The following is a 230,686-nucleotide window of genomic DNA, read 5'->3' on the forward strand; positions in this document are numbered from 1 at the left end:
GTTTGCTATTTAGTTGTAATTTCAGTACTAATAACGCTGCAGATTACTTTAACTAAGATATAGCAATGCCGTGTATTCAACGATTATACGTTTTCTCATTATTGCTTGGTTGCATTTTCTTTCATCACTGTGCATCTGCAACAGCAAGCGCTATTAATACAAATCAATACCTTAAACAAACGACACCAATAACGTCTGTTGACTCTACTTTTATATCTTCAACGCAGCGCTATCGCGTTTTACTCTCATTACCTAAACTGGTGAGCTCTCCGTTGTCTCATCAACGTGATCATTTGCTTGCTTTGTTACAACAAAAGAGTAGTGTTTCACTCTCTTACATACTGATAGCTATAGAAAATTTTTGTTTAAAACGGAAAAAACTTTTACCTCTAGCCAATTTTCAATTTCGTTTTACACATAGTCGGGAGCAACTGTTTCACTAACGTCAACCGACTTTTATTTTCTACTTTTATTACAAGGACACATAGATGCTTGATTCATTTGTATCTATTTTTTCTGCGCTCTGGCATCAAGATTTTGTTGCATTACAAAACCCAGAAAGCATGGTGATGATTTATGTTTGTGTAACATTTGTCATTTGGTTAGAAAGTGCATTTTTACCTGCAGCTCCCCTACCTTGCGATAGCATTGTTATTCTTGCTGGAACATTAGGTGCAATGGGGATCATCGATTTTAAATTGATTGTCTTCTTACTAATCGTGGCATCAGCCATCGGTAGTTGGCTAGCTTACTTGCAAGGTCGCTGGCTAGATCACCTACCAAAAGTAAAAGGCTGGGTGAATATGGTGCCACCTCATCGAATGAAAACTGTGGATAATTTACTTATTCGTCATGGTATTGTTGCTTTGTTTACCGCACGATTTATTCCTGTTGTCCGCCCTTTATTACCTTTAATGATGGGATTTAGGATTAAAAGTCAGGCTCACTTTTTCCGTTTTGCTTGGTTAAGTGCTACAGCTTGGGTATTACTATTAACAGGGTTAGGTTATTTATTAACGCTTCTTCCAGAAAAAATCGCCAAAGTAGCAACAATGGTATTAATGGTTGCACCATTTGTTACTCTCGCTATTGCTATTGTTAGCTTATCAAGCAATTGGTTACTAAAACGCTTTAAGAAAAACAAAGCCATGTTGTAACAAGCAATATATAACAAAAGTCTGCTGACACACTGCACAATAAAAGTGAGTGGATAAGCAGACTTTTTGGTTCTAAGCATACCCTATAAGCTTTTGGAACTTGATTGACTTTGTATCTTAAATAACACGCTTATGCTAATAAATAACAGGGGCTTATTGTGATGGTTTAAACCACTATTTCGCTATTATGGCACCTATTTTAGATACAAAAAAACCCGCTTTAGCGGGTTTTTTATTACATCGTAATACTGTTTATACTTAGAAGTAGAAACGAGTACCGAATACGATATTAGTTAGGCTGTTCTTAGCTTGCTCGCTTGAGTAAGAATCACTAGAGAAGATCTTATCAGTTGCGATGCTGTAGTTAACTTCAGAAGTGATAGCAACGTTAGGATTAATAAAGTATTTAACACCAGCAGAGAACTTAGCATTTGCGCCCCAGTTGCTGTCAGAACCTTGGTTGCTTAGAGATAGACCACCAACTTCAGCAGCAGCACCTACGTAAGGAACCCAGTTAGTAGAGTTCACGAAGTTGTACTCGGTGAATACACCTAGCTGACCACTAAGCTCATCATTAGCGTCTTGAGCACGAACAGTCGCAGTACCACCTACTTCCCAGTTATCTTTAACGAAAGTACCGTAAGTACCGTTAATATCTGCATGCCAGCCACTACCTAGTTTTGCGTTACCTTGTACACCGATCTCTTGAGTACCAGCAGGTAGTTGAACGGCTGCTTGTGCTGCAACAGGAGCTAATACAGATAGTGCCACTAGAAGGCTTAGTGCATTCTTTTTCATTATTTTTCCTAAATGTTTTTATTTTTAAACAAGTTGTCCACTTTAGTGCAATCCCTTTACTTAGTTAGGTTACTTAAATAGAGAAGTAACAATCCGTCTACGACACTTGTATCCATAAATCAGTGGCGACAAAATTAGCACGCAGTTTCATCCCTGTTAAATGAAACAACTTAATTAATTTTCAAATGAACACCATTCACAATTTATAAGAAAAAAGTTTAATTATTCAGTTGAACTCACCCACAAGAGCACGAAAAACAACCAATCAGGTAAATAAAAAAGCATTGTTAAAAATAAAATAAAAATAAAATTCACAATATTGTGAATATTATTTATTTATCGACCAAATAATGACCACTAAAACTAACGTAAGAATCGTCTACCTTTTATTTATTGTTCTTTATTTTTATCACGTAGAGACTTCATCTATTTTTATTAATTAATGACCTTGAATTTAATCGCATAATGACAGCAACTTTTCTCTATTTATAAGAGAACAAGATCGCTTAAACACATATCAATAATGACAGTCCTTCCGGGTATTATGATTCAACAATCGCAGGTATACGTAATTGAAAATCAAAACGTCAACACTTGAAAAATTCTAAGTAGTTTAATCTATAGATACAAAAACGGAGCCAATGTGGCTCCGTTTGATATCAATAATACAATAAGACTATTTCGCACTTAGTACTCTGGCAGGTTGCAAACTACTTGCCCTACGAGCGGGATACCAAGTAGCAACAAGGCTGAGTATAATTGCTGTTATAGATACAATTAACACATCTTTATAGGCTAACTGAGTGGGTAGGAAATCAATAAAATAAATATCCCCCGATAAGAACCGGTGACCAATGATTTTTTCTATCACTCGAACTATATGAGTTAAGTTAACAGCAACTAAGCTACCAAATATTGACCCCATCACGCTACCTAACACACCAGATAATACGCCATGCCAAATAAAGATGGATTTCACTAAGCGATCACTTGCCCCCATGGTTCTTAAAATCGCGATATCAGAGGCCCGATCTTTTACTGCCATCATTAAGGTTGAAACGATGTTGAAACACGCAACCCCAATAACCAATACCATAACTAAATACATAATCGTACGGACTAACTGAATATCACGGTACATATAGCCGTATTGTTGTGTCCAACTTTTCAGATAAACATAGACAGGAAGCGTATTACCCACTTCTTTTACAATACGCTGCGCTTGTAGTACTTTATCCACTTTAATTTGAATACCTGAGACACCTTGCCCCATATCCATGTATTTTTGTGCATCAGCCATTGGCACTAGCGCCAATTTATGATCAATTTCTCCCCCAAGCGCTAAAATACCCGCTACTTGTAATCGAATTCGATGCGGAGCACGAAGCTGGGTCATTTCAGGATCGGCATCAGGGAGCAATGCGGTTAACCAGTCTCCCACTTTCACATTCAGGCTTTTAGCAACGCCTTGACCTAAAATGACTTCTTTTTTACCGGCAGTAAATTTGCTCCACGCATCATTTAAAACATAGTGCGGTAATTCACTGACTTTAAGTTGCTCTTGAGGGTTAACACCTCGAACACCAACAGCTTTTAACTTTGTGCCTTTTTCAAGTAACGCTGTGAATTCAACATAAGGCGCAGCCGCTGTCACATCCGGGTGTTTTTCTATTTGCTTAACTAGCGGTTGCCAATTATTTAAAGGAGGCTCAACCGCCTGTAACTCACCCTGTGGGATCACCGATAACACACGGGTTTGTAGTTCACGTTCAAAACCATTCATTGCTGACAGACCAACAATGATCACCGCAACACCAACGGCAATACCTAACATCGATGACATTGAAATAAATGACACCATTCGGTTACGTTTTTTCGAACGATTAAAACGACTACCTATATATAAAGAAAGAGGGCGAAACATTAAGCCTCCACAACGACTTGAGATAACACGCCATCTTGCATATGCATACAACGGTCAAGTTTTGCCGCTAATTCACTATCATGGGTCACGACTAAAAATGCGGTACCTGATTCTGCATTCAATTTACGCATTAAATCATAAATTTCTAATGCCGTTTTATGATCAAGATTCCCCGTAGGTTCGTCAGCTAAAACAATAGAAGGATTGTTAACCAAGGCACGCGCAATGGCAACACGTTGACGTTCACCACCACTCAATTCCGAAGGACGGTGCTCATAACGATGACTAAGCCCCACTAAAGCCAGCATGTCTTGTGCACATGTACGCGCTTGACTGACACTTTTACCACCAATTAACAACGGCATAGCGACATTTTCAACGGCAGTAAAGTCCGCAAGTAAGTGGTGAAACTGGTATACAAAGCCAATTTCTTGATTACGAATTTTCGCTTGTTTGTTCGCACTTAAAATATCTAAGCGCTGCCCTTTAAAGAACACTTCTCCATCAGTGGGTTCATCTAAAGCCCCCAGAATGTGCAACAGTGTACTTTTCCCTGAGCCAGATGATCCCACAATGGCGACCAACTCATTGTCAGCAATCTCTAAATCAACTTGCTTTAAAACTTCTGTCTCAAACTGCCCTTCTTTATAGGTTTTACAAACTTGGTGACAAGATAACAACGCATTATTCATAACGAAGAGCCTCAGCAGGACGGACAGCGGCCGCACGATAAGAAGGAAAAATAGTCGCTAATAAACTCAAGCTTATAGCGCCTAAAATAACAAACATAATTTGCATCGGTTCAATCACGGTGGGTAACGTGCCACCGATCGATGCTAAATCGACACCCAATACAGAAATAATGGCATTAAGATAGTGCGCCACTAACGCGCCGAGTAAGCCACCTAATAAGGCACCGATAACACCACTACTTGCCCCTTGAACAATAAAAATCATCAAGACTTGGCGGTGAGTCATACCTTGGGTTTTTAATATTGCAACTTCTGATTGTTTCTCCATCACCACCATCACTAAAGCAGAAATGATGTTAAAAGCCGCCACACCTATGATCAAGCTAAGCATTAAGCCCATCATATTCTTTTCCATTTTTACTGCCTGGAACAGCTCACCGCGCTGCTCGCGCCAATCAGACCATGTCCAACCATTGGGTAATTTCAATTTAGCTAATTCAGGAACAACGAATGGATCATCAAGGTATAAACGCCAACCTGTCATTTGATCCTGTTTATAGCGTAATAAACGTCCAGCATCTGAAATATTGGTGTATACCAATTGGTTATCAACATCAGAGCCCGTGTCATAAATACCCGAAACTTCAAATTTTCGTTGGCTCGGCATACGACCAATTGGCGTAAATTGGCTTGCACTGGTCACCATCAGACGAATTTTATCGCCCGGTTGAACACCCAGTTCAACGGCCAACGCTTGGCCAATAACCACTTTAAAACTCCCAGGAGTAAGATCACTTAAGCTCCCCACCATCATATGACGAGAGATGGGATCATATTGATTAGGTTCAATACCAATCATCGTACCGGCAGCAATAGAGTTTGCACTTTGTATAATCGCTTCACCACGTGTGATCGCCGTTACACCAGTCACATGTGGCAATTGTTTTAATGCCTCAGGTGCGTTTTCTGATAACGGTACTCGTCCATCTGCACTCGATACGACGGCTTGCGGTAGAACACCTAAAATTCGACCTTTTAGCTGATCTTCAAAGCCGTTCATCACAGACATAACGGTAATTAACGCCATTACACCAATAGTAATACCGGCTGTAGACATATAAGAGACAAAGCGACTAAAGCGATCGCCTGAACGACCACGTAAATAACGTAAGCCAATATAAAAAGACACTGGATGAAACATAGGATTGAGAAACCACTCCTTTATTAGGTTGGTAAAGAATACTCGTTCACACCCTCAATTACCATCCGACATAGTAAATGTAATGTAAATTCAGTGACTAAATGATAAACACTTACGCCGCTTTTCTTGCCCTTGCATGATTGCTAAGTAATAATCAGTCCAATTAAATCAAGCTTTATATGCTGTGGCTGTCAGTTATGGCATCCGCTCCTATTATTAGTTTGAAATAGGATTTATTCACAGTGAGTGCGCTATGACACAACAAGATGAGTATTTTTCAGTCCAGCTAGGGCTTACTATTAACGTTGAACGTTTATCATCTAATGAAAGCGTACCTGATGAACAAGATTTCAATGCCGAAATCCCGCCTTTATTTCGTATTGCCAGCGAGTGTTCGACGTTAGAAGACAATGCCGATCGTTTATTCGCCAGTTTCAACAAAAATGAAACCCAAGCATTGATGGATTATCTTGCAGCACAAAACAGTAAAATTAATCTATTACTGTCTTATGTTTTATCGCAGCAAGATGATCCTACCTATCGTTTTACTACCTTAACTTTTGGCGCAAGTAACCTTAGTTTTACCAGTTCATCTTCCTATCCGGTTGGCACTAATGTTAGAGTGAAACTGTTTTTAGATTACCCAGCCGCTGCTATTTTTTGCTACGCTGAAGTCACCGAAAGTATTGCTAGCGATGAGCAATTTATCATTAAATTGCGTTATACCCGTTTGCTTGAAGATGATCGAGATTTGCTGATCCGCGCCGCTTTATATAGCCAGCAAAAACTTTTACGCCAACGTGCTCAACAACGACAATTAAATAATAACGATGAATAATAAACACTTACTTTCTATACCCTTACCTAGTAAGGCTGGCGATAACCGTTATATCGGTAATATCAAGGGGGCAGCCCTTGCACTGTCTTTTGCAGAAGTGGCCGCATCGCATAAAGGCCCAGTTCTTGCGGTGGTGCCTGATACCCAAACAGCCTTAAAACTTCAGCCAGAAATCACGCAATTTTGCGATGTCGAGGTAAACGTTTTTCCAGATTGGGAAACCTTGCCTTATGATAATTTCTCGCCACACCAAGATATTATTTCAGAACGTTTAGCGCGTTTATACAAAATGCCAAGCCAAAAGTCTGGCATTATTTTGGTGCCGATCAGTACCTTACTTCAGCGTCAAACCCCAAGAGAGTTTATCCACCAGCATGCTTTAATCGTAAAAGCTGGCGATCGAATGTCACTTGAAAAGCTGCGCTTACAGCTTGAAGTATCAGGTTATCGTCATGTTGATCAAGTGATGGAGCATGGCGAGTATGCCAGCCGAGGCTCGCTGCTTGATTTGTTCCCAATGGGGAGTCAATCACCTTACCGTATCGATTTTTTTGACGATGAAGTCGACTCTATTCGTCAATTTGATCCAGATAACCAACGCTCCACCGGTGAAATTGATAGTATCGATTTATTACCAGCGCATGAGTTCCCAACGGATGAAATCGCAGTTGAAAATTTCCGTATGCGCTGGCGTGAACGTTTTGAAGCTCGCCGAGAACCAGAATCTATTTATCAACAAGTCAGCAAACGTACATGGCCTGCAGGTATTGAATACTGGCAACCACTGTTTTTCGATAAAACAGAAACCTTATTTGATTACTTACCTGATACTTCTTTGCTTATCACACTGGGTGATTTAGAGCCTGCCGTTGATAGCTTTTTAGCCGATGCTGAATACCGTTACGATCAACGCCGTGTTGATCCATTGCGTCCTTTACTTGAACCTAAAGAGCTATGGCTAACAAAAGATGAAATGTTCACAGGCTTTAAGAATCTGCCTCGTGTTCGTATTCAGTCGGAGCCTGTCGATAGCCAAAAAGCAGGCCGTTTTAATCCTGAATTAAAACCCGTCCCTAGCATCACGATTAATCATCAACTTAAAGAGCCGTTTGCTGAACTCAGACGCTTTGATGAGCAATTCCAAGGCAAAGTCATTTTCTCTGTAGCCTCTGAAGGCCGCCGAGAAGCGCTGCTCGATCTATTAGCACGGATCAAAGTCCGTCCATTGGTTTGTAAAACCTTAGATGAAGCCCTTGATAACCCCACCAAACATAGCCTTGTTATTGGCTCGGCTGAAAATGGCTTTATTCTTGATGATCCTGCTGTTGCATTCTTGTGTGAAAGTGACTTACTTGGTGAGCGTATTGTTCAACGCCGTCGTCGCGATGATAAAAAAACCACGGTCAATGCCGATACGATTATCCGTAACCTTGCTGAACTGCAAGTGGGGCAACCTGTCGTTCACATTGATCACGGCATAGGCCGTTACCAAGGTTTACAAACCCTTGAAGCTGGCGGTATTAAAACCGAATATGTGACACTTGAATATCAAGGTGGCGCTAAACTCTATGTTCCTGTTGCATCACTGCATTTAATTAGTAGCTACTCAGGTGGTGCTGAAGATACCGCACCTATTCATAAATTAGGTGGCGAAGCATGGTCTAAGGCTCGCCGAAAAGCAGCAGAAAAAGTCCGTGATGTGGCGGCTGAATTACTGGATGTTTACGCTAAACGCGAATTAAAACCAGGCGTTAAATTTACCCTAGATCGTGAAGCATACGCTGAATTTAGCGCAGGTTTCCCTTATGAAGAAACCTACGATCAAGCCTTAGCAATTAACGCAGTTCTGTCTGATATGTGCCAAACCAAGGTCATGGATCGCCTTGTTTGTGGTGATGTGGGCTTTGGTAAAACTGAAGTCGCTATGCGTGCTGCATTTGTGGCTGTTGATAACAACAAACAGGTAACGGTGTTAGTGCCAACTACCCTATTGGCACAACAGCACTTTGAAAACTTCCGTGACCGCTTTGCTAATACGCCAGTGCGTGTCGAAGTGCTATCTCGATTTAAAACAGCGAAAGAGCAAAAACAAATTTTAGCGGATGTCGAAGAAGGTAAAATCGACATCTTAATTGGTACTCATAAGCTACTAAATAGCAGTGTGAACTACCATGATTTAGGCTTATTGATTGTCGATGAAGAGCATCGCTTTGGTGTGCGTCAGAAAGAAAAAATCAAAGCGATTCGTGCCAATGTCGATATCTTAACCTTAACGGCAACACCGATCCCTCGTACCTTAAACATGGCAATGAGTGGGATGCGCGATCTTTCGATAATCGCCACACCACCAGCGCGTCGTTTAGCGATCAAAACATTTGTTCGCCAATCCGATGATGCTGTTATTCGTGAAGCTGTGTTACGTGAAATCAGCCGTGGTGGTCAGGTTTACTTCCTGCATAATGAAGTCGATAGCATTGAAAAAACGACCGAAGATTTAGCAAAGTTGATCCCTGAAGCCCGTATCACCTTTGCTCACGGTCAAATGCGTGAGCGTGAACTCGAAAAGATCATGGGCGATTTTTACCACCAGCGCTTCAATGTACTTGTGTGTACTACAATTATTGAAACTGGTATCGATGTCCCTACCGCTAATACCATTATTATGGATCGCGCTGATAATCTTGGCTTGGCTCAGTTACACCAGTTACGTGGTCGTGTTGGTCGTTCTCACCACCAAGCTTATGCTTACCTATTAACACCACATCCAAAGCGTATGACGAAAGATGCGGTGAAACGCCTTGAAGCCATTTCTTCCCTTGAAGATCTTGGTGCTGGCTTTACGTTAGCGACCCATGATTTAGAAATTCGTGGTGCTGGTGAATTACTTGGTGACGAACAGAGTGGTCAAATTCAATCGGTTGGCTTTAGCCTCTTTATGGAGATGTTAGAACAAGCTGTTGAGGCTCTAAAAGAAGGTAAAGAGCCTTCGCTAGATGATCTACTTAAACAACAAACAGAAGTTGAGTTACGTATTCCAGCGCTACTGCCTGATGACTACATCCCTGATATTAATACTCGTTTATCACTTTACAAACGCATCGCAAGTACTAGTGATGACAACGAGCTAAACGAAATTAAAGTTGAGCTAATTGACCGATTCGGCTTATTACCAGAAGCGGCATCGAACTTACTGACGGTAAACAGTGTCAAACTTAAAGCTGCCACGCTTGGCATCAAGAAAATCGAGAACGGTGAAAAAGGCGGCTATTTCGAATTTGATCAAAATGCAGCAATCAATCCAAGCTTCCTTGTTGGTTTACTGCAAACTCAGCCCAATGTTTTCAGAATGGAAGGCCCAACAAAACTGAAAATTATTGCTGAACAAAGTGATCGTAAAAAGCGAATAAAGTTCCTTGAAGATCTTCTTGAACAATTTCGTCAGCACATGGTGTAAGTAAACCATCCTCTAAGAGTACTGACCGAACAAGGTCAGTACTTTATATTTAGATACTCTCCGAATTTCGGCAGGATAGCTATGAAACTTGATTTCGAAATCTCTACGCCTCGGCTTATTCTTCGCCCATTTAAAAATGCTGATCTCAATGATTTTCTCGCAGCCGTACATGACTCAGTTAATGAACTAAGTCCATGGCTTGAATGGTGTGATAATCGCTTTGATCAACATGATGCCCATGAATGGATAAGCGCAAGTCGACTCAGCTGGCAAACCGATTTTAGCTATGAATTTGCCATCTTTAATCGCTTTGATGATGCGTTTATTGGAACGGTTTCTCTTAGTGCGATTATTCCTATGACCAACAGTGCAAATTTAGGCTATTGGATAAAAACAGGTTGTCATAGACAAGGATTTGCGACTGAGGCGAATATTGCAGCCGTACAATTTGCTTTTCAAATGCTAGGGCTAACACGCTTAGAAATCATTACGCATATCAATAATTATGCTAGCCAAAAAACAGCAAAAGCATGCAATGCTAAATTTGAATGTGAAGCGCGTAATCGTATTTATTATCATAATAAACCGCTTGATGGTCTTGTTTATTCGCTAGTACCAAGCGATTTATTCACTTAACCTAAAAAGCTGCATTTAAAATACACTTTATTATCACACATCAACATTTTCTTTGGGTCCTTCACTTATGCTTTATTCGTAAACAATATTGAAGGACAACTCCCCGATGAATACATACCACGCTCACGATATCCTTAATTTACTGATTGAATCTCAACAGCCGTACACAATAGAAACACTGAAAGAAAAAATTGCGAATAGCTACGGTTCTGATGCGACGTTTTACACCTGCAAGTTAAAAGATTTAACGATTGAACAATTGCTAGAATTTTTTGTTGCTAAAAACAAAGTGACCATTACAGATGGCATCGTTACGGCTAACATTGCCAATATGTGTCACCATTAAACGATTAAGCACAACATTCTTTACAGTTTCATGCTGTTAGAAAAACGACACAGTGGTAAGATGCAAGAAATTCATTTGTAAGGAAACTATTGTGTCAAAAATTGTTATTGCCGTTATTGTTGCCGTATTACTCGCTTTTTTCCTTTATCGTTCATACAACAATAAGCAAGTTGCTGCTGAAAACATTAAGCAAGGTGAAGCTTTTCTTGCGGAAAATAAATTAAAAGAAGGCGTACAAACGACGCCTTCTGGTCTGCAATATCTTGTTTTGCAAAAAGGAACAGGGACTGAACACCCTAAAGCGACAGATAGCGTAACAGTGCATTACCACGGTACTTTAATTAATGGCACCGTGTTTGATAGCTCAGTCGATCGTGGTGAAAAAATTTCTTTTCCACTTAACCGCGTGATCAAAGGTTGGACGGAAGGCTTACAACATATGGTTGTTGGTGAAAAAATGCGTTTCTTTATTCCAGCAAATCTTGCTTATGGTAATAACGGTGCAGGTAGCATTCCACCAGGCTCAGTGCTCATTTTTGATGTTGAGTTATTTAAAATCAACTAATAAAAAACAGATATAAACAAAAACGCCAGCAAAAATGCTGGCGTTTTTTATGTCATCAATTAAACCATTATGACTAACTTAGTGCAGCTTTAAGCTTGGACGAAGTACACGGTTAATACGGCTTACTAACATAATAAGTCCTGTTTTAAACATCCCATGTAACGCCATTTGGTGCATACGGTATAGTGAGATATACACCATACGTGCTATGCGCCCTTCTACCATCATCGAACCTTTTGATAGGTTACCCATTAAGCTACCAACAGTTGAGAAACGGCTTAGTGATACTAACGAGCCATGATCGCTATACACATACGGCTTTTGCTCACGATCTGTAATTTTCGCAACGATGTTTGAGAAACAACGGCTTGCCATTTGGTGTGCCGCTTGCGCTCGTGGTGGAACAAAAGAACCATCTTCCTGCACACAAGATGCCAAATCACCAATCACATAAATATCATCATCACGGGTTGTTTGTAGCGTTGGTTTAACCACTAACTGATTAATACGGTTCGTTTCAAGCCCTGCAATATCTTTCATGAAATCAGGTGCTTTGATACCGGCAGCCCATACCATGATTTGTGCTGGAATATGATCGCCATCTTTTGTGGTTAAGCCTGTTTCATCAGCCTTAGTGACCATCGTACCAGTACGTACGGTTACACCCAATTTCGTTAGCTCACTGTGTGCCGCTTGAGAAATACGCGGTGGCAATGCCGGAAGAATACGATCGCCAGCTTCAACTAGGTTTACGTTTAGACGAGAGCTATCTAAGTCACCGAAACCGTAGTTATGTAACTCTTGTACTGCATTATGAAGCTCTGCTGATAATTCAACACCAGTAGCACCAGCACCAACAATTGCGATATCAACGGTCTTTTGATCTTTGTTTCCATGTAACTTCATGAATTGGTTGTTCATCTCTGTACGGAAACGGTGTGCTTGCTCTGGGCTATCAAGGAAAATACAGTGGTCACGCACACCCGGAGTATTAAAATCATTCGATGTAGAACCAATCGCTAACACAAGAATATCGTATTCTAATGTACGCTCAGGTACTAACAGCTCGTTTTGCTTATCAAATAATGCAGCAAGTGTGATCGTTTTATTTTCACGATCTATCGTTTCTAACGAGCCCATTTGAAAATCAAAGTGATGGTTTTTCGCATGTGCTCGATAACTAATAGCATCTACACCTGCATCTAATGAGCCTGTTGCTACTTCATGAAGTAATGGTTTCCACAAGTGACTTGCACGGCGATCCACTAGAGTAACCTCTGCACGGCCTTTACGACCAAGGGTACGTCCAAGCTTTGTCGCAAGCTCTAAACCACCCGCACCGCCTCCAACAACAATAATTCGAGTCAAAATCACTTCCTCTCTAATTTTATAAATTTTTTAAACTGACAAATACCTTATTGCATAGCAGACTGTTTGTTGTGGTCTGTTTTGCACGCAAAATGCTAGGCAAAAAGAGATCTGAAGCCAGTAAAGCCACATATGTGTAGGTAGACGGATCTATGATCCGTCTAAGGTATAGGAGGTAATATATTTCGTTATTATTGCGCTTTAAACGCTTTTATTGTTTGTAGATGTTGCGAGATCTTTTTAAACTTATGTGTTTCATTTTCGTCCCACACTATATCATAAAATTGATCTAGCTCATCTTTTGTAGCTTGATTATCTAATACTTCGTCATTAGTTGAAAGTATGCAAAGACAATTACCTGCATTTTTTTTGCGAAAACCTTCAACGCATTTCGTCATAATGTCAGTATATTCTTCTGGACGATCAATACGTCCTTCCATGTTATTTTCAGGATGAAGGTTTGGGTTAAAAATGACTTGTTTAATACCGCATAAGAAGCCAATTCTTTCAGCCCAATAGCCCCCCAACCCAACCCCACAGATCAGTGGCGTTGTATCTTTATTCTCGTCTACTAACTTATGAACTTCTTTTAGTAAATGCTGCATATCATGCTTTGGATGCAGGGTACTGTAATTTACAAAGCGGATATCAGAATCGATAAACTGTAACTGTAATACCTTTTCATGATTACCAGGGCTTGTTGAATCAAAGCCATGTAGATAAATAATCATATCAATTCCCTCTCGCTTAATTTTAAAATCATCCGTGCCCTTGTATAGGACGTTATAAATCTACCACTTTCTATATGGTTTAACAGGATAATAATGAAAACTATGATCTTCTTTGCAAACTATGAGCATTGATAAAAAGCGTTCAGTACTACTTCTTTTGAATTAATGTCGCGATATCTTTTCTAAGTGATGTGAGTTCACCTTGTAAATGGCGTAACTGCTGTGGGCTTAAACTCTCGTTTAACTGTTTCATGATGACAAAACGCTGGCTTAAATACTCATCGAGTTGAGTTTGATAGACCGCATTTTTAAGAGAAAGAATATTTTTCACTTGTTGTTCGACACGCAATGAAAACTGCGCATTATTACGTTGTTTCAGTATCCTCTTTAATTGTGACAAGTTATCTGTCGCTATATTTTGAAAAATTGTGGATTGCTGTAATTGCAGTTGCGCTAAGCTTAGGATCAACTGCTTTTGTTGCTTCGTTAGACGTCCAATCCACTTTTGGGCTTTATCTTCAAGCTCATCATAGCGATCTTCAAGGCGTTGTTTTGGATTTTTTGATAAACGCTCTTCCCGTCGCTCAGTTATCTCTTTTTCAATCGCTTGTAAACTGGCTGCAATTTGTGAAGGGCTCATTGTTTTAACAACATCAATGATAGGTGATACAAAAACCAGAACTGATGCTTCGCCTGCTTGCGTAAAACGCTGATGATAATTGGCGATTTGTTCTGCTGTTAACGGTTTTTTAAGATCCGTTTGTAAGGCAGAAATCAACTTATGAAATACGGCTAATTGTTGCTGTCGATGTTGTGCAAGTGCAGTTTCAAGACCTTGCTCTAACTCACCCTGTTGTTGAGAGTCCAAATCAAGATAATCTGATAAGTAATAATCAATCCAGAAATCCAATGAATTGTATACCAATTTAAATGTGCAACCAGATAACACCACACAAATAAAGATTATGCTTATCGTTCTTTTCAACATCAGTACGTCTCCTTGTACAAACGTTTCACACTTACTATAACGTCTCTATGTAACCAATTGTTTTAGCTTGAGCTCTAATTGTTTAGCTTGCTGTAAATATTCATCATCATGCCAAACTTGATAACCCACCAAATACCACAGTAATGCTAGGTACTCACACCAAGGCTGCCAGTAATTTACCGCCTCTAACCATTCATCAGTAGATACCAAGGTGATATCGGACGCCTCTCTTGCCACACAATAATCTTTCACTGCTTTTTCAGGGCTAAGTGCATTAGCTAATATCGTCATGGTTAAATCAAGAGAAGGATCGCCTGCACTGGCATATTCCCAATCGATAACTTTAGCGTTCATCACATCAACTAACCGGTCACTGTCATTAGGGACAATAATATTGTAACGCCCTAAATCAAAATGACAGCAGGTATCAGGAAAGTAGTGATTAATCTTCTGATTATCAAAATAATGGTAAATAGATAGTAATTGTTTTGATTTTAAATTAGCAGCAATCGTTTGCCAGTAATGCTCAATACGTTGCTTAATATCTAATCGATGGGTAGGAAGCGGTAAAGCATGAATACGCGCTTGAAGTTGACACAGTTGCTGATTGGTAAATCGTTGATCTGCTTGTTCGCCTTCAAGCCAATCTACAATTAATACTTGTTCATTATTATTTAGATTAATGTCTAACAATGCATAGGGTTTTGGCGCTAATTTAGAACCGTCAATTAAACGTAATAACTGATATTCATGCGTTCGATTAATACCAAAAGCTTGAGCCATGCTCGTTAATGGTCGCCACACGTAATGGGAAGATTGATTATTTGAAGGATGGTACAGGAATAATTTCCAACAGCGATTGGTTAAACCGCCCGCTAATGGGCTCGCTGTTAGAAATTGTACATCGGGTAACAAAGACAATAATGTGGGATCAAAACTCTCGTTATCTTTCATTATAATTTCAACATTGCTACCCGATTATTTAGGCTAAATTACCAACCTTGAGAATCTGATTCACTCTTAGGCGCTAAACCTGAATCAGCCCACTCAATTGAACCTGAGTTTGTATCCATCAAACGCATGGTCATTTTATAGAAAGGGACATTCTGACCATCTTCACGCTTGCTCGTATTGGTTACATGACCATACAGCATGTATTGCGCACCTGTCATTTTAGCAAATTGAATCGCAGTACCTTGATTAACAAAACGATCATTCTCACTAAAGTTCATTTGTTTACGCACCGCATCAACGCGAGACTTATCGACTAAGTTAAATTTACCTGAACGTGAAATTTTAGACTTAATTGTGTTAGTAAGCGACTTAGTATCAACATGTCCACTGGTATTGTTTTGAATATTATCAACAATCACAATCGGATGCTTACCGCCTGCTGTAATTGAAGATACAGCCGGTGATGACAACATCTTTGTTGTTAAGTCCGATGCCGTGTTATCAAGATCATTAGAGCCAAAATTTACCGATGGAGTTTCAGGTAAATGCGAATTCACATAATCGACAGTTTGGGCACAACCACCTAATAATGAAGATGCCGCTAATAATGCAAGAACGCTTTTTTTCATTGTTTTACCTTAACAATATTTTATATTAAATCAGTATACTGCTCGACGAACGTAAATACGATATTGGGTAGCTTCAACTTTATCAGCAATACCTTGTAATATTACTTTACCGTTGCCAGCCAACGCAACGGAATGCCATGGTGCTGCACTACCACTGATCTCTAAACCTTGGCCATCATACCAATAAATACGGTATTGCAAGTTCAGATCTGTGTTAACTTTGTTTATTGCCTCAACAGAGGCTTGCATTAAACCATTAACTTTCGTTATATGAGCGTCTTTAAAAACTAAGCTACGTGCAAGAAAAGCGTTACCAATAACGACATTTTGATTGCTGTTTTCGATACTAATACCAGCATGATCACTGCTACATCCAGTGATAATTAATGCTAAAAATAATGCCATTACATACTTCATTACATGCCTCTTAATAGCGTGACAATCAAATTTCTAAGTAACATTATAAGAAACTCATTTATGATCGTGCGTTTAGCTATGACCCACAAGTTCTTACTAATAAATCTAATATCGGCATTTACCGTTACATAGCAACGCGTTAGATTTTAATGTTAGTAAGCGATGATTACCAATAAAGTAATAGATAAGCTATCTGATATAATCAATTTATCGCAATAAAAAAGCCTGAATATCACACCACTTATCGTATACCCAACGAGAAGATTAAAGATACTCAAGCTTTGTGTCTATCTGGGGATAATTATTATCCATTACATAACGTTATCAGCACGTCATGACTAGCCAACTAGCATTGGCCCTAAAGGACGCCCACCTAATAGGTGCATGTGAATATGGTAAACTTCTTGTCCACCATAAGGATTACAATTGACGATCAAACGGTAACCGTCTTCTGCCACGCCTTCCTTTTCTGCTAATTTACGCGCAACAGTAAACATACGCCCCATCATCAACTCATCATCGGCTTCCACATCATTGACTGTTGGGATCAATTTATTTGGAATAATTAAGATATGGCTTGGCGCACGAGGATTGATATCACGAAATGCTGTGACTAAGTCATCTTGATACAAAATATCAGTTGGAATTTCTTTACGAATAATTTTACTGAAGATAGTTTCTTCCGCCATTTCTGACTCCATCAACTCATTGTTATTTGTTTAGTTAGTGAGTATGCGTCAGTCAACTCTATTGCGCAATATTGAACGTTGTTTTAAAGATTTAATAGAGAAAAAATTTCACGTTTTCGTGTTTTTTTGATGCAGCGATCAAACAATTGAAGCCTAAACAAATTTATCTATCAAGACTCAAGCAGAACTGACGATAGTATAGGTTAGAGTTAATTTGATAATTCGATTCGCAAATTTAGCATTGATTGCGAAATAAAGGGTTACCCCATTATCAAATTACATTTATGACTAATAGGTCAGCATTATGATGACACTGACCCTTTGCTAAATATAGGGATATTATGAAGAAATCTAGCCAAACTTCGGTCATACGTCGTATGTACTCCGGTTTTGTGGTTATGGTTGCATTGTTTGTTTTAACCATTGTGCTCATGCTTGATGGAACAAACCGTATCCATAATCAGTTAACAACAGTAACAACAGACGCACTTCCTTTAGTCTCTATATCAAATAAAGTCAGTGTTAAACTTCTTGCCGCCGACAAATCTTTTAAAGACTTTTTAACCAGTCAAGATCCTGCTGCAATGAAAACCTATGAAGCCGACTTTCGTAAAGCAACAAGAGAGTTCGCCTCTGCGCGTAAAGAGCTTGTAGCCATTGCCGAAAGTAATCCAGAGTTAACGTCTTACATTAAAGCGCTAACCGAATTAGAACAGCGTTACTTCAGCGAAGCTCAAACCGCGATGGGTAATTATCGCGCGCAAATGTTAGCCGGTGATGAGCGCCAACAATCAGCGCGACGCTTTCAGCGTTTGCAAGCTGAACTCAGCATTGGTATGAAAGAATACATTAATGAGCAAGATAATATGGCTGTTAAGATGATGGCTAAAAATTTCTTTGTGAAGTTAAAAGAAACAGAAACCATTACTTCTGATGCCCTTGCCACTGACGATATCAGTAAGATTAAAGCCGCAATAAAAGCGAATAAACGCAGTGTAAACCATCTTGCCAACGCATTTCGTAGCTTAACAACCCTACTTTCAGGCTTAAAAGAAACATTCGGTAAATCCGTTACTCAATACACGTTAGATATCGGTAAAAAAGGCGGTGTGCTTGATCAACACTATGAATTCATTGAAGCGAAAACGCGCCTTTATGACAACATTGCCACGCTAACTAAAGAAGTGAATCAAGCACTATCGATTCTTGAGCAATTTAATCAGCAAGCGACCAATCAAATGGATCAAGCGATTGCAACAGCTGATGACACTTACAATCAAGGCATAACCAAAGCTGTTGGTATTGCGATTGTGGTTATTTTATTAGCCATTTCTATCGGTTGGTATTTAGCGCGAAGTGTTCGTCGTCCACTGGTTTCTATGCTAAAAACGCTTGAATCATTAACTGATGGTGATATGACACAGCGTACAGAAAGCAGTCAATTCATTGAGTTTAATAAACTAAGTCATCACATCAATACGTTAGCTGGCAATCTTCAACAAATTTTAAGTCAATTAAGCAAAGCATCTGAAGATCTCACTCAAGTTGCGGCAGAAAACCAAAGTACAACTGCACAAGCAAAACAGCGACTCAATGAACAACGAGAGCAAACTGTTTCTGTGGCAACAGCAATGACAGAGATGGAACACTCAGTTACTGATGTATCGCAAAGTGCACAGAACACCATGGAACGTGTTCATGAGGTAGAACGTGCATCAGCAACAGGTCGTGAAGTGATGAGTAAAAATATTAATATTGCCCATCAGCTTTCAACTCGTTTAGATGACTCTGTAACAGCCGTTGCTGATCTTCAACAAATGAGCAGTAATATTGGTTCAATTTTAGATGTTATTCGTAATATTGCCGACCAAACTAACCTACTTGCACTCAATGCCGCCATTGAAGCAGCCCGTGCTGGCGATCAAGGACGAGGCTTTGCCGTTGTTGCCGATGAAGTACGTGTTCTCGCTAAACGTACCACCGACTCTACCTCTGAGATTGAAGCGATGATCCAAAACCTTCAAGGTAGCTCAGGTCAAGCGATGGAAATGATGCAAAGCTGTGTAACAGAAATGGATAACAGTATTAATCAAGCATCAGATGCCAATAGCGCAATGGAAGAGATCCAAGCGATTATCATTGAAATTAGTCAAATGAGTAGTCAAATTGCACAATCAGCGGAAGAGCAGCGGACGACGACTACCGACATTGCCCGTAGTTTAGAGGATATTAGCCATATTGCTGATACTAACTACAATGCAATGGAAGAAATGGCAGAAGCCAGTACCATGTTAGATAGCTTAGCCACTGAACAAAATAAACTCGTTCATAAATTTAAACTGTAATTTAAGCTAAGCAAGTAAATGAAGCCGATCATCAGATCGGCTTTTTTGTTTTAGCGAAAAATTTACATTTAGGTTTCACTGAAATGAACATAGCGGCCAATACAATCAATCCCGCCCCCACCCATTGAAGCTGTTCAAATCGTTCTCCTAACCACCAATGTGCAAACAAACCACCAAATACAGGCTCTAATCCCAATAAAAAAGAGACTTGGGTTGGGCTTGTATGCTTCACCCCATAATTTTGAAAGTAAAAAGCGAACAAGGTACAAAAAATAACAAGGTAGCCAATATACAACCAAAACTCTGGCGCGCTAGGTATGATGAATTGTTCTACAGGGACAGTGAAAACCAATAAGCTAATACAAACAACGGTGACCACTGATAATTGGATAAATGTTGCCACCATAGGATCGCAATGTTGTTGATTCATTTTCTTTTTAGTTGTCACCACAAAAGCGGCACGCCCCAGTGCTGCGATCAAAATGAGAATATTACCGATATTAAACGTTACCGTATTCAGGCTATCTCCTACTAATAACCACACACCGGCAATTGCAATGCATCCGGCAAATAAATCTGTAACCGCAAGTTTATGACGATTAAGCAATGCATCAACAGCAGGCGTAAAGATAATAAATAGGCTAATAAGAAAAGCAGCATTTGAAGCCGTCGTGTGTTTTAGACCATAAGTTTCGGCCAAATAAATAATACTTAATATTCCTCCAGTTGGTGCTAATTGCAGCCAAACCTGTTTATTTAGTTTCTTGCTGACTAAGGGAAATATCACTAAAAGTGTGCAACAAAAACGAATCGCCAAAAACATCAACACACCAGTATAAAGCATAGATTCTTTTGCCACACCAAAACTGGTTCCCCAAAAAACTGCGGCAGCTAGCACACCTATTGTTGCTATTAATGAAGTATTTAAAAATACACTTTTATTCTGCTCGACCTGTTCCATTCACACACATCCTTTCTTACACGGTTTTAGTCACTGTTCTTGTAAGATTGAATGGTATATGTTTGACTTGATGTTGATAATACCGCCAATAAGCAAAGGATTTGTGACTGATGGACAAAAATAAAATTATTCAACTTCTTCCTGATATTGCAGCCTTTGTCACGGTTGTAGAGTCAGAAAACTTCAGTCATGCCGCGAAAAAATTGGGAGTGACACCATCTGGCGTGAGTCGTCAAATAAGCCGCCTAGAAAAAGAGCTTCAAGTACAACTAATCAAACGCAGTACTCGTAGCCAGTCACTTACCACTGCAGGGCAAGAAGCTTACCAATATGGTAAAAATATCCTTCAGCAAGCCCAAGATGTAGTAAATATAGCCAGCAAGCAAAAGCAAGATATTGAAGGGATACTCACCATTGCCTCACCGAAAGCGTTTTGTCGTCAGGTACTTCAACCTCTATTACTGGAATTTGTTGACACTTATCCAAAGCTACAACTAAAAATCCAAGTTACAGACAAACCAATCGATCCGCTCTATCACGACGTAGATGTCGTCTTTAGGTTAACCAACGAGCCTCAAAATAACCTAGTGGCCAAACAGTTAGCCACTAACGATCTGGTATTATGTGCAAGCCCGTATTACCTCGAAAAGAAAGGTACACCAACACACCCTAAGCAATTAGCCCAGCATGATTGTATCTATCTAGGCGAAACAAATACTGACAACCAATGGCGGTTTAAATCTGAAGATGAAGAGCTGAAAGTGACAGTGAATGGGCGTTATATTGTTAACCATACAGAGATGCGTTTAGAAGCCGCATTAAATCACTTTGGTATTGCGGTATTACCTGCATTCGTCGCGCAAAAAGCTTTGCAATCAAAAGCCCTTACTGCGGTACTTAACGATTGGACACTTCTTGATAATTACCAAGGTACTGTGTTCATGCAATACCTGCCTAATATCAATATGCCTTATCGCCAACGTGTGTTTATTGATTTTATTAGCGAAAGGTTTTCGTCTGATTTAAGAAAAAAGCTTACCAATTGCAATTAATTGCTTGTAAGTGTTTTTTATCTCTTGTAAGTTGAGCTTAGCGTTCAATAAACAGGCAACACTATGATTTATTCAACTATTTTCACTTGTTACATTTGGCTCCTCAATTCACTACTGCCATCCGGCCGGTAGAGTTTTGCTATCTGGCTGTGAGTTATGCTCAGCCAGTGACCTTCGCATTTCTCGCAGCTTTATTTTCATTTTTAAGCGAGAAATCACATGACATCATCGAACTCAAACAACAACCCAGTTAACGAAAACGTCAGTTCCCCTCATGCTGAACTCAATAAAGGCATTGTTTATGCCCTTATCGGTACTGCTTTATTTTCTATCAAGCCCGTTTTTATCAAACTGGCTTATCAATATGGTGGAGATGCGGTATCGATTATGTCGTTACGAGCAATAAGTTCTGTGCCAATTTATATTGTTATGATGCTGTGGCTATTACGAAAAACAGAGCATAGAGATAATCTGAAACAATATGGTTTAGCGGCAAGCGCTATTGGCGTCTTAGGCTACTATGTTGCGTCATACCTTGATATTGCAGCCATGGCGCATATCAGTGCGCAGCTAGAGCGACTACTCATTTTTCTATTTCCAAGCTTCGTCGTTTTAATTAGTTGGACTGTCCTAAAACAAAAGCCAGCACAAGGTACATTTAAAGCTATTGCACTTGGCTATATTGGTGTCGCTTTCATTGTTTTTCATGATCTAGGGAGCATGGGAAATAATGTCTTGCTAGGTAGTGGGTTGGCCATTGCGTCCGCATTCGTTTTCGCTTGTTACTTAATCATGAGCAAAAAGTTAATTACCCAAATGGGCAGCCAATTATTTACCTGTATCGGGATGGGATCTGCGGGGATCATTATTCTAATTCAAAGCCAATGGCAAGGCGTCAATGTGATCGAGCTAGATCCAATGCTTATCCTGCTTGGGATCGCGCTAGGGATCTTTTGTACTGTGTTGCCATCGTTTTTTGTTGCAGCCGCGATGCAAAAATTAAATCCATCACAGCTAAGTTTAACCAGCAATGTTGGCCCTGCTATTACTGCAGTTTTTGCTATCACATTACTTAATGAACCTTTTACTTTTTATCATGCAATAGGCATGCTTTTCGTGGTTTATTCAGTAATAAGCATGAAGAAAAGAGGACAATGATACACAGATTCTAGCTAAAGTGCTGTGATCATATTCTCTTTTGGCAAACGATTGCCTTTTAATTCAACAATCAAACCGATTGTTGAATTAATGACCTTTACTTAGCGCAACGATACTTTTAGAATCGGGCAAATTTTTTGGAAGGGAAACAAAATGACAACATTAACGATTACTCGTCCTGATGATTGGCACACACATTTACGTGATGGCGATGTATTAAAAGATACAGTAAGGGATATTAGCCGTTACATGGGACGCGCGATCATCATGCCTAATTTAATCCCTCCTGTTACTGATACAGAATCTGCTTTAGCTTACCGTGACCGCATTCTTGATGCTCAACCAAGCCCGACTTTCTCACCACTTATGGTTATCTACCTAACAGATAACACATCACCTGAAGAAATTAAGAAAGCCAAAGCATCGGGTCATGTATATGCTGCAAAACTCTATCCTGCTGGCGCAACGACTAACTCAGACTCTGGCGTCACTTCAATAGATAAAATTCGCCCCGCATTACAAGCGATGCAAGAAGTTGGTATGCCACTTCTTATTCATGGTGAAGTCACACATAATCATGTTGATATTTTCGACCGTGAAAAAGCATTCCTTGATACGGTACTTGGTCCTATTGTTGAAGAGTTTTCATCACTCAAAATTGTACTTGAACACATTACGACAGCAGATGCTGTAAAGTTTGTTCAAAATGCAGGTGACAATGTCGCTGCAACCATTACAGCTCACCACTTAATGTTTAACCGTAACCATATGCTAGCAGGTGGTATTCGCCCACACTTCTACTGCTTGCCTATCTTAAAACGTAACACTCACCAGCAAGCATTAGTGGATGCAGCAACCAGTGGTAGCAAGAAGTTTTTCTTAGGTACCGATACCGCACCGCATGCAAAAGGCATGAAAGAAGCAGCATGTGGTTGTGCTGGCTCTTACACAGCTCACGCAGCTATCGAGCTCTATGCAGAAGTCTTTGAACAAGCTGGCGCACTAGATAAGTTAGAAGGTTTTGCTAGCTTCAATGGCCCTGATTTTTACGGCCTACCACGTAATACAGATACGATTACGCTTGTAAAAGAGTCGTGGACAGTAGCAGAAGAAATGCAATTTGGTAGCAATACGGTCGTACCTATTAAAGCGGGTGAAACCATTAGCTGGAAAGTGAACGCTTAACCACTGAAGTAAACCAAACGCTAAACAGCTTTATAAAAATAAAGGCTTCCGAATCGGAAGCCTTTTTAATTGCAGTTAATTTAATTCAGCATTAAGCAGTTTCTTTTGTCGGCACTTTTAGCTTATGAAATAAACGATATAGCACCGGAACAACGATTAAGGTTAATACGGTAGCGAAACTTAAACCAAACATAATGGTCACTGCCATTGGCTTAAAGAACACATCTGGTAATAGCGGTAACATACCTAAAACAGTGGTGATAGCAGCCATACACACAGGACGTACACGACTGACTGCCGCATCTAACACAGCTAAATATTTCTCTTTACCACTGGCTATCTCAATCTCAATTTGGTCTAACAATACGATACCGTTTTTCACCAACATACCGGATAGACTTAAGAAACCAAGCAATGCCATGAAACCAAATGGCGTATTAAGTAACAACAAACCTAATGTCACACCAATAATTGCCAATGGCACGGTTGCCCAAACGATCAATGCTTCTTTTACCTTATTGAAAAGCAATACAGTAATTAAGAACATCGCCAAATAACCCATCGGCATCGTTTGGAATAACGAGGCTTGCGCATCTGCTGATGATTCATACTCGCCCCCCCATTCCAAGGTGTACCCCTCTGGCAGTTCAATATCTGCGATTGCTGGCATAATACGTTTTTGTACTGTCGCTGCCGTTTCTTCACCAATAGGATCTGGATCCGCCATTACCGTTAACACACGTTTGCGATTTTTACGCACCACTAATGGATCTTCCCAACGTACATTGACACCAAGCACCACTTGTTGAAGTGGAATATAACCTTGAATGGCAGGGCTCCAGATCTTCATGCCTTCTATGGTGCTAATGTCGACTCGCTCATCTTCAGGCAAACGTGCCACAATTGGCATTAAGTTTGTTCCCTCACGATAGAGACCAATGTTGATCCCTGAAAATGCCATTTGCAGTAACTCATCAACATCTTTTTTAGTAATGCCGTAGCGTCTTGCTTGGCTTTCATTAAATATCGGCTCAATTACTTTGGTGCGCTCTCGCCAGTCATGACGAATATTGAATGCGCCAGGATCTGCATTCATCACATCCACCACTTGCGACGCAATACCACGTAGTATGGTTGGATCTGATCCAACAATTCTCGCTTCAATTTTAGCGCCGGATGAAGGCCCTAACATGACTAGTTTGGCTTTGTATTCAATTTCGGGAAATTGTTTATCTAATTGTTCACGGAAATTTTTCATCACCGGAACAACACTATCAAATGAGTCAACACGCACAATTAACTCACCATAAGCGGCGTAACTTTTCTCTGGTGCGTACGTCAACATAAAACGTTGCGAACCTTTACCCGCACTTGAACTAACGTATTCCACGCCCTTTTCCGCTGCAACCACTTTCTCAAGCTGTTTTAGCGTATTATTGGTTGCACGAATATCGGTCCCTTCAGGAAGCCATACATCCACCATGAACATTGGCGTTGTAGATGCCGGAAAGAACGATTGTTTCAATAATGTAAAGCCATATAAGCTAACACCTAACATCAAAATCAAAGTGATCACTGTTAGCCATGCACGACGCATACAAAACTCTAATGACTTACGGTATACGGTGAAGAAAATACCGCCATACGGATCTTTTTGATCGCTATCTTGATCCACCTTGACGTTTTTAAAGAAAAGATCGGCAAAGAATGGCGTTAACGATATCGCTGTAAACCAACTCAGCATCAGTGAGATCAGAAGCACCGTAAATAGTGTTCGACAATATTCACCCGTTGAATCTTGCGATAAACCAATTGGCGCAAATGCCATTACTGCAATGACTGTTGCCCCTAGCAGTGGCCACTTGGTTTGAGTCACAATGTCAGAAGCCGCTTGCATTCGCGTTCGCCCCTTCTGCATGCCTATCAATATTCCTTCGACCACCACAATGGCATTATCCACCAGCATACCCAGAGCAATAACGAGGGCACCTAACGAGATACGTTGTAAGTCGATCGCTAACCACTTCATAAACACAAAGGTGCCTAAAACAGTCAGGAGCAAAATTAAACCAATCAGTAAACCTGAACGAAGTCCCATAAAGAACAGCAGCACCACAATAACAATGGCTACTGCCTGACCTAAGCTAACAACGAAACCACTTACGGACTTATCTACTTCAATCGGCTGGCTATATACTGCATCAATATCGATACCCACTGGCTGTTGCTCTTTCAGTTCAGCCAGTCTTTGCATAACCCGTTGGCCTACTTCAACAACATTAACGCCAGCGACAAAAGAAATACCAACGTTCAGCGCTTCTTTGCCGTTAAAGCTAACTAAGTTATCTGGAATTTCCTTAAAACCTTTTTTGATCTCAGCGACATCTCGAAGGTAAATCAGCCCATTAGCGCCTTTATCGGTAATGATTAAATCGCCCAGTTCATCAACATTTTTGAATTCACCAGTAGGATGAACGCGAACATATTCATCGCCAATACGAACTGCGCCCGCACTGGTGACTAAATTTTGTGTCGCTAAAATGTTGTAAATTGTATCTAAAGAAATGCCGAGGCTACTGAGTCGCTGCATTGAGATTTCAATGAATACTTGCTCTTGCTGATTGCCAGTAACACCCACTTTTCCCACGCCATCAACAAGTTCAATTTCTCGGCGTAAGTAATCAACATAATCACTGAGTTCTTTATAGCTATAACCTTCACCCGTTATTGCTAACAAAATGCCGTAAACATCACCGAAATCATCAATAACTTTAGGCTTTGCGACTCCTGGAGGTAAGTTAGAGGATATATCATTAACCTTGCGGCGTAATTCATCCCAAATTTGTGGTAAATCGTCAGGGCCATAATTGTTTTTCATGGTCACTGTGATTTGTGACAACCCTCGACTAGAGATAGAATTTACTTCATCAACATAAGTTAACTGCTGAATCGCTTTTTCTATAGGATAGGTCACTTCTTCTTCAACTTGCTGTGGTGTCGCCCCTGGGTAGGAGGTAACAACCATAGCGTCTTTAATGGTAAATGCCGGATCTTCTAATTGGCCTAAACCAAAGAAAGAAAAGGTTCCGCCAACAAGAAATATTAGCGTCAGCATCCAGCTGATCACTTTATTCTTAATAAAATAAGTCGCGATATCTTGCTTCATTATTGTTGTCCCTCCTTAGCCAATACCACCACTTTTTGTCCCTCTCGTAAGCGGTTAACGCCTGTAACAACAACTTGTTCCCCTTGTTTAACACCCGTTTTTAATCGTACCCCTTCAGGCACAACTTTATCTGTTACCACAAGGCGTTTCGACACCGTATTGTCAGGTGTCAGAATCCAAACATATTTCTGATTTGAGGCAATATCATCACCGTCTAAATTAAATAAGGCTTCAAGTGGTACGATTTGCTGCCCCACTTGATAAACTTGTAACTTTTGAGCATCGGCTTCAACTTCAACTGGCATGCCTTCCAAAATGAACTGACCTTTGGGCATCGGCATCGTTAAGGTCACGAGAAATGAACCCGATTCAGGATCAGGTTCAGTGGTAAATTCTTTTAATGTCACCACATATTTTTCATTATTGGGTAAAATGACTTTCGAGGAAGAACCCTGTGCTTTATTAACATCCAAGATACTTTGCTTGGAATAAATCATATCAGGCGCTTGGATCTCGATATCAACAGAATCAGTGCTATGAATATTCATAATCTGCTGACCTACTTTGATATTTTCAAATTGCTCAACGGGAATAGTTGAAATCACACCACTAAATGGGGCTTTTAGCGCAGTAAAACTTAATTTTAATTTGGCTAAATCAAGATTTGCTTTCGCAATACTTCGCTTCGCTTTTAATTCATCAAATTGAGACTGAGGTAAATAGCCATTTTTTAATAATGTTGCGGAACGGCGGTATTGGCTATCAATAACATTGTATTTAGCTTGAGCATCATCCACCTCTAATGTGTAATCACGTGGATCTAATCGCGCTAATACCTGCCCTTTTTTAACGGTGTCTCCTGAACGCACTAATATTTGCGTAATTTCTCCAGCAATACGAAATGATAAAATAGATTTATCAGCTGCTGAAGCCACTGCTGGAAACGTTAATTTCGGTGATTGTTTACCTGACTGTACCTGCTGTACCTTGACTCGCGGTTGCGCTTCGCGCGGCTCAACACTTGGTTTCTCACAACCTTGGAGTAACCATGTTGTACAGATAACCAATGTCAATAAACGATAACGTTTGATCATAGTCCACGCTCCTTGATCCATGAGCGGACCTTCTGACCTGATTGCAATTCAGATACGCCTGATGTCGCTATAACATCACCATCTTCTAAACCTGATATCACACGATTATTGTTATCTAATATGACTTCAGTTCTTACAACTTGCTGATTATCATCAACACGCCATACATAATCTTTATTGTCTTCAGTAATGATCGCACGCATTGGTATTGCGCCTGCATTTCCTTGTGGCAGAACAATTGTCACGCTACCAGACATTCCCGGCATGATATTACTGCCTTCCGGACGTGCCATTGAGAGTGTCACTTTATAACTGGATGTTTTGCTATCTGGCTCTGTATCAATTTCTTTAAATTGTGCGGGAAAGGTTTGATTAGTTAAGGTATCGAAAGCAACAGTAGGATTAATATTTTCGGCATGACCTTGAAAGCGCGCTAAAAGATAATCAGGAAGCTGAAATGTCATATTGATTAATTTAGCACTTTGAATATGCATTACAGGCTGTTTTGCACTGATATATTCATAGTTTTCAACCATGGATAAAGAAAGGTGCCCATCATAAGGTGCGATAAGCTTGGCATAACTTAAATTCGATATTGCTTTATCTAATGTGGCTTTGGCCTGTTTTAAGTTAGCTTTCGAGGTGTCGTAATCTAACTCTGATACTACATTTTTTTTCCGTAATTTTTTATCGCGCTTAAATTGCACATTCGCTAAATCATATTGCGCTTGTGCCTGCTTCACTAGCAGTGAAAATTCATCGCTATTTAATGTTGCAAGTATCTGTCCTTTCGTCACAAATTGACCGGGGTGAACATCTACGCTAGCAAGTTGACCTGAAACGCGAAAAGCTAAAACGGCTTTATCTCCCGCCTCAACAATCGCTGGAAACGCCCGTTGTGATTCATTATTACCTACTGAAACTGATTGTAATTTAACAGGTCGAGACTCAGGCTCAGCAATCGCTGATTTATCATCCTTGCAGCCAATTAATGCTAAGCATGTAAACAATGCCGCAAAAAAGCGATATCTCATACTACTCTCCATGATGTTTCATACTAAATCTACTATTGTTAAAAAAATGTATGAAAAAATATATATCTATGAATAGTAGAGGCTTTTAAGTTAACAATCTTGTTTCATATATGAAAATAGAGTCAATATCACAATCCTTTTAAGATAAAAGAGACAATAAAAAAAGGAGCACAAGGCTCCTTTTCTTAGATATGCTTATATAGCTTACTTTTCCATTTCAGCGATATTTACACGCCATGTATCAGGGCCTGTTTGATGAGCATTAGTACCATTAGAATCAACAGCTACTGTTACTGGCATATCTTCGACTTCAAACTCATAAATCGCTTCCATACCAAGATCTTCAAACGCCACTACACGTGATTTTTTAATAGCTTTGGCAACTAAATAAGCAGCACCACCCACAGCCATTAAGTAAACAGCTTTATGCTGCTTGATTGACTCGATCGCCGCCGGACCACGCTCAGCCTTACCAATCATTCCGGTTAGACCCGTTTCACCTAACATCATGTCGGTAAATTTATCCATACGCGTTGATGTTGTAGGACCCGCAGGACCCACGACTTCATCCCCTACTGCATCAACAGGACCAACGTAGTAAATGAAACGATTATTAAAATCAACGCCTTCAGGTAAACCTTCACCTTTGGCTAACATTTCTTGAATACGTTTATGCGCAGCATCACGACCAGTTAAAATCTTACCAGACAGTAAAACAGTCTCACCTGATTTCCACTCTTGCACATCTGCTTTCGTAACCGTATCTAAATTTACGCGACGAACGCTATCACCCACTTCCCATGTCACTTCAGGCCAATCTTCTAACTTAGGCGGTGTTAATTCTGCAGGGCCAGTACCATCTAAAGTAAAGTGCACGTGACGTGTTGCGGCACAGTTAGGGATCATACAAACAGGCTTCGATGCCGCATGTGTTGGTGCGGATTTAATTTTTATATCAAGAACTGTTGTTAAACCACCTAAACCTTGCGCACCAATACCAAGCTTGTTGACACGATCGAAGATATCTAAGCGTAATGCTTCTTCTGTTGTTTGTGCTCCGCGCTCTTTCAATTCATGAATATCAATCGATTCCATCAATGATTCTTTCGCAAGCACAGCTGCTTTTTCTGCGGTTCCGCCGATACCAATACCCAACATGCCAGGAGGACACCAGCCAGCCCCCATCAGTGGTACTGTTTTTTCAACCCACTCAGCAATGTCATCAGATGGGTTTAACATCACCATTTTGGTTTTATTTTCAGAGCCGCCACCTTTAGCAGCTAACTGAATTTCAACCTTATCACCTGGCACCATATCAATATGAACAACAGCTGGTGCATTATCTTTCGTATTAATACGACGACCTGCAGGATCCGCAACAACCGATGCACGTAACGGGTTATCTTGGTTGGTATAACCTTGACGCACACCTTCATCAATCATTTGTTGTACAGTAAGATCGCTATCCCACTGTACGTTCATACCAATCTTCACGAAACAGGTAACGATCCCTGTGTCTTGACAGATTGGACGATGCCCTTCGGCAGACATACGAGAGTTTATTAAAATTTGTGCGATCGCATCTTTTGCGGCTTGGCTTTGCTCTTTGTTATAGGCTTTTTCTAAAGCTTGCACAAAATCCAGTGGGTGGTAGTAAGAAATATATTGTAATGCATCTGCCACACTACTAATTACGTCTTCTTTGCGGATGACAGTCATAGTTGCCCTCGTTGAGTTATATCATTCCATAGCGCCCGAAATTTACTTTCAATTTTGTAGGGACGATGTTCACATTAAGTACATGCACATCTTTGGGCGTCGTTATCTGAATATGATACTCTTGCACTTATTATTGCGCTACGCGCCAATCAAACTCTTGTCACAAAAAAGAAAATGATTTGTAAATCACACCCAAAATTAAGCATTACGTCGCTCGCCTACTCAAAAGATGCGGCATTGACATGGTTTGCACCACTCTCTGGTTTGCCATGGGCAATGCTATTACGCTCGGCAGCAGAAAATCATCCAGATAACCGTTTTGACATTATCGTTGCTGATCCTTTAGCCACTATTGAATCAGAAAATGGGATTAGCAAGGTCTGCTATGCAAATGGTGCAGAAGAAACGTACACCGATGATCCATTTGCATTAGTACAAACATTACAAGCGCAGTTATTACCTGCAGTTAGCCCAATGATGACACTGCCATTTATTGGTGGAGCATTAGGCTACTTTAGTTACGATTTAGGTCGTCAGGTTGAAAATATCTCAACAATTGCTGAACATGACATTCCGCTACCTGATTTAGCATTAGGGATCTATGACTGGGCATTAATTGTGGATCATCAAGAACAAACGGTAACGCTAGTAGAGCCAAAAGAGACTAAGCGTCAAACATGGCTTGAACAGCAGCTTACGACATTCTCACAACAACAACCCGCAACAGATTTAAACCTTGTTGATAGCTTTTCTTTAACATCTGATTGGTCATCCAATATGACCAAAGAGAATTACTGTAACAAATTTAACAAAATCCAAGATTATCTATTGTCTGGCGATTGTTATCAAATCAACTTGGCGCAACGTTTTTCTGCCAATTATACCGGCGATGAATGGCAAGCATATCTAACTCTTGAAACAGAAAACGGAGCGCCATTCTCTGGTTTTATTCGTTTAAAACAAGGTGCGATTTTATCGGTATCTCCAGAGCGTTTTTTACAACTTCGTGATGGACTGATTGAAACTAAACCGATTAAAGGGACTCGACCACGTAGCAAAAATACCGCTCAAGACAATGCCAATGCTTTCGCTCTTCAAAATGCTGAAAAAGATCGTGCAGAAAACTTAATGATTGTCGATTTACTGCGTAACGATATTGGTCGCGTTGCCACACCCGGTACCGTACGAGTACCGCACCTTTTTAAAATAGAAAGTTTTCCTGCCGTACATCACTTAGTGAGTACCGTCTCAGGCGAATTACCAGCAGATCACAATGCGACAGATCTATTAAAAGCATGTTTCCCCGGTGGTTCAATAACAGGTGCTCCGAAAGTACGAGCCATGGAAATTATTGAAGAGTTAGAACCGCACCGCCGCAGTATTTATTGTGGCAGCATAGGTTATATCAGCCGTTGTGGCACAATGGATACCAGTATTACAATTCGTACATTGGTAGCTAATGAACAAAAAATTCATGCGTGGGCTGGAGGCGGGATCGTTGCTGATAGTGATCCAGATAGCGAATATCAAGAAACACTCGACAAATTGAGTAAGATTCTGCCAACCTTACAATAGGTACTGATAAATACATCATAATGATATTTAAAATAAAAACTATTTAAGATGAAAGCACTTTCATTTGACTAACGAGGTTTTATGGTTGGACAGCAGCAAATTTTAAGTCGATTTCTTCTTGCACCAAGTCTTCAATATGATCAAAACCATCAAGATCGAATTCGACAGCACTGGGAAGACGCATCCCTATTTAAACAAGCTGCTGTTTTGATCCCTCTCGTTTATCGCGAAAATGGCTTTAATGTCGTATTAACGCGAAGGGCAAAACACCTTAAACACCACCCAGGACAAATTGCTTTTCCTGGTGGACGATTTGAACCGACAGATGAGGATTTAATCGCAACCGCTATTCGTGAAACATTTGAAGAAACGAATATTACTTGTTCTCGCAATGATGTACACGGTTGTCTTTCTACCTTACCGACCATGAGCGGGTATATGGTCACGCCTTTTATCGCCACAATAGATCCAGATTACATCCCTATCGCAGATCCCAATGAAGTCGATTGCATTTTTGAAGCGCCTCTGAACCATTTGCTTAACCCAAACAATATTCGCCAATATAAATTCCTACTTAATGGCAATAATCACAATGTATATAACATCCCGTTTAAGAATTATTCTGTATGGGGAGCAACCGCTCAAATGATAAAACTACTTTCAGATCAAATTTGGCATGATGATTTATAGGCTATTAGCTGTTTTTTTAGCTTCTACCAAATTTAAAACTGTGAGCTAAGTCTTCTTTATTTGTACAACAAATAAAGACAGCTTACATAACGCGATCTTTATCATTGTAATCCCGCCATAAATAACGAGAATGCACGTGTTCCTAAAACAACGTTCCGTTCCGTTCCTTTTTTTTGGATGACAAAAAATGCAAAACACATCGACCGCAGTACAAACTGATGTAGCAAAATCACGTTGGACTTACAAAGATTTCACATGGGCATTGTCTCTATTCGGCACAGCTGTAGGTGCAGGTGTTCTATTCCTTCCAATTAAAGCAGGTGCGGGCGGTTTCTGGCCGTTAGTTATTTTAGCACTGATTGCAGCACCAATGACTTGGCTTGCACACAAAGGCTTAGCACGTTTTGTTCTTTCAGCTAAAAATCCAAACGCTGACATTACTGATACCGTTGAAGAACACTACGGTAAAACAGGTGCCAACCTTATTACATTCGCTTATTTCTTTGCTATCTACCCTATCGTTCTTATCTATGGTGTAGGTATTACCAACACTGTTGACTCATTCATGGTGAACCAACTAGGTATGGATTCTGTTCCTCGTTGGCTTCTATCAGGCGTCCTTATCTCGCTAATGACAGCTGGCGTTGTATTTGGTAAAGAACTAATGCTTAAGGCAACATCAGCAATGGTTTACCCTCTGGTTATCATTCTGCTTGCTCTGTCTATTTACCTAATTCCTGATTGGAACATGTCAATGGTGTCTGTGGCACCTGATTGGTCATCAATGCCTACTGTTATTTGGCTAGCAATTCCAATCATCGTGTTCTCTTTCAACCACAGCCCAATTATCAGCCAGTTTGCAAAAGAACAACGTCATGTATACGGTGACGATGCAGTAAAGAAAACTGACATGATCACTGGCGGCGCAGCAATGATGCTAATGGGCTTTGTCATGTTCTTTGTATTCTCTGTTGTACTGTCTATGACACCAGAGCAGTTGAACATGGCAAAAGAACAAAATATCTCTGTTCTTTCTTACCTAGCAAACATTAAAGATTCACCAGCAATTTCTTACTTAGGTCCACTGGTTGCATTTGCTGCTATTACTTCAAGCTACTTCGGTCACTTCCTAGGTGCACATGAAGGTCTTGTTGGCCTAACGAAATCTCGTAGCAAAATGCCGGTTGGTAAAATTGAAAAACTATCTCTAGCATTTATTGTTGTGACAACATGGATTGTAGCAATCATCAACCCAAGCATCCTTGGTATGATTGAAACAATGGGCGCACCAATGATTGCAGCAATTCTGTTCCTAATGCCAGTTGTTGCGATGCAGAAAGTACCAGCAATGGCGAAATACAAAACCTCTGTTGCTGCACGTATTTTCACTGCTCTGTGTGGTGTGGCTGCGATTACTTCAGTAATTTACGGCGCTTTTTAATAGCACTTGAACCAGGCGCGATACAAACACAAAAATACTTCTTTTTTGAAGCATAAAGTGCAAGAAAAGGTATAGCGTTCTGGTACAATAAACGCAATCTATACGATAATTAAGAGCAGGATGCTAAGCGCCCTGCTCTTGTTTTTTAAGTACGCTCGCCAAGGAAGGGGCGAGTCATAAAACGCATACAGTCTTGGCCGGAGGCAAGAATCGCTTCCCCCGACTGAGGTAATAAACATGATCAGTGTTTTTGATATTTACAAAATCGGTGTGGGCCCTTCCAGCTCACATACTGTTGGCCCAATGAAAGCAGGTAAAGAGTTCATCGATGATTTACGTGCCATGGGTAAATTACGTGACATAACTAAAATTACCGTTGACGTATACGGCTCTCTTTCTCTTACAGGTAAAGGACACCATACTGATATTGCAATCATTATGGGTCTTGCTGGTAACAGCCCTGAACATGTTGATATCGATAGTATTCCAAGCTTTATTGCCCGTGTTGAAGAAACCGAACGTCTACCTGTTGGTATGCATTGCCACACAGTAGATTTCCCACGTGATGGTGGTATGAATTTCCATACGACTAACCTTTCACTGCACGAAAACGGCATGTCTATTCATGCTTGGATTGGTGATGAGAACGTTTTCTCTAAGACTTACTACTCTATCGGTGGTGGTTTTATTGTTGATGAAGAAAACTTTGGTAAAACGCAAGAATCAAGTGTTGTTATCCCTTACCCTTTCAACTATGCCTCTGAACTTGTTGAACAATGTAAAGAGCACGGTTTATCAATCAGCTCTTTAGTTATGGCTAACGAACGTGCAATGAACGCTGAAGATGAGATTAGTAATTACTTTGCTAACATCTGGAAAACAATGCGTGATTGTATGGAACGTGGTATGAACGAAGAAGGTATCCTACCGGGTCCTCTACGTGTTCCTCGTCGTGCAGCAGCACTTCGTCAACAGCTAATAACATCTGAAAAGCTAAGCAACGATCCAATGACGGTTGTTGACTGGGTTAACATGTTTGCTTTTGCTGTAAACGAAGAAAATGCAGCAGGTGGTCGTGTTGTAACCGCACCGACAAACGGCGCATGTGGCATTATTCCAGCAGTACTTGCTTACTACGATAAGTTTGTTCAGTCAGTTGGCCCTAAAGAATACACCCGCTACTTTGCAGCTTCTGGTGCTGTTGGTGGTCTTTACAAGCGTAATGCTTCTATCTCTGGCGCTGAAGTAGGCTGTCAGGGCGAAGTTGGCGTGGCATGTTCTATGGCTGCTGCTGGTCTTGCAGAACTTATGGGGGGTAGCCCTGAACAAGTATGTATGGCTGCAGAAATTGCAATGGAACATAACCTTGGTCTAACGTGTGATCCTGTTGCTGGCCAAGTGCAGGTTCCATGTATCGAGCGTAACGGCATTGCAGCAGTTAAAGCAATTAATGCTACACGTATGGCACTTCGCCGCTCATCTGATCCCCGTGTTTCACTTGATAAAGTCATTGAGACAATGCTTGAAACAGGTAAAGACATGAATGCTAAATACCGTGAGACATCTCAAGGTGGTCTAGCGATTAAGGTTATTTGCTAATCTTTAAGCGTAAACTTGTTAGAAAAGCTGCTTTCAAAGCAGCTTTTTTTATGCCTTTCATCTATAACAGTAGCGTGATAAATAGCATAATATCCCGTATATAGAGCATAAGACCTAAATTACTTAAATTCACATATCAAGATGTATCCATTTTATATAGATAAACATACTCAATATGATCAATAACAAAAGTTGAGTAGATTTCATCTATTCAACCGTTTCTTTTAGTCCTATACTCACACGCATGTACCTTGGTATCAGCATATTCCAACATAGAATACCGGTACATATAGGACGGCCGCCTAATTATGGTGTGTAATGAAGGATTTATTTCCACTTTTAGAGAAGCAGTACTGGTATGAAATATAAGCGTATCCTCTCTCAGAGCCACGTAGTTCTAAAAGAGTTTTATGTCGACCACCACTTAATTGTAAAATTATCAAATGTTCAAGGTGATGTTCACATCAACGGTCATGCTATTGAATTAAAAAATAATAGTACTTTTGTCGTTCCTAAGTTCAGTCATATCTCTTGTTCTATTAATCAACTTAATAGCCAAGAAAATATTGAATTACAATTGTTGATGATCGATGAAGAATCTATCACTGAAGCATTCAAATATATCAGTGCGTTAAAACAACCCACTTTCCCAACGGCAAGTTGTTCTCCTGTCTACACGATTCCAACCCCTGCAATTGTGGATCAAAACTTCGTTCTATTTAATAAATTACTGCCTTCGATATGTGGCTCTTCCATGGAAAAAACGCTGCTAAGCCAGTGTTTAGTCTTTATTTTAATGGCATTAAATGAAGCAGGTATTGATGTATTCAACGTTTACCGCTTCAACTATGATGAGCCTAAAGAGCGAACTATTGCGCGTTTGATTACCCAAGATCCTCAACGCAAATGGAGTGTCGACGATATGGCGAAAGCGCTCTTTACAACGCAATCTACACTGCGTCGACATTTGGCAAAAGAAGGGGTTTCATTTAGCCAATTATTACTTGATGTTAGAATGGGTTTAGCCTTGAACTACCTTACTTTTTCAAATTATTCTATTTCACAAATAGGTAATCGATCTGGTTTTGGTAGTGCTGCATATTTTTGCGATGCATTTAAACGTAAATATGGCATTACGCCTTCTCAGTTTAGAACAACATCACGTCAAGAAAATGATGTTAGCCCTGAAGGCCACTTTACCTTTAAACCTAACATTCAAATTACTGAATCTTGCATCTAACTATTATTTTTCTCCCATGTGATAACGTTATTTTCATAGATTTCAGATATAAAAAAACCTCGTTAATTAACGAGGTTTTTTTTGTCTCAATACTTCGCAAAATTAAGCAGCAGCTTTTAGGCTTACTTGCTCAGTCTTCAGCTCACCAACAGGTAAGATTGTACGACCGTATTCAGCATTTAATACCTGAGCCATTGCAAAGTAAATTGCACTTAGACCACAGAAAATACCTTCTATACCCGCGATGAAACCAATTGTCGTATTACCCGTAAAATCACGAGCCGCTAATAAGAAGAATAAAATAGTTAGAGAACCAAATACTACTTGTTTAGCACGAGGGTAACGTAAAGAACCGATAAACATAAATGCAGTAAATAGGCCCCAAAGTGTTAGGTACCAAGCCATGAACGGTGCAGGGCTTGCTGCAAACCCCATCTTCGGTAATGCAATAAGACCGACTAGCGTTAACCAAAATAAGCCATAAGAAGTAAACGCTGTTGTTCCAAACGTATCACCACGCTTAAAGCACATCATGCCTACAAGAATTTGACCTAGACCACCATAGAAAATACCCATCGCTAGGATCATTGAATCCAATGGAAAAAACCCAGCATTATGAATGTTTAAAAGAACGGTAGTCATACCAAAACCCATTAAGCCTAAAGGCGCTGGGTTCGCTAATTTCGTAGACATGTATTTCCCCTGCAGGAGTAATTCAACAAAAGTGATAAATTTTAAAATATAGATGCATGCTAAATGCGCCGCGAATTCTAATTGATGGTGCGATCCAGATCAATGGTTAACCACGGAAAAAGGCAATAAAGTGAGAAAAAGTGCGAAAACATTCTATTTTGTAAAGAATTTTAATAATAACATCTAATGAATTTTGTTAGAGAATATGAATTTATGAATAACTATATTCCATAATGGAATAATAATACCTTATGTAAATTCAAGATATTGATTTAATTGAATTAAATTAAGATAAAAAATTAAAAATTTCATTCCATATAATTCAACAAAACAAGCGCCATATAATTTTCCAATGCCAAACATCATCTATTTGTCATACGAATGATCATATTTAACTAGAAATAGATGACTAAATGGCACTTTCATCACGATTTATGCTTAAAAGCGATATAAATCGCATTATTAAACAATGCTTATATTCAACATCATGATGATCATATTGTTAACTTATTTAATAGTGATGAGTCTCCCCTCTCTTTTACTAAATATTACCTTTAACAAAATACGTAGCAGTTCACATAAAACACCTACTCAATTCATTGATATATGTAATAAAAGTAACTTTTTACTTACACATAACTTTAACATTCATGCACTAATCTGCTCTCATTCAAGAGGCAATGAAGCCCAAATAACATTCTTTCTAGGGGATTAGAAAATGAAAAAAGTAGCATTGGCATCGGCAATTTTAGCGTCATTAACAGCAGGAACAGTAAACGCTGCAACTGTTTATCAAGATGATGATAAATCACTTAGTATTGGTGGTCGTGCTGAAGCGCGTTTTAACCTATCTGATGCAAATAAAGGTGCAGATGGCACTGGTAATGCTTTTAAAGATAAGAGCCGTGCCCGTATTAATCTAAAAGGTAAAGCAAAGATTTCTGATCAAGTTATTGCTTTTGGTAAATATGAAGCTGAAATCTCTGATAGTAGTGACTCTACTGTTAAGAGTCGTTACGTATATGCAGGATTTGATACTCAGGCAGGTGCTTTCTCTTATGGTAAGCAAGATTCAGCACAGGTTATGCTGACAGATTACACAGATATTCTTGCTACTTTCGGTGGTGACGGTGTTGATCTTGTTGATGGTAACAAAGATAAGCGTGAAAATAACTTTTTATACGCTGGTGAATTCAATAACTTCACAGTTTCAGCTAACTACATTGCTGAAAACAATAATGCATTAAAAGATTCAGACAGTTATGGTATTGCAGCACAATATGCCTTCCCATTCGGCTTAGCTTTAGGCGCGGGTTATGTACGTGGTCATGACGGTGTTGACGTTGATGCTAACCAATACAACTTAGCAGCAAGCTACGAATTCAATAATTTTTACGCAGCTGGTACTTATGCGAGTGGTAAAAACGGTAATACCGATCTAACTGGCTATGAATTAGCAACGGCTGTTAAAATGGGTAAATTTATTGCTCAAGCAGCATACAACTTTAAGCAATCTAAAGACGGCGGCGTAAAAACTGACAATGTAAATTACTTTGCGTTAGATGGCGTCTATAAGTTCAATAAAAACCTACGTACTTATGCAGGTTACCTATTTAACCGAATTGAAGGTGAAGATAACGAATTACAAGTGGGTATTCGTTACGACTTCTAAGTTAACCTAATCGGTAATACAAGCCAAGCCTCGTGCTTGGCTTTATTCTTTGCCGTCATCACTTCTTGATATATAACCCACCATCGATTTTCTCTATTGCTCTAACAGGCAAATCCCCCTTTCTCTATCAATAAACACACGTTATAGTAACAACATAATTTTGCAGGAGAGATTTTATGTTCGTAGTTATTTTTGGTCGCCCAGGTTGTCCATTCTGTGTACGTGCTAAGGAATTAGCAGAAAAAATTAAAGCAGAGCGCGACGACTTTAACTTCCGTTACGTTGATATTCATGCGGAAGGCATCAGTAAAGCGGATCTGGAAAAAACGGTAGGTAAACCCGTTGAAACAGTACCACAGATCTTTGTTGATCAAGAGCACATTGGTGGCTGTACTGAATTTGAAGCTTACTCTAAAGAACATAATCTACTGTTCCAATAAGAAAAGAATTCAGTTTATGAAAGGTCGATATTATTCGGCCTTTTTTTATCTCTATTTTTTACTAACTGACAACGTAAATGAACAGTATTTTTAACGTACAGTAATCCGTTATATTTCCACTTTTATCCCTTCAGATAAAGAATACACACTCAGAAGTTATTAATACTAACTTTCAACATTTTTTTAGAATATACGCTATAACAGTCTGCAAAAATCAGCTAGAATTTGACAACTCTTACTTCTCCACTATTGTCGGAAATTCTGTTGTGAACATTGATGTAGCAGCACTTCTACACCATAATGATATTCTATTACTTTTTGTTGTTCTTGCCGTAGGTTTAAGTATTGGCAAAATACGCTTTGGTAAGATGAGCTTAGGTAATTCTATTGGCGTTTTAGTCACAGCACTGCTGTTTGGTAATGCTGGTTTTACTTTCGATACTGACGCTTTAAATATTGGCTTTATGCTGTTTATTTTTTGTGTGGGTATAGAAGCGGGTCCAAACTTTTTCGGCATCTTTTTTCGAGACGGTAAGCACTACCTTTTACTTGCGCTCGTCGTTTTGCTTTCCTCCATCGCGATAACCATGACAATGGCGCATTATCTACATATGGATATTGGCCTTGCGACAGGTTTAATGGCGGGGTCATTAACTGCAACCCCAGTATTAGTGGGCGCTAAAGACGCATTAAATACTGGGCTTTCAGGTATTACCGATCCAACAATGATTAAACAGCTTACAGAAAGTTTAAGTGTTGGTTATGCGATGTCCTATTTAGTAGGCCTAGTGAGCTTGATATTCCTCGCGAAGCTCATGCCTACACTACAAAAACAAAATCTAGCTGAATCATCACAACAGATCGCACGTGAACGTGGTATTGGTGAAGTGGCACAGCGAAAAGTATATTTACCCATTATTCGCGCATACCGTGTTGGACCTGAACTGATTAATTGGATTGATGGTCGTAACCTTCGTGAGTTAGGTATCTACCGCCAAACAGGATGCTATATCGAACGCGTTCGTCGTAACGGTATTTTAGCTAACCCTGATGGTGATGCAATTTTACAAGAAGGTGATGAAATTGCGCTAGTGGGTTACCCCGACAGCCACGCTCGTCTTGATCCTAGTTTCCGTAATGGTAAAGAAGTGTTTGATCGTGATTTATTAGATCTTCGCATCATTGAAGAAGAAATCGTGGTAAAGAACGATGGTATTGCCGGTAAACGTTTATCTGAATTGAACCTGTCAGAGTACGGCTGTTTTTTAAACCGTGTGGTTCGTGCTCAAATCGAAATGCCGATGGATCACAACATTCTGTTAAACAAAGGTGATATTCTGCAAGTTAGTGGCGAGAAAAGTCGTGTTCATGGTTTAGCTGAACGTATTGGCTTTATTTCAATCCACAGCCAGATTGCAGATTTATTAGCTTTTTGTTGTTTCTTCATCATAGGTTTACTGCTTGGTTTAATTACCATGAAATTTGGTCATATTGCGTTTGGTTTAGGTAGTGCTGCAGGCCTTTTAATTGCAGGTATTACACTTGGATTTTTACGTGCAAACCACCCAACTTTTGGTTATGTCCCTCAAGGGGCGTTAAATATGGCAAAAGATTTAGGCTTAATGGTCTTTATGGTTGGTATCGGCTTAAGTGCAGGTTCTAACCTTTTTGAATCCATTGCTCATATCGGTTTAACTGTTTTTGTCACCAGTTTAATGGTGAGTGTGATCCCTGTCGTATTAGCCTATCTATTCGGTGCTTATGTACTGAAAATGAACCGTGCACTACTTTTTGGTGCCATCATAGGCGCGCGTACTTGTGCCCCAGCTATGGATATGATCAACGCTCATGCGCGTAGTACTATTCCTGCTTTAGGTTATGCAGGTACTTATGCTATCGCCAACGTATTGCTCACTATTGCAGGTACGTTAATTATTATTCTAAAGTAATTATTGGCTTGAATGCTGCTCTTTCTAATAAGGGCTGGCTAATGAGTTCTCTTATGAGTCAGCCCCTATTCAGTCAAGATACCTACACTAAGACCTGTAGCGTTAATTTGTTATTAATCAAACATTTTATTTAGTTAATAGCACACATAGCAATCTGACTTATAAATACCCATTCTGCTATAACGCTCAAATATTAAGTTTATGGCAATGATAAATAATGCGGATAATTGCAATATTTCGTACCATAGATATTTATAACTATAATCAGCAACCTTGGGTGCTTTAATTTATGCGAATTCTTATTGTCGAAGACGATGCAATCCTTAGCCATCACTTAAAATCTCAACTCAGTGAATTAGGCAACCAAGTTCAGTGTGCAAATACGGCAGAAGAAGGTTTATTCTTTGCTGAAAACTACCCCAATGATATTGCGATTGTTGATATTGGTTTACCCGACCGCGATGGGATTAGTTTAATTAAAGACATGCGTAAAAAGGGGCTTCGTCTTCCCATTCTTATTCTTACTGCGCGTTCAAATTGGCAAGACAAAGTAACAGGCCTTGAAGCTGGTGCTGATGACTACCTCGTTAAGCCATTCCAAAAAGAAGAAATGGTTGCTCGCTTAAGTGCACTCGTTCGCCGAAGCGCTGGTTTTGTAAAGCCGGAAATGACCGCAGGTGATATCCGTGTAGATCTCCTCGCGAAACAAGTTTATGTTCATGAAACATTATTAGAGTTAACCGCTTTTGAATATGACTTACTTGAATATCTCATGCGCCATAGCCGTCAGGTTGTATCAAAACAACGCCTACTCGATGTGTTATATGAAGATCAAGAAGGTGATCCAAATACAATCGAAGTTATGATTAGTCGTTTACGTAAAAAATTCACTAAAACAGGTCAAGATAACCCAATATCAACCATTCGTGGTCAAGGGTATATTTTTGAACTTAATGCCCAATGAATAAACTTATACAGCCGCGTTTAAGACGTCGAGTTTTAATCACCTCTGTCGCTATTATTGCTTTAGTCACATCAGCCTTAGCCGGTGTGATTAATAAGCTTTATTCTCAAAGCTATATGGCTTCATACTCTTCAGAGCTTGTCGCTCAAATGCCAATGGTGGTAGCTCAACTTAATCGTGCTGGCTTAATCAAAGATGTTGATAAGTGGATTGACTCTCTTGACCCATCAGACACCGATTATATTGCCGTCGTGTGTGATCAAGCTGATAACACCACATGGTTATCTCATGAAGCCAATAAAGCGAATTTAAAAAATGTTTGTCGTTATTTGCCTGAAAATATACCGACGCCTACCCTTATAAAAATGGGTGATAACAAAGGCTATATCGCTTATAACCTCAGTCGAGATAAAGAAAATGGCAACATTTATCAACTCGTTGTATTACGTTCAGCAAATGATTATGAAAAATCATTAGAAAAACTCCATCAACGTACCGCATTTTATCTCGGTCTTTTTGTACTTATTGCTGTTGCATTTCTCATTGCCGCCTTTCACTGGGGATTTCAGCCGTTACGCAAGTTAGCCTCTCAACTCGATCAAATGGCGGAAGCGAAACGAGAAAAACTCGATAATGATTACCCAATGGAGCTGCAAGAAGTCACTAAAGCAGTTAACCGATTAAACCGTATAAGTAGTGATCAAAAAGGACGTTACCGCCATGCGATGGATGATCTTGCTCATAGTTTAAAAACCCGTTTAGCGGCAACAAATGCATTATTGGATGATAAAACGTTAGAGCGCCACGAGCTAAATCAACGTATTATGGAGCAAATCAGCCAAATGGATGATCTTGTCCAATATCAGTTAAAACGGGCAATGGTAGGTCAACAAGGGCTACAAAAAAGTAATTCTCAATTAATGCCGGTTGTGAATAGCCTTAGCTTAATGCTTGGCAAAATTTATGCGGATAAACAAGCTAAACTGCATTATCACTTCAATGAAGATATTATGTTGCCGCTAAATAAAGATGATTTAATGGAATTATTTGGCAATATGCTTGAGAACTCATTCCGTTTTTGTATCAGCCAAGTGCATATTACTGTGATAGAAACCAACACTCACTTTACCATTAAGATTGAAGATGACGGTCCAGGTGTAAAGCTTGATATGAGAGAAGCGATATTTCAACGAGGGGTACGTTCAGATCAGCTAAACCCAGGCCAAGGTATTGGTTTATCGGTATGTAATGAAATTATCGATAGCTATCAAGGAACGATCTATGTTGAAGATTCGCCATTAGAAGGGGCTGCATTTATTATTACACTGCCAAAACTTAATGACTGATAAATATTAGAAATTTATGGTAAACCGAATAATTGAATGTACATTGCTGAAACGCCAAAAATTTGACAGTCATTGGTAGACATTAATTTTATAATATTTAAAACTATCACTAGTAATTTATTAATAGCTAGGAGAGTTAATAAATGCAGTGCGAAAAATGTGCTAGTTTTGATGTGGGAAGAATAAAGCGAAAACTATGGCATAAGTTTTATTAGAAGAATTTATCTCTGCAACCAATGTGGTTGGATGCATAAACAAAAAAAATAACAAATAGATTAACTTGATGAATCAAAACAATATAATAAAAAAACCGCCTTTCGGCGGTTTTTTTATTTTGTTGTGAATTAGATGTCTTTCACATCAAATTCAACAACCGGATTCACATCTGCATCATAATCAACAGTGTCAATACCAAAACCAAATAGCTTTAAAAACTCATCTTTATATTGCTGATAGTCAGCGACATCAAATAAGTTTTCATTGGTTACGTTTGGCCATAAATCACGACAATGTTTCTGGATATCTTCGCGAAGTTCCCAATCATCTAGACGTAGACGGTTTTCGCCATCAACTTCAGGTGCCATGCCATCTGCTTTAAATAAGCGTTGATTGAACATACGTAAAATCTGCTGCATACAACCTTCGTGTACACCTTCTTCACGCATCTTCTTAAATACCATCGCAATATAAAGTGGCATAACAGGAATTGCTGCGCTAGCTTGCGTGACCACACTCTTAAGCACAGCAACATTTGCAGAACCGCCAGTTTTCGCTAGCTTCTCGTTTAGCTCTTTTGCTGCACGATCAAGATCCATCTTCGCTTGACCTAGCGCACCGTGCCAATAGATTGGCCAAGTAATTTCAGTACCAATGTAGCTATAAGCAACCGTCTTACAACCATCAGCTAAAACACCTGCATCAGATAGAGCATCAATCCAAAGTTCCCAGTCTTGCCCGCCCATTACCGTTACAGTATCTGCAACTTCTTGCTCTGTAGCTGGCTCAATACTTGCTTCGATTAATACATCTTTATTGGTATCTACTGCTGTTGCTGTGTACGTCTCACCCATTGGTTTTAAGCATGAGCGAATAACTTCACCTGTTTCAGGTAATTTACGTACAGGTGATGCAAGTGAGTAAATCACCATATCAACCTGACCAAGATCTTCTTTGATCAAATCAATGGTTTTTTGTTTTGCTTCGTTAGAGAAAGCATCACCATTCAAGCTTTTTGAATAAAGACCTTCTTCTTTCGCAAACTTGTCAAATGCTGCTGAGTTATACCAACCTGCAGTACCTGGTTTTTTCTCTGTACCTGGTTTTTCAAAGAACACACCAATAGTTGCAGCACCACCACCGAATGCCGCAGCAATACGAGACGATAGGCCATAACCACTTGATGAACCAACGACTAGCACACGCTTAGGTGCGTTAGCAATGGGACCTTGTGCTTTTGTGTAAGCAATTTGCTCTTTTACGTTCTCTTCACAACCCACTGGGTGCGTTGTTGTACAAATAAATCCACGAGTTTTAGGTTTGATGATCATCTTCAACTTCCCTTACATAGTTGTTGATAGGATAAAAGGTTAGCGTCAAAATCGCATTAAATTTATGACAGAAAATGATAAAAACCGTAGTGGTTGGAGGTGTTACAGATATTTCTGGTCAAAAAAAGTGCCACGCTAAGCGTGGCACATGGGAGATTCCAGGTTTATATATCACTAACTAAGCTACCTAAGCTGCTTTTCCTGGTAGTATGCGAGCTTTTTTAAAATGGTCTGCACAAAAATGATCAACTTGAACCGCTTTTTGTCTTAGCTGTTCAGCATTTTCTATTTTTTTCTTCTCTGCTTCTGTGATTATTCCCACATCTAATGCAACTTGTAATTTATTTGTTAATGAAGCTTTGCGCGGGATCTCACCTCTACGTGTTGCTTTCATCAGTTTACGCTCTAAAGGTTTGATCTCGTGCATAGCTAAAAAAGCACGTTCCATAATCGCAACAGGATCATCCTCTTTATTACCAACATAGCAAAGGTGTGTTAATCGCTCACGATGTACACCAGGAGTCATTAATGCTTCTGCAATATCGATAGCGATCACATCTGATGGTGCATGGTAATGAATACCTAACGGGAAATTAATGGTACGTAATAGACGTCCAACTCCTTTACGAGGGAAGTTATTAAACACATCATTGAAAGCAATACCACACTGATGTAAACAATGTTCTACGCCATATTTCACCATTGATAAATCTTGCTGTTGACGTCCTTCGTCTTCATAGCGTTTTAATACTGCCGAGGCTAAATAAAGATGACTTAAAACATCGCCTAAACGTGCAGAGACTAATTCACGACGTTTTAACTCACCACCAAGGCTTAACATCGCAAAATCCGCACTCACCGCCAATGCCTTAGACATTCTTGCTAACTGACGATAATAAGGTGCAGTTTCACCACTCACTGGTACTCGATTAAAACGAGATCCAGAAAATGCATTCAGTAATGATTTGCTGACATTACCAATAGCAAAGCCTATATGTTTTGATAGCAACTTATCGAAGTCTTTTTCACCTTGCTGTTCATCTGGATTGGCAGCGGCTTCCATTTCACTCAGTACATAAGGGTGACAACGTGTTGCACCTTGACCAAAAATCATTAGGTTTCGAGTTAGAATATTCGCGCCTTCAACTGTGATTGCAACTGGCATACCAAAGTAGTGATGGCCTAAATAGTTCATTGGACCAAGCTGAATAGCACGACCAGCATGCACATCCATTGAATCATTGAGGATCGTTCGGCCCATTTCAGTCATATGGTATTTGGCAATCGCTGTAACTATCCCAGGGGTTTGCCCCATATCTAATGACGTCGTGGTTAAGGTACGAGCCGCTTCTAGCATATAGGTATAACCACCAATTCGACCTAAAGCTTGTGCAACACCTTCAAAATTACCAATTGAAGTACCAAATTGCTTACGAACAACGGAATATGCGCCTGTCGTTTTCGATGTTAAATGGCCAAAGGCAGCCCCTAATGCTGGAAGGGAAATACCACGACCTGCTGATAAACACTCCACCAGCATGCGCCAACCTTTTCCTGCATATTCTTGACCACCTATTAGCCAATCCATTGGAATGAACACATCATTACCACGTGTAGGTCCATTCATAAAAGCCATATTTAATGGGTCATGGCGTTCACCAATTTCAACACCAGGATGATCGGCGGGAATTAATGCACAGGTGATCCCTAATTCTTTTTTATCACCAAGCAGACCATCAGGATCTTTCATTTTGAAAGCCAGACCTAATACTGTTGCAACGGGTGCCAAGGTAATATAACGCTTGTTCCATGTTAGGCGTAAACCTAATACTTGTTCACCTTCATGCTCGCCATAACAAACAATACCTTCATCAGGAATACTACCGGCATCTGAGCCAGCTTCTGGCCCTGTTAATGCAAAACATGGAATATCTTTCCCGTTAGCTAAACGGGGTAACCAATAATTCTTCTGCTCTTCTGTTCCGTAATGAGTCAATAATTCACCCGGCCCTAGGGAATTAGGAACCATGACGCATACCGCAGCACTCAAACTCCGAGTTGCAATTTTGGCAACTATGGTTGAATTCGCATGCGCTGAAAAATTAAGGCCGCCGTATTCTTTACCAATAATTAACGAGAAAAACTTTTCATCACGTAAGTACTGCCACACCTCTGGCGATAAATCTTTATCTTCTTGAACAATCTGATAATCGTTTATCATGGCCAATAAGGTTTCTAGCTTAGTGTCGATAAACACTTGCTCTTCATCAGTAAGTTTTGGCTTAGGGTAGGTTAATAAGGTATTCCAATTAGGTTGCCCACTAAATAACTCACCGTCCCACCATACACTTCCCGCTTCCATTGCCTCGCGTTCTGTTTCAGATAACGGTGGCAACACTTTTTTAAACACCTTAAAGGCGGGATCGCTGAGGTATCGTTTTCGCATTACAGATAAAGTGCTCATAGTTCAGATCCTTTTGCTTCGATTATTTTTATAATGACTACGTAGGTATACATTCGTTATTTAGTTTTAGACTTGCTTAACCAGAGAAATATTCGTTTCTATTGGCGCCCCAACCCCTGCTGCGAGATAAGGAACAAGACGATCAATTAAATCTTCAGTTTTCACATGATTCGAAAAATCGTTTTCTGCTATTTCACATAAAGCAGCGCTTGATGCCATCGTGAATACTGATGCACCTAATGTGAAATGTAAGCGCCAGAAAAGAGTTTCTGGATCTAAGGATGGATTAGCACGGCATACGGCAGTGACAAAAAGAGAGAGGACTTTGTCGTAACGGGTAACAATAAACCACCGTAAATGTCCCTGTACGTCAGTATAACCTCGCCCTAGTAATGACATAAAAACCGTCGCACCATTAGTTCGACAATCATTAAGGCTAACTAACGGTGACTTAGTACAGTGAAAGACATCTTCCATCGTAAAATCATCACGGGTTAAGAGTCTTTCTAATTCACTTTGCAACGCTGGCATAAAAATATCAAGGTAACGGCTGAGTACTGCACGTACCAATGTTTTCTTATCACCATAATGGTAATTAACAGAAGCAAGATTGACCCCCGCTTTACTTGTTATGGTCCGCAGCGACGTTTCGTTAAACCCATGCTCGGCAAATAACAGCTCAGCGGCATCTAGAATGCGACTTTTAGTTTCACCTTTTCCAGCCATTTTCATTCACCCGTATTAAACACATGTTTAAATACTACAACTCGTTAACACTTTTAACAAGTTTGCTATCTCATTTTGAGAGGTGAAATTTCAATAGCTCTTAAAGACAGATAAAGTAAAAATTAGACGTTAAATATCAACAATTTAAAACAAACCACCATAACCAAGGTTAATAATTAATAAAATAGAATCGAAAAAAGCATATATTCGCGGAACTTAAACACATCGATTGAGTCTGACTACATGCCACTACTTTTTTGTTGAAGATTTTCCTTCATAGCCTACTCCTGTTATTGGAGTAGGTTTTATTTCCTTGCTGTCTATTGCTAAGTTGCCCTCTTATTTTTTAAACTCACCTATTAATATCTAGACACATATCATTTATAAAAGCGACGAAACGACTCACTTTTACATACAACTCCACGATACGAATAATAATAACAATTACTTTAACTACTTATATAAATAACTATCACTAAAAATAATTAATCAATTAAATTAAAACATAACAGGATATCTAATTATCTTTATTTTTAGTTCTGTTAATTCTTATTAAGAATGGTTATAGATTTTGTTTAACGATTAAAATAAACCAACACCCAATTTGTAATACATAATACAAATGGAGGTTTACTCGCTTTTATTTCTCCGAAAATGAATCAAAAAAAATCGTTTTAAATCAACACTCTAATCGATTTAATATTTAGTTACATTTTAACTTGCCATCATTATTTTTATCGCTAGAATTCCCATACAGTATTAACGGGTAATATTTAATAAATATATATATTACTACGATCTATTTATTTGGTTTTTCACCATATAAATATCATTTGAGAGAAATTCATGTTTGATAGAGCAAAGCAAATTCTTATTGCTGGTTTTTGTATTAATTTATGTATTGGTATTCTATTTACTTGGAGTGTATTTAAAAAAGCGCTAGTTGTTGATTTAGGATGGACAAACTCAGAAGCATCTCTTCCTTATACTGTCGCTATTATTACTTTCTCTATAACTCTTCTTTTAGCGGGTATTTTACAAGATAAATTTGGTCCTAAACGTGTATTAATCGCAGGCACGATATGTTCTGGTTTAGGTTTAATTGCATCCGGTTACATCACAAATCCGACTCAACTTATTTTTACCTTTGGTATGCTTGCAGGTGGCGGTATTGGTTTTGGTTATGCTTGTTTAAGCCCTGCAGCAATGAAATGGTTCCATCCTTCAAAACGCGGGCTTGTAAATGGCCTTATCGCTGCGGGCTTTGGCCTTGCTGGTGTTTATCTTGCTCCATTAATTACATCATTAATTGGAAGTTACGGTATTAGCTATAGTTTTATTATTTTAGGTATTGCTCTTTTATGTATTGCAACACCATTAGCATTTACCATTACCAATCCACCTTCTCATTACGTACCTATCGCTTCATCTAAACAGACGGATAAGAAAGTAGCGGTGCCACAAAAAGAAATGTGTTGGACTGCTATGCTCAAAACGACGCAGTTTTATAGTATTTGGGTTATGTACCTTTGTGCATCATCAACAGGTTTAATGATCATTGGTAATATTACCTCTATCGCTTCAGCACAAGCAGGTATGACGGATGCCGCTCACCTTGTTGTTATTCTAGCTTTATTTAATACATCAGGCCGTGTGCTTGCTGGCATGCTATGCGACAAAATTGGTGGTCTTAAAACATTATCGTTATCATTTATGTTATCTATTGCCAATATGATGTTGTTCCCTCATTACACAAGCCATATTAGTCTTATCATCGGTATGGCGACAGCGGGCTTGTGTTATGGAACCTTACCGGCAGTATTTCCATCACTAACAGCAGGTTTCTATGGTTTGAAAAACTACGGTACAAACTATGGTGTCGTATACACAGCATGGGGTGTCAGTGGTTTCATTGGCCCCGTTATCGCCGCAGTTGCTGTTGATACCACAGGTAATTACAACCTCGCTTATTTCTACTCGGCAATTATCATGGGAATCGCATTTGTGTTTTCGCTGCTAACAAAGAATCCAGCAGTCAAAGCTGTGGCATCTGTCAAAAAAGAAGACAATGAAATGCTAAACACAAAAGTGACGGCCTAAACAGAACAAAGCAGTGTGGATATTATTTAAAAATCAATACATTAAGTAATCTCGATATTTTAATACTAAAAATATTCGAAAACTTAGGAACCTTTTTTAAAATCCTGAGTCTTAAATAATGTATTCAGATTGATAAAGATTTCGCAAAACAAACATGTTTCAACAATTTTTATCATTGTAAATGCCACTACTGCTTTAACTCCTAATTGTAATTTTTAGTTTGCCCACTATTTTTGTGGGCTTTTTTTTGTAAAAAAGGTCTTTGACGGCCACCATAAAAAAAGATGACTTTTTTTTCACTTTTATTGAACTAACCTTAATTTCGTTAGTCTTACTAGTATGATTCATAATAAAACCTACTATGCCTTTGGTTTTGAATCAGTATTTTAAAGTTTTTTATTTATGTTAGATGTCCACTACTGCTGAACTTTTTGTAAAATTTACGGAACTTTTTATCCCATTAAAACATTTTTAATGGGATTTTTTTTATCTATTCAGATGACTTAAGTACTCAAAACGGTATTGTTGTGTGTTTTTTTGCCTGAAAACTATTTTTTTTAAAAAGTTTTGAACCAAACCTAAAATTCAAAGTCTGAATATATAGAATCCATAATATTGGTGAGAATTGTTTAACTGGCCGTCGAACTTCTTCCAATACTCCTTATTGCCACTGCAATTATCCTTTAATTGCATATTTTTACGCTGAACTGTTGTTCAGCGTTTTTTTTATCTATTTAGACAACATCAAATCTCTATGTTTAAGAACATAACCTAGATTCGTTAATGTCTTCGCAGCATCAATCACTTTTGCAGTACTACTTTCATCATCAGGTAAAAACTCCGGCAGTGGCAATGATAATTGCTTCGCCATCTGAGTATAATACTTACTACGTGTAGGGTGAAAATCAGACGCTAAATGTAAGACAGGCATACTATCTTTGATACCAACCAACCTTACTATCGCTGCAACACAGTCTTCTAGGTGAATAAGATTAACGGGATTACTGCCTCCTTTTAAAGCGTTTCTACCCGCTAAAAATTTGACAGGATGACGGTCTTCACCAATCAGCCCCGATAACCGCACTATCGTTAATTGATCACCCCATTGAGTACGCAAACTATTTTCAATCTTCACATGTGTCAAAGCAGAATCAGTTAATGGCATCACATCATCGTCTTCAGCCACACGGCCTTTACGTCCATCATAAACTGACGTTGTACTAATAAATATAATGCGCTGACATCCTGATTGATAAGCCGCGTTAGAAAGGGATAACACATTCTGATAATGCTGCTCTTTATCAATACTATTGCGACCGGCAGCAATATTAATCACCATCACATCACTTGCTAACATCGTTGCTAAAGATGATACTTGAACATCTTCTGTTAATGGTAACTGCATTGGCACCCCATGTATGCCATATGCACTTAAAGCATTCGCCTCTCTCTCATTTCTTTTTGTACCGTAAACGTTATGGCCTTTTTTATATAATGCCTTTGCTAAGGGCAAACCAAGCCAACCACAACCGCATATAGCAATATTCATTTTTCAGCCTCAAATTACATCAAATCCATATAAGAAAAATAACACCAATGGCTTGAAGCTTTAAGTTTCTAATTAAAAATGATAACAAATTACATCAGTATAATTTTTCACTTTGTAAAATAACGCCTTAAATATGAAAGGAATACACACAAAGTTTCTGTATCCGCTCTTTTTTTGTAATTATTCATCGAATAGAGTTTCAAAACTGAAAGCCAAAAGTCGATCCCTGTCAAAAACTAATAAAATTAGCCTTAAAAAAGCGCTGATTAGCTAGGAGATAGTCAAAATTAAGTAGTATAGTTTCATTAAACAAGCATCTTGATGACAAGTTTGCTACAAATGAAATTCAATAACGAAGTGCATTATTAGCTATGAACACCATAGAAAAAATACAAAATAACTTAGAACACTTCAGTAAATCAGAGCGTAAAGTCGCCGAAGTTATTATTGCCTCCCCACAAACAGCTATCCACTCAAGTATCGCAACACTTGCCAAAATGGCGGATGTTAGTGAACCGACCGTTAACCGCTTTTGCCGTCGCTTAGATACTAAAGGATTCCCTGACTTTAAATTACATTTAGCGCAAAGCCTTGCGAATGGTACGCCTTATGTAAATCGTAATGTTGAAGAAACGGATGGGCCAGATGCCTATACCGCTAAAATTTTCGAATCAACAATGGCGTGTTTAGATGTCGCAAAAAATAGTCTCGATACGATGCAGATTAACCGCGCTGTCGATCTGTTAACACAAGCAAAAAAAATCTCTTTCTTTGGTTTAGGCGCTTCTGCATCCGTCGCTCACGATGCGCAAAATAAGTTTTTCCGTTTCAACATTCCTATTGTCTGTTTTGATGATATTGTGATGCAACGCATGAGCGTGATTAACTGCTCTGATGGCGATGTCGTCGTGGTTATATCTCACACTGGTCGCACTAAAAGTTTGGTTGAAATTGCACAAATGGCGCGTGCTAATGGAGCAACGGTTATTGGTATTACGGCAAAAGATTCACCGTTAGAACGTGAATGCTCCTTATCTATTTGCCTAGACGTACCAGAAGACACTGATATTTACATGCCAATGGCGAGCCGTGTTGTACAAATGACCGTTATTGATGTGCTAGCAACAGGGTTTACTCTTCGTCGTGGTGCAGGGTTTAGAGATAACTTAAAGCGCGTAAAAGAATCGCTGAAAGACTCCCGCTTTTCTAAAGACAGTTCAACGCTGTAACACTTTAAAAGCGAAGCCTTAGCTTCGCTTTTTTATTCGCAACGTTTTCATTACATATTTTTTGTTACAACAAAAATGAATAACAAAAGTGACAGTTCATTGTCTTTTGATATACATCATTAAGCAAAATCTGCGAGATATGGTATCAAAACTATCTCATGTTTTATTGCCGACTTGGTAATCATCACTCTCAAACCAAGTGCTCAATAAAGCTCGTTTCTATAAATTGGAGTTTCACATGACTGAACGCCTAAGACGTACAAAAATTGTAACCACTTTAGGTCCTGCAACTGATCGTGATAATAACCTTGAAAAAATCATCGCGGCAGGTGCCAATGTTGTACGTATGAATTTCTCTCACGGTAGCCCAGAAGATCATATCCAACGCACTAAGCAAGTACGTGAAATTGCAGCTAAGCTTGGTAAAAACGTAGCAATTCTAGGTGACTTACAAGGCCCTAAAATTCGCGTATCTACGTTTAAAGAAGATAAAATCCAGCTTGCTATTGGTGATAAATTTACCCTTGATAGTGATCTACCTAAAGGCGAAGGCGATCAGTTTGCTGTTGGTCTCGACTACAAAGAATTACCTAAAGATGTGACAACAGGTGACATCCTGCTATTAGATGATGGCCGTGTACAATTAAAAGTAACAGCTGTTGAAGGTAATAAAGTACACACTGAAGTGACAGTCGCCGGCCCATTATCAAATAACAAAGGCATTAACAAAAAAGGCGGCGGCCTTTCAGCAGAAGCCCTAACAGATAAAGATAAAGCCGACATTTTAACAGCTGCGGCAATGGGCGTTGATTATCTTGCCGTATCATTCCCACGTAATGGCGAAGACATGAAATATGCGCGCCGATTAGCCACTGAAGCAGGCCTAAATGCAAAATTAGTCGCTAAAGTTGAACGTGCTGAAGCGGTAGCAACAACCGAAGCAATGGACGATATCATCCTTGCATCTGACGTTGTTATGGTTGCTCGTGGTGATCTTGGTGTTGAAATCGGCGATCCTGAACTCGTTGGTGTGCAAAAGAAACTGATTCGCCGTGCTCGTAGCTTAAACCGTACGGTGATTACAGCAACACAAATGATGGAATCCATGATCACTAGCCCAATGCCAACACGTGCAGAAGTTATGGATGTTGCTAACGCTGTACTAGATGGTACCGATGCCGTCATGCTTTCCGCGGAAACGGCTGCGGGACAATTTCCTGAAGAAACTGTAAAAGCAATGGCAAGTGTTTGTTTAGGCGCAGAAAAAGAGCCAAGTATTAACGTGTCTAACCACCGTTTAGATCGATTCTTCTCATCGCCTGAAGAAACGATTGCAATGTCAACCATGTATGCTGCAAACCACATGGAAGGCGTAAAAGCGATGGTTGCAATGACTGAATCGGGTCGTACACCGTTGATGATGTCGCGCATTACCTCCGGTTTACCCATTTTCGCACTATCTCGTAACGAAAATACCTTAAACCAAGCTTCATTATACCGTGGCGTAACACCTGTATTTTTCAATCGTGATAGCGATGCTGGTTTAGAAGCGGCAAAACATGCGTTAGATGTACTTCGTGATGCTGGATTTGTTAAAGTGGGCGATCTTGTGATCATCACTCAAGGTGATGTGATGGATACCATTGGTTCAACTAACAATATGCGTATTCTAACTGTCGAGTAATCTATTTATCTCGTACAAAAACGCACTAAAAGGCAACGTTCGCGTTGCCTTTTTAAGGCGCTGACCACGTAACTGGCGCAGTCCACTGCTGATTAATCAATGAAGTTAGAACATGATCTTGCCACTTTCCATCAATTAATAAGTACGCTTTTGCTAGACCTTCTTTTTCAAAACCCACTGAATGTAGTACGCTGGCACTTCTTTTGTTATGTGGCATGTAGGCGGCCATAATGCGATGAAAACCTTTTACTTCGAACATCCAGTTCACCGTCTCTTTTAATGCCCGACGCATAATAGCTCGCCCTTGGTAGTCTTGATCAAGGGAGTAGCCAACATGACACGCATGAAAAGGAAATTTCACTAAATTACTGTAGTTAATCACGCCAATAATATCGTCAGTGCTTCGGTCTTCAATCACAAAATAAAATGCCATTTCATGACGATGTAAGGTAGCGATTTGTTCGACTCTTTTTTGCCAACCCAGCTCTGAATAAAACAATTCATTACGCATCGGCTCCCAGGCTTTGAGAAAATCACGATTTTTTTGATAATACGTTGTTATCTTTGCCACATCCTGACTAGAAATAAGCCTAATTTTTATATCATCAAGCGCAATTGTGGATGAACGGTTTATAATTGAATGGAACAAACTATTACCTCGACACAAGGATGTTAATAAGAGGTGCTGAGCATTGTCGTAAGATTAGCATAACTAATAAACATATTGTTATATGTTATCAAACTGTTATCTGTTAATCTTAGCTTAGCAATGTTATTAATTACTAACGCATTTAGTGAGTTATGGATGTATTACGATTGTATAGAAACTGAACTAGGCAGCATTATGTTGCTAGCCGACCATCAAGGCTTAAGAAGGTTAACTGTCAATAGTCCTGGCTATTACCCTGATGAGTCATGGCAGCATAACCCCTCTTTTATGAGACCCTTCATTAGGCAACTAAAAGAATATCTCTTAGGCTCACGTAAACGCTTTACCTTCCCTCTCGCTCCTCAAGGAACGATGTTTCAACAGCAAATATGGCATGCTATTGCTGATATTCCCTTCGGTGAAACATCCAGTTACGAACAAATCGCGCTTGATATTGGCAATTCAGCTGCAAGCCAAGCTATAGGCATGGCAAAGAATGTAAATCCTATTCCTATCATTATCCCTTGTCACCGTGTACTTAATAGCAATCAAAATCTTTGCGGCTATCGTTATGGTGCTGAAATGGTAGAGCTATTACTTGCATTAGAGTCAGGTAAAGCCATTCTTATTAAAGAACCACAACATGAAATAGCATAACGCCAATACTAGATTGATTTTCGAGATCATAAAAAAGAGATAATTTTTATTATCTCTTTTTCTTTTATATCCACAGTAATTAGCTACGCTTACTTAAACCATATTCTCGTAATTTATTAGCAACGGCAGTATGTGATACGCCTAACCGTTTCGCTAATTTGCGGGTAGATGGGTAACTTCGATAAAGATTCGATAAAATACCAGATTCATAACGTTTCATGATCTCATCAAGAGAGCCATCTAATATTTCATCACTGATAATACTACTTGATTCATTTTCAGGTAACTGTACATCATCAGATGTCATGACCGTATTCTCAAGTTGTGTCATCGCTCGGAATAGCACATTACGTAATTGGCGAATATTACCAGGCCATGCATATTGCTTTAAGTATTCTGCCAACTCCTCAGATAGCTGAGGTTTAGGCTGATGTAATTCTTGTGATAACTGAGTTAAAAATAATTCAGCTAACGGTACTATATCTGCCGATCTTTCACGTAATGGTGGAACAACCAAAGCAAGAACATTTAAGCGGTAATATAAGTCTTCGCGGAAATCACCTGATGCAACTAAATCTGGTAGCTTTTTCTGTGTAGAGCAAATTACGCGAAGATTAACCTTTTTCTCAGCTTCCTCACCCACGCGTCGGAATGTACCATCTTGTAAAAAGCGTAGTAATTTAATTTGTAGGTGTTTTGACATCTCACCAATTTCATACAAGAAAACAGTACCACCATCCGCTTGCTCAAAAATACCTTTTTTACTTGGCTCGGTTGTACTGCCAGCAAAACCAAATAGCTCAGTTTCGGCGGCGTTATCAGGCATAGATACGCAGTTTACAACTAAAAATGGTTTCTCTCGTCGTATAGAACGTTGGTGACATGCGCGGGCTAACATTTCTTTACCTGTTCCCGTTTCACCTTGGATCAATAACGGTGCATCTAATAAAGCCAACTTTTTCGCTTGAGCTAATAAATGCTTAAAACGCGATGATTGCCCGACTAAATGCTCAAAACCACTGTCGCCATCTAACTGGCGAGTCACAATCGGCATGGTTGCTTCAGACAGTGATTTTAGAAGAATAAGAGCACTGGCAAAAACAGGTATATCGGTTTCATCGTTAATATAAACAGGCATGACTTCCATTTGGTAATCTAAACCTGCAATCACCACCATCTCAGTATGTTTTTCAGCCTGTTTTGTTTCTAACCAACGCTGAACATTAAAGCCAAAGAGCGTATGAACATTTTCGTGATAAAGTGATCCCTGATGATGAGCCAATAACCTTTCAGCGGCTTGATTGGCAAAATCAATTTTTCCGTTTAAATCGATGGAAAAAAAGGGATCAGGCAAGGTTTGAAGTAATGCAGAAAGCTCTGTATGTTCACGTTCACTGGGCATGAAATTTATTTTTCTTACATCTGTTACGCCATCTAACTGCCTTATTTGCGACATTAGATGACTAAACTGCTCAAATTCAATTTCAGGACAATTGAGATAAATGATACCAATGCGATCAATTTCAATCCCTCGAAGATCAATCTCCTGACTAGTCAGAATATCGAGTAGCTCGCGAGTCATTCCTACCCGATCTTCACAAAATACCTGTAGTCTCATTCTTTACGCCTTCTCAATATAAACTTTCCATTGTTAAGTTCGAAACATTCGGCTTATCAGAATAACAACAACAAAAAGCAATGACTTAATTCTTCAATTTCAACTCATACCACAAACAAAAATATAGGTATTAATATGAGTTTACACTTAGGTGTCAACAATTCCTGACACTTTTAACAGTGTGCGACTAACGCTAAATTGAGTCAAGTCTCCCGCTCAGAATCAAGCCATTTATAATTAAAAAATAACGTTATGCTTTTAGTATCTATTGAACTAACAGCGCCTTTATTTTAAGTATGACGGATTAAATCATTCATGATAGGTAGCTCACTTGAGCTAGGAAAAACTATATCGAGTTGCTTAGTTGTTGCCCCTAAATGTGAATGCAATACCGTTTTACATATAGAGCGAATATCCGTCGTTGGAGCTAAATCTCTTCCTTTGTATTGCTGAGATTTCGCTAACCCTGGCCATTTTGTTATCACTTGATTTCCACTCACCGCACCTCCCGCTATCAACATTGCGTTAGCCGTACCGTGATCGGTTCCCTTAGTTCCATTTTCAGCAACTGTTCGGCCAAATTCACTCGCGGCTATAACCACCGTTCGCGACCAAGCCTCACCTAACTGTGATTTTAAAGCTGAAAGTCCCTCATCAAGTTTCTTTAATTGGCTCGCTAAACGACCTTTAACCGCGCCTTCTCCTGCGTGTGTATCCCATCCACCTAGCTCTAATACCGCAATATTCGGTCCATTTTCCGACGTTAAAAATTTCCCTGCTTGTTGCGCCAAAGCATGAAATTGTTGGCCGCCTTTTACATGACCTGCCATTTTTTCAATGTCTAATGCATTAATAAAGTTGTCAGATAACGTCTGATCGCTTTGATACATATCCTGCAACAATTCAGCTTGTTGCTGCTTAATCTTCAATTTATGTGGATACCAACTATCAGCTTGGGCATTACCTTGAACAATTAAAGGTAAACCAGAATCTATGGCTATCGTATGCTGCTTGTTATCAACAGATAAAAAGCGATTTAGCCAACCATCACGATGTAACGGATCCTCAGTTCCATTTTCTAATACTTTCTGCCCATCAAAATGTGAGCGCTGACGATAAGGTGATGCACACGCATGAATAAAAGCCATCTCGCCTTGTTGATACCACTGATAACAACTCTTTAGTGCTGGATGTAAACCAAAGAAATCATCGAGTTTATTAAGCTGATTTTTATGTAATCCAATCGACGGTCTTTGCGGTAAATAGTCTTTATCTCCATAGGGTACAACCACATTTAACCCATCCATTGCACCGCGCAATGTAATCCATACAAAAATATTTGCCGACTGTGTTTTCGCAAAAGCGACAGATGGTAATGCACTGCATACCCCAACCGCAGCTAAAGATTTTAAGAACATACGGCGATCAAATATATTATCCATCACGATCTCGCTATCGATACATAAACTGTGGGCTTAGCCATAATAAAACCAACTTCGTTATCGCACCGTTAGCCTTATTCATTGCAAGCTCTGTGTGTTGATCAAGATCTTTTCCATAAAGATTATTGACCACTTGTTTTACCAACTGAAGCGGTTTGACTTTTTGCTTCTTCGCTTCTCTTACCGCAAGCACCGCAAATGTATTTGCTACTTGCCAACGTTGTATCAACGCTGAAGAACTATTGAAATCACTATCTTGATCAGACCAACCCGCCGGAGAACCTGCCATAAATGGCTGTTGTCCCAACAACCTCAATTGTTGAGTAATTTTGTGTTCCGATGGGTTGAGATCAGCACTACGTAAAAGCGCAAATAACCATTCTTGCGGCGTTCTAAACCGAAGAGGCGCAGCCGTATTCACTTCAGGCTCTTGCAATAATCTCTTATAAACAGGCTGTAATTCACCGTTATTTTTTAGATAAACACCGGCTAAATCATCCACTAGCTCCTTCTTGGGCTGGCCAATAAAGTGTTGAGCTAATTTAGTTGCCAAATGCCTTGCGGTTTGTTGATGCAATGCAAGATCTTTTAAGCACGCTTCTCCCTGTCCAATCCCTGTTTGTGTGTAACGCTGACCTAATAACATCACATCACCAGGTTGATGCGCCCAAGCTACAAATTTAAACCCAGGATTTTGCTTATCAAAACTGACCATCCAGCCTGTTATCGCATGTGCTAATTGGATAACATCTTGCTGACTGTAACCGCCATCAACCCCTAAGGTATGTAACTCCATAATTTCACGAGCGAGATTTTCATTGAGTCCCTTATGGCGTTTCTTACCCAATTTAGAATCAGGCCCTATCGATAGATTATTATCGAGAAACATCAACATTGTTGGGTGCTTAATCGTTGCTTGAAGCATATCGGCAAAATTACCGTTCCAGTGTTGGCGTATTACCTCATTCTCAATCCCAGCAATAATCGGTTTTACTTTGCGCGTATCGGCAGAGACTGCAAAATGGTTACTCCAAAATTGAATTAAACGTTCTTGAAAACTATTGGAGGAATGCAATGTTTGTAGATTACGTGCAGATACTTGCTGTTCATAACTCAGATTAAAAAATTGATTAACCTGCTTTTGAACGGCACGCTTTTCATTCGGGGATTTTTTTAATTTTTTACGCTGTTGATTAAATTGACCGATCTGAACCAAAATATTATTCGTCGAAGGTAAAGACTGTAGAGCGGTATCAATATATGGTTTAGTTGAGATCTGCTCTGCCAGCGTTAATACATGCTGATCATTCAGTTTGGGGCCAAAGCCAAATCGTTGCTCAGTGATGATGGCTGCCGTTGGATAATAATTCACCTTGTTGTCCTTATCATTAACCCAAGGATACGATAACGACTCTAACGTAAATAAGCTTCAGAGAATGTAAAGTGTTGTAAAGATGCTATCTTGACGACATAACAAGAAAATAAGTATTTAATTTTCAATCTTCTAACACCCCAACTCTTATTTATGTTTAAGCTGATTATTTTAACAATAGAGTAAATCATGAATAAACTGAGCATATTACTTCCCTTAGTCATCACTCTATTTGGTTGCGATGCACAAAGCTCAGCCAAGCAAGTCGAGACGACGGCAGAAAATCTATGTGGTAACGGTGAATTTGTTTTATCACTGCCAAAAGACATGGATCAGTACCAACAAAAAATGGCAGATTTTATTCAGGCAAGTGGTACAGATCCTTTTGATAAAACTGCCTTTACTGATACTTGTAAAAAACCTCGTAACGGTAAAATAGACTTAAAATACATTGCAGAACAAGCTGCACTTGCAACGCTCCCCTACCCCGATGCAGCTAAAGTGCTTTATTTTAAGCAACAGCAAGGCACACTTTATATTGTGCTATCAGCACAAGAAAACGGATGGGCAGGCGTGTCTACCGCACTCGGAACTTCGATGCCAGTTATAATTCGTAATATTCAACTTAATAGCACCATTAAAAATATTAAATTTGGCTATGCGCCTGGAGATGAAAGTCTCGCTATCGTTAAATAAGATGAACAAAGTGGTCAAAGAGTCGTATTCTCCCTGACCACTTAACCACTTCAATTTACGCTTAATAGTGGAATATCTAGTTAATCTTTTTCTTTGGTACCAAGCTGTTTAAATAGATCGCTTCGTATTTCAGCTAATTTGGGTTGCTCTCCCGGTAACCATGGTAAAGGACGTACTAAGCTGATCGCTTTTAAGCCTAGTCTTCCGGTCAATAAACCAATACTCACCCCTTGCGCAACGCGGGTAGACATACGACCCGCTAAGTCCATTGAGAGCATATCCATCCCCAAATCAGTGATCACTTCAGATGCACCTGCAAATGCCATATTAGCCAATACCAGCTTAAGTAGCTTAATGCGAGACCAGTAACCTAATTCGACACCATAAACTCGAGAAACTTGTTCAATTAAGCGCAAATTACGCCATGCCACCAGCAACATATCAGCCACTGCTAGTGGGCTTAATGCAACCATCACCGCGGCATCTGATGAATATTTCGCCACTAATTTTCGAGCTAATTTATCTTGTTGGCTGACCACTAAGCGATCATAAAGCTCAAGTATTTCGCGATCATTGTGCGTCGCGTCTAACGAATTCGTCCAGCGATCATAACCATAGTTATCACTACCAATCTGACTATGCTGTGCCAGTTTGGTACAAAAAGCTTTACCATTACCAATGCCATTACCATCAAGTAAGAGTTGGGCTTCATCACGCTCTGTTTGACGTGATTTTAACCGTCGTAACGTCAAAAGCTCCCGCCCCAATGCACCGATACCAACTACGGCAATACTGGCAACCAATGCACTCCAGCCAAGCGATAACCAATTTGCTGTTTGATAAGCTGTCACAACATGGTCAACCGTCTGCCACCCCACCATTGCCGCGCCTGCAACCACTACCCCTTTTAAAAAGCCATAACGACGTTTTGGTTTCGCTGCTAATACTTGTTTGAGATCTTTTTCAATTTCAGTTTCTTGTTGCTCTATTGCTTCAGGTAAAAAATCGGCTTGTTGAGCAAACTCCAATTTCGACGCAATATTGCGTTGTTCTTGGTTAACTGTTGGATCATCAAAAACAATTTTACTTTTTAACGGTTCACTCATTGCAGTTTATCTCCCAACAAATACTCAAGTGCTTTATCCATTCGGATATGCGGCAAAGGCTCGTCACTTTGCTGTAGCAAGGGACGGAAATTAATAAAATCAAAGCTCTGCTGCTGCCAAAAATCAACGTTTGGTAACCGTTTTGGCACTTCTCCGGGAAAGAGAGTTTGTGCATGACCTAACAAATCGGTCCCCCTTAATGCAGGGACTTGCTGCCCTTTGTGAGTCACAAAGCCAGGCTCAGTCGCTTGAATCGATGCCAAACTAACACAATCCATTTTAATGCCTTCAAAGGAAGCGGTTTGCCATGCTTCATTCACTAGCTGCTGTAATAATCCGACTAAATTCGGGTGCTGCTCAGGCGTAATATGATCGGCTTTGGTTGCAGCGAAGAGTACTTTATCAATACGCGGTGAAAATAGACGACGCAGTAACGAGCTACGCCCATATTTAAAACTTTGCATCAGCTGATCCAACGCTTGACGCATATCATTAAACGATTCAGGTCCCGAATTAAGAGGCTGTAAGCAATCAACTAATATGATTTGGCGATCAAATTTTGAAAAATGATCATTATAGAACGCCTTCACAACATGCTGTTGATAATACTTATAGCGATTTCTAAGCATCCCAATATTGGTGCTTTCATCTGCATCAATCAGCTGTTTTTCTGTGTACTTTTTATTCCACAGGAGCGGGAAAAATTGTAAAACAGGTGCACCAGCTAATTCACCAGGCAGAACAAAACGTCCTGGTTGAACCCAATGTAATCCCCCTTCTGCCTTACATTGATGCAAATACTCGGTGAACGCCTTCGATATTTCTTCAATCTGCTTTTCATCTGCGGGTGCAAAAGGATCAAACATCTCGGTTTTAGCAAGCCAATCTTGAGCTAATTCAAGACGTTTACCTTTTAGTACTTGGCTTTGTTGTGCCGACCATTGAGTAAAATCTAAATCAAGTAACGGTAAATCTAATAACCACTCGCCGGGATAATCAATAATATCCAAATACAACGTGGCGGTATCTTGAAATAGTTTCAATGCCCCTTTCTGAGGCTTATAACGAAGTGCTAAACGCGTTTGACTCACATCCCTTGTTGGCTCTGGCCATTCAGGAGGCGTCGACATAATTGATTGCATTCCTTCATCATAGCCAAATTTAGGCACATGCAGATCTAACTGAGGAACACGCTTTGCACCTAATAAATGGCCGTCACGCATCGCACTAAACATAGGTAGGCGAGCATTCGTACTTACATGCAGTAATTGATTAATAAGAGAAGTAATAAAGGCCGTTTTACCCGCTCGAGACAATCCTGTAACGGCAAGTCGAACGTGTCGATCCAAACTTCTATTAACGAGCTTATTCAACTCATTACTGATTCGATTCATGATTAACCCTAGTTGTTTTCATTTTTGTTTTAGGTTTAACAACTTTATTCTAATAATTATCAATAAAGTGATTTAACTATATTACGCCTTTATAACGGAAAAAAGCAGGCCTGACATTGATCAGCACCTGCTTCATTAGGCTAAGCTTTATGGATAATTAAAGCTTATTGAACTCGCGATCCACTTTGAATGCAGAAGATGTAACATACGCTTCCATCTGTTGTACTTTCTTTTCGGCGGTATCAAATTCTGATTCCACTTTTTGTAAAATTTGATGCGCAGAGCGACCCGCCTGCCACGGTTTCTGTTTTACGTTGTGCTCGGTATAAGTATCTTGTTGCTCTTTTCGCTGTGGTGGCATTTTATCTAAAATTAACCATGCGGCGATATAAGCAATCGTGGCAAAAAAGCCCAAACCAAGTAAGAAGGCTGAAACAGCAAGAATACGTACCAACCAAATTTCAACACCGAAATATTCAGCTAAACCAGCGCACACACCGCCCAATTTTCCTTTTTTAGGATCACGGTATAAGGTCTTACTCATTATTTTTGCCTCCATCTTGGTACTTCTGCATCAAGAATACGCTCTAACGTCACAATACGTTCTTGCATATCTTCTGCGCGTGCCACCAAGGTCTCTAACTTTTTCTGATCTTCACCTGACAGCCCTTCACCGGCTTGACGTTTACTACGATAGTGAAGGATTAACCATAGCGGTGCGACAATAATCATGAACACCACTAATGGAACGCTAATAAAACCCATTGACATTATTTGTTCTCCTTTCGCGCAGAATCAATGAAACAACGACGATAACTTAATTGTACTTACTCTTTATCCTTGATGTTCGCTTTTAAGCGCTCAAGTTCTTTTTCAATTTCGTCTTGTGCTTGTAAATCAGCAAATTCTGACTCTAAGCTTTTGCCACGACCAAAGCTATAACTATCTGCTTCTGCTTCCATTTCATCGATGCGACGTTCATATTGCTCAAACTTAGACATCGCCTCATCAACTTTACTTGTATCTAGCTGACGACGAACATCGCGGCGAGTGCCTGCGGCTTTATGACGCGTCACTAGCGCTTGTTGACGAGCGCGTGTTTCTTGCAACTTACGCTCAAGTTCAGCGACTTCTAATGACAATTTTTCAATCGTCTCTTCTACTAGTTTGTATTCTTCATTGAGCGTTAATGCGACATCAGCCAGTTTTTGCTTTTCGATCAGTGCTGCACGGGCTAAATCTTCACGACCTTTTTGCAGTGCAAGGCTCGCCTTTTCCTGCCAATCTGTAATTTGTGATTCAATCGCTTGAATACGACGTTGTAACTCTTTTTTATCCGCTAATGCACGCGCTGAAGATGTACGTACCTCAACTAATGTATCTTCCATCTCTTGGATGATAAGACGGATCAATTTTTGTGGATCTTCAGCCTTATCCAGTAACGAGTTCACGTTAGCATTTACGATATCAGCAAAACGAGAAAAAATACCCATCATTAAACTCCTTGATTAAACCCATTTCACAGTAATCACGCTTACAGGTTTATATAGTGATACTAACTTAATGTTCTTGTGTTACCACTTAGATATTTCAAGTACTGTGCCAACTTTTAACGTATTAAATATCAACAACTTAATTTTCAACCCACTTTTAAGCAAGCTATGATATAGTTAATTTAACCAATTAATAGTGAGATTAACCAATGCGTAAAACGGAAAACTTAATCGGTGAATCTGATGCTTTTTTAAGTGTCCTAGACCAAGCATCACGCCTCGCTTCACTCAATCGCCCAATTCTTATTCTTGGTGAACGAGGCACAGGTAAGGAGTTAATCGCCCAACGCGTTCACTATTTATCAAAACGTTGGGATCAACCTTTAGTGACACTGAACTGTGCCGCACTAAGCGAAGGCGTCATTGATTCTGAACTATTTGGCCATGAGGCGGGCTCCTTTACAGGCGCGAAAGGTCGCCACCAAGGGCGCTTTGAACGCGCAGAAAATGGCACGCTTTTTTTAGATGAATTAGCAACCGCCCCGATGGGGGTTCAAGAAAAATTATTACGCGTGATTGAATACGGTGAGTACGAGCGCGTGGGCGGTAATAAACCTTGCCAAGCGAATGTACGCTTAGTTTGTGCAACTAATGAAAATTTACCCGAACTCGTTGCTGAAGGAAAATTTCGAGCAGATTTACTTGATAGACTCGCCTTTGAAATCATCCACCTTCCACCATTACGTGAACGACTAGACGATATTTTACCATTGGCAGAACACTATGCTGTGCGTATGTGTCGCGAATTAGGATATAGCTATTTTGCAGGTTTTTCACAACACGCTAAACAACAACTACTCGACTATCAATGGCCAGGGAATATTCGAGAGTTAAAAAATGTTGTCGAACGGTCTGTATTTCGTCATAGCAATGAAGGTGAAGCTATTGACGAAATTTATACCGACCCTTTCGCTACAGCTTGGCAATCTTGTGAGCCAGCACCATCACAGTCTTTATCCATTGTAGACACCCCAGCAGTCAAACAAGAAAACTCTAGCATTCAACTTCCCGTTGATCTTCGCCACTACTTACAAGATCAAGAAATCATGTTGATCAACAAAGCACTTAAACACGCTCGCTTTAATCAAACAAAAGCCGCCGAACTTTTAAGCTTAAGTTATCACCAGTTAAGAGGACTCATTCGAAAGTATGACATTAACGTTAACGGTGATTAATCAACCAAATTCACGCGATAATTAAAGATATATAACGGTTTTAGACTAATTACTTATAAATAAAGCAGGATAGCTTGGTGACGTTAAAAGAAAAATGTTAAATTTAACGACTTAATTTCATTTAACGCCTATTAAATATGAGCGCTTACAGTCGTCTTTTGATTGCCGGCTTCACTTTACTTGGCCTTTTAGGTTGTAAAGAGCCGTCACATAATACCGCTAAGCAAAGCAATGGCTTTGTTTACTGCGGTCAAGATACTCCGACAACATTAAATCCACAGCTAACGGATGGCGGATTAACAGCAGAAACACTCTCGGCGCAAATTTTCGATCGCCTGCTGTTACTCGATCCTATCAGCCACAAACCTCTTCCTGATCTAGCAAAAAGCTGGACTGTCAGTGACGATGGCTTGGTATATACCTTTAAGCTGCGAGATAACGTTAAATTCCAACATACTGATTGGTTTACTCCAACACGTCCGCTTAATGCCGATGACGTTATTTTTAGCTTTGAGCGTATCATTAATCCACACCACCCTTTTCATAATATTTCTGGTGGTCGTTACCCATGGTTTGAAAGCCTTGGGTTTGCTGATTTAATTGATACCATCAAAGCTAAAGACCCTCTCACCGTACAATTTACCTTAAATCGACCAGATAATTCTTTCTTATCTAACTTAGCAACCAGTTATGCGGTGATTTATTCTCAGCAGTATGGTCAGCAACTGTTAAAATCAGGCCGTATCGGTCTTATTGATACACAACCAATCGGTACGGGTCCTTTTTACGTTGATCAATTTATACCCAATGATCTTATTCGCTTAAAACGTAATAAGGATTATTGGCAAGGTGCCGCACCAATGGAGCAAGTGGTATTTGATATCTCAGCCCGTGGCATGGGTAATCTTGCTAAGTTGCTAAGCTCTGAATGTGATGTTCTCTCATCTCCTGTTGCGAGCCAGTTGCCTGTTATTTCAAATAACGATAACTATAAATTACTTGCACAAACGGGGATGAATGTATCCTTTCTGGCATTAAATACGGAACGTCCACCATTAAATAAATTAGAAATCCGTGAAGCTATTAATTATGCAATAAACCGTAAAACACTGCTCAATTCTGTTTATTACGGTACGGCAACAGAGGCAAAAAGCTTGTTACCCCCAATGTCTTGGGCTTATAACCACGACAGCAAAGCACTTTCTTATAATCCTAAATTAGCCAAACAACTGCTTGATGCCGCTGGCTATGATTATAACCAAGTCCTGACGATGTGGGTCCCACTTGAGCCTCGACCTTATAACCCGAGTCCTCGAAAAACAGCGGAATTAATCCAAGCTAATTTGAAAGCCGTTGGTATCAATGTGTCTTTACATCATCAAGAAACGATTGGTCGTGTTGGTTTAACTGATACTACTCAATACGATATGGTTCTTGCTGGTTGGATCGCAGATAACGGCGACCCTGATAATTTCTTAAGACCATTATTGTCATGCAATGCTAAAAAAGCAGGGCTTAATGTCGCTAACTGGTGTGATCTTGGTTTTGATAATTTACTTGAAATTGCACTACGCACAAATAAGCAACAACAACGTCAAGTATATTACCAGCAAGCGCAAAATATTTTGGATCAACAAGTACCTGTGATCCCATTGGCTCATGGTGTCCATTTCCAAGCCCACAGTAAAACGTTAGGGGGGTTACAGATGGACCCATTTGGTTCGCGATCTTTTTCCAGTGTTTATCGAATTGAGTAAAGCATGTTTATTTATACGATACGTCGCCTAAATTTGTTTGTAATTACGCTATTAATACTGACCATAATTGGTTTTAGTATTTTGCGTTTAGATACCCAATTACAGTGGGCGCATCAGAGCTTTTTTAGTGGTTGGATTTTATATTTAGAGAACTTACTTTCAGGTAATCTCGGTATCACTCCCAATGGTACACCTATTAGTAGCGAAATATTAACCGTATTTCCTGCAACGTTAGAGCTGTGCTTTTTTGCTTTTATACTCTCGTTAGTCGTTGGTATTCCGCTTGGCACTATCGCAGGCGTACATCGAGGACAACCCCTTGATACCATCATTTCCTCAATAACCTTACTGGGCTACTCCATCCCCCTATTTTGGTTAGCGATGTTATTAATTCTGTTGTTTTCGCTGAATTTAGGCTGGCTACCTGTTTCTGGTCGTTACAGTTTGTTATATCAATTTGATCATGTCACTGGCTTTGCTCTGATTGATATTTTGCTGTCAAATAAACCATACCGTATGGAAGCATTTCTTAACGCACTACAGCATTTAGTCTTGCCAACCATTGTATTAGCGATGGCACCTACAACGGAAGTGATACGTTTAACCCGTGCCTCAATTTCAGACGTAATGACGAAAAACTACATCAAAGTAGCCCAAACGAAAGGCTTATCTACCTTTGAAATCGTCCGCCGTCATGCGATGAAAAATGCCCTTCCCCCCATTATTCCTAAATTAGGGATGCAGTTTGCAGCAATGATGACCTTTGCCATGCTTACAGAATCTATTTTTAATTGGCCGGGTATTGGTCGTTGGTTACTTAATGCGATTGCAGATCAAAATTATGTTGCCATTCAAGCTGGTGTAATCACAGTAGGTAGTTTCATCTTATTGGCTAACATTTTATCTGATTTAGCTGGTGCTATGGTGAACCCATTAGTAAGGAAAGAATGGTATGCCATCAAATAGTGTTTACCAAGAAGAAACAATCCCAACCCAATGGGAGCGCGCTTGGCAAAACTTCAGGGAAAACTCACTGGCCATGTTTGGCCTATGGTGTTTACTGTTTTTGCTCATTGTCACCCTAACAGCACAATGGCTGGCTCCCTATTCGCCGATAAAACAAGTTGGTGAGCTGCTCATGCCACCATCATGGGACAACTCTGGTCATGTAAACTTTTTCTTTGGTACTGATGATTTAGGTCGTGATATTTTATCTCGCTTGATCATAGGTTCACAGCTAACCTTTGGCTATGCCTTATTAGTCGCCTTTGCATCCAGCGTTATTGGCTTGCTGATCGGTATTCTTGCCGGAATGAGCCAAGGCTTAAAATCGAGCTTTTTAAATCATATTTTAGATACCGTGTTATCTATCCCTTCGCTTTTATTGGCCATCATAGTGGTCGCCTATATGGGGCCGGGAGAAACACATATCTTACTCGCAATTTGGCTAGCTTTGATCCCTCGTTTTATTCGAGCGGTGTACACAGCCGTTCATACTGAAGTTGCTAAAGATTACGTTATTGCAGCACGATTAGATGGTGCTAATAATTTTTACCTCTTATGGAATTCAATCTTACCCAATATTTTATCAACCATCATTACTGAGATGACGCGCGCAATCTCTATTGCTATTTTAGATATTGCTGCATTAGGTTTCCTAGGGTTAGGCGCGCAAACACCACTACCAGAATGGGGGGCTATGCTAGGTGATTCTGTTGAACTGATTTACCTTGCACCATGGACAGTCACATTACCGGGTCTTGCCATTATGTTTAGTGTTCTAGTAATTAATTTAGTCGGTGATGGTCTTCGCCAAGCTCTTAATGCAGGGATTGATTAATATGCCATTACTCGATATACGCAACCTCACTATCGAAATCGACACACCACAAGGCATGGTGAAAGCGGTTGATAGAATGAGCATAACCATTAATGAAAGCGAAATTCGTGGTTTAGTGGGCGAATCAGGTTCAGGTAAAAGCCTTGTCGCGAAAGCTATTGCAGGCGTGTCTAAAGATAATTGGCGCGTCAGTGCCGATCGCATGCGCTTAGGTGATATTGACTTACTCACTCTATCTCATCGTGAGCGACGAAAAATTGTTGGCCGTGAAATGGCAATGATCTTCCAAGAACCATCAACCTGTCTTGATCCCTCTGAGACAGTTGGGGAACAATTGGAAGAAGCCATTCCCTCTTCATCATTTACTGGGCATTTTTGGCAGCGCTTTCACTGGCGTCAAAAACAAGCTATCGCACTTTTGCATAAAGTCGGTATCAAAGAGCACAAACGCGTAATGCGAAGTTACCCTTATGAATTAACCGATGGCGAATGTCAAAAAGTCATGATCGCAATGGCGATTGCAAACCGTCCACGATTATTGATTGCCGATGAGCCCACAAACGACTTAGACCCAATTACCCAAGCTCAAATTTTTCGCTTATTAAGCAGGATGAATCAATTAGGTAACACCACTATTTTATTAGTCAGCCATGATCTTACGACGGTTACCCAGTGGGCTGATAGAATTACGGTCATGTATTGTGGACAATCGGTTGAATCCGGCACCTCTAAGCAGTTATTAGAGTCACCGCATCACCCTTATACCGCTGCGTTAATGCGTGCTATGCCTGATTTTAGCTTAGAAAATATTAGCCATAAGACGAAACTAGAAACGTTACCGGGATCTATTCCTCCACTTCAGCACTTACCGATTGGTTGTCGATTAGGCCCTCGTTGTCCTCATGCCCAGCGTAAATGTGTAGAAGTGCCAAAACGTAGAAAAATTAAAAACCATAAGTTTAGCTGTCACTTCCCGCTAAACATGGAGGAAGACAGTAAATGAGTTCGTTATTGGAAGTAGAAAATCTAAAGAAAGATTACCACTATCGTTCAAGTCTTTTCCGTAGACGCACAATTGAAGCCGTGAAACCGGTCTCTTTTCATCTGGAAGCAGGTGAAACAATTGCATTACTGGGTGAAAATGGGTCAGGTAAATCAACCTTAGCAAAAATGCTATCAGGTGTTGTCGAACCAACCAGTGGCATTATTCGCGTAAATGGTGACACCTTATCAAGCGGTGATTACCAAACGCGCTGTAAGCTGATCCGAATGATTTTCCAAGATCCGAATACGTCGCTTAATCCTCGTATTCAAATTGGTCGTATTCTGGAAGGCCCATTAAAACGTAATACCAATATGACGCCGCAAGCGCGTGAAAAACGTATTATGGATACACTAAAACGAGTTGGCTTACTTCCTGAACATGCCTATTTCTATCCACAAATGCTGGCTACGGGTCAAAAACAGCGTGTTTCATTAGCTCGTGCTCTCATTCTTCAGCCCTGTATTATCGTTGCTGATGAAGCACTAAACGGGCTTGATATGTCCATGCGTTCTCAGATGATAAACCTGTTATTAGAACTGCAAGAAGAAATGGGATTGTCCTATATCTATGTGTCGCAGCACATGGGGGTGATAAAACACTTCAGTGACAAAGTAATGGTGATGCAAGATGGTGAAGTGGTAGAGAAAGGCCGTACCGCGAATGTATTTAACAATCCCAAACATCCATTAACGCAAAAATTATTAGATAGTCACTTTAGCTCACCAAAGAAAGATAAAAGCACACGAATTAATAACTCAACACCCAAAATAAGTACATAACGCAAAATATAAAAATGAAAAAGCCCGCTTTTACGCGGGCTTCTCATTTACATCTATATCGCGGATGCTACACAAGCGATTTGTTTATCTGTGCCAAGACACTTGCAGGATCTTCTGCTTGTGTTATTGGGCGACCTATCACGAGATAATCAGAACCAGCAGAAATTGCCTCTACGGGTGTCATGATTCGACGCTGATCGCCTGCATCACTCCCCGCAGGGCGAATACCTGGTGTTACTAGCTTAAAACCCTGACCTAGACTTTGTTTCAACGTATGAGCTTCATGAGCTGAACAAACCACACCATCTAAACCACTATTCTTTGCCAGTGATGCAAGGTTAAGTACTTGCTGATGAGGCTCGCAGTTAATACCAATACCCGCTAAGTCTGATGCTTCCATACTGGTTAGCACCGTTACACCAATCAATAGCGGGCGGTCTTTACCATACGGCTCTAAAATTTCACGTGAAGCTGTCATCATACGCTCGCCACCACTCGCATGAACGTTAACCATCCATACACCAAGTTCTGCTGCCGCTTTTACCGCCTTTGAACAGGTATTTGGAATATCGTGAAATTTAAGGTCTAAAAATACAGAATGACCCCGATCATGCAGTTGACGCACGAAATCAGGACCAAAAAAAGTGAACATCTCTTTACCGACTTTTAATCGGCAACTTCCCGGCTCAATACGATCGACGAAAGCGAGTGCCTCATTCTGATTATCATAATCAAGGGCTACGATTACTTTAGGGTCTATTACTTTAGCGTCTAGCATTGAGTCTCCTGTGATATCTCATTTTTCCTACTGCAGCAATCCAGCCGCACGCAAATTCTACATCAAACGCAAACGTTTACGAATAAAATTCACGCTTTATTAGGCATAAAAAAACCAGATCACAATGTCTGGTTTCTTTATTTTTTAATGCATTATTCGCCATCTAATCCACGAATTGGCTTAACTTGTCCCCAATTCTTACAAGATGGACATTGCCAATACAATGAGTGGGTAGCAAAACCACACTGGCGACAACGATAACGCGGTTTAATTTTTAATTGCTCACCAACAAGATGACGTAAGCTGGTTAAACTTTCTTTCGCACGGCCTTCTTCCGCTTCATCTAAATGGTAATCCATTAGCTGGTAAAAGCCTCTCATAGTCGGGTTCTTTTGTAGCTGACGAGTCATGAATGCTTGAGCAGACACAGCCCCTTCATTTTTCGCAATTTCGTCTGCTAACATCAGTTCTGCTGAAGCCCCCGCTTTGGCTTCTACACATTGCTGTAGATATTTCAGCCAGCCCGATTCATTATGTAATGCATCGTAACATTCTAATAATAAAGGTAAAGCTTCACCAATAAATTCAGCATCTTGCTCTAGAACACGTTCAAGCGTTTTGGCTGCCTGCTTAAAATCTTTATCTTTAATCTGAATCTTAGCCATAGTGATCGAGGCTCGGACACACTGCTTATCTGCTGAGAGCGCCTTTTTCAAACATTGAATCGCTTTATCCTGATTTTGCGCACTCATTTCAAGCATGGCAAGTTCACACCAATAGTGTGCAATATCATGCTTTAATTTTGTTTTACCTAATTTAACGAGTTGAGAAGCCATATCTATCGCATTTTCCCACTCTCGTGTTTGCTGATAGATAGACAATAACTGTTGTAGCGCAGGTTTTTTATATTCAGGTTCATCCAACAATTGTTCAAAGATACGTTCAGCACGATCTAAAAAACCCGCAACCATATAATCTTTTGCTAACTGCTGAAGCGCCAAATTACGTTGCTCTATCGTCAAGTTAGGACGAGCAATCAAGTTTTGGTGAATACGAATAGCACGATCGACCTCCCCTCGGCTTCGGAATAAGTTACCCAAAGCAAGGTGAGTATCGATAGTTTCGCTATCAACTTGAAGCAGCTCAATAAACAGATCGACGGCTTTATCTGATTGATCAGATAACAGCAAATTAAGACCTGTTACATATTGACGAGATAAGCGGTGAGACTGCTCTTGTCGATTGTTACTTGCGCTCCTGTTACCCATATACCAGCCATAAGCTGCCGCAATAGGTAATAGTAGGAACAACAGTTCAAGCATTAATACTTATTCCTTTACAGGCTGTGCGCGTAGAGAATCTAGTTCTTGTTGCTGTTTTGCCACTTTCTTCGCTAAGCGGTTTTTAGCAAAACGTGCTTTTAGATATAGCGTGCCACAGATTAACCAGCCAATGATAAAGCCAGAACCAAATGCAATACCTAATAGCGTTGATAATTGGAATTCGCCTTGAGCAACTAAATAGTCAAAGTTTACTAAAATTTGGTTTTGCGCACCGAGAGCCAGTGTTATTAAGAATGCAGCAACTAAAACAATAATACCCAAAATTTTCATCGTGAATCCTCTCACTAAATCAACAATATGATAGATTGATTATGCAGTAATTTTACTCATCAGACCATGATCAAAAGACATAAAAAAACGGCATACTGAGAGTATGCCGTTTTTTTGTTCTATTCGCGGTTAAGCAGCAATTGATGCATTAACACGGTCACGTAATTCTTTACCTGGCTTGAAGTGAGGAACGTATTTACCGTCCAACTCAACTTTATCACCAGTTTTAGGGTTACGACCTACGCGAGGAGCACGGTAATGCAATGAGAAGCTACCAAAGCCACGGATCTCAATGCGATCGCCTTCAGCAAGCGTGTTCGCCATATTTTCAAGGATATCCTTGATTGCATCTTCCACTTGTTTAGCTGAAAGATGTGTTTGTTGACTACATAGTCTTTCAATTAACTCAGACTTTGTCATAAACACTCCGTTTTAGTAAGTTTCTCAATAGTATAGCCGTTTAGAGGGAAAAAGCTAAGCCTATTCCCTCTATGCTCAATTATTCGCCTTTAGCAGCTTTGAAAGCGTCAGCCATAGCATTACCGAACGCAGCATCATCTTGCTTGTTCAGAGTAGCCATTGCTTCTTGCTCTTCAGCAACGTCTTTAGCACGTACAGATAGGTTGATTACGCGGTTCTTACGATCAACGCCTGTGAATTTAGCTTCAACAGAATCGCCAACAGAAAGAACTAGAGTTGCGTCTTCAACACGGTCTACAGATGCTTCAGAAGCGCGTAGGTAACCTTCGATGCCTTCGCCTAGCTCAACAGTTGCGCCTTTAGCGTCAACAGCAGTAACTTTACCAGTTACTAGAGCACCTTTCTTAGTATCAGCAACGAAAGAGTTGAATGGGTCTTCTTCGATTTGCTTAACACCTAGAGAGATACGCTCACGCTCAGCGTCTACTGCTAGAACTACTGCAGAGATTTCGTCGCCTTTCTTGAAGTCACGAACTGCGTCTTCACCAGAAACATTCCAAGAAATGTCAGATAGGTGAACTAGACCGTCGATGCCGCCTTCAAGACCGATGAAGATACCGAAATCAGTGATAGACTTGATCTTACCAGTAACTTTGTCGCCCTTAGCTTGCATTTCTGCAAATGACTGCCATGGGTTAGCTTTACACTGCTTAAGACCTAGAGAGATACGACGACGCTCTTCGTCGATATCAAGAACCATAACTTCAACTTCGTCGCCCACGTTAACAACTTTAGATGGGTGGATGTTTTTGTTAGTCCAATCCATTTCAGAAACGTGTACTAGACCTTCAACGCCTTCTTCGATTTCAACGAAGCAGCCGTAGTCAGTTAGGTTAGTTACGCGGCCAGTAAGCTTAGTGCTTTCTGGGTAACGCTTAGCGATTGCAACCCATGGATCTTCGCCAAGTTGCTTAAGACCTAGTGATACGCGAGTACGCTCACGGTCAAACTTAAGAACTTTAACGTTGATTTCATCGCCAACATTAACGATTTCAGAAGGGTGCTTAACACGCTTCCAAGCCATGTCAGTGATGTGTAGAAGACCGTCAACACCGCCAAGATCAACGAATGCGCCGTAGTCAGTAAGGTTCTTAACGATACCTTTAACTTCCATACCTTCTTGTAGAGAAGCAAGTAGTTCATCACGCTCAACGCTGTTCTCAGATTCGATAACTGCGCGACGAGAAACAACAACGTTGTTACGCTTCTGGTCTAGCTTGATTACTTTGAACTCAAGTTCTTTGTTTTCTAGGTGAGCAGTGTCACGAACTGGACGTACGTCTACTAGTGAACCTGGTAGGAACGCACGGATGCCGTTAAGTTCAACTGTGAAGCCGCCCTTAACTTTACCGTTGATGATACCAACAACTGTTTCAGCATCTTCGTAAGCTTTTTCAAGCTGGATCCAAGCTTCGTGGCGCTTAGCTTTCTCACGAGAAAGTTTAGTTTCACCGAAACCGTCTTCGATCGCGTCAAGAGCAACGTCTACCTGAGCACCAACTTCGATTTCTAGTTCGCCAGCAGCGTTCTTGAATTCTTCAGCAGGAATAGATGACTCAGATTTTAGACCAGCGTCAACTAGTACGTAACCGTTTTCGATAGCTACTACAGTACCTTTAACGATTGCACCTGGGCGAGTTTCAACTTGGTTTAGCGACTCTTCAAAGAGTTGAGCAAAAGATTCAGTCATTTAATTAATCTTCAATATGATAAACAACCATGGGTATCCTACCGCATGGGGTTGATAATAAAGTCAGTTATCATCCATGACACTGACGTTATTTAGCTGTTCACACAACTAAATATGGATTCGTTATTTTAGCTTAGCATCAACATATGCTAAGACTTTCTCAAGTACCTGTTCAATCGATAATTCGGTTGAATCCAGTACTAGTGCGTCATCAGCAGGACGTAAAGGCGCTACAGCACGATTGCGATCGCGGTAGTCTCGTTCCTGAATTTCGCTTAAAAGGCTGGCAAAGTTAACATCTAAGCCTTTTTTTTGCAACTGATTCATACGTCGAGTTGCGCGTTCTTCTGCACTTGCGTCAAGAAAGATTTTTACTTCTGCGCCTTGAAAAACAACGGTTCCCATATCGCGACCATCTGCCACAAGGCCTGGTTGCTCATTAAAGGCGCGTTGACGACGTAGTAATGCTTCTCGAACGCGAGGTAAAGCAGCCACTTTTGATGCTGTATTACCTACTTCTTCAGTGCGAAGCGTGCCAGAAACATCTTCACCTTCAAGAATAACCTTAACCAACTCACCTTCTGCAATAAACTGAACATCTAAGTGCGCAGCAAGAGGAACTAAAGCGTCTTCTGATTCGATATCAACACCATGATGAATAGCCGCTAATGCTAAAACACGGTAAATTGCACCAGAATCTAATAAATTCCAGCCCAGTTTTTCTGCTAATAGCATACATAGCGTCCCCTTTCCGGCGCCGCTTGGACCATCAACAGTGATGACTGGAGCATGAGTAGACATAGGTTTTCTCCGATGTAGTTTCCGTAACAGATGAAAGACAGAACCAAAGGTTTCTCTGTACCTTCAAACGGTGGCACATTATACGGAAAAAAAATCTCAATTTATAGTGTAATGTCCTAACCTTATGTTTCTTTTTACGCCAATAAAAAAGCCTGATGCAAGAAGATCAGGCTTGTAAAAATGTAATCTCAGTTATCAGAAAAATTTATTACAGTCTTAACAACTCAATCCCTTTAATTTATCAAAATAGTCAGGGAATGTTTTTGAGGTACACTTTGGATCATTAATCGTCACTGGTGTATCGCTCAATGCCACCAGCGAGAAACACATCGCCATTCTATGGTCATCATAAGTATCAATCGCCGCATGCTGTAAGATGGTTGGTGGCACGATAGTGATATAATCCTCACCCTCTTCGACTTCTGCGCCAACTTTACGAAGCTCTGTCGCCATTGCAGCTAAACGATCAGTCTCTTTTACACGCCAGTTATAAACATTACGAATCGATGTTGTACCTTTGGCAAACAATGCAGTTGTTGCAATAGTCATTGCCGCATCAGGAATATGGTTAAAATCCATATCTACTGCGCTTAATTCTCCACAACGAGCAATAACATAATCATCGCCCCACTCGATATCCGCCCCCATCGCAGCAAGCGCATCTGCAAATTGAATATCACCCTGAATACTCTTTTTACCAATACCAGTGACTTTTACTTCGCCACCTTTAATCGCAGCAGCCGCTAAGAAATATGAGGCTGAAGATGCATCGCCTTCAACAAGTAATTCACCAGGTGAAACATAGGTTTGATTACCTCGAACAACGAACTCTTGATAATTACGGTTTTCAACTTCAACACCAAACTGCGCCATAATATGTAGCGTAATATCAATGTAAGGTTTTGATACCAAATCACCCTTAATGCGTATAACAGTGTCTGCTTGTGCTAAAGGTGCAGCCATTAAGAAAGCGGTCAAAAACTGGCTTGAAATAGAGCCATCAATCTCAACCTCGCCACCTTTTAAGCCAGTACCCATAATCTTTAGTGGTGGATAGTTTTCATTTTCGAGATAAGTAATGTCCGCGCCAGCACTACGCAACGCGTCAACAAGATGACCAATAGGACGCTCTTTCATTCGCGGCTCACCCGTTAGTACAAATTCACCGCCGCCTAAACACAATGCAGCTGCAAGCGGACGCATCGCTGTACCCGCATTGCCTAAATATAATTCAAGGGGCTCATTAGGTGAAAATGCGCGGCCCAAGCCTTCAACTTCACAAACTGTTTTATCTTCAGATAATTGGTAATTCACACCTAACTGCTTTAATCCGTTAAGCATATGGCGAATATCATCACTATCTAATAAATTAGTGAGGCGTGTAGTACCTGTTGCTAACGCTGCCAATAATAGGGCGCGATTCGAAACACTCTTTGAGCCCGGTAAATTTACTTCACCATTGATCTTAGCTATCGGCTGTAACGTTATACTTTCCATTTGATTATTCATCCAATCCTAATTCTTTAACCTTTAAGAAGATTAACGAATATTGCATCAGTTAGCTAGTACCCGTTCCTTGCTCACTATAACAATCACGATATTTGATTTATTATTTGGTAAAATCAATAGGATGCAACAGCGGATTAAAGGACAGTAGTAATGACGACAACTCCTATGGTCGGGATCGGTATCATCATTGTAAATGAGCAAAACCAGATTTTGATAGGAAAACGAAAAAACAGTCACGCTCCCTACTATTCCATTCCAGGCGGTCATATGGAGGTTGGTGAAACATTTCGTCAATGCGCGATTCGTGAAGTTAAAGAAGAAACAAATTTAACGATTTATGATCCCGAGGTTATAGCTGTAACTAACAACCTAGAAACTTATGATGAATGTGGAAAGCATTATATTAGTGTTACTTTGTTAGCAACATCATTTACAGGTGAAGTCCAACTAAAAGAGCCTGATAAATGTGAGCATTGGTTATGGGTCGATCCTCATCATGTTCCATCACCACAATTTGATGCTAGCGAACAAGCTATTCGCTGCTATTTAGGAAATCGATTTTGTGTCAGTGAATAAACTAAAAGCACCCTTAGGTGCTCTTAGTTATTAAAATGGCTAATTAGTCATCTTCACGCTCAATTTCACGTGCAACTTTCTTACCGTTAATAATGACACCTTCAACCTCAACGTATTGTCCATGTAACGTCTCTAATGTTAAAAAGTCTTCAAACTCGGTATAAGCATCAACATAGAATGTTTCACCAGCCATCCTAAAATGCTCATCCCCTACTGAGGTTACATAGCCTTCACGATCAAATTCACGCCAGTTGCCTGTTTCACCGCCAAAGCCACGTTCAAATTCAATCTCTTTAGCAACACCATTAAACGCTGTAACTTCAACCAGTTCGCCTGCAGCTAAACGTGCTTTAGTTCCGTCTTCAAAGCGCGTTAGTGCATTAACAATAAAGCGCCCACGTGCATTTAATTCAAATTGGGATTTATCACTATTTACCCAAGTGACAATACCTTCAATTTCATGATCGTTATCAAAGTCATCATACGTTTCTACTTCCACTTCACTTGCATGAAACTCATCATTAATCATGTGGCCTTTAACTTCGACCCACTGACCATTCATCAATTTGGCATTATCTTCGATGATGTAAGGGGTAAAGAAAACTTTTGTAGTCGCGCCTAGTTTAAAGGTTTGCGTGTTTTGATCTAAACCGCTCAAACGACCTTCAATTTCATATTGACCCGCAACATCTTCTTGTTCGATTTTTACAACCGACAATACTTTATATCCAAGACCATCCGCAGTCGCTTGTGGCAGTGAAGACACCATAACCCAATCATGTAATTCAATGTGGCGATCTAATGCAAAAGATAACGTCACACCATTCACTACAAATGTTTTACGATCTGCACTAATTGTTGTGACTACACCCACCATTGTCGGCTCAACAGAAACAACAGCACCGCTTCTGGATAACATTGAAACTTCAACCATCATATCAGGTTTAAGGCTAGTGATAGGTAGCACTTGAGAGCCATACTTAACTTGCTCTACCTTGTAACTATGACCATTCACATTAATAGTGTTGTAATCATAGTCCACACTCTTAATAGTACCTTGTGCTGCTGTAGGCTTAATATCAACAACAGGTGGTGGAGTCGATTTACTCTCATCACTACCACCGCCGCCGCCGCAACCAGAAAGAGCAACACCAATCACTACCGCTAAGAGCAATTTTTTCATCAACTAACCTTTATAATTATGAATGTTGTTTTATTGAAAACTATATTAATATTACCTCTGTGAAATATTCGTGAAAAACATAAGGCCAAACGTGAAAATACTCATTGCTGATGATAATGACCAAATCGTTGAAACAATCTCTGACTATCTAGAGCTTGAAGGCAATATTGTTGACTGTGCTTACCACGGTGAAAGTGCGCTTAAATTAATTAAAGATAATTATTATGACGTGATTATCATGGATATCATGATGCCTAAATTGGATGGTATTTCGACCGTTGCTAAAATTCGGAATGAGCTCTTTTGTGGCGCGCCAATTCTGTTTCTAACGGCGAAAGATACACTCGACGATAAAATCGCAGCCTTTAAAGCCGGTGGCGATGATTACCTTCTAAAACCATTTGCGATGGAAGAACTATCTCTTCGAATAATGGCTCTTGCTAATCGAGGTCAGCGTAAAGATATTGGATTGCTAAGTTATGCTGATATTCAAATAAACAACCAAACAGATGAAGTACGTCGAGAAAACCACATAATAAAATTAAATCGTACTCAACTAAAAATATTAAAATTATTGGTTCAACATGCACCTAATGTTGTCACTAGACAGCAAATAATAGAAACCATTTGGGGAGAAGAATCGCCCTGTAGTGATGCATTACGAAGTCATATTTATGGTTTACGCAACGCCATTGACAAAGGTTTTTCCGAATCACGATTAGAGACAATTCATGGACAAGGCTACCGTATCAAAGCTGCATAAATATCCAAGTCTTTACCAAAAAGTTGGACTTAGCGTCAGTGTCATGGCATTCAGTATGTTCGTTCTTTTTTGGATAGTCATTTATATTGCAGAAAATCAATTAGAAGTAATTAGCCTTCATCACTGGTTAGATAAGGAATCTTCCCAGTACCAAATTGATTATAAGAAAATGGGTGAAAAAGCCCCACTTCCCAATAATAGTGAATTTAAAAGTTATTGGAGCCAAAATTCGTTACCAGATTGGCTTAAACCATACCGTAAACCCGGATTTTATGAACACCTTCGCGGTACTGAAGATAAACACTTTATTGTCTTTAAACACCCATCAGGAAAAGGCTTAATGTATGTTGTGTATCAAGATGATGCTGATGATTACTTAGATGAGTATGAAAGTAGCTTACATTACTTCACCTTTATTTTTGGCGTATTGTTATCTCTATTAATGGGCGGATATAGTTTCTATTTTATTCGTTCGTTATCGCATCCATTTGAGCAAATTAAGCAGAAGATCAGTCAAATGCAGCCAGATCAAACTGAGTTTACTATTGATACCCAATACAATGAAACACGAGCAATTGAACAAGCGTTATTAGATAGTAAACGTGCGATCTCACACTATTTTCAGCGAGAACAAGAATTCAGCCGGTTTGCATCGCATGAGTTACGTACGCCTATTATGATTATTCAGGGCTCGGCAGAGCTGCTTGATAAGGTTCCTAATCAACCCATGATTGCAAAAAAGGCGATCAACCGTTTACACCAAGCCAGTGAGGATATGAAAATTCTCACAGAAACTTTTTTGTTATTAGGAAAGCAGCATATAGAGCCGCAACATTTTGTCGTTTGTGATATAGAAGACGAATTAAGTAAGCAGCTTACGGTTATGAAACCTTTATTTGCTAAACAAGATACCAATTATCAGCTCACGCTTTCATGTAACACCCCGATCAGTGCACCACTCAGTTTCATCACCATTATTATTAATAATCTAATAAAAAATGCATTTAGTTATAGCGTTGGTGACATTATTATTAAGTTAAACAAAAATACGCTAATGATTACTAACCGTCACGATGGTAATGAGATCTATAATCAAGGCTATGGGTGTGGTTTAGTTATTGTGCAACGGATCTGTGAAAGGATGAATTGGCCTTACCATATAACCAATGACAATGTCAGCTTTACCGTTAGCGTCATATTTTTACCGCCAAATAATTAAGGAATAATTAATGGCAAAATATATCAAATCGCTAAGTTTTATCATGTTAATCGCAACCATGTTTGGATGCACAACAGGTAAACCCAACAATATTGAAGCAGTAACACCTTTTGTGCTTAATAAATACTTGGGAACGTGGCATGAAATAGCAAGAATGGATCATAGCTTTGAGCGTGATTTAGACTATGTCACTGCAACTTACAGTATGAATGAAGATGGCAGTGTAAAAGTCGTTAATCGTGGTTTTAACACTCACTTAAAAGAATGGAAAGAAGCCATTGGTAAAGCCAAATTTGTAGAAGATGATAATGTTGGCTACCTTAAAGTCTCTTTCTTTGGCCCTTTTTATGGCAGCTATATTATTTTTTATTTAGAGCCAGACTATTCAACCGCGCTGATCAGCAGTTATAACCACGATTACTTCTGGTTATTATCTCGTCACAAGCAAATAAGCCCACAGCAATTAGAACGTTATATCAACATTGCTAAAAAAGCAGGTTTCGATACAGATAAGCTGATATATCCAAAACAATAAACAAAAAGCCACATAATGCTGTGGCTTTTTGTTAAATCCGGATCTTACTGTTAGCCCAAACCTGTGCCTCATCTAATGGCATAGGTTTCGCAAAATAATAGCCTTGGCAAATATCGATACCACACTGTTCAACAAACTGTTTTTATTGTTCCGTCTCAATGCCTTCTGCAACCAGAACACAGCCCGTTACTTCACTGATCTTAGCTAACAATTGGTAAAGGTTCTTTTCTCGCTCATTTTGCGTATTCAATAACAACGATCTATCAAGTTTTACCTTATCGAAGTTAAATTTAAGTAAATGCGGGAACGACGCGTAACCCGAGCCAAAGTCATCGATAGCAACAGTGATCCCTAATGCTTGCAGTGCATCTATATTTTTAGAAATCTGCTTATCTTCAGTGATAATAGCTTCTTCTGTGATCTCAACTTCTAAATTTTCTGGGTCAATATTATAAAAGCGTAAGCGCTCCATGATCAGATGAATAATTGCAGGATCAGCAATACTCTCAGCTGAAATATTCACCGATACTTTACAGCCATTAGCTAGAGGCATACTTTGCATATCATTTAAAACGAGATCGATAACCATCTGATCCAATTGTTTAATTGCACCAAGCTGATAAAAATCATTAATAAAGATTGGCGGATTTAGTTTACCCGTTTTATCTTTATAACGAACTAGCGCCTCAAAAGATAATTTCGTCGCATTAGTTACGTTTACCTGTGGCTGATAATGCATCAAAAACTCACCGTTATTAAGCATATGATTAACCCGACGGCTTATATCATGCTTACTCACATAACTACCCATCATTTGGTTTATATCACCTAAGAAGGTTTTAAATGTTGAGCTTTCTAATTCTGACTGTCGGCTCATCGTCATGTTATTTTGACGACTTCGCCCAACATAATTCAAATAAAACGGACGATAAATCATCACGCCAAGTGTTATCACCACAAACTGTAGAACAACGCCACCAATACTATTTTGGGTCGCAATATAGCCACTTAACAATGGCGGTGTCATCCAGTCAACAATCGTACCAACATGATTTACCAAGCCTAATGATATCGCGCTATAAACCACAACAAAACTAGCTAACGGTACACACACAAAAGGCACAATTAATATTGGATTAAATATAATAGGCAAACCAAACAGTAATAACTCATTAATATTAAAGATCACTAATGGTATCGCAGATATTGCTAACGTGATGTGGCGACGATCTTTTGAAAACAATAAAATACATAGCAAAAGGCTGATCGTGTTTCCAGAGCCCCCCATTGATAAAAATGCATCATAAAAACCTTGCCCTAAGACATTTAACGGTGCATCTCCAGCTTGCCATGCTGCAATGTTTAATTGTGTGTTTTCAAAAAGTTGCTGCTTTGCGCGAAATAAAAAGTTATGCCCATTAATACCAACAGCACCCAATAACCCCAAGATAAATTGGTATGCAAGACCGCCTAAAAAAGTTAATGGATTTAACGTTATAAATTGGCTCGCACCTGTACTAAAAGCGAGGAAACTTTCCATTAACTTTGCGAGTGCAAGTGTCATCAATAGAAAAGCAAAAAAGTGAGCCACTTGTATATAAAGTGTTTTCACAAAATCTAAACGAGACGGATCAAGTGGAAATAAACGAAACGACACGCAACAGATTGCTGAAATAATAGCCGTCAGTAACGCAATCAGAGGATTATTAGGTAATCCTGTATTTGCCGCAACAAGATCATTAGGCACCGAAATCGCAATGTACATAAGCAATGAATACGGCACAACAACCATAGCATTGACACCATGTTTCGTTGAAATGTAATAGCTTGTGATAATACACAACGTAATAGGATAAATACCTATTAGTAAATCTGAGAAATAGAAAAACGTACTCGCAGCTTGTGTTAATCCTGCAATATTTAAGGAGTGACCAACAAATATGGTTATTGCGTTACAAATCGTTAATGGCAATAACAATAAAAAGACAATCGATATATCTTTAATATAGTTGTTGTAATATGACTTAATTGACGCCATTTTCCACATAACGATAAAAGCTATTCTAGGGGGGATAATCGCGCGATTATATATATGAAATGCTTTTCATCAATAATAAAACTGTTAAGAATAGTAACAGAAATTAGCGTCTCTATTTATATCATTACACTACTATTTTTAAACATTATCAAAATAAAAAAAGCCATAATATCGACTACTATGGCTTTAATTTTATTTGATTTTACGCGTATTCTTTTTCAAATTTAGCCATAAAATCAACTAATGCTTGAACACCTTCTAATGGCATCGCATTGTAGATTGATGCACGCATCCCCCCCACTGCACGATGTCCTTTCAATGCTTTTAAGCCAGCCAAATCTGCTTGCTCTAAAAATAAGTTATCCAACTCAGGATTTTGTAATTGAAACGGCACATTCATAATTGAACGATTATCACTGTGTACTTCGTTAATATAAAAGTCAGAGTGATCAACAAAGTCATACAGTAATTTAGCTTTAGCGAGATTACGCTCTTCCATCGCTTCTACCCCACCAACAGCTTTTAGCCATTTAAAGACTTCAGCAGCTAAGTACCATGCAAATGTTGGGGGTGTATTAAACATTGACTCTTTTTCTACCAAAACCGTGTAATCAAGAATACTTGGTAGAATAGATTTAGCTTTACCAAGCAAATCATCACGTACAATAACAATCGTTAAGCCAGCAGGGCCAATGTTCTTTTGCGCACCGGCGTAAATTACACCGTATTTTGATACATCAATCTTACGTGATAAAATTGTTGATGACATATCAGCCACAATGGGTTTATCCGTCTGAGGTAAATCACGGATTTCAATGCCATCAATCGTTTCATTTGGACAAAAATGCACAAATGCCGCATCGTCAGAGAGTGGCCATTGTGAAGCTGGTAATACTGCCTTTTTTCCGTCTTTTTTACAGGTAATATCAATCGCATTTGGCTGGCAATATTTCTTTGCTTCTTCAATCGCACTGTGCGCCCAGAAGCCACCATCCATATAATCAGCAGTTTCTGCATCACCCAATAAATTTAACGGTACAGCGGCAAACTGTCCACGTGCACCACCATGGCAGAACAGCACATGGTAGTTAGCAGGAATATTCAAAAGATCGCGTAAATCTTGTTCTGATTGTGCAGCAACAGCAAGAAATTCTTTACTACGGTGGCTGACTTCCATCACAGAAGTACCTAAACCATTCCAGTTAATCAATTCTTGTTGAGCTTTAGCGAGAACATCTGCGGGGATCATTGCGGGTCCTGCGCAAAAGTTATAAACCTTATCCATAATTTTGACTTTGCTCCTGCTTGGGGAAATAAAATAAATGCCTATTGCTTCATAAAGCTAATAACACCAAACACATAACGTTTTTAGCATTATAAAACAACATAAGAGAAAACATTGCCACGACAGCAAATGTCAATCCTTTGTTTTTACACCTTTATTAAGCAACTTAAAAGTTTTTATTATAAATTGCTAGCTTGATGAATAAACAAAGTACAAAAAGCCTACCAACAAAAAAATGATGCGCAGATGAATATTTGGAATAATTGAATTTTCCTGAAATATTTCGAATACGACAACGTAGATTTATTCAAAAACTCACGTATTGAGCGTTTTAATAACTATATTGATACATTCTTAATAAAAGCAAAATACGAGATAAAAAAATGGCGATTACTCTAGGAGTAATCGCCATCTCATCAACAAGTTAAGATAACTTATTCTTGTTCAGTTGAATCATCAGAGCTGGTATCAGTTGCTGGCAGCTGCTGTGCATTTTCTACAGCTTCGCCTTCAACTAATTCCGCATCTTCAATTAATTCTTCTTCTGGTTCATCAATACGTTGAAGGCCAACAACTTTCTCGCCTTCAGAAGTACGAATAAGCGTTACACCTTGGGTGTTACGACCAACACGACTTACTTCAGAAACACGAGTACGAACAAGCGTACCAGCGTTAGTGATCATCATGAATTCATCGCCGTCTTCTGCTTGAATAGCACCAACAACGCTACCATTACGCTCAGAGACTTTAATCGATACAACACCTTGCGTTGCACGGCTCTTCGCTGGGTATTCAGCCAGTTCTGTACGCTTACCGTAACCGTTTTCAGTTACTGTTAGTACATCACCATCGTTATGAGGAACGATAAGTGAAATCACTTTATCGCCTTCAGCTAACTTAATACCACGAACACCTGCGGCAGTACGGCCCATACCTCGAACACCGCCTTTCGCGTTGCCTTCAGCATCAATCACAGGACTTTCGTAGAAGCGAACAACTTTACCAAATGCAGAGAACAGCATGATGTCGCAATCACCGTCAGTAACATCAACACCGATCAATGAATCACCTTCACGTAGATTAACGGCAATAATACCGGCACTACGAGGACGACTAAAGTCAGTTAATGGTGTCTTCTTCACTGTACCATCAGCGGTTGCCATGAAGACAAACTTGTCCTCTGTGTATTCACGTACAGGAAGAATCGCGGTAATACGCTCATTTTCTTCAAGAGGTAGAATGTTCACAATTGGCTTACCGCGTGCAGTACGGCTTGCTAATGGTAATTGATATACCTTCAGCCAGTACATACGGCCACGACTAGAGAAACATAAAATCGTATCGTGGGTATTAGCAACTAACAGACGCTCAATGAAGTCTTCTTCCTTCATACGCGTTGCAGCTTTACCTTTACCACCACGACGCTGTGCTTCATAGTCGCTTAAAACTTGATACTTAACGTAACCTTCATGAGATAGCGTTACAACAACATCTTCTTGAGTGATTAAATCTTCTAAATCGATGTCGTGGCTAGCAGCAGTGATCTCAGTACGACGTTCATCGTTAAACTGCTCTTTAACTAGCTCTAGCTCTTCACGGATCACTTCCATCAAGCGCTCAGAGCTTGACAGGATGTACATTAGTTCCGCGATTTCATCAAGCAGTGCTTTGTACTCTTCTAAAATCTTCTCGTGCTCAAGCCCTGTTAGCTTGTGTAGACGAAGATCAAGAATCGCTTGTGCTTGCTGTTCAGTTAAGTAGTACTGATTATCACGAATACCGAATTGCTCTTCCAGCCACTCAGGACGTGCAGCATCTGTACCAGCACGCTCAAGCATTGCTGCTACATTACCAAGATCCCAGCCACGTGCAATTAAACCAGCTTTCGCTTCTGCAGGTGTTGGTGCACGGCGGATAAGCTCAATAATTTCATCAATGTTAGCCAAAGCAAGAGCAAGACCTTCAAGGATGTGTGCACGATCACGCGCTTTACGCAATTCGTAAATAGTACGACGTGTTACCACCTCACGGCGGTGATTCACGAAGCACTTCAGCATTTCTTTTAAGTTAAAGATTTTTGGCTGACCGTTATCCAGTGCAACCATGTTGATGCCGAATGTGGTTTGTAGCTGAGTTTGTGCATAAAGGTTGTTAAGTACAACTTCACCCACAGCATCACGCTTACATTCAATAACAATACGCATACCATCTTTATCAGATTCGTCACGTAGTGCACTAATGCCTTCAACTTTCTTATCTTTAACAAGCTCTGCAATCTTTTCGATTAAGCGAGCCTTGTTAACTTGGTACGGAATTTCGTGAACAACAATGGTTTCTTTACCATTCTTCTCAACTTCAATCTCCGCTTTGGCACGCATGTAAACTTTACCGCGGCCAGTATGATAAGCGTCAATAATTCCTTTACGACCGCTGATCATTGCAGCTGTCGGGAAATCTGGGCCTGGAATGTATTCCATTAGCTGATCAATGGTGATGTCTTCATCATTGATATAAGCTAAACAGCCATTGATCACTTCACCTAGATTATGCGGCGGAATATTTGTTGCCATACCGACAGCAATACCAGAAGAGCCATTCACCAATAGGTTAGGGATCTTTGTTGGTAATACTGCAGGGATTTGCTCTGTACCATCGTAGTTTGGTACATAATCCACAGTTTCTTTATCTAGATCAGCAAGTAGTTCATGTGCGATTTTAGACATACGAACTTCGGTATAACGCATCGCAGCGGCTGAATCGCCGTCGATTGAACCAAAGTTACCCTGACCATCTACGAGCATGTAACGCAACGAGAATGGTTGGGCCATACGTACAATTGTATCGTACACAGCACTATCACCATGTGGGTGATATTTACCGATAACATCACCTACCACACGGGCAGATTTTTTATATGCTTTATTCCAGTCATTGCCTAGTACATTCATCGCGAATAAAACGCGGCGGTGTACTGGCTTAAGGCCATCACGCACATCAGGAAGAGCACGACCAACGATTACTGACATCGCATAGTCGAGGTAAGAGCTTTTCAGCTCATCTTCAATATTTATGGGCGTGATCTCTTTTGCAAGATCGCTCATGGAGCCAATATCCCTCAGGTAATTTCTGTCGTATTTTTATACGTGCAAGGCGTAAGAATATAGCATATTACAGCCCTAATAGGCACACCTTTCACGACTTATGTTGTGAGTAATTTAGCGGAAATGAAATAAAACAGAAATAAACGATGTCACAATTGTGAATTGAATATATGCACCTGTTTATAAATTACACACTATTGGAAGAACAACTCAAATCATAATGTAACTATTTTAACTTACCGAATATGTAACGATTTGTAAAAACTAGAGTGATAACTTAATTTTTTACTGTATGCGTTGCAATTGATTAATGAATCATAAGATTGAGAGTTGTCGCAACTTTTACGCCCCCAATACCCATTAAAATAGTGCGGTTACTAAACCAATATACACAATATACAATAGATAGGCAGATTTTAGGTCAAAAATCTTATTATACGCCTACTTAATGGATGTATGAGGATACGCTGATGGGTACAGCAATAAATATAATTGGGCTATCAATAGTCATTGGAAAATACATATTAATGGCAATACTCGCGACACTCACTTTTCTTGGTGGCTCTGTGAGCCCAGAGCTTATTCCTGCCACCTTAACCTCCTTTAATGATTAGTTTTGCTATCAATACATAATCAAATAGCCAAACACATCTCGTTTGGCTATTTCTTTTCTGAATCAATCACCCTTTATTTTACCGCTTTGCAACCATTCAATTATTTCGCATAATGCACAGTATCAATTAAGGAAAATGGCATCAATGTAATGAGCAAACCACTAAATGTTGATCCAGCAGAGATCAGTAAATTTGAAGATATGGCCTCTCGCTGGTGGGATCTAGAAGGTGAATTTAAACCTCTCCATCAAATTAATCCCCTTCGTCTAAATTACGTTATTGATCACGCTAATGGCCTCTTTGGCAAAAAGGTACTCGATGTCGGTTGTGGCGGTGGTATCTTAGCTGAAAGTATGGCAATTGAAGGTGCTGAAGTAACTGGTCTCGATATGGGCAAAGAACCATTAACTGTTGCTCGTTTACATGCATTAGAGACAGGGACAAAGTTAGACTACATTCAAGCAACAGCAGAAGAGCATGCTGATGAGCGTCATGGATATTATGATGTTATTACATGCATGGAAATGCTAGAGCATGTTCCTGATCCAGCATCAATAATTGCAGCCTGTGCGAGAATGGTTAAGCCGGGCGGCCACGTTTTCTTTTCAACCTTAAACCGTAATCTCAAATCTTACCTTTTTGCTATTGTTGGTGCTGAGCATGTGATGCGTATCGTTCCCAAGGGAACACATGATCATAATAAGTTCATTCGCCCTTCTGAATTAATAGCAATGATTGATAAAACAGAATTAGAAGAGCGTCATATTATCGGTTTACATTATAATCCTCTAACAAATGCTTATAGTTTAGGCTCCAATGTTGATGTGAACTATATTGTTCACACCCAAAAGCAAAGCTAACCTACATAAATGACGCTTTTAGCTTCAACATTGCGTATTCAATGTTGAAGCTCCGCTCTTGTTATTCCACCTTATGCATTTCAACTCTTCTATCAATAAACATCTCAATAACATTAGACCAATAAACTGTGTACATAGTCACTCAAAAATATCTTGTCATATCAAGGGTTACTTAGTATTTGTTGATATCACTCACAACAATTTTTGAACTCCTAAAACCACTAAATTTCAACAAAAAAATATTTTTTTTCTCACTAAAATCTCACCATCCAATATTGCAATTTGCTATCTAATTGATGGCATTAGCGAGTTAAGTAAGTAGGCACTGACTTTTTTATAAAAATCCCCATCTTATCCACAGCTGGTCAAAAAATGTCATCTTGCAAAAAAAAGAAATCACCACTATCTTGTAATCACTTTGACAGCACACCCCAACATATAGTGTTTTTGTCTTACAAGAATTTTTATCAAAGATCACATTCTTTGCTAATCTACTTATAGAAAGTTGCAAAAAAAGCTCATATGCAAGGAAAACTGGGAAACTAACTAAAAATGACTCAACAACTAACAGTTACCAAGCGCGACGGCCGTACTGAAAATATCGATTTAGATAAAATCCACCGCGTAATTGAATGGGCTGCAGAAGGTTTAGAAAACGTTTCTGTATCTCAAGTAGAACTAAAGTCTCATATCCAGTTTTACGATGGTATCCGTACTGATGATATCCATGAAACAATCATCAAAGCTGCGGCGGATTTAATCTCTGAAGAGACTCCTGATTACCAATACCTTGCTGCACGCTTGGCGATTTTCCATCTACGCAAAAAAGCGTACGGTCAATTTGAGCCACCAAAGCTATATGAGCACGTTAAAAACCTTGTAGCTAAAGGTAAATACGACAGCCACTTGTTAGAAGATTACACCGCAGAAGAATTCGCAGTGATGGATACTTTTATCGATCACTGGCGCGATATGAACTTTTCATACGCAGCGGTTAAACAGCTTGAAGGTAAATACCTTGTTCAAAACCGTGTATCAGGTGAAATTTTTGAAAGTGCCCAATTCCTATACATCCTGATTGCAGCAGCTTTATTTAATAAGTATCCAAAAGAAACACGTCTTGATTACATTAAGCGTTTCTATGATGCATCATCACTATTTAAAATTTCACTACCAACACCAATTATGTCTGGTGTTCGTACGCCTACACGTCAATTTAGCTCTTGTGTACTGATTGAATGTGATGACAGCCTTGATTCTATCAATGCGACGGCAAGTTCTATTGTTCGTTACGTATCGCAGCGTGCAGGTATTGGTATTAATGCCGGCCGTATTCGTGCACTAGGCTCTGAAATTCGTGGTGGTGAAGCTTTCCATACAGGCTGTATTCCATTTTACAAATACTTCCAGACTGCTGTTAAATGCTGTTCTCAAGGCGGCGTGCGTGGTGGTGCAGCAACACTGTTCTACCCTATTTGGCACCGTGAAGTTGAATCACTGTTAGTGCTTAAAAATAACCGTGGTGTTGAAGAAAACCGTGTTCGTCATATGGATTACGGCGTTCAAATCAACAAACTGATGTACACCCGTTTGATCAAAGGCGAAAATATTTCTCTGTTTTCTCCTTCTGACGTACCAGGAATGTACGATGCATTCTTTGCTGATCAAGACGAGTTCGAGCGTTTATACCTAAAATATGAGCAAGATAGCAGCATTAAGCGTGAAACAATCAAGGCAATTGATTTGTTCTCACTACTGATGCAAGAGCGTGCGTCAACAGGTCGTATTTACATCCAAAACGTTGATCACTGTAATACACACAGCCCATTTGATCCGGCGGTTGCTCCTATTCGTCAATCTAACCTGTGTCTTGAAATCGCACTGCCGACTAAGCCACTGAACAACGTTGAAGATGAAAACGGTGAAATTGCACTGTGTACGCTGTCTGCATTTAACTTAGGTGCTATTGATAGCCTTGATGATTTAGAAGAGCTAGCAGAGCTAACTGTTCGTGCGCTTGATGCGTTATTGGATTACCAAGATTACCCACTTCCAGCAGCGCGTCGTTCAACGATGAACCGTCGTACATTAGGTGTGGGTGTGATTAACTTTGCTTACTACTTAGCGAAAAATGGTGTGCGTTACTCTGACGGCAGCGCAAATAACCTGACACACGAAGCCTTTGAAGCAATTCAATATTACTTATTGAAAGCATCTGTGAGTCTGGCTAAAGAGCAAGGTGCTTGCCCTGCCTTTAATGAGACAACCTATGCACAAGGCATTCTACCTATTGATACCTATAAAAAAGATATCAATAATATTTGTTCTGCTGAATTACGCTACGATTGGGAAACATTACGTGAAGAGATCAAAACACACGGTCTACGTAACTCAACCCTATCGGCATTAATGCCATCAGAAACATCGTCGCAAATTTCTAATGCGACAAATGGTATTGAGCCACCACGAGGTTTCGTTTCAGTTAAAGCGTCAAAAGATGGTATCCTGAAGCAAGTTGTTCCTGATTACGCTAAGTACAAAGATAACTACGAGCTACTATGGAATATCGGCAGTAACGATGGTTACCTACAACTTGTGGGTATCATGCAGAAATTTATCGACCAAGCGATCTCGGCTAACACCAATTATGATCCAAGTAAGCAAGCTGGCGGTAAAGTTCCAATGAAGCTGCTACTTAAGGATCTACTAAATGCTTACAAACTTGGTGTAAAAACCCTTTACTACCATAACACTCGTGATGGTGCCTCTGATAGTCAGGGTGATATGGCAGCGGACGATTGCACCAGTTGTAAAATTTAATTATTAAATGGGAGCCTCATGGCTCCCCTTTGATTTGAGGAAATCATGGCTTACAGTACTTTTTGTCAAACACGTAATGATCAATTAAAAGAGCCTATGTTCTTTGGTCAATCTGTGAATGTTGCTCGCTACGATCAACAAAAATTTGAAATTTTCGAAAAACTTATCGAAAAACAATTATCATTTTTCTGGCGTCCAGAAGAAGTGGACGTTTCTGGCGATCGTATTAATTACAACAACCTGCCAGATCATGAAAAGCATATTTTCATTAGTAATCTAAAATACCAAACATTACTTGATTCGATTCAAGGCCGTAGTCCTAACGTGGCACTATTACCGATTGTTTCTCTTCCTGAATTAGAAACATGGATTGAAACTTGGTCGTTCTCTGAAACAATTCACTCACGTTCTTATACGCATATTATCCGCAATATCGTTAACAACCCTTCAGTGGTTTTTGACGATATCGTCGAGAATGAGCATATTATTAAACGTGCTGGTGATATTTCTAGATACTATGATGATCTAATTACTGCTACGAATGACTACCACCGCTTTGGTGAAGGTAATCATTCTGCTAACGGTGTTCCATTCACAGTTAGCCTTCGTGAACTTAAGAAAAAGCTATACCTATGTCTAATGTCTGTGAACGCACTAGAAGCGATTCGTTTCTACGTAAGCTTCGCATGTTCATTTGCTTTCGCTGAACGCGAACTAATGGAAGGTAATGCAAAAATCATCAAGCTAATTGCACGTGATGAGGCGTTGCACCTAACTGGCACCCAGCACATTCTGAACTTACTACGTAATGGTCATGACGATCCTGAAATGGTCGAAATTGCTGCAGAGTGTGAGCAAGATTGCTTTGATCTTTTCAAAGCAGCAGCAGAACAAGAAAAGGAATGGGCGGACTATCTATTTAAAGATGGTTCAATGATAGGCTTAAATAAGCAAATCTTGTGTCAGTATGTAGAATATATTACCAATTTACGCATGGTTGCTGTGGGTTTACGCCCAGCCTATGAAGGCGCAACACAAAACCCAATTCCATGGATTAATTCTTGGTTATCTTCTGACAACGTACAAGTTGCACCACAAGAAGCTGAGATCAGTTCATACCTTGTGGGTCAAATTGACAACGATGTAAGTGCTGATGATCTTGGTGACTTCGAACTATGAGTCAATTAACCATTAAGGTTAATGATGTGAAGGTTCATGGAAATACCCATGAGCCTTTACTCAAGCAACTAGAGCAAGCGGGGATTCAACCTGAATACCAGTGTCGAAATGGTATGTGTGGTGCTTGCCGTTGTAAGTTAAAACAAGGTGCTGTTGATCAACATGACGCACTCGCTTTTATTGCACCAAATGAAATATTAACCTGTCGGTCAGTCCCTAAATCAGATGTCGAAATAGAATTTGATTACCAAGTTACAACAAAGCAAGAAACAACAAAGCAAGAAACAACAAAAAAGGTAGCTCAATAATATAGAGCTACCTTTTCTTTTAGTGCTAAATCACGTTACTTATTTTTCACACACATTACGTGGTAAACACCGTCTTCAACTTCTGTCCCTTCTGTCTCATGCTCAAAGCCTGGGAATTCTTTGTCCCATACTTCAAGGCTATGAAGGTAACCAATCTGCGGGCTACTATCATCACCAAAGTTCTCACCTGACATCAACATTGGAATACCCGGTGGATATGGGATAACCGCATTGGCTGCAATACGACCTTGTAGCTTATCAGAAGGTACCATTTCAACATTATCATCAACTATCGCTTCAAACGCAGCGCGTGGCGTAATATCAGCCTTAGGTAAGGTTGAATAAGCCGCATTTAGCATTTCCGATGGCGTATGTTGTTTCAAATAGCCAAACATCTTATCACCAAGATCTTTTAAGCCTAAATGCCCATACACATCAGGATGAGCAGCAACAAGGTCCGGTAAAGCATTTTTCAGTGGCGTATTATTATCGTAGTGTGTTTTAAAGCTCAATAAGGTATTAACAAGCGTTGCCCACTTACCTTTAGTGATCCCCATTGAGAATAAGAACATAACTTGGAAGTCTGTCGTTCGAGTTGGCACTATGCCAAATCGAGTAAGATATTGTGTAACCAACGCTGCAGGTACACCTGTATCCAATAACTTACCATCATCTCCCATACCAGGTGCTAAGATGCTGACTTTAATTGGATCGAGCATACACCAATCAGCAGGCATATCTTCAAACCCATGCCATTTATCACCAGGCTTCATCACCCAGAAATCTTGATGCGTTGCTAAAAGCTCTGCCGGCGCATCTTCAAAATCATAGACTTTACCCGTATCAGGATCAGTGATCGTTTCTGCATTCCATGGTTTGAAGAACCACTCACCATCAGCAGCAAATTCTTTATGTAAACGCCCCATCGCCTGACGATAATCAATCGCTTCTTTAATTACTTCATGAGTTAAAGATTGACCTCGAGGACCATCCATTTGTGATACAGCGATATCGTTAGATGCACTAATTGCATATAACGGTGATGTTGTCGCATGCATCATGTAAGACTGATTAAAACGCTCAAAATTAATATGATCTTTACCATAGCGTACATGGATCCATGACGCCTGTGACAATGCGTTTAATAATTTATGCGTTGAGTGTGTCGCGAACACTGTTGGTGCATCAGGATCTTCTATTGGCTCACCACGCATCGCAAAGTGATCGGTATAAATAGGATTAAAACGCGCATAGCCATACCAGGCTTCATCAAAGTGAATACGATTACTACTTTCTGCTAATATATCTTGCGCACGCTTAGCGTTATAACACAAACCATCATAAGTACAGTTTGTCACCACTGCATAAGTTGCTTGTGTTCCGGCTTTAGCTTTCGTGAGTTCGCTACTTTCTGCTGATTTCTTTAAACCTTCTGGCGACATTTGATCTGGATAAATAGGACCAATAATACCGTAACGATTTCGAGTTGGTACCATGTAAACCGGTAATGCACCAGTAAGCATTAATCCCTGCTCAATAGATTTATGACAGTTTCGATCACAGATAGCGAGAGTATTTTCACGCATACAAATTTGCATAATGGTACGGTTTGCACCTGATGTACCAGTGACTAAAGAATAGGATTTATCTGCACCAAAAACTTTTGCCGCGTATTCTTCACTCTCACCAAACGCTCCCGTATGATCCAATAACGAGCCTAAAGAACCTCGCTCGATCCCCATATCAGAGCGGAATAGACCTTCCCCATAATAGTTATAGAATCGTTGACCCGCCGGTGTTTTACGGAAACCGACACCACCTTGGTGTCCAGGTGCGGCCCAAGAATACTCATGAATATCATCATATTTCATCATCGCAGATGCGAGTGGCGGCAGTAATTGCTCTCGATAACGTTCCATCGCCGCTATGGCACGACCAGCAATAAAGTCAGCCGTATCTTCTAATATCCACGCAAACTCATCAACCTGAGACATTAACTCGCGGTTAATAGTCAAGGTCACTTTTTTTCTTTCTGCCAGTAAAAATACGGGAACCCCTTCTTGGCGTTGATTTAATTTTTCAATCAACGAAAAGAACATATCGTTTTCTTCTTGTTGCTGACCTGTCATACTTGAGGTCAGCATTAAGCAATCAATTGCTAAATTAACATTTAGAATAGAATAACAATCATCATAAGAAGAGGCGCTAAGAACGGTAATCGATTCATTTTTAAATTGTTCGACTAAACGATCAATTGCATTCGCAATAACCCCAGTTTTTTGCGAGTTATCAAAAATTAAAACTCTCTTATGTTTTCCGTAATTAAGCATATTCTGGTCCTGTTATAATAAAATTTATTTCGATAGATCATTTGTGTTTAAATTAAATGCCAACATTTATGTTTTATTAGGAACTGCATCTCGGCTAGCGATGAACCCATAGAAGAAATAACCAAATAATGTAATAACGGCGCCATAGAATACGGCTTCCTCACCTGTAGAGTACGCACCATAAATACTGTAAATAACAGCAACAGATCCGACTAATATGCCCGTGTTATATTCTTTCTGACTTACATTAGCCTGCTTCATAATTATACCAAGAGCTGTAAGTGATAGAATATATGGCACCATATTGATAAACACGGCTAAATTAACCAAGACGTTAAATTGTTTTAATAAGGTTGGGGAAATAGTCATCACAGCCAGCGATAATTCTAAAGCTAGCATAATCATCATGCCTTTAAACGGCGCATCATGCTTATTTACATCAGAGAAAATCTTTGGAAATAATCGCATATCAGCAGCAACTTTCGAGACTTGGGCATTGGTGAACTGCCAACCAAGCAGTGAACCAACACAGGCCAGAATTGCCATTGCAGTAATAATCTCCCCAACGAATGGGTTAAACATCTGAGCAAAAACAAGACCAAAAGGGGAATCTGATTTAGCTAAAATATCGTTAGGAATAATACCTTGAATAACAGTTGTAGACGCAATATAAGTTGCTGCAGAAAAAACGGTGGCGAGCATACAGGCAAGAGGCACATTACGTTTAGGGTTTTCAACAGTACCTGAGTTAGCCCCTGCTGATTCTATTCCTAAGAAAGCCCACAGCGTTAACGCCATACCAGAATAAACAGCACTACCGACCGAGACACCATGCGGGTTCCAAGCTTCCGAGAAAATTTTCGGGTCGAACCAGAACCAACCAATAAGTGATAAACCAAGTACGGGAATTATGATCCCCCATACAGTAACTGTAGATATTCGCCCTGTTATTCTTGCACCTCTAGCATTGGCAAACATAGTGATAATTAAAATAGCAATAACTCCAAAAAAAGTATGAATTGGAGTCTCTTTTAACCACGGGATAAAATACTCTAAATACCCGACACACGATACAGCAATCGCAACCGCACTAATAACTAAACACACATAGTAAGTATAAGAAGCAATAAAAAAACTGGATTTACCATGTGCTTTTTCAGCATATGCGGACATCCCGCCATCATCCGTACAATACATTCCACACTTTGCAAAAGCATAAGCAATTGCAAGTGCACCTAATGCTGTAACAACCCATGCTAATAGGGCTATACCTCCTGTTACAGCAAGACTTGATGGTAATAATATTATCCCGGATCCCATCATATTAACGGTGACAATGGTTGTTAAACCCATTAACCCCATTTTGTTACTGGTAGAACTCATAAAATAATCAACCTTCTAAGTTATTAATTATATTAAAATTTAAGTTTAAATTATTTATATAATCCTTTAATTAGTAATGAGTAAATTTAAGGTAGTACAAATAAGCATAATAATAGAATAGATGTATATTCTTAGAATGCCTAAAAAAAATAATAAGTTTTTATTACAGTCTTACTTAGGATATATGACAGTGATTTATATCACATAATAAAAAAGCGCGTAAATGTAATTAGTAATTACAATTTACGCGCTCTATCAATCTATTAAGTTTTAATATTTATTATATTAAGTCTTACTTACCTTTTTTAAAGGTCGCAACCTGATTTCCTTGCTTATCTTTCACTGTAAGTACATTATCAACAATTACATAGCTTGCAAAACTAGGCATAGTTTCTAAAAATGACTTTTCTAGCTCCATACCATCCATACACATTTTACGTGTTGCAGCTGCAGGCCCCATCGTTAATGTGCCATTAGATGTTTCAAATGAGCCTTGGAAGTTATTACAGCCAGAAAAACCATGAGCCGATTTATTATCCATATCAAATTGGATAAATGCCACATTACCACCAGCACCAGGTTTTACAGTTTCACCTTCAAGCGTCACTAAATCCCATTTATGACCAACTAACGGAGTATTCTCTGTTGTTTCATTTGGCTGATGAGCAACACGGTCTAATTTAATCTCTATAGGCTGTTTTACGTCTGCTGCAAATGGGTCAATGCTTGTTGTTGAAGTCATGACTAGCTTATCACCAACCTTAATGGTTGCACGTAAGCTATAGCGATGATTATTTTGAATTTTCGCAGCGTCATATTGAAGTGCTACAGGGTATGGCGGCGCACCGGCAACGTCCATTGATTCACTTGTAATTGTCGTTGAGGGCGCATCAGCAAGAGACACATCTTCTAATGCAACTTTTAACACAGCACCTGGTGGTAGCATACGGCGATCAAGGTAAATAACATTAACATCTAATGATTTCATCTCAGCTTTCTCTGTTTTAGCCGTTGATTCTGTTTGCTGCTGGTTGTGATTTGCCACAGTGTCAGCATCATTACAAGCTTGTAGCATGAATGCAGAAAGTACAACTGAAGTGGCTAACGCTAGCTTTTTTAATTTAAAAGTCATTTATCTTCTATCCTTTGCGATTTTCAAATCATAACCATAGCAACGAAATATGTTACTCAGTTAACTTCACTATCAGAAAGATAGGATACTGATTTGCAATAATTTTCTCTTAATACAATCTAATAATACAGCATTCAAAATAAGGCGCAATCTTTATAATCTATGCCAATATTATGCTTGCATTTTACTTGTCAACGCTATGATTCATAAACTGTAATATAGGTTAACCTAGCAGTTATAGACTATGTTTTTTCAATCTTCTATTTAACGATTCATAGTGACCAAAAACGTTAATCCCTTCCAGTTGACGACGAAGCATATCAAGAAGCACTGTGGCAATAATCGCGCGTTGATCGTTATATGTGTATTCACGCTTAAACTGTAATTGTTGGATCCACCGACCTTCCAAAGTGATTATCCCTACAGTAAAACAATCTTCTACTATAGCGCCAGAATACAAGCCAATATCAACCTTTGAGTGGCTATAAATGAGAGACAGTTGCTTATCTATTTCACTCACTAACGTTTCTAAACTGTTCTCTTCTTTCATAGCATTATGGTTGACGGTGGCAGATACAATGTATTCGCTTAACTTACATTTTTGATTAAGCCAATTGACTACAAAGCCGCCTGTTGAACACTCCGACAAACCCATTTTTTTCTGCTTTTTTTCAATGAGATATTCAAGGTTATCAAGTAAGCTCAAATTTTTTCCCACAATGTTATCGCCTAGCAATCGTTCCATTTTATTTAATAGTTCTAGTGCATAGCGATCATTTGATGGTGCGAATAGTTTCACCTCAATAAAGGGTAATGAAGAACGGTACCCCAATTCATAACCGTGCGGTAAAACGATATGCTTCAAGGTGTCACTTATTCCGGACTCTGACAAACCATAGGTAAATAATCGATGACAGTGCAACGATTGGATCTGAGGATAGTGTAATTGTAAATATGGCAGTATTTTCTCTTTAACCATAAACTTAAATTCACTGGGAACGCCTGGAGTAAAACATATCCAAGCACGATTTAATTTAATCGAAAAGCCACAGGCAGTGCCAACAGGGTTATCGATTAATTCAGCCCCTTCAGGTAGCATTGCTTGCTTCAAATTAGCCACAGGCATTTCTCGATTTAGCTTTTTATATTTTGCTTTCATCTCCGAAACCCAATGCTCAGATTGCTCCAAACCAACATCAGCAGCCATTGCCGCCGCGGCAGCACTTAAATCATCACTTGTAGGCCCTAGTCCACCATTAACAATAACAATATCGCTATTAAAACTGCATGACTCAATTTCTTTTGCTATTCGCTCACAATGATCACCAACAGTTATTCGACGTGTCATTGGAAAGCCATGTTGAAAAAAAAGACGAGATAACCACGTTGCATTAGTATCTGTTATATCACCCAGTAAGACCTCTTCACCGGTACTTATCATTGTAATTTCAAGCATCCTATCCCTCTGCATCATCCACCGAATATTGATTGTTATTAGTCTATGCTTTAGATCATTTGTTATACAGCCTTCCTTTCATCAATCACACAATTAATCTCCACACCAATCAGTGTAAATATTAGTTTACATTCATTAAACTAATGTTGACAGAAGAGATATCTATCGTTAATGTGACCTTGTAGTGAAATACGCTATTAAAATCAACACATCCACTAGTAAAGAACAGTTAGAGCAAATTTAATGAAGTATACCTCGACAGCACATACCTATCGATAGCCACAGTGGCTATTATCAAGATGTAATAAAAACTTTACACTCATCTCGATACGCCTCTGTGGCCTCTATTTTCATAGGGAGCAACGATAGGTGATCAATAACGACCACCTCCCGATCTAATTATTTACCTCTGGGAGCAACACAAATGGCTTTAAATAAAACACTCGGCAGTATGCTTATTATTGCTGGTACAACTATTGGTGCTGGCATGTTAGCCCTTCCTCTCGCTTCTGCTGGACTTGGGTTTACCACCGCATTAGTTGCCATGTTCGGCATGTGGGCACTAATGACTTACACCGCTTTATTGATGATTGAAGTTCATCAACATTCAGATACCAATGCGACATTAAATACTTTGGCTCAACAACTTCTTGGTCGCAAAGGACAAATTATTGCTAATTTTGCCATGATCTTTCTGCTTTATTCTTTATGTGCAGCCTACATTGCAGGTGGTGGTGGTCAGTTAAGTGAGAAGTTAAGTGGCTGGTTTAATACATCCATTCCGCCACAATTAGGCGCATTATTATTTACACTTTTAATTGCCGCGATAGTTTCTGTTGGCACTCATACTGTTGATTTAGTAAACCGCTTACTTTTTGCTGCAAAAATTATTGCGCTAGCTGTCATGCTGGGGTTATTAGTTCCGCATGTTGAAGGACAACACCTTGTTGAAATGCCAGTACAAAAAGGCTTAATTTTATCAGCATTACCTGTTGTTTTTACCTCTTTTGGTTTCCACGGCAGTATTCCATCGATCGTGCGTTACATAGGCATTGATATAAAAACGTTAAAGAAAGTCATGATTATTGGCTCAGCACTGCCTCTTTTTATCTACGTTTTATGGCAATTAGCAAGTCAAGGTGTAATGAGCCAACCAGAGTTAATGGCAAGCACAACATTGGGCAGTTTTATTGCGAGTTTAAGCGATTTACTCCATAACCCTATGGTGAGCCAATCTGTCTCTATTTTCGCAGATCTTGCATTAGCAACATCTTTTTTAGGTGTGAGTTTAGGGTTATTTGACTTTATGGCTGATAGCTTGAAACGTTCAAGTAGTGCGAGTGGTCGTATGCAAACGGGCATGATCACCTTCTTACCTCCCCTTGCTTTTGCTATCTTTTACCCACAAGGCTTTATTATGGCGCTAGGATACGCAGCCATTGCTTTAGTTATTTTGGCGATATTTTTACCTGTTGCAATGGTTAGATCTCAGAGAAAAAAGCATAATATATCTAATGAAATTTCACCTTATAAAGTGAAGGGTGGTAATTTTGGCTTAATTATTGTGACAATGGCGGGTGTTTTAATTATATCTGCGCAGGCCTTACAAATGGTCGGCTTAATTCCAGCTGTTGGATAATCGCTAAATGAACTTGGATAATAAGAAAGTAATGTTGTTACTTTCTTATTCCTTTTCATTTAAAGAATATAATTAAACAGTAAAAACATTTTATTACAATAAGTTAAATCCGCCTAAAAGCGACTTATTTGTTATACAAAAGCTTGCATGCAAAGCATAATTTTGTGGAGTAATATCACGTATTTATAGAAAATTTTATATTCTGTTGTTTGTATGTCAGTTAAAATCACCTCACATAATAATTAAAAAGATATTGGTGATGGATATTTACTCGCCTTTTAATCATCTTCAAAGTCCTATTTGGATTTTTGATTTTGACCACAAACAAATCATTTGGGCTAACGACAAAGCACTTCCTTTATGGGAGTCTTCCTCTCACGACGAACTTCGATCGCGCGATCTTGGCAAAGATATGTCAGCCGCAGTAGAAGCAACATTAGAAGAGTACCGCGAAACATTTAAACAAAATAAAACAATCAAAACCTGGTGGCATTTAGATCCAAGAAAGGTAGGCAAAAACTTGCTTTGCATTTTCTCTGGTATCAATTTGCCTGATAAACGTATTGCAATGCTTGTGGAAGTGGTTGGTGATGAATCAAGTATTCGACGTGAACTTGCTTTTTCTGATTACTCTAATCTAGCGCTGCTATTTAATGAGCAAGGTAATTTGGTGAGTGCCAATACCGTGTTTACCAAAAACTATGGTTCAGATCTCAGTAACTTAGCATCCTTTGTTGGCGACATTGATATTGCCCAACAATGGATATCTGACGCAAAAAATAACCTAAACCTTAAACATAGCCGATTATGTTGGACAGGAAAAAGTCATATTTGGTTTAACATTGAAACTAAATGGCTATCTGATAAATCTCAACTCCTACTTCAAGTTGTTAATATTTCAAAAGAAAAAGAGAATTTACAGCGCGAACGTTATAATGCTGAGCACGATTTTTTAACTGGGCTGATGAATCGACGCGGTATTTCTACGGCACTAAAAGCTAGCCATCATTCTTCATTTCCGTACCATTTATTATTTCTTGATCTCGATAGCTTTAAACTGATTAACGATACTTATGGTCACGCTATTGGTGATAAGTTATTAAGAGCAGTTGCAATTAGGTTATTAGATACAATAAGAGGACGAGGGCTTGTCGCCCGTTTTGGTGGTGATGAATTTATAATCCAAGTTGAAGATCGATATATCCCTAATTTAGTTCAACTAACCCAAGAGATAATTTCGGCACTAAACAGCCCTTTCTATATCAAAAATATTGGTGAAATATCGATTGGATGCAGTATCGGTACTGCGCAATACCCTAAAGATGCCAATAGTTTTGAAACCTTAATTACTCAAGCTGATATGGCAATGCATTGTGCTAAAAAGCATGGTCGCAACTGTAGCTATCATTTCCAGCCTCATTTGGCAGAAACGCTGTATCGTAAAAATGCACTACGCCATCACTTATCTCAAGCACTTGAAATTAAAGACTTTGAATTGTATTACCAACCTATCATTGATCTTAATACAATGTTGTTAAAAGGTTTTGAAGCGCTTATTCGCTGGCATGACGACTCTTTAGGCCATGTCTCTCCTGCTGAATTTATTCCATTGGCAGAAGAAACTGGGCAAATTATCCCTATTGGCTCTTGGGTGCTGAGAAGCGCTTGTAAACAATTGGAAGAGTGGAATCAACAATACGATACCAAGTTAATCATGAGTATTAATTTATCTCGTGCACAACTAAAAATGTCTCTTTTAGATGAGCTAAAGTTAATTATTGAAGAGTATAATATAGACCCAGCTCAAGTAGCTTTAGAAATAACCGAATCTGCCATGCTGCAAGAATTCAGTGAGGCTATGTCGTGTTTAGAGGCTATTGCTGCACTGGGCTTTGAGCTTTATCTTGATGATTTTGGAACTGGGTACTCATCGTTATCACAATTGCAAAACCTTCCAATCAGTACTGTTAAACTAGATCAAAGTTTTGTTCAAAATGAGCACGACAGTGGGAAAGCAATCGTTGAAGCAACAAAAGCCATTTGTAATAAGCTCAATCTTAAAGTGGTCGCTGAAGGGGTTGAAACGAAAGAGCAGCTAGAATATATCCAAAGCTGTAATTTCAATTATTGCCAAGGCTATTACTTTAATAAGCCCCTCTCTGTTAGCGAATTAGAGAAGGGAATTCTTTCGACTCTACTGACGAAAAAACAAACTCAGCCTCACTAATATCAGTAATACCACCGTGATTTCACGGTGGTATTATATTGCCCATAAAACATTAGCAACGTTCTGCGTGAATCAATAAATTTCTTGGTGTCATTTGTTTTTCGCAGAATGTCCCTAACGATACGTCATAGCCAAATTCTTCAAGATAGCAAACACGATCAAGCACTAACCATAATTCTAATGGTCGACGAAACAATTGACGGACTAGCTCCATCCGCTCTGTTATCGCAAAACGTTGTTCGCCCTGTTGCTGCCAATAATCGAAGTCAATGTTAGCGGGTAATACAATCCCTTTCTGATCTGCAGCCCAACAACAAAAAGATTTAAAACCTTCACCTAATAACGCTTTTTGTACATTAGGGACAGGTAAGTAAGTACTAGATTGATTAATTTTTCGCTGTAATAAATCAAACCCTAACCGAAAACTAACCTCAACAAACCGAAGTTGCTTAACGCGATTTCCAGCCGTTACTGTCTCTTGCAACGGTAAACGTAAGTCATGCTTAGATAACTGTAGCTGGCTCGATTTTGCAACCGTTGATAACGGCTGATAATGTGAATCTTGGATCAAGTGATAGCAACACGGAGATAGGCTCACCGCCTTTCCTTTTTTTGCCACAACTTGTTTTATGAGCGACACATGCAAGTCACCACATGCATGCAGTGCAACAGCATGTTGCTGCTCTTTAATATATTGCTGGCTGCTTACATCAAACGCATCGCCTTGAACAAAATGGATATCTAATCCCAATTGTTTCGCCGCAGCTTCACCATCTACACATAATTGCGGTTGCCATTCTAAACTAGTGACAGGCTGTTGGTGGGTAATTGATAATACGCGCCCTAGAAAGCCTTTTCCCGCGCACCATTCAAGCCACGGTACATTCAGGCGTGGCAATACATGATTAAATGCGGTGATTTGTTGCCATTTACGCCCAGGAATACCTGTATCAAAATTTTTAGGGTACGCATATTCTGTTTTTAGTAACGACGGCGTTTTCGCTAAATCCGCTAAAATTTTGGCATCAGGGATCCAGGGGTCAAACGCTGCTAATAGTGCGTCATGATCTTGATTTAACTGCTGCAAACTTTGATCATCAATAAACTGTAACCATTGACAAAATTCAGGGTGTTGCTGTTGCCATGTAAACCCCTCATCAGCAAAAGGAACAAACTGCCAATATTGTCTATTTTTCGTCAATAACGTATCTAATTGGTGAAAAGTGTTGGCATAGCAAGTCATAAAGTAACAACTTCAAGGTACATAAAAACAAGGGGCGTTAGTGTATACCTAAATACGCCTTCCCATAAACAACAAAACCGCCAAGAGTGGCGGTTTTAAAAATAGATAACAAAAAAGTTATCTTACTGGTAAGTCAAAAGAAGCAAACATTGCTTCAATTTCACCATTAGTCTTTAATGCTATTGCTTGATCAACCACATTACGTGTCAAGTGAGGTGCAAAACGTTCCATAAAGTCATACATATAGGTACGCAAGAATGTACCTTTCTTAAAGCCTATCTTGGTCGTACTCGCTTCAAAAATATGACTGGCATCAATGGCAACTAAATCTTTATCTGTTTCAGGGTCCATTGCCATGCTGGCGATGACACCAACACCAATGCCTAAACGTACGTAAGTTTTAATGACATCCGCATCTGTTGCCGTAAATACAATCTTAGGCGTCAAGCCTGAACGATTAAACGCACTATCAAGCTCTGAGCGTCCAGTAAAACCAAAAACATACGTCACAAGAGAATAAGCGGCTAAATCGTGAATAGTAATATTTGTTTTGGTTGCTAATGGATGATCACTACGAACCACGATTGAACGATTCCAGTGATAACATGGCAACATGATCATATCTTGATATAAATGCAGCGCTTCTGTCGCAATCGCAAAATCTGAACGACCTTTACCAACGGCATCAGCAATTTGAGATGGCGTTCCTTGATGCATATGTAATGATACTTTCGGGTATCGTGCTGTAAAACCTTGAATCACCGATGGCAAAGCATAGCGTGCTTGGGTATGGGTTGTCGCAATGTTTAGCGTTCCCATTTCAGGGTGAGTATGTTCACCGGCTACCGCTTTGATGCTTTCCACTCTTGATAGAATATCACGTGAAATACGAACAATTTCTTCACCAGCAGGTGTTACTTGGGTTAAATGCTTACCACTTCGTTCGAAAATCTGAATGCCAAGTTCATCTTCGAGCAATCGAACTTGTTTACTAATACCGGGCTGAGAAGTATATAAACTCTCAGCCGTCGATGAAACGTTAAGGTTGTGATTAACCACCTCAACAATATAGCGTAGCTGTTGTAATTTCATGGTACCGCCTGCCTACTCAATAATCCGTTACCTTTCACACCACATCCATCAAGCCCTTATGGTATTTAATGAGACAGGTATAAGAATGCAACCATGTAATTAACATTTTATATATTGAAACCAGTTAATTTCATAGCATTTGTTTGTTTTTTAGTTACCTAACTCAATGTTTTGTCAATAAATCAAGGCCGGTAAAATATCTCAACATTTCAACAAGCACACATAATAAGCAACTTTCGGGAAATTTTGTTACGCCTAAATTTGCCGCACAGCACAAATTACATATCGATTTGAACAAAGCTCCTATTTAATAATCATCTCACTAGGCTGTTTTTTAGAGATAGTGTATCCTGCAATATTCAAGATTAATGCATGGAAGATAGATATATCTTATGAGTATTCCTTTAGTTATAGGCCTTGTTGGTCTGTTACTTGCGCTTATTGTTGGCTACAACGTTATTATTCAATATCGCCAGCGTTTAGAGTCGATCAAGCAACAAGAATTGGCTAAGCATATTGCGATTATTGATGCGACTGAAGAGTTAATCGGTAATGCGCATCATCTGCCTTACAGCAAAGAATTATTGGTCTGCTTAAACCAACGTATTGTTGATGCTTTACAACAAATGTCTGAAGCATCACCTAATGATCGCTCTTTGACTCACCGTATAAAAAATGTCAGTGAGCAAATTACCCATTTAGAAGCTAACTACAGTAATGCCGACATTACCCCTTTTAAAGTGCCGAATACGGACAAACAAGCGATTGGTATGCTACAGCTTGTCAAACGTTTGAAGACAGTGATCAAAAGTGAGCACAGTAAGGGGCGTATGGGTACTCAGGCATTTGTTAATGAGAATGCCCGTTTAGAGTCGATTCAACTGCGTATTAATATTGAAAATGTCGTTAAGCGCGCGAATGAAGCACGAATTAAAGGACAAATTGGTACAGCAAAGCAATTACTTAAGAAAGGCATTGATGTACTTTCAGCTAAAAATGACAACTATGCTAACCAAGCACGAGAAAAACTGCAGCTGATGCTTGATGAAATTGATAACAAGCAATCAATGAACTATGAGCAAGAACGTCAACAACAGCTCGATAAAGACCAAGACGATCTCGATGTCTTATTCCAGCCAAAGCGTAAATGGTGATTTGATTTACTTTGGCTTAAAATAGCTTCATCTACCAAGGTCGCAGTAGCGGCCTTTTTTTACGTCTTATAACAATAAAAAGATACGCCTTATGGATAACACACAACAGATGATCAATGAGCTACTAACGCCCATTAAACAATTTCTTCAATGTGAAACGCCTGATAGCTGGATTGAAGAGGCACGTAAACCAGAAAACCTAACGGCATTGTTAGTCGATCACTGTAACTGTGAACTAAAAGCCAGCCAAACGGCGATGTTCATGGTACGTAAATACGCAGTTGATAAAGCCAGTGGTGAAGTACTACTTGCATGGGCAAAGCCTTATGAAGATTTCGTTTACGGCGGTGCAAATCGCTCTACTGCGCTATTTCATAGCAAAAAAAATGGCTTGTCTGCACCATTGATCGCGCGTTCTGACTTTCCTTATGGTGAAGAACTGATTGAAAAAATGGTGCGCTTAATTAAAGAAGAATTTCACCATTTTGAGCAAGTGTTAGAGATCATGGAAAACCGTGATATTCCCTACTCTAACTTGCATGCGGGGCGTTACGCCAAAGGTTTAATGAAAGCAGTACGTACCCATGAACCAGCAACATTAATCGATAAGCTCATCGTTGGTGCTTACATTGAAGCGCGCTCTTGTGAACGTTTTGCCAAATTAGCGCCTTATTTAGATCCTGAACTCAAAAAGTTTTATATCTCGCTATTACGCTCAGAAGCTCGCCATTATCAAGATTATTTAACGCTTGCTGAAAAAATTGCGGGTCAGGATATCAATGAGCGTGTCAATGCGATTGGCGCAAAAGAAGCAGAGCTCATTCAAGCGCCTGATAACACTTTCCGTTTCCACAGTGGCGTACCTGAATAAGCTTATATTTACACTCATCACCACTATTTGATGTTTTGTTCGCTAAAAACAAAAACGCCATCAGCTTTCACTGATGGCGTTTTTATTAGCGAGAAATAAAGATTACTTTGTCTCTTTTTCTGCTTTCTCTTTCTTTGGCTTTTTACGCTTGTCCGTGATTTCCCACTTACCATCGACGTAAAGTGCAGTCCAACCTGAAGGCTTACCGTCAATCTCAGAACGCACGTAATTTTCTTTACTCTTACGAGCAAAACGAACCACAGTTGGTAGACCATCTGGATCGGCCACTGGCGCTTCAGTTAGGTAAGTAAACTTAGGCGATAGACGATCTTTAAAGCGTACTAGCTCTTCCACTAACGGCGCACGTGTTTCACGTGATTTAGGGAACGTACTTGCTGCCATAAACAAACCAGACGCACCGTCACGAAGTACAAAGTAAGCATCAGTATCTTGCGTGCAAGGTATTTCTGGAAGATGTACTGGATCTTCTTTCGGTGGCGCAACTTCACCATTTTTCAGGATCTTACGCGTATTCTTACAGCTTTCGTTAGTACAGCCCATGTATTTACCGAAGCGACCGTTTTTCAGTTCCATATCAGAACCACACTTGTCACATTCGATAACAGGACCTTCATAGCCTTTAAGCTTGAACTCACCTTTTTCAACAATGTAACCTTCACAGCTTGGGTTATTACCACAAACGTGTAGTTTACGATCTTTGTCGATCAGGTAGGCGTCCATTGCGGTACTACAAATCGGACAACGTTTTTTGGCACGTAATGCCGCTGTTTCAACATCTTCTTCAAGAACGTTAACAATGCCGTCTTCGTTACCTAAATTGATCGTTGTTTTACAACGCTCTTTAGGTGGTAGCGCATAACCTGAACAACCAAGGAATACACCCGTTGATGCGGTACGAATACCCATTGGGCGAGAACACGTTGGACATTCAATATCAGTTAATACGATATTGTTAGGCTTCATGCCGCCTTCTGATTCATCAAGCTCAGCTTTTTCAAGCTCAGTGGTGAAATCAGAGAAGAACTCATCAAGCACTTTCTTCCAGTTTTTCTCACCTTCAGCGATTTTATCGAGGTTACCTTCCATACGGGCAGTAAAATCGAAATCCATCAAATCAGGGAAACTACCATCTAAGCGATCAGAAACAATCTCACCCATCTTCTCAGCATAAAAACGACGCTGATCAACACGCACATAACCACGATCTTGAATCGTTGAAATAATAGATGCGTAAGTTGATGGTCGACCAATGCCACGCTTTTCTAGCTCTTTAACCAATGCTGCTTCTGTAAAGCGCGCTGGCGGCTTAGTAAAGTGTTGCTTAGGTTCGAGTTGTTCTAGTTTCAATACGTCGCCCACGTTAACCATAGGCAGCGTAGTGTCTTCATTTTTACCCGATGGACGCTGTACTAGTGTCCAACCTGCAAAACGTAACGTACGACCTTTCGCTTTTAAGCTAAAGTCACCCGCTTTTACCGTAATCGTGCTCGAATCGTATTTCGCTGGCACCATCTGACATGATACGAATTGACGCCAAATTAAGTCGTATAACTTAACCGCATCAGCTTCCATACCTTCAAGGTTTTCAGCTTTCATTTCTACATGAGAAGGACGAATCGCTTCGTGCGCTTCTTGGGCATTTTTCTTACTGCCATAAACATTGGCCGTTTTTGGCAAATATTCATCGCCATACTCACTACCAATAAACTCACGTGCTGATTCAACCGCTTCTTTAGAAAGGTTGGTTGAGTCGGTACGCATGTAGGTAATGTGGCCCGCTTCGTATAAACGTTGCGCTAAGCCCATTGTACGCTTAACACCATAACCTAAGCGCGTACTCGCCGCTTGTTGCAGTGTTGAGGTAATGTATGGCGCTGATGGTTTACTGCTAGTTGGACGATCTTCACGATCAATCACTTCGTACGCTGCTTTTTCAAGTAACGCTTTTGCAGCCATGGTGTCTTTTTCATTAACAGGACGGAATGTTTTACCCGCCTGTTGAGCCACCATTAAACGTAACGCATCTTTACCAACTGTTAGTGTGTCAGCGTGGATATCCCAAAACTCTTCAGGATCAAAAGCATTAATTTCGCGTTCACGTTCAACGATTAATTTCACCGCTACAGACTGAACACGACCTGCAGATAAACCACGAGCGACTTTTTTCCACAATAATGGTGAAACCATAAAGCCAACAACACGGTCTAAGAAACGACGTGCTTGCTGTGCGTTTACACCATCAATATTAAGTTCACCAGGCTCTTCAAAGGCCTGCTGAATTGCATTCTTCGTAATTTCGTTGAACACAACGCGCTTATAGCGTGCATCATCGCCACCGATGATCTCACGAAGGTGCCACGCAATGGCTTCTCCTTCGCGGTCCAAATCGGTTGCGAGATAAACATAGTCAGCATCTGCTGCTAGTTTTTGTAATTCACTAACGACTTTTTCTTTACCCGGAAGCACTTCGTAATGCGCGTTCCAATCATCATAAGGATCAACCCCCATTTTACTGATCAGCGCTTTACGATCTTTCTCTTGCTTGATGCGTGCTTTTTCTTCAACACTCAACCCTTTGGTCGATGTTGCCGCGGCTTTCTTGCCATTACTACGTGCACCTGTTGGTAAATCACGAACGTGACCAACACTTGACTTAACAATGAAATCCTTACCCAAGTACTTATTAATCGTTTTAGCCTTGGCGGGGGACTCCACGATAACGAGAGATTTACCCATAATGACTCTATTACGTCCTCGTGCTCGCTAAATATAAAAATAAAAAATTGCTACTGTATTACGGAGTAATTCAGCAACATTCAACCAATCTCATTAAGTCACTAATCATAAAAAGATAGGAGCAGTGAATTAATATGATTGCCTATGATCTTTTTCGTAATCAAACATTTTTGCAATGAAAAATTTCATTGCCGCTACGTAAAATTCTATTTACATATTGGGCTAGAATACAAGAAGGTCAACTGCTTTTTAACGAAATCTGTCTGTTTGGTTGCACCTTCCTCAATTGTTAACAAAATGTGTAACGTAAATGCAATGTAACAAACTATCAAATAACAGTTTGATTTAAAACGATATAGTCGAATAATAATGTTGTTTTACAAAAGCAATTCGCTACCACAAAATAAATTGGGTATGAATTTACGCAGATCATTACCATTTATCTAATATCACTGACTAGCGTAAAAAAATTTTTTATGTCTTTGGTCACACAATTAAAGACATTAAAACAAAACAAACCTTAATATTGATTAAATAATAAACACTCTACACTTTTGTTTATTTGTTTTATTCAATTAAGTTAAATAGACTATGCAGGCTATTCGATTGTTTGAGACTTTACTATGAGTGATAAAAAACCAATTTCATCAACTGATTTACTAATGATTGCTAACCAAATCATTCAAGATCAAGAGTCTTATATTGACGGGATGCGTGCAACTTCTGTAGAAGAGCGCGATGGTGTATTAATTTTCAAAGGTGAATATTTCCTTGATGATGAAGGATTACCAACACCAAACACCACTGTTGTTTTCAATATGTTCAAAATGCTCGCACACAAACTCTCTCCTCAGTTTACGCTAGCAAGCTAAAACGGATGAGAATAAAAAAACCCGCATCAAGCGGGTTTTTAATCTACGAGTATAAATACTTACATAAATGGACGCTGACCACGCGCAACCCACTTCATCAGTAAACTATCCGCAGCTTCGCTTGATGCGCCTGCTAGTTTCTCGGTAAGCTTCTTACGACGTACGTATTTTACTTTAAGTACTTCACGGTCTTTACATGCTTCAGTGATCAAATCATCACTGGTTGAGATCTGATCAACCAAGCCTAATTCAAATGCTTGTTGGCCGAACCAATGCTCGCCCGTTGCCACTTTTTCAAGATCGAGATCTGGGCGGTGAGCGGCAATAAAATTCTTAAATAAGCCATGAGTTTCTTCGATTTCCATCTGGAATTTTTCACGTGCTTTATCAGTATTCTCACCAAACATAGTTAATGTACGTTTAAACTCACCAGCTGTGATTTGCTCGTAGTCAATATCGTTCTTTTTCAATACCTTATTAAAGTTAGGTAATTGAGCGATCACGCCAATTGAGCCAACAATTGCAAACGGTGCTGAAACAATTTTATCAGCAACACATGCCATCATATAACCACCACTTGCTGCTACTTTATCAACTGCAATAGTCAGCTTAATACCTGCCGCTTTTAAACGATCAAGTTGAGATGATGCTAAACCATAACCATGTACCATACCGCCGCCCGTTTCTAAGCGTAATAGCACTTCATCACCTTCGATAGCAACCGCCAGAATTGCCGTGATCTCTTCACGTAATGACGATACTTCTCGCGCATCAATACTACCGTGGAAATCAATAACAAATAAACGAGGATCACGTGATGTTTCTAAGCTGCCATTTTTAGCCGCTTGTTTCACTTCTTGTTGGCGTGCTTTATCTTTTTCTTTCTCTGATTTCTTATCCGCTTTATCGCGAGCTTTTAATAACGCTTTATCAAATAAGTGAGATTCAAGTTGGTTTACAGTGTCTTTGTATTGTTCTGTCAGATCGCTCACTTCCAGTTCACCTTTCTGCGAACCATGACGACCATTCAATGCTTTTACTAGTACCAATACACCAACAATCGCAACAACCACTGTCGCGATTTTGGCGAAAAATAGTCCATAATCAAATAAAAATTCCAATATCCAATCCTCTTTGTTGGCAGTAAAAAGTGCCAACCGTTATTGTAACTGTGTTATCACGTTTATCGCTATCTTCTCTTTCAGAAAAACGTAATGAATCGGTTTATAGATCACGTCTTAAGATGAAAGGAAATTTAATCAGCGAGTAAATTCTGATATGTTTTGTTTAGTAGTAATCTATATTGTTACCAAGCTCAATACTTGGTGGGGTTCTTCGGCGAATAATCAGCCAAAAAACAAGAAAAATCAACATTAGAAGGATGCTAACGTGGAATACCATAATGCTGCTGATTCTCTTAAAGATCGTGTCATTTTAGTAACAGGTGCCGGTGATGGCATTGGACGCGAAGCCGCTATTCAATATGCAGCCCATGGTGCAACGGTTATTTTACTCGGTAGAACAGTCGCAAAACTTGAAGCTGTTTATGATGAAATTGAAACTCTGGGCTACACAAAGCCAGCGATTATCCCTTTAGATTTAATGGGTGCGACTAAACAACACTATCTCGATATGGTGGATACCATCGAGCAACAATTTGGTCGCCTAGATGGTGTATTACATAACGCAGGGATCTTGGGCGTACTTAGCCCACTAGAACAAATTGAAGAATCGACCTTTGATGATGTCATGCAAGTCAATGTGAAAGCACAGTTTTTATTAACTCAAGCTGTTATTCCGCTTATCAAGAAATCGTCCGATGGCAGAATTATTTTCACAACATCAACCGTTGGTCATAGTGGCCGTGCATTTTGGGGCAGTTATGCTATTTCAAAATTTGCAACAGAGGGCATGATGCAAGTCCTTGCTGATGAATTAAGCAACACCAATGTAAAGGTAAATGCGATTAATCCTGGCGGAACAAGAACAGGAATGCGAGCCAAAGCCTTCCCAGCAGAAGATGCAAAGCAGCTTAAAACACCAAAAGATATCATACCGCTATATGTATATCTAATGAGCCCAGAAAGCCGCCATGTTTCTGGTAAATGTATCGATGCTCAGCCTAAGCCAACATCGTCTTACAGTCATTGTGAAGAAGAATAAAGCTGTTCATTGAGATATAAACAAAAAAGCCGACGCAATTGTCGGCTTTTTTACAGCTAAATCTAGTGTTAGTGACTTTGTGTTTTAAGTTGTTTTCGCCACTGCCAAGCAAATAAACAAGACAAGGTCAGTACCACAACCGCTGAGCCTAATAACACATTGTCTGTCGGTGTTTCACCAATGATCAACCATACCAACAACGGACCAAAAAGCACTTCCAGTAACAAGATCAAACTGGTTTCAGCTGCGGGTAAATAACGTGGCCCATGTGCAATCAAATAGAAAGACAATGGGATCACAACACCACCGAGTAAGAACATATAAATAGCATGTTGCATATCCAGTGCGAACGGTTTAGCGCCAACAGAAAGCGAAATAATCGATGTAAATACACCAGCCAGAATTATATAAATCGAGCCTAATTGCCCTTGGGTCTTACGAAGTGCTACAAGATAGACAGCGATCGCAACAGCAGAAACCAAAGCAAGCGAATCGCCTCTCAACTCGTCAACAGTGGGATGATAGCCGAACACTAACCCTATCCCACCCACAGCAATAATGATCGCAAAGATCGTTGCCTTATCTAACTTCTCTTTTAAGAAGAAGAAACCAATCACAGCCGTAAATAAAGGTGCTGTATTGGTAATAACTAACGTACTGGCCACTTGGGTATTATTCAGTGACAACACAAAACAAATGGTCGATGCGCTAAATAGTCCAGCAGTAATTAAAGTTAATAGCGATGGACGCAGTAAATGTTGCGTGATCAGTTTTTTATCTGAAAACCACTGCACAATAAACAACATGGCAGCAGGTAAGAAGCCACGCCAGAAAATTAATGTCCATTCATTACTATCAATTAAACGCACAAGTAGCGTATCAAAACTTAATACCATCACGCCAAAGACCGTGATCAATCGTCCCCGTTGTTGCTCTTTCAATGCATCTAACATTGCTATACTCACTGGCTATTCGTTATATGTTTAGCATCCCTTCACAGAAAAGTGCACCACAGCAATATTCACACTTTTTACTCCGTTGCTCTTTGAGTTATACCACGTCATTTACCGGATACAAAAAAACCGACACTAGGTCGGCTTTTAATTATTCATTTAGTCTAAACCAATTACTTACGAGTACGTGGCTTAGCAGGCTTATTGGCTAAAGGATTACGGCGATTTGCTGCATTTCCTGAAGGCTTACGCTTACCTGATGATTGCGGTTTACCCGATGTTTGTGGGCGACCTGCTGATTGTGGCTTACCGTTATCGCGACTGTCACGATTATCACGACCTTTTGCTGGTTGTGAACGACCATTACCACGATGCTCGTTTGATTGAGCTTCAACTTCAGCATTACGACTAGAGCCAGGGTTACGACGATCGTTACCACGACCACGACGACCGCGAGCACCGCCCGTTTCTACACGCTCTTCGTGACGACGAACAGCACGACGGATCTGACGAATGCCTTTTTTACGCTTTTGACCTTCAACAGTTAATGCTGTTTCAGTCTCAGGCGGAAGCTCAACTGTTGCACGAAGTTCATTCACTTCTTTTAGTTCAAGCTCACTCCAACCACCACGAGGCATATCTTTCGTTAGGTAAACATCACCGTAACGAACACGCTTAAGACGGCTAACAGTAACACCTTGCGAATCCCATAAACGACGAACCTCACGGTTACGACCTTCAGTGATCACTACGTAGAAGGTATGGTTCATACCTTCACCACCAGCGTAAACAACATCTTCAAAACGTGCTAAACCATCTTCTAGTTCAACACCTTTAACAACGTTCTTTACCATTTGCTCAGTCACTTCACCAAATACACGAACCATGTATTCACGTTCAACCGTGCGGCTTGGGTGCATTAAGCGGTTAGCAAGTTCACCGTCTGTTGTGAACAACAATAAACCTGAGGTGTTCGCATCAAGACGGCCTACTGATACCCAGCGACCTGTGTTTAAGCGAGGAAGACGATCAAATACAGTACGGCGGCCTTCAGGGTCGTGACGAGTACATAGCTCACCTTCTGGCTTGTTGTAAGCAAGAATACGGCAAATTTCTTCATCAGAAGAGATCAGCTCAATGTTATGACCATCAATACGAACACTTACTGATAAATCTTCAAGACGATCACCAAGTTTAGCAACGACACCATCAACACTGACTCGACCGTTTTGGATCATTAATTCGATTTCACGACGTGATCCTTGGCCAGCTCGTGCCAATACCTTCTGTAATTTTTCACTCATTATAGACAAACCTTTGTCGCCTTCACAGGCGTCGAAATACTCATCAAAAGATTCCGGATAATATTTTCCAATTTAAAATCAGACTGTTACTTAACCAAAACCATTTACGCGAATAGCATTAATTTGGATTCTGTGTGAGGCATTAGCAACTCACTTTTTATCAGAATGTGGGCGCGCATTATGCCAAAAAACGGCAAAGTTAGCTATAAAAAGATAGTCGATTGCGAGGTTAGTTACAGGAAAATCAAACCAATAAAATAGGAATAAAAACAAAAAAGCAAACAGCTAGAAACTAACTATTTGCTTTTATTAGATTTACCTAGGTTTAGAACGTTCTAGATCATTCAAACGGTGTCACATCACCTGCACCAACTCGCACAATATTAATTTCACCTTCACTGAAATCAATCACTGTTGTTGGCTGCTCACCTAAGTAACCACCATGCATAATCAAATCAACAGCATGTTCTAACTTATCGCGAATTTCATCGGGATCTGCTTCTGTTGTTTCATTACCCGGTAAAATAAGACTGGTTGACATCAGTGGCTCACCTAGCGCTTCAAGTAACGCCAGTGCTATCGCATTATCAGGTACACGAATACCAATCGTTTTACGCTTAGCATTCATTAAACGGCGAGGTACTTCTTTTGTTCCTTTAAATATAAAGGTGTATGCACCTGGGGTGTTATTACGTAAAAGACGGAAAGCGATATTATCAACACGGGTGTACAAAGATAGCTCAGATAAATCGCGGCATAACAAAGTGAAGTTGTGCTTTTCGTTTAAACGACGGATCTGACAAATACGCTCTAATGCTTGTTTGTTTTCTAACTGACAACCAAGGGCATAACCAGAATCCGTTGGATAAACGACAACGCCGCCATTTTTAATAATTTCTACCGCTTGTTTAATCAAACGCGTTTGGGGTGTTTCTGGGTGAACATAAAAAAATTGACTCATTATTCCTCCTTTGAGGCAGCAGGCTCAGCCTGAATTTCTACCTCTACTCGCTTTTTCTCAACTTCCCAATCATGCCAAATCGCTGGAACATCTTTAGGGAGCCACAAATTACGTCCTAATTCCGTCCAAGGTGATTGGTAATGAAAATCGGACCCTTGTGAAGCAAGTAAATTAAATTGTATGGCGTAATCCCCTAAGGTACGTCGTTCTTGCGGCCCTTGCTGAGGCTGTGATACTTCCATACCGTCACCACCAGCTTCAATGAAATGCTGGATTAATCGCTTAAGCCATTTTGCCGTCATATTATAACGGCCTGGATGGGCAATAACCGCTTTACCACCGGCGGCATGAATCACATCAATAGCATCGGCGATAGTGCACCAGTTTGGTGGTACGTAACCCGGATTTCCGCGTGTTAAGAATTTCTTAAACACCGCCTGCATGGTTTTCGCATAACCTTGTTCAACAATCCAACGGGCGAAATGTGCACGAGTGATCGATGCATCACCCGCAAGTTTAGCCGCGCCTTCAAATGCCCCTGGCATTCTGTTTTTTTCAAGTCGCGCACCAATTTCTTTAGCACGTTCAAGTCGACGCTCTACTTGCTGTTCAATAAACGTCACTAACGTTGGATTTTGTGGGTCTATATTAAGCCCAACAATATGAATATCAAAGTTTTGCCACACGGTAGAGATTTCAATACCGTTGATTAACGTAATAGGCAAAGCTTCTTGCTCTATCACAGTATGCGCTTCATGTAGGCCAGCAACCGTATCGTGATCAGTAATTGCCAGGATGTCGACCCGCATATCTACGGCTCGTCGAACTAATTCTTGCGGCGTTAAGCGACCGTCAGACGCTGTAGTATGGCTATGTAAATCAAACAACATAAGTTTTATTCTTGACTTTATAATCGTGAACTAGTTTACTAGTACGCAGATACCAAGTATCCAATACTTACTTGAAAGGCATCACGTACATTTAGCTGATAGAAAAAATGTAACTAATACCTAATAGGACTCTTACATGTTACAGCAAATTCAAAATCAACAATGCGTTTTCTTCAATAATTGGTGGTGGCACTCCTACTTACGGGCGGTGTGAATTGCTGTAACTCAGCAAAATAGCAACGAGCCCGCCATCAATGCGGGCTTTTTTATAACGCCGAATTTAACTAAATAAAAAATAAAACGGGCACTGCACCTAGCCTTCACTGCGACCATTAACAAGGATGACCTCATGATTATTGTCTTAAAACCGCAAGCAACAGAAGCTGATGCCAAAAGCCTACTAGCTCAAATCGACAGTGTCGGATTAAAACCGCTATATATGCCTGGCAGTGAACGCATTGTTTTAGGTGCATTAGGTGATGAACGTGTTTTACAACGCTTAAATATCGAAGCGAACCCTTTAGTTGAAACGGTAAAACCCATTTTAACTAAATACAAATTAGTTAGCCGAGAAGTCCAAGCCCACAACACAGTGGTACGTTTTGGCTCTGCTGCGGTCGGTGGCGATCGTTTTGCTGTTATTGCAGGCCCTTGCTCTGTCGAATCAGAGCAACAATTATTGTCTGTGGCTGAAATGGTGAAGTCTCATGGTGCTATGGCACTGCGAGGTGGAGCATATAAACCTCGCACCAGCCCTTATGATTTCCAAGGATTAGGTATTGAAGGGTTAAAATTGTTAAAAAAAGCCAATGACATGCTCGGTATACCTACCGTATCTGAAGTTATGGATGTGAGCCAAGTTGAAAAAATGACTCAATATATTGATTGTTTTCAAATTGGTGCGAGAAATATGCAAAACTATGGCTTGTTAAAAATTATCGGTGAAAGTAAAAAACCGATCTTGCTCAAACGCGGACTTTCAGCCACTATCGAGGAATTGCTGCTCGCTGCTGAATATATATATGATGCAGGTAACCCAAATATCATTTTGTGTGAGCGTGGTATTAGAACGTTTGAGACAGCAACCAGAAATACATTGGATCTCAATGCTGTCGCTTATTTAAAGCAACATACCCATTTGCCCGTGCTGGTCGACCCAAGCCATGGAACAGGTATCCGTGAGTTAGTGATCCCACTCTCACGCGCAGCAGCTGCTGTTGGCGCTGATGGCATCATTGTCGAATCACATTTAAATCCATGTGAAGCCTTATCTGATGGTCATCAAGCATTAACCGCACCAATGTTTGAACAATTAATGCAGGAATTAAAACCGTTTGTGGAAGCGGCAGGGAGAACGCTGTGAATACTCACTCAATAGGAAATCATCCACTAGGGCAAAATACATTAGCGGCTAATGAGATCAATCTTCTCAGCCTTGATGTACCTTATGTTGCCGATCCCACTGAACTGTACTTTTCAGTTTGTGGCGATCGCCCGCACAACCTTTTATTAGAATCAGCAGAAGTTGATTCTAAGCAAGATTTAAAGAGCTTAATGCTTGTTGATGCAGCAGTACGTATTGTTTGCCGCGGTAAAGAAGTCACGTTGGAAGCACTAACCAGTAATGGTGTGAATGTCATTACGCATTTACAAAGCCAACTGCCTAACGATATTCATGCAGTACTCAATGGAAAAACATTAACCTTGGTATTTCCATCCCACGCTCATGATATTGATGAGGATAGCCGCTTACGCCAAACTTCATCATTCGATGCTCTACGTTTGATCCAACATGCCTTTGATACCAAGCACCACCCAAAAGAAGCTTTATTCTTAGGTGGTCTATTTGCCTATGACTTAGTCGCTGATTTTGAGCCGCTACCAGAAGTGAAGCAAGACAATAACTGTCCTGACTATATTTTCTATATTGCCGAAACCTTGTTGATTATCGATCACCAACGTCGTAAAGGCACGCTGCAAGCAACTTTATTTGGTGGCGAGCACTACACCAATAGCTATCATGATTTGAGTCGTCGCCTGCAAACGATTAAAGAGATCTGTTTAAACCCTCAGCCTGTGCCACCCGCACAAGTATTAGACAAATGTGAGCCAGAGGCGTCTATTAGCGATGAAGATTTCTGCCAAACGGTTAACGATCTTAAACAATACGTTATCAATGGCGACGTGTTCCAAGTCGTGCCATCACGCCAATTTACTTTGCCATGCCCTTCAACGCTCGCGGCATATAAAGCATTGAAAATTGGTAATCCAAGCCCTTATATGTTCTTTTTACAAGACTCAGAATTTACCCTGTTTGGCGCCTCTCCTGAAAGTGCACTGAAATATTGTTCAGATTCAAACCAAGTAGAGATATACCCGATTGCTGGTACTCGACCACGAGGCAAAAACAGCGACGGATCAATTAACCTTGATTTAGATGGTCGTATTGAATTAGAGCTACGTTGCGATAAAAAAGAGAATGCTGAACACATGATGTTAGTGGATTTAGCACGTAATGATGTCGCAAGGATCAGTGAAGCAGGAAGCCGCTATGTAGCAGATTTACTCAAAGTTGATCGTTACAGCCATGTCATGCACTTAGTTTCTCGAGTGGTTGGTCAATTGCGTGGCGATCTTGATGCCCTTCATGCGTACCAAGCCTGTATGAACATGGGCACATTGACAGGGGCACCGAAAATCCGAGCTATGCAGCTTATCCGTGATGTTGAACAACGCCGTCGTGGTAGTTATGGCGGTGCTGTCGGTTATCTTACTGGTCACGGTGATATGGATACTTGTATCGTGATCCGCTCAGCTTACGTTGAAAATGGTATTGCAAGTGTTCAAGCTGGTGCTGGCGTGGTTTACGACTCCATTCCACAAGCAGAAGCCGATGAAACGCGTGGCAAAGCGCAAGCAGTCATTAACGCTATTCGCACAGCACATCAAGGTTAAGGAGAACCACAATGACAAACGCAACCCCAGCCCATATTGTGCTACTCGACAACTTTGATTCGTTTACTTACAACCTTGTTGATCAATTTCGTTCTCTCGGTCACCCAGTAACGATTTACCGTAATAACTTAACGGCAGAGCAAGTAGAAAATGCACTTAGTGCTAAAAGCAATCCCGTTTTAGTGTTATCCCCCGGTCCTGGTGTGCCAGCTGATGCGGGATGTATGCCCGAACTGATCCAACGCGTGAAAGGTAAAGTACCAATGATTGGTATTTGCCTCGGACAACAAGCGATTGTTGAAGCTTACGGCGGTAAAGTTTCAGGCGCAGGTGAAATTGTCCATGGTAAAGCTGCAATGATGAGCCACAACCAACATGCAGTGTTTGGCAATTTACCGAATCCTCTCTCTATTGCACGTTACCATTCATTAGTTGCAACAGAAGTGCCAGATAGTCTAGAGACTATCGCTGATGTCAATGGCTTAGTCATGGCAGTACTGAACGAAGAAGATAAGGTATGTGGCTTTCAATTCCACCCTGAGTCAATCCTAACGACACAAGGGGCGGAGCTTTTAACACAGACCTTAAATTGGGTAACAACATCTAACGGAAAGAATAATTCAAAGCATTAAGGACGATGATTATGGATAACAAAATTTACGATATTGCCAATAAACTCTACGATCAAAAATCTCTGAGCCAACAAGAGAGTCACACCCTATTTGATGCCATTATCAAGGGTGAGGTCGATCCCATCATTCTTTCGGCCGTTTTAACATCGTTGAAAATTAAAGGTGAAACACCCCAAGAAATTGCTGGAGCCGCAAGTGCTTTAGTCGCTAATGCCAACGCCTTCCCAAGCCCAGATTATGACTTTGCCGATATCGTAGGCACCGGTGGCGATGGTGCCAATACCATTAATATTTCAACCACAGCAGCATTTGTAGCTGCAGCGTGTGGAATTAAAGTGGCGAAACACGGTAACCGTGGCGTTTCAAGCAAATCTGGCTCTTCAGATCTGCTTGATAAATTTGGCATCAACCTTGCGATGACACCAGAAAACGCGCGTGGCGCATTAGATGAACTTGGCGTGTGTTTCCTATTTGCGCCTGAATATCACGGTGGTGTACGCCACGCTATGCCTGTACGTCAAACATTAAAGACTCGCACCATCTTCAATGTACTTGGGCCTTTAATTAACCCAGCAAAACCTAACATTGAACTTATGGGTGTTTACGACAATAGCCTCGTTCGTCCGATTGCAGAAACCATGGCTACCATGGGCATGAAGCGTGCGGCTGTGGTTCACGGTAGTGGTTTAGATGAAGTGGCAATTCATGGTGAAACCCATGTTGCGGAAATCATTAATGGCGAAATCACCGAATACACTCTCACTCCTGCTGATTTCGGTTTGGATACCTACCCGTTAGAGGCGATTAAAGGCGGCGAACCTGAAGAGAACCGCGCCATTATCACTAACATTTTAACCGGTAAAGGTACACCTGCCCAAGTTGGTGCAGTAGCAGTCAACGTAGCCCTGCTATTACGTTTATTCGGTCAAGAAGATCTTAAACAAAATACGCAACAAGCTATTGAAGTCATGCAATCAGGCAAAGCTTTTGAATTAGTAGAAAAATTGGCAGCACGAGGATAATCATGGAAACAGTATTAGCAAAAATTGTTGCTGACAAAAAAATTTGGGTAGAAGCACGTAAGGAATCACAGCCACTTGATTCATTTATTCATGCTCTCGTCCCAAGTGATCGTGACTTCTACCAAGCGTTATCATCCAATACTGATAATGGTGTAGAGCGCCCTGCATTCATTCTTGAATGTAAAAAAGCCTCACCATCAAAAGGCTTGATCCGAGACGATTTTAATCTTGATTACATTGCTAGTGTGTACAACAACTATGCGAGTGCGATTTCAGTTCTAACCGATGAAAAATACTTCCAAGGTAACTTTGAGTTTCTCCCTCAAGTCCGTGGTCAAGTACACCAGCCCGTACTATGTAAAGACTTCATGGTTGATACCTATCAAGTCTATTTAGCTCGTCACTATCAAGCTGATGCTATTTTGCTTATGTTGTCAGTCCTCAATGACGAGGAATACCAAACCCTTGCTGATGTTGCCAATCAATTAAATCTTGGCATTTTGACCGAAGTGAGTAACGAAGAAGAGCTTGAACGTGCAATTAACTTAAAAGCGAAAGTTGTCGGTATTAACAACCGTAATTTACGCGATTTAAGTATTGATTTAGACCGCACTAAACAGCTTGCACCAAAATTATCATCAGACACGATTGTGATTTCAGAGTCTGGCATTTACAGCAATCAAGAAATTCGCCAGTTATCTCAATATGCCAATGGCTTTTTAATTGGCAGCTCGTTAATGGCAGAAGATAACCTCGATCTTGCGGTACGCCGTGTGTTACTTGGTGATAACAAGGTCTGCGGATTAACCGAAGCGAAAGACGCCACCATCGCTTACCAAAATGGTGCCGTTTACGGTGGTTTAATTTTTGTTTCTAACTCCCCTCGCTGTGTTGATATCGAGCAAGCACGCCATGTGATGACAGGCGCCCCACTCGATTATGTTGGTGTATTCCAAAATGCAGAGCTTGAAACAATTGTCGATACGGCAAAACAACTTGCACTCAGTGTTGTGCAGCTACATGGCACAGAAACGCAGCAATACATTAATGAGCTAAAAGCACAACTTCCTGCTCAATGTAAAATTTGGAAAGCGCACGGGGTATCAGATGCTTTACCTGATTTATCAGCATACCAAGTTGATAAACACCTTGTTGATAGTAAAGTAGGTAATCAAAGTGGTGGTACAGGGACAAGCTTCGACTGGTCGTTGATCCAAAGCGGCGATCGCAAAGGTATATTATTGGCTGGTGGCTTAAATGCAGACAACGCACAACAAGCGGCAGCATTAGGATTTGATGGCCTTGATTTAAATTCTGGTGTGGAAAGTGCGCCAGGCAAAAAAGACTCGAATAAATTGAGTGCGGCATTCGCGGCAATCAAAAATATTAAGGACGATAAATAATTATGAGTAAATTAGATGCCTTTTTTGGCGAATTTGGTGGTCAGTATGTACCACAAATTTTAGTGCCTGCATTAGACCAATTGGAAGATGCGTTTATTGAAGCGCAGCAAGATCCGAGTTTTCAACAAGAATTTATTACACTACTTAAAGAATACGCTGGTCGTCCAACCGCCCTAACGCTATGTCAGAACTTGACGAAAGGGACGAAAACAAAGCTATACCTGAAACGTGAAGATTTATTACACGGTGGTGCGCACAAAACAAACCAAGTTTTAGGTCAAGCATTACTCGCTAAGCGCATGGGTAAAAATGAGATCATCGCTGAAACTGGTGCCGGTCAACACGGTGTTGCAACTGCGCTTGCTTGTGCACTACTCGGTCTTAAATGTCGTGTTTACATGGGTGCTAAAGATGTTGAACGTCAAAGCCCTAACGTATTTCGCATGAAGTTGATGGGCGCAGAAGTTATTCCTGTCCACTCAGGCTCTGCAACCTTAAAAGATGCTTGTAATGAAGCAATGCGTGATTGGTCTGCAAGTTATGACAAAGCACACTACTTGCTAGGCACAGCGGCGGGTCCTCACCCATTCCCAACGATTGTACGAGAATTCCAGCATATTATTGGTGAAGAAACTAAAGCCCAGATCGTAGAGAAAGAAGGTCGCCTACCTGATGCAGTTATTGCTTGTGTCGGTGGCGGTTCCAACGCAATTGGTATGTTTTCAGATTTCATTGAAGAAACAGATGTGAAACTGATTGGTGTAGAGCCTGCCGGTAAAGGTTTAGATACCGATATGCATGGTGCACCTCTTAAACACGGTACATTAGGTATTTTCTTTGGTATGAAAGCACCACTGATGCAAGATAAACACGGTCAAGTTGAAGAGTCTTACTCTGTATCAGCAGGTCTTGATTTCCCATCTGTCGGTCCACAACATGCTCACTTAAATGCAACAGGTCGTGCTGAATACGGCTCAGTGACTGATGATGAAGCACTAGATGCATTCCAATTGCTCGCACGTAAAGAAGGGATCATTCCTGCGCTTGAGTCTGCTCATGCATTAGCTTATGCCATGAAACTTATTCATGCAGAACCAGAAAAAGAACAATTGCTAGTAGTTAACTTATCAGGTCGTGGTGACAAGGATATCTTTACTGTTCACGATATTTTGCAGGAAAAAGGAGCATTATAATGGATCGTTATCAACAATTATTCAGCACATTAGCTGAGCGCAATGAAGGCGCTTTTGTGCCTTTTGTTACCATTGGCGATCCGACTCCAGAGCAATCAATGAAGATCATTGATACATTGGTTGAATCTGGCGCTGATGCTTTAGAATTAGGTATTCCATTTTCAGATCCTCTCGCTGATGGCCCTACAATCCAAGGCGCAACCATCCGCGCATTAGAATCAGGCACCACACCAACCTTGTGTTTTGAGTTACTAACACAAATTCGTCAAAAATACCCTGACGTGCCAGTCGGGTTATTGATGTACGCCAACCTTGTGTTTGCCGCTGGCATCGATAACTTTTATCAGCAATGTGCAAAAGCTGGAGTTGATTCAGTATTAATTGCAGATGTTCCCGTTAATGCATCACAAGAGTTTCGTGATGCGGCAAATAAATACGGTGTTCACCCTATTTTTATTGCGCCACCTAATGCTGATGATGCAACACTACAAGCGGTCTCTGAACTCGGTGGTGGTTACACTTACTTGTTATCACGCGCAGGTGTAACGGGTGCTGAAACTAAAGCAGGAATGCCAATAGATCACTTGTTATCTAGCCTTAAAGCACATAACGCGCCGCCAGCTATTTTAGGATTTGGTATTTCTTCGCCAGAGCAAGTTAAAGAGGCGATCACTGCAGGTGCTGCAGGCGCAATCTCAGGCTCAGCAGTCGTGAAAATTATCGAGCAAAATCTTGAAAACAACACTGTAATGTTAGAAAAATTATCTGCATTCATTTCATCAATGAAAGCAGCAAGTAAATAACGCATTCTAACGAATGTAATAAGCCCATACATTTCAGCTTACTGATGCTGTTTATGTATGGGCTTTTTTATATAGCTATCGTTAACGAAAAAGAGTGCTTTAAATCTATCACCAATAATAAAGACAGTAACGTTGAAGACATACTTGATGACAATATAAGAGAATTCTCAATACCGTTAATAGCGCGTTATTGACGACTTATACACAACTCACACTAAGCTTAAAAACAAAAGCAAGGAAAAGAAAAAAGTTAACGACAAGGCAAATGTTGAACAACAAACGAATGCGATTAAAGAAACTTGTAATCGTGTAGTACAAGAAAACAAGGCATATCAATGTGTAAGAAATTGATGTCACATGAGACACTTTATTTAAATAACACACGCTTGGTAAATGATTAATAATTGTTATCGTATTGAAAACGATAATAACCAATAACAGAAATGCTTGTCCCAAACAGAGTATCAGACCCATTTTTCCATAGTGTTGAATAAACGCCTTGATTGATAAGTATTTCATTGATGCCTCCAGATTAAGAAATAAGAAACACTATAAAGAAAGGGTTCATTTTAACTTAACCATGCAATAAAAAGCCATCAAACGATAAGCAATTACTCTAATATATGCATATTGCTACCACTCTTTTTCAACGATCAACAGAAAACCTCAATCCTCGTGATTGCGAACAATGATCATTGCATGTAAAGACACACCCAATACACATTCGCGTAACGATTAAAACCAAATAAACACAACTATGCTTACTACACTTTTGCATCAATACTTTAGAGGTCGATACTGTGCAAAATAATGGAAGTTTAATGAAAAATATTGGCGTACAAGTTGTTATTGCCATGTTCGTTGGCGCATTTGTTGGCGCGATGATGGGGCATTCGGCTTCAATGTTTGCGCCGTTGGGCAGTATTTTTATCCACCTAATCAAAATGTTAGTTATTCCATTGGTCGCTGTTGCTATCATTTCAGGTGCCGCAGGATTAGGTAACAGTCAATCTGCTGGTAAAGTAGGCATAACCACTCTGCTCTTTTTTATATTTACCTCCGCTATCGCAGTCATACTTGCTTTGGGAATGGGGCATATTTTCAAACCCGGTATCGGGATTGATCTTAATGCGGTGTCAGGTCTCTTTGCTAAAACCTATGCCGACAAAGGCGAGCTGCCAACGTTTTGGAATACCGTATTAGGGATGATCCCGACTAACGTATTCCAGTCTTTAACCGAAGCTAATATTTTACAGATCTTAGTGTTTTGTCTATTTTTTGGTATCGCTGTTTCTAAACTAGAAAAAGAGCGACGAGAACCTTTAATCAACGGTATTAATGCCATCGTTGATGCTATGGTATGGATGATTAACGTTGTGATGAAAATAGCACCGCTGGGCGTATTTGGTTTAATGGCAGATGCGGTCGGCACCTTTGGTTTTGATGCATTGATGGTGGTCTTTAAACTGTTTATTGTTTATGTTGCCGCCATTGCTATCTTCGGTTTTGTGTTCTATCCCCTGCTAGTAAAAATATTGAGTAAAACCTCTGCACTCAGATTTTTATCCGCCATGAAAAAGCCACAGATTGTAGCCCTTTCAACCGCTTCTTCTATGGCAACATTACCGGTTAACATGGAAACGTGTGAACAAGAATTAAAGGTCAGTAACGCTACCGCATCATTCGTTCTGCCATTAGGGGCGACAATTAATATGAGTGGTAATGCCATTTACTATGGTTTAGTTGCAACTTTCTTTGCTCAAATATTCCAAGTTGATTTAACCATAGGCGCCTATGTCGCCATCATTTTGACATCCACTTTAGGCGCAGTTGGACAAGCAGGTGTCCCTGGCCCATCTTTCCTTGTGGTTGCCGTTTTGCTTTCAGCTGGCATCCCCATTGAAGGTCTACCACTGTTATTTGCACTTGATCGGATCTTTGACATGATAAGAACAGCACTTAATATCACTGGTGATGCTGCTTGTGCGGTGATTGTTGATAGGCTTATCGATCAAGAACCTACTTAGTAATAAAGCACTACTATCCTTTTCTTAGCAACGCCCATCTAACAAAAATAGGCGTCGCTTTTTCTTCGCTCTTTTTCATTCACCATACTAAAAGGGTATACTCTTATTAATTATTAGAAATGAGTTGTTGTAATGAAACAATTATTAGATTTTATCCCCCTTATCATTTTCTTTATTTTATTCAAAACGAGTGGCATTTTTATCGCCACAGGCGCTTTAATTGCAGCAACAGCGGTTCAGGTAGCGTTGACTTGGTTTATCTATAAAAAAGTCGAAAAAATGCAACTGGTTACTTTCGTATTGGTGGCTATTTTTGGTGGCTTAACCATTTTCCTCCATGACGAAAACTTCATAAAGTGGAAAGTCACCATCATCTACACCATCTTTGCTCTAGCATTACTTATCAGCCAATTTATGGGTAAACCACTGATCAAAAGTATGCTTGGGAAAGAAATTACCTTACCTGAATCAATTTGGTTACGTATTAACCTTGCTTGGAGTGTGTTTTTTGTTGTCTGCGCTATAGTAAACATCTATATTGCATTCAATTTCCCGCTAGATATATGGGTAGACTTTAAGGTATTTGGGCTATTAGCATTAACGCTGCTCTTTACCTTCCTCACCGGTGGCTACATTTATCGCCACTTACCGAAAAGTGACAATAACCAGTAAAGTTGTAAATCATGAACACTAAAAATAATATCCCTCGCGGACAGCTTCTGCTTCGCACGCTTGCCATGCCAGCCGACACCAACGCCAATGGTGATATATTTGGTGGTTGGATCATGTCCCAATTGGACTTAGCAGGCGCGATCCTTGCCAAAGAAATTTCTGGCGGGCGTGTTGTGACTGTCTCTGTTGATAAAATAGAGTTTAAAGCCCCTGTTAGTGTTGGTGACGTGGTTTGTTGTTACGGTGAGTGTAAACGCATTGGCAATACATCCATGAGCATAGGTCTTGAAGTTTGGGTAAAACCTGTCGATGTTGAGACTGTCGGTGATCGATACCGTGTATGCGAAGCAACATTTAATTATGTTGCAATTAATAGCGAAGGTCGTCCGCGCCCAATTGTAAAAGCGTAATAAGACAAGGCGCTATTTCGCTAACAAGTACAACATTAACCGACAAAAAAGCACTAACGCCTAGTTAGTGCTTTTTTTATTGGTTACTATGGGGAAATAGAACAACAAGATAGCCAGCGATACCTTAGTGCTATCACTTCTGATATTTATTAGGGAGAACAATAATGTGGTACGTCATTTTTTCTCAAGATGTTGAAAATAGCTTAGAGCGACGTATGAGCGTTCGTGAAAAACACCTTGCACGTTTACAAGATTTACAAGAACAAGGTCGATTGTTAGTTGCAGGGCCTATGCCTGCTATTGATAGTGAGAACCCAGGTGATGCCGGGTTTACAGGCTCTACTGTTATTGCGGAATTTGCTTCTTTAGAACAAGCACAACAATGGGCTGACGCTGACCCTTATATTGATGCAGGCGTATACGCTAATGTGATTGTGAAGCCATTCAAAAAAGTGCTTCCATAATTTATTTAAGGGCGAGATTGTGAAATTAACTATAAGCAAAGCGCTAATCACCGCATCATTAGGTTTATTACTGCTTAGTGGCTGTGCTTCTCATGAAAAGCAACAAATTGCAGAAACATTAGCAAAAAGCCGCGCTGCAGCAATTGATAGTAAAGCACCTTATCCAAAAATTGATGCCTATCAAATAACCCAAGCCTACGCGTCAGGAAATACCGTTAAAATTAATGTTCTTTATGGTGGAAAAAGTCGTGTTTCGCCATCCAATGCTGCCAAAACGGCTGCAAGAAACTACTGTAATAACAAAGAAATACAACCTTTATTTGATAGCGGCGTAAATTACCTAATTACGATCAAAGATATCAGTGGTCGTACAATGGCGCAGCAAGCAGTATCTAAAGACTCTTGTGAAGAACTGAATTAATATTCATTTCCATAGCGATAAAAAGCCCGTACCAATAATCATTTGGCACGGGCTTTTCAATATTGATAGGTATATTTAAATTTGCTCGTCTATCGTTACTTCTGAAGCCGCAATGGCCTCGTTTATTTGTATTTCAAATGCTTTCAAACGCTTATAAATCGACATCAATTCAACAATAGTCTTCCAAGAGTGCACCAAATATTGGAATGATTCTTCTACTTTACTGAAAGCATTAGAAATTTGTGTAAAGAGCCCTAAAGTCAGTGCACCGGAAACAATAGCAGGTCCCATCGCAATGAGAGGTATAATCATTGTATATTGAAGATAAGAAAACTTAGCAATATCAAAATACAGATAATGCTTGAACAATGTGAAGTAATTTTTCCTAACGTTTGAATACAGTTCTTTAAGTGTTTCAGGCTGCGCTCGCTCCAGATGATCCTCACCATGTACAAGCTCTTTACGATACGCGGCTTCAACTTTTTGATTATTAAACTCAAGCCCCGGAAGTTTAACTCCTACAATAGCGAGAAGCCCTGTTCCAAAAACAGAAATAATGATGGCTAAATAAACCAGGGAATGCTCAACGGGCCCTATCCAAGGTAGTTCTTTGATATTCTCACTTAACGTCCACAATAGAGGTAAAAAAGCAACAAGCAACATGACTGAACGTAAAAAACTAACCCCTAATGTTTCAAGGATCGCTGCCAACCTCATTGTGTCTTCTTGTACACGCTGTGATGCCCCTTCTATATGACGGATCTTATCCCAATGAGAGGTGTAATAATCATTCATTGCTGTTCGCCATCTGAACACGAAGTGCTTAGTAAAAAACTCTAAGAAAGCGGCAATAATGATATACAAAGACACTATGTTGAAAAATTCTAAGGTTCCCGCAAGTATTTCTTCAAACTTCACTGAGTTTGGCGTTGTCATTGCCTTTTGAAGTAAATTGTAAAAAGATCCATACCATTCATTGACTTCAACTGTAATTTGTACACTATACCAAGTACCATAAAGTATTAATGCGCTTCCAAAAATCGACCATAAAAACCAGCGTCGTTCGAGAAAAAAAGACTTAAACATAATGACTCATCCTTAATCGATGTTTTGTTATGTGGCTACCCTAAACGAACTAACAATCCTACGTTTTTATTTTTATATGCTGTCTTTTCAGTATTTGTCAGCAGCTGTAAAATTGCAACATTACCTTAATTATGAACAAGTTAGTAAGGTTGAATATATGGCAATGTGGCACTTTATCCATTTTTATCACTAGAAGCGTAGCAATTAGATATAAAAAATCCCTTATATTTAAAACATAAGGGATAAGATAATGGTTATCGCTATTTTCTATTTTTCAATTAGTTGCGTTGGAATACCAATGCCTTTAAACCACCTTCTGGCTCAATATCTTTAAACTCGGGTGGATTATCAAGACGTTTTTCAAACACGAGCTCTGGTGCTTCTGCTGCCATACCTTCAATTAAGAAAGCTGAAGTAATGCTAGGATCATTCACACACGCTAACACTGTACCGTTTTCGGTTAACAATTCAGGTAAGCGACGTAAGATCTTTTGATAATCTTTCGTGAGCGCAAAGCTCCCTTTCTGAAATGATGGTGGATCAATAATAATGAGATCGTATGGGCCATATTTGCGCACCTTACCCCATGATTTAAATAATTCATGGCCTAAGAAACTAACTTTCTTTAAATCATGTTTATTTAAATGGTGATTATCACGACCACGGCTTAATGCCGCTTTTGCCATATCAAGGTTTACAACATGCTCTGCGCCACCAGCAATTGCAGCAACCGAGAAACCACAGGTGTAAGCGAATAAATTTAACACGCGTTTACCCGCTGCTTGCTCACGAACCCAATCACGACCAAAGCGCATATCAAGAAATAAGCCGTTATTTTGCTTACGTCCAAGATCCAGCTTGTACACTAAGCCACTTTCAATCACATCTTGATATTCAGACGTTTCACCCCACATCACGTCCATCGGAGATCCTTCGCGATCACGATGTTGAAGCAATAGCGATGTCGCACCACTGTTTTGCCATTCTGCTGTTTTAGTCAGTTTATTCAGCAAAGTGGTAAGTTCAGCTAAGAACTCAGGAGATGGCTCTTTAAACAAGGAAACAAGTACTTGACCTTGTAGCCAATCAACCGTTATTTGCTCTAACCCTTGCCAGCAACGTCCACGGCCATGAAAGAGTCGGCGAACTTCATTTGGCGGTGAAGACAAGGCTGTGAGTAGATGAGCTTCTAAAGTGGGTAATGCACTTATTTCCATAATTTCAAACTATATAGTGAATTAAGGGCGCTATTTTAACCACTGGCCACAAGAATACCAGTTTCCATGTCTTATATTACTCAAGCCGCTAATAATAGAGCCGTTGGCAACACTGAAGTAGTGATTTTTTTAGGTAAACAATGCGGTATAAATGCAGGATAATTACGGTAAATTAAATGCGATGATAATTGAAAAATACCATCGTTAGTCTGTTTTAATTCAGGGAGGTAAGGGAAATAAAACGTAGCATACTTTAATTGAAAAAACTGCTGAGCCCGATACCGACAATGTCGAAGTTGGCGTTGATTACGACGTTGTTTTCTATGAGCTCGTGAGCGGACAATACGCATGTTTTTTCTCTTGCTAGGTGATCCTAGACAGCCATTATACGTTAAGCTTATTGATAGTTATAGCACCAAGAATATGTGCTGATGCTAGTTGCTGAGGATTTCTACAGTTCTAAATAAACTGCAGAAAAACACAGCATCCATACAAAGATTTATACACTCGCCTTTTTATAAGCTAATGTTGGCCACTCTAATTGCCATGGCTGATTCCAATCGCTTAACGCTTGTTGTGTCTCAGCGACTTGCCACAATTTACCGTCTGTTGGTGGACAAATAAAACGCTGTGTTTCGCCCTTATAAGGAAAAGACAGTGCATAAGCATGTAAGTAACCACGATCTGACGTTTCAGTGCCATAAATATCATCGCCAGTAATACCAGAACCCACACTACGTAATGCAACACGGATCTGATGCGTTTTTCCTGTATGCGGCTTACAGAGAAATAAACGTCGTCCTTCACCTGCAGCTGTTGAGAAAAACTGAGTAATGGCTGGATTTTCCTTCGTACTTTCTAATTTCCAACTACTGCGACGTGAGCGAGTCATATCACCAATCACCACACCTTGTTTTTTCTTTGGCTTTTTGGTGCCTATTGCTACATAAAACTTTTCGACCACCCGCTCAGCAAAATTTGAAGATAGGATCGATGCCGCTTCTTTATTACGTCCAAGCAGAAGTAAACCTGATGTCATTTTGTCTAGACGATGGATCAAATACAGCTTTTCATCGCCGGTGTGTTCAGCAACAGCTGCTAGTAACGGCTGATCATTGTCATCTTTATGAACACTGATACCTGGATGCTTATCAATAACTAAAAAATCAGGGTGTTGGTAAATAAGAGTAAACATAGGGCAGCCTTACAACAAAAGAGCGAGCGAGTATACCAGCACAATATCAAAGGAAAAGTCAGGGGGTGAAATTAACACCGGAGAAAAATGGTATATCTCTATCTAATAAATGCTTCTCTTTATAATTTTCAATAATTAATATTTGGTCCAATTTATATATTTAATTAAACAGTTAAAAACTGATATCTCACCCAATTTTTGTTAATAAACACCCTAAATACTAGGTTTTTTTCACTTTTCAATGCACTATATATCTATAACGTATTATTAAAGCAATGAAGTCATTTGATGGAACAATTTTATCAAGTCTTAACGTGGATTGGCGTTTTCGCCTATTGGTTACTCATCGCATCGGTTACTGTTCGCGTCGTATTTAAACGTCGTGTAGTTGGAGTATCACTAGCGTGGATGATGATCATTTACATCGTACCTATCGGTGGGGTAATTGCATATTTATTATTTGGTGAATTAAATCTTGGTAAAAAGCGAGCTGAGCGTGCACGTGAAATGTTTTTGCCTTTTGCTAATTGGTTTAAACAACTCAATGATTGTCCAGGACATCAACCTCAGGAAATGAGCCTTGTTGCTAAGCCGATCAGTGATTTATGTGAAAATCGCTTAGGTATACCTGGGCTTATTGGTAATGATCTTTCCTTGCAATCATCGCCACAAGAAATTTTACGTTCATTGGTTAAGGACATAAATAATGCACAACACTCAATCCACCTTGAATTTTATATCTGGAATCCTGGTGGGCTTGCTGATGAAGTGGGCGTTGCTTTAATTCAAGCGGCTAAACGTGGTGTTAGAATTCGCTTGTTACTTGATTCTGCGGGCAGTATGCGCTTCTTTCGTTCACATTGGCCTAAGTTAATGCGTGGTGCTGGCATCGAATTAGTTGAGGCCCTAGCAGTATCACCGTTTAGGATGTTCTTCCGTCGTCTTGATTTACGTCTACACCGTAAAATTGTCGTGGTAGATGATCATATTGCTTATACAGGCTCTATGAACTTAGTCGATCCTGCATTCTTTAAAGTCGATGCGGGCGTGGGTCAATGGGTCGATGTCATGGTGCGAATTTCAGGCCCTACCGTCTCGGTTTTAAATTGTATTCAAGCATGGGACTGGGAGGTAGAAACAGGGAAACGCTTTTTACCCCCACTGCCTTCCTGTACCTTTGATACTGCGCACAAAGACACAGTACAAGTCATACCATCAGGGCCAGGTATGCCCGATGATATTATTCATCAAGCGTTGCTACTAAGTATTTACCAAGCACAAAAATCTGTCGTTATCACAACCCCTTACTTCGTGCCGAGTGAACATTTACTGCATGCCATGAAAGGAGCAGCTGATCGTGGTATTGCAGTACATATTGTTATTCCGCGTAAAAATGATTCGATAATGGTGGAATGGGCAAGCCGATCATTCTTTAGTGATTTACTTGAATCTGGAGTACATATCCATCGTTTCCACGGCGGGTTGTTACACACAAAATCAGTAGTTATTGATGATAGCCATTGCTTAATTGGCACTGTAAATCTTGATATGCGAAGCTTATGGCTTAATTTTGAAGTGACAATGGCGGTCGATAATATCGTTTTCACCCAAGAGCTCAGCCAATTACAACAACGTTATATTGCTGATTCCGACGAAATCGATCGTGAACAATGGAGTAAACGTTCCATGAAGAATAAATTTATCGAGCGCTTTTTCTATATGTTTAGCCCACTGCTTTAACGCAATTAAGCTTGTATAAAAGTTAACCATTAAAAAAGGCAATCATCTGATTGCCTTTTTACTATCTCAGTACTTTAGCAATTACATTGCAGCCATAAAGATCTGTGAAATCTCTTCATGGGTTGCCTGTTTAGGGTTAGTGAAACCACAAGCATCTTTCAATGCATTATCAGCCAATAATGCGATATCTTCTTCTTTCACACCCAGTTCTTTTAAACCTAGTGGAATGCCAACATCTTTAGATAGCGCCACAATCGCTTCAAGTGCCGCATTAGCCCCCTGCTCTGCAGTCATACCTTCGACATCAACACCCATAGCCTTAGCAACATCACGTAAACGCTCAGCTGCTACTTGTGCGTTATAACGCTGAACATGCGGTAGTAATATCGCATTACATACACCATGAGGAAGATTGTAGTAACCGCCTAACTGGTGCGCCATCGCATGTACATAACCAAGTGACGCGTTGTTAAATGCCATACCTGCCATGAACTGCGCATACGCCATTTGCTCACGAGCATTAAGGTTTTGACCTTCTTTCACTGCGGTACGTAGGTTTTGTTGAATTAACTCAATCGCTTTAATCGCCACAGCATCAGTAATTGGTGTCGCGGCTGTTGAAACATACGCTTCGATAGCGTGAGTTAATGCATCCATCCCTGTTGCAGCGGTTAGTGATGCAGGTTTCGCTAACATAAGTTGAGGATCATTGACTGACATTAACGGCGTGGTGTTCTTGTCGACAATCGCCATCTTAATATGACGCTCTTCATCAGTAATTATACAGAAACGGGTCATCTCCGATGCAGTACCCGCTGTGGTGTTAATCGCAACCACAGGTAACTGTGCTTTTGCTGAACGATCAACACCTTCGTAGTCACCGATTTGACCACCGTTGGCAGCCAATAGCGCAATACCTTTCGCGCAGTCATGAGGCGAACCACCGCCCAATGAAATTACAAAATCACATTGGTTTTCTTTTAGTAACGCTAAACCTTCATCAACGTTTTTAATGGTTGGGTTGGGTTGGGTGCCATCGTAAACCACAGAGTCAATATCACGCTCAGTGAGCAATACAGCCACTTGAGTAACCACACCAATTTGGTTCAATACTTTATCGGTAACAATGAGTGCTTTTTTAAAACCGTGAGATTTAATCGCATCAGCAGCTTGAGTCAAACAGCCTGCGCCCATAAAGTTAACAGTAGGAATATAGAATGCACTGCTCATAATATTTACCTTAATTTAAATAATATTAATTACCAAAACACTCTGTTAAAAATGCTTTCGTAAATAATATAAGAACAATTAAATATCTCTTTAGTATCGTTTTACCTACTTAATAATTTATTTATTTGATCTAAAACAAAAAAATTAATGTCAGAATAAAGATAAATTTTTAAATTGATAAAGATCTCATTATTTGATTTTTATTATCTATTCTATGAAATTTATATTTGCAATAAAGAAACAATATATAAAATAAATTTCCAGACTTTATAATTAATGTGACATATCCCGATGAAAAGTCGAATTAATCGTGATAGAGCCTTAATGGCATTAACTTGATCACAAAAAGAACAATTAAGCCGTAATATAACAACAACAAATACCAAAAGAACAATAAACAGTAAAAAAGCAATAAATGTGTTTTTATTATACATATCGCACTTTTATACTCTTAAGTTTGCCTGCCACTCCTCTTAATTGCACTATTTTACCTATTGATCATTTTAATTAACTGATAAAAGGAATTATTTAATGAACGTTTCTTCGTTACGTCATCCTAAATAAAATATTTATAAAATGTTATGGATTATTATTAGTAGATTAATTTGGGTTGGACTATTACTGGGCATATTTTTAGTATTCTTATTTTTCTTATTCCAGTCGCACTCTTTATTTGGCTATCAAGTAAATTTTTTCAAGCTAGTATTTTTGGTAATACCGTTCATGTTAATAAAAACTAATATGCAAACTTAAATATTATGGCTGACGAAATAGCCACTGCGCTAGATATGAAAGAAAAGCCTAAAATGTTTATTGTAAACTCTCAAGGTTTAACCAATGCATTAGCGGTGAAATTTCTATCTCGTAAATACACGCTACTGTTTAGTGATTTAGGTGATTTAGGTGATTTAGGTGATTTAGGTGATTTAGGTGATTTAGGTGATTTATTATGGGAAGAGAAAAAACAAGATCAACTGCGTTTTGTTATTGCTCATGAACTTGCTCACCATGCCGTAGGTCACGTAAATTTCTGGATTAACTTCTTAATGAAGCCAGCAATGTTTATCCCTTGCTTCGGTTCAGCTTATAGCCGTGCTTGTGAATTAACCTGTGATTGCATTGCTGCTGAAATTACCTCAAGCCACCCACGTATGACAAAACGTGTTATCGCGATTAATAACTATCAGCTTGGTGATCAAGAATCGACTCTGATCGCTCGCGAAGCCTAAAAAAATCAATACCATAGCCAAAAGCCGCTTTAAATTAGCGACTTTCTTTATTTTTAGCACTTAGGTATAGCCTGCGATAAATTATCTACTAACCAATCAGCAAACTGTTTTTCTTCACCGACTAAATTTGCTTTATCACTCATCAGAATATAATCACACCCCGACGGCACAAAACCAAATGGCGCGACCAACACACCTCGTTTGATATCATCCATAACAAAAGGATATGACCCCATTGCAGCTCCTAATCCATCAATAGCCGCTTGAATACAAAAATAAAAATGACCAAATGTCTGCTGGGAGTGGTGAGTAAAATCAGTTGCTGTATCGCTCCTTTGCTGCCAGTTTTGCCATGCGCTAGCTCGAGTTGCACTATGAATCGTCGTGATACTGCCTAGATCGTGATTCACTTTTTCCCAATAATCGGGCGAGAAAACGGGCCCCACCCATTCTTCAACTAATGACGTTTTGTAGTAATCACGATGACACTCAAAATCATCACGACGTATCGCAAGCGATAAACCATTTATCCCTAATTGCACAGCACCACCAGCTGTCGATAAACGCACATCAATACCTGACGATTCATAAAAGCCACTTAATCGAGGCATTAACCAACGCATGGTTAATGTTGGCTCACATGATACCTCTAACGTATGAAGCCTTGACTGTCGCAACGCATTGACAGTGTTTTCCAATACGTTAAATACTTGACGGGTAGACACTTTTAACTTTTCACCTTCCTGCGTTAAAAAGACGTTACGCCCTTTTTTATAAAAAAGCGCAACGCCTAAATACGTTTCTAGCGTCTTGATCTGTTTGCTCACTGCACCATGCGTAATGTTCAATTGCTGTGCCGCTTCACTAAAACTTGAACACGACGCTGCCACATCGAATACATGAAAAGCTTTAAGATGTCTCATCTGTGAATTTTTCTCACATGTTATTTCACTTCTTTTCGATTAAAACATAGCCATCGCACGCATACAATATCGCCATAAAAAACTTGCTGGAGAGACAAATGGAACTGATCAGCTTAGCGATCTTGGGATTATTGATTGTAATAAGTCCCGGTGCTGATTTCGTATTAGTGTTAAAAAACAGCCTCAATCACGGACGTTCCGCGGGGATCTGGACTGCAATCGGTATTAGCCTTGCGATCACCATACACATTTCTTACTCATTATTGGGGATCAGTTACCTTATCTCACAAAATGAAATGCTATTTAATGCCATTCGCTATGCAGGTGCTGCCTATCTAATTTATTTAGGGATAAAAGGAGTCTTTTTTTCTGACAACAAAACCGATCTACAAGGTGCAACCAAGCCGAGTAAAAGTAGCCAACACTTTCTAGCACAAGGCTTTCTTTGTAACGCGTTAAATCCTAAAACCATGCTGTTTTTCTTAAGCGTGTTTAGCCAAGTAGTATCGACAGACGCAAGCGATAACCACATTGCCTTGTTATATGGTGGTTACATGATTGCGATGCACTGTTTATGGTTTAGCCTTGTTGCGATCCTATTTACATCAAAAGCACTGCAAACACGTTTATTGAATATGAAGAAGCGACTAAACCAACTCTGTGGCGTAGGACTGGTTACCTTCGGTACTGTACTGGCATTAAAATCTTAACGCTTCAAACTCAACGTCGCTGATCATCATTCAGCGACTTTCTCTTTATCGCTTCCAATATTTCGACAAAATCTAACTGACTTAGTGAAAAGTTCTCACTAAACATTCCTTACGAAAATAAATATCGCACAAATAAGTAAAATCTAATTTTTATTCTAATTTTTCGTTGACAGCTTTACCTCATGTCACTAATATCCGCGTCGAAGCAAACGATTACATTTCGTAACTATCTGTTTTTACGTTTTTTTTCTTTTCTTTGAGTCAGCTGATCTCGGTCAGTTGTCTTTCTTTTTTCTATATAAAGAGAGAGACAACATTTTAGAGATCAACATGACAACGATGACTTCTGCAGCACCTACCAGTACTCAAGACACTTCTAGGCAAAACAAAGCAATTTTAAGTGTAGCTTTCCTAATGGCTACGACCTCTGTTGGTCCGGGCTTTTTAACCCAAACTGCTGTTTTTACAAACATCTATAAAATCGACATGGCATTTCCTGTTTTTGCATCCATGTTTATCACCTTCGGTATTGTGATGAACTTGTGGCGCATTGTGGGTGTATCTGGCTTACGTATCCAAGACATTGCGAATCGTGTTACCCCGGGGATGGGCTATGTTGTTGGTATTCTACTAGCGCTTGGTGCAGTGGCATTTAACTTCGGTAACGTCAGTGGTGCAGCATTAGGTATCAATGTTCTGACAGGTGTCGATACGACATGGGGCGCATTGTTCACAGGTGTTGTCGGTTGTTTACTGTTTGTCGTTCATAATGCCTCAAAACGCATGGATCAAATGGCGCGCTACCTTGGCTTGTTTATGATTGTGCTGATTGCTTATGTGGCTATGACCAGCCTTCCACCTATGGGGGAAACACTAAAAGCGGCTGTGATACCATCAGATATGAGTAACCTATTACTGCCAACGTTGACCATTGTTGGTGGTGCTGTCGGTGGTTACTATACAGGTGCGCAGCGCTTAGTTGATGTTGGCTTGCAAGGTAAAGAAAACGTAGGCGCAATTAAAAAAGCAGCATGGGCTGGCATTTCAATCGCCGTTGTTATTCGTATTCTGCTGTTTTTAGCGATATTTGGCGTGATTGCAACAGGCGCTGTATTAGAAACATCAAACCCAGCCGCCGATGCTTTCCGACAAGGTGCAGGTGAAGTGGGTTATTTTATCTTTGGCTTAGTGTTGTTTGTTGCTTCAATTACCTCGGTGGTTGGTAACTCTTACATGGCAATCTCGCTAATTAAAACTCTATTCCCTGTGGTTGCGCGCAATGAAAAAGCATGGTGTGTAGGCTTTATTATCATCACCAGCCTTGGTACTGTGACCATGAACATGCCTATTCTACTGCTAATGTTGGCAGGTCTTATCAACAGTATTATTCTGCCAGTGGTATTAGCCATGGTACTTGCAGCGACTCGCCGCAAAGACATCGTGGGAGATTACAAACACCCGATGTACCTAACCGTTACAGGTGTCTTAATTGTGGTGGTAATGGCAGCGGCTAGCCTTTCAAACATCAGCAACTTTATGACGAAGTTTATGGGATAACCCCAACACTTAGTACAGCACAATAGAGGTCTAGTGATAGTGCTAGACCTTTGTGCTTTTTATGACTCATGATTTGTAATAGATATCTAATTTTTAACTTTACATTCAGATAGATAAACTAAATTAATTTAGAATTACCAAATATATTATTCATTTTTAATCTCTATCATGTTTAAAAAATTTATCATTCCTTCATTACTATTAAGCTTTTCTAATATGGCCCTTGCCGACTCACAGCAAATCTCTCTTAATAATGGCAGCTATGATATTCCAGCTATCTTCTCTGTACCTGATAAGAAAATAGATGAACAGATACCTGCGGTGATCATGCTCCATGGAACAGGGACACAAAAAGATGAAGTGGGTAATTTATATAAATCTCTCAGTGAAAAATTAGAAGCACTAGGGATTGCATCCATTCGTCTCGATTTTGCAGGCAGTGGTGACAGTAAAACATCTGACTTAGCATACTCTTTATCTTCTGCTGTTCTCGATGGACAGGCCGCTTTTAACTACCTTCAAGCTAACCCAAAAATAGATAAGCATCGTATTGGGGTTATCGGCTTTAGCCAAGGCGCATTAATCTCACAATTATTGGTCATCGAAGAGCCCAACATTAAATCACTTGCTGTCTGGTCTCCTGCTGTTGGTAATGGCATTGCACCAATGAAAGCCTTTTTTGAACAATACTATGACGAGGCAAAACAGAACGGCTACGCATTAATTAAATATGATTGGCGTTCACCATTTAAAGTAAACCTAACATGGTTTGAACAATTAAAAGCCCAGCAATCACTCACATTGATGAAGCAATTTACAGGTTCCCTATTAGCGATTTCAGGTACTAACGATACCGTCCTACCGTGGGAAAATGCGAATACACTGATCACCGCATCAGGCAGTAAAGACGCTACAGCTGTCGTCATAAAAGATGGTGATCATATCTTTAATGTCTTTGATCCACAGGCACATCAAAGTAAAGAGCTATTAGAAATAACAGCCAATTGGTTAAATTCGCGCTTATAAATCACCATTTACGCCAAACGCAAAAAAGCCGCTGAGGATTAACTCAGCGGCTTTGTTTTAAAAGGTAGAGCGGCTCTGAGTATTAGAGGATTTGAACCCAGATATATGGTAAACGTATGCTGGTTTTCAAGACCGGTGCTTTCAACCACTCAGCCATCTCTCCTAAATTGTTATCTCTTAAAAAATAAGAAAGAGTGACAGCAGGCTTAAACTCACAAATTATTAATGAATAATGAAAATGGTTGGGCGATGAGGTAAAACAGCGAAAAGATTACACCGTCATATCGTCAAAAAATAGAAATAAAAAATGCCCCTGCAGAGCGCTTGGGGCATGAAGAACGTTAAAAGCTCAAAAATAAATGACTAAGACTTATTAAGTAAAAAGCTTTCTAGCTCCAATATCGTCGGAGCACCATTAGCGCCCTCTGTCGAAACAACTATTGCCGCTACCGCATTACCAAGTCGTGCCGCATCTGCAAGTGACCAGCCTGAAGATAGCCCGGCTAGTACACCACCACAGTGGCTATCACCTGCTGCGATCGTATCAACGACCTCAACGTTGTGTGCTGGTATATTGATAGCCTCACTCATTGGTTCGATCACCCATGCGCCATGTTTATCTAAGCGATAAATTAAGCTTACTCCAGAGGCATCCGAAAACTTTTTCGCATCGTCGATCGAAGCCTCGTTATTGCGAACCAGCATCTTAAACTCATCTCTGTTGATAGTAAGAATCGTTTTTTTTGCCAATAATTGAGTAATAAATACAGAATCGATCTCAGCAAATCTTGGTCCAAAATCGACAAAGATGCGCACGGAAGGGTCTAAGCTCAGCAACCATTTTTTCAAAGGTTCACTCTCTTTATCAACCAACTCGTAACCAGATACATACACCAGAGATCCATTACTGATATCCAATTGGTTAAGCTGATCTTCACACCAATACTGTTCGCATCCTTCAACCGTAATAAAGGTACGCTCTTTATCCGGTTCTACCATCGCTAAACACCAACCATTATCGACCCGGTGATTATGCAGAAGGGGCACAAGACCTTCCTGTTGCATGGCCCTTTTTGTCATCTCACCCCAGGGTCCATTTCCCACGGGAATGCCATTGATAATGTCAATGCCCAAGCGAGCAAGGCTGCGTGCTACATTAAAAGCACAACCACCGATCTGCTTAGATTGCTCACGAGCCACTTCATCGCCACCACTGGTTGGCAGTTTTTTGATCGTTAAAATGATATCGCCAAATGCAGCGCCAATAATCGCTACAGGTAAAACTTGGTTCAACGTTTTTAGGTTAACCATGGCATTCTCGTTATTTAGACAAGATTCGATGCGCAATAAAGCTAACAAAGAAAGAAACAAAAAGACCTAAGCTAGAATCAGCAAAGATACCCACCGCAAATGGGCCATCGACAAAGCCAGTATTTGTCACAAGTAAACCGGATATTGCACCAGCTAACCAACAACCTAGCGTCATTTTATTCACACCCGTTTCACCATAAAGCTCGTCGACACGATAGCCACAATGCGAACGATGCATATAATAGTCATTAATAAAGATCGCAGCCCACGCAGCTAAAAATACACCACAGAAAACCAAGAACGAGATAAATGGCCCTAAAAAATCACCTGATACGAATAACACATAGATAGCAACACCAAGCACCAATACGGCATCAATCGCAATTGCAGTACGTTGTTTCAGTTTTACGCCAATCGTCAATAGATTTAAGCTTGCAGAATACAGACTGATGACAGCAATAGTCACAATGCCTGCAACCGCTGCTAATAAGTAAGGTACCGCCATCCAAGATGGTAGTAAGGTTCCGATGGCAGCGATAGGATTCTCATGAGAAGCAAGATCGGGGATCTGCGCTGTCAATAATATACCAGCAGTAATCAGTAATAATAAAGGCAGTGCTGCACCACCAACTACAGCAGTAAAAATACTACGATTGCTCGATTTTCTTGATTGATCTCGGCTATAATCCGCGCCCGCTATAGCCCAACTAATCCCTGTTCCTGCGGCAATAATTGAAACCGCTGGTAGAAATCCTGTTAACCAATCTCCTTGCGGTAATGCCAAGATAGCGACCCAATCAGCAGTGCTTAATAAGTACCCCACTACAATCAAAGTCATTACACCAAAAGAACGTGTAATCCACTCTTGCATCTTAAGTACGGTGTTTTGGCCTAACATGCTCACAAAGACTGTTAATCCACCAAACAGCACTAATGAAAACGCAGTAACATAAACCGATTCTTCAAAACCTATTGCGACAAACAATGCAGATAACGTCAATGTACCCGTAATGATATTGACAGCTTCCCATCCCATTAGATTCATCCAACAAAATGATGTTGGTGCAATATTACCTTTTTTACCAAAGCCAGCACGTGAAAGTGTCAGTGTTGTGGTACTACCAATTTTACCCGCAATACTAGTGATACCCACCAAAGAGAAAGACGCAACACCGACAATCGCAGCGAGGACAGATTGAAAAAAAGACAGACCAAAAGACACAATAATGGCGCCATAAACAACACCTAAAATACCGATATTGGCTGCACACCATACAAAAAACAGCTCACTTGGCGCTTTAATTTTTTGGTCTTCCGGAACAATATCAATACCCAGTTCATTAACTGAAGAAGACTCAACATGTGCTTTTAAATGTTTATTTGACGCACTCACGTTATCAGAATTCATTTTGCTCACCTTGTCCATTAGGTCTGTATTCATTCAACTTTTCAGCGTATAGATTGAACGAGGTATTGTTCGCTTGTTCAATCAGTTCAATACTTTGCGTAGGGAATGCGTCAATGCCATGTATTGCGCCACAAATTGCCGTTGCCATTGCTCCGATCGTATCGGTATCGCCACCCAAGTTAGCAGCAAGCTCTGCACATACCAGTGGGTCAGTATTTGCAGCATCGACAAGAGCGATCGCAGCAGGGATAGACTCAATAATGTCCATTCCTGAGCCTACCTGCTCGTAAACCACTTTCACGACGTCTTGCTTATAAGCGTGTGTTTCAATCCCAACTTGAGGCGTGATCGCATGTTGTTTTTTAATTGTTGAAATTAATTCCATCGCATAAATAATTCGATAGCCTAAAAGTGGACTGAAAGTAGACTGGTGTTTCTTTTGAGCTACATTGACTATTTCACAAAGCTCATCTTTTATTACGCTCCAAGAGACACCATCAATGGCTCGGCTAATACACCAAGCCACCGCCGTAGCCCCAGCAATCGCTATATCAGACTTATGGGTCGCTATACACGACAGGCGAACATTCGCAATGAAGTGATCTAAGTCATCACAGAGCAGCAAACAACCGACTGGAGAAACACGCATCGCAGAACCATTGGTCACACCGTTCGATTCAATCAGCTCAACATCAATACCTTGCGCGATATCATTCAACGTTTTCTTCGATGTAGGACCCAAAATATTTTTGTTAAATGCGTCCACCTCGTGAGCCCACTTCATAATGTGTTTTGCCACAATATTCGGGTCAATTTCACCATCAGATTCGATGATAGCTTCAATCAAAGCAATTGCTTGACTGGTATCATCCGTGTACTGGCCTTTTTCAAACTCATTGGCAGCAATGTTTTCTTCAGGGCCGGCAAGAAACTCATCAATCCAGCCAAAATAGCTCTCTACTCGACTTTTTGGCCATAGTTCAGATGGCATTCCTAGAGCATCACCATAGGCTTGACCAAATAGACAGCCCTGAATTCGCTTAAGTGTTTCATTATTATTATTTGTAGGGGTAAAAGACATTTTGTATCACCATCGGTATATATTCTTCGCAACCAGAATAAGTCCAGTTAAAGTCCAAAGAAAGTCCTTTAGTAGTCCGGTGTGACAGTTTCCACATTTTTTGTTATTCTGATCAGCAGTCCTAATTATTTGAATTTTGAAACATGACGAGCCAAAACATCATCACTGCGATTAACGAAAATCTCAGCAATAACTCGCTAGCACCAAAATATATTCAATTAAAAGAGAGCCTTGAGTTAATCATTAGAAAACGGATTATTCCGAATGGCACCGTACTACCTTCAGAAAGAAAATTGGCTGAAGAACTAAATGTCTCTAGAGTGACGATTGTCAAAGTCCTTGAAGAATTGAGACAGTCAGGCCTAATCATTAAGAAGCAAGGTAAAGGGACAACGGTAAACTTCCCACTGGACTACAACTTGTCTGGCGGTGGTTTTTCTTCGCAATTACATAGTCAAGGTCAATTATCGAACCGTTGGATCAGTCGTGAGCTGATTGAAGGTGAAGAGTCCATTCGAAAAGAACTCAGCATAATTCAGCCAAGTAAAATAGCGAAAGTAAAGCGAGTACGGTTAGCAGACGATACTCCTGTATCTATTGAGACGATGTTCGTTCCCCAAGTTTATTTACCAAGGCCAGAATTACTAGAATGGTCGCTCTACCAGTATTGGAGTGAACAAGGTATCAAACCTTCAACTCAAGAATATCAAATTAATGCCCACCAGCTAACTCAAGAAGAAGCTGATATGCTAGAAACAAAAATGAGTGAACCCGCATTAATGATCATTCTCAAAAGCTTTGATCACCAAGGAAATATTCTTGAATACGGCTCTGCAATTTGTCGCAGTGCCAGCTATAACTTTAAATTTAAAGTGCAATTATCAGATTAGAACCTTGCTCAGATTATGAGGTGCCAGTGATTCATCGGCATTGAAAATGCTTAACGAAATAGTCCCGACAGATCCTTTAATTCCATACTTTGCCATAAATCTATTTACTTATCGTCTCAGCAAACAAATACGTTTTAATGGATTGAACTCCGCTTTAAAATATAAAATTACCCAAAGTAAAAAAGCTGCTGAGTCAAACTCAGCAGCCTTCTCTGATATAACGGAGCAGTTCTGGATATTAGAGGATTTGAACGCTTCTGATATCAGTATCAGATTATAAAAATTTATTCATTCTTATCAGATGCAAAAAAGCCGCTAAGGGTTAACTTAGCGGCTTTTTTATATATGGCGGAGAGATAGGGATTTGAACCCTAGATACGCTATAAACGTATGCCGGTTTTCAAGACCGGTGCTTTCAACCACTCAGCCATCTCTCCTAAATTGTCATCTCTTATTAAATAAGAGATGGCGGTGAGGGAGGGATTCGAACCCTCGATACGTTGCCGTATACACACTTTCCAGGCGTGCTCCTTCAGCCACTCGGACACCTCACCACATTGTTGCTGAACCGCTATGCGTTTCAACGGCGGCTAATGTAATCACTTATGCGATATCGGTCAAGGTATTTTCCTGTTCTCTTATTCATTCGCCGACTTATAGATCAATTAGGTCTATTCTCATACCAATCTATTGTTTTTCATCAATTTCAATTACTGTAACATAACGCTGATATACCTTGCTGTTTATGCATCCGTAGTACTCAATTACAGGTTTTTTATGCGATTTTTCTCATTTTTTTATCTCTTCTTATTCTTTCTCATTTCCACCCCACTATCTGCTGAAGAGAATGCATCACACCAACACATTATTGCCAACAAGATCAGTCAGCTTGAAGCGCAACAAAAAACGCCTGAAATAATCAAACAGCTTTCTGCCTATCAAACAGCGGAAAACCAGCTTGAGAAAACTAAAAACTTTAATCAAGCAACACGCAGTTATGAAAAATTAATGAACTCCTATCCAGAAGATAAGGCAAGAGTTCAAGATCAAATAGCGAATTTTAACGCGACAGAATTTCCAGAGTCTAACGACTGGGATCACGACCAGCTAACATTAGAAATTGCAGAGCAAGATACCAAGCTGATCCAACTAGAAATAGCACGCCAGTCATACCGCAATATTTTAATTGAAATTGAGCATGGTATTGACGATTTCTCATATCAAACCAATAAGTTAAGAACACAAAAACAAAGTATCACTAAAGAGCTATCTCAAGCGCAACGGGGCAATAACACAGAAGCTATCATGCTGCTCCAAATCGCCGAGCAATATACGACTAGTCATTTATTTATGCTGGAAGCTGAACAGCTAAGTGCAGGTAATCGTCGTGCGTTAGCAAAATTAAATCTGCAATATGAAAACTTACAAATTGAAGCACATCAGGCATATCGTAATAACTTACAAAATACACTTAATCGTGTTTTACGCTCTAACGTTTCTGAAAATGATGAGCAAAATGAAGAGCTACAAGCTGATATTCAAAACCAGCCAGAAGTGATTAAACAGCAGTTAACATTAAACAAGCATTTGTCTTCTGAACTAGCAGCGCTGACGTCTAATATTGAACAAACACAGCAGTCTATTAGTACAACCAATGAGCAAATTACTGAAACCACACAAACAGCAGATGCATTAAGAGTCATGGCTGATTGGCTTAAAATAAGCCCAATTATTAGTGAGAATCTTCGTAACCGATTACAAAGTTTACCGTCAAATCCACCGATTGATAAACTTAATCGTGATGTCGCCCGTAATCAAATTCGACTTTATGATTATCAACAACAGTCTGATTTACTTAAAAATAACAAAGAAAAGATCAGTACCAGTAATCTATCACCGCAACAAATTGATCGTTTACACGCGCTGATACAAGATAATCTCAAACTATATAGTGATATTAATAAAGCGTCTGAAACGTTAATTTACCAACAAGCCAAGCTTAAAGTTATTTTCGATCGCCTAAATAGCATGCTGATCAAGATTAAAAATGAATCAGCAAAATTACTTTTTTGGGCACCCAATACCAATCCACTCAGCTTTGATGTCATCAAACAAATGGGTGAAAAAATCAAATGGTTCTTTTCTCCAACACAATGGGTAGGTCTTGTTAAAGTCCCGCACTTTATTAGCCCTTACTCATTGTTTGCTAGTATATTTGTCATTGCTTCACTGCTTGCATTTCTATATTTTGCCAAAAAGCATTGGGTACTTTATTTAGAAAAAACCAGCAAACGAATTAATCGTGTCACTGAAGATAAATTCCGTTATAGCTACACCAATGTTGCGATAGCCTTCCTTCTGGCATGGCCAATCCCTCTGATCATATTTGTTGTTGGTTATACTTTAAGCCTTGCTTGGCAGTTACCCTTTATTTTCCATTTAGGCCAAGCCCTATCACTACCCTATGCACTGGTTGTCTTCTTTTTCATTCGAGAGTTATGCCGCAAAGATGGACTTTTCATCAGTCACTTTGGTTGGTCTGAAGAAATTACTAATAAAGCATTAGATAATTATCGACGCTTAATGATGGTGTTTATTCCAGCACTTATCTTGCAGCAATTCACTATGCTAACAAGTGAACTCGATACAACGGCTACCCTTGGACGATTAGCTTTTATTATTTCTAATATCGCTATCAGTTTTTTCCATTGGCGATTGTGGAAACTCAAGATGCCAATGACCTATGGTGATTTGCCTGAAGGAAAAGCCCATATTGGACACCATATCTTTTGGTGGGTACTCATCATTACCCCACAGGTACTCAACTATGCGGCACTCAATGGGTACTTAGCCACATCACAAACCATCATGCTACGTATTCAGCAAGGTGCCGTGATTGGTGTTGTCGTCTTACTGGTGTACTTCTTAATAAAAAGATTGATGTTAATACAAAAACGTCGATTAGCATTTGAACGTGCAAAAGCAAAACGCCAAGAAATCATTGCTCAGCGTCAAGCAGAAATGTTGGAAGATAAAGACGAGCACCATATAAGTAATGATCTCAGCATTGATATTGAAGAGCCGAAAGTAGACTTAGATAAAATCAGTGCTCAATCATTACGTTTATTACGCTCGCTATTATCACTGATTTATCTGTTTATTTTAAGTTGGTTGTTTTCCGATTTTTATCAAGCAACGTCACTATTAGAAGGTGTTACGTTATGGGATGTAACCAATACCATCAACGGTATTGAAGAGCTACATACCATTACATTACAAAGTGTTTTACTGGCGGTATTTGCTTTTGGTTTAACGGTTATTTTGGCGCGCGATTTACCCGGTGCTATGGAACTGCTTATTCTTCAGCATCTTGATTTAAGCCCAGGTACGGGTTATGCGATAACTTCTGTTACTCGCTATCTAGCCATTTTTATCGGGATTATTGTTGGCTCTGCATTAATTGGTTTTGACTGGAGCAAAATGCAGTGGCTAGTCGCAGCCCTTGGTGTCGGTATTGGTTTTGGTATGCAGGAAATATTTGCCAACTTTATTTCTGGCTTAATTATCTTGTTTGAAAAACCAATTCGGATTGGTGATACAGTAACAATCCGTGAGCTCACAGGTGTAGTCGCGAAAATAAAAACCCGCGCAACTACAATTGTAGACTGGGATAGAAAAGAAGTAATCGTGCCTAATAAAGCTTTTGTAACTGAGCAATTTATTAACTGGTCGTTGTCCGATGCAATTACTCGAGTCAATCTTTCAATCAATGTGAAATTTAAAGCCGATCCTGAGCTAGTAACACAATTATTATTTGAGGCGGCAGAGGAATGTGAACTGGTACTCGATAATCCAGCACCTGAAGTATTCTTCTTAGGTTTAACCGCTAATTGCCAACAATTTGAATTGCGTGCTTATGCCGCAGAAACGGGGCATCGCTTAAGCTTAACCCATGATCTCCACTGCCGAATTAAGAACAAATTCATTAAAAATCATATTGATATAGCATCGCCGCAGTTAGAAGTAACAATGAAAGGCCAGCAATTTCATCCCGCCAGTGGCAAATAACATTTAATCATATCTTCACGTACTGCTATTAAACCGATAGCAGTACGTATATTAAGAACCACTCTCGTTTCACTTCCCTTTTAGAACCCTCTTAATATATCTGTTAAAACAGAACAACATAATAACAATCACATTACCTTTTAGCGAAAAATCATGAACTAAGATCACAAAAAGTAGTTACTGATAAAACTATTATGTTAATTTAATGTTTTTAAGATATTTTTAACTCTAATATAGATATTTGTATCAATAGTTTTTTGATACAAATACTTATCAAAATATTGATTTTACAATAAGAATAAAAAGACAGGGGCCAAGGATGAAGCCAATGATGTATGTTGTTATTGAAGGCATTATCTGGAAAATTACAGATTCAGGTGAATGGGTTCAAATTCCAGCTTCAGAAATTATTGATCAGTCGATTCCTTTCATCAAAGAAAGAGCCTACATCAATGACATTTTAAAAACACAAACCCACCAAGATGATGCCCCTGTTATCGAGAGCTCTTCGCATCGTACCCAGTTTTTTCTTGATACCAATATTGGCCAAGAGCCATTATCAAGCAACAGCGCTTCTTTTATTTCTCAGATAAAAGCCACATTAGCTGAAACCTTACCCAAAGCGGGATTTAGTACTCGTTCAATAGCATCCATTCAAAAAACAGAAAATGAATCTGTTGCAGATGCTATCCCATCTCTTAAAGCTTCTGCGACGTTATCAGCCTCCATTATTGATGGTAACGATGGTTATAAAAGCCGATTTGAAACACCTTCTGCGGTACTACTGGGCGACGCTATTGATATTGAAGATGGCAGAATAGTTATCGTTACTGTGACAGATATTAACGGCAAAGTATTCACTGCCAGTGCAGTCGTACAAAATCAAAAATGGATAGTTAATCATCAAGACTTGAGCTCTCTTGCTGAAGGTGAGCTTTCTATTTATGCCTCTGTTACTGACTTCTACGGCAATGTTGTTGATGCCAAAGACACAACAATCAAAGATACCTTTGCTGAAATAAACGCAAAAATTGACGGTAAAGGTGATAATTACTTAAACCTATCTGAAATTACAAATAGTGATTTATTCGGTGAGATAAATTTTGTTGAACATGATCAACCAATATTTATCACCATAACCGATAGCCAAGGTAAAACACTACGCTTTGAAACCGCCAATGATGATGCTGCTTGGCAAATAAATAATGCTGATCTTTCTTCTCTTGCTGAAGGTGAACTCACTGTTCTAGCAGAAACCGTCGATATTGCGGGAAATCCTGCTTCCGCTACCAGCACCATCATCAAAGATACCTTAGCCACTATTACGACTGATTTTGACGGCAACGGTGATCGCTTCCTCAATCAAGCCGAAGTCTCAACGACTGAGCTATTTGGCAGTATCGCGAATATTGAAGATGGACAAACCGTTACTATTACTGTTACTGACAGCCAAGGCTTAGAGAAAACCTTTGAAAGTACTGTTAGCGCTGGGAAATGGACAGTTAGTAATGCCGACTTAACCGATTTAGCAGACGGTGAACTAACCATTCTCGCTGAAACTACCGATATTGCGGGCAACCCAGCCTCTGCAACCAACACTATTATCAAAGATACTGCGGCAAATGTTACGACCAGCGTTGATGGTAAAGGCGATGCGTACCTCAACGCCGTTGAAACACCCATAACCGATTTATTTGGCGCTGTTGAAAATATAGAAGACGGACAAACAGTGACTATTGCTATCGCAGATAGCAGCGGTGCCGAGAAAATTTACACCGCCACTGTTAATAATGGTAAATGGACAGTAAATGACGCCGATCTAACATCGCTTGCTGAAGGTCAACTCACCGTTACGACCACAGCCACCGATATTGCAGGTAATATAACATCAGCCACTAACACCATAATCAAAGATACCCTTGCTAACATTACAGCGAGCTTTGAAGCTAATGGCGATAGCTTTTTAAATAAAGCCGAAATCGACGCTAAAACCACTCTGTTTGGTGACATTGATTTTGTTGAAGACAACCAACCAGTCACAGTAAAAGTAACAGATAGCAATGGTAAAACTCTCACCCTGACCACTACAGTCATAAGCGGTGCATGGCAAATTGATGATGTTGATTTATCTGCACTTGCAGAGGGCGAGTTAACCGTTACTGCTGAAGTTATTGATGTTGCAGGCAACCCAGCGTCTACCACCAACACCATTATCAAAGATACCCTTTCTACCATTACGGCTAACTTTGATGGTAAGGGGGATGAGTATCTTAATCGTGATGAAATCTCTGTGACCGATCTTTTTGGCTCGGTATCCAATGTTGAAGATGGTCAAACCGTTGCAATTAAAGTCACCGACAGTAACGGCCTAGAAAAGTCGTTCGAAACCACTGTGATTGATGGCAAATGGACAATAGAAGATGCCGACTTAACCGATTTCGCTGAAGGTGAACTGACAGTCAATGCTGAAACAGTTGATCTTGCTGGTAACACATCGTCTGCTTCCAACACTATTACCAAAGACACATTCACTGGTATTAGCGCCGATTTTGATGGTAAAGGCGATGAGTATCTCAACCGCGTTGAAATTCCAGTTACCAATTTATTGGGTAAGATCGAAAATGTCGAAGATGGACAGTTCATTACCATTACCATCACCGATAGTAACGGATTAGAAAAAATCTATACCACCACCGTCATTAATGGTAATTGGACAGTTGATAATGCTGACTTAACAGGACTTAGCGAAGGTGAGCTCACTGTCATCGCTGCTACTGTTGATCTTGCAGGTAACCAAGTATCAGCCACAGACACCATCATCAAAGATACCTTAGCGACTATTACGGCGGATTTTGAAGGCAACGGTGATCGCTTCCTTAATCAAGCCGAAATCTCAACGACTGAGCTGTTTGGCACTATCGCCAATATTGAAGATGGACAAACCGTGACTATTACCGTCACTGACAGCCAAGGCTTAGAGAAAACCTTTGAAGGTACTGTTAGCGCAGGTAAATGGACAGTTAACAATGCCGACTTAACCAATTTAACAGACGGTGAAATAACCGTTCTCGCTGAAACTACTGATATTGCGGGCAACCCAGCCTCTGCTACCAACACTATCATCAAAGATACTGCGGCAAATATTACGACCAGCGTTGATGGTAAAGGTGATGAATACCTCAACCTCGTTGAAACCCCCATAACCGATTTATTTGGCGCTGTTGAAAATATAGAAGACGGACAAACCGTTTCTATTACCATCACAGATAGCAATGGTACTGAAAAAATTTATACCACGACGGTAAATAACGGAAAGTGGACAGTAAATGACGCCGATCTCACGACACTCGCTGAAGGTCAACTCACCGTTACGACCACAGCGACCGATATTGCAGGTAATACAACCTCGGCCACTAATACCATTACCAAAGATACCCTTGCTGAAATCACGGCAAACTTTGAAGCTAATGGCGATAGCTTTTTAAATAAAGCTGAAATCGATGCTAAAACCACTCTGTTTGGTGACGTTGATTTTGTTGAAGATAATCAACCAGTCACAGTAAAAGTAACTGATAACAATGGTAAAACTCTCACCCTGTCCACTTCGGTTATCAATGGTGCATGGCAAATTGATGATGTTGATTTATCAGCTTTTTCTGAAGGCGAATTAACCGTTACCACAGAAGTGATTGATATCGCAGGTAATACTAAAGAAACAAGCAATACCATCATCAAAGATACGTCAGTACTTACTATTGATATTGATACAAGCAGTTACCAGCAAGGAGGCTTAAATGTTTCGGCATTAAAAAATGGTCAAGTACCATACCTGCAAGGTTCAACAACAGGTACCCAAGCTGGCGATAAGATAACCGTTACCTTTAGTGACGGAGTAGATACTGTATCTCTGACAACATCAGTAGATAACTCAGGCAATTGGCGTATAGATAACATTGAATTATCTCAATTAGATCCACAGCAAACTTGGCAGATGATCGCCACAGTTACAGACGCTGCAGGTAATACTGCCAGTGACGATATGCCCACATTCGCTAGTTCTAGCGATATGACTTTCTCTGAAAAAGCGCTTGAAACGGAATCTTCAATTGAATCAAGCTCAACGATTAATATTGAATTCGCCGAATTTACTTTCGGCGCAGCGCAGAGTGCTTTAGAACAGTTAACTTCTAATGGTAAAGACGTTACCGTTACTCTTTCTGCTGATGGTTTAACGCTAACCGTACAAACAGCCACCACAACCGTACTCACTGCGGTTATTGACCCTAGCACTCAAACAGTAACAACAACATTAAGTGCTGCCATTGATCACTCCCCCGGCAACCCTAATACTGAAACAGTGATCTTCATTGACGGTATTCAAACGGATAATGATGGTACGAGTGAAACTGTCATCGTGCCAATCGAGATCAATATTCAAGATGCCGCACCTGAGATTGTCGATGATACAAGTGACGTTATTGAAGGCAACGTTGTTACAGGTAATGTGCTAACCAATGATGTGGATGTCGATGCTTCTCTTCTCGTTAAAAGTATCACTATTAATGGAGAGACAAAGGCACTGAATAACACATCGGTTACCTTTGATCTTCCTGAAGGAAAGTTCACCATCAATAGTGATGGCGAATGGACATTTACCGCCAATCGCAATCTTAATCATAGCCAAGGTGATATCAACCTTTTCATTGATTACGTCGCTTCAGATAAAGATCAATACGAGAACAATGCAAGCCTTACAATTTCAGTTAAAGATGGTCTTGCCAATGTCATACTCGATGATAATGCAAAGACGGTTGAAAGTGTGATTTCAGCTGGAAGCGCTACCTTCAAGGGTGAGTTTACTGTACAAGCTGGAGCAGATAATCCTGATCCAAGTAGCCTAACATTTAATTCCCAGACAATAACGGCACTTGAAGCACTAAATTTGTATTCTGGTATCTCAACATCATCGCTTAGTTACACCGTCAGCATGGATGGTAAAACAATCACCGCCAAAGCGGGTGGCGATACTATTTTTACCTTGAGTTTATCGGCAACCGCCTCAGGCGATAACGCGACGGGTACTGTCACCTTGGTACAACACTTCCCTCTCAATCAACAAGGTTTAGCTGATGCTATCACCCTACCTCTGTTTATTGATGCCGTTGACAGTGATGGTACTGCTACTCCAACAGGGAAATTTGATTGGGTTATCGAAGATGGCGCGAATCCAGTATTAGCCGCATCTGGGCAATTAGAGTTTAAAGAAACGGATCTATCTAATCCGTCAAATCAACCTAATCAACCTAATCAACCATTGCAACAAACAGGCACGATCACCGTCACCATTGGTAGTGATGGTTTAAATGGCACCACAGAGCAAAGTCCGCTGTATTTTGATTTAAGCCAACTACCAACCGGTTTAACCAGTGGTGGAAAAGCGATTTCTTATGTGATCTCTAATGATAATCAAACTATTGAAGCAAGAACAAGCTCAGGTAAAGTCTTTGAAATAAGCTTATCTTCTCGCCCAGATGCAGAAGCAAACTCAACCGTTGACTATGTTTTTACCCTGCATCAGGCACTGGATCAAACCAGCGTAAACGATGAATTAACTATTTCTATTCCGGTCTTTATTAAAGACAACGACGGAGATATTAACCAAACGGCTATCGATGTTGTCATTGTTGATGGTATTGCCCCTGTTATTAATACAACGTCAATAGAAATATCAGAAACGCCGATGAGTGCTTCTTCACCAGCAGGTAGTTCAAACCAAGCAGACGCGACAATCACAGTAACCGCAGGACAAGATCCTATCGTCGATTTAAATCTTGTTTTATCGGGTACGGTAAAAAGTAGTGATGGCAATAACATCACCTACCAAGGACAAGCATTAACTTGGCAATTTGATGGCAGTAACACCTATAACGCATCATTACCTGATGGCACAGTGATCTTTTCTGTTCATTTATCAGATATTGGTGCAGTTCCATCGGGTAGTGCAGCAAATGCAACAATCACAGTGACGCTTAATGAGTCTATCGACCATACCAATGGCAACGATACCGAACTTAATTTATTACTGCCCGTTGAAGCGAAAGACAGTGATGGCAGCTCGAGCACATCAAACGTAACGGTGAGTATTTTAGATGGCTTAGTGCCGAGCATTACCGTCAACAGTAACCTTAACGTGCACGAAAATGACTTACTGGATGATAATTTAGCCGTTGATGCATCAACCACGTCAGCACCAACACTCAGCTTTAACCAAAGCAGTGATGAGCTTGCTTCAGTGCAGCTAGATACTGCGCAGTTTAATAGTCAAAACTATACCAGTGGTGGTGAAAACATCACACTTAGCGCAGCAGATGCGAACGGTTGGTATAACGCAACAGCAAACGGTAATGATATTTTCCGTATTAAAGTCAATCTAGATGGTACCGTGCAATTTGAGCTTTTCGAAGCGATTGACCGTCCGTCATCATCAAGTCAAGGTGTGCTTAATTTAGAGTTTGGCGCCATTGCCACAGACGTAGATGGTGATGTGTCAGCCACCACTCCTTTTGAAGTGACAGTTACTGACGATATCCCTGTTGCAGGTCCTGATGAACAACTTGCTGTTTTTGAAGGTGTTGATAAGACACTACGCCTATTATCTAGAGGCGTTACTGGTGCTGATGGTGGTGAGGTCGTCAGTATCAAGTATCGTGGCAAAGAGTATCCAGCAGACGGTAATCCAATTGATTTAATAAATACTCAAACGGACCCACACACTAAATATGGCACTATCGCTGTTAATGCAGATGGCACTGTCATCATTAAGACGATTGCCACTAAGGAAAGTAGTGGCGAGATTAGTGATGAGTTCAGCTACACCGTTAAAGACAGCGATGGTGACACTGCGGTAAGAACCAAGAAACTATCATTTGCAGATGATCCTGGTCGTATTGAGGTGAATGCAGAGCAGACACTTGAAGACAGTATGAGTAACCCACTCACTATTCAAGTATTCCTTGGTGATATTGACCAGAATGAATCACTTAGCACTATCACAATCAGTGAAAGCTCATTAGCGGGTGGACAGCTGTATTTAGATGGCAATTTGCTAACGGCAACAAATGGCGTAATTACCCTTACCGACTTTATTAGCGAAGGTGATTTCTACAAGCCAAACGGTGATCTTACTTATAAACCTGCACCTGATACTGCGCTTAATCAACAAGACACGGTTGTGCTTGAAATAACAGCGACGATATCAACCAATAACCAAGATAAAACACTGACCAAAGATCTCACTATCAAGGTGCTACCTGATGCTGATGCCGCGATTTGGGACGAGGCTAAAGATTACGAGTACACCGCAGTCGAAGATGATAGTAATGGCATTCAACTCAATGTTGCGGCGGATCTACAAGACACCGATGGTTCAGAAACCCTTAAATACCGTATTTCAGGGATCCCAGACGGCATTACACTCAAACTGGGTAATACCATCATTAGCGACGGCAAAATCATTAACGCTGATCAAATTAATGATGTGAAGATATTTTCTGAGAAACACTCAGCAGGCACATTTACCTTTACCATTACTGCGCTCAGCACAGAAAAAGGCAATCAGTTCCTTGATAAAAGTACCGATCGAACAGAAGAATCGCAACGTCTTGTCACAGTAAATATTATTCCTGAAGCGGATGCGCCAAAACTCTCGGTTAAAAACCTTAAAGGCCATGAAGATCAGCCTATTGATCTCAGTAAGGCCATTATTGGTAAATTAACTGATAACGATGGTTCTGAAAGCCTAAGTTACCGAATTAAAGTGCAAGATGGTTGGTCAATTCAAGGTGGCGATGCGGTAGAAGAGCCTGCCGGATCTGGCATCTATATTGTGAGTGCAGAATATATTGAAAATGGTCAAGCACAGCTTCATCCAAAAGCTGATATCAGTTCACACACTGAAAAACTCACTATTGAAGTAACGGCTATATCTACTGAAGCCGCTATTAACGGACTCACCTCTGCTACCAGTACAGAGGGTGCGACCAAGACTATTTCTATTAACTTAAAAGGCACCATTGACCGCCCAGACATTACAGACGGCGGTAATGGGCATTGGCAATACATTGCTAGTAGCACAGATAACACCACTGGCTTTAAGGGCACGCTCAAAGGCATTAATGGTTTTGATGAAGATAAGCCATTACCGCTCGATTTTTTAATTACCACCAGTGATAACGATAAATCAGAAGAGATAACCATCTTAATCACCAACTTGCCTGACGGTGTGAAGTTTATCGATTTTCATGGCAAGCCTTTAAACCTTGAAATTGTCGGTAAGGATGCTTCAACGGGGTTGATCTATCGGATCACATCCGATCAATTAACATCGACGTATTTGTCCACCCCTGAAGACATGAGTGGCAACTTAACATTTGATGTTATTGTAATTTCTACCGAGCCCGACGGTGCGAGTGGTGAATTTAACTACAAGGTGGATATTGAAGTCTTGCCTGCTGTTGATGAGAAAAATGAGATAGATAAGGAAGGTCGCCCTATATTGCAAATATTGCAAAACACAGGTTTTGAAGATCAACCTATCTCATTTTTAGTTGAGCCGACCATCAGAAAAGATAGCGACAACAGTGAAACGCTGACAGGTTATAAAATCACCGATTTACCAGATGGGTTAACCCTGTTTATTGATGGTGTAGAAGTTGTTATTCCTGCTAATGGGCTCGATCTTGCTAACTATAAAGGCAACCAATCATGGGCTGAATTTATTAACAGTGGTCGCGTGACCATTCTTGCAGATGAAGATCTCAGTGGCATTTTTGATATCAAGATTAATTATGAAGTAACGGATACGTCAACTTCCGGACAAACAGCGAGTGAAAACATCAATGCAACTATCCAAGTTGATGTTGCTGGGGTCGTTGAAACCGATACACGCTTAGAATCTACAGAAGATCTGCTAAGTAGTAACGATGGTAGCCCTATTGATTTAACCAATGCGGTTCACTTTATCGATGAAGATCTTGATGGCTCAGAATATCTAGATTACATCGTGATCGAAGTACCTGTTGGCATTAATCTCATCATCGATCACCCTAACGGTGCCCATATTGACGGTAGTGGTAACTGGATTATTCCCGCAACGGGCTTAACAAGCGCTAGCATTAAAGAAGCAATGCAAGATCTGTTAGCTGGAGCAACCGTAAGCGCTAGCTTTAATACACAGGTGATTGATCTTGTGGTTAAAGCTCGTGTGGTTGACGGCAACGATTCTCGCTTTTTAGAAGCACCCGTTCAGATCCAGATCACAGGTAAAACAGGAGGTGGAGGTTCATGTCCTCCGACCGAAGCGCCAGATAAAATTCAAGGTGATATGATTATTGCTAAAGAAGGCGAAGATATTAATTCATCAGGTCTACTAAATGGCGATATTGATAATAACCCAGAAATCGCCCTCTCCTTTTTTATTGACGTTAATGACTTACCTGACAATGTTGAAATTATAAGTAACAAAAATACTCCCGACTTTAGCGGTATCATTACCGAATATAACGATGCGGGTGAAATTATTGGTTACACCATCACAGAAAATGGTCTTTCCAATATGACATTCATTGGATTAGATGAAGCTTGGGCTGGATCTTTAGATATTCCGATCACGATCACTCAAACCTCTACCTGTAATGGTACAAAATCCACCACCACACAACATATCAAAATTGACGTTGTTCCGGTTGTTGATAACATCATTACAACAACAGATACCAGCAGTATTATAGAAGATACCGCAACCGCAATTAACTTAACGGTGCTGTTAGGCGATAGTGTAAGTAACGGACAAACCATCACGGGTGAAGGTACTTCTGCGACTGGTAAAGAAACCATCAACTGGATGACAATCACCTTAGCACCTGGTGGTGAATTGATTGGCGATCCTGCGATAGTAGCCCAGAACCCCGATGGTAGTTGGCAAGTACTGGATCCAAGTCGTTTAGACGAATTGCTTTTAAAGCCGCCTCATAACTACAGCGGCGATTTAACCATTACTGTTGATACCAACATCACCGATAAATCCGATTCATCATCGCAAACGGATACTCAGACCAAAACCTCTTCTGTGATTATTAACGTTGAGCCTGTGACTGATATCGCCACCATGCCGAATACCATCACCGAGCAAGGTGATGAAGATGGCTACATTCATATCGTTGGATTAGGCGCAATCTTATACGATGATGACGGCTCTGAAACCATTTCACTGAATCTATCCGGCGTTCCTAATGGTGCCGTGATGTTCTATTCACCAGACGGTGGCACGACCTTTATCCAATTGCCTAATACTGGAAAATCATGGAGCTTTGATATTGCGCAAGCCGATAGTATCTATATTCGTCCACCCACAGATTTCAGTGGTGATATCACATTGAAGTTGGATGCGATCACGAACGAAATTGGTACAACGGAAATAATAACATCGACCTCTGAAGTTATTATTGGCGTCAATCCTATTGGTGATGATATTCAATTTATTGGTGTACCAGAGAGCCTATCGGGCGATGAAGGTGAAAGCTTCACGATTCCAGTTGATATTGAAAGTACCGAAACCAATAGTAATGAAACATTATTCTTAGAAGTGATCTTTAGTGCAGCTGAGCAAACTCAGTTAGCAGGCCTAGATAAAATTCAAATCGGTGATCAAGAGATAAGTATCATTAAAAGTGGTGATATATGGCTTGCGACTGCAATAGTAAATAGCACTACCTTAGACCAATTAACCCTATTTAGCGGTGATGCTTTTGGCGACATTACTATCACACTCAAAGCCAGCAGTATTGATACCGATACTATTTTAGGCTCAGAAATTACGCATTATGGTCAAACTGTTGAGAAGAATATCAGTTTAACTCTTGCACCTATGCCTGATGCGCCAGAGCTTAATCTTCAGTACAACAGCGTTATAGCTAAAACCGAAACGACGATTGCGCTAAATCTTGAGCTATCAATGTTTAATCCTGCGCCTAATGAGCAAGGGAGTATTATTATCACAGGTTACCCTAGTGATTTCGCATTCTCAGCAGGCCAAGCGAAAGGAAATGGTTGGGAAGTTGCATTTGACGATATTGCCGATCTGACGATGACTGCTAATAGTGAGCAAGATTTCTCTCTTTCTATTGAGCCAATTTCAACTCTGGATGGACAAACGGCTGCAGGTGTCACGCAAACCATCGACGTTAGTATCACGGATAAAAATGATAATTCGCTTATCGGCACTGCAAATGATGATGTGATCATTGGTACTGCCAATAACGATAACATGACGGGCGGTAGCGGTAATGATCGCTTTGTATTCAAAGCCGAAGATCAAGGAACCAGCTCTAGTCCGGCACAAGATACCATTGTAGATTTCGATGTCACAGCCAATAGTGACAACATTGATTTACGCGCTATTTTAAATAACGTTACAGATGGGATATCTGCTGATAACTTTATTGATATCACGGAGAATAACGGTTCAGTAACATTACATATTAAAGAAAATGGCGAAGATATTAGCCAAGAGATCACGTTAGAAAACGTAAACAAAGATGCACTTTATAGTAACGATGCAAGTACAACAACAGATGCTGAACTATTACAAAAAATGATAGATGATAATAATTTACTCGCTGGATAATGACTCTATTTAGGCGTCTAACTCTATCAACTTAAGACTTTGATACTAGCTCATCTTGCGTACTGCTATTCACCCAATAGTAGTACGCAACTTTTGCAATATATCTTTTAGTTCCTATAGATAGAAATATCTAAACCCCACTGATTATTAATAAATTTTATTGGTCACAACGCACCCATCTCTATTAACAAATATGTAACCAGCATCACAAAAAATAATGTCTGCACCGTAGGTTTTGTAAAAATAATGTTTTTCAATCCTTTTGCTCTCTAATATTGATTAGCGTGGCGAGATTGTGCATTGGATGAAACAAACACTCGACACACTTTTCCACAATAAATAATAAAACGCAGGGGCCAAGGATGAAGCCAGTAATGTATGTAGTTGTTGAAAACGTTATCTGGAAAATAACAACGGAAGGTGAATGGGTACAAGTTCCTCCATCGGAGATCATTGATAATTCAGTACCTTTCATTGCAGAGCAAGCACAAGTTAACGACATCATAAAAACTCAAAATAATGAAGACGATGTTGTTAACTTGACGCAATCTGATACGGCACCTCGTCACACACAAAACGCCTCAGAATCTAATATCAGTTCAAGTGATGGTATTTCTTTTATTACCCGTATTAAACCTACGCTTGCTGAAACCTTGCCTGAAGCGGGATTTACTACCCGTCCAACAACTTCCCAAGAGAGAAACGAACGAGATGAAATTGGCGATACCATTTTGTCACTTCGTAACTCTGCCGCTTTAACAGTCACAATTGTTGACGGTGGTGATGGTTATGAGAACCGCTTTGAAGTGCCGACGGTCGATCTCTTTGGTGACGCTATTGATGTTGAAAATGGCCGTATTGTGGTTGTGACTATCACGGATATTAATGGCAAAGTGTTCACAACAAATGCGGTCGTTAAAGATCAAAAATGGTTTATTAACGATCAAGACTTAAGTGAACTCGCTGAAGGTCCACTTGATGTTTATGCTTCTGTCACTGATTACTATGGCAATTTTGTTGACGCCACAGATAACACCATCAAAGACACCTTAGCTGAAGTTACCGCTGAATTTGATGGCAAGGGTGATAATTATCTCAACCAATTTGAAATCGTTGTTAGTGATTTATTAGGCGATATCACCTTTGTAGAAAATAACCAACCCGTTACGATTACCGTCACCGATAGCCAAGGTAAAACCATCACCTTTGAAACAACTAACACTGATGGTACTTGGAACATTAACGATACAGATCTATCTTCCCTCGCCGAAGGTGAACTCACAGTAGTTGCAGACACGGTCGATATTGCAGGTAATCCAGCCTCTGCCACCAGCACTATTATCAAAGATACCCTTGCAGATATCACCGCAGCCTTTGATAGCGATAACGATGGCGTTGCTAATGATTATCTCAATAACGTAACAGTAAAAAATACCCACCTTTTTGGTAGTGTTAATCACGTAGAAAATGGTCAAACCGTTACCATTACCGTTTCAGGACAAGGCAGTAATAATTTAACGTTTACCACCACTGTAACCAATAGCAGCTGGAATATTGCTAATGTCGATCTAAGTAATTTTAATGATGGCGAAATCACTATCACCGCAGAAACCATGGATATCGCAGGTAACCCAGCGGTATCGAGCAATACAATCATTAAAGATACCACGCCACCAACTATCGATATTGATACCAGCAATTACGATTTGGGCGGATTGAATATCACCGCACTCAAGCTTGGTTATGTCGAGTTTTTAGAAGGTACAACAACGGGCACTGAGGCGGGTGATAAGATCGAAGTCACTTTCAGTGATGGCACTGAAACCGTTATCTTAACCACCACTGTAGATAGTGCGGGAAATTGGCGTATTGAAGATTTCGATCTTAGCCAACTCAATGTACAAAAAACATGGAAAATGTCAGCAACCGTTACCGATATAGCAGGTAATACTGCGACTGATGATATGCCGACATTAAGACATCCTGATTCTTCAGTTTTTTATGAGACGACATTAGATTATCAAGGTTCAGAAACTGCAACGGCTTCTATCAATATCGAGTTTGCTGAGTTTACTTTTAATGCCAATCAAGCATTACTAGAAAAGTTAACCTCTAACGGTAACCCGATTACGGTTACCATCTCACCGGATGGGCTCACACTCACTGCGGTAAGCAACGGCGTCACCGTTTTAACGGCAACGATTCAAACCGTCTCTCAAGACATTAAAATTACGTTATTTGAACCTATTGATACTAAATTTGGTTTCAATAGCACTCAATCAGCGATCTTGATTGATGGTGTCCAAACCGATAGCGATGGCACAACAGAAACGGTTGTTGCGCCCGCGTTAATTTATATCCGAGATTCAGAACCTACGATTCTTGATGACTATAGCAATGTGATTGAAGGCAATATTACCTCTGGCAATGTGCTCAACAATGATAGTGATCTTGATTCCCCCCTCTCTGTTGTTCGTGTCACGATTAACGGTGAAACCAAAGATCTAACAGGTTCTTCTGTAACGTTTGATCTTCCTGAAGGTCAACTGACCATGAAAGAAAATGGTCATTGGATTTTTACCGCCAATCGTAATCTCGACCATAGTGCGGGTGATATTGACCTCGTGATTAGTTACATTGCAGGTGATAACGATAATGACAACGGAAGTGCGGATCTCACCATCACAATTAAAGATGGCGAAGCAAATACCATCATCAATAACAATGATAGTAACGTTGAAGGACTGATTTCTAATCCTACAGATACCTTTACAGGTGACTTTACCATTAAAGCAGGATCAGATAACCCCGATCCTAATAGCATCACTTTTAACGCCCAAACTATTGCTACTTTAAGTGCTTTAAATCTAACTTCAGGTACTTCCGTTAAATACCTTGAATACACATTAAGTAATGATGGAAAAACCATTACTGCGACATCTGGTGGAGAAACCATCTTTACTTTAACCCTAACTGGTGTCGCTAATGGTGATGACGTAACAGGTACTGTCACTTTTGTTCAATATCGTCCTTTAAATCACACCAATGCCAGTGATGTGATCAAATTACCACTACTGGTTGATGCCACCGATTTGGATGGTACGAAAACCCCAACAGGACAATTTGATTGGTATATCCAAGACGGCGCAGATCCTGAATTAATCGTAAAACAAGAACTGGCATTTGATGAAGCCAACCTATCTTCAAGTCAGCCAATATCCAAAACAGGCACTATGGACGTGGTTGTTGGTAGTGATGGCTTAGATGGCACTCTTACCCAAAGCCCATTATTTTTTGATCAAACACAGCTACCATCAGGATTAACCAGCGGCGGCGATATCATTACTTACACCGTTACTGGTACAGGTCAAATGATTGAAGCATCGGTCAATGGTGAAAAAGTTTTTGATATTGCCATTACACAAAAACCTGATGCTGAAGGTAACTCGACGGTTGAGTACACTTTCAACCTGTATAAATCTATCGACCAAACAGATCCAAATGGCATTGAAACCATTACCATTCCAGTCTTTATTCGCGATAACGATGGCGACGTTAACCAAGCCAATATCACTGTAACGATTGCCGATGGTGACACGCCAGTCATTACTAATACCACATTAGAAATTACCGAAAACCCAATTGCTGTCGCACCCGATGCGCCACCAGCAGGCACGACAGAAACAGCCAGCTCAATAATTTCTGTTACCGCAGGGCAAGATCCAATTGTTGATTTACAACTGGCTCTAACAGGCGCAGTTCAAGCCAGTGATGGTAATGCGATCACTCATAACGGTGAAGCACTGACGTGGCAGTTTGATGGTAACAATACCTATGATGCGGTTTTAGCTAACGGTACGGTGATCTTTTCCATCAACCTTTCCGACATTGGCACTATCGCTGCAGGTGGCAGTGCAGATGCAACCATTACCATTGTGCTGAATGACTTTATCGATCACCTCAATGGTAAAGATACCAAGCTTGATATCACCCTTCCCGTTCAAGCTACTGATAGTGATGGCAGTGTTGGAACATCCAACGTAACGGTCACAATTTGGGATGGTTTGAAGCCAGAAATCATCGTTAATGGCAGCTTAAATGTCCAAGAAAATGATTTATTAGATGATGGTGTAGACAGTGATGCCTCTGATGTAGCAACACCAACACTGAGCTTTAATACAGGCAGTGATAGTGTGGTATCCGTGACCTTAGACACCGCCTTATTTAATGGTAAAAACTACACCAGCGCAGGCGATAACATCACGCTTGGCGCACCTAATGCTGATGGTTGGTATATCGCAACAGCCGCGGGTAAAGAAATATTCCAAATTAAAGTTAACCTTGATGGTACGGTGGAGTTTGATCTCTTTGCCTCTATTGATCATCCAGATGCCACATCACAAGATACGCTTAACCTTGAGTTTGGTGCCATTCTGACTGACAGCGATGGCGACACCTCGCCTGCCACTATCTTTGATGTGAATGTCTTAGATGATGTTCCAAAAGCCGGTACTGACAGTACATTGTCTTTAGTTGAAGGACAAAGCCAAACCTTACAACTATTAACCGATGAGATCACTGGGGCTGACGGCGGTGAAATTGTTAGCTTCATTTACAACAAAACCACTTACACTGTTGATGGTAATCCGATTGATTTAATCAATACTACGATCTCGCCGTCGAAAAAGTACGGTACCATGGTCGTTAATGCTGACGGTACGGTTGAAATAACAACTGTCTCAACGTCTGAATTTAGTGGACGGATCCTCGATACACTAAAATATACAGTTAAAGATGGCGATGGTGATACCGCGAATCGAACCGCAACAATGGCATTGGGTGATAACCCAGGTCATATCAACGTTGAACTGATGGAAGTATTGGAAGACACGTTGACAGCCCCGTTAACAATCAAAGTCTTCCCAGGCGATAATGACCAAAATGAAACCCTTACCAGTATCACTATTAGTGAAAGCTCATTGGCAGGTGGACAACTTTATTTGAATGGCACGTTACTCACGGCAGTCGGCGGCGTCATCACGATTACCGATTTTATTAAAAACGGTAATTTCTACTCTCCTAACGGTGAACTCACCTATCAACCAGCCCCTGATGTTGCAATTAATCAGCAACGTATGGTGAACCTTGAAGTCACAGCAACCATTTCAAAAGATTCAGGCATTACATCCTTAGATAAGAAGTTACCTATAAAAGTATATCCAAATGCTGATGCGCCTGTATGGGACGCCCCTGAAACTGAATACACAGGCGTTGAAGATGATAACGGCAGCATTAAACTAGACCTTGCTGCCAATCTTACCGATACCGATGATTCCGAAAAATTAACATATCGAATTTCAGGTATTCCAGATGGCATTACATTAAAACTCAATGGCAATGTCGTTAAAGACGGTGATGTATTAAATCAAAATCAACTGAATAAAATCACTATCGTTTCAGATAAAAACCTTGCAGGTAAATTTGAATTTACCGTAACCGCTATAGCGACCGAAAAAGGTAATCAGTTCATTGATAAAAATGAGCATCAAACCGAAGAAACACCACACCAAGTTATTATTAACATCAAGCCAGACGCTGATACACCGACCCTATCGGTGAAAAACATTAAAGGTATTGAAGATCAACCGATTAACTTAAGCCAAGTATTAGTCGGTAAGCTTACCGATACCGATGGTTCTGAAAGTTTAAGCTATCAAATCAAAGTGCAAGATGGTTGGTCTATTCAAGGCGGTGGTGCTATTGAGCAACCAGTAGGATCAGGTATTTATATTGTCAGCGCTGAAGGTATTGAAAACGGTACAGCCCTACTTTATCCAAAAGAAGATATCAGCTCATGGACAGAAACGCTGACCATTGAAGTCACGGCGGTATCGACCGAAACCTCCGTTGATGGACTTGATCCCATTAATATCACTGCGGTTAGTGATACCAAAACCATTACTATTGATTTAAAAGGTGTGATTGATCGCCCTGATGTTGTAGATGGCGGTAATGGTCATTGGGAGTACGTTACAGAAAGCCCAAGCACTGGAAATTCCACGGGCTTTAAAGGCACAATCAAAGGTACATCCGGCTTTAACGAAGATAGTCCATTGCCTTTAGATTTCATGATCACCACCAGTGATGATGATAAATCGGAACAGATCACTATTATGATCACCAACCTTCCTGACGGGGTAATGTTTGTTGATAGTAACGGTGATCCGATCACACTAGAAATCGTAGGTGAAAATGCATCGAATGGCGTGATCTACCAGATCAGCAACGATCAGCTTAAAACCACCTTCTTAAAAACACCGAAAGACTTCAGTGGGCAACTTAATTTTGATGTTAACGTGATTTCAACTGAGCCTGATGGTGACAGCGGCGAATTCAATTACCAAGTAGAAATTGATGTGCTTCCTGTCGTTGATGAAAAAGATGGCGCTATCCTTGAAACAACAACGCTTGAGGATAAATCAGCAAGCTTCTTAAGTGAGCCCATGATTAATCAAGATATCGATCACAGTGAAAGTTTAACCGGTTATAAGATCACTGGATTACCTTCAGGCTTAACACTCTTTATTGATGGTATTGCCGTATCTGTACCTACTGGTGGATTAGATCTTGCTGGCTACAAAACCAGTGGCGAATCGTGGACTGACTTCATTAACAGCGGTCGTGTTACTGTGCTTGCTGATGAAGATTTAAGTGGTTTATTCAATATTTCAATTAGCTATGAAGTCACTGACACCTCACCTACAGGACAAACGGCGACAAAAGACATTAATGCAACCATTCAACTTGATGTGAATGGTATTGTTGAAGGCGATACCCGTTTAGAATCAACATCAGAAGTGCTCACCAGTACCGATGGAAGCCCTATCGATTTAACCAACGCGGTTCACTTTTTTGATGAAGATCTCGATGGCTCAGAGTACCTTGATTACATCATCATCGTCGTACCAAATAGTATTAACTTAATCGTTGAACACCCAAATGGTGCGTCCATTGACGGCAGTGGTAACTGGATTATTCCCGCAACGGGATTAACCAGTGACACAGTAAAAGAATCGATGAAAGATATCTTGGCAGGTGCAACCATTAGCTCTAGCTTTGATACTGACATTATCGATCTACGTGTTGTAGCCCACGTTATTGATGACGAACATTCACGCTATATTGAAGCTCCTCTTCAAGTCCAAATTACAGGTCACAGCGGCGGTGGTTCTTGTCTTCCAATTGACGATCCAGATAGCATTCAAGGTGACGATGCCATTATTGCCAAAGAAGGTGAAGATATTGATTTATCAGGGTTGCTGGATGGCAACATTGACGACAACCCTGAAATAGAAATATCGTTTTTCATTGATATCAAAGATCTACCTCTAGGTGTTGAAATTGAAGGCGATGGTGTTATTCCTGAATACAATGCTGTTGGTGAAATTCTTGGCTATACCATTACACCAAGCGGCTTAGAAAATATGGTCTTTGTTGGACTCGATGAAGATTGGGCTGGCTGTATTAATATTCCGATTGAGATCACTCAAACGTCCACCTGTAACGGTCAATCGTCCAAAACAACGCAGAATATTAAGATTGAAGTTATCCCTGTTGTCGATGATATCATTGTCAATGCAGGACAAACCACGATTCAGGAAGATACCGAATCTGCTATCAACTTAGAATTAATCTTAGGTGATAATATTTTCGCGGGGCAAACCATCAGCGGTGAAGGTGAATCAGCCACAGGTAAAGAAACCATTAACTGGTTGAAAATTACTTTACCTGCCGGGGCAGAACTCAACGGCGATCCCGCCATTTTACAAGACAACGGCGATAACACATGGACAATTAAAGACCCAACCCGTTTAGGTGAATTAACCTTAACACCACCACTTAACTTCAGCGGTGAGTTAATCATTAATGTTGCAGCCAACATTACTGATGAAGCTGATTGCCCAACCCAAACCGATACCCAAACCAAAACGGCATCAGTGGTCATCAATGTTGCACCAGTAACTGATTTTGCTGAAATGCCCGATAAAATCGAAGTTCTAGGTGACGAAGATAGCTACATTAATATCACAGGCCTAGACGCAATTTTATTTGATGATGATGGTTCAGAAACACTATCACTGAGTATTTCAGGGCTACTTGAAGGGGCTGTGCTGTTCTATTCACCTGATGGCGGAAATACATTCGTCCAGTTACCTAACAGCGGTCAATCATGGAGTATCAGTGCTAGCCAAATGGACGGAGTTTATATACGTCCACCGCTAGATTTTAGTGGTGATATGAAGCTCAAACTAGAAGCCATCACCAACGAAATTGGCACCAATGATATTAAAATCTCGACCACTGATTTAGTCGTAGGCGTTAAACCTATTGGCGATGATGTTCAGTTCTTTGATGTCCCAGAAAGTCTTGCTGGAACTGAAGGTGATAGTTTCACTATTCCAGTGAATCTAGAAAGCTATGAAACAAACAGTGATGAAGCATTACGACTCACAGTAACGATCAGTGCGAATGATCCTGCTCAGTTACAAGGGTTAGATAAAATCGTTATTGGCGGACAAGAAGTTACCTTTGGGCAAAAAGGAAATAATTGGTTTGCTATCGTCGTCGTTAATGCCAATACATTGGATGAATTCACACTTTATCCCGGTGATGCTTATGGCGACATGACGATCACATTAGCTGCCAATACTGTTGATACCAATATCGTATTAGGCACTGAGTACACTCATGAAGGTGTTATCGCTACCGAAGAGATCAAATTAACCATTGATGCGCTACCTGATGAGCCTGAATTAACGGCGCAATACAACAGTATTATTGCTGAAACAGATTCAGCGATCGCCTTAAATCTTGATCTCATGATGCAAAATCCAGCACCTAATGAAAAAGGCAGCATTATGATCACAGGCTTCCCAAGTGATTACACTTTCTCTGCTGGAAAAGAAAATAATGGTGGTTGGGAAGTCGAACTTGCTGATATTGCCAACCTCACCATGACAGGCAACAGCGCACAAGATTTCACTTTATCTATTGAGCCAAGTGCCAGTATCGGCAACCAAACTGCAACGGGCACAGCGCAAACCATCGATTTCAAAGTCGCAGAGGCTGGTGATAATACCCTAGTAGGTACAGCCAATGACGATTTGATTATCGGCGGTAAAGGTAACGATATAATGTCAGGTGATGCGGGCAATGACAGTTTCGTCTTTAAATCAGACGATCTCGGTTCAATCTCTGCACCAGCACAAGATACTATTTTAGATTTCGATACCACAATTAATAGCGACAACATCGACTTAAGCGCTATTTTATCAAATTTAACTGATGGTATTTCAGCCGATAACTATATTGATATTACTGAAAATAACGGTTCCGTCACATTACATGTTAAAGATAATGGTACAGATGTTACACAAGAGATAACGTTAGAGAATGTAAGTAAAGATGCGCTTTATGGCGCAGATACGAGTTCTGCAACGGATGCAGAGCTTCTTCAAAAAATGATAGATGATAATAATCTAATTACTGGCTAGGGATGGTATGAGTAGTAAAAGTCCGCCGTTAGATAATGACATCTGGCTCGCCTCTATTTTGTGGCTATGCCAGCATTACAGCATTCGCTGTCATCGTCTAAAAGTCACCTCAGGTTTACCCTTAATAGAGGGTAAACTTGACGATTCTCTGTTTGAACGTGCAGCCAACCAAGCTCAGTTGGACGTTGGCTTACACCCGAAAAAAAAGCTAATCACAGCGAGCTTACCAGCCGTAGGGATTACTGATGCTGGCGAGCCAATCATTATTAGCGAATACGTTAATGGTGAATTTAAAACCGTCCAGTTTAAAACTAATGATGATCATACCCCAACTCCCGTTGTATCTCAGCAATCAAGCGATGAGCTAACACATCTGCTCAACGGGGATGTTTGGCAAGTTTCGCTGATCCAAGTTGCTGATCCCCGCGTGGATGATATTAAGCCTAAGCCGAAAAAACATTGGTTACGTGCAGCGATTTCAGAGGTAAAACCTTGGTATCGTGATCTGCTTATTGCCTCTATTTTTATCAACCTACTCGCTCTTGTCGTGCCGTTATTTACCATGAACGTCTATGATCGCGTAGTACCCAACCAAGCCTTTAATACCTTATGGGTGTTGGCGGCTGGGGTATCAATTGCGCTGATATTTGATTGGTTATTACGCGAAGCACGAAGCGCTATCACCGATATGGCTGGGCATCATATTGATACCAAACTATCAGCCATTTTAATGCAAAAAGTCTTGGGGATGAAACTTGAACATCGCCCCCAATCAGCCGCTGCATTTGCGCGTCAAATTCAAGATTTTGACAGTGTGCGAGAGTTTTTCACGTCAGTCACTTTAGTTACCTTGGTGGATTTACCTTTCACCTTGTTCTTCCTTGCATTAATTGGTTGGCTTGGCGGACCTATGATGTTTGTTCCTATCGCTGTTATGGCGGTGCTATTGCTCCTAAGCACCGTTATGAAAGGAAAAATTGGTCAAACATTGGATGAATCCGCTCGCTTATCGACCCAGAAACAAACCCAACTATTAGATAGCTTATATAATCTGTCTGATATCAAACAAAACAATGCTGAAGGCATCATCCAACGCCGTTGGGAGCAAACCGTCTCTGCACTCTCTGATTGGCATATAAAATCACGAAAATACACCAATGTTGTTTCTCATTCGGTAATGAGTAGTCAGCAAATCGTAACCATAGGTTTAATTATCATTGGTGTTTATCGTATTTCAGAAGGCTTGCTTAGCATGGGTGGCTTGATTGCTATTGTTATGCTGAGCGGTCGAGCCGCGAGTTCAATCAACCAGTTATCGATGTTAATGCTGCGCTATCAGCAAAGCCGCTCTGCTATTACAGGGCTGGATCAAGTGATGGCATTACCACAGGAAAGTAATGAGCATCAGGTTATGGATCGCGGTGAGTTTAACGGTAACGTTCAGTTAGATGATGCGAATTTCGCCTATCCTGAGCAGCAATTCAACGCCCTTAGTCATATAAAATTAGCCATCCGCCAAGGTGAGCGTGTTGGAATTATTGGCGCGGCAGGCTCAGGTAAATCCACTCTGTTAGCCCTACTTTCTTATCAATACCGCCCGAGTTCAGGACAGTTATATTTTGAAGGAATTGATGCCCAGTTATGGCCGCCCGCCGCCCTTCGTAACAACATCGGTTGGGTTGGACAGCAGCCAGCTCTTATTTACGGCACTATTTATGAAAATATTCTATTTGGCTGTGATGACGTCGATGAAAAGCGCCTAAGTCATGCCATAACCACGTCGGGCTTAAATAGCTTTATGGATCGCCTTGCCAACGGATTAGAAACCCAAGTCGGTGAAAATGGCCGTAATTTATCAGGCGGTCAACGCCAAGCAGTCGCACTGGCTCGCGCACTATATCGCTCACCTAGCCTATTGCTGATGGATGAACCAACGAGCGCTTTAGATCAACAAGCAGAAGAACGTTTTCGTCAAGCCCTGCATCAATTACCGCGTGATATCACCATGGTAATTAGCTCTCACCGCCAGTCTATTTTGGCACAATGTGATCGCATTATTGTGCTAGAGCGTGGGCAAATAGTGGCTGATGGTGATGCAAAAACCATTCTTGCTAAACAAAAGCCACAACGTCCAGTTAGCCGTGTTCGATCCGTCAGTATTGTTCAAGGAGGCGGTAATGAGCAGTAATTTAAAATGGGCAAATCAAAAACACGCCTATCGTTCTCGTAAAATTGTTTGGCTTTGTTCACTACTAGTTATCTCTATTATCACTTGGGCTGCTTATTCCAAATTGGAAGAAGTGGTCGTGGGTGATGGCAAAGTTGTACCGACCCTCGCCATTCAAAAAATTCAGAGTTTAGAAGGCGGTATTATTGAACAAGTCTTAGTTAAAGCAGGCGAACAGGTAAAGAAAGGTCAGCCTTTAATTATTTTAGATGACACCCGTTTCCGTACCGCTTTCCAAGAATCTGATGAGCATTACCGTACTTTACAAGCGCAAATCAAACGCCTGAAAGCCGAATTAGACACCGTAAAAGTCGATACCAAGGAAAAAGATTGGAAAAAACAAATCACAATTTCCCATCAAACTATCGCTTTTGATGATTTAAGTAAGCGTGCCCAGCTTAATGCTAAAGCCAACTACAACGAACGTATTGGACAAATTGAGTCACAACTTGAAGAAGCACAGCTTACGATTGAGCAGCAAACTGAAGCGTTACGTGATGCGAAAAGTAATACATCCACACTTTATAGCAGTCTTCGTTTAGTCAATAAAGAAGCCAAAATGCTCGAAGGTGCGGTAAAACGTGGCGCAGTTGCGGAAGTTGAATTAATCCAAACACGTCGCGATCAGGTGAAACTACGTGGCGAAATTGCCAGTTCAAAAGTCGCACAACAAAAAGCGTCAGCAGCATTACGTGAAGCCATTGTGATGCGCCGCAATCTTGCGTTGGAATTTAGAACCTCAGTCCAAGCACAACTCAATGAAGTGACCAATCAGTTTGCCCAATTAGAAGATAGCCAAGAAGGATTAGCCGATCAGTTAAAACGCACTGAAATCACCGCCCCAATGGATGGCACTATTAAAGATATTTTAGTGCGCTCATTAGGCGGTGTTGTAAAACCCGGTGAACCCATCATGGAGTTAGTGCCTAATGACAGTAAGTTAATCGTTGAAGCACGAATTTCGCCGCAAGATATTGCTTTTGTACAAACAGGATTAGAAGCCACCATTAAATTTACAGCCTATGATTTTGTGGTTTACGGTGGACGTAAAGGCACGGTGACATATGTCAGTGCTGATGCCCTACAAACAGAAGACGGTACCGCTTATTACCGCGCCCATATTCAGCTCCATGATGATCCCGAAACACGTTTGCAAGCCATTCCTGGCATGCAAGCCATGGTGGATATCTTAACGGGAGAAAAAACCGTTTTGAGCTACTGGTTAAAGCCGTTATTACGCGCCAAAGCAAGTGCATTAAGAGAGCCATAACATTTAGCTAATTAGTCATGCCGTTTTACACAAAACGGCATACAGAATAAGAGATAAAGGAAAAGGAATGCGTTTATCATCATTAATAGCAGCTGCGCTATTTTCATCAAGTGCTGCGCACGCGCTCTCTTTAGAAGAGTCTGTTGCCTCAGCCATTGATTACAGCCCACAAATTGCGGGGCAATATGCCCGTTTTCAATCAGTACTTCGTGAAGTCGATGGCGCACAGGCTGATTACTTGCCACAAGTAAATCTATACGCTGCTGCGGGTTATGAAGAAACCCGTTACAACAGTGGCAATAAAATCCCAAAAGACGAGCGCGGCATGAACCGAACTGAAATTGGTTTCAAAGCCTCGCAGTTAATCTTTGATGGCTTTAAAACCTCAGCCAATACTGATCGTCTGAGCTATGAAGCAGAATCTGAGCGGTTAACCTTGTTATCTGATGCAGAAGATATCTCATTAGATACCACACGTTTATACATGGAAGTACTGAAAGCCAAAACCATTCATGAATTAACCCAACGTAACGTTCGTGAACATGAAGCGATTTACCAAGATATTCTGGATAAAAACTCAAAAGGTTTAAGCAGTAATTCTGACTTGGCCCAAATCGCAGCACGTGTTGCGACGGCGCGCTCATCACTCATTGCCGCCGAAAATAACCTCTACGATCTCGATGCCCAATTTATGCGTTTAGTTGGAAAACCGGCAACGGGTTTAGTCGATCCTGTGGTCGATACTGCCCTGCTGCCTAGCAGCAAAGAAATTGCTATTAAACAAGGTATTAAGCAGCATCCTGAAATTCAAGCCGCCATGGCTGATATTCAAGCGGCACGTGAAGAAATTCGCCGTGAAAAAGGCAATTACTTCCCTGAATTTAAGCTAGAAGTACACGCAAATGCCAACGACAACGTGGGGAACACACTGGGTCCGGATCAAGATGCCCGTGTCATGCTAACCATGAATTACGACATCTATAACGGCGGAAAAACCAATGCTGATACAGAAGCCTCTGCATGGCGTCATGAAGAAGCACGTACTATCCGTTTGCGTGCAGAACGTGAAGTGGTTGAAGGAACAACCCTAGCGTGGAATGCCTACAACATGTTAGAGCAACAGAAGAAATTGTTAAAACAGAACGTTGATGCAGCAAAAGCCGCTGAAATGGGTTATGAAGAACAATTTCGTTTAGGCCGTCGTAGCTTACTTGACGTACTTGATGCAAAAGTAGAAGTGTTCCTTGCCCGCAAGAACTACATTAATACCGAATATGACCACACCTTAGCGGCATATCGCATTCTTAATGCTATGGGTAAATTGACCTATGCGTTACGTGTTGAATACCCAGAACAATGGCAGGCGAAGGAGCAATAATCATGAAAAAATCACTACTTTCTCTCATTTTATTGCCTTTGCTTTTAACTGGCTGTGCAGATATGCCTGATACTCAAGTCACTCGCCATCAGATTGATGATCTTCGCGATCATGATAAAGATGGCGTGATCAATCAACGGGATATGTGTGCCGATACGCCTGCTGGTACGCAAGTTGATATTACCGGCTGTGCACCTTGGGAAGTGAAGCCAAAATACGACATCCAGACAGTTTACTTTAACTTTGATGACGACCATATTCGCTTAGATCAAAATGAAACCTTCACTCAACTTTTTGATTTATTAAAGCAAAAGCCACAGGCAAAGGTCATCCTTGTGGGTGATACTAGCCCTGAAGGTACAAACGAATACAACAAAGCATTAGCGCAACGTCGTACAGGTGTGATTAAAGATGTATTGATTGAAAATGGTATTGCACCTGAGCGCATCTCAGAGCAAGAGTTTACGCAGGTGACCGAATTAACCAAGCACCTAAAGAAACGTGAGCGACGCACCATTGCTGTTATAACCAGCAACCAAATGGAGCCTGTAAAAAAATGGACAATTTACAGCTCTGAGCAATCAGCGCAACATGCATCAACAGCACAGTGAGGGAATACTCGTGAATAAATCAACTTTAACTTACATGTTACCACTGGCGCTGTTTGCTTCTTCTGCTTATGCCGATAGCAGTAAAACCATTGCGGTTGAAAATGAACTCAATACCGTTGTCAACGAGCTAATTTCAACAGCTACGTTGAACAATCATTTACTCACCGAACAAAGCAATGATATTCAAAAAGTCATGATTGAAGATGGGGTAAAAATTGGTATTAGCTCTCGTCGTTGGTTAGATAGCGAAGTCGCCGTTTTTAAAGATAAATACGGTTATAAACCAACCGAGCTGTACTTTACATCCGATGCCATCGCCATTTTGGTTAATGAAGATAATCCAATTAAGTCTATTTCAATCAATGCACTGGCTGATATTTTTGGCTGCCAATCATCATTAAAATCAATTCAATGGCAGGCAGTAAGTCCTGTACTTGCCAACAATACTGAACTGGCACAAGTACACGCTTATTCAGTCAATGGTGATTTATCAGCACACCGTAATTTCACCAAGATGATCACCTGCTACGATGGCCAAAAAACGGCAACTAAATCGTTAAACAGCCGTAAAGATTTAATCGATACTATTGAATCAAAAGAAAACGCCATTGGTTACACCGTATATCAAAGCCAAGATAAAGATATTAAACGTATTGATATTATTGATAAAAATGGTGAGCGTTTTGGTCTAGATCATGAAACAATTTTATCAGGCCGCTATCCACTTGCTAACGTTTATTACATGTATCTGAATTTAGAGCCAACAAATAGCTCTCTATCGCCGCAGCAAGCAGCCTTTGTCAATTACGTAATGACACCAGAAGCGCAACAGACACTGACTGACAACGGCTTTATCAATTTACCAGCAGCGGCAATTACGCGTAACAAAGTCGTATTAAAGCAGCGGCAACCTGAAATTCAGGGCGGTTATAAATAATTTAACAATTGTTTTAAAACAGCCATGAATTGGTATCTATCGCTATCAAAGCAACAGGGGCGTAAAGTTAAACTTTACGCCCCTGTTTTTTATACTATCGCGTATTTTTAATCATACCGCATTCGGTACACGGAACATGCGGCGACACATTTCTAAAAACTGACCATAAACAATCCCCAACGCACCAGAAACCACGATATTACTGGTTACAGCAGTGACAATTTGATCAAAGTTCGCCCCTACAACTAATAATATGCAAGCATAGATCGGTGATTGAAATAACACATAAGCCACCATATCAGAGAAGCCCTTCATCCAACGTTTTGTTGAAAAGCGCATACCTGTTCGGATCATGTAATCTCTAAACATGCCATAAGGCCAAGCAATCGCAATATTAACAGGGATAGATAATGTTCGTGATGCTAACGACTGCTCAAACGACATACCTGAAATAAAGATCTCAATCATCATGCCAGCGGCAAAGCTAAACACAACCATCGCAAAAGTATCTGCTGCGGCATTTCTATACTTTAAAGGAAACTTAATCACAGACATGGCTATCTCTTACCAAACAATAAACTAATTAAAACACTGCTTAGAGTGACCTTCACTGCCTTTAAATTTATAAGCAGTTTATTTGCGTATTAAAACAGAGTTTAACTAAAATAAGACACCATATTTTAATGTTATTTTCATTCTGGTAACTAACTTTCAATATAAAAATAGTGTTTTAAACTGCCTTTATTCAAACTAGCCAGTGTAATCATTTATTTATATAGTGATTAACTATGCTTCGCCCTTTCTCACCTTCATACAGATAATAAAAAATCCGAACACTCATAATAAGTGCTCGGATTTATAGATATTCTTTTCGCAAATTATCCAGTTAGTGATTGACAACTAACTGTGCTTCATTTTCACCGTTAGGTAATTGGATGGTTAATACAATCACAAAAGAGACAATCAATAATGCGAACATCAAGTAGAACGTTGCAATAAAGCCACCAAAAACGGATGCGACAATTGAACCAATCAAGCTACCAACACCGAAGCCTAGGTAAATAACAATGCACATACAGCCACTAAACAGATCGTCAACGCAATCGCTATTACCTTAGTACGTGCGATTTTATCTGTCAGAATACCAAGTACAAACGTCCACAGATGTTGGACCATAAATATTAATCAAATAACAGTGAATACCAGCAATCATCCATCAACTTTCACTCCCGTATAGGTAATTAACACTGCAAAAAGGAGCAGTAAAAGAGACATAATGATAGTTTAAAAGGTCGACAATGTTGTTTTTTAACAATCGACTGAAAGTGCGGGGTTTGTGTTAATCAAAACAGTGCCATTAATAGTAAAGCAGCACGTTCAAATACTGCTACCAACATCATTAATTGGTCGTTATACACAAGTAACCGACGAATAAGGATATAAACGCAATTATACGAAATATAATTTTAGTCACTGGTTATGAAACAAAAGTTTGCAAAAACGGGTCATAGTTATCGTCACGGGTAATTTATTGATTAAATAATTAAAATCGCATTGCTTATTGCATAATTATAATTACTATCAGCATCGTCTTACGTCTCTTATACCTTAAGACGGCAACCTTTTTTAACCATGAGAACACGGTATGTTACCTGCGTTTTACTTTCTTTTAATTGCCGTGTGTATTTTACCGACATTGCCAGGGCTACTCGGTGTAGTGATCACTGCATTAGGGTATATGCCACCATTAGGGCTAACTCAATTCTCATTCAACGGCTTTAGCCAAGTATTACAATGGCAAGGTGTCGAACACTCCATTGCCTTAACATTTTATACAACGGCGGCTAGCTGTTTTCTTGCTGGTTTATTTACTTTTGCCATCATCCAAACCTGTTGGGGCACCCGCCTGTGGCAGCGAATTGAATCAGCATTAAGCCCTCTTCTCGCTATTCCCCATGTTGCTTTCGCGATTGGCTTTGCCTTTTTATTTGCGCCAACAGGTATGGGCGTTCGTTTATTATATTCGGTACTTCCAGCCAATCTCAGTACTCATGCTGGCAGTGAAACCGCGTTACTGATCAATGATCCTTATGGCTTAGGGCTTATCGTTATGCTCGCCTTAAAAGAAACGCCTTTTTTAGTGCTAATGAGTATTCCGGTTCTCCAACAATTAAATATTGAGCAAACCCAAAAAGTATCAACATCTCTGGGCTATAACCGTGCTCAAACATGGTTAAAGTGTATTTTCCCTCAGTGGTTACCTAAGATGCGTTTTCCTCTATTTGCTATCGTGGCTTATGGTGTCTCTGTCGTCGATGTTGCACAAATTATAGGGCCAACCAATCCCCCCACCTTTGCTGTTTTAGTCTGGCAATGGTTTATTGATCCAAACCTACAACTCATGCCGCGAGCTGCCGCTGGGGCAATCATGCTATTTGTTATCGGCACAATATTATTAGGTATTACGGTGGCGATAGAATGGCTACTCACCCAGTTTTTTAAACAGTGGCAATGGTCGGGCAGATATGGCTTTGCGTTACCAGGAAAATCACTTTTTACCCTATTGCTGGCATTAACAGCGTTGATTATCCCAATATTAAGTCTATGGTCAGTCGCACTGCGTTGGCGCTTTCCTGACGTACTTCCAAGTCGTTATAGCTTGCGTTTTTGGCAACTAGAATGGAGTCATATTCTTAGTACAATCAACATCAGTGTAGTGATCGCACTGATTAGTGCATCGCTTGGATTATGTTTTGCCATTGCCGCGCACGAATATCGTATAAAACATAAATGGCATATTCCTAACTACATTATTGCTATTCCGATGCTGATCCCACAGCTATCGTTGCTTTTCGGTTTGCAAGTACTAACTTTATTTTCCTCACTTAATACTTATCTACTATGGGTCTGTTGGGCACATCTCTTTTTTGTTTTCCCTTATGTCTATCTCGCACTTGATGGCCCTTATCGCAGTTATGATCAACGTTTAACTCAAATTGGATTAAGTTTAGGGAAAACACCTTTTCAGGTATGGCTTAAAATAAAGCTGCCGCAATTATCATCGGCATTTATTTTTGCATGGGTTATTGGCATTAGCGTCAGTTTGGCACAATACCTCCCAACATTAATGCTGGGTGCTGGCCGAATAAGTACGTTAACGACAGAAGCCGTAACCCTTGCAAGTGGTTCGGACAGGCGAGTTACAGCTATTTACGCCTTATGCCAAGCGCTGCTCCCGTTCGGCTTTTTTATTTTAGCTCGACGAATAAACCGACGAAAAACAATAAACGTTTAAAAATAGAGTCAACTAATCATGAGTCTACATATCAACAACGTCACAATATCAATGCCTAATGGTGATGCTTTACTGACTTCTTTTTGCTTACAAATCGCAAAAGGAGAAATCGTGACCTTAATGGGAGCGAGTGGCTGTGGAAAATCCACCTTATTAAATTACATTGCAGGCCATTTAAGTGATGCATTTCAGGCACAAGGTAACCTTATATTAAATAATAACGATATCACCGAAGTACCTGCTCACTTACGTCAGATAGGCATGCTATTTCAAGATGATTTGCTCTTTCCTCATCTATTAGTATGGGAAAACCTTGCGTTTGCACTACCCAATCGTATTAAAGGTAAAGATCGCCACAAGCTGGCTCTTAATGCCCTTGAAGAGTTGCAGCTATCAGCGTTAGCAAATGCTTACCCTCATCAAATTTCAGGTGGGCAACGTGCGCGAATTAGCCTTACTCGACTGTTATTAGCCCAGCCTCAATTAATCTTATTGGATGAGCCATTCAGTAAATTAGACAGTGGCCGCCGTGCACAATTTAGAGATTGGGTTTTTAACCAAATTCAGCAAGCACAAATACCCACTTTAATGGTGACGCATGATAAACAAGACATCCCAAACAATAGCCGTGTGATCAATTGGCAAACGGAGAGCCATTATGCTCGATAATGTAAGTATTAAGCTTATTAAAGCCCCGCTGAATATTATTGCAGCCCGTCTACATCCCTATGGTATTACTGCAAATCAAGTCACCTTTACAGGCTTTCTTATCGGTTGCTTAGCGTTTCCAGCTTTAATGACAGAGCACTATTTCATTGCCCTGCTTTTTATCTTGCTCAATCGTATTTGTGATGGTGTTGACGGGGCACTTGCACGTATTCAAGGTCTTACTGATGCGGGTGGCTTTCTGGATATTAGTTTGGATTTTTTATTCTATTCCTTAATACCTTTCGGCTTTGTACTCGCCAATCCAGAGCAAAATGCCATTGCTGGCGCATTTTTAATCTATGCCTTTATTGGAACGGGCAGTAGTTTTCTTGCTTTTGCTGTTATGGCCAGTAAGCGAGGTATTGAAAACCCCGTATATCGTAATAAATCATTGTATTACATGAGTGGATTGACAGAAGGCACAGAAACAATCGCTTGTTTCATCCTCTTTTGTTTGTTCCCTCAACACTTCGCAGTCATTGCCTATATTTTTGCGTCAGCATGCTGGTTTACCACTTTTACGCGGATATATAGTGGATTTAACACTTTAAAATAAGGAGTTAGAATTATTTTTACCTTCAAACTTCTTTTTAACCTGCTCTAAAAAAACGGTTTCGGCTGTTGGCGATCCTACACGATTCGCCTCTAATAATAATTTTAGTGCTTTAGCAAAATCCCCTTTATTTAAAGACTGAGTGATTAATTGATTATAAATTCTTTCCGTTTCTACAAGCATACGTTCACTTTTCGTTGAAGTTTCTTGTTCAATTAATTTAACAGGCAACTCATCGGTTGAATTGTTTGACCATGAATTTTTATTATTATCAACTGTTTGAAATTTAGATGGATATTCTGCTTTTTTTGCTATCTCTTGATATGCTTTATAAGTTTGAGAATCATCAATAATATTTATATTTTCTTTTAAAGGTGTTGAAGGCACTTTTTTCAAAGGTACAACCAAAGGAGCTGCAGCAACTACTGGTGATGGCGATGGTATTACATTTTTCTTGATATTTAATGGTATTAGCTCAACATCTACCATTTCTGTTATTCTCTTTGTTATAGACACATCATCAAAAGATAAACTCCCCTTGGTATACAAATTGACAAGCTCTTGTCCACTAGGGGTATCGAATATAATCTTAGTACCTTCATGACTTTGAGGTGTGAATATAATCATATAAGGTATTTTTCTACTTAACCTTATATTTTTAATACTATAGCTTTCGTCTTTTCCATTATTTTCAAAATCAAAAAAATTAACTGATTTAAAAAGTGAAAGTTTATCATCGAAGATCATAACATTAGGTGAAAATACATTATTACTTGTAATTTTGCTTTCAATAGAGAATGTAATATCCTCAATACCATCAGCTAATTTATAAGCTTTATATAAACTTTTTTCACCAGAAAAGTAGCCAATATTTGATTTTTCATTGATATAAAGTTTCTTTTCTTCACCATTTATCACTTGCCAATTTATATATTCAAACGATCGACAACATACAAAAGACTTTGATGTTGGATCATTATCAGACAAACTGAATAAGTGCGATGAGCAACCACTTAATAAAAGCCCTCCTAAAATAATAACATACCAATATTTTATCATAGTTATACCTAACTCAATATGTTTAACTTATTTAAGGTTTATATGAACATATAAGTACTATAGTAAATATAAAAAATTAATCTCTCTGCTATTCGTATTATTTTTAAGAATTAAAACGAGCAACTTGTCTGGTAAGACATAAACTTAAGCTGTATAGGGGTTTATTTCTCGCTATTAATTTTTAAGTAATATCAACTTATCGATCCAAGTAACAACCAAAATAATCAAAATGAAATACCAAGAAACTAAACCACCGCTGCTATCCGTCGTGACGATTTCTTTCTCAGGTTCAGGTTCTGGTGAAGATCTTTCTTGAGGGTAATCTGGTATTGAAACAAATGGGTCAATATCTATAGTTGGTTTTAAGTTATTATCGTTGAGTGTAAAATCCTGATAACCATGGTGTTTCGTTACACAATCTTCTATCCAGAGTTTGTAAGATGAAACCTGCGTATATTGACCAGTAAGTTGGTTATATTGATTTTCAGGAAAGTTATTTCGATTTATACATATCGCCCCATTACTAGCCAGTCCAATTAGCCTTACTCCCTTATCACTATCTGACATAGTCTGTTCATTCTGCCAAATAAGAGGATTACCCGAGTCACCATTACAAACATCTTTAATGAGTCCGTTAATATTTGAATCAGCGCATACAATATAATCATGATTATCAGTTAAACCTATGCATTGTTCGTCAGGAACCCCTGCTAAGGTGACTACCTGCAAGATTGATGGATAGCCTTTGCTAACAGTATCTCCCCAACCTGACGCAATTGTCGTTGATGATGAATCAATATTTGTTGCCCAAGAATTTCTAAATTGCTCATCTACAATATATTGCTCATTAACTGTAGCGATCTTAATCGCTTGAGACACCTCAAAAAGTGAGCGGTCTACCCTTAATAAAGCGATATCATTTAAGAATGTTAGCGGGTCATAATCTGGATGTGATATTTTATCGACAATATTAAACTTATATCTATCATGTAAAAGAACAAGATTGTCCACATCAACACTATGAGCACCAACAATAGCTACATTACCTAAATTATCATTATTACAGTGAGCAACAGTTAGCAACCAATGCTCTGCGATGACAACCGCACCACAAATAATGGAATCGTTATTTTTACTTATAAGAGCGGCATTCCATGGTAGTAGAAAAGAATCAAAAAGATCGACGTCAGAGCCATTAAGCACTTTTTTAACAGGCTGGGAAAAAGATTGCGCAGATAAAAATAAAAGTACAATATAAAAGACCATTTTTTGCATGATTTTTACCATCGAAATTCAATATTTATATTCACTCTTAATAATAAACACCTTTGATAATAATTTAAAAATGATTCCATATATTCTTAAAAGTTAAACTATATTATTTATTTTAAACTTAATAGATAACATATATTAAATTGAAATAGTGATTAATAGACATACAGCCTATAACTAAAAGTTAATAATGACTCATACAATAATAAAGATATACGAATAAAGTAACGTCTAGAGCATAATAGAAAATACTTATATATTAGGTATATATACTCAAAACACAAAAAAGCCGCTAACTTTCGCTAGCGGCTTTCTTTAATATGACGGAGCAGCTCTGGGTATTAGAGGATTTGAACGCTTCAAATACCAATCACTGTATCACAATAGGTAGCAGTCATTTTTTAAACGTAAAAAAGCCGCTAACTTTCACTAGCGGCTTTCTTTAATATGACGGAGCAGCTCTGGGTATTAGAGGATTTGAACGCTTCAAATACCAATCTCTGTATCACAATAGGTAGCAGTCATTTTTCAAACGTAAAAAAGCCGCTAACTTTCACTAGCGGCTTCTTTAATATGACGGAGCAGCTCTGGGTATTAGAGGATTTGAACGCTTCAAATACCAATCTCTGTATCACAATAGGTAGCAGTCATTTTTCAAACGTAAAAAAGCCGCTAACTTTCGCTAGCGGCTTTCTTTAATATGGCGGAGAGATAGGGATTTGAACCCTAGATACGCTATAAACGTATGCCGGTTTTCAAGACCGGTGCTTTCAACCACTCAGCCATCTCTCCTAAATTGTTATCTCTTAAAAAATAAGAGATGGCGGTGAGGGAGGGATTCGAACCCTCGATACGTTGCCGTATACACACTTTCCAGGCGTGCTCCTTCAGCCACTCGGACACCTCACCACATTGCGTTAATAGGCACTGCTTCTTAACGGACGGCTACTATATTGTGCTAAAGGTATTAGGTCAAGATAAAACTGAAAGCTTCGCATTAAGTGTCTACTTTTAAAACAAATCTGATACTTATACGAAAATATCTCATCGTGTCTCTATTTTGACCTAACGAGGCTGTTACAATAAGTAACTAATACTTGATTACTCTTTCGTTGATCGTTTAATAGGTCAAGGAATATCCTAACAATGATTAAATAGAGACTCTTTTATATGTCTTCAAAACTTAGCGTCATTTTGCAAGATCAACAGCTTGCCGAACTACTGCTCAACGAAGCGCAAACACGTGGCTTTGTCACTGCAATGGCTGCAGCACCTAATATTATTGCCCCAACAGAATGGCTAGCTTTTTTATGGGGTGGAGAAGAAACCTCTCCTTTTAGTACCCATGAAGAATTAGAAAACTATGCCAATGCAATCATTGATATTTTAAATGAAGCACGTACAACTCTCTATGACAATACATGGCAATGGCCTGAAGGCTGTGCACTAGACGATAGCCAAATTGTCACCGAAGCAACCAGTAACTTCTGTGAAGGTATGCTTCAGGGTTGGCAACTTGCGCGTGATGATTGGGAAACCATTATGCCACCAGAAAGTGAAGATAATGCCCTACTGGGTGGCGTATTGCTTTCTTTCAGCCTACTGTTTGATCCTGAAACAGCACTTGAAGCATTAAAAGAACAAGATGCTGATGCCTTAGCGCAATTTGAAGAGATCTTTAATGCCATTCCTGTAATGCTCTGTGGCTTAACACAACGTGGCGCAATGTTAGTTCAAGACTAATAATCCACACATTTCCCTAAAACAAAGAAGGCGAACAGAGATGTTCGCCTTCTTTTTTATGCTCGTTTGTTATTCATTGCCGCTGATTCAACAAAAAGCTTAAGCATTACCTTTTACTTTTAACTGCAATTCAGCCGCAAAATCTAGCATTCGGTTTAACGGGATCAGTGATTTTTCACGTAGCGATTCATCAACAAAAATTTCATGCTGCTCACCACCATCATTTAATGCGGTGTAAATCGCTTTCAAACCATTCATTGCCATCCACGGACAATGTGCGCAGCTACGACATGTTGCCCCAGCCCCCGCTGTTGGAGCCTCTACTAATTCTTTCTCTGGCACCATTTGCTGCATCTTAAAGAAAATGCCTTTATCCGTTGCTACAATAAGCTTCTGATTCGGTAGCTCTTTCGCGGCTTTAATAAGCTGGCTTGTTGAACCCACAGCATCAGCTAATGCGACAACACTCGCAGGTGATTCAGGGTGAACAAGAATAGCAGCATCAGGATATAGGTGCTTCATGTCGCGTAGGGCTTTAGCAGAAAACTCGTCGTGAACAATACATTCACCCTGCCACAACAGCATCTCTGCACCTGTTTTCTTCTGAATATAAGAACCTAAGTGACGATCCGGTCCCCAAATGATTTTCTTGTCTTCGCTATCTAAATGCTCAACAATCTCCAGTGCAATACTTGATGTTACAACCCAATCAGCACGAGCTTTTACTGCAGCAGAGGTATTGGCATAGACAACAACAGTATGATCAGGGTGAGCATCGCAAAACTCGCTAAATGCATCAATAGGACAACCTAAATCAAGCGAACATTCAGCCTCTAAGGTTGGCATCAATACATGCTTTTCTGGTGTAAGAATCTTGGCAGATTCACCCATAAAGCGTACACCACAAATAATTAAGGTGGTGGCTGGATGTTGATTACCAAAACGAGCCATTTCTAGTGAATCACCAACAAAACCGCCAGTTTCTTCAGCCAATGCCTGTATTTCAGGATCGGTATAATAATGCGCCACTAATACTGCATCTTTATCCTTTAGCAATTGTTTGATTTGCTGAATATATTGTTGTTTTTCAGTATCAGTTAGTCGGGCAGGTTTTGGTGGAAACGGATATACCATCTCTGATGGATCAAATGTAATACTCATTTTTCACTTGCTCATTAGCATTCCTTTAGTGTCCGAACATTATACGCTGGATTTTCCAAATTTCACCTTTAACCAACACTGCTTCGACTTCGTAGTAACAAAAAAGCCCACAACAGAAATAACCATTTCTTTGTGGGCTTTTAAAATCAAACCGTAACTGCGTTTATTTTAACTTCGTAAGCGCTGTTTTAGCTTGATTAGCAGACGTTGAATTCGGGTATGCTTTGATCACTTCTTGATAATATGTTTTTGCCGTCGCAATATCATTACCACGTTCTGCAATCACACCAAGTTTCAGCAACGCATCAGCGCGCTTACTTGAGTCTTTGGTATCGGCAACCACTTTAAAATTCGTTGTAGCATCTGCTAGCTGATTCTGAGCAAAGAATAATTGCCCCAACCAATAACTAGCATTCGGCTTATAAACCGAATTAGGGTAAGTCGTTAAGAAGCTTTGGAACGCTTTTGTTGCGCCTTTATAATCTTTCTCTTTTAAGATCAGATTAACCGCTTTTTCATAGGCCGTATTTTCATCGGTATTACTTGAAAAAGCTTCACTTGATGCCGCTTCTTTTTTAGCGTCCGTAGGCTCGGCTTTCGCTGGTTGGCGGCTCAAGTTATCAACTTCTCGATAGATGTCGCGTTGACGATCTACCACTTTTTTAATTTCATAACTATTACGTTCAACGTTACCACGAAGCTCATCAATATCTGATGACATCTGCTCTAAGCGGCGCTGCATTTGTAACTGCACCTGACCTTGCGCTTCAAGCATACGCTCTAAGCTATCTAAATTCGCTGCCGATACAGGCGCGGCGACCACTTGGGTCGCCGCGCTCATCAGCAACACTAATGCAAGTTTTCGCATTACTTTGTTACTGCTCATATTGGGTTTACCTACATTAGATTAGTAAACTAAAACCGCGCGACGGTTTTTCGCATAATCAGCATCAGTGTGACCTAATACTAATGGTTTTTCTTCACCGTAGCTCACAATAGAAAGTTGAGATGCAGGTACACCTAATGCTTGCAGGTACTGTGCTACTGCATTGGCACGACGCTCACCTAACGCAATGTTGTATTCTGGCGTACCACGCTCATCAGCATGACCTTCAACGATGACTTTAATACTTGGGTGGTCACGTAAGTACGCAGCATGTGCTTCTAAAATTGCTTGGTACTCAGGTTGAATCTCTGCGTTATCAAACTTAAAGAAAACGGTTTGTTCTTGACGTAACTGCTGCAATTGTTGCTCAAGCAATTGTTCTTCACTCATGCTTCCTGATGGATCAACCGGAGTCACAATTGTTTGATCAGGCGAAGTGCTGCCGCCATTAGTACCGTTTTGGTTCGCAGCAGAGCTGTCTGCACTATCTGTTGAACTACATGCTGCCAATGTCATCATTGGTAGCGCAATGGCTAAACTTTTCAAAACTTTGTTCAGTTGCATCTAGATTTCCTTTTTAAACTCAATCGTGCCTCAAAAGGCAAATGAGAATTAACTCAAATTATAAAAATGGGCCCCAAGATGGTGCTCGTACACGTTTACTTGTTGATGGTAAGCGTGCTTGGAAACGACCATCGATGGATACCAAAGAAAGTTCGTAAGTACCATTATTTTGCGCTGAGCTATAAATAATCATACTTCCATTAGGAGCAATACTTGGTGACTCGGCAAGGCGTGCTTTTGTTAAAATTTGCATTGCACCTGTTTTAAGATCTTGTTTAGCAATGTTGTAACCACTATCTGAACGGTTTACGACGACAAGATAACGCCCATCAGGTGTAATTTGTGGTCCCATGTTCTGAGAACCTTGCCAAGTTACACGTTGCGTATCACCGGTTGCTAAATCTAAATGGTAAACCTGTGGACGACCGCCACGATCAGAGGTGAAGTAAAGAGATTGACCATCAGGTGCCCATACCGCTTCCGTATTATTAGCACGGCCGTGAGTAATTTGGCGTAATTGATTGGTTTTCAGATCTTTAATGTAGATCTGCAAGCTACCTGTTTTAGAAAGTACCATCGCTAATTTAGTACCATCAGGTGAAAACTGTGGTGAACCATTATGGCGAGGGTAATCCGCCACTACTTCACGCTTACCTGTGTAGATATCTAACACGAAGATCTGTGCTTTACCGCTTTCAAAGCTTACATACGCCAGTTTGCTACCATCTGGCGACCATGCAGGAGACATTAGCGGTTGTTTGGACTTCAATACCACACGTTCGTTGTAACCATCGTAATCAGCAACACGTAATTGATATGGAAACTTCGATGAACGATTATTATCAACGTATGCAATACGCGTTAAGAATGCACCACGTTCACCCGTTAGCTTCTGGTAAATTAAATCAGAAATACGGTGAGCATATTGACGCATGCGGTTGGGCTTTACTGACGCTTGATTATTCAATAGTAAATAATCGCCTTTTGCAGCCCCTTCAGTGCCTGCTGCTAGTTTACCTTTAACAATGTCGACTAACTGATAATTAACGGTGTAATTGCCATCTTGATTCTTAACAATTGTACCTGTTACAACCGCATCAACGCCCATCTTGCTCCATGCAGAGTAATCAATTTGGCTTTCATTGTGAGGTAACTGGGGCAATTTATTTGTCGGCACTGGGCTGAACTTACCACTTCGTTGTAAATCTGATGCAATTACTGCAGAAATATCAGTGGGTAGTTTACCTTCACCTTCCCATTTGAAAGGAACAACACCAATTGGGCGTGCAGAATCCACACCATCAGTGATCACTAATTCAAGTTCAGCATGTGCAAATTGGCTAACGCTTAATAGAGCTAAACATAAGCCCATTATCCAACGTTTCATCCATCGCTCCTATTTTATGTTGCACCACAAATCATTTACTGTGGCGTGACTGTAAGTTTGATATCTCTTAATTTTTTCGCAATTTCTGGATCATCAGGCATTGGGAATTGGCTAACTTTGACTACCGCAGATTTTGCCGCACGACATAATGCACCATCACCACCAGCTTGAGTGACATCCAGTACTAAACCATCAGCAGACAAACGCATAGTCAAATTACATTCTTGGCCTTTAAAACTTTGATCAACCAATAAATTTTGTTGAATCATTTGTTTATATATTGCGCCATAACGTGCCACTTCATCAGCAATATGTTGCCCTTTCGCACCACCGCGCTGCTCACTTTCCGCTTCAAGACCTGCAAACATATCATTCAATGCTGCTTCTTTTTGCTGCTGGAGTTTCTTCGCTTCAGCTGCTTTGCGTTTCGCTTCTGCTTCGGCTTTTTTCTTAGCTTCTGCTGCCTTACGCTCAGCCTCAATACGTTTTGCTTCAGCTTCTTTACGTTTCGCTTCCGCTTGAGCTGCTTCTTCTTGTGCTTTTTTCTTTGCTGCTACTTGCTTTTGACGCTCAAGTTCAGCTTGTCGACTTGCTTCTTCCGCTTTACGTTGTTCTTCAAGTTTTTGTTGACGAACTTGTTCCGCTTTTTCTGCTGCCTCTTGTTTCGCTTTACGCTCAGCTTCTGCTTTTGCTGCTTGTGCTTTCGCTACTTTTGCCGCTTCATCAGCTTTACGTTTTTCTTCAGCCGCTTGCTTTTGTTGCTCTGCGACTAACTTGCGTTGTTTCTCTGCTTCTCGTGCTTCTTTCTCAGCTTTTAGCTTGTCGGCTTTTAACTGTCTAACACGTTCAGCTTCATCTTTTCTCTGCTTTTCAAGCGCTTCCGTCTGCTCTTCCAGCCTTTTTTTACGCTCTTGTTCAGCACGTTTAGCCGCTTCCCGTTGCTCTCGAATTTGCGTCGCTTGTTGATGAATCATTGCAGGATCGACAACCACAGCTTGAATGGTATTGCCGCCCACATCTGATTTTTTCATCGTAAAATCAGCGCCCCAGAACAATAATCCAATCAACAGCGCATGAATAAATAACGATATAACGGTGGAACCTGTGTAATTGTTATTTTTCATTCTTTAACCTTATTGCTCAAGAGGCTCAGTCATTAAGCCAACAGAGCCGACACCGGCTTGGTTTAAGGCGTCCAATGTTTCGATAATATGTGCATAAGGTGTACGACCATCACCACCTACCATCACTAACGTTTTAGGCTGCGCTGCCATTTGCGCTTTTACACGTGCAAGCACTTCTTGCAACGATAAGCCCCGTTGCATGTCAGCATTGTCGATACTGACACCAAGGTGGCCATCTTTATCGACTTCCACAATAATTGGCGGAATATCGCTATCTTTATTCATCTCTGCAACCGTTTCTGCCGTGGTGGTCTGTGGCAGATCCACATCCACACCTTGGCTAACGAACGGCGCTGTTACCATAAAGATAATAAGCAATACCAACATAACGTCGATATAGGGAACAACGTTAATTTCCGCTGTCATTTTGCGCTTTTTCGGTTGATAAGCCATTGCTTACTTCTCCTGATTAGCGGCAAATGCTTGACGGTGTAAAATACTTGAAAATTCTTCCATAAACGTTGCGTACGTATGTTCTAGCTTTGATACTTTATTGGTTAAACGGTTGTAGAACATTACAGCAGGAATCGCAGCAAATAAGCCCATCGCTGTTGCAATCAATGCTCCTGCGATACCAGGTGCAACGGTTGCTAATGTTGGCTGTTTCATCGCACCAAGAGCGATAAATGCAGTCATGATACCCAGTACCGTACCAAATAAGCCGATATACGGACTAATTGAACCCACCGTCGCTAAAAACGGTAGATTGGTTTCCAATTCATCAACTTCTTTTGACAGTGATACGCGCATAGCTCGACTTGTACCTTCCATCACCGCTTCTGGCACTTTATCGTTACTGCGGTGTAAACGTGCAAACTCTTTGAAACCTGAATAGAAAATTTGCTCAGATCCCGTTAGGTCATCTTTACGTGCTTGTACTTCTTTATACAACTGAGATAAATCAATACCTGACCAAAAACGATCTTCAAACTGTGCGGCTTTACGGCTAGCCTCTGACAATACTTGAGAACGCTTGATGATCATTGTCCATGATGCAATCGACATGCCTAATAAAATAAGCATAACCATAATTTCAAGCGCACCTGAATTTAGAATAATGTCTAAAACCGTCAACTCTGAGTTCACTTAATTTATCTCCAGCTTTAATTGTTCAGGAAGTGCAATAGGCTTCATCTGTGTCGGATCGACACAAGCAATTTTCACCAATACCTTACACAGCACTTCGTTGTTATTGTTTACTAATTCTTGGCTAAACTTGATTGAAGCTCGTCGTATATTTTGCACCACTGTATTGACCATTAACTGATCATCAAGTTTTGCACCACGAAGAAAATCAATCGTTAGGCTGCGCACAACAAAACTCATATTTAACGAAAATAGCTGTTGCTGATTTAGCCCAATTTTTCTCAAGTATTCTGTTCGTGCTCGCTCAAAAAACTTCAAATAGTTAGCGTGGTATACCACCCCACCAACATCGGTATCTTCATAGTAAATGGTTACTGGCCACTTAAAAACATTAAGTTGTGTCATTTTATTACCATTGAGTCGTGGCTATCATTCATATATGCAAAAATACATTGCTGCTACTATACATCAACTTAATATAACGTTGTTACTGAGTGATGCTTTCAAGTCGTTATTTTATATAAAATTAACGCTTACGTATCCATTCTGACAATCAAATCACATTTCTGTTCACATACCATGCGTAACAAGCGAAATGAATGCAATTCCTACCTAATATTTATAAAAAAACGGCTTACTACCACAGTAGTAAGCCGTTTGATTATTCTACAAATCGCCTTCTATTAAAAAAAGTACAATTTAAGAACATAAATTAATATCGGAAGTGCGATGATTGGCGAGAAAAATAACTGCCAATACCAGCGATGAGGCACAAAACTCATACCAAAAACCATGGCACTGCATGTTGCCCAAATCATCAACGGCGCAATTACAGGACCAAAGCCACCAATTGCATCAGCAAACTGGTGTGGTTCCCACATCACTAACCCTGCAACAGTCACTGCCATTGCAATCGCTAATAATTTTAGTGGCAACATCATCAATGGTGCATGTATTGCTTTTATCGCACGATCCATATTACTCACTGTCGTTATCCATGTTTTCGGTCGTTTCAAGCCATAACGCATTGACGATACCAAAAGAACAAGCCAGTAGAACACCTAAAATCCAAGCAAAATACCACATTGTTCGTCTACTCCTTAGTACAGTGAAGTTTTGTTGTCTTCGATATATTTAGTATCTAGACGACCAAACATTTTGTAGTAACACCATGAGGTGTAAGCCAAGATCACTGGAACCATAATAAAGGCAACTACAGTCATGATCTTCAATGTTAACTCAGAGGATGTTGCATCCCAAATAGTCAAGCTGATGTGTGGATCTAGGCTTGAAGGCATAATGAATGGGAATGTTGCAAAACCAAACGTTAATACCACACCTACCATAGTTAGGCTTGAGAATAAGAAAGCAAAACCTGCACGGTTAGCACGTGAACACAGCGCTGTCAGTAACGGCATCGCTACCGCAAGGATTGGTGCAATCCATAGTGCTGGGTAGTTTTCGTAGTTTATAAATAGTGCACCCACTTTGCGTACTACATCTTTCGTTGTTGGATCTGAAGGTGCATTTTTAATGATTTCAGATGTAATCACGTAGCCATTAACACCGTGAGCAACAAAACCAGCAATAACGAACACAACAGCCATTAGGATTGCAGAGCCTGCAGCAACCTTACGAGAACGCTCATGAATAGCATCTGTTGTTTTCATTTGTAGGAATGTTGCACCTTGAGTCACGATCATCAGTAAGCTCACCACACCACACAATAGTGCGAATGGATTTAGCAGACCGAAGAATGAACCCTTGTAGGTTGGGATCATGAACTCATTCAGTTCAAATGGTACACCCTGCATTAAGTTACCGAATGCCACACCGAAGATCACTGGTGGTACAAAACTACCGACGAAGATAGCTTTATCCCAAAGGCTACGCCATTTTGGATCTGTCAGCTTTGAACGGTAATCGAAACCAAGAGGACGAAGCCAAAGTGCAGCTAACGTCAGAATCATTGCAACGTAAAAACCAGAGAATACTGTTGCGTAAACTAGCGGCCATGCTGCAAACAATGCACCACCAGCGGTGATCAACCATACTTGGTTACCATCCCAGTGAGGTGCAATTGAGTTGATCATTACACGGCGTTCGTTATCCGTTTTACCAATGATATGAGATAGGATACCTACCCCCATATCGAAACCATCCGTGATTGCAAAACCGATGCATAGCACACCAATTAGTAACCACCAAATTAGTCGCAAGCTTTCATAATCAAACATTATTTGTTTCTCCCTGCTTACGCTTCAACCTGACGTGAAACCACATCTTGTTTTGTGTCATTTTGTTCGAAATGGTAGCGACCTGTTTTCAAGCTACTTGGACCAAGACGAGCGAATTTAACCATTAGGTAAACTTCAGCAACTAAGAATGCTGTGTATAGCGCTAGAATTGCCGCTAACGAGAACCATAGTTGTGACGGTTCAAGGTTAGATGCTGCCATATGAACAGGTAATATTTCACCTACTGCCCATGGTTGACGGCCGTATTCTGCAACGAACCAACCTGCTTCAATCGCAATCCAAGGTAGTGGAATACCAAATAGTGCAGCTTTAAGAACAAGCTTGTTACCAGTGATCTTATGACGACAAGACTGGATAAATGCAGCACCAATAATGGCGAACATTAAGAAACCAGCACCCACCATGATACGGAAGCTAAAGAATAGCGGCCATACTTGAGGGATTGAGTCATCTACTGCTTTTTGAATTTGTTCAGGTGTCGCATCAACAACTTTGTCGGTGTAAGGCTTAAGTAGTAAACCGTAACCTAAGTCTTTCTTCACTTCGTCGAAAGCTGCAATATTTTCAGGTGTCTTATCACCCGCGCGTAATTTCTCTAGAAGGCCGTATGCAACCATACCGTTACGAATACGTACTTCGTGCTCTTTCTTAAGATCACGGATACCCGTTACTTGTGTATCAAAAGAACGTGTTGCAATGATACCCATTAGGTACGGGATCTTAATTGCATAATCGGTTTCCATGGTTTCTTGATTAGGGAAACCAAACACAGTAAATGCCGCAGGTGCTGGCTCTGTGTGCCATTCCGCTTCAATTGCTGCTAATTTAGTTTTCTGAACGTCGCCTAGCTCGTAACCTGACTCATCACCAAGGATCATTACAGAAACGATAGATGCCATACCGAACGCTGCTGCGATTGCAAATGAACGACGCGCAAACGCAATATCACGACCTTTCAGCATGTAGTATGCACTAACACCTAGAATGAACATTGCACCACATACGTAGCCAGATGCTACAGTGTGAACAAACTTCACCTGTGCTACTGGGTTAAGCACTACGTCTGCAAAGCTCACCATTTCCATACGCATTGTTTCAAAGTTGAAATCAGCGCCGACTGGGTTTTGCATCCAACCGTTAGCAATAAGAATCCATAGTGCGGAGAAGTTTGAACCAAGAGCGACTAGCCAAGTGACAGCAAGGTGCTGGCGCTTAGATAGGCGATCCCAACCAAAGAAGAACATGCCGACTAGCGTTGATTCTAAGAAGAATGCCATTAGTGCTTCGATTGCCAATGGCGCACCGAAGATATCACCAACGTAGTGAGAGTAGTATGCCCAGTTTGTACCAAACTGGAACTCCATAGATAGGCCGGTAGCCACACCAAGAGCAAAGTTAATCGCGAAAAGCTTACCCCAGAACTTAGTCATGTCCTTGTAGATTTGCTTTCCGGTCATTACATAAACTGACTCCATAATGGCTAGTAAAAAAGCCATACCTAGAGTCAATGGAACGAACAAAAAGTGATACATCGCTGTTAGAGCGAACTGTAACCGCGATAGTTCGACGACATCAGTTAACATTGATAACTCCTTTATTCACCAGCTGACTGGTGACAGTACTAATATGTACCGATTATTGGGTTTAGCTTTGTATAGAGAACTTATTGCAATTTTGCCGACCTTCCTGATCACTTGCTTATAGTTGCAAGCATCCATATTGTGTTGCAATATTGTTTAAATAAATTTAAATATACGTAATTCTATAGCTAATTTAGTCGTCGGTAATATTACAGATATTAAATGCAATCTTCAAAGAGTTTATTACGCGTTTTGCTTTGACAAATATCAAGAAAAAATGAGCTTGATAGCCTGTACGCAGATATTTTTGATTTAGATCAATTTACAGAAGATTTTGATAGGAAGAATGAATTTGGAAGGAGTAAACAATGAATTATATTTGATCGTATTCTGAAATAATATTCCTTTTCCTATTCTTATTTAATCATGATAGTTAAATGAAGTGAATCATTTTTTGCTTTACTTTTGTTATAACTTAATAAAATTTATGAATAATCTAGAAAGATCATCAAACCACCTTCTAGACTGTCATTCGTTGTCTTGTAAGGTATCGTAAACACCGCTCAAATATCTAAACTTACGAATGTATAGATATCTAAGTTAAACATAACGTTTTTTATTTTTTACTAAATATCAGCCCGTTAATGTATAAAATTAAACCATCGATACAATAAAAATAAAACGTTCTGCTTTTGTGATATTGTCTTGTTTTATATTTCTCATTAGCTTTCACCTAATAAAAATGAAAACCATAATCATATTTTTGATAATAAAAAACAGATAAATATTACTTGAATCATGAGTAAATAGTAAAATTGATTTTTAAATAACTAACGTGATAAATAAACATCAAATCAAAATAACAATAAATTCACAATATAATAAAATTATTAAACAACAAAGCGTGACTTTAATCGCCACGCTTAATTTTTCTGATTTTTTTATTTTACTTCGTATTTTTAGGAAGATCTAAACCAAAATGGAGATATGCACGATGTGTCGCAATTCGGCCTCTTGGTGTCCGTTGTAAATAACCTTGCTGAATCAAATACGGTTCAAGTACATCTTCAATTGTATCTTTCTCTTCACCAATAGCTGCTGCTAAGTTATCTAAACCGACAGGGCCACCCATAAACTTTTCAATAATAGCTAATAGAAGTTTACGGTCCATATAATCAAAACCGCTGCTATCAACATCGAGCATGTCTAATGCTTTATTAGCGATATCAGGACAAATATGTCCGTTACCTTTTACTTCAGCGTAATCTCGCACACGCCGTAACAAACGATTAGCGATACGTGGCGTGCCACGAGCACGCATGGCCATTTCCATCGCGCCGCCTTCTTCCATTGATAGTCCTAAACATTTAGCACTTCGGCCTACAATGTCTTTGAGATCTTCTACTTTGTAATACTCAAGGCGTTGTGTAATACCAAAACGATCACGTAGAGGTGAAGTTAATGAGCCCGCTCGTGTCGTTGCACCTATTAAAGTAAAGGGTGGCAAATCAATTTTAATTGAGCGTGCGGCTGGGCCTTCACCTATCATAATATCTAATTGGTAATCTTCCATTGCAGGATAAAGTACTTCTTCAACCTGAGGACTTAGACGATGTATTTCATCAATAAACAACACATCGTTTTCTTCAAGGTTTGTAAGTAGCGCAGCCAAATCACCGGCTTTTTCAAGTACAGGGCCTGAGGTTGTACGAATACTTACCCCCATTTCATTCGCCACTATATTTGCAAGCGTTGTTTTACCCAATCCTGGAGGACCAAAGATCAATAAATGATCTAAGGCTTCATCACGCATCTTTGCCGCTTTAATAAATATTTCCATTTGATCACGAACATGATCCTGTCCTTGATAATCATCAAGTAATTTAGGTCGTATTGCGCGATCAATTATATCGTCTTCACGGGTTGTTTCGAAATTACCAGAAACCAGTCGATCAGCTTCAATCATATTTTAATGCCTATACCCAACTTACAGGGTTATACCATTGAGCGGAGTGCATCACGAATAATCGCTTCACTACTCATCTCTGGTTGTGTGACTTGAGAAACCACTTTCGCGGCAATTTGTGGTTTATAACCCAGTGCAACCAATGCACTCACCGCTTCATCTTCAGCGCGAGCTTGATTCGATGGATCTTGGATCGGAGCATTGGATGCCGCTGTATCAAGTGCTGGCGTAAATAAGTCACCTTCACCCCACCCTTTTAAGCGATCTTTCATTTCAACAACTAAACGTTCTGCTGTTTTCTTGCCGACTCCGGGGATTTTAACTAGCGTAGTCACATCTTCTAATTCAACGCTACGAACAAATTGACTTGCAGTCATAGCTGATAAAATTGCTAAGCCTAATTTAGGCCCAACACCGTTCGCTTTAATTACTTCACGGAATAACTCACGTTCATTTTTATTATTAAAGCCATACAGTAGTTGCGCATCTTCTCGTACCACAAAGTGAGTAAAGATAATGGCTTCTTGGCCGATCTGTGGTAACTCATAAAAACAGCTCATTGGCATCTGCACTTCATAACCAATCCCACCAACTTCAAGTAATACTTCAGGTGGCTGCTTTTCAATTACAATTCCGCGTAGTCGACCAATCAAAACATCATCTCTATAGTGAATTTAAACTGGCACTAGAATAGTAAAGAACTGGATAGACATCCAGTTCTTTATCGATTTTACGAAGAGTGAGAAACAACTTGATCAAGTTGTTGTGTTAAATGACGAACAGCAACCACTTGCTGATTTAATTCTGTACCATGTTGTGCAACTATTGCAGCCACACTTTGTGTATTTACCACACTATTAGCAACTTCACTGCTCGCTTCATCCAGCTCTTTTAATGCGGTTGATTGAGCTGCCATCAAACCCGATAACCCTTGTACATCTTGCGAAATCGTTGTGACTTGCTGAATGATATTATTCATCCGTTCAGTACTGGCGTTAATCACACCTTGACCGTGCCGTACTTCCTGCTCACTACGATCCAATAGATGGCGGATCTCAACGGCAGATTGACTACTTTTCGCCGAAAGCTCCCGTACTTGATCTGCTACAACCGCAAATCCCCTTCCCTGATCTCCAGCACGAGCCGCTTCTATCGAAGCATTTAGCGCAAGCAAATTGGTTTGTTCAGCAACAGAGGTGATTAAGTCCGCCACTTTCATAATCTCATCATGACTATTAATAATTTGGCTGATCGCTTGCGTTGAATCTTCTAAGTGCGCCGAACTTTTTTGCGCCAGCTCATAAACTACGTCGCTTTTTTCACGTAATTCCTCAACAAACTGACTTGAGCTCTCAACTCCAAGGACCATTTGGTGTACTTGATGGCTCATTTGTTCAGCAGCGCTGGCTTGTGATTCACTATTAATATTCAGTTCATTGACTTGGCTATCTAGCTGAGACGATTGATTCGCTAAGCTATAAGATACTTGCTTTAATTGTTCAGAATTATTATTCGCTTGAAGTAATACATCAGATAGACGTAATTCTCCTTCAGTTGCTTTACTGGCCTCTGATTCACTTTTTAGCTTAGCTTTCTCGGCACGATTAATTGCTATATCACGTTGTTTCGCCGTAAAAGCTAATGCAATACCAATGACAATCAATGGCAATACGGTTCCAGACCAAACCTCAATTTGCTGTGCTGTATGAGATAAAGAAAGCTGTGGAAATGAAACACCCTGCATATGTTGGTATGTCATGTAAGCCGAAACACAAATGATCAAGCTACTCCAAAGAATAGCCATCGCGCGCGTTGCCGAGAGGAAGAAAGAGACAACTAACAAAGGCACCCAATAAGTCTGCGTTGAATCAACCACACCACCACTTTGATAAATAATATTCAGCGCGTGGATTGCCATACCAATAAAACCTAAATTTAAAGATATTAAAGGCTGCTGAAGCCAACGCAGGCTCGAAATAGCAAGGAGTTCTAATACAATCAATATGACAGAAGTAAAAACAAGATTATCATGACCATGGTTTGACCATTTAATCAAACTATAGATACCAACGAGAAAAGCGATAAAAGTAAATAAGGAAAGGATATCGGCTTGGCGTTGTTGTGCTGTTGTCCATTGAGGTTGGCGCGGCATAAATATACTGCGCCATAAAGTGGCAGGGTTCATGATCACTTCCTTACTTATTATCGTTAGACCTCTGACCACTATAGATTGTTAACATTTCTATAACAAATATCTTAATAAATATATGCCTTAAGTGTCTCATCTTTAATAATAGTAAGCTTATTAACGATAACGCCCCTTTCGTGCTCCCGTCGCTTTCCCTGCCATTGCCACTAAGGTTTTATAGGTATGCGCGTGACAAATCGCAACAGCTAAAGCATCAGCAGCATCAGCTTGAGGCTTACCTGCTAGCTTTAATACGGAACAAACCATATGTTGTACTTGCGCTTTATCTGCCCCACCGTTTCCGACTACCGCCTGTTTGATCAATCGCGCGGCATATTCACTGACCGGCAAATCTGCATTTACCGCTGCAACAATTGCACTGCCTCGCGCCTGACCTAATTTAATCGCAGAGCTGGCATTTTTGCCCATGAACACTTCTTCAATGGCAAAAAAATCAGGCTGAAATTGCGTGATCACTTCAGACACGCCTGCATAGATTTGCTTTAATCGTCCAGGAATACCAGGCTCTGAGGTGCGAATACAGCCGCTTCCTAAATACTCTAAATTACGTCCAACCTGACGAATTACCCCGTACCCCGTAATACGAGAGCCGGGGTCTATACCTAAAATTATCGACATTTTTCACTACTATTAGTAGCAATTATTCAAGCGTAGCTGCTACTTCATCTGACATGTCACCGTTATGGTAGACTTCTTGAATGTCATCCAAATCTTCTAATGCATCAATTAAGCGTAATAGTTTAGGTGCTGTTGTTGCATCTAACTCAGCCTTCGTTGATGGCACTAAGGTTACTTCTGCATTTTCTGCTGTAAAACCTGCGGCATCTAATGCATCTTTCACGCTACCGAAATCGGCAGGTGTCGTGTAAACATCGATTGAACCATCGTCATTAGTTTCAATATCGTCAGCGCCAGACTCTAACGCGACTTCCATAACAGCATCTTCATCTAACCCCGCCGCATAAGAAATCACGCCTTTTTTATCAAAAAGGTAACCTACGCTGCCATCCGTGCCAAGATTCCCCCCCGCTTTAGAGAAAGCATGACGTACGCCAGATACTGTTCGATTACGGTTATCCGTTAAACACTCAACCATTACCGCCGTACCCGCAGGACCGTAACCTTCATAAATGACAGTTTCTACGCCTTCGTCACCTTCACCACCAGCACCACGTGTTACTGCACGGTTGATAGTATCTCGAGTCATGTTATTTGATAGTGCTTTATCAATGGCAGCACGTAATCGAGGATTATTCTCAGGCTCACTGCCACCTTCTTTAGCGGCTACAGTAATCTCACGAATTAACTTAGTAAAAATTTTACCGCGTTTAGCATCTTGAGCTGCTTTACGATGTTTTATATTGGCAAATTTACTGTGTCCAGCCATGTTATCTCCAATCCGGCAATGTTAATTTTTTTGCTTGCATGAAAACATAAACCAAATAAGAGGTTAAAGCGAACAAAACACTTTTACCAAATAAGATGGACAGCAGAAAGGAATCAACAAAAGACAAAAAAGCCGATATCTTATAGGCGTTCACTAAAAAGTGGCAAATAAGTCATCGGCTTTTATTACAGCAAATTAATCAGATCACTCTGCGTCTTTTGCTTCTTCGTCTTTCTTAGCAATTTTAACGGCAATAGATAATTCTTCTAGTGCTGCTGGGTTTGCTAGGCTTGGCGCGTCAGTTAATAGACATGCTGCTGCCGTTGTTTTAGGGAACGCGATAACATCACGGATATTATCTGTACCACAAAGAAGCATTACAAGACGGTCAAGACCAAACGCAAGACCTGCGTGTGGTGGCGTACCGAATTTCAGAGCGTCAAGTAGGAAACCAAACTTCAAACGTTGCTCATCAGCAGAGATACCTAAGATATCAAATACTGTTGATTGCATAGCAGAGTTATGGATACGTACTGAACCACCGCCCACTTCATAACCATTGATTACCATATCGTACGCATTTGATAGCGCTGCTGCAGGGTTAGCCGCTAGCTCTTCTGGTGTTAGGTTTAATGGTGATGTGAATGGGTGGTGCATTGCAGATAGTGAACCATCTTCGTTCTCTTCGAACATTGGGAAATCAACAACCCAAAGTGGTTTCCATGCTGACTTGTCTGTTAGACCTAGATCTTCACCTAGTTTCAGACGAAGTGCGCCCATCGCTTCTGTTACAACACGTTTGCTGTCTGCACCGAATAGAATGATGTCGCCAGATTCTGCTTGAGTGCGCTCAAGAAGATTAGCAACCACTTCTTCGTTAAGGAACTTAGCAACAGGAGATTGAACACCTTCAAAACCTGCAGCGCGATCGTTAACTTTCATCCATGCTAGGCCTTTCGCGCCATAGATACCCACGAACTTAGTGTATTCGTCGATTTGCTTACGGCTTAGCTCAGCACCACCTGGTACACGGATAACCGCTACACGACCTTTTTCATCGTTAGCAGGGCCTGAGAATACTTTGAAATCAACATCTTTAACGATGTCTGCAACATCAACTAACTCAAGTGGGTTACGTAGATCTGGCTTATCAGAACCGAAACGACGCGCGGCTTCTTCGAAAGACATGATTGGGAATGTGCCTAGATCTACGTTTAGTAGCTCTTTCCACATTTCAGTGATCATCTTTTCAGTTACAGCACGCACTTCTTCAGCTGTCATGAAAGACGTTTCGATATCGATCTGAGTAAATTCAGGCTGACGATCAGCACGTAAGTCTTCATCACGGAAACACTTAACGATTTGGTAGTAACGGTCAAAACCAGACATCATTAGCAGCTGTTTAAATAGCTGTGGTGATTGTGGTAATGCGTAGAAATTACCTTTGTGAACACGGCTTGGTACTAGGTAGTCACGCGCGCCTTCTGGCGTTGCTTTTGTTAGTACTGGTGTTTCAATATCAAGGAATGCATTGTCATCTAAGAAACGACGAACGAAGCTTGATGCTTTTGCACGTAGCTTAATACGATCGCTCATTTCTGGGCGACGAAGATCTAAGTAACGGTACTTTAGACGCTGCTCTTCAGAGTTCTTTTGGTTGAAATCAAGCGGTAACGCGTCAGAACGGTTAATGATTTCAAGGCCAGTTGCATAAACCTCAACTTCACCTGTTGCCATGTCTTTATTACATTGGCTTTCAGGACGCTCACGCACTTCACCCGTTAGACGAATACAAAACTCGTTACGTAATTGGTTTGCTAGTGTGAAGATCTCAGTCATATCAGGATCAATAACAACCTGAACCACACCTTCGCGATCACGCATATCAATAAAGATAAGGCCGCCTAAATCACGACGACGGTTTACCCAGCCGCATAAATCGACTGTTTGTCCTGCAAGGGACTTGTTCAGGTGTCCACAATAATGGGTGCGCATAAGAAATTCCCAATCTATATACTTTACATTCCTGCGTTTAGTGTCGATAACGCTAAACGTCAGGCGAATTCAATCCCGACCGCTTGCTGTCTAATTTATCGTCTAAATTGGATAGCAAGAAGGCCAAGAGGCAAAAATAACGAGGCATTATACCCAAACAGCCTCAATAAGCGAAGTGATCCGACGGTAATTCATCACCAATTCGTTATGACGACTTTAAAGTCTTATTATGACCAAATATCTACGGCGATTTAGACTTTTACAAACAAAATCACGTAAGATAAACCATCACTCTCAACTTAATAAACCCAAGTATTATTATGTCTTCACCTTCTGATTTATCTTTACCGTTATATCTTGGGTTATCTCAATGGTCACACAATCATTGGCAGCAAAGCATATACGGTAAAGGCTTTAAAAATGGTGACCGTTTAGCTCGCTATGCTGAGGTATTTCATACTGTCGAGGGAAATACCACTTTTTACGCTATTCCGAGCATGACGACGGTAAAAAATTGGAACGGTGCGACACCTGACAGTGGATTTAAATTTACCTTTAAAATCCCACAAACCATCACCCACCAGCAGCAATTACGTCATAGTAATCAGAGCCTTGTTGACTTTTTAAATACCATGTCTCCGGTAGAAGAAAAAACGGGCGTATGGATGATTCAGTTGCCTGCGAGGTTTAGTCCTCACGATTTACCCTTGCTCGATGCCTTTTTAGATCAGTTTCCACGCCACTTTACTACAGGTGTCGAAGTTCGCCATCCTGCGTTCTTTGCCAAAGGCGAAGAGGAAAAAGCACTTAATCGAATGCTGTTAGAAAAAGGCAGTAACCGCATTATTATGGATAGCCGTCCCGTATTTTCAGCCATAGCGAATACAGAGGCGGTAATTGATGCACAAAAGAAGAAACCTCGCGTGCCTGTTCATGCAATCGCAACCGCTGATAACCCTGTGATCCGCTTTATTGGTCATCCTGATGATGCATGTAACGATCCTTTTTTTAAAAACTGGCTACAACGACTGCCTTTATGGATCAAAGAAGGTAAAACGCCCTATCTCTTTATTCATACCCCAGACAATAACGCTGCGCCTGAATCAGCCCGTCGGCTTTATAATGTGTTACGCGATCACCTTATCAGCGAAAAAAACACTCTTTCGCCACTCCCCGAACTTGCTATGCCCAGTGCTACTGAAATAAGTACGCCACAAATCTCTTTGCTATAACGCAAATAATCAATCAAAGAACAAATCAGAAATCATTAAAGACAAATGCTGCTATTTTCTCTACAATACGCGACCTTTCAAAGGTGATGGATCGCCTGAGTATCAGCAAAGTTTGATGCTCAATACGTACAATGGATCCCTGTTCTTTATATATTATGAGGTTCGTGAGAAATGGCAGGCCACGACAATATTTTTGCTGCGCCAATTGAAAAACTCGGTGATTTTACGTTCGATGAGCGTGTTGCTGAAGTCTTCCCTGATATGATCCAACGCTCTGTGCCGGGTTACAGTAATATCATCTCAGCAATTGGCATGTTAGCTGAGCGCTTTGCCAAGCCTCATTCTAAAGTTTTTGATCTTGGTTGCTCTTTAGGGGCAGCCACTCTTTCTATGCGTCGCCATATTCAGCAAGAAGGTTGCGAAATATTAGCAATTGATAATTCTGCTGCTATGGTTGAACGATGCCGATTATTAGTGGACGCATATCGCTCTGACACACCAGTGCAAGTACTTGAAGCTGATATCCGTGATGTTGATATTCATGACGCTTCGGTCGTGGTGTTAAATTTCACTCTCCAATTCCTTGTACCTGAAGATCGCCAAGCATTATTAGAAAAAATCTATGCTGGCTTACGCCCTGGCGGTATTTTAATTTTGTCGGAGAAATATATTTTCGATGACGAACGTGCCAATGAGTTATTGATTGATTTACACCACGATTTTAAACGAGCGAATGGTTATAGCGAGCTAGAGATCAGCCAAAAACGGAGCGCAATAGAAAATGTGATGCGCCCTGACAGTATTGAAACCCACAAAACACGTTTCAAGAAAATCGGCTTTTCTAGTTCTGAAGTATGGTTCCAGTGCTTCAATTTCGGCTCAATGTTTGCGATTAAATAAGGTTTTTTGTTCCATATGTTTAGTTTTTCTGATTTTTATCAGCTTCTTGCCCAGCATGAAACATTACGTCCATGGCTAAATACTCTACCTAAACAATTAAGTGATTGGGAAAATAGAGAGCACGGTGATATGGCTCGTTGGGTTCGCGCATTGCAAAAGTTCCCAACCGATAAACCCGATATTATTGATTTAAAAAATGAAGTCAGTGTTCGTAATGAAGTCCCGATTGCCGATGGTGAGAAAAAACGTTTAGAAAGTCTATTACGTTTGCTTCACCCTTGGCGTAAAGGCCCATTCACCATGCACGATATTCATATCGATACTGAATGGCGCTCAGATTGGAAATGGGATCGTGTACTGCCTCACATTACACCACTAAAAGGCCGTAGCGTATTAGATGTAGGCTGTGGTAATGGCTATCATATATGGCGCATGTTGGGTGAAGGTGCAAAGCTTACCGTCGGTATCGACCCATCAAGCTTATTTTTAATTCAATTTGAAGCCATTAAGCGATTAATGGGCAACGATGATCGCGCATTCTTATTACCATTAGGTATTGAAGATCTGCCGGAATTAAAAGCATTTGATACGGTATTTAGTATGGGGGTCCTGTACCACCGTCGTTCACCACTCGATCATATCATTCAATTAAAGAATCAACTGCGTAAAGGCGGTGAAGTCATTCTAGAAACATTGGTGATTGATGGTGATGAAAATGCGGTATTGGTTCCAACTCACCGCTACGCCCAAATGCACAATGTTTATTTCTTCCCATCAGCAAAAGCATTAAAAGTGTGGATGGAAAAATGTGGCTTTGTTGATGTGCGTATTGTTGATGAGAATATAACAACAACAGATGAGCAAAGAACGACAGATTGGATGACAAATAATTCCCTTCCGGAATATTTAGATCCAGAAAATCCGTCAAAAACTATCGAAGGATATCCAGCACCAAAACGTGCGGTTTTAATAGCCCGCAATCCTGACTAGTAACTGACACTGGGATGCTGTTCGCATCCCTTTTTGTAAGGTAAACTACGGTCGACATTAGAAAATAGACGCACATAGGAGATATGATGCTTCGCTTCAGCGTACCATTAATCACAATTGCAATACTGACAGGGTGTTCAAACACGCAGCCTCAAGATCATCAAGAAACCTTGGCAGCGATCAGCAACGTAGAACAGAATATTAATTCTCAATTAGATACTGTTTCTACCCGAATGGATTCACAACAGCAATATATTACCGAACTCGAAAGTAAATTAGCGTCTATATCTAAAGATCTAAAGTTTATTAAGCAAAAAAGCCTAGAAAAGCCTAAAGTTATTGTTGAAAAACAAATTGTTCGAGTGCCTGTTGAGCCTAAAATTGAAGATAATCCAACCCAAGCCAATGGTAAAGCTATCCTTGGTCAGGAAGAATGGGTTTGGCTTGATTCGGTTAAATCATTCTTTAAAGCACGTGTCGATACAGGTGCAACCACCTCTTCTTTAAATGCTGTTGATGTACAAACTTTTGAACGAGATGGAAAAGAATGGGTACGTTTTAACCTGAGTCATGATTCAGCAGAAGATACACCAGAAGAAAAAGCACAAAACGATAAAGCAACACCTGAAACTATCGAAGCACCTATTCTGCGTTGGGTTCGTATCCGTCAATCAACTTCAGAAGATGCGGTACGTCGCCCTGTAATTGAAGCTTGGATCACGCTTGGCAATTTACATGAAAAAGCGCAATTCACGCTTGCAGATCGAACTAAGATGGATTTCCCTGTTTTATTAGGTCGTGAGTTCTTTAAAGACATTGCACTCGTTGATGTGGGTAAAGAATTTGTTCAAGGAAAAACTGAGCCAAAACCAGAGCCAGTTAGTGCTAATAAATAAATGATGAGGATGTCATGACGTCTAGAGTACCTTTTTATATCCTTATTTCACTGCTTATTATTGCAGGTTTAGGGCTGAGCATGTATCGCCACGATGTCTACGGTGTGCCGTGGACACCAGGCGAAGAGCGTGCAGTGTGGGAAGTTGAAGCACGTGTTCAATTCGATGCTGTTGGTGATCCTGTACAAGTTAAAATGGCCACGCCTGAAACACAGGAAGGCTTTACCTTAATTGATGAAAGTACGTCGTCTCCTCCTGGCTACTCTGTACTTATTCATGATACGAAAGAAGGTCACCAAGCTGACTGGGCTACGCGTACCGCAATGGGTAAGCAAGTGCTTTACTACAAAACTCAGCTTCTTGTTGATGATCAAGCACAGTACAAAGAGATCCCACCGAAAGGTGAACCTGCAGCGGTTAGTTTAAGTAACCCACAACAAACAGCAGCAACAGCACTGTTAACACAGGCGCGTAATTTATCTGCGAACAACACCACGTTTACCCGTGAACTTATTCGCCAATTACAAGATAAACAAAACCAAAACGCATCTGTATTACTTGATTCTATGAGTCTGCAAGAAGCAATTACGAATTTACTTTCACTTGAAGGTATTCATTCGCGTATTGTTAGCGGTTTAAAACTTGAAGATGGTCGTCGTCGCCAAACAGTGATGCCGATGGTTGAAGTGTGGGATAACAATAGTTGGAAGCTCTTCAACCTTACCACTGGTGAAGAAGGCAAACCATCTGATGTAATGATTTGGAACCAACAAGGCAGTGCGATGCTAGATGTTGTTGGTGGTCGAAATTCTAATATTAGTTTTTCTATCATTGCCCAAGACATCACACCACAGCGCGCTACGCAAGAGAAGATTAAAGCCGAAGATTTATTAAACTTCTCAATCCACTCATTACCACTCGAAGAACAAGCAATGTTTAAAACTATTATGCTTGTTCCGATTGGTGCACTAATTGTGGTATTCCTTCGCGTTATTATTGGCTTGAAAACCTCTGGTACTTTCATGCCGGTATTAATCGCGGTTGCGTTTGTCCAAACACAATTATTAACGGGTATTGTCGGTTTCTTATTAATTGTTGGTACAGGTTTAATTATTCGAAGTTATTTATCGAAGTTGAACTTACTCTTAGTCTCGCGAATATCCGCGGTGATTATTACCGTAATATTGATCATTTCAATATTCACGGTTGTCGCCTTTAAGATTGGTCTTATTGAAGGTCTAACAATTACCTTCTTCCCAATGATCATCTTGTCATGGACTATCGAACGTATGTCGATTCTATGGGAAGAAGAAGGGGCGAAAGAAGTCTTCGTACAAGGTGGTGGTTCACTACTCACTGCGATCCTTGTGTACCTTGCAATGACGAACCCTATGATCCGTCACCTAACATTTAACTTCATTGGTGTGCAGTTCATCATTCTAGCTGCCATCCTAATGCTAGGTAACTACACAGGTTATCGTTTAAGTGAACTTCGTCGTTTTAAGCCGCTAACTGAGGATTAATCGATGAATTTACTTGCACGTTTTACTTCACCAAACAAGCTGAAAGAACGTGGCATCATGGGGATGAACAAGCGTAATCATAGCTACATTGGTCGCTATAATGATCGCAGCCTTTATCCTCTTGTTGATGATAAATTAAAAACAAAATTTATCGCCCAACAAGCTGGTGCAACCGTTCCTGATTTGATCGGTGTTATCGATAGCCAAGGCTCAGTAAAAAAAATCCACGATATGGTAAAAGATTGGCCTGGATTTGTGATTAAGCCCGCACAAGGCTCGGGCGGTAAAGGCATTTTAGTTATTGTTAAGCACAAAGACGGTATTTATGTAAAACCGTCTGGTGCTGAAATCAATAAACAAGATGTTGAACGTCATATTACCAATACCCTCGCGGGACTATTCTCGTTGGGTGGTAAAAATGATGTCGCCATGGTCGAAAACTTGATCCAATTTGATAATGTTTTTGATGGCTTTAGTTTTGAAGGTGTACCTGATGTTCGTGTCATCGTATTTAAAGGCTATCCTGTGATGGCGATGATGCGTTGTTCGACCTCTGCGTCCGATGGCAAAGCAAACTTGCACCAAGGTGCTGTCGGTGTCGGGATTGATATCGCGTCAGGTAAAGCGGTACGAGCAGTTCAATTTAATCAGCCAATTGAACACCACCCAGATACTGATCGTTTACTCAGCGAGCTTCAAGTACCTAATTGGAACAAGCTACTAACGCTTGCTGCGAGTGCTTGGGAAATGACAGGCTTAGGCTACATGGGTACAGATATGGTGTTAGACAAAGTGAAAGGCCCTATGGTGCTAGAGCTCAATGCTCGACCAGGATTGGCCATTCAAATTGCAAATGGTTGTGGTTTACTCCCTCGCCTTCGCCATATTGAAAATATCGGTACTTCTGCACATACGCCAACACCTGAAGAGCGTGTCGCTTATGCTGCTCACCAGTTCGGTGTCAAACCTAAGTTTTAATCTTCTCGGTTAATACCTTTTGAAAGCCCTGTCGTGTTATCACGACAGGGCTTTTTTATTTTTATTAATAATATAAAAAATTAAAGCTCTTGGCATTGATGTCGATATAAAGACTATCACTATGATTAAGGCTTACTTTTCCATGCAACACATTTCTTTAGATAATATGCTGATCAATGAGATCCAGCTCGGTACAGGACTCAACCAAGCGGTTGAATCTGGTCGTCGTGCTGATTTCTCATTAATGCTTGCATTGCTATCTTCTGAATTAATGGAAAACACACCGCAAGATAACGAGCCTGAGCAGATTCAAACAGAGCAACAACTACGTGCTTATTTTGAGCTACCTTTTCCTCAACCGCTGACCACATCAAAACATTGTTACCAACGCTCTGCGGATCAGGCAAAAGCTTTCCATGAATCAGGTATTGCGAGTACCCGTTTACTACACGGCCTGCAACCCACAGCGTTAACGTTCCCAGCAGAGAACACTAAAGGATTACCTGAAGATATCTTTCACAACCTTTCAGTACACGAACGTCGCAAGCTTCCACCAGAAGAGCCTCGTCCTATCTCGGCATCACCAAAAAACTTATATGCTTCGCTTATTCATGCAAAGCGAACTTCTGAGCTTTATCACGCCGCTTAATATTCATATAACTATCTGCCAACCCAGCAATGATACCCAATAGGTATCTTTGTGAGCGCAATCAAACATTGTCACATCCAATTATTCTATTGTGAAAGCGCTAACTAATATGGTTCTTAACTACTTTTGGTCTGATCAGTTAATGCCATATTAACATGATAATTTTGGGATGATACTACTATGCTTATTGATCAATCTGTAATAGTCATCACTGCTGCAGGTACTCTCATCGGTAAAGCCATAGCTCTTCATTTTGCATCATTAGGGGCAAAACTTGCGCTCGTTGATAATGACATCCAAAATTTAGAGGCAACACAGAATGCTTGTTCTCAATTCTCTCGTCATATCAACATCTTTCATTTAAAAAACACCCAACCGCATTCAATTAAACAAGTCTTTACCAATATTCAGCGCCAACTAGGTACATTTAATGTCTTACTCAATACATGGCCAAAATGTACGAATACACCAAGTATTCTTGAGCCCAATGCAATTAATAAATTCAATGATGTAATGTGTAACAACGCAACCACTTTTTTTAGCGTTGGACAAATAGCAGCAACAATGATGCAAGACAACAAACAACCTGCTGTTATTATTAATTTAGCCTTACAACCATCTCACCATCACGCTCACCTTTCCGATACTAGTAAATCAGTAATACAAGGCTTAACTTTTGGCTGGTCTAAAGAATTATCTTCTTTGAATATCCGAGTGGGTGCCATTATTCCAATTACTTCAGATAATCAGACAATGCTCCATACACGATTACAAGTAGAAATAGTCAGTTGCACGGAATACATTATTACTAATGATTCCTTCAATGGCAGGATACTTGAAGCAGAGTGTTTGATATAACCATCTATAAGATATAAAAAAGCCCGCTAAGTTAGCGGGCTTTTTTTCAATCAACGCTAGGTATTAAGCTTTTGCTTTTTTACCTTTAGTGGTTTTCACTGGCTCTGATTTTTTAATCACTGTTGTGCCTTCAAACGCTTCACCTTCAATGAAAGGCTTACCGTAGTAAGATGCCATTAGTACATCTTTAAGCTCAGAGATTAGAGGATAACGAGGGTTTGCACCAGTACACTGGTCATCAAACGCTTCTACCGCTAACTCATCAACTTTCGCAAGGAAATCAGCTTCTGAAACGCCTGCTTCTTGGATTGACATTGGAATCTGAAGATTCACTTTCAATTCGTCTAACCAAGTTAGTAGACGCTCAATTTTCTGTGCAGTACGGTCACCCGCATGTGATAGACCTAAGTGATCAGCAACTTCAGCATAACGACGACGCGCTTGTGGGCTTGCGTACTGTGAGAATGCTGTTTGCTTTGTTGGATTATCATTCGCGTTGTAACGAACAACGTTAGAAATCAACAATGCGTTAGCAAGACCGTGTGGTACGTGGAACTCGGCACCTAGTTTGTGCGCCATTGAGTGGCATACACCTAGGAATGCGTTCGCAAATGCGATACCCGCGATAGTTGCCGCATTGTGTACTTTCTCACGTGCGATTGGGTCATTAGCACCATTTGCATAGCTTGATGGTAAGTACTCTTTTAGCATTCTTAGTGCTTGAAGTGCTTGACCATCAGAGTATTCGTTAGCAAGAACTGATACGTAAGCTTCTAGTGCGTGAGTGACGGCATCGTAACCACCAAACGCTGTTAGAGACTTAGGCATGTTCATTACAAGGTTAGCATCAACGATTGCCATGTTAGGCGTTAGTTCGTAGTCAGCTAGTGGGTACTTAGCACCTGTTTTATCGTCAGTTACAACCGCAAATGGTGTTACTTCAGAACCTGTACCAGATGTAGTAGTGATACATACTAGTTCAGCTTTCTTACCCATTTTAGGGAACTTGTAAATACGTTTACGGATGTCCATGAAGCGCATTGCTAGTTCTTCGAAGTGCGTTTCTGGGTGCTCATACATTACCCACATGATCTTCGCAGCATCCATTGGCGAACCACCACCGAGTGCAATAATCACATCAGGTTGGAAGCTCTTCATTGCTTCAGCGCCTTTCTCAACAACAGACAGTGTTGGATCCGCTTCTACATCAAAGAATGTTTGAACTTCGATACCTTGTGCTTTAAGCAAAGATACGATTTCATCTGCGTAACCGTTATTAAATAGGAAACGGTCTGTTACTAAGAACGCACGCTTCTTACCTTCTAAATCGCTAAGTGCAATTGGAAGGCTACCACGACGGAAGTAAATTGATTTAGGTAGTTTATGCCACAACATATTTTCAGCTCGCTTCGCTACTGTCTTCTTGTTGATAAGGTGCTTAGGACCTACGTTCTCAGAGATAGAGTTACCACCCCATGAACCACAACCTAGAGTTAACGAAGGCGCAACGTTAAAGTTGTAAAGATCACCGATACCACCATGAGTTGTTGGGATATTCACAAGAATACGTGCTGTTTTCATTTTGTCGCCGAAGTACTTAATACGGTCAGCGTTAGTGTCTTGATTCGTGTATAAGCCAGATGTATGACCGATACCACCAATCTCTACCATTGTTACTGCTTGATCTACTGCATTTTCAAATGAAGACGCGCGGAACATACCTAATGTAGGAGATAGTTTCTCGTGTGCGAACTCATCGTCGAAAGAAACTTGCTCACCTTCACCAATAAGGATCTTAGTATTAGCAGGAACAGTAACACCCGCCATTTCTGCGATCTTCGTTGCTGGCTGACCTACGATATCTGCATTAAGGTTACCGTTGATAAGCAGAACTTTACGTACTTTCTCTGCCTCATCTTTTGATAAAACGTAGCCATTGTGAGAAGCAAAACGCTCTTTCACTTCATCATAGACTTCGTCCATAACGATTACAGCTTGCTCTGAGGCACAAACAACACCGTTATCAAACGTTTTTGACATAAGTACTGATGCAACAGCACGCTTAATATCAGCTGTTTCATCGATAACAACAGGCACGTTACCCGCACCAACACCGATAGCAGGTTTACCTGAAGAGTAAGCTGCTTTAACCATGCCTGGACCACCAGTCGCAAGGATAAGGTTGATATCATCGTGCTTCATTAGTGCGTTAGATAGTTCAACTGATGGTTGATCAATCCAGCCAATAATATCTTTAGGTGCACCTGCGGCAACAGCGGCATCTAATACTAATTTAGCAGCAGCGTTAGTTGAGTTTTTAGCACGCGGGTGTGGCGAGAAAATAATTGCGTTACGTGTTTTAAGAGAGATTAACGATTTGAAGATAGCTGTAGATGTCGGGTTAGTCGTTGGAACAATACCACAAATAATACCTACAGGCTCAGCAATAGTCATGGTGCCGAACTCATCGTTCTCTTCCAAGATACCGCATGTCTTTTCGTCTTTGTATTTGTTGTAGATAAATTCAGAAGCGAAGTGGTTTTTAATAACCTTGTCTTCGATGATACCCATGCCAGATTCAGCAACAGCTTGCTGAGCGAGAGGAATACGTGCGTTGTTTGCAGCAAGAGAAGCAGCGCGGAAAATTTTATCCACTTGCTCTTGAGAGAAAGTTGCAAATTCTTTTTGTGCCGCTTTAACGCGAGCAACCATTGCATCTAGTTCAGTGATATTTGTAACAGGCATAGTAGACTCCTACCTTAAGATTGAAAACTTTTTAGTAAGGATACGGCTTCATTCTTAATTCTCGAACTAAGAAAATCACACACTTAGTAAATTACTTTCAAAATTAATTATATTTATTCACATTCTAAAAAGATTTGATTTAGATCAGTGTTAGCTCTGATGATTAATTTACACCTAAAAACCATAAAAATGAGCAAAAAAACAAACACATACTCTATAGAATCAATCTTTTTACTAATATTTCACATCTTAGCGACAATAACCACTTATTTCACAAGGAGAAATATTACGTAATAAAAATACATTTACTAGCCCTACATTTGTCTACTTGTGATAATTATCACCTTTTCATATACCAATTGGTCAATGTTGAGTCATTACTATTAATAAGCATTTCGTTTCACCATAGTAGTTCATGTTTTCAACAATAAAAGTTTATTTAAAAATAATGGAGAAATCTTTCACTAGAATTTTAAAAGCAGGCTTTTTTTTGTGGTTAGGCTAATAATTTAAGATTAAAATATCATCGAGTGATTAATTAACATTGGTTTTACCTGTCAAAAAATTAGCGTGCATAACCTAATTGTTAAGTTAATAACTACGCCTTATATACGAGGCTTTTTTACTCTGAGATCAACTGTATTGATTAATACTATTCTCATGACTTACACCTAGTGAAATCTAACTGAGAAAATCATGCAAGCCATTGAAATAGGAATATTTTTACACTTTTTTGTCGGGCTTTTTGCAACGGTAAACCCTGTTGGTATTATGCCTGTTTTCGTGTCATTAACTGGTTCAATGACACCTGAAGAGCGTAATAAAACTGCGTTAACAACCAATACAGCTGTTGTTATCATACTGGTAGTGGCACTTGTTGCTGGCCAACACTTACTGGATCTCTTTAGTATCTCTATTGATTCATTCCGAGTCGCCGGCGGCTTACTGTTGCTGAGTATCGCTTTTTCAATGATGAGCGGTAAGATTGGCGAGGTGAAACAAAATAAAGAAGAGAAATCAGAGTCAGCCATACGTGAACAAGTCGGTGTGGTGCCACTTGCAATGCCTTTAATGGCAGGACCAGGTGCTATCAGTTCAACCATTGTTTATGGTTCCAAGTATCCAACAATGACATCAACGATTGGCATTGCCATTACCATCGTTGTATTTGCTTTTGGCTGTTGGTTACTGTTTCGCTCTGCACCATTAATTGTTCGCTTCCTAGGTCAAACAGGAATTAACGTTATTACTCGTATCATGGGTTTGATCCTTGCCGCACTTGGTATCGAATTTATTATTAATGGATTAAAAGTAATGCTACCAGGCCTAGTTTAAGCGTCACAACATAAACACCTCGCTAATAAAAGATAATAATTAAATATAAAGTCTCGATTTTTTCGGGACTTTTTATTATCAATTATCTACGCTCATCATTTACGCACTTACCTAATACTATTTTTGGTATACTAGTCTGCTGATTGATATGCCATACAAAATAATAACCTACTTCTGCGCAAGCTTACGGCTAACTAACACTTAATTATGATTAAACTGACTCTAAGACAACGTCTTTACCAAATTATTTTTGGTACCTCTACACGCGCTGGACAGCTATTCGATATTGGCTTAATAATCGCTATTGTTAGCTCTGAACTGATCCTAATCATTTCATCTGTTGCCAGTATTGAATCAAAATTCTCTACAGCGCTGTTAGGTGCTGAGTGGCTATTCACGATCTTATTTACCATAGAGTATATTCTGCGCTTGTATTGTTCGCCGCGCCCTCTCGCTTACGCGCGAAGTTTTTATGGCATCATTGATTTAATTGCCATTGTGCCTGCTTACATTTCTTTCTTTGTGCCAGGTTCAAACTATTTACTGATCGTACGTTTAATCCGTGTTTTACGTATTTTCCGTGTTCTAAAACTGGCTAGATTCTTACAAGACTCCAATATTCTTTTACGATCACTTCGCCATGCCCAACGTAAAATTTTTGTTTTCTTTAGTTCTGTATTAATTCTAGTTACCGTATTTGGTTCATTAATGTTCTTGATTGAAGGCCCTGAAAATGGCTTTACCAGTATCCCTAAAAGTATTTACTGGGCAGTCGTGACTATTACAACTGTTGGTTATGGCGATATTGTACCGCAAACCGTAATGGGTAAGGCATTAGCTTCATTGACCATGTTACTCGGTTACTCAATTCTTGCCGTTCCGACCGGTATTTTGACCGCAGAACTCAATCAAGAAATGAAAACACACCGAAACCTAAGACGATGCCCTAATTGTGCAACCAGTGGTCATGAAGTGGATGCTGATTACTGCAAAAAGTGTGGAACACAACTCCCTGAAAATATCTAATTATCATTAAAGAAAACCATTAATTTTAATGATTAACCACTTGATCTTTAAGACGTGATCTAATTCTTACTTTTACAAGATAACAATTATTCTCGTCTTATTTGGTCTACCTTTGTCTTCATCATTCAGGAAATATGAAAAATTAATGCGATTAACGATATACTCATTACTCTGTAGTTTCATTCTGATATTCAGTACTTCAGCATCTGCTACGCTAACCCTTTTTGAATCAGAGCAGCCTGAATTAACCCAAGCAGCAACGAGCATAAATACTGCCATTAATCAGCTACCTGATCAGCATTTGTTCACTCATAACGATGTTAAAGAAGTTAATTCCTTATTGTCTAAGACCCTCTCACAACAAAAGAAGCATCAAAAGTTACTGGCAACAGCACTGAATAAATACCAGAAAAGTGATGATAAAGAACAAGCATGGGAAAAACTGTCGTCGGTTTACAATTCACTACTCAGTATTAGCCAAGATAAAGAGCGCCTTCTCAATTTAAGTTCATCAGCTATCCAAGATAAGGTGACAGGATTTGGACCTTTTGGCGTTCAACAATTTAAGTTAGAGCTATCAATCACAGCACTTAACTTACAGTACATGGTCTTATATCAATTACGCAGTTTCCATGATTTGCTAAAAGATATGCTGATTTCGCCAGTCCCCATTCTTGTGGTTGCCTTAAAAGTTTTCGCTATTTTATTTTTACTTTCTTGGTGGCAGCGTAATAGCGCACGTTTGATCGAACATTTTAGAGAAACACAACTCGAACATAACCCGCATCCCAATCTTTTGTTTCGTGCGATTTGGTATATTAGTCGAGCGCACCGTCCAATTGGTTGGTTAATTGCAATCACGCTCTCACTCCGTATTGTTTCTCAATTACCAAGCTTGCACCACTTGATCTACTTGGAAATCTTCACATGGTGGATCCTTGGTGGCTCAATTGCAGTGCGATTTATACTTGAGTTTGCGCGTCGTAATAGCATCAATAATAGCGATGCTGAAGTTGTCGCATTACGTCTTTCAACTATTCGCCAATACGTATGGGGATTTATTGCCGCAGGCGTAATTCTACAAATTTCAGCGCGCACACTGGGGCAAGGCACCATCTATGCGTGGATTTGGTCAATTATCTTCTTTGGTTTTATCTTATTAACCTTAATTACGCTTCGTCGTTGGCGACATATCGTCTTTAAGCGCTTAGAAGGCGCGACACATCTGCCCCTTTCTATTAAATGGGCGCTCAATCATAAAGATAAATTATTACTTTCAATTCCAGCAACAGCACTAGGTGCAGCATGGCTTACCTTACGTCGCTTTCAACATACACTGGTTGCTAACTTATCAAAGTACATTTTCTTTCGTCATGCACTCGCCTATCTATTCCGTATTGAAGTTGCTAAACAAACAGAAACCTCTCGCGAACAACTCAATATGGTTCGTATCAAAGGTGCCGCTACGTATGAATATGTAAAGCCAGGTAGTGAGGATAGCCCAATCATTGAAGACTATGCGTTAGAAGAAATTAAACAGCTTTCAGGCTACTTATTAACTGATAAACCCGCAGTTTGTGTTGTTTCTGGTGAGCGTGGCATTGGCACAACGACACTTCTTCGACGCTTGTTACACAAAGTTAAAAATGCAACACCGATATACATTAACTGTCCTTATGATGGCTACGCAGAATTGCTACAACAGTTCTCTACCGCTCTTGGGCTTGCTAGTGACAGCTCTGAAGATGATATTCTTGAATACTTACGCAATAGTGAAACAACCTATTTAATTGCCATCGATAACGCTCAACGATTGGTGACACCTAAAGTCGGTGGACTAAAAGATCTAATGAGTATCACTAATTTATTGCGTAAAACACGGAAAAGTCATCGTGCGATTATTGCGGTTGAAAAATCATGTTGGCGTTTTGTTGATCGTGCTCGTGGTGAGCGTTTACTGTTTGATTTAGTCACCTTTATGCCACGTTGGAGCGAACAACAGATTGGCGACTTATTAAAAACTCGTACCTCTTCCGAAGGAGAATTTGCCATAAGCTTTGAAGGGTTAGTGCTGCCTCGCCAGTGGGATGAAGATGACATAACAGAAGAAGAAAGAGCTCAACGAGGTTTCTATCGTATTTTGTGGGATTACTCTGATGGTAACCCTACGGTTGCTGTACGTTTCTTCCGTTTCTCTCTGCAGCGAGATAAAGACACAGATAAAGTACTGGTGCGTTTATTTAAAGCACCACAATCTGAAGATTTAGAACAAATGCCAAAGCCGATGTTAGCAGTGCTACGTTCTATCGTGCAGTTAGAGGTCGCATCCCCGCAAGAGCTCTCTGAATGTACTCAGCTCAGCCTTGATGAAGTTATTGGTACGTTACGTTACTTCCAAAGTCGTGGTTTTATTGAATGGTCAGATGATAAAGCGAAAATCTCCGATCACTGGTTCCGTCATATCACTAATGTTCTCCACCGTCAGCACTTATTGGTGAAATAAATGAAGCGTTTATTCTGTCTACTTAGCCTAGTATTTCTAAGTTTTTCACCAGCTGTTTTTGCTGATGACATGCCAAACATTGAGGACTTCCAGCAATTTGCTAACCTTATTCGTTGGAGTGGCGTGCTCTTTTCTGCATTAACGGTTTGTGCCGCTTGGATATTACTGCGATTTATTCAATCGATTGTTGATGGTATCAGTAGCCAATTTGCTCAACGTCGAATGTTGCTGCAAAAGTTACAATCTTTCTTCCAATTCTTCATTTATATGTCGACGGGTATTGCCGTCTTTATGATGAGTTTCCGTGTTGATGATCGTATCTTAGCTTTGATTGGCGGTACTATTGCGGTATCTGTTGGTTTTGCCCTTAAAGACTTGGCAGCCTCGTTCATTGCAGGCTTAACCGTGATGATTGATAGGCCTTTCCAAGTTGGCGATCGTGTAACATTTGAAGGCAATTATGGTGACATTATTACTATCGGTTTACGCTCTGTACGTATGCGCACCTTAAATGACGATATTATCACCATACCAAACAACAAATTCTTAAGTGAAGTCACCGTCAGTGGTAACTATGGTGCGCTGGATATGCAAGTGGTGATCCCCTTTTATATTAGTATGGATCAAGATATCCGTTTAGCCCGCGATTTAATCCAAGAAGCTGCGTCATCAAGCCGTTATATTCACCTACCAAAACCTGTAACAGTTTTAGTCAAGCAAACGATCACCGATAACTACCTAGCTATCATGTTGACTTGTAAAGCTTATGTGGTTGATACCAAATATGAAAAGTTATTTGAAACTGATATTACACTGCGTGTAATGGAAGAATTTGCACGTAACGGCATTAGGCCACCAGCAATCGCACTCAAAAGTACCGATGCTTAATTCGTATTTATATTACTGATATAAAAAAACCGAGCACTTAGCTCGGTTTTTTTCTTATGGGGATGTAATTACTTACGACGCCATGTTGTGCCTTGTGCACCATCTTCTAAGATAATGCCCATTGCTAATAACTTATCACGAGCGTCATCTGCTGCAGCCCAATCTTTTGCTGCACGCGCATCGAGACGTTGTTGAATCAATGCTTCAATTTCAGCCACATTATCATCTTCACCAGCACCACCTTGTAGGAAAGCTTCAGGCTCTTGAGATAGAAGACCAAGTACATCAGCAAGCTCACGCATACGTGCACCTAATGCAGAAGCTGTAGCAACATCATCTGTTTTCAAACGGTTAATTTCACGCGCCATATCAAACAATACTGAATAAGCTTCAGGTGTATTAAAGTCATCGTCCATCGCTTCTTTAAAACGAGTAACGAACTCTTCACCGCCAGCCGCTTCAACAGATGTGTCTAAACCACGAAGCGATGTGTATAGACGCTCAAGTGCAGAACGCGCTTGTTTCAAGTTCTCTTCGCTGTAGTTTAGCTGGCTACGGTAGTGACCAGACATTAGGAAGTAACGTACCGTTTCAGGATCGTAGTGGTTTAATACATCACGAATCGTGAAGAAGTTACCTAATGACTTAGACATCTTCTCGCGGTCAACCATTACCATGCCACTGTGCATCCAAGTATTTACATACTGGGTATCATGTGCACAGCAAGATTGTGCGATTTCGTTTTCATGGTGTGGGAACTGAAGATCTGAACCACCACCGTGAATATCAAAGTGATCGCCTAAGATTGCAGAGTTCATTGCTGAACATTCAATGTGCCAACCTGGACGACCTGGGCCCCATGGCGATTCCCACGTAGGTTCACCTGGTTTAGACATTTTCCATAAAACGAAATCTAGCGGGCTACGTTTTGCCATATCGATATCAACACGCGCACCTGCTTGAAGTTGGTCAAGATCTTGCTTAGATAAACGACCGTAATCTTCATACTTGCTCACTTCAAACATGACATCGCCATTAGAAGCAACATAAGCAAAACCACGTTCAATTAATCGCTCACAAAGCGCGATAATTTCTGCGATAAACTGTGTCGCACGTGGTTCAACGTCTGGACGTTTCATACCTAACGCATCAAAATCCGCATGCATTTCACCGATCAAACGCTCAGTTAATGAATCACAACTTTCGCCATTTTCAGCGGCACGCTTAATGATTTTATCGTCGATATCAGTGATATTACGAACAAATGTTAAATCATAACCAGAATAGCGCAGGTAACGAGAAACCACGTCAAAAGATACAAACGTACGACCGTGTCCGATGTGACACAAATCGTAGATCGTTACTCCACAGACGTACATGCCTACTTTACCAGGCTGGATTGGGGTGAATGCCTCTTTCTGTCGTGTGAGCGAGTTATAGATCTTTAACATGTCTCTTCATTACTCATAGTAGTAGGATTACAAATTCGAAGGGTAATTACACCTTTTATGCCTTTTGTTGGCAAGGAAAATCCTTTAATGAATGCTATTTTAACCATTAGCCACCGATTAATCGGGTAATGTTTGTCTGAGCAGGCTATGGTAAGTTAATATTCAAGACTTAAAGAAAAATACTCCATTAAAGGAAAAGATCATGATTACCCTTCACACAAATTTTGGTGACATCAAAATTAACCTATTCGAAGACAAAGCACCTCAAACGTGTGCAAACTTCCTTCAATACTGCCGTGATGGTTTCTACAACGGTACTATTTTCCACCGTGTTATTGATGGTTTCATGGTTCAAGGTGGCGGCATGCTTCCTGGTATGGAAGAGAAAGAAACTCGCGCTCCAATTCAAAACGAAGCAAACAATGGCCTAAGCAACAAGACAGGCACACTTGCAATGGCGCGTACTAACGCTCCTCACTCTGCTAGCTCTCAGTTCTTTATTAACGTAAAAGACAACAACTTCCTTGATTTTACTGGTGAAAATATGAGCGGCTGGGGCTACTGTGTATTTGCTGCAGTGGTTGAAGGTATGGATGTAGTTAACAAGATTAAGGCTGTGAAAACAGGCCGTCACGGTTACCACTCTGATGTACCCGTTGAAGATGTTGTTATCGAAAGCGTAACTATCGAAGAATAAGTCTTCATTGATATTAAGGGTGGCATTAGCCGCCCTTTTTCTATTATGACAACACTATTTATTTCAGATCTGCACTTAAGTGCTGAGCGTCCCGATATGACAGCATGTTTTTTGCGATTTATGGCAGAAGACACAAAAGATATTGACGCCTTATACGTGCTCGGGGATTTGTTTGAAATGTGGATTGGTGATGATGAAGACTCACCTTTTTTACAACAAATCAAACAGGCTTTTAAAACTCTCACTGACGCGGGTATTCCTTGCTATTTTATCCACGGTAATCGCGACTTTTTAATTGGTAAACGTTTTAGCCAACAAACGGGAGTTCAGTTACTTCCTGAACATTGCATTGTTGAGCTGTACGGAAAACCAACCTTAATCCTCCATGGTGACACTTTATGCATAGAAGACGAAGCGTATCAACGTTACCGTAAAAAAGTACATAACAAGTTTATTCAATGGTTATTCTTCCGCATTCCTCTTTCTCGTCGTATTAAAATTGGTGAGAAGTTTAGAAGTAATAGTAGTAAAAATAATCAGATGAAGAGCCAATCCATCATGGACGTCACACAAAGTGAAGTGGTGCGATTGATGCAAGCTTTCCATGTTGATCAAATGATCCATGGTCACACCCATCGACCAGATATTCATTCACTCACTGTTGATAATAAGCCAGCCTCACGCATTGTCCTCGGTGATTGGTATGAACATGGCTCGATATTAGTCGTTACGCCTGATGGCTATCAGCTAGAAACCCGTAATTTTGATACTAATCAGCAGCAATAAAAAAGGTACGCACTGCGTACCTTTCTTTTTATGCGATCTTTTCTTCAACATTGACTTGCTTGAGCTGTTTTCGATCAGCTGCCCAAGAACGATACATCGTCAAAGAGGTATAGAAGACAACCCCACAAACAAGCCAAGCCAATACCTTCATATCTAGCGATTTCACTAAATAGGCTGCAATCACCACACCGATAGGCCCTGTTATTGCAACCGCCACTGACGCTCGACTATTAATTTTGTCTCGACGTAAGAAACCACCAGCAGAAAAGAAGCCTAAAAATCCACATGAGCACATCATCACAGGGAACGCAGCAAGCGGATTCATACCTAGCATGTAGATCATCGTCATACATGGTGCGTATAAACCAATACCTACCGTCATTAATGCGCCAAATAAGAAGTTACCAGCAATACCGACTGCCAACTTCCACCCTGTTAAGCCTAAACTGGTTCCGCCAAGAGGGAATAGCTTTAACTGACCCGCAAGCATTAAGCCCGCCACCACCAACAAAGCACCACTCATCACAATACGTATAAGTTGGCGATCCCAATTAGAAACTAAACGCGCACCGACGGTTGCCCCTAAACACGCTGAAACAACAAGACTTAATAAGGTAACTGCATCCACATTCACCGCAGTAAGAAAAATAAGTGCTTGTACGACCGTGGCTAACACCGCTTGGCAATTCAATGTTCCGGGAAGAACTTGATCATCAATAAGCTTAAATTGTTTATAACCTGCTGTCATAATAGCGAAACTTCCAACACCAAGAGTGTCACAGAAGTTTGCAAAACCACCAATCAAGGCGACGGGAATAATACGTGTATTTGCTTCCTGCTTTCGGTTTCTTCGCCAAGCTCTAATAAGCATCACAATAAAAACACTACCACCAACAAGCAATCCCGCTTGTATCAAGGCAAATATAGACATAACTAGTACAAATACGATTTGATAGAAAATTTAAAAGGTAGATCAAACAATTCACGACAAGAGTGAATGTTTAAACACTAATATTATGAACTCAAAACAGATCTTACACCATTTTCATTATTTATAATGGTTTTATGTGCTAATATATTTATAAGGTTTGATTATTTTAACCATCTGTAAACGTGATGTGCTTGTCGCTTCAATATTTTATTTAAATAGTGTTAAAAACATCACTTTGTGAAATATATAAATTTGATATGATCTAACTAATAACAACAATACTAAAACGATTTTATTTTTTTGGACTTTTCTGTAGATTTCAATGTTCTCATATATTGCTCGACAACCCATTTTAAACAGAAATAAGCAAACTATTGGCTACGAACTTTTATTTAGGGATGGCCCAGATAACTGCTTTCCAAATATTGGTGATGAGCAAGCTACAAACCGTCTGCTTAACGATAACTTTTTCAGTTCTGCTGGAGAAGCGCAATTAACATCAGGCAAACGCGCATTTGTTAATTTCCCTTATAGTTCAATAATATCAGGTACACCTCTTCTTTTCCCAAAACAAAGTTTCATCATCGAAATTCTTGAAAACTGTGAACCAACTGACGAGCTTTTTGAAGCTATAAAGAAACTTCATCAAAAAGGCTACACACTCGCACTTGATGATTTTATCCCTAATAAACAATGGACTCGCTTTTTTCCCTATATCCATATTATTAAATTCGATATTCGTCTTATCAGTATTGAAAAAGCCGCACGATTTATTCAATTCTATAAAGAAAAAACAAAACTACGTTTCTTAGCCGAAAAAGTAGAAACCCAAGAAGAATACCAACAAGCTTATGATGCGGGCTTTGATCTTTTCCAAGGCTTCTTTTTCAGCAAGCCAGAAATGATCCAACGAAAGTCATTAAAACCCTCATCTTTAACAACATTACGTTTGTTTAAAGAAATTTGTGTTACTGATGTTGATTTTGACAAAATTGAAGAAATTATTGCTACTGATTTAACCTTATCGTACAAATTACTTCGTCACGTCAATGCGCTAACATCAACGCGCTCAAAGCCAGTGACCTCTTTTAAACAAGCGTTAATTTTTCTTGGTGAAGATCAACTACGACGTTTTGTCACATTTGTCGCAACCTCGCATGCGGTTGAAAATAAACCTCAATCTCTTTATAACTTATCACTCCAACGTGCACATTTTTGTGAGCAGTTATATCGGACCCGAGTACCCAAAGATAATGGTAACCAAGCCTTTCTTACTGGGTTATTTTCCTTATTAGACTCTTTGCTTGATCAACCATTAGAAGAGTTGATAGAGCTCCTCCCTTTAAGCGAGCAAGTTAAGTTAGCGTTAACTAAACGTGCCGGTCCTTTAGGCGCAATACTAAACTTAACAGATGCTTACGATCAGGCAAATTGGCCACTAGTTAAAAAATACAGTGCGGCATTGAAAATCAATGAATCAAGCATTGCAGACTACTATTTAGAATCAGTAAAATGGTCTACTGAATATGAGCAATCCTCGGCTAAATAAACATGTCTAAACACACATTAATGTGTCCTTGTGGAAGTAATAAGCCCCTTATTGAGTGCTGTAAACCTATCCATCTTGATCATTCAAAAGCAAAACACCCAGAACAACTGATGCGTGCACGTTACAGTGCTCATGTGCTTGGGTTAGTTGATTTTGTCGTTCAAACTTATCACTCTAGTTGTGAAGCAGAACAGCACCGCAATGCCATTGCAGAATCAGTACACTTAACATGGTTAGGGTTAGATGTTCTAAACAGTGAAATCGCTGAAAGTGGCGAAGGTTTTGTTGAATTTAAAGCCATGTACAAAGAAGCAGGCAATGAATATATCCTGCAAGAACGTTCACGTTTTTTACAGCAAGAAAAAGATAACAAGTTATGTTGGTTTTACATTGATGGTGAATACCCAGAACCACCACCAGTAGAGCAAACAGCTCCACCAGCTCCCGTTAAAAGTGAGAAAACTGTCGGTCGTAACGACCCTTGCTTATGCGGAAGCGGTAAGAAATATAAAAAATGTTGTGGTTAATACAGCGTTAACATTCCTCTCACTGAAACCGATCTTAGCGTCGGTTTTCTTATTTAAGTATGCTATTCACACAAAACTATGTACTGAACCAATAACTTACCTTGCTCTTACTTCTTTCGACATAATTAATTTAACCACCTAAAACTCAATAAGTTAGGAAACTTATTCTTACAATTGCGACAACGCCGAAACTATTTTCGAAAAGAAAAATAAATAAGATAAAAGGTTAAAAATAATGTTGCATTATCTAACACTCTTAGTTAGTGTGGGTAACAAGAAAGTAACACTATTATTTATTAACGAGATTTATTATGCGTATCCAAATGACTAACAATCATATTCATCACCATCCTGACTAGTCTTTCGGGAGGATACGCCTCACCCTGGAAGACAACATACTCTTCCAGTGGTCACAAGGAATAATCAAATTCAGACCCTCGGAAGATACAAGCTTCCGAGGGTTTTTTAATACCAGATTTTGAATTAAGTGAATTAGGACAGGGAAATGACTATGCAAACACAACGATTACGCATTGCGATTCAGAAAAAAGGCCGTCTAAGTAAAGAGTGTCAAACACTGCTTAAACGCTGTGGTGTGAAATTTAACATGGTAGGCGAACGTCTTGTTGTTCACGCTGAAAACATGCCTATAGACTTGCTACTTGTTCGTGATGACGACATTCCTGGTCTGATCATGGATGGTGTAGTTGATTTAGGTGTGATTG

General features: G+C 40.1%; 178 protein-coding genes, 4 tRNA genes, 2 pseudogenes and 2 other annotated features (1 of these 186 only partly in view). Of the genes and pseudogenes, 92 read left to right on the forward strand and 92 right to left on the reverse strand.

Annotation, left to right across the window (positions count from 1 at the left end):
- The first annotated feature begins 488 nt into the window (after window positions 1-488).
- Entirely contained in the window at window positions 489-1,157 is a 669-nt protein-coding gene (locus C9J40_RS01060) for a DedA family protein (protein ID WP_107205749.1), read from the forward strand.
- A gap of 258 nt (window positions 1,158-1,415) precedes the next feature.
- Here the strand turns inward: C9J40_RS01060 and C9J40_RS01065 are convergent, their stop codons facing one another.
- From C9J40_RS01065 to lolC, 4 genes are all read right to left on the reverse strand, one after another.
- The gene (locus C9J40_RS01065) at window positions 1,416-1,955 is read right to left on the reverse strand and encodes an outer membrane beta-barrel protein (RefSeq protein ID WP_107245440.1); all 540 of its coding nucleotides are present in this window, start codon (window positions 1,953-1,955) and stop codon (window positions 1,416-1,418) included.
- A gap of 676 nt (window positions 1,956-2,631) precedes the next feature.
- Window positions 2,632-3,879: a lipoprotein-releasing ABC transporter permease subunit LolE gene (gene lolE / locus C9J40_RS01070; RefSeq protein ID WP_107205747.1), complete on the reverse strand. Its 1,248-nt coding sequence runs from the start codon at window positions 3,877-3,879 to the stop codon at window positions 2,632-2,634.
- Window positions 3,879-4,571 carry a lipoprotein-releasing ABC transporter ATP-binding protein LolD gene (lolD, locus tag C9J40_RS01075; RefSeq protein ID WP_107205746.1) on the reverse strand — a complete coding sequence of 231 codons (693 nt, stop codon included), beginning with the start codon at window positions 4,569-4,571 and terminating at the stop codon, window positions 3,879-3,881. Before lolD ends, lolE begins: the two co-directional genes overlap by 1 nt.
- The gene (lolC, locus tag C9J40_RS01080) at window positions 4,564-5,772 is read right to left on the reverse strand and encodes a lipoprotein-releasing ABC transporter permease subunit LolC (protein ID WP_107205745.1); all 1,209 of its coding nucleotides are present in this window, start codon (window positions 5,770-5,772) and stop codon (window positions 4,564-4,566) included. The genes lolD and lolC overlap by 8 nt, the downstream gene beginning before the upstream one ends.
- Window positions 5,773-6,025: 253 nt before the next feature.
- On the opposite strand from lolC, the gene C9J40_RS01085 reads away from it, so the two are divergent.
- The 5 genes from C9J40_RS01085 (at window position 6,026) to C9J40_RS01105 (ending at window position 11,611) form a co-directional block, all read left to right on the forward strand.
- On the forward strand, window positions 6,026-6,610 hold the full coding sequence (locus C9J40_RS01085; protein ID WP_107205744.1) for a PilZ domain-containing protein: 585 nt from the start codon (window positions 6,026-6,028) through the stop codon (window positions 6,608-6,610).
- Window positions 6,603-10,064, forward strand: a complete 3,462-nt coding sequence (gene mfd / locus C9J40_RS01090) for a transcription-repair coupling factor (RefSeq protein WP_107245442.1) — start codon at window positions 6,603-6,605, stop codon at window positions 10,062-10,064. The genes C9J40_RS01085 and mfd overlap by 8 nt, the downstream gene beginning before the upstream one ends.
- An 81-nt stretch (window positions 10,065-10,145) precedes the next feature.
- Window positions 10,146-10,700 carry a GNAT family N-acetyltransferase gene (locus tag C9J40_RS01095; protein WP_107205742.1) on the forward strand — a complete coding sequence of 185 codons (555 nt, stop codon included), beginning with the start codon at window positions 10,146-10,148 and terminating at the stop codon, window positions 10,698-10,700.
- A gap of 106 nt (window positions 10,701-10,806) precedes the next feature.
- Window positions 10,807-11,046, forward strand: coding sequence for a YecH family metal-binding protein (locus tag C9J40_RS01100; protein WP_107245443.1), 240 nt, complete (start codon window positions 10,807-10,809; stop codon window positions 11,044-11,046).
- A gap of 91 nt (window positions 11,047-11,137) precedes the next feature.
- The gene (locus tag C9J40_RS01105) at window positions 11,138-11,611 is read left to right on the forward strand and encodes an FKBP-type peptidyl-prolyl cis-trans isomerase (protein ID WP_005367112.1); all 474 of its coding nucleotides are present in this window, start codon (window positions 11,138-11,140) and stop codon (window positions 11,609-11,611) included.
- Between the two features lie 78 nt (window positions 11,612-11,689).
- Here C9J40_RS01105 and C9J40_RS01110 read toward each other — a convergent pair whose 3' ends face one another.
- The 7 genes from C9J40_RS01110 to hinT all read right to left on the reverse strand — a co-directional run bounded on the left by C9J40_RS01110 (window position 11,690) and on the right by hinT (window position 17,387).
- The gene (locus tag C9J40_RS01110; protein ID WP_107205740.1) at window positions 11,690-12,979 is read right to left on the reverse strand and encodes an NAD(P)/FAD-dependent oxidoreductase; all 1,290 of its coding nucleotides are present in this window, start codon (window positions 12,977-12,979) and stop codon (window positions 11,690-11,692) included.
- A 191-nt stretch (window positions 12,980-13,170) separates the two neighbouring features.
- Window positions 13,171-13,710 carry an alpha/beta hydrolase YcfP gene (gene ycfP / locus C9J40_RS01115; RefSeq protein ID WP_107205739.1) on the reverse strand — a complete coding sequence of 180 codons (540 nt, stop codon included), beginning with the start codon at window positions 13,708-13,710 and terminating at the stop codon, window positions 13,171-13,173.
- Between the two features lie 148 nt (window positions 13,711-13,858).
- Window positions 13,859-14,698: a DUF6279 family lipoprotein gene (locus tag C9J40_RS01120; protein ID WP_107245445.1), complete on the reverse strand. Its 840-nt coding sequence runs from the start codon at window positions 14,696-14,698 to the stop codon at window positions 13,859-13,861.
- 45 nt (window positions 14,699-14,743) lie between these two features.
- Window positions 14,744-15,652, reverse strand: coding sequence for a phosphotransferase (locus C9J40_RS01125; RefSeq protein ID WP_107245447.1), 909 nt, complete (start codon window positions 15,650-15,652; stop codon window positions 14,744-14,746).
- Window positions 15,653-15,690: 38 nt separating this feature from the next.
- Window positions 15,691-16,281, reverse strand: a complete 591-nt coding sequence (gene lpoB, locus C9J40_RS01130) for a penicillin-binding protein activator LpoB (protein WP_107205736.1) — start codon at window positions 16,279-16,281, stop codon at window positions 15,691-15,693.
- A gap of 30 nt (window positions 16,282-16,311) precedes the next feature.
- Window positions 16,312-16,698 (reverse strand): YcfL family protein, encoded by a 387-nt coding sequence (locus C9J40_RS01135; protein WP_107205735.1) that lies wholly within the window; start codon window positions 16,696-16,698, stop codon window positions 16,312-16,314.
- 338 nt (window positions 16,699-17,036) lie between these two features.
- Window positions 17,037-17,387: a purine nucleoside phosphoramidase gene (hinT, locus tag C9J40_RS01140; RefSeq protein WP_005367093.1), complete on the reverse strand. Its 351-nt coding sequence runs from the start codon at window positions 17,385-17,387 to the stop codon at window positions 17,037-17,039.
- A 377-nt stretch (window positions 17,388-17,764) separates the two neighbouring features.
- Between hinT and C9J40_RS01145 the strand changes: the two genes are divergently transcribed.
- Window positions 17,765-19,732, forward strand: a complete 1,968-nt coding sequence (locus C9J40_RS01145; RefSeq protein ID WP_107205930.1) for a methyl-accepting chemotaxis protein — start codon at window positions 17,765-17,767, stop codon at window positions 19,730-19,732.
- A 31-nt stretch (window positions 19,733-19,763) separates the two neighbouring features.
- Here C9J40_RS01145 and C9J40_RS01150 read toward each other — a convergent pair whose 3' ends face one another.
- Window positions 19,764-20,693 carry a DMT family transporter gene (locus tag C9J40_RS01150; RefSeq protein WP_107245449.1) on the reverse strand — a complete coding sequence of 310 codons (930 nt, stop codon included), beginning with the start codon at window positions 20,691-20,693 and terminating at the stop codon, window positions 19,764-19,766.
- Window positions 20,694-20,803: 110 nt separating this feature from the next.
- Here C9J40_RS01150 and C9J40_RS01155 point away from each other — a divergent pair, with 110 nt between their 5' ends.
- The 3 genes from C9J40_RS01155 (at window position 20,804) to pyrC (ending at window position 24,088) form a co-directional block, all read left to right on the forward strand.
- On the forward strand, window positions 20,804-21,745 hold the full coding sequence (locus C9J40_RS01155; RefSeq protein WP_107245450.1) for a LysR family transcriptional regulator: 942 nt from the start codon (window positions 20,804-20,806) through the stop codon (window positions 21,743-21,745).
- 219 nt (window positions 21,746-21,964) lie between these two features.
- Window positions 21,965-22,903: a DMT family transporter gene (locus C9J40_RS01160; RefSeq protein WP_199188040.1), complete on the forward strand. Its 939-nt coding sequence runs from the start codon at window positions 21,965-21,967 to the stop codon at window positions 22,901-22,903.
- A gap of 153 nt (window positions 22,904-23,056) precedes the next feature.
- Window positions 23,057-24,088, forward strand: coding sequence for a dihydroorotase (gene pyrC / locus C9J40_RS01165; RefSeq protein ID WP_005367079.1), 1,032 nt, complete (start codon window positions 23,057-23,059; stop codon window positions 24,086-24,088).
- Between the two features lie 91 nt (window positions 24,089-24,179).
- Here the strand turns inward: pyrC and C9J40_RS01170 are convergent, their stop codons facing one another.
- The 4 genes from C9J40_RS01170 to C9J40_RS01185 form a co-directional block, all read right to left on the reverse strand.
- Window positions 24,180-27,254, reverse strand: coding sequence for an efflux RND transporter permease subunit (locus tag C9J40_RS01170; RefSeq protein ID WP_107245452.1), 3,075 nt, complete (start codon window positions 27,252-27,254; stop codon window positions 24,180-24,182).
- On the reverse strand, window positions 27,254-28,348 hold the full coding sequence (locus tag C9J40_RS01175; protein WP_107245453.1) for an efflux RND transporter periplasmic adaptor subunit: 1,095 nt from the start codon (window positions 28,346-28,348) through the stop codon (window positions 27,254-27,256). Before C9J40_RS01175 ends, C9J40_RS01170 begins: the two co-directional genes overlap by 1 nt.
- Window positions 28,345-29,382: an efflux RND transporter periplasmic adaptor subunit gene (locus tag C9J40_RS01180; protein ID WP_107245455.1), complete on the reverse strand. Its 1,038-nt coding sequence runs from the start codon at window positions 29,380-29,382 to the stop codon at window positions 28,345-28,347. The genes C9J40_RS01175 and C9J40_RS01180 overlap by 4 nt, the downstream gene beginning before the upstream one ends.
- Before the next feature lie 204 nt (window positions 29,383-29,586).
- Window positions 29,587-31,101, reverse strand: a complete 1,515-nt coding sequence (locus C9J40_RS01185) for a fumarate hydratase (RefSeq protein ID WP_045083029.1) — start codon at window positions 31,099-31,101, stop codon at window positions 29,587-29,589.
- A gap of 174 nt (window positions 31,102-31,275) precedes the next feature.
- Here C9J40_RS01185 and pabB point away from each other — a divergent pair, with 174 nt between their 5' ends.
- From pabB to C9J40_RS01210, 5 genes are all read left to right on the forward strand, one after another.
- Window positions 31,276-32,676 (forward strand): aminodeoxychorismate synthase component I, encoded by a 1,401-nt coding sequence (pabB, locus tag C9J40_RS01190; protein WP_199188041.1) that lies wholly within the window; start codon window positions 31,276-31,278, stop codon window positions 32,674-32,676.
- An 81-nt stretch (window positions 32,677-32,757) separates the two neighbouring features.
- A complete protein-coding gene (locus C9J40_RS01195) occupies window positions 32,758-33,366 on the forward strand; it encodes a CoA pyrophosphatase (RefSeq protein WP_107205728.1) in 609 nt (202 codons plus the stop codon).
- Window positions 33,367-33,553: 187 nt separating this feature from the next.
- Window positions 33,554-34,807, forward strand: a complete 1,254-nt coding sequence (locus C9J40_RS01200) for an amino acid permease (protein WP_107205727.1) — start codon at window positions 33,554-33,556, stop codon at window positions 34,805-34,807.
- Window positions 34,808-35,044: 237 nt separating this feature from the next.
- Complete coding sequence (locus C9J40_RS01205) at window positions 35,045-36,406, forward strand: L-serine ammonia-lyase (protein WP_107205726.1); 1,362 nt, start codon at window positions 35,045-35,047, stop codon at window positions 36,404-36,406.
- A 358-nt stretch (window positions 36,407-36,764) separates the two neighbouring features.
- Entirely contained in the window at window positions 36,765-37,646 is an 882-nt protein-coding gene (locus tag C9J40_RS01210) for an AraC family transcriptional regulator (RefSeq protein ID WP_107205725.1), read from the forward strand.
- Window positions 37,647-37,748: 102 nt separating this feature from the next.
- On the opposite strand, the gene C9J40_RS01215 is transcribed toward C9J40_RS01210, so the two are convergent.
- A complete protein-coding gene (locus C9J40_RS01215) occupies window positions 37,749-38,339 on the reverse strand; it encodes a GPR1/FUN34/YaaH family transporter (RefSeq protein ID WP_107205724.1) in 591 nt (196 codons plus the stop codon).
- Between the two features lie 718 nt (window positions 38,340-39,057).
- Between C9J40_RS01215 and C9J40_RS01220 the strand changes: the two genes are divergently transcribed.
- From C9J40_RS01220 to C9J40_RS01240, 5 genes are all read left to right on the forward strand, one after another.
- Window positions 39,058-40,011, forward strand: a complete 954-nt coding sequence (locus C9J40_RS01220) for a porin (RefSeq protein ID WP_107205723.1) — start codon at window positions 39,058-39,060, stop codon at window positions 40,009-40,011.
- Between the two features lie 176 nt (window positions 40,012-40,187).
- Entirely contained in the window at window positions 40,188-40,451 is a 264-nt protein-coding gene (locus tag C9J40_RS01225; protein WP_008986743.1) for a GrxA family glutaredoxin, read from the forward strand.
- Between the two features lie 266 nt (window positions 40,452-40,717).
- Window positions 40,718-42,400: an aspartate:alanine antiporter gene (locus C9J40_RS01230; protein WP_045083035.1), complete on the forward strand. Its 1,683-nt coding sequence runs from the start codon at window positions 40,718-40,720 to the stop codon at window positions 42,398-42,400.
- A gap of 289 nt (window positions 42,401-42,689) precedes the next feature.
- Window positions 42,690-43,364: a response regulator gene (locus C9J40_RS01235; protein ID WP_005367047.1), complete on the forward strand. Its 675-nt coding sequence runs from the start codon at window positions 42,690-42,692 to the stop codon at window positions 43,362-43,364.
- Window positions 43,361-44,710, forward strand: coding sequence for an ATP-binding protein (locus C9J40_RS01240; RefSeq protein WP_107205722.1), 1,350 nt, complete (start codon window positions 43,361-43,363; stop codon window positions 44,708-44,710). The genes C9J40_RS01235 and C9J40_RS01240 overlap by 4 nt, the downstream gene beginning before the upstream one ends.
- Window positions 44,711-45,054: 344 nt before the next feature.
- Here the strand turns inward: C9J40_RS01240 and fabV are convergent, their stop codons facing one another.
- The 3 genes from fabV to C9J40_RS01255 form a co-directional block, all read right to left on the reverse strand.
- On the reverse strand, window positions 45,055-46,257 hold the full coding sequence (gene fabV / locus C9J40_RS01245) for an enoyl-ACP reductase FabV (protein WP_107205721.1): 1,203 nt from the start codon (window positions 46,255-46,257) through the stop codon (window positions 45,055-45,057).
- Window positions 46,258-46,444: 187 nt separating this feature from the next.
- Complete coding sequence (locus C9J40_RS01250; RefSeq protein WP_107245458.1) at window positions 46,445-48,721, reverse strand: acyl-CoA dehydrogenase; 2,277 nt, start codon at window positions 48,719-48,721, stop codon at window positions 46,445-46,447.
- A gap of 66 nt (window positions 48,722-48,787) precedes the next feature.
- A complete protein-coding gene (locus tag C9J40_RS01255; RefSeq protein ID WP_107205928.1) occupies window positions 48,788-49,447 on the reverse strand; it encodes a TetR/AcrR family transcriptional regulator in 660 nt (219 codons plus the stop codon).
- A gap of 846 nt (window positions 49,448-50,293) precedes the next feature.
- On the opposite strand from C9J40_RS01255, the gene C9J40_RS01260 reads away from it, so the two are divergent.
- Window positions 50,294-51,547 carry an OFA family MFS transporter gene (locus C9J40_RS01260; protein WP_107245460.1) on the forward strand — a complete coding sequence of 418 codons (1,254 nt, stop codon included), beginning with the start codon at window positions 50,294-50,296 and terminating at the stop codon, window positions 51,545-51,547.
- A gap of 730 nt (window positions 51,548-52,277) precedes the next feature.
- Here C9J40_RS01260 and C9J40_RS01265 read toward each other — a convergent pair.
- Window positions 52,278-53,096, reverse strand: coding sequence for a sugar nucleotide-binding protein (locus tag C9J40_RS01265; protein WP_107205718.1), 819 nt, complete (start codon window positions 53,094-53,096; stop codon window positions 52,278-52,280).
- Window positions 53,097-53,467: 371 nt separating this feature from the next.
- Between C9J40_RS01265 and C9J40_RS01270 the strand changes: the two genes are divergently transcribed.
- Entirely contained in the window at window positions 53,468-54,325 is an 858-nt protein-coding gene (locus C9J40_RS01270; RefSeq protein WP_005367039.1) for a MurR/RpiR family transcriptional regulator, read from the forward strand.
- Between the two features lie 238 nt (window positions 54,326-54,563).
- Window positions 54,564-56,009 (forward strand): pyruvate kinase, encoded by a 1,446-nt coding sequence (gene pyk / locus C9J40_RS01275; protein ID WP_107205717.1) that lies wholly within the window; start codon window positions 54,564-54,566, stop codon window positions 56,007-56,009.
- Between the two features lie 52 nt (window positions 56,010-56,061).
- On the opposite strand, the gene rimJ is transcribed toward pyk, so the two are convergent.
- The gene (gene rimJ, locus C9J40_RS01280) at window positions 56,062-56,658 is read right to left on the reverse strand and encodes a ribosomal protein S5-alanine N-acetyltransferase (protein WP_107205716.1); all 597 of its coding nucleotides are present in this window, start codon (window positions 56,656-56,658) and stop codon (window positions 56,062-56,064) included.
- A 75-nt stretch (window positions 56,659-56,733) separates the two neighbouring features.
- Between rimJ and C9J40_RS01285 the strand changes: the two genes are divergently transcribed.
- Complete coding sequence (locus C9J40_RS01285) at window positions 56,734-57,315, forward strand: methylated-DNA--[protein]-cysteine S-methyltransferase (RefSeq protein WP_181316921.1); 582 nt, start codon at window positions 56,734-56,736, stop codon at window positions 57,313-57,315.
- 79 nt (window positions 57,316-57,394) lie between these two features.
- Here the strand turns inward: C9J40_RS01285 and tyrR are convergent, their stop codons facing one another.
- From tyrR to C9J40_RS01300, 3 genes are all read right to left on the reverse strand, one after another.
- Entirely contained in the window at window positions 57,395-58,933 is a 1,539-nt protein-coding gene (gene tyrR / locus C9J40_RS01290; RefSeq protein WP_107205715.1) for a transcriptional regulator TyrR, read from the reverse strand.
- Window positions 58,934-59,223: 290 nt separating this feature from the next.
- Window positions 59,224-60,375 carry a DUF1501 domain-containing protein gene (locus C9J40_RS01295; protein WP_107245462.1) on the reverse strand — a complete coding sequence of 384 codons (1,152 nt, stop codon included), beginning with the start codon at window positions 60,373-60,375 and terminating at the stop codon, window positions 59,224-59,226.
- Window positions 60,376-60,385: 10 nt separating this feature from the next.
- Window positions 60,386-61,747 carry a DUF1800 family protein gene (locus C9J40_RS01300; protein ID WP_107245464.1) on the reverse strand — a complete coding sequence of 454 codons (1,362 nt, stop codon included), beginning with the start codon at window positions 61,745-61,747 and terminating at the stop codon, window positions 60,386-60,388.
- A 189-nt stretch (window positions 61,748-61,936) separates the two neighbouring features.
- On the opposite strand from C9J40_RS01300, the gene C9J40_RS01305 reads away from it, so the two are divergent.
- Window positions 61,937-62,443: a hypothetical protein gene (locus C9J40_RS01305; RefSeq protein WP_107245466.1), complete on the forward strand. Its 507-nt coding sequence runs from the start codon at window positions 61,937-61,939 to the stop codon at window positions 62,441-62,443.
- 80 nt (window positions 62,444-62,523) lie between these two features.
- Here the strand turns inward: C9J40_RS01305 and C9J40_RS01310 are convergent, their stop codons facing one another.
- The 5 genes from C9J40_RS01310 to pspA all read right to left on the reverse strand — a co-directional run bounded on the left by C9J40_RS01310 (window position 62,524) and on the right by pspA (window position 66,436).
- Window positions 62,524-63,549: a YcjF family protein gene (locus C9J40_RS01310; protein WP_107245468.1), complete on the reverse strand. Its 1,026-nt coding sequence runs from the start codon at window positions 63,547-63,549 to the stop codon at window positions 62,524-62,526.
- Complete coding sequence (locus tag C9J40_RS01315) at window positions 63,546-64,943, reverse strand: YcjX family protein (RefSeq protein ID WP_107245469.1); 1,398 nt, start codon at window positions 64,941-64,943, stop codon at window positions 63,546-63,548. Before C9J40_RS01315 ends, C9J40_RS01310 begins: the two co-directional genes overlap by 4 nt.
- 157 nt (window positions 64,944-65,100) lie before the next feature.
- Window positions 65,101-65,487: an envelope stress response membrane protein PspC gene (pspC, locus tag C9J40_RS01320; RefSeq protein ID WP_005367018.1), complete on the reverse strand. Its 387-nt coding sequence runs from the start codon at window positions 65,485-65,487 to the stop codon at window positions 65,101-65,103.
- The gene (gene pspB / locus C9J40_RS01325) at window positions 65,487-65,714 is read right to left on the reverse strand and encodes an envelope stress response membrane protein PspB (protein ID WP_006646015.1); all 228 of its coding nucleotides are present in this window, start codon (window positions 65,712-65,714) and stop codon (window positions 65,487-65,489) included. The genes pspC and pspB overlap by 1 nt, the downstream gene beginning before the upstream one ends.
- Window positions 65,715-65,770: 56 nt before the next feature.
- Window positions 65,771-66,436, reverse strand: coding sequence for a phage shock protein PspA (gene pspA / locus C9J40_RS01330; protein WP_107205709.1), 666 nt, complete (start codon window positions 66,434-66,436; stop codon window positions 65,771-65,773).
- A gap of 209 nt (window positions 66,437-66,645) precedes the next feature.
- Between pspA and pspF the strand changes: the two genes are divergently transcribed.
- From pspF to C9J40_RS01360, 6 genes are all read left to right on the forward strand, one after another.
- Window positions 66,646-67,671: a phage shock protein operon transcriptional activator gene (gene pspF, locus C9J40_RS01335; protein WP_107245471.1), complete on the forward strand. Its 1,026-nt coding sequence runs from the start codon at window positions 66,646-66,648 to the stop codon at window positions 67,669-67,671.
- A gap of 137 nt (window positions 67,672-67,808) precedes the next feature.
- Window positions 67,809-69,428 (forward strand): ABC transporter substrate-binding protein SapA, encoded by a 1,620-nt coding sequence (gene sapA, locus C9J40_RS01340; protein ID WP_107205707.1) that lies wholly within the window; start codon window positions 67,809-67,811, stop codon window positions 69,426-69,428.
- A gap of 3 nt (window positions 69,429-69,431) precedes the next feature.
- On the forward strand, window positions 69,432-70,394 hold the full coding sequence (locus C9J40_RS01345; protein ID WP_107205706.1) for an ABC transporter permease subunit: 963 nt from the start codon (window positions 69,432-69,434) through the stop codon (window positions 70,392-70,394).
- Window positions 70,381-71,268, forward strand: coding sequence for a putrescine export ABC transporter permease SapC (sapC, locus tag C9J40_RS01350; RefSeq protein ID WP_107205705.1), 888 nt, complete (start codon window positions 70,381-70,383; stop codon window positions 71,266-71,268). The genes C9J40_RS01345 and sapC overlap by 14 nt, the downstream gene beginning before the upstream one ends.
- A 1-nt stretch (window position 71,269) precedes the next feature.
- Window positions 71,270-72,271: an oligopeptide/dipeptide ABC transporter ATP-binding protein gene (locus tag C9J40_RS01355; protein WP_107205704.1), complete on the forward strand. Its 1,002-nt coding sequence runs from the start codon at window positions 71,270-71,272 to the stop codon at window positions 72,269-72,271.
- The gene (locus C9J40_RS01360; protein ID WP_107205703.1) at window positions 72,268-73,092 is read left to right on the forward strand and encodes an ATP-binding cassette domain-containing protein; all 825 of its coding nucleotides are present in this window, start codon (window positions 72,268-72,270) and stop codon (window positions 73,090-73,092) included. The genes C9J40_RS01355 and C9J40_RS01360 overlap by 4 nt, the downstream gene beginning before the upstream one ends.
- Window positions 73,093-73,159: 67 nt before the next feature.
- Here C9J40_RS01360 and pyrF read toward each other — a convergent pair whose 3' ends face one another.
- The 7 genes from pyrF to aroA all read right to left on the reverse strand — a co-directional run bounded on the left by pyrF (window position 73,160) and on the right by aroA (window position 79,951).
- A complete protein-coding gene (gene pyrF, locus C9J40_RS01365) occupies window positions 73,160-73,870 on the reverse strand; it encodes an orotidine-5'-phosphate decarboxylase (protein WP_107245472.1) in 711 nt (236 codons plus the stop codon).
- A 152-nt stretch (window positions 73,871-74,022) separates the two neighbouring features.
- Window positions 74,023-75,192 carry a lipopolysaccharide assembly protein LapB gene (gene lapB, locus C9J40_RS01370; RefSeq protein ID WP_107205701.1) on the reverse strand — a complete coding sequence of 390 codons (1,170 nt, stop codon included), beginning with the start codon at window positions 75,190-75,192 and terminating at the stop codon, window positions 74,023-74,025.
- Window positions 75,193-75,198: 6 nt separating this feature from the next.
- A complete protein-coding gene (locus C9J40_RS01375) occupies window positions 75,199-75,483 on the reverse strand; it encodes a LapA family protein (RefSeq protein ID WP_107245474.1) in 285 nt (94 codons plus the stop codon).
- 129 nt (window positions 75,484-75,612) lie between these two features.
- Entirely contained in the window at window positions 75,613-75,903 is a 291-nt protein-coding gene (gene ihfB / locus C9J40_RS01380; protein ID WP_008986714.1) for an integration host factor subunit beta, read from the reverse strand.
- Window positions 75,904-75,982: 79 nt separating this feature from the next.
- Window positions 75,983-77,653, reverse strand: coding sequence for a 30S ribosomal protein S1 (gene rpsA / locus C9J40_RS01385; protein ID WP_005370867.1), 1,671 nt, complete (start codon window positions 77,651-77,653; stop codon window positions 75,983-75,985).
- 123 nt (window positions 77,654-77,776) lie between these two features.
- A complete protein-coding gene (gene cmk / locus C9J40_RS01390) occupies window positions 77,777-78,454 on the reverse strand; it encodes a (d)CMP kinase (protein WP_107205700.1) in 678 nt (225 codons plus the stop codon).
- 216 nt (window positions 78,455-78,670) lie between these two features.
- Entirely contained in the window at window positions 78,671-79,951 is a 1,281-nt protein-coding gene (gene aroA / locus C9J40_RS01395) for a 3-phosphoshikimate 1-carboxyvinyltransferase (protein WP_107205927.1), read from the reverse strand.
- Window positions 79,952-80,113: 162 nt separating this feature from the next.
- Here aroA and C9J40_RS01400 point away from each other — a divergent pair, with 162 nt between their 5' ends.
- A complete protein-coding gene (locus C9J40_RS01400; RefSeq protein WP_107205699.1) occupies window positions 80,114-80,539 on the forward strand; it encodes an NUDIX hydrolase in 426 nt (141 codons plus the stop codon).
- Window positions 80,540-80,582: 43 nt separating this feature from the next.
- Here the strand turns inward: C9J40_RS01400 and C9J40_RS01405 are convergent, their stop codons facing one another.
- Window positions 80,583-81,722: a DUF5666 domain-containing protein gene (locus C9J40_RS01405; RefSeq protein ID WP_107245476.1), complete on the reverse strand. Its 1,140-nt coding sequence runs from the start codon at window positions 81,720-81,722 to the stop codon at window positions 80,583-80,585.
- A 91-nt stretch (window positions 81,723-81,813) separates the two neighbouring features.
- On the opposite strand from C9J40_RS01405, the gene C9J40_RS01410 reads away from it, so the two are divergent.
- Genes C9J40_RS01410 through C9J40_RS01420 form a run of 3 tightly spaced genes read left to right on the forward strand, consistent with a single transcriptional unit; the run spans window position 81,814 to window position 84,239 of the window.
- The gene (locus tag C9J40_RS01410; protein ID WP_107245478.1) at window positions 81,814-82,485 is read left to right on the forward strand and encodes a response regulator transcription factor; all 672 of its coding nucleotides are present in this window, start codon (window positions 81,814-81,816) and stop codon (window positions 82,483-82,485) included.
- Window positions 82,454-83,704, forward strand: a complete 1,251-nt coding sequence (locus C9J40_RS01415) for a HAMP domain-containing sensor histidine kinase (RefSeq protein WP_107245480.1) — start codon at window positions 82,454-82,456, stop codon at window positions 83,702-83,704. Before C9J40_RS01410 ends, C9J40_RS01415 begins: the two co-directional genes overlap by 32 nt.
- A 10-nt stretch (window positions 83,705-83,714) precedes the next feature.
- Window positions 83,715-84,239, forward strand: a complete 525-nt coding sequence (locus C9J40_RS01420) for a lipocalin family protein (RefSeq protein WP_107205695.1) — start codon at window positions 83,715-83,717, stop codon at window positions 84,237-84,239.
- Window positions 84,240-84,270: 31 nt separating this feature from the next.
- Here C9J40_RS01420 and C9J40_RS01425 read toward each other — a convergent pair.
- The 4 genes and pseudogenes from C9J40_RS01425 to C9J40_RS21965 form a co-directional block, all read right to left on the reverse strand.
- Window positions 84,271-86,286: pseudogene (locus C9J40_RS01425) on the reverse strand (EAL domain-containing protein).
- A gap of 193 nt (window positions 86,287-86,479) precedes the next feature.
- Window positions 86,480-87,562: a 3-phosphoserine/phosphohydroxythreonine transaminase gene (gene serC, locus C9J40_RS01430; protein ID WP_107245481.1), complete on the reverse strand. Its 1,083-nt coding sequence runs from the start codon at window positions 87,560-87,562 to the stop codon at window positions 86,480-86,482.
- A 434-nt stretch (window positions 87,563-87,996) separates the two neighbouring features.
- Entirely contained in the window at window positions 87,997-90,663 is a 2,667-nt protein-coding gene (gene gyrA / locus C9J40_RS01435; protein WP_107205693.1) for a DNA topoisomerase (ATP-hydrolyzing) subunit A, read from the reverse strand.
- 445 nt (window positions 90,664-91,108) lie between these two features.
- A complete protein-coding gene (locus tag C9J40_RS21965) occupies window positions 91,109-91,255 on the reverse strand; it encodes a hypothetical protein (protein ID WP_158259261.1) in 147 nt (48 codons plus the stop codon).
- 171 nt (window positions 91,256-91,426) lie between these two features.
- Here C9J40_RS21965 and ubiG point away from each other — a divergent pair, with 171 nt between their 5' ends.
- The 4 genes from ubiG to yfaE all read left to right on the forward strand — a co-directional run bounded on the left by ubiG (window position 91,427) and on the right by yfaE (window position 96,444).
- Entirely contained in the window at window positions 91,427-92,137 is a 711-nt protein-coding gene (ubiG, locus tag C9J40_RS01440) for a bifunctional 2-polyprenyl-6-hydroxyphenol methylase/3-demethylubiquinol 3-O-methyltransferase UbiG (RefSeq protein WP_107205692.1), read from the forward strand.
- Between the two features lie 552 nt (window positions 92,138-92,689).
- Window positions 92,690-94,957, forward strand: coding sequence for a class 1a ribonucleoside-diphosphate reductase subunit alpha (gene nrdA / locus C9J40_RS01445; RefSeq protein WP_107205691.1), 2,268 nt, complete (start codon window positions 92,690-92,692; stop codon window positions 94,955-94,957).
- 45 nt (window positions 94,958-95,002) lie between these two features.
- Window positions 95,003-96,136 (forward strand): class Ia ribonucleoside-diphosphate reductase subunit beta, encoded by a 1,134-nt coding sequence (nrdB, locus tag C9J40_RS01450; RefSeq protein WP_107245483.1) that lies wholly within the window; start codon window positions 95,003-95,005, stop codon window positions 96,134-96,136.
- Complete coding sequence (gene yfaE / locus C9J40_RS01455; RefSeq protein WP_107245484.1) at window positions 96,133-96,444, forward strand: class I ribonucleotide reductase maintenance protein YfaE; 312 nt, start codon at window positions 96,133-96,135, stop codon at window positions 96,442-96,444. The genes nrdB and yfaE overlap by 4 nt, the downstream gene beginning before the upstream one ends.
- A gap of 35 nt (window positions 96,445-96,479) precedes the next feature.
- On the opposite strand, the gene adiA is transcribed toward yfaE, so the two are convergent.
- The 4 genes from adiA to C9J40_RS01475 form a co-directional block, all read right to left on the reverse strand.
- Window positions 96,480-98,774, reverse strand: coding sequence for an arginine decarboxylase (adiA, locus tag C9J40_RS01460; protein ID WP_107205688.1), 2,295 nt, complete (start codon window positions 98,772-98,774; stop codon window positions 96,480-96,482).
- A 66-nt stretch (window positions 98,775-98,840) separates the two neighbouring features.
- Window positions 98,841-100,157: a putrescine-ornithine antiporter gene (gene potE, locus C9J40_RS01465; protein ID WP_107205687.1), complete on the reverse strand. Its 1,317-nt coding sequence runs from the start codon at window positions 100,155-100,157 to the stop codon at window positions 98,841-98,843.
- Between the two features lie 292 nt (window positions 100,158-100,449).
- Window positions 100,450-101,289 carry an META domain-containing protein gene (locus C9J40_RS01470; RefSeq protein ID WP_107245486.1) on the reverse strand — a complete coding sequence of 280 codons (840 nt, stop codon included), beginning with the start codon at window positions 101,287-101,289 and terminating at the stop codon, window positions 100,450-100,452.
- 235 nt (window positions 101,290-101,524) lie between these two features.
- Entirely contained in the window at window positions 101,525-102,745 is a 1,221-nt protein-coding gene (locus C9J40_RS01475) for a CinA family nicotinamide mononucleotide deamidase-related protein (RefSeq protein ID WP_107245488.1), read from the reverse strand.
- 424 nt (window positions 102,746-103,169) lie between these two features.
- On the opposite strand from C9J40_RS01475, the gene tyrP reads away from it, so the two are divergent.
- Both tyrP and C9J40_RS01485 read left to right on the forward strand, forming a co-directional pair.
- Window positions 103,170-104,384 (forward strand): tyrosine transporter TyrP, encoded by a 1,215-nt coding sequence (gene tyrP, locus C9J40_RS01480; protein WP_107205684.1) that lies wholly within the window; start codon window positions 103,170-103,172, stop codon window positions 104,382-104,384.
- 259 nt (window positions 104,385-104,643) lie between these two features.
- Window positions 104,644-106,611 carry a bifunctional diguanylate cyclase/phosphodiesterase gene (locus C9J40_RS01485; RefSeq protein WP_107205683.1) on the forward strand — a complete coding sequence of 656 codons (1,968 nt, stop codon included), beginning with the start codon at window positions 104,644-104,646 and terminating at the stop codon, window positions 106,609-106,611.
- 52 nt (window positions 106,612-106,663) lie between these two features.
- Here the strand turns inward: C9J40_RS01485 and C9J40_RS01490 are convergent, their stop codons facing one another.
- The gene (locus C9J40_RS01490; protein WP_107245489.1) at window positions 106,664-107,854 is read right to left on the reverse strand and encodes a methyltransferase; all 1,191 of its coding nucleotides are present in this window, start codon (window positions 107,852-107,854) and stop codon (window positions 106,664-106,666) included.
- 117 nt (window positions 107,855-107,971) lie between these two features.
- Window positions 107,972-108,946, reverse strand: coding sequence for an HTH-type transcriptional regulator CysB (cysB, locus tag C9J40_RS01495; protein ID WP_006647019.1), 975 nt, complete (start codon window positions 108,944-108,946; stop codon window positions 107,972-107,974).
- 392 nt (window positions 108,947-109,338) lie between these two features.
- On the opposite strand from cysB, the gene C9J40_RS01500 reads away from it, so the two are divergent.
- Together C9J40_RS01500 and C9J40_RS01505 are read left to right on the forward strand one after the other, a co-directional pair.
- Window positions 109,339-110,100 carry a DNA repair protein gene (locus C9J40_RS01500; protein WP_107205681.1) on the forward strand — a complete coding sequence of 254 codons (762 nt, stop codon included), beginning with the start codon at window positions 109,339-109,341 and terminating at the stop codon, window positions 110,098-110,100.
- Window positions 110,101-110,191: 91 nt separating this feature from the next.
- Window positions 110,192-110,971 carry a tRNA isopentenyl-2-thiomethyl-A-37 hydroxylase MiaE gene (locus C9J40_RS01505; protein WP_107245491.1) on the forward strand — a complete coding sequence of 260 codons (780 nt, stop codon included), beginning with the start codon at window positions 110,192-110,194 and terminating at the stop codon, window positions 110,969-110,971.
- Between the two features lie 102 nt (window positions 110,972-111,073).
- Here the strand turns inward: C9J40_RS01505 and topA are convergent, their stop codons facing one another.
- Window positions 111,074-113,728: a type I DNA topoisomerase gene (gene topA / locus C9J40_RS01510; RefSeq protein ID WP_107245493.1), complete on the reverse strand. Its 2,655-nt coding sequence runs from the start codon at window positions 113,726-113,728 to the stop codon at window positions 111,074-111,076.
- Window positions 113,729-114,351: 623 nt separating this feature from the next.
- Here topA and C9J40_RS01515 point away from each other — a divergent pair.
- Complete coding sequence (locus tag C9J40_RS01515) at window positions 114,352-114,600, forward strand: YciN family protein (protein WP_107205678.1); 249 nt, start codon at window positions 114,352-114,354, stop codon at window positions 114,598-114,600.
- A gap of 59 nt (window positions 114,601-114,659) precedes the next feature.
- On the opposite strand, the gene sohB is transcribed toward C9J40_RS01515, so the two are convergent.
- On the reverse strand, window positions 114,660-115,721 hold the full coding sequence (sohB, locus tag C9J40_RS01520; protein ID WP_107205677.1) for a protease SohB: 1,062 nt from the start codon (window positions 115,719-115,721) through the stop codon (window positions 114,660-114,662).
- Between the two features lie 268 nt (window positions 115,722-115,989).
- Between sohB and C9J40_RS01525 the strand changes: the two genes are divergently transcribed.
- Window positions 115,990-116,763, forward strand: coding sequence for a YciK family oxidoreductase (locus C9J40_RS01525; RefSeq protein WP_107245495.1), 774 nt, complete (start codon window positions 115,990-115,992; stop codon window positions 116,761-116,763).
- A 68-nt stretch (window positions 116,764-116,831) separates the two neighbouring features.
- Here the strand turns inward: C9J40_RS01525 and C9J40_RS01530 are convergent, their stop codons facing one another.
- The 4 genes from C9J40_RS01530 to C9J40_RS01545 form a co-directional block, all read right to left on the reverse strand.
- Window positions 116,832-117,716 carry a DMT family transporter gene (locus C9J40_RS01530; protein WP_107205675.1) on the reverse strand — a complete coding sequence of 295 codons (885 nt, stop codon included), beginning with the start codon at window positions 117,714-117,716 and terminating at the stop codon, window positions 116,832-116,834.
- A gap of 173 nt (window positions 117,717-117,889) precedes the next feature.
- Window positions 117,890-119,020, reverse strand: coding sequence for a 23S rRNA pseudouridine(2605) synthase RluB (gene rluB, locus C9J40_RS01535; RefSeq protein ID WP_107205674.1), 1,131 nt, complete (start codon window positions 119,018-119,020; stop codon window positions 117,890-117,892).
- Between the two features lie 340 nt (window positions 119,021-119,360).
- Window positions 119,361-119,981 (reverse strand): L-threonylcarbamoyladenylate synthase, encoded by a 621-nt coding sequence (locus tag C9J40_RS01540; RefSeq protein ID WP_005370802.1) that lies wholly within the window; start codon window positions 119,979-119,981, stop codon window positions 119,361-119,363.
- Window positions 119,981-120,871 carry a PHP domain-containing protein gene (locus tag C9J40_RS01545; RefSeq protein ID WP_107205673.1) on the reverse strand — a complete coding sequence of 297 codons (891 nt, stop codon included), beginning with the start codon at window positions 120,869-120,871 and terminating at the stop codon, window positions 119,981-119,983. Before C9J40_RS01545 ends, C9J40_RS01540 begins: the two co-directional genes overlap by 1 nt.
- Before the next feature lie 175 nt (window positions 120,872-121,046).
- Window positions 121,047-121,141, forward strand: a sequence feature (Trp leader region).
- A 79-nt stretch (window positions 121,142-121,220) separates the two neighbouring features.
- Here C9J40_RS01545 and aroF point away from each other — a divergent pair.
- The 12 genes from aroF (at window position 121,221) to gspS2 (ending at window position 132,873) form a co-directional block, all read left to right on the forward strand.
- Complete coding sequence (gene aroF / locus C9J40_RS01550; RefSeq protein WP_107205672.1) at window positions 121,221-122,234, forward strand: 3-deoxy-7-phosphoheptulonate synthase; 1,014 nt, start codon at window positions 121,221-121,223, stop codon at window positions 122,232-122,234.
- Entirely contained in the window at window positions 122,231-123,826 is a 1,596-nt protein-coding gene (locus C9J40_RS01555) for an anthranilate synthase component 1 (protein ID WP_107245496.1), read from the forward strand. Before aroF ends, C9J40_RS01555 begins: the two co-directional genes overlap by 4 nt.
- Window positions 123,827-123,837: 11 nt before the next feature.
- The gene (locus C9J40_RS01560) at window positions 123,838-124,458 is read left to right on the forward strand and encodes an aminodeoxychorismate/anthranilate synthase component II (protein ID WP_107245498.1); all 621 of its coding nucleotides are present in this window, start codon (window positions 123,838-123,840) and stop codon (window positions 124,456-124,458) included.
- Between the two features lie 11 nt (window positions 124,459-124,469).
- Window positions 124,470-125,480 (forward strand): anthranilate phosphoribosyltransferase, encoded by a 1,011-nt coding sequence (gene trpD, locus C9J40_RS01565; protein ID WP_107205669.1) that lies wholly within the window; start codon window positions 124,470-124,472, stop codon window positions 125,478-125,480.
- Between the two features lie 2 nt (window positions 125,481-125,482).
- The gene (gene trpCF / locus C9J40_RS01570; protein WP_107245500.1) at window positions 125,483-126,883 is read left to right on the forward strand and encodes a bifunctional indole-3-glycerol-phosphate synthase TrpC/phosphoribosylanthranilate isomerase TrpF; all 1,401 of its coding nucleotides are present in this window, start codon (window positions 125,483-125,485) and stop codon (window positions 126,881-126,883) included.
- 2 nt (window positions 126,884-126,885) lie between these two features.
- The gene (gene trpB, locus C9J40_RS01575) at window positions 126,886-128,076 is read left to right on the forward strand and encodes a tryptophan synthase subunit beta (RefSeq protein WP_107245502.1); all 1,191 of its coding nucleotides are present in this window, start codon (window positions 126,886-126,888) and stop codon (window positions 128,074-128,076) included.
- Window positions 128,076-128,879: a tryptophan synthase subunit alpha gene (gene trpA / locus C9J40_RS01580; RefSeq protein WP_107205666.1), complete on the forward strand. Its 804-nt coding sequence runs from the start codon at window positions 128,076-128,078 to the stop codon at window positions 128,877-128,879. The genes trpB and trpA overlap by 1 nt, the downstream gene beginning before the upstream one ends.
- Before the next feature lie 821 nt (window positions 128,880-129,700).
- A complete protein-coding gene (locus C9J40_RS01585; RefSeq protein WP_199188042.1) occupies window positions 129,701-130,906 on the forward strand; it encodes a dicarboxylate/amino acid:cation symporter in 1,206 nt (401 codons plus the stop codon).
- A gap of 132 nt (window positions 130,907-131,038) precedes the next feature.
- Window positions 131,039-131,578 (forward strand): septation protein A, encoded by a 540-nt coding sequence (locus C9J40_RS01590; protein WP_107245506.1) that lies wholly within the window; start codon window positions 131,039-131,041, stop codon window positions 131,576-131,578.
- A gap of 11 nt (window positions 131,579-131,589) precedes the next feature.
- Complete coding sequence (gene yciA / locus C9J40_RS01595) at window positions 131,590-131,988, forward strand: acyl-CoA thioester hydrolase YciA (RefSeq protein WP_107205663.1); 399 nt, start codon at window positions 131,590-131,592, stop codon at window positions 131,986-131,988.
- Between the two features lie 164 nt (window positions 131,989-132,152).
- Window positions 132,153-132,452, forward strand: a complete 300-nt coding sequence (locus C9J40_RS01600; protein WP_107205662.1) for a YciI family protein — start codon at window positions 132,153-132,155, stop codon at window positions 132,450-132,452.
- 19 nt (window positions 132,453-132,471) lie between these two features.
- Window positions 132,472-132,873, forward strand: coding sequence for a type II secretion system pilot lipoprotein GspS-beta (gspS2, locus tag C9J40_RS01605; protein WP_107205661.1), 402 nt, complete (start codon window positions 132,472-132,474; stop codon window positions 132,871-132,873).
- A 75-nt stretch (window positions 132,874-132,948) separates the two neighbouring features.
- On the opposite strand, the gene sbmA is transcribed toward gspS2, so the two are convergent.
- From sbmA to C9J40_RS01625, 4 genes are all read right to left on the reverse strand, one after another.
- Window positions 132,949-133,959: a peptide antibiotic transporter SbmA gene (gene sbmA / locus C9J40_RS01610; protein ID WP_107205660.1), complete on the reverse strand. Its 1,011-nt coding sequence runs from the start codon at window positions 133,957-133,959 to the stop codon at window positions 132,949-132,951.
- 278 nt (window positions 133,960-134,237) lie between these two features.
- Window positions 134,238-135,176 carry a class I SAM-dependent methyltransferase gene (locus C9J40_RS01615; RefSeq protein WP_107245507.1) on the reverse strand — a complete coding sequence of 313 codons (939 nt, stop codon included), beginning with the start codon at window positions 135,174-135,176 and terminating at the stop codon, window positions 134,238-134,240.
- Window positions 135,177-135,256: 80 nt separating this feature from the next.
- Complete coding sequence (locus tag C9J40_RS01620) at window positions 135,257-135,526, reverse strand: hypothetical protein (protein WP_107205658.1); 270 nt, start codon at window positions 135,524-135,526, stop codon at window positions 135,257-135,259.
- A gap of 149 nt (window positions 135,527-135,675) precedes the next feature.
- Entirely contained in the window at window positions 135,676-136,371 is a 696-nt protein-coding gene (locus C9J40_RS01625) for a TIGR01621 family pseudouridine synthase (RefSeq protein ID WP_107245509.1), read from the reverse strand.
- A 288-nt stretch (window positions 136,372-136,659) separates the two neighbouring features.
- Here C9J40_RS01625 and cls point away from each other — a divergent pair, with 288 nt between their 5' ends.
- Entirely contained in the window at window positions 136,660-138,111 is a 1,452-nt protein-coding gene (gene cls, locus C9J40_RS01630) for a cardiolipin synthase (RefSeq protein ID WP_107245511.1), read from the forward strand.
- A gap of 81 nt (window positions 138,112-138,192) precedes the next feature.
- Here the strand turns inward: cls and yiaY are convergent, their stop codons facing one another.
- A complete protein-coding gene (yiaY, locus tag C9J40_RS01635; protein ID WP_107245513.1) occupies window positions 138,193-139,341 on the reverse strand; it encodes an L-threonine dehydrogenase in 1,149 nt (382 codons plus the stop codon).
- A 758-nt stretch (window positions 139,342-140,099) separates the two neighbouring features.
- Between yiaY and C9J40_RS01640 the strand changes: the two genes are divergently transcribed.
- Entirely contained in the window at window positions 140,100-140,570 is a 471-nt protein-coding gene (locus C9J40_RS01640) for a M48 family metalloprotease (protein ID WP_233220284.1), read from the forward strand.
- Window positions 140,571-140,623: 53 nt separating this feature from the next.
- Here C9J40_RS01640 and C9J40_RS01645 read toward each other — a convergent pair whose 3' ends face one another.
- On the reverse strand, window positions 140,624-141,493 hold the full coding sequence (locus tag C9J40_RS01645; RefSeq protein ID WP_107245514.1) for a LysR family transcriptional regulator: 870 nt from the start codon (window positions 141,491-141,493) through the stop codon (window positions 140,624-140,626).
- Window positions 141,494-141,591: 98 nt separating this feature from the next.
- On the opposite strand from C9J40_RS01645, the gene C9J40_RS01650 reads away from it, so the two are divergent.
- The 3 genes from C9J40_RS01650 (at window position 141,592) to C9J40_RS01660 (ending at window position 144,786) form a co-directional block, all read left to right on the forward strand.
- Entirely contained in the window at window positions 141,592-142,203 is a 612-nt protein-coding gene (locus tag C9J40_RS01650; protein ID WP_107245516.1) for a LysE family translocator, read from the forward strand.
- 330 nt (window positions 142,204-142,533) lie between these two features.
- The gene (locus tag C9J40_RS01655; RefSeq protein WP_107245518.1) at window positions 142,534-143,760 is read left to right on the forward strand and encodes an NRAMP family divalent metal transporter; all 1,227 of its coding nucleotides are present in this window, start codon (window positions 142,534-142,536) and stop codon (window positions 143,758-143,760) included.
- A 216-nt stretch (window positions 143,761-143,976) separates the two neighbouring features.
- A complete protein-coding gene (locus C9J40_RS01660) occupies window positions 143,977-144,786 on the forward strand; it encodes a S9 family peptidase (RefSeq protein ID WP_158259537.1) in 810 nt (269 codons plus the stop codon).
- A 363-nt stretch (window positions 144,787-145,149) separates the two neighbouring features.
- Here C9J40_RS01660 and C9J40_RS01665 read toward each other — a convergent pair whose 3' ends face one another.
- The 3 genes from C9J40_RS01665 to C9J40_RS01675 are packed head-to-tail and all read right to left on the reverse strand — an operon-like array spanning window position 145,150 to window position 148,586.
- Window positions 145,150-146,133, reverse strand: coding sequence for a PfkB family carbohydrate kinase (locus C9J40_RS01665; RefSeq protein ID WP_233220285.1), 984 nt, complete (start codon window positions 146,131-146,133; stop codon window positions 145,150-145,152).
- Window positions 146,108-147,505, reverse strand: coding sequence for a cytosine permease (locus C9J40_RS01670; RefSeq protein ID WP_107245522.1), 1,398 nt, complete (start codon window positions 147,503-147,505; stop codon window positions 146,108-146,110). The genes C9J40_RS01665 and C9J40_RS01670 overlap by 26 nt, the downstream gene beginning before the upstream one ends.
- The gene (locus C9J40_RS01675; RefSeq protein ID WP_107245524.1) at window positions 147,495-148,586 is read right to left on the reverse strand and encodes an ADP-ribosylglycohydrolase family protein; all 1,092 of its coding nucleotides are present in this window, start codon (window positions 148,584-148,586) and stop codon (window positions 147,495-147,497) included. Before C9J40_RS01675 ends, C9J40_RS01670 begins: the two co-directional genes overlap by 11 nt.
- 143 nt (window positions 148,587-148,729) lie before the next feature.
- On the opposite strand from C9J40_RS01675, the gene C9J40_RS01680 reads away from it, so the two are divergent.
- A complete protein-coding gene (locus C9J40_RS01680; protein ID WP_107205648.1) occupies window positions 148,730-149,476 on the forward strand; it encodes a GntR family transcriptional regulator in 747 nt (248 codons plus the stop codon).
- Window positions 149,477-149,822: 346 nt separating this feature from the next.
- On the opposite strand, the gene C9J40_RS01690 is transcribed toward C9J40_RS01680, so the two are convergent.
- Window positions 149,823-149,913 (reverse strand) — tRNA-Ser (locus C9J40_RS01690).
- A 29-nt stretch (window positions 149,914-149,942) separates the two neighbouring features.
- Window positions 149,943-150,030: transfer RNA gene (locus C9J40_RS01695), tRNA-Ser, on the reverse strand.
- 223 nt (window positions 150,031-150,253) lie between these two features.
- Between C9J40_RS01695 and mscM the strand changes: the two genes are divergently transcribed.
- The 8 genes from mscM to C9J40_RS01735 all read left to right on the forward strand — a co-directional run bounded on the left by mscM (window position 150,254) and on the right by C9J40_RS01735 (window position 181,204).
- Window positions 150,254-153,544: a miniconductance mechanosensitive channel MscM gene (gene mscM, locus C9J40_RS01700; protein WP_107245527.1), complete on the forward strand. Its 3,291-nt coding sequence runs from the start codon at window positions 150,254-150,256 to the stop codon at window positions 153,542-153,544.
- Between the two features lie 319 nt (window positions 153,545-153,863).
- Window positions 153,864-165,227, forward strand: a complete 11,364-nt coding sequence (locus C9J40_RS01705; RefSeq protein WP_233220286.1) for an Ig-like domain-containing protein — start codon at window positions 153,864-153,866, stop codon at window positions 165,225-165,227.
- 362 nt (window positions 165,228-165,589) lie between these two features.
- Window positions 165,590-174,781 carry a type I secretion C-terminal target domain-containing protein gene (locus tag C9J40_RS01710; RefSeq protein WP_233220287.1) on the forward strand — a complete coding sequence of 3,064 codons (9,192 nt, stop codon included), beginning with the start codon at window positions 165,590-165,592 and terminating at the stop codon, window positions 174,779-174,781.
- A gap of 7 nt (window positions 174,782-174,788) precedes the next feature.
- Window positions 174,789-176,969: a type I secretion system permease/ATPase gene (locus C9J40_RS01715; protein ID WP_107245531.1), complete on the forward strand. Its 2,181-nt coding sequence runs from the start codon at window positions 174,789-174,791 to the stop codon at window positions 176,967-176,969.
- Complete coding sequence (locus C9J40_RS01720) at window positions 176,959-178,278, forward strand: HlyD family type I secretion periplasmic adaptor subunit (RefSeq protein ID WP_107245533.1); 1,320 nt, start codon at window positions 176,959-176,961, stop codon at window positions 178,276-178,278. The genes C9J40_RS01715 and C9J40_RS01720 overlap by 11 nt, the downstream gene beginning before the upstream one ends.
- Window positions 178,279-178,345: 67 nt before the next feature.
- Window positions 178,346-179,656, forward strand: a complete 1,311-nt coding sequence (locus tag C9J40_RS01725; RefSeq protein ID WP_107245535.1) for a TolC family outer membrane protein — start codon at window positions 178,346-178,348, stop codon at window positions 179,654-179,656.
- Between the two features lie 2 nt (window positions 179,657-179,658).
- Window positions 179,659-180,267 carry an OmpA family protein gene (locus tag C9J40_RS01730; protein ID WP_107245536.1) on the forward strand — a complete coding sequence of 203 codons (609 nt, stop codon included), beginning with the start codon at window positions 179,659-179,661 and terminating at the stop codon, window positions 180,265-180,267.
- Window positions 180,268-180,277: 10 nt separating this feature from the next.
- A complete protein-coding gene (locus C9J40_RS01735) occupies window positions 180,278-181,204 on the forward strand; it encodes a PstS family phosphate ABC transporter substrate-binding protein (RefSeq protein ID WP_107245538.1) in 927 nt (308 codons plus the stop codon).
- Between the two features lie 111 nt (window positions 181,205-181,315).
- Here C9J40_RS01735 and C9J40_RS01740 read toward each other — a convergent pair whose 3' ends face one another.
- Together C9J40_RS01740 and C9J40_RS01745 are read right to left on the reverse strand one after the other, a co-directional pair.
- A complete protein-coding gene (locus C9J40_RS01740) occupies window positions 181,316-181,759 on the reverse strand; it encodes an L-alanine exporter AlaE (RefSeq protein ID WP_107205639.1) in 444 nt (147 codons plus the stop codon).
- A 331-nt stretch (window positions 181,760-182,090) separates the two neighbouring features.
- Window positions 182,091-182,356: pseudogene (locus C9J40_RS01745) on the reverse strand (oxalate/formate antiport family MFS transporter); the annotation flags it as partial.
- 493 nt (window positions 182,357-182,849) lie between these two features.
- On the opposite strand from C9J40_RS01745, the gene C9J40_RS01755 reads away from it, so the two are divergent.
- From C9J40_RS01755 to C9J40_RS01765, 3 genes are read left to right on the forward strand one after another with little or no spacing between them, the layout of a single operon-like run.
- Complete coding sequence (locus C9J40_RS01755; protein ID WP_107245539.1) at window positions 182,850-184,499, forward strand: ABC transporter permease; 1,650 nt, start codon at window positions 182,850-182,852, stop codon at window positions 184,497-184,499.
- 18 nt (window positions 184,500-184,517) lie between these two features.
- Complete coding sequence (locus C9J40_RS01760; RefSeq protein ID WP_107205637.1) at window positions 184,518-185,168, forward strand: ATP-binding cassette domain-containing protein; 651 nt, start codon at window positions 184,518-184,520, stop codon at window positions 185,166-185,168.
- A complete protein-coding gene (locus tag C9J40_RS01765) occupies window positions 185,158-185,763 on the forward strand; it encodes a CDP-alcohol phosphatidyltransferase family protein (RefSeq protein ID WP_107205636.1) in 606 nt (201 codons plus the stop codon). Before C9J40_RS01760 ends, C9J40_RS01765 begins: the two co-directional genes overlap by 11 nt.
- Here the strand turns inward: C9J40_RS01765 and C9J40_RS01770 are convergent.
- The 4 genes from C9J40_RS01770 to C9J40_RS01785 all read right to left on the reverse strand — a co-directional run bounded on the left by C9J40_RS01770 (window position 185,755) and on the right by C9J40_RS01785 (window position 189,000).
- Window positions 185,755-186,819 (reverse strand): MalM family protein, encoded by a 1,065-nt coding sequence (locus C9J40_RS01770; protein ID WP_107205635.1) that lies wholly within the window; start codon window positions 186,817-186,819, stop codon window positions 185,755-185,757. The two genes, C9J40_RS01765 and C9J40_RS01770, sit on opposite strands and share 9 nt — an antisense overlap.
- A gap of 174 nt (window positions 186,820-186,993) precedes the next feature.
- Window positions 186,994-188,094 (reverse strand): trypsin-like serine protease, encoded by a 1,101-nt coding sequence (locus C9J40_RS01775; RefSeq protein WP_233220288.1) that lies wholly within the window; start codon window positions 188,092-188,094, stop codon window positions 186,994-186,996.
- 698 nt (window positions 188,095-188,792) lie between these two features.
- A tRNA-Ser gene (locus C9J40_RS01780) sits at window positions 188,793-188,883 on the reverse strand.
- Window positions 188,884-188,912: 29 nt separating this feature from the next.
- A tRNA-Ser gene (locus tag C9J40_RS01785) sits at window positions 188,913-189,000 on the reverse strand.
- A 261-nt stretch (window positions 189,001-189,261) separates the two neighbouring features.
- Between C9J40_RS01785 and C9J40_RS01790 the strand changes: the two genes are divergently transcribed.
- A complete protein-coding gene (locus C9J40_RS01790) occupies window positions 189,262-189,834 on the forward strand; it encodes a UPF0149 family protein (protein WP_105060577.1) in 573 nt (190 codons plus the stop codon).
- A gap of 99 nt (window positions 189,835-189,933) precedes the next feature.
- Here C9J40_RS01790 and nadA read toward each other — a convergent pair whose 3' ends face one another.
- From nadA to aspS, 18 genes are all read right to left on the reverse strand, one after another.
- Window positions 189,934-190,995: a quinolinate synthase NadA gene (gene nadA / locus C9J40_RS01795; protein WP_107205632.1), complete on the reverse strand. Its 1,062-nt coding sequence runs from the start codon at window positions 190,993-190,995 to the stop codon at window positions 189,934-189,936.
- A 163-nt stretch (window positions 190,996-191,158) separates the two neighbouring features.
- Window positions 191,159-191,881: a tol-pal system protein YbgF gene (ybgF, locus tag C9J40_RS01800; protein WP_107205631.1), complete on the reverse strand. Its 723-nt coding sequence runs from the start codon at window positions 191,879-191,881 to the stop codon at window positions 191,159-191,161.
- Window positions 191,882-191,902: 21 nt separating this feature from the next.
- The gene (gene pal / locus C9J40_RS01805) at window positions 191,903-192,445 is read right to left on the reverse strand and encodes a peptidoglycan-associated lipoprotein Pal (protein WP_107205630.1); all 543 of its coding nucleotides are present in this window, start codon (window positions 192,443-192,445) and stop codon (window positions 191,903-191,905) included.
- 58 nt (window positions 192,446-192,503) lie between these two features.
- Window positions 192,504-193,832 (reverse strand): Tol-Pal system beta propeller repeat protein TolB, encoded by a 1,329-nt coding sequence (gene tolB, locus C9J40_RS01810; protein WP_107205629.1) that lies wholly within the window; start codon window positions 193,830-193,832, stop codon window positions 192,504-192,506.
- A 35-nt stretch (window positions 193,833-193,867) separates the two neighbouring features.
- Complete coding sequence (gene tolA / locus C9J40_RS01815; protein ID WP_107205628.1) at window positions 193,868-194,956, reverse strand: cell envelope integrity protein TolA; 1,089 nt, start codon at window positions 194,954-194,956, stop codon at window positions 193,868-193,870.
- Window positions 194,957-194,965: 9 nt separating this feature from the next.
- Window positions 194,966-195,409, reverse strand: coding sequence for a protein TolR (tolR, locus tag C9J40_RS01820; RefSeq protein WP_105060582.1), 444 nt, complete (start codon window positions 195,407-195,409; stop codon window positions 194,966-194,968).
- A 3-nt stretch (window positions 195,410-195,412) separates the two neighbouring features.
- Window positions 195,413-196,102 (reverse strand): protein TolQ, encoded by a 690-nt coding sequence (tolQ, locus tag C9J40_RS01825; protein ID WP_105060583.1) that lies wholly within the window; start codon window positions 196,100-196,102, stop codon window positions 195,413-195,415.
- The gene (ybgC, locus tag C9J40_RS01830) at window positions 196,103-196,507 is read right to left on the reverse strand and encodes a tol-pal system-associated acyl-CoA thioesterase (RefSeq protein WP_107245541.1); all 405 of its coding nucleotides are present in this window, start codon (window positions 196,505-196,507) and stop codon (window positions 196,103-196,105) included. It abuts the gene before it with no gap.
- Between the two features lie 278 nt (window positions 196,508-196,785).
- Window positions 196,786-197,079, reverse strand: coding sequence for a cyd operon protein YbgE (gene ybgE, locus C9J40_RS01835; protein ID WP_107205626.1), 294 nt, complete (start codon window positions 197,077-197,079; stop codon window positions 196,786-196,788).
- A 1-nt stretch (window position 197,080) separates the two neighbouring features.
- On the reverse strand, window positions 197,081-197,188 hold the full coding sequence (gene cydX / locus C9J40_RS01840; protein WP_005370675.1) for a cytochrome bd-I oxidase subunit CydX: 108 nt from the start codon (window positions 197,186-197,188) through the stop codon (window positions 197,081-197,083).
- A gap of 14 nt (window positions 197,189-197,202) precedes the next feature.
- Window positions 197,203-198,339: a cytochrome d ubiquinol oxidase subunit II gene (gene cydB, locus C9J40_RS01845; RefSeq protein WP_107245543.1), complete on the reverse strand. Its 1,137-nt coding sequence runs from the start codon at window positions 198,337-198,339 to the stop codon at window positions 197,203-197,205.
- Window positions 198,340-198,356: 17 nt separating this feature from the next.
- Window positions 198,357-199,943 carry a cytochrome ubiquinol oxidase subunit I gene (gene cydA, locus C9J40_RS01850; RefSeq protein WP_107205624.1) on the reverse strand — a complete coding sequence of 529 codons (1,587 nt, stop codon included), beginning with the start codon at window positions 199,941-199,943 and terminating at the stop codon, window positions 198,357-198,359.
- 943 nt (window positions 199,944-200,886) lie between these two features.
- Window positions 200,887-201,906 (reverse strand): Holliday junction branch migration DNA helicase RuvB, encoded by a 1,020-nt coding sequence (gene ruvB / locus C9J40_RS01855; RefSeq protein ID WP_107205623.1) that lies wholly within the window; start codon window positions 201,904-201,906, stop codon window positions 200,887-200,889.
- A gap of 29 nt (window positions 201,907-201,935) precedes the next feature.
- On the reverse strand, window positions 201,936-202,559 hold the full coding sequence (gene ruvA, locus C9J40_RS01860) for a Holliday junction branch migration protein RuvA (RefSeq protein ID WP_107205622.1): 624 nt from the start codon (window positions 202,557-202,559) through the stop codon (window positions 201,936-201,938).
- A 77-nt stretch (window positions 202,560-202,636) separates the two neighbouring features.
- Window positions 202,637-204,091, reverse strand: coding sequence for a methyl-accepting chemotaxis protein (locus C9J40_RS01865; RefSeq protein ID WP_107245545.1), 1,455 nt, complete (start codon window positions 204,089-204,091; stop codon window positions 202,637-202,639).
- A gap of 120 nt (window positions 204,092-204,211) precedes the next feature.
- Window positions 204,212-204,733 (reverse strand): crossover junction endodeoxyribonuclease RuvC, encoded by a 522-nt coding sequence (gene ruvC, locus C9J40_RS01870; protein WP_005370662.1) that lies wholly within the window; start codon window positions 204,731-204,733, stop codon window positions 204,212-204,214.
- 22 nt (window positions 204,734-204,755) lie between these two features.
- On the reverse strand, window positions 204,756-205,502 hold the full coding sequence (locus tag C9J40_RS01875; RefSeq protein WP_107245547.1) for a YebC/PmpR family DNA-binding transcriptional regulator: 747 nt from the start codon (window positions 205,500-205,502) through the stop codon (window positions 204,756-204,758).
- A 204-nt stretch (window positions 205,503-205,706) separates the two neighbouring features.
- A complete protein-coding gene (gene aspS / locus C9J40_RS01880; protein WP_107245548.1) occupies window positions 205,707-207,497 on the reverse strand; it encodes an aspartate--tRNA ligase in 1,791 nt (596 codons plus the stop codon).
- 320 nt (window positions 207,498-207,817) lie between these two features.
- On the opposite strand from aspS, the gene C9J40_RS01885 reads away from it, so the two are divergent.
- The 8 genes from C9J40_RS01885 (at window position 207,818) to C9J40_RS01920 (ending at window position 215,523) form a co-directional block, all read left to right on the forward strand.
- Window positions 207,818-208,729, forward strand: coding sequence for a DUF72 domain-containing protein (locus C9J40_RS01885; RefSeq protein ID WP_107245550.1), 912 nt, complete (start codon window positions 207,818-207,820; stop codon window positions 208,727-208,729).
- A gap of 171 nt (window positions 208,730-208,900) precedes the next feature.
- Entirely contained in the window at window positions 208,901-209,629 is a 729-nt protein-coding gene (cmoA, locus tag C9J40_RS01890; protein ID WP_005370656.1) for a carboxy-S-adenosyl-L-methionine synthase CmoA, read from the forward strand.
- A gap of 15 nt (window positions 209,630-209,644) precedes the next feature.
- On the forward strand, window positions 209,645-210,619 hold the full coding sequence (gene cmoB / locus C9J40_RS01895) for a tRNA 5-methoxyuridine(34)/uridine 5-oxyacetic acid(34) synthase CmoB (protein ID WP_107245551.1): 975 nt from the start codon (window positions 209,645-209,647) through the stop codon (window positions 210,617-210,619).
- 86 nt (window positions 210,620-210,705) lie between these two features.
- Window positions 210,706-211,515 (forward strand): ATP-dependent zinc protease, encoded by an 810-nt coding sequence (locus C9J40_RS01900; protein WP_107245553.1) that lies wholly within the window; start codon window positions 210,706-210,708, stop codon window positions 211,513-211,515.
- A gap of 14 nt (window positions 211,516-211,529) precedes the next feature.
- Entirely contained in the window at window positions 211,530-213,038 is a 1,509-nt protein-coding gene (locus tag C9J40_RS01905; protein WP_107245555.1) for an inactive transglutaminase family protein, read from the forward strand.
- A gap of 3 nt (window positions 213,039-213,041) precedes the next feature.
- The gene (locus C9J40_RS01910) at window positions 213,042-214,016 is read left to right on the forward strand and encodes an alpha-L-glutamate ligase-like protein (protein ID WP_105060595.1); all 975 of its coding nucleotides are present in this window, start codon (window positions 213,042-213,044) and stop codon (window positions 214,014-214,016) included.
- A gap of 142 nt (window positions 214,017-214,158) precedes the next feature.
- Complete coding sequence (locus C9J40_RS01915; RefSeq protein WP_107205614.1) at window positions 214,159-214,665, forward strand: VC2046/SO_2500 family protein; 507 nt, start codon at window positions 214,159-214,161, stop codon at window positions 214,663-214,665.
- Window positions 214,666-214,845: 180 nt separating this feature from the next.
- Entirely contained in the window at window positions 214,846-215,523 is a 678-nt protein-coding gene (locus C9J40_RS01920; protein ID WP_107205613.1) for an SDR family NAD(P)-dependent oxidoreductase, read from the forward strand.
- 63 nt (window positions 215,524-215,586) lie between these two features.
- Here the strand turns inward: C9J40_RS01920 and adhE are convergent, their stop codons facing one another.
- Entirely contained in the window at window positions 215,587-218,268 is a 2,682-nt protein-coding gene (gene adhE, locus C9J40_RS01925; protein WP_107205612.1) for a bifunctional acetaldehyde-CoA/alcohol dehydrogenase, read from the reverse strand.
- Window positions 218,269-218,964: 696 nt separating this feature from the next.
- On the opposite strand from adhE, the gene C9J40_RS01930 reads away from it, so the two are divergent.
- The 4 genes from C9J40_RS01930 (at window position 218,965) to C9J40_RS01945 (ending at window position 224,020) form a co-directional block, all read left to right on the forward strand.
- Entirely contained in the window at window positions 218,965-219,603 is a 639-nt protein-coding gene (locus C9J40_RS01930; protein WP_045127240.1) for a YchE family NAAT transporter, read from the forward strand.
- A gap of 207 nt (window positions 219,604-219,810) precedes the next feature.
- A complete protein-coding gene (locus C9J40_RS01935; protein WP_005370644.1) occupies window positions 219,811-220,629 on the forward strand; it encodes an ion transporter in 819 nt (272 codons plus the stop codon).
- Between the two features lie 145 nt (window positions 220,630-220,774).
- Window positions 220,775-223,132: an AAA family ATPase gene (locus C9J40_RS01940; protein ID WP_107245556.1), complete on the forward strand. Its 2,358-nt coding sequence runs from the start codon at window positions 220,775-220,777 to the stop codon at window positions 223,130-223,132.
- On the forward strand, window positions 223,133-224,020 hold the full coding sequence (locus C9J40_RS01945; protein ID WP_107245558.1) for a mechanosensitive ion channel family protein: 888 nt from the start codon (window positions 223,133-223,135) through the stop codon (window positions 224,018-224,020).
- Window positions 224,021-224,088: 68 nt separating this feature from the next.
- On the opposite strand, the gene cysS is transcribed toward C9J40_RS01945, so the two are convergent.
- Window positions 224,089-225,471: a cysteine--tRNA ligase gene (gene cysS, locus C9J40_RS01950; RefSeq protein ID WP_107245560.1), complete on the reverse strand. Its 1,383-nt coding sequence runs from the start codon at window positions 225,469-225,471 to the stop codon at window positions 224,089-224,091.
- 202 nt (window positions 225,472-225,673) lie between these two features.
- On the opposite strand from cysS, the gene C9J40_RS01955 reads away from it, so the two are divergent.
- The gene (locus C9J40_RS01955; protein ID WP_005370640.1) at window positions 225,674-226,168 is read left to right on the forward strand and encodes a peptidylprolyl isomerase; all 495 of its coding nucleotides are present in this window, start codon (window positions 225,674-225,676) and stop codon (window positions 226,166-226,168) included.
- Between the two features lie 45 nt (window positions 226,169-226,213).
- Window positions 226,214-226,954 carry a UDP-2,3-diacylglucosamine diphosphatase gene (gene lpxH / locus C9J40_RS01960; RefSeq protein WP_107245562.1) on the forward strand — a complete coding sequence of 247 codons (741 nt, stop codon included), beginning with the start codon at window positions 226,214-226,216 and terminating at the stop codon, window positions 226,952-226,954.
- 28 nt (window positions 226,955-226,982) lie between these two features.
- Here lpxH and C9J40_RS01965 read toward each other — a convergent pair whose 3' ends face one another.
- On the reverse strand, window positions 226,983-227,885 hold the full coding sequence (locus C9J40_RS01965) for a sulfite exporter TauE/SafE family protein (RefSeq protein ID WP_107245563.1): 903 nt from the start codon (window positions 227,883-227,885) through the stop codon (window positions 226,983-226,985).
- A 322-nt stretch (window positions 227,886-228,207) separates the two neighbouring features.
- On the opposite strand from C9J40_RS01965, the gene C9J40_RS01970 reads away from it, so the two are divergent.
- The 3 genes from C9J40_RS01970 to hisG all read left to right on the forward strand — a co-directional run.
- Window positions 228,208-229,434, forward strand: a complete 1,227-nt coding sequence (locus C9J40_RS01970) for an EAL and HDOD domain-containing protein (protein ID WP_107205606.1) — start codon at window positions 228,208-228,210, stop codon at window positions 229,432-229,434.
- A 2-nt stretch (window positions 229,435-229,436) separates the two neighbouring features.
- A complete protein-coding gene (locus C9J40_RS01975; RefSeq protein WP_107245565.1) occupies window positions 229,437-229,961 on the forward strand; it encodes a YchJ family metal-binding protein in 525 nt (174 codons plus the stop codon).
- Window positions 229,962-230,295: 334 nt separating this feature from the next.
- Window positions 230,296-230,431: a sequence feature (His leader region), on the forward strand.
- A gap of 41 nt (window positions 230,432-230,472) precedes the next feature.
- A protein-coding gene (hisG, locus tag C9J40_RS01980) for an ATP phosphoribosyltransferase (RefSeq protein WP_107205604.1) crosses the window boundary here: on the forward strand, window positions 230,473-230,686 show its 5' portion. The gene runs 683 nt beyond the window's last position; only the first 214 of its 897 coding nucleotides appear in the window; it begins with the start codon at window positions 230,473-230,475; its stop codon lies beyond the right edge, outside the window.

It is taken from the genome of Photobacterium sp. GB-72 (genome assembly GCF_003026095.1).
Classification (GTDB): domain Bacteria; phylum Pseudomonadota; class Gammaproteobacteria; order Enterobacterales; family Vibrionaceae; genus Photobacterium.

Bases quoted from the DNA above. Each gene is read 5' to 3' on its own strand.
- aroF (WP_107205672.1), top strand. From the start codon at position 121,221: ATGATTATTGTCTTAAAACCGCAAGCAACAGAAGCTGATGCCAAAAGC.
- adiA (WP_107205688.1), bottom strand. From the start codon at position 98,774: ATGCTTAATTACGGAAAACATAAGAGAGTTTTAATTTTTGATAACTCG.
- gyrA (WP_107205693.1), bottom strand. From the start codon at position 90,663: ATGAGCGATCTTGCAAAAGAGATCACGCCCATAAATATTGAAGATGAG.
- C9J40_RS01265 (WP_107205718.1), bottom strand. From the start codon at position 53,096: ATGAATATTGCTATATGCGGTTGTGGTTGGCTTGGTTTGCCCTTAGCA.
- C9J40_RS01775 (WP_233220288.1), bottom strand. From the start codon at position 188,094: ATGCAAAAAATGGTCTTTTATATTGTACTTTTATTTTTATCTGCGCAA.
- pyrC (WP_005367079.1), top strand. From the start codon at position 23,057: ATGACAACATTAACGATTACTCGTCCTGATGATTGGCACACACATTTA.
- potE (WP_107205687.1), bottom strand. From the start codon at position 100,157: ATGAGTTCTACCAGTAACAAAATGGGGTTAATGGGTTTAACAACCATT.
- trpCF (WP_107245500.1), top strand. From the start codon at position 125,483: ATGGAAACAGTATTAGCAAAAATTGTTGCTGACAAAAAAATTTGGGTA.
- C9J40_RS01885 (WP_107245550.1), top strand. From the start codon at position 207,818: ATGTCTTCACCTTCTGATTTATCTTTACCGTTATATCTTGGGTTATCT.
- C9J40_RS01965 (WP_107245563.1), bottom strand. From the start codon at position 227,885: ATGTCTATATTTGCCTTGATACAAGCGGGATTGCTTGTTGGTGGTAGT.
- C9J40_RS01660 (WP_158259537.1), top strand. From the start codon at position 143,977: ATGGCCCTTGCCGACTCACAGCAAATCTCTCTTAATAATGGCAGCTAT.
- trpD (WP_107205669.1), top strand. From the start codon at position 124,470: ATGGATAACAAAATTTACGATATTGCCAATAAACTCTACGATCAAAAA.
- C9J40_RS01955 (WP_005370640.1), top strand. From the start codon at position 225,674: ATGATTACCCTTCACACAAATTTTGGTGACATCAAAATTAACCTATTC.
- cmoA (WP_005370656.1), top strand. From the start codon at position 208,901: ATGGCAGGCCACGACAATATTTTTGCTGCGCCAATTGAAAAACTCGGT.
- C9J40_RS01545 (WP_107205673.1), bottom strand. From the start codon at position 120,871: ATGTTGTTTGATTTACATAGCCATACTACAGCGTCTGACGGTCGCTTA.
- C9J40_RS01910 (WP_105060595.1), top strand. From the start codon at position 213,042: ATGAATTTACTTGCACGTTTTACTTCACCAAACAAGCTGAAAGAACGT.
- C9J40_RS01765 (WP_107205636.1), top strand. From the start codon at position 185,158: ATGCTCGATAATGTAAGTATTAAGCTTATTAAAGCCCCGCTGAATATT.
- C9J40_RS01475 (WP_107245488.1), bottom strand. From the start codon at position 102,745: ATGCTTGAAATTACAATGATAAGTACCGGTGAAGAGGTCTTACTGGGT.
- trpA (WP_107205666.1), top strand. From the start codon at position 128,076: ATGGATCGTTATCAACAATTATTCAGCACATTAGCTGAGCGCAATGAA.
- ybgF (WP_107205631.1), bottom strand. From the start codon at position 191,881: ATGAGCAGTAACAAAGTAATGCGAAAACTTGCATTAGTGTTGCTGATG.
- lolE (WP_107205747.1), bottom strand. From the start codon at position 3,879: ATGTTTCGCCCTCTTTCTTTATATATAGGTAGTCGTTTTAATCGTTCG.
- tolB (WP_107205629.1), bottom strand. From the start codon at position 193,832: ATGAAACGTTGGATAATGGGCTTATGTTTAGCTCTATTAAGCGTTAGC.
- C9J40_RS01225 (WP_008986743.1), top strand. From the start codon at position 40,188: ATGTTCGTAGTTATTTTTGGTCGCCCAGGTTGTCCATTCTGTGTACGT.
- ihfB (WP_008986714.1), bottom strand. From the start codon at position 75,903: ATGACAAAGTCTGAGTTAATTGAAAGACTATGTAGTCAACAAACACAT.
- cmoB (WP_107245551.1), top strand. From the start codon at position 209,645: ATGTTTAGTTTTTCTGATTTTTATCAGCTTCTTGCCCAGCATGAAACA.
- C9J40_RS01530 (WP_107205675.1), bottom strand. From the start codon at position 117,716: ATGTTAGATGCATTGAAAGAGCAACAACGGGGACGATTGATCACGGTC.
- lapB (WP_107205701.1), bottom strand. From the start codon at position 75,192: ATGCTTGAACTGTTGTTCCTACTATTACCTATTGCGGCAGCTTATGGC.
- hinT (WP_005367093.1), bottom strand. From the start codon at position 17,387: ATGGCGGAAGAAACTATCTTCAGTAAAATTATTCGTAAAGAAATTCCA.
- C9J40_RS01120 (WP_107245445.1), bottom strand. From the start codon at position 14,698: ATGTTGAAAAGAACGATAAGCATAATCTTTATTTGTGTGGTGTTATCT.
- C9J40_RS01615 (WP_107245507.1), bottom strand. From the start codon at position 135,176: ATGGAAATAAGTGCATTACCCACTTTAGAAGCTCATCTACTCACAGCC.
- pabB (WP_199188041.1), top strand. From the start codon at position 31,276: ATGATTTGTAAATCACACCCAAAATTAAGCATTACGTCGCTCGCCTAC.
- C9J40_RS01400 (WP_107205699.1), top strand. From the start codon at position 80,114: ATGACGACAACTCCTATGGTCGGGATCGGTATCATCATTGTAAATGAG.
- tolR (WP_105060582.1), bottom strand. From the start codon at position 195,409: ATGGCTTATCAACCGAAAAAGCGCAAAATGACAGCGGAAATTAACGTT.
- C9J40_RS01155 (WP_107245450.1), top strand. From the start codon at position 20,804: ATGGACAAAAATAAAATTATTCAACTTCTTCCTGATATTGCAGCCTTT.
- C9J40_RS01720 (WP_107245533.1), top strand. From the start codon at position 176,959: ATGAGCAGTAATTTAAAATGGGCAAATCAAAAACACGCCTATCGTTCT.
- C9J40_RS01200 (WP_107205727.1), top strand. From the start codon at position 33,554: ATGCAAAACACATCGACCGCAGTACAAACTGATGTAGCAAAATCACGT.
- C9J40_RS01655 (WP_107245518.1), top strand. From the start codon at position 142,534: ATGACAACGATGACTTCTGCAGCACCTACCAGTACTCAAGACACTTCT.
- C9J40_RS01305 (WP_107245466.1), top strand. From the start codon at position 61,937: ATGAATAAACTGAGCATATTACTTCCCTTAGTCATCACTCTATTTGGT.
- C9J40_RS01315 (WP_107245469.1), bottom strand. From the start codon at position 64,943: ATGAATCGAATCAGTAATGAGTTGAATAAGCTCGTTAATAGAAGTTTG.
- C9J40_RS01205 (WP_107205726.1), top strand. From the start codon at position 35,045: ATGATCAGTGTTTTTGATATTTACAAAATCGGTGTGGGCCCTTCCAGC.
- C9J40_RS01210 (WP_107205725.1), top strand. From the start codon at position 36,765: ATGAAATATAAGCGTATCCTCTCTCAGAGCCACGTAGTTCTAAAAGAG.
- C9J40_RS01725 (WP_107245535.1), top strand. From the start codon at position 178,346: ATGCGTTTATCATCATTAATAGCAGCTGCGCTATTTTCATCAAGTGCT.
- C9J40_RS01715 (WP_107245531.1), top strand. From the start codon at position 174,789: ATGAGTAGTAAAAGTCCGCCGTTAGATAATGACATCTGGCTCGCCTCT.
- C9J40_RS01180 (WP_107245455.1), bottom strand. From the start codon at position 29,382: ATGAGATATCGCTTTTTTGCGGCATTGTTTACATGCTTAGCATTAATT.
- C9J40_RS01650 (WP_107245516.1), top strand. From the start codon at position 141,592: ATGGAACTGATCAGCTTAGCGATCTTGGGATTATTGATTGTAATAAGT.
- C9J40_RS01405 (WP_107245476.1), bottom strand. From the start codon at position 81,722: ATGAAAAAATTGCTCTTAGCGGTAGTGATTGGTGTTGCTCTTTCTGGT.
- C9J40_RS01195 (WP_107205728.1), top strand. From the start codon at position 32,758: ATGGTTGGACAGCAGCAAATTTTAAGTCGATTTCTTCTTGCACCAAGT.
- C9J40_RS01710 (WP_233220287.1), top strand. From the start codon at position 165,590: ATGAAGCCAGTAATGTATGTAGTTGTTGAAAACGTTATCTGGAAAATA.
- C9J40_RS01375 (WP_107245474.1), bottom strand. From the start codon at position 75,483: ATGAAAATTTTGGGTATTATTGTTTTAGTTGCTGCATTCTTAATAACA.
- C9J40_RS01125 (WP_107245447.1), bottom strand. From the start codon at position 15,652: ATGAAAGATAACGAGAGTTTTGATCCCACATTATTGTCTTTGTTACCC.
- C9J40_RS01625 (WP_107245509.1), bottom strand. From the start codon at position 136,371: ATGTTTACTCTTATTTACCAACACCCTGATTTTTTAGTTATTGATAAG.
- C9J40_RS01755 (WP_107245539.1), top strand. From the start codon at position 182,850: ATGTTACCTGCGTTTTACTTTCTTTTAATTGCCGTGTGTATTTTACCG.
- C9J40_RS01135 (WP_107205735.1), bottom strand. From the start codon at position 16,698: ATGAAGTATGTAATGGCATTATTTTTAGCATTAATTATCACTGGATGT.
- pspA (WP_107205709.1), bottom strand. From the start codon at position 66,436: ATGGGTATTTTTTCTCGTTTTGCTGATATCGTAAATGCTAACGTGAAC.
- yciA (WP_107205663.1), top strand. From the start codon at position 131,590: ATGAACACTAAAAATAATATCCCTCGCGGACAGCTTCTGCTTCGCACG.
- ybgE (WP_107205626.1), bottom strand. From the start codon at position 197,079: ATGGATCGTGCGATAAAAGCAATACATGCACCATTGATGATGTTGCCA.
- C9J40_RS01145 (WP_107205930.1), top strand. From the start codon at position 17,765: ATGTACTCCGGTTTTGTGGTTATGGTTGCATTGTTTGTTTTAACCATT.
- fabV (WP_107205721.1), bottom strand. From the start codon at position 46,257: ATGATCATCAAACCTAAAACTCGTGGATTTATTTGTACAACAACGCAC.
- C9J40_RS01645 (WP_107245514.1), bottom strand. From the start codon at position 141,493: ATGAGACATCTTAAAGCTTTTCATGTATTCGATGTGGCAGCGTCGTGT.
- sapA (WP_107205707.1), top strand. From the start codon at position 67,809: ATGAGCGCTTACAGTCGTCTTTTGATTGCCGGCTTCACTTTACTTGGC.
- C9J40_RS01420 (WP_107205695.1), top strand. From the start codon at position 83,715: ATGGCAAAATATATCAAATCGCTAAGTTTTATCATGTTAATCGCAACC.
- C9J40_RS01770 (WP_107205635.1), bottom strand. From the start codon at position 186,819: ATGATAAAATATTGGTATGTTATTATTTTAGGAGGGCTTTTATTAAGT.
- topA (WP_107245493.1), bottom strand. From the start codon at position 113,728: ATGGGTAAATCTCTCGTTATCGTGGAGTCCCCCGCCAAGGCTAAAACG.
- C9J40_RS01905 (WP_107245555.1), top strand. From the start codon at position 211,530: ATGACGTCTAGAGTACCTTTTTATATCCTTATTTCACTGCTTATTATT.
- aroA (WP_107205927.1), bottom strand. From the start codon at position 79,951: ATGGAAAGTATAACGTTACAGCCGATAGCTAAGATCAATGGTGAAGTA.
- C9J40_RS01620 (WP_107205658.1), bottom strand. From the start codon at position 135,526: ATGCGTATTGTCCGCTCACGAGCTCATAGAAAACAACGTCGTAATCAA.
- lolC (WP_107205745.1), bottom strand. From the start codon at position 5,772: ATGTTTCATCCAGTGTCTTTTTATATTGGCTTACGTTATTTACGTGGT.
- C9J40_RS01215 (WP_107205724.1), bottom strand. From the start codon at position 38,339: ATGTCTACGAAATTAGCGAACCCAGCGCCTTTAGGCTTAATGGGTTTT.
- C9J40_RS01255 (WP_107205928.1), bottom strand. From the start codon at position 49,447: ATGGCTGGAAAAGGTGAAACTAAAAGTCGCATTCTAGATGCCGCTGAG.
- C9J40_RS01930 (WP_045127240.1), top strand. From the start codon at position 218,965: ATGCAAGCCATTGAAATAGGAATATTTTTACACTTTTTTGTCGGGCTT.
- C9J40_RS01485 (WP_107205683.1), top strand. From the start codon at position 104,644: ATGGATATTTACTCGCCTTTTAATCATCTTCAAAGTCCTATTTGGATT.
- C9J40_RS01415 (WP_107245480.1), top strand. From the start codon at position 82,454: ATGGACAAGGCTACCGTATCAAAGCTGCATAAATATCCAAGTCTTTAC.
- C9J40_RS01295 (WP_107245462.1), bottom strand. From the start codon at position 60,375: ATGGATAATATATTTGATCGCCGTATGTTCTTAAAATCTTTAGCTGCG.
- C9J40_RS01250 (WP_107245458.1), bottom strand. From the start codon at position 48,721: ATGAGCACTTTATCTGTAATGCGAAAACGATACCTCAGCGATCCCGCC.
- cydA (WP_107205624.1), bottom strand. From the start codon at position 199,943: ATGTTAACTGATGTCGTCGAACTATCGCGGTTACAGTTCGCTCTAACA.
- C9J40_RS01170 (WP_107245452.1), bottom strand. From the start codon at position 27,254: ATGAAGCAAGATATCGCGACTTATTTTATTAAGAATAAAGTGATCAGC.
- ubiG (WP_107205692.1), top strand. From the start codon at position 91,427: ATGAGCAAACCACTAAATGTTGATCCAGCAGAGATCAGTAAATTTGAA.
- C9J40_RS01920 (WP_107205613.1), top strand. From the start codon at position 214,846: ATGCTTATTGATCAATCTGTAATAGTCATCACTGCTGCAGGTACTCTC.
- C9J40_RS01935 (WP_005370644.1), top strand. From the start codon at position 219,811: ATGATTAAACTGACTCTAAGACAACGTCTTTACCAAATTATTTTTGGT.
- C9J40_RS01240 (WP_107205722.1), top strand. From the start codon at position 43,361: ATGAATAAACTTATACAGCCGCGTTTAAGACGTCGAGTTTTAATCACC.
- nadA (WP_107205632.1), bottom strand. From the start codon at position 190,995: ATGAGTATTACATTTGATCCATCAGAGATGGTATATCCGTTTCCACCA.
- ruvB (WP_107205623.1), bottom strand. From the start codon at position 201,906: ATGATTGAAGCTGATCGACTGGTTTCTGGTAATTTCGAAACAACCCGT.
- C9J40_RS01590 (WP_107245506.1), top strand. From the start codon at position 131,039: ATGAAACAATTATTAGATTTTATCCCCCTTATCATTTTCTTTATTTTA.
- C9J40_RS01900 (WP_107245553.1), top strand. From the start codon at position 210,706: ATGCTTCGCTTCAGCGTACCATTAATCACAATTGCAATACTGACAGGG.
- C9J40_RS01345 (WP_107205706.1), top strand. From the start codon at position 69,432: ATGTTTATTTATACGATACGTCGCCTAAATTTGTTTGTAATTACGCTA.
- C9J40_RS01975 (WP_107245565.1), top strand. From the start codon at position 229,437: ATGTCTAAACACACATTAATGTGTCCTTGTGGAAGTAATAAGCCCCTT.
- tolA (WP_107205628.1), bottom strand. From the start codon at position 194,956: ATGAAAAATAACAATTACACAGGTTCCACCGTTATATCGTTATTTATT.
- C9J40_RS01705 (WP_233220286.1), top strand. From the start codon at position 153,864: ATGAAGCCAATGATGTATGTTGTTATTGAAGGCATTATCTGGAAAATT.
- C9J40_RS01915 (WP_107205614.1), top strand. From the start codon at position 214,159: ATGCAACACATTTCTTTAGATAATATGCTGATCAATGAGATCCAGCTC.
- sapC (WP_107205705.1), top strand. From the start codon at position 70,381: ATGCCATCAAATAGTGTTTACCAAGAAGAAACAATCCCAACCCAATGG.
- C9J40_RS01600 (WP_107205662.1), top strand. From the start codon at position 132,153: ATGTGGTACGTCATTTTTTCTCAAGATGTTGAAAATAGCTTAGAGCGA.
- C9J40_RS01970 (WP_107205606.1), top strand. From the start codon at position 228,208: ATGTTCTCATATATTGCTCGACAACCCATTTTAAACAGAAATAAGCAA.
- C9J40_RS01360 (WP_107205703.1), top strand. From the start codon at position 72,268: ATGAGTTCGTTATTGGAAGTAGAAAATCTAAAGAAAGATTACCACTAT.
- C9J40_RS01740 (WP_107205639.1), bottom strand. From the start codon at position 181,759: ATGTCTGTGATTAAGTTTCCTTTAAAGTATAGAAATGCCGCAGCAGAT.
- nrdB (WP_107245483.1), top strand. From the start codon at position 95,003: ATGGCTTACAGTACTTTTTGTCAAACACGTAATGATCAATTAAAAGAG.
- C9J40_RS01680 (WP_107205648.1), top strand. From the start codon at position 148,730: ATGACGAGCCAAAACATCATCACTGCGATTAACGAAAATCTCAGCAAT.
- cydX (WP_005370675.1), bottom strand. From the start codon at position 197,188: ATGTGGTATTTTGCTTGGATTTTAGGTGTTCTACTGGCTTGTTCTTTT.
- pal (WP_107205630.1), bottom strand. From the start codon at position 192,445: ATGCAACTGAACAAAGTTTTGAAAAGTTTAGCCATTGCGCTACCAATG.
- tyrP (WP_107205684.1), top strand. From the start codon at position 103,170: ATGGCTTTAAATAAAACACTCGGCAGTATGCTTATTATTGCTGGTACA.
- lpxH (WP_107245562.1), top strand. From the start codon at position 226,214: ATGACAACACTATTTATTTCAGATCTGCACTTAAGTGCTGAGCGTCCC.
- C9J40_RS01100 (WP_107245443.1), top strand. From the start codon at position 10,807: ATGAATACATACCACGCTCACGATATCCTTAATTTACTGATTGAATCT.
- C9J40_RS01875 (WP_107245547.1), bottom strand. From the start codon at position 205,502: ATGGCTGGACACAGTAAATTTGCCAATATAAAACATCGTAAAGCAGCT.
- cysB (WP_006647019.1), bottom strand. From the start codon at position 108,946: ATGAAATTACAACAGCTACGCTATATTGTTGAGGTGGTTAATCACAAC.
- C9J40_RS01095 (WP_107205742.1), top strand. From the start codon at position 10,146: ATGAAACTTGATTTCGAAATCTCTACGCCTCGGCTTATTCTTCGCCCA.
- mscM (WP_107245527.1), top strand. From the start codon at position 150,254: ATGCGATTTTTCTCATTTTTTTATCTCTTCTTATTCTTTCTCATTTCC.
- adhE (WP_107205612.1), bottom strand. From the start codon at position 218,268: ATGCCTGTTACAAATATCACTGAACTAGATGCAATGGTTGCTCGCGTT.
- C9J40_RS01505 (WP_107245491.1), top strand. From the start codon at position 110,192: ATGGATAACACACAACAGATGATCAATGAGCTACTAACGCCCATTAAA.
- ruvC (WP_005370662.1), bottom strand. From the start codon at position 204,733: ATGTCGATAATTTTAGGTATAGACCCCGGCTCTCGTATTACGGGGTAC.
- C9J40_RS01790 (WP_105060577.1), top strand. From the start codon at position 189,262: ATGTCTTCAAAACTTAGCGTCATTTTGCAAGATCAACAGCTTGCCGAA.
- C9J40_RS01270 (WP_005367039.1), top strand. From the start codon at position 53,468: ATGAACACCATAGAAAAAATACAAAATAACTTAGAACACTTCAGTAAA.
- pyk (WP_107205717.1), top strand. From the start codon at position 54,564: ATGACTGAACGCCTAAGACGTACAAAAATTGTAACCACTTTAGGTCCT.
- aspS (WP_107245548.1), bottom strand. From the start codon at position 207,497: ATGCGCACCCATTATTGTGGACACCTGAACAAGTCCCTTGCAGGACAA.
- ybgC (WP_107245541.1), bottom strand. From the start codon at position 196,507: ATGACACAACTTAATGTTTTTAAGTGGCCAGTAACCATTTACTATGAA.
- C9J40_RS01470 (WP_107245486.1), bottom strand. From the start codon at position 101,289: ATGACTTTTAAATTAAAAAAGCTAGCGTTAGCCACTTCAGTTGTACTT.
- lolD (WP_107205746.1), bottom strand. From the start codon at position 4,571: ATGAATAATGCGTTGTTATCTTGTCACCAAGTTTGTAAAACCTATAAA.
- mfd (WP_107245442.1), top strand. From the start codon at position 6,603: ATGAATAATAAACACTTACTTTCTATACCCTTACCTAGTAAGGCTGGC.
- nrdA (WP_107205691.1), top strand. From the start codon at position 92,690: ATGACTCAACAACTAACAGTTACCAAGCGCGACGGCCGTACTGAAAAT.
- C9J40_RS01640 (WP_233220284.1), top strand. From the start codon at position 140,100: ATGGCTGACGAAATAGCCACTGCGCTAGATATGAAAGAAAAGCCTAAA.
- cmk (WP_107205700.1), bottom strand. From the start codon at position 78,454: ATGTCTACTCATGCTCCAGTCATCACTGTTGATGGTCCAAGCGGCGCC.
- serC (WP_107245481.1), bottom strand. From the start codon at position 87,562: ATGGATAAGGTTTATAACTTTTGCGCAGGACCCGCAATGATCCCCGCA.
- C9J40_RS01490 (WP_107245489.1), bottom strand. From the start codon at position 107,854: ATGACTTGCTATGCCAACACTTTTCACCAATTAGATACGTTATTGACG.
- lpoB (WP_107205736.1), bottom strand. From the start codon at position 16,281: ATGAAAAAAAGCGTTCTTGCATTATTAGCGGCATCTTCATTATTAGGT.
- cls (WP_107245511.1), top strand. From the start codon at position 136,660: ATGGAACAATTTTATCAAGTCTTAACGTGGATTGGCGTTTTCGCCTAT.
- C9J40_RS01730 (WP_107245536.1), top strand. From the start codon at position 179,659: ATGAAAAAATCACTACTTTCTCTCATTTTATTGCCTTTGCTTTTAACT.
- C9J40_RS01670 (WP_107245522.1), bottom strand. From the start codon at position 147,505: ATGAATTCTGATAACGTGAGTGCGTCAAATAAACATTTAAAAGCACAT.
- pspF (WP_107245471.1), top strand. From the start codon at position 66,646: ATGCGTAAAACGGAAAACTTAATCGGTGAATCTGATGCTTTTTTAAGT.
- C9J40_RS01760 (WP_107205637.1), top strand. From the start codon at position 184,518: ATGAGTCTACATATCAACAACGTCACAATATCAATGCCTAATGGTGAT.
- pspB (WP_006646015.1), bottom strand. From the start codon at position 65,714: ATGTCAATGGGTTTTATTAGCGTTCCATTAGTGGTGTTCATGATTATT.
- C9J40_RS01065 (WP_107245440.1), bottom strand. From the start codon at position 1,955: ATGAAAAAGAATGCACTAAGCCTTCTAGTGGCACTATCTGTATTAGCT.
- C9J40_RS01260 (WP_107245460.1), top strand. From the start codon at position 50,294: ATGTTTGATAGAGCAAAGCAAATTCTTATTGCTGGTTTTTGTATTAAT.
- C9J40_RS01085 (WP_107205744.1), top strand. From the start codon at position 6,026: ATGACACAACAAGATGAGTATTTTTCAGTCCAGCTAGGGCTTACTATT.
- C9J40_RS01060 (WP_107205749.1), top strand. From the start codon at position 489: ATGCTTGATTCATTTGTATCTATTTTTTCTGCGCTCTGGCATCAAGAT.
- pspC (WP_005367018.1), bottom strand. From the start codon at position 65,487: ATGAGTAAGACCTTATACCGTGATCCTAAAAAAGGAAAATTGGGCGGT.
- C9J40_RS01310 (WP_107245468.1), bottom strand. From the start codon at position 63,549: ATGAGTGAACCGTTAAAAAGTAAAATTGTTTTTGATGATCCAACAGTT.
- sbmA (WP_107205660.1), bottom strand. From the start codon at position 133,959: ATGTTTAAGTCTTTTTTTCTCGAACGACGCTGGTTTTTATGGTCGATT.
- rluB (WP_107205674.1), bottom strand. From the start codon at position 119,020: ATGAGTGAAAAATTACAGAAGGTATTGGCACGAGCTGGCCAAGGATCA.
- cydB (WP_107245543.1), bottom strand. From the start codon at position 198,339: ATGTTTGATTATGAAAGCTTGCGACTAATTTGGTGGTTACTAATTGGT.
- cysS (WP_107245560.1), bottom strand. From the start codon at position 225,471: ATGTTAAAGATCTATAACTCGCTCACACGACAGAAAGAGGCATTCACC.
- trpB (WP_107245502.1), top strand. From the start codon at position 126,886: ATGAGTAAATTAGATGCCTTTTTTGGCGAATTTGGTGGTCAGTATGTA.
- C9J40_RS01220 (WP_107205723.1), top strand. From the start codon at position 39,058: ATGAAAAAAGTAGCATTGGCATCGGCAATTTTAGCGTCATTAACAGCA.
- C9J40_RS01540 (WP_005370802.1), bottom strand. From the start codon at position 119,981: ATGAGTCAATTTTTTTATGTTCACCCAGAAACACCCCAAACGCGTTTG.
- rpsA (WP_005370867.1), bottom strand. From the start codon at position 77,653: ATGACTGAATCTTTTGCTCAACTCTTTGAAGAGTCGCTAAACCAAGTT.
- C9J40_RS01150 (WP_107245449.1), bottom strand. From the start codon at position 20,693: ATGGAACAGGTCGAGCAGAATAAAAGTGTATTTTTAAATACTTCATTA.
- pyrF (WP_107245472.1), bottom strand. From the start codon at position 73,870: ATGCTAGACGCTAAAGTAATAGACCCTAAAGTAATCGTAGCCCTTGAT.
- C9J40_RS01585 (WP_199188042.1), top strand. From the start codon at position 129,701: ATGAAAAATATTGGCGTACAAGTTGTTATTGCCATGTTCGTTGGCGCA.
- C9J40_RS01940 (WP_107245556.1), top strand. From the start codon at position 220,775: ATGCGATTAACGATATACTCATTACTCTGTAGTTTCATTCTGATATTC.
- C9J40_RS01235 (WP_005367047.1), top strand. From the start codon at position 42,690: ATGCGAATTCTTATTGTCGAAGACGATGCAATCCTTAGCCATCACTTA.
- C9J40_RS01355 (WP_107205704.1), top strand. From the start codon at position 71,270: ATGCCATTACTCGATATACGCAACCTCACTATCGAAATCGACACACCA.
- tyrR (WP_107205715.1), bottom strand. From the start codon at position 58,933: ATGAGACTACAGGTATTTTGTGAAGATCGGGTAGGAATGACTCGCGAG.
- C9J40_RS01185 (WP_045083029.1), bottom strand. From the start codon at position 31,101: ATGACTGTCATCCGCAAAGAAGACGTAATTAGTAGTGTGGCAGATGCA.
- C9J40_RS01675 (WP_107245524.1), bottom strand. From the start codon at position 148,586: ATGTCTTTTACCCCTACAAATAATAATAATGAAACACTTAAGCGAATT.
- C9J40_RS01560 (WP_107245498.1), top strand. From the start codon at position 123,838: ATGACAAACGCAACCCCAGCCCATATTGTGCTACTCGACAACTTTGAT.
- C9J40_RS01865 (WP_107245545.1), bottom strand. From the start codon at position 204,091: ATGAACCCTGCCACTTTATGGCGCAGTATATTTATGCCGCGCCAACCT.
- ycfP (WP_107205739.1), bottom strand. From the start codon at position 13,710: ATGATTATTTATCTACATGGCTTTGATTCAACAAGCCCTGGTAATCAT.
- C9J40_RS01500 (WP_107205681.1), top strand. From the start codon at position 109,339: ATGAGTATTCCTTTAGTTATAGGCCTTGTTGGTCTGTTACTTGCGCTT.
- C9J40_RS01515 (WP_107205678.1), top strand. From the start codon at position 114,352: ATGAGTGATAAAAAACCAATTTCATCAACTGATTTACTAATGATTGCT.
- C9J40_RS01945 (WP_107245558.1), top strand. From the start codon at position 223,133: ATGAAGCGTTTATTCTGTCTACTTAGCCTAGTATTTCTAAGTTTTTCA.
- yiaY (WP_107245513.1), bottom strand. From the start codon at position 139,341: ATGAGCAGTGCATTCTATATTCCTACTGTTAACTTTATGGGCGCAGGC.
- yfaE (WP_107245484.1), top strand. From the start codon at position 96,133: ATGAGTCAATTAACCATTAAGGTTAATGATGTGAAGGTTCATGGAAAT.
- C9J40_RS01160 (WP_199188040.1), top strand. From the start codon at position 21,965: ATGACATCATCGAACTCAAACAACAACCCAGTTAACGAAAACGTCAGT.
- C9J40_RS01175 (WP_107245453.1), bottom strand. From the start codon at position 28,348: ATGATCAAACGTTATCGTTTATTGACATTGGTTATCTGTACAACATGG.